Genomic DNA, 228,831 nt, shown 5'->3' with positions numbered 1-228,831 from the left:
AAATCTCGTCGGCAATAAAAAACCGGGGCTTGTTCGCAGCCCCGGTTTTTTATATCTGCAATCCACTCAGGGCCGTTCGCCCGCCGCCAGTCGCTGATTGATTTCAGCAATCACATCCGGCAGTTGTGCCAATGTATCAATCACGTAGTGCGCGCCGGCGGAATACAGTTTATCGGTTGCCAAAGCGCGCCGCTTGTTAACTTCCGACTCACTCATTTGTTGGTATTCCTGCCAGGTAGCCCCAAACTCGTTACCCGACAGCGCCAGCCCGATGCTCCACATGCCTGCATTCAATCCTTCGCTGATACCCGGCACTGCATCATCCACTTTCACACAGTGCGCCACCGAATCGATACCCAGCGTAATCACGTTTTGCAGCGCCATCCACGGGCCTGGACGCCCACCAGCGGCCAAATCGTCAGTCGCAACCCAGTGATCCGGCGCGTAACCTCGCAGCGCCGCTGCCGGCGCCAGCACCTCCATCACCGCCCGCGGATAACCCGAACAGGAACCTATCTTGATGCCCTGCTCACGCAATGCAGCAATCACCTGTGGCACACCCTCAATCGGATCGGCAAAGTCGACCACCTTGGCAATTTGCAACGGCATAAAAGCCTGATACAGCGCGTCAATGTCCTGATGGCTCATGGAGCGGCCCAACTGCTGCCGCCAACGCGCATCCACCTCGGGCAATTTTCCCAAAGCCTCAATGTGCTGCCATTTGCCCAACCCCATCGGAATGCGCGCCTCCGCCAGGCTGATGTCGATATCAAAGGTCTGCTTAAAGGCTTCAACAAAAATCTGCGTTGGCGCAAAGGAGCCGAAATCTACCGTGGTGCCGGCCCAGTCGAGTATTACTGCGTTAATCTGACTCATGCTCATCCTCATTGCTCCCAGTACATTGCCTGCCCGACCGCGGCCAGCAAACGTTCGATATCCTGCGGGTAAACTTCGCCGATATTGCCAATGCGGAAGCAGTCGCTCTGCGATACCTTGCCCGGATAGATGACAAAGCCCTGCTGTTTCAGGCGCTGATAGAACTCGGTAAAACGGTAAGTGTCGGCCTTCGGCGAATAGAACGCGGTGATGATCGGCGAGTGCAAATCATCCTCCAACAGGGTTTCGAACCCCAGCGCGCGCATCCCAGCCACCAGCCGCTGCTGGTTTGCCCGGTAACGAGCGTGGCGGGCATCGATCCCCCCTTCTTGCTCCAGCTCGCGCAGCGCCTGAGCAAAAGCCAGCACCGTATGCGTCGGCGAGGTAAAGCGCCATTTGCCGGCGTTATCTTCCATACAGCGCCACTGGGCATACAGATCCAACGACAGCGAGCGCGAGCGCCCCGCGCACTTATCCAGTTCATTGCGGCGGGCAATCACAAAGGCGAAACCCGGCACGCCCTGAATGCATTTATTTGCCGAGCTGATCAGATAATCAATGCCCAGCGCATCGACATCCAGCGGAATACCGCCGAAACTGCTCATCGCATCCACGATCAGGGTTTTGCCATTTCGCGCCGCCAGGCCTGAGACGCGCTCCAGCGGATTCAGCATTCCCGTGGTGGTTTCACAATGCACCATGGCGATATGGCTGATGCCTGCATCGCCTTTCAATACCGCCTCCATCGCCTCAACATCCGGCTCATTCACTTCACCACAGTTGAACGCATGGTGATTGATGTCCATCAACCGGGCCATTTCGATCATCCGCGCACCATAAGCGCCGTTATTGACGATCAGCAATTTGTCCTGCGGCCCCATTACCGTGCCCAATACCGCTTCAACCGCAAAACTGCCGCTGCCTTGCAACAACACTGAGGTGTAGCCCGTTGACCGAGTCGCCAGCGCCTCGAGCTTCTGACGAATGTTCTGCACCACGCCCAGGTTGTAATCTTCATCCCAGGTACAGCTATCGAACAGCATCGCTTCCTTCACCGTTTTTGAGGTGGTCAACGGGCCAGGGGTTAACAGCAAATAATCGTGCTCAGACATTTCATTCACCCAATTGGTCTATACCAGATGAGTATTATACTGACCGCAACCCGGCCTTCGGGTCAAACGCCAACCGCAGGTGAAACAAAAAATTCATCTGGGCATGTATACCCCAAATAATTCGAGTTGCTTGTAGGCGGCAACTGAGTGAATCCCCAGGAGCTTACTCAAGTAAGTGACTGGGGTGAGTGAAGGCAGCTAACACCCAAGCCACTTGAAGTATGACGGGTATATAATGAGCGCGTGCCGTAATGCCATAGCGAGATGAAATGAAAGAACATCTGGGTGAGTTGCCCCACTACCTGCAAATCAAGGAACAGCTACAGGCGCGTATCACTCGCGGCGCGCTGCAGGCGGGCGATAAGCTGCCTTCCGAACGCGAGCTGTGCGCCATTTTCTCTACTACTCGTGTCACCGTACGGGAAAGCCTGGCGCAGTTGGAAGCCACCGGTGCCATCTACCGCGCCGACCGCAGGGGTTGGTTTGTTACGCCGGAAAGGTTGTGGTTGGATCCGACGCAGAACACCAACTTCCACCGGTTGTGCCAGGAGCAGGGGCGCACGCCGCGCACTGAACTGTTGTCCGCCGAAAAAACCGCGGTGCCACTCGACGTAATGCGACCATTAGCGCTGGAGCCGAATGACCCAATTTATCTGCTGCGCCGCGTACGCTATGCCGACGGCCGGGCTATTTGCTATTGCGAGAACCACTGCCTGCCGCAGCGGGTGCCTGAATTGCTCAACCAGGATCTTAACGGCAGCCTGACCGAGATTTATCAGCAACGGTACAATTTGATTTACCACCGGATGCACCTGTCGTTTTACCCTACCGCCCTGCCATACGCCGCCGCTACTGCGTTGGGCGCGATGGTTGGCCTGCCCGCACTGCTGCTGCGCCGGTTAAACTACGACCAGCACGGGCGAATTCTCGATTTTGATATCGAATACTGGCGGCATGACAGCCTGCGCATTGAGGTCGATACGCTGTGATCTCTGCCCTGTGCCAAACAAAAAAGGGCGCCGCCGGTGAATGGCTGCGCCCTTGATTTGGTCAACTGACGGGATCAGTACGGGTAGTCGTGATAGCCCATTTGCTCGGAAATGTTGCGCGCGGCGGTGTGCAGACGTTTGACGTAATCTGCCCTGGCATCTTCAGAGTAACGAATCGACGGGAACGAAATGCTCAGGCCGGCGGTCACTACGCCAAAGCGGTCAAATACCGGCACCGCAATACAGCGCAGCCCTGCTTCTTGCTCTTCGATGTCCTCACCCACACCTTGCTCACGCACTTGATCCAACAGCGACAGCAGCGCCCCGGCATCGGTCAGGGTATTCGGCGTGCTGCGGGTAAATTCAATCTGCGACAGAATTTGCGCCACTTCCGCCCTATCGCGCCACGCCAACAACACTTTGCCGATCGCGGTACTGTGCAACGGGTTACGCCGACCGATGCGCGAATACATGCGCAGGTTATATTGCGCGTCGATTTTATGGATATAGACAATGCTGTCTTCGTCCAGCGCCCCAAGGTGAATGGCTTCCCGGGTGTGATTCGACAGTTCACGCATTTGAACATCTGCAATACGAATCAGATCGACGTTCTGCAACGACTTGGCACCCAGTTCAAACAGCTTGAGCGTCAGGGCATATTTTTCCGTTTCCCCTTCCTGCGACACATAGCCCAACGACTTCATGGTCTGAAGAAAACGGTATACGGTACTTTTGGACATCATCACCCGCTGGGAAAGCTCAGTAATGCCAATCTCACGCTCCTCGCCCAGCGCCTGCAAGATACCGAATACCTTCAGCACGGAGGAAACCGCATCCGGTTGTTTGTCTGGATCTGCGTTCACCATAGTCAAAATCCTACCCAGCTTTTGTGTTTTAAGAAATTTGAACAAGGGTTTCAGTATACGCGGTACCGCAGAAGCCACGCAATCGGCTGGGCTGAATGCAAGCAGGGATCTCATCGGTTATTACAATTGAACGGAAAAGTGTGGATGCAATCGCAGACGAACATGATTAGCATGGTAATACTCCCCCGGATTAATACCTTCGAGATCAACATGCGTTCTTGTACCGACGGCCTCCCCGTCCCGCAGCGCTATGGGGCAATCCTCGCCATTGCCCTCGGCATTACCGTTTCCGTGCTCGACGGCGCAATCGCCAACGTGGCGCTGCCGACTATCGCTCGCGATCTGAACGCCAGCCCAGCCAGCTCCATCTGGGTGGTGAACGCCTATCAGTTAGCCATCACCATTTCCCTGTTGTCGCTGGCCTCGCTCGGCGATCTGATTGGCTATCGCCGCATCTATCAGGCCGGTTTGCTGGTCTTCAGCGTGACTTCACTGTTTTGCGCACTGTCAGACTCGCTGACGACGCTGACTATTGCTCGCGTGCTTCAGGGGTTTGGCGCCGCCGCCATCATGAGCGTCAACACCGCACTGATCCGCATTATCTATCCGCAACGTTTTCTCGGACGCGGCATGGGCATCAACTCGCTGATTGTCGCCTTTTCTTCGGCTGCCGGGCCCACGGTGGCGGCGGCAATCCTCTCGGTTGCCTCGTGGCAATGGCTGTTTGCCATCAACTTGCCGATCGGCATTGTGGCGTTGCTGCTGGGGATGAAATATCTTCCCGCCAATAGTCAGAAGAGCAGCAATCAGCGTTTCGACCCAACCAGTGCGGTGATGAACGCCCTGACTTTCGGGCTGCTGATCACCGCCATCAGCGGTTTTGCCCAGGGCCAGAGCCTGACGTTGATTTTCAGTGAAATCGCCGCGCTGCTGGTCATTGGCTTCTTCTTTGTCCGCCGCCAGCTGCGCCAGGAATTTCCGCTGCTGCCGGTAGACCTGCTGCGTATCCCGATTTTCGCCCTGTCGATGGGCACCTCAATCTGTTCCTTTACCGCACAAATGCTGGCGATGGTTTCGTTACCTTTCTTTCTGCAAGGGACGCTGGGCCGCGATGAGGTCGCCACCGGGCTGTTGCTGACCCCCTGGCCGCTGGCGATTATCGTCATGGCACCATTGGCCGGGCGGCTGGTGGAACGGATCCACGCCGGATTATTGGGTTGTATCGGCCTGGCGGTGTTTGCATTGGGGTTATTCTTGCTGGCATTGCTGCCGCATAACCCTTCCGATCTGGATATCATTTGGCGCATGGTGCTGTGCGGCGCCGGCTTCGGGCTGTTTCAATCGCCCAATAACCACACCATTATTTCCGCCGCCCCGCGCAACCGCAGCGGCGGTGCCAGCGGCATGTTGGGTACCGCCCGACTATTGGGGCAGACTTCCGGTGCCGCACTGGTGGCACTGATGTTCAATCTGTTCCCCACTTCCGGTACCCACGCTTCGTTGATTCTGGCCGGTACCTTTGCCACGCTGGCGGCGGCAGTCAGCAGCCTGCGCATTACCCAACCGCGTGCGCAAGCGGTAGAAAGCCGTGAGCAAGCCAAATAGCAGGCATAAAAATGTTATCGGCCAGTAATTGCGTAGCGAAGATGACGTTGACGTTTTTTCCTGAGGTCTTGAGCCATTGCCGGATGCGGACCGTGAAAGACGGCTCATCAAGGAATAGCCACGCTTCATTGAGAATCAGCAACGCGGGCACGCTGTCGAAACAGACGCACGGTTCATGCTCGAAGAACAACTTGCCCGCGCGGTTCAGGCGTATGCCGGGCGTGGTTCGTGCGAACGCACCATGCCCAGTTCTTAGACTACGGCAAGCAACGGAAATGCCGCAGCGCCATCGTCATTCCCTCTTGGAAGGTTGCATTGTGCGAGGTTCGCCAAGAACCGCCAACGCCTTGAACACGAACAACCCGCCCACGCCTGCGACCAGGGCCAGCGCGATGGCGAACAGCGTGGCGCCGCCCGCCAGCCCAAGCCTGTCGATCAGATAGCCGGCCGCAACCGGCAGCAGCCCCGCCGGGATATAGCCGCCGATGTTGAACACTGCATTCGCCTCGGCGCGTCGTCCGTCGGGCACATGCAGACCAATCAGGGTCAGGCCACCCAACTGACCCAGGCCCTGTCCGGCCCCCGCCAGCAGCGCCGCCACCACCAGCATCGGTGCGAGCGAGGCATGCACGGCGATGCCCAGACTCGCCATCGCCAATACCGTGGCCGTGGTGCTGGCCAGGAAGATCGAGCGTATCGGCCAGTGGCGCACCGCGAACTGCACGCCTGTGGCGGTCAGGAACATGGCGCAGGCCATGCCGCCGGCGATAATGGGGCTGCGCACGTCGAGCAGCCGGGACAGCAGCGATGGCCCCAGCGCCAACACGAACGAGGTTGCAGTGATACCTGGCCCGAAAGTGGCGATGCCGCAGGCCAAATGCCGCCGATTGGCGACGGGCACCGTGGGTAGCCGAAGGCGCAATGGTTCGCCGCCGGATCGAGCCGGACGGCACAAAGGCAGTAAGCAGGCAACGGCCAGCGCACTGCCGAGGACGGCCAGTTCGGTGGCGAACACCGACAGGATCGGATGCGCCCGCGTTTGCGCCAAGCCCCCCGCGAGCAGCGGGCCCAGTCCGGCTCCGAACACCATCGACACCGAAGCCAGCAACGCCGCCTGGCGCCTGCGATCGCTGCCGCCCAGGTCGCCGACGGCCGCCATACCAGCCGATACCATGACGCCCACGGCGATGCCCGTCAGCAGCCGGGCAATGCCCAAAGCCAGCACTGACTGTGCACCGGCGAACAGCAGGCAGGCCGTCAGCGCGGCCAGCAGGCCCGGCAGCAGGATCGGCCTGCGGCCATAGCGGTCGGACAACTGCCCGGCGACCAGCAAGGTGCCCAGCAACCCGGCGATGTAGAGGGCGAAGATAACCGTCAGCATGCCGGTGGAGAATCCGATTTCCTGCTGCCAGTAGACGTACAGCGGCGTCGGCGAGTTGGACAGCATGAACACGGCCGTCACCAGCCACGCCGCCCCCCACATGGGCACCGTCGATGGGCGGCCGGTCATGGCTGAGCCTCTCCGACGTCCTGCATCGTTGCATCGCCCCCCCTGACGGGAAACTCCGACAGCGCGTATTCCGCCAAAACTTCGGCGGTGGTACGCCGCAACGGTTTCAGATTCAACGCGACGAGGGCCACCCCTTGCGCCTGTTGCCGCATCCAAAGGGAGACCCGCGCATAGGCCCAATGCTGGGCAAGGTCGATCGGTAAGGAACCTGTCCCGGCCTGGCTCATACCGCCGCTCCCGCATCTTCATGGGCACGCGAACGGCCGAGCAAGGCAAACACCAGCAATGCCGTCAGTGCCGACGATGCGGCCAGGACGTACAAGACCCAGCGGAATGCGTGGTCGTAGGTTGCCAACAGCAAGGCGCGTTCACCGGGCACCAGCGCGGACGCCTGCGCCAGATCGCCCAGCGCGGCACGGTTGGCGGCCTCGATCACAACGGCTGGAGCAGCCGCGTCCAAGGCGCCGAGCAATCCAGCCTGGAGCAGGAACGACAACAGCGCACCCGCCACTGCAATGGCAATACCGTCAGCCGAGACGCGCACGCAGTTGAAGATCCCTGTCGCCATGCCCGCGCGTTCTTTCTCCACTACGCTCACGGCCATGCCATCCATCAACCCCCACGGCAGGCCAATACCGATACCGATAAGCGCCAGCGGCACCACCAACGCGGCACCAGCCCCTCCCGCCAGCACCTGGCCCAGCCAGATCAGCCCGACCGCCACCAGCAGCAGCCCGACGCCGGACAATATGCCGGAGGTAAACCAGCGCGACAGTAGCGCGGCAAGGAACGGCACCACCAGCAGCGGCGCAGCCAGGGCAATCATCATTTGCCCCGCTTCGAGCGCGCCCAGCCCGTCGATACCGATGAAACGGCCTGGCAGCATCACGATCAGCGTGACGAAAAAGAAGGCCGGCGACGCGCCCAGCACCTGCACGCCGACGAAACGCGCACGGCTGAACAACGATAGGTCGAGCATAGGGCGGGCGACACGCCGTTCGATCCGCACGAAGGCCACGAACAGCACGACCGCCGCCAGCAGCGAGCCGATGACCGCGGCGCTGCGCCAGCCGTCCTCCGGCGCCAGCAGGATGCCGTAGGTGAACAAAGTTAGTGCGGCGGTGAAGCTGATAGCGCCCGGCCAGTCCAGGCCCTTGGCCTGCGGGTCGCGGGACTCCGTGGCGCTGGCCCAAACCAGCCCGAAGCCGGCCACACCGATCAGTGCCGTCGCCAGGAACACCCAGCGCCAGCCGGCGATTTCCACCAACCCACCCGCCGCCAGTGGCCCGAAGGCCAAGCCGATGCCGAACGTGGTGCCAAGCAGGCTGAATACCCGTGTGCGGATCGAGCCATGGAAGGTCTGCGCCAGCGAAGACATGGCGCCGGCGAAGGCGGCTGCGCCACCCAGGCCTTGAGCCAGGCGCAGGCCGTCGATCCAGCCGACCGAGGGTGCCAGCGGAATGGCGAACGTCACCAGCACGAACAGCGCCAGCCCAACCAACCACACGCGCTTGCGGCCATAGGTATCGGTCAGACTTCCGGCCGCCATCATGGCGCTGCCGTAGGTCAGGATGTAGCCATTAACCACCCAGTTCAATTGCACTGCCGTCCCGCCCAACTCCTGGCTGATGGACGGCAGCACGACAGCTGGCCCGGTGAAGCACAACGGGATCAGGATGCCGGTGAGGCAAGCGGCCAGCAGTTGCAGCCAGTCGCGGCCGTTAGTACCGCCAATGGCGGCCGAGGCGTGTGTCATGGAAAAACTCCGCTAAAGAATCCGTGAAGGGACAGGCAGACACCAAAGCCATAGCTCGAAAGACAAGACAGCCGCATCCAACCTGTGCAGCCGTCAGCGTATGCGTTCGCACGGTTAAGAAAAATAGGCTAAGGTTCCGAACATATCGGACAAATATTCTTAGATGGGCGACGCAATGGATTTCCTCAACGGCATCGAGTTCTTCGTGCAGGCGGCCGAAGCCCGCAGCTTTTCTGAGGCTGGGCGAGTGCTCGGCATCTCGTCTTCCGCCGTAGGCAAGAGCGTAGCGCGGCTTGAAGAACGGCTAGGTGTGCGCCTGTTCCATCGCAGCACGCGCAGCATCACACTAACGGCCGAAGGCGCTTTGTTCCTTGAGCGTTGCCGGCGTATCCTCTCCGAAGTCGAAGCCGCGGAGCTGGAACTGTCGGAAACCCGGCAGGCGCCCCGAGGCAAGCTGCGCGTGAGCCTGCCGTTGGTCAGCGGCCTGGTCATGCCGGCGCTGACGGCCTTCATGCACCGCTACCCGGCCATCGAGCTGGATGTGGATTTCTCGGATCGGATGGTCGATGTGATCGAGGATGGATTCGATGCCGTCATTCGCACCGGGGAGCCAGCGGACTCCCGGCTGATGTCGCGTCCACTGGGCACCTTTAAGCTGCTGCTGATCGGTGCGCCCCGGTACTTCGCCGCACGCGGCACGCCAAGTGTGCCGTCCGACCTCACGGGCCATTCCTGCCTGCAACACAAGTTCCCGAGCACCGGAAAGTTCGAGCCGTGGCCCTTGCGCATGCGGGAGGGCGAAGCGGAACCTGTCCTCCCGGCCTCGATGGTGTGCAATACCACCGAGGCCCTGGTTCACGTCGCCCGCGATGGCCTCGGGATCGCCTGCCTGCCGGACTTCATGGTGTGCGACGCGATCATGGCGGGCGAGCTGGTGACGGTGTTGGACGACTTCAACCAGCACCAGGGCACCTTCCGCATGCTCTGGCCGTCGAGCAAGCACCTGGCGCCGAAGCTGCGCGCGTTCATCGACTTCATGAGCGCGGAGCTTTTTAAGTCCTGATGGTTCACGAGCGGCTCGAGGGAGATCGAATCAATCTTACCCAATGAACAGCGTGGCCTGCGCAGGCGTTCGCCTCTGTCTGCTTGTATGAAAGCTTCTCCATCAGCCCGGCGACGCCTGAAATAAAAAACCCCGGCAAGCCGGGGTTTTTTACGTTCTTTGGGTTACTTCAGGTACTGGCCTGAACGCAGCGCTTCGATACGCTTATCGAGCGGCGGGTGAGACATGAAGAGTTCGCTGAACGACTTGGATTTGCCGTTAATACAAAACGCCATCATGCTGCCTGCTTCCTGCGGTTCATAGCTGGTTTTCAGCCGTTGCAGCGCCGCGATCATCTTCTCGCGGCCCACCAGTTTGGCGGAGCCTGCGTCGGCGTAGAACTCACGGTGACGCGAGAACCACATGGTGATGATGCTGGCCAGGATACCGAACACCAGTTCCAACACCATCGACACGGCAAAATAGATCATCGGGTTGCCGTTACCTTCCCCTTCACCGTCACGGTTACCCAGGAAGCCGGCGGCCACCTGCGCAATCAGGCGCGAGATAAAGATCACGAAGGTGTTCACGATACCCTGAATCAGCGTCATGGTCACCATGTCACCGTTAGCGACGTGACTGATTTCATGGGCGATAACCGCCTCCGCTTCGTCACGGCTCATGCTCTGCAGCAGACCGGTACTGACGGCGACCAACGAAGCGTTGCGACGCGCGCCGGTGGCGAAGGCGTTAATGTCCGGTGCGTGATAAATAGCGACCTGCGGCATGGCAATGCCCGCCTGCTGCGACTGACGACGTACCGTTTCCAGCAGCCAGTTTTCGGTTTCGTTACGCGGCTGTTCAATCACTTCCCCGCCAACGGAGCGCAGCGCCATCCATTTGGACATCAGCAGTGAGACAAAAGAACCGCCGAAGCCGAACAGACCGGCCATGATCATCAGGCCCTGAACGCTACTGGATTGGATTCCTGTCAGGCTGAGCACCAGCCCGAAAACCAACATCACCGCCAGGTTGGTGAGCAGGAACAGAGCTATACGCATCATAAAATGTTTACTTCCTCATAAATGTTAACAAAACGCTGCCTTGGATACCCTAGATCGTATGGGCATTCATCACAGTTTCAAGAGTTGTACGCCATTAACCTACTAAAAATACGAAACTTTACAAAAACGGCGCTTCAGCAATACTCCCCAAATTGTAAACGATTGTTGCGTAAAGCGGCGAGTTTTTATGGGAATTTTATCTGCGACCCAATCCGATCAACCGAACAAAATTCCGTCCCCTGCACAGGAAGCAAAGTGTCCGCCAGCCCCAGCCGGTAAGATTTACGTCACAAAGCGCTACCCTTACCGTCGCTCCCTGATCTATTTCCTCGCCGGCGGCAACTGGGCTTACGCAACCGCAAGAAAACGGGCTGCACACCGGCCTCGCACTTCGAGGGGGCGGTATTTTAACGCTGTGGTTTACGTCCCAGCCCGCCCAGATGGGTATCTGCAAAGCCGCTAGCGTATTTCAGCCCATAACCCAAGGCTCGATCAAAACCGATATGCGCGCCCCAAATCAACGCCGCCATCAACCAGTGTGGCTGTTGGGTTCCCGCAAATACCAGGCCGCACAACGCCGGTCCAATATAAGAGTGGGCAAGGTTATAGCCGATGGCCCCCCGCTTTTTTACCCAATACATAGGCCAGAAAAGAGATGTCGGGGATCAGGAAACAGGCGGCAAACAATCCCCAACGGTAGTGTTGTCCGTGGTATATCACCACGGACAGTATCAACACCAGCACGGCTTCAAAACGGAGTACAGCGCGCATTGACGGGCTTAAGTCGCTCATCGTGACCTCACAAAACGTTTAATTTCGACTCGGGGCCCTGACCGCGCCCATTAAAAAACGCACCCGAAGGTGCGTTTTTCTTTTTGGTGCTTGGCTGCGTTACTTCGTCGCCGCTGGCTGCGCCTGTTCAAGGTGCGCCAGATCCAGAGCGATATGCACGGTTTCATCCAGGTATGGGTCGGGCTCCTGGTAATCCTTCGGCAGATCCTCCAGCTTCTTCAACGGCTTTTTACCGGCGCGCTGCAGGCGGTCATTAATGCGCTGCAGACGGGTAGCGTCATCATCGTGGTTCTCTTTCTCACGCTGGGCAAGATTGAGTGAAACGATGTTGCGCTTGTCCTTCAGCGCCTTGTAATGCGCGATATCCTGCGCGATGTACTGGAACTCAGGATCCTTGGCGATACGCTGCTCGTGATCTTTCAGCAATTCAGGATCGAAAGGCTTCAGATCGCCAGTTTTGGTGTAGGTCGCCGCATTAATACTGTCCCACGGCATCGCATTGTCTTCAAAGGCTTCACCGGTTTCCGCCGGATCAATGCCGCTCGGCATCAGGATATCCGGGGTTACGCCTTTACGCTGGGTACTGCCGCCATTCACGCGGTAGAACTTCTGAATGGTGTATTGCACCGAGCCCAACGCCGGCCATTCCGGACGCAGCATCTGGTCGTAAATGCGGTTCAGCGAACGGTACTGCTGGACGGTGCCTTTACCGAAGGTCGGTTCACCGACGATCAGCGCGCGGCCGTAGTCCTGCATCGCCGCAGCAAAGATCTCGGAAGCCGAGGCGCTGAAGCGGTCAACCAGCACCACCAGCGGCCCTTTGTAGTAGGTCACGCCGTCGGTGTCCGCGTCTTCACGCACCTTGCCGTTGTTGTCACGTACCTGCACCACCGGTCCGCTCGGAATGAACAGACCGGACAGTGATACCGCTTCGGTCAGCGCGCCGCCGCCGTTGGTGCGCAGATCGATGATCAGGCTCTTGACGTTCTGCTTGGCCATCTTCTGCAACTGAACTTTCACATCATCGGTCAGGCCAACGTAGAAGCCTGGGATGTCCATCACCGCGACTTTCTCTTTGCCGACGGTCTTGATGGTCATCTTCACCGCGCGATCTTCCAGACGAATACGCTCGCGGGTCAGTGTGACCACACGGGTTTTGGTGCCTTTGCCCGCAGGCAGAATATCCAGGCGCACTTTGCTGCCCTTTGGCCCTTTGATCAGCGAAACCACATCGTCCAGACGCCAGCCGATAACATCAACCATAGGTTTACCCGCCTGGCCAACGCCGACAATACGGTCACCCACGGTGATCGCCTTGCTCTTCGCCGCTGGGCCACCCGGTACCATGGAATTGATCAGGGTGTAGTCGTCATCCATCTGCAGCACTGCACCGATGCCTTCCAATGACAGGCTCATTTCGGTGTTGAACTGTTCGGTATTGCGCGGGGACAGATAATTGGTATGCGGGTCGATTTCATGCGCGAAGGCATTCATCGCCAGTTGGAATACGTCTTCGCTGTTGCTTTGCGTCAGGCGCTTAATAGCGAACTGATAGCGTTTGGTCAGCGTTTCGCGAATTTCCTTGTCGGTCTTGCCGGTCAGTTTGAGGTTCAGCTCGTCATATTTGACTTTGGCATCCCACAGGCTGTCCAGTTCGGCCTTGTCTTTCGGCCACGGCGCTTTGCTGCGGTCGAGATCGATAGTGTCGTTGCCGGTGAAGCTCATTGGCTTTTCCAGCAGCGACAAGGCATAGGTGTAACGCTCAAAACGGCGTTTTTGGGCCAGATTGTACAGCGCGTATGGCGTATCCAGCTTACCGCTTTTCAGCTCTTCGCCAAGCTGGTTGCGCTTGTCGGCGAATTGCGCCACGTCGGAGGCCAGCAACACGTTATGGTTGTAGTCCAGCATATTCAGGTAACGATCGAAGATCTTGCCTGAAAAGTCCGCATCGAGGGCAAACTGGCGGTAATGAGAGCGAGTGAAGCGCGAGGTTACGCGCTCACTCACCGTTGCATGTTGCGGTTCCTGCTTAAGCTGGGGCAGTTGATCGATGCGGATGTTGGCTGTGTCCGCTCCGTAACTGACGCCCGCCCACAACAGACCCGCGACTGCTGTTAATCTGACAAATTTGTTCATGCCTTGGTTGGCCTCCGTATCAGAACTGCAAGTGTTCTGCGCGCACAATCATCGCCAGACCGGAAGAGAGCTGCACACGTACGCCATCTTTAGCGATTTCGAGTACGGTAGCATCCATCGCGCTCTTGCCTGCTCTGACTTTGATTTCTTGGCCAATTTGCAGTTTAGAGATATCCGTGACTGGCACATGGCGCTGCTGGCTTTCCTCTTTGACTTCACGAGGTTGACGAGCGGGCTGTGGGCGAGTTTGTGGGCGTGGCTTGCGGTTCTCCGGTGCGGCTCCGCCTTCGCGACGTGCAGCAGGTTTTTTACCGGCTGGACGTGGACGACGCGGTTGCGCATCGGCTGATTCGCCGGCAGCTTCACGTTTTTTGGCGTTTTGTTCGGCACGCTGTGCCTGAACGCGCGCTTTCGCTTCTTCAAGCTGTTGGCGGGCATGATCGACATGCTGCTGTTCGAGTTCACCGCACGGGTTGCCGTCTAAATCGACGCGCTGCGCGCCAACTTTGACGCCGTACAGGTAACGCCAGCTAGAGGTGTACAGGCGCAGGGCAGAACGCAATTGCGTTTTGCTGAGGTTCTCTTCCCCTTGAACACGCTCGACCAGATCCTGAAAAATACCGATTTTCAACGGGCGAGCTTCGCCCTCGGCGCTAAAGCAGAGCGGAAAACGCTCGGCAAGAAAAGCAATGACTTCTTTACTAGAGTTCAACTTAGGTTGATTTTCCATGAAATTTCCTGATTACAACGGGTTTGCCAACCAGCGCAGGCATGAACAGGCGTCATTATAATGACGCCATCGGTAAATGCCACGTTAACCGTAGATCAACTTGCTGCCACAGTGACATATTTCGCACTATCACACTGTTCCAGCTGCGCACAAAGCCCCGCCACCACTGCTTCCAGGCCCCTTTCGTCCTGTTCGTCGAAACGTTGATAAACTGTGCTGTCGATATCAAGAACGCCGATAATCTGACCGCTAACATTCAGCGGCAGCACAATTTCTGCATTACTGGCTGCGTCACAGGCGATATGGCCTGGGAACGCATGGACATCACCAACACGTTGCACGCGGTTTTCCGCCACGGCAGTCCCGCACACACCCTTGCCTACCGGAATACGTACGCAGGCGATTTTCCCCTGGAACGGACCGAGCACCAATTGCGCGCCATCCATCAGATAAAAACCTGCCCAATTGACGTCATCAAGGCGCTCGTTGATCAACGCACTGGCGTTGGACAACGCGGCGATAAAGTTGGTTTCCCCGTCAAGCAGCGCGCACAAATCACGTTTTAATTCCGCGTAGAATTGTTCTTTTGTCATGTGTTAACCATTAATACCGTGAAGATGGCCAGAAGCCCAAGTCTTAAGCCCTATAAAATAAGCATTAAATGCCTATAGCCACAAGGTTAATCATCTGTTGCTTCACAAAACCCTACCGGGCAAGGTATGTTTGCCGGTCTGAAACCCTGTTTTGCCGCCCGGCGCTTGAACCGATGAGCACGGACAGATTTATTTTTCAGCTACGCTAACTGTTGCGGCGAGCTATAGGGCAGCTTTTCTCATGATGAAAATACACGCTATCACCGGCCCACTTTCCAAAGCACGCCACCAGCGCTGTTGCGAATGCGACCTGCTGTTTGTGTTGCCGCCGCTGAGCGGCAAACAGGCAGCCTACTGCCCGCGTTGTGATGCGAAGGTGGTCAGCGGACGCGACTGGTCGATGACCCGACTGACCGCCATGGCGGTCACCATGTTGCTGCTGATGCCCTTCGCCTTCAGCGAACCGCTGATCAGCATCCGCTTGCTGGGCGTACGTATCGACGCCAGCCTGCTGGAAGGCATCTGGCAGATGAGCCGCCAGGGTGATCCTATCACCGCCAGCATGGTGGCGTTCTGCACCATAGGTGCTCCACTGACGTTGGCGCTGTCACTTCTGTACCTGCGTTTCGGCCATGCGCTGGGCATGAACCTGCGCCCGGTGCTGCTGATGCTGGAACGGTTAAAAGAGTGGGTGATGCTCGATATTTATTTGATTGGTATGGCCGTGGCAACCATCAAGGTCAAAGAGTATGCCGATATCCAGGCCGGCAGCGCCCTGATCGCCTACCTGTCACTCACCCTGCTCAGCATCCTGACGCTGATCCACGTCAATCTGGAACAGCTGTGGGAACGCTACTACCCGCAAGAGCAACCTGAAGGCCCACCGACGGCACTGCATATTTGTCTGTCGTGCCATTTCACCGGTTATCCCGATGAGCGCGGACGCTGCCCGCGCTGCCATGTGCCCATGTGTCACCGTCAGCCCTACAGCCTGCAAAAAACCTGGGCGGCGCTGATTGCAGCAATGATTTTACTGATCCCGGCCAACCTGTTGCCGATATCGATCATTTACGCCAATGGCGCCCGGATGGAAGACACTATATTCTCCGGGGTGGTGTCACTGGCAAGCTCCGGCAATGTGCCGATCGCCGCCATCGTCTTCATCGCCAGCGTGCTGGTGCCCTTTACCAAGGTCATTGTGCTGATCACGATATTGTTCAGTATTCATTTCAAAACCTCGCACAGCCTGAAAACGCGCATTCGCTTGCTGCGGCTGGTGACCTGGATCGGCCGCTGGTCAATGCTCGATTTATTCGTTATTGCACTGATGATGTCGCTGGTGAACCGCGACCAGTTGTTATCTTTTACTATGGGACCGGCAGCCTTTTACTTTGGGTCTGCGGTTATTTTAACTATTCTTGCCGTAGAGTGGCTGGATAGCCGATTGATTTGGGATGCACATGCAACAGGAAACGCCGAATACACCGACTGAAGCGCGGGTCAAAAACAAGCGCCGCATTTCGCCATTCTGGTTACTGCCGTTTATTGCCCTACTGATTGCGGGGTGGCTGGTCTATAGCAATTTCCAGGAACGCGGCACCACGGTGACCATTGATTTTCAGTCTGCGGCAGGCATCGTCGCTGGCCGTACCCCGGTGCGCTATCAAGGTGTAGAAGTCGGCACCGTGCAGAGCATCAGCCTAAGCAAGGATCTGCGCAGCATCGTGGTCGAAGCCAGCATCAAGAGCGATCTGGAAGACTCGTTGCGCGACGGCACCCAATTTTGGCTGGTTACGCCAAAAGCCTCATTGGCGGGCGTGTCAGGCCTGGATGCGCTGGTCGGCGGCAACTACATTGGCATGATGCCGGGCAGCGGGCAGCCGCAAACCCACTTCACCGCCCTCGATACTCAGCCCAAATACCGGCTGAACACCGGCGAGCTGATGATTCACCTGCATGCCGACGATCTGGGGTCGCTCAATACCGGTTCGCTGGTCTATTACCGCAAAATTCCGGTCGGCAAGGTGTATGACTACACCATCTCCGAAGGGAATAAAGGCGTCACTATCGATGTGCTGATCGATCGCCGCTTTGCCAATCTGGTGAAGGGCAACAGCCGTTTTTGGAACGTTTCCGGCTTTAAGGGCGATTTCAGCCTGTCGGGCGCCTCGGTGCAGATGGAAAGCCTGGCCGCGCTGGTTAACGGCGCCATCGCTTTTGATTCACCGCTCGACGGTCAACAGGCCAAGGCCGATCAAAGTTACACCCTCTACCCGGATCTGGCGCACAGCCAGCGTGGCGTTAACATTACGCTTGATTTGCCCAGCGGTAACAGTCTGAGTGAAAATCACACGCCGCTGATTTATCAGGGGCTGCAGGTAGGTACTTTGACCAAACTGACGCTGGAACAAGACAGTAAGGTCACCGGCGAACTGACCATCGATCCGTCGGTGGTGGATTTAATGCGCAGCGGTACGCGGATCGTCATGCGCAGCCCGCGCTTGAGCCTTAACGACGCTAAACTCAGCCAACTGCTGACCGGCAATACGCTGGAGCTGGTGCCGGGCGAAGGCGAGCCGCAGCAGCACTTCAACGTGCTGGACAGCAGCGAAACCCTACTGCAACAGCCGGGCGTGCTGACCGTAACGCTTAACGCGCCGCAAAGTTACGGCATCGACGTTGGCCAGCCGCTAGTGGTTCATGGCGTCAAGGTCGGCCAAATAATGAGCCGCGCATTGACCGACAGCGGCGTGGTGTTCACCGCCGCCGTGGAAGCCCAATATCGCCGCCTGCTGCATAAAGACAGCAAGTTCGTGGTCAACAGCCGCGTCGACGTCAAGCTGGGGCTCGATGGCATGGAAGTGCTGGGTGCCAGCGCGCAGGAATGGCTGGACGGCGGCGTGCGCATCATCCCCGGCAGCAAAGGCGAGCCGGTCGGCCAGTATCCACTGTACGGCAACAGCGAAAAGGCCGAGGCGGGCATCGTCGGTAACAGCCCAACGCCGACCCTGACGCTGAACGCCGTCAGCCTGCCTGACGTTCAGGCCGGCTCGGTGGTGCTGTACCGCAAATTCCAGGTGGGCGAAATTGTTAACGTGCGGCCCAAAGCCAACGAGTTTGAAGTCGATGTTTATATCAGCCCGGAATACCGCAAGCTGTTGACCAGTGAAAGCATTTTCTGGGCCGAAGGTGGTGCCAAGGTGCAGTTGAACGGCAACGGTCTGACGGTACAGGCATCCCCGCTTAACCGCGCGTTGAAAGGCGCCATAAGTTTCGACAACCTGCAGGGCGTAACGCTGGACAAAGGCGCCAAACGCGTACTGTACGCCACGGAAACCGCCGCCCGCGCGGTGGGTAGCCAGATCATCCTGAAAACCTACGACGCCAGCAAACTGTCGCCGGGTATGCCGCTGCGCTATCTCGGCATCGATATCGGCCAGGTGGATTCGTTGAAGCTGGCGCCAGAGCGAAATGAAGTGTTGGCCAAGGCGGTGCTGTATCCGGAATACGTCCAGACCTTCGCACGCCTGGGCAGCCGATTCTCGATTGTCTCGCCGGAGATTTCCGCCGCCGGAGTCAGCAACCTCGATACCCTGCTGCAACCTTATATCAACGTGGAACCGGGTCGCGGGCGCGAGCTGCGCAGCTTTGAGCTGCAGGAAGCCAGCATCACCGACTCGCGCTATCTGGACGGCCTGAGCGTGATCCTTGACGCGGCCGAAACCGGCTCGCTGCAGATTGGGACCCCGGTGCTGTTCCGCGGCGTGGAAGTGGGCACCGTCACCGGTTTCTATCTGGGGGCCATGTCCGATCGCATCCACGTGGCGCTGCGCATCAGCAAGAAATACCAATATCTGGTTCGCAACAACAGCGTGTTCTGGCAAGCCTCCGGCTATAACCTGCAGTTTGGCCTGACCGGCGGCGTGATCAAGAGCGGCACCTTCCAGCAGTTCATTCGCGGCGGCATTGCTTTCGCCACCCCGCCAAGTATTCCGCTGGCGCCTAAGGCCACGCCGCACAAGCACTTTATGCTGAATGCGGAGGAACCTAAGGACTGGAGAGACTGGGGCACCGCCATCCCTAAAGAGTAAATAAGTCACCTTCTCAGGGGCTCAGCAATGCTGGGCCCCTACTGTTTCCAGCTTTGTGGTAAACTTCCGCCCTTATTTTGACAGCTGCCAGAGAGCTCACCCCGTGGCCAAACCTGCCTCCGTTTATTTGCCGCCCGCCTTTCTTGACGCGACGCGTGCCATCATGCCCGCCGACCTGTCGATGGACGATTTTATTGCCGCCTGCCAACGCCCGCTGCGCCGCAGCCTGCGAGTGAATACGCTGAAGATCAGCGTTACCGACTTTTTGACGCTGGTGCAGGATTACGACTGGCAGTTGGAGCCGATCCCCTGGTGTGCGGAAGGCTTTTGGATCGAGCGCAAAGACGAGGAACTGCGGCTGGGTAGCGCGGCGGAACACTTGAGCGGCCTGTTTTACATTCAGGAAGCCAGCTCGATGCTGCCGGTCAGCGCACTGTTCGCCGCAGGGGAAACGCCACGTCGGGTGCTGGACGTCGCCGCCGCGCCGGGTTCCAAAACCACTCAGATTGCGGCCTTGATGAACAACCAGGGTGGCATTGTGGCGAACGAATATTCCGCCAGCCGGGTCAAGGTGCTGCATGCCAACATCAGCCGCTGCGGGGTTAAAAACACGGCGCTCACCCACTTTGACGGGCGGGTATTCGGCGCCGCACTACCGGAAAGCTTCGACGCCATTCTGCTGGATGCACCCTGCTCCGGTGAAGGCGTAGTACGCAAAGATCCGGACGCTATGAGCAACTGGTCGCCGGAAAGCGTTGCCTCCATCGCCGAGACTCAGCGCGAGTTAATCGACAGCGCCTTCCATGCCCTGGCACCGGGTGGCGTCATGGTCTACTCCACCTGCACGCTCAACGCGCAGGAAAATCAGCAGATCGTCAACGGGTTGCTGGCGACCTATGGCGACGCGGTCAGCGTCGAGCCATTGGGCGAACTGTTCCCAGGCGCCAAACAGGCCCTGACCGCCGAAGGCTTCCTGCACGTGTTCCCGCAGATCTATGACAGCGAAGGCTTTTTCGTGGCCCGCCTGCGCAAACATCACTCCGTGCCCGCGTTGGCGAAACCAAGCTATAAGCTGGGCAAATTCCCGTTCGCGCCGCTTTCCGCCAAGGACTCTGCTGAAATCGCCCAGGCCGCCGCTGCTTCCGGGTTGGTCTGGGATGAAACCAGCCGTCTGTGGACGCGCGATAAAGAGATTTGGCTGTTCCCCGCCGAGCTGGAAACGTTCGTCAACAAAGTACGTTTTTCCCGCATTGGGCTGAAACTGGCCGAACGCTTCACCAAAGGCTATCGCTGGCAGCACGAAGCGGTGATCGCGCTGGCGGCGGCTGACGGTAAGCAGCGCTTTGAGCTGGATGCCACACTGGCGCAGGAGTGGTATCACGGCCGCGACCTGTACCCGGACTCACCGCCGCTGACCGATGAATGCATCGTGACCTATCAGCAACAGCCGCTGGGGATCGCCAAACGCATCGGCAGCCGGATAAAAAACAATCTGCCCCGCGAACTGGTTCGCGACGGTGCGTTGGATTTTCATCAGTAGATGCGCTGAAACTGGCCGGAAAATGCCGGCCAGTTAATGGCGCTAATAATATTCCGATAGGGGAATATTATTATTCTAATCATTTACCCTTTTCGGCATTATCCTCCCGACTTGCCAAATATACCGACGCCTTTCAAAAATAAAGATAATTTTTGGCTCCTGACCAAGACAATTCAGCATTCTTATTCTATTAATTAAACTGTAAATAAATTAATGCGTTTAACCCGGTTCCGGGCGGCGCTTTTGTGGGGTTCTCCCTTACACAGCAAGGAAACTAATATGAAAAAAACTCTGATGGCATTGACCTCGGTAGCCACCCTGCTGTGCGCAAACGGCGCAGCTAATGCAGCAGGCACTATTCAGGGCAACCTGGGCGTAACCTTAACCATCGGCGCGGGTTGCGTGGTCGGCGGTGGAAACAGCGCGGGTAGCGCCAACGACTTTGGCGCCATTAGCTTCGGGACTTACTCTTCCCTGTCCAACATTATTGACGCCAGCGCAACCGGTTCCGGCGGTGCAGGTACCCTGTCGCTGACCTGTACCACAGGCACCGCCTATACCGTGGCGTTGAATAACGGTCTGCACGTGGGTGCCGGTAACCAACGCCAAATGGCCAGTACGGCGGGCGCATTGATCAAGTACAACCTCTATCAGGATTCGGCCCGCGCTACCGCCTGGTCCAGCGGCGCCAATGCCCTGACCGGCACCGGTACCGGCTCAGCGGTTCCATTAATTGTCTATGGTCGTGTCCCGGCGGCGGCCACTACGCCAGATCCTGATACCTACAACGATACCGTGACGATGACGGTAACCTGGTAACAGTGCGGCAAGCCCTTTTTGTTTTTGGGTTGCTGACGCTGAGCCTGGCGGTGAACGCGGATAGCAAAACCGCCACCATCGGCGTCACTGCTACCTTGTTGAAGGCCTGTGAAGCAGGCAGCAACTCGGGCGGCAATGTCAGCTTTGGTTCGCTGGACTTTGGTACGGTCTATTTCCTCACTACCAACGTCAGTATTGCCGGGCAACAAAACGCGGGCGCCATTCGTGTCAAATGCAACAACGGCACCAGTTACAACGTCCTGCTGGGCGGCGGACAAAGCGGTAACACCGCGGCGCGTTACCTGAAAAGTGCCGCTGGCCAACAGGTGAACTACAACCTGTATACCACCAGCGCCCACAGCACCATTTGGGATAATTTGACCGGAGTATCGCAAACCGCCAACGGTCAGGATAACTGGTTACCGGTGTATGGCATGATCCCGGTGCAATCCACTCCTCCGATCGGCAGCTACACCGACACCGTGCAGGTCACCATCAATTGGTAAGGGTAATGCGTATTTTAAGCGGTGGTTTACTGCTCTGGATGATAACGCCGCCGGTACTGGGCGACACGGGCGTCAACGATCAGCAAAAAACCCAGGCGCTTACCGTCAACGCGACGGTAGTGAAAGGCTGTATTTTGGGCAGCGGCAGCAGCGATGTCACCACCTTCGGCAACCTCAACTTTGGACAGATCTCCTCGTTAGCCAGCAATATCAGCATAGTTTCCAGTTCGGGGGCCGGTTCCGTGCTGTTTCGCTGCAACCCTGGTCTGAGCGTCACGCTGGCGCTTGGCATCGGCAACAATGTCACCGGTTCTATCTCCGCCGGGCGCAAATTGAAAAATACCCTGACCCCCGAGACCCTGATTTATCAGCTTTACCAGGACAGTAATTATTCCACCATTTGGGGCGATGGCAGTAACGGCGGCACCACAGAGGTCGTCGCCGCGACCGGTAGCACCCAGGAAATAAAAGTTTATGCCCGTTTGTTCTCGACCAGTACCCTGCCCACCAGTGGCACATACAGCGATACGGTCTTACTGACGGTCACTTATTAGTATTTTGAATAAGGATTTAGCCATGCGCATACCCTTCCGACTGCCACTGACGGCAGCGCTGCTGATTGTCGGCCAACAACAGGCTCTGGCCGCCGCGTCGATCCTGATTTGGCCCATAGATCCAGTGATTGAAGATCAACAACCCGCGACGGCGCTATGGTTGGAAAATCGGGACAGCAAGCCGGTCTATATGCAAGTGCGGGTGCTCGGCTGGAAACAGACCGCCGGTAAAGACGACTACAGCAACCAAAGCGAAGTCATCGCCAGCCCGCCGGTTGCCTCAATTGCACCAGGAAAACGCCAACTGATCCGGCTGGTTAAACAAACCCCGCCGCCCGCCGGGCAGGAGCGCGCCTACCGTATTCTGATTGATGAAGTCCCGGTAAAAGATTCAGGCAGTCAATCCGCGCCTGAAGGGGCGCAGATGGGGCTGAAATTCCAGATGCGCTATTCAGTCCCGTTGTTTGTCAGCGGTAAAGGGGTCTGGACCAAGCAAGACTCAGAAAAACCGCGCGATTACGCCACCGCCAACCAGCCGCAGCTCAGCTACCGTCTGTTGCAACAGAGTAGCCGACGTTGGCTGGAGGTGCGCAACCAGGGCATCGTACATGCGCGTATCTCCAAAGTGACGATGCAGGGAAAAACGCTTAATGCCGGTCTGATGGGGTATGTGTTGCCCGGCTCGCAGATGCGCTTTGCCCTGCCGGCATCGGGCAGTTTCAGCAGCGGTCAGTTGCAAGCCACGGTCAACGATAACAAACAGCCGATAACCTTAACCGCTTATTGAGCTTGATGTGCCGTTAACCAGGATACCGTCCCCCAGGCGTAACGGGTTCGGGCTGAAGCCGTTAGCATTCGCCGTACTGTGCGCAGTGGCCACGCCGTGGCTACCGTACGCTTGCGCCGACGATTTGCCGCCGCCGCCCAGCGCCATCAGCATGCCGGATACCACCCTGTATCTGGAGCCGGTGGTTAATGGTCGTCAGACCGGGAAAGTGGTGCCAGTGATCTATCGCGGCGGCCACTATTACCTCACACCACAGCAGTTGCTCGACGCCGGCCTGCCGGTAGCGGATAAACAGGCGAAAGAAATTGCCGTCGACCAATTAGAGAAAGTGGACGTCACCTACAGCGGTGAAACCCAACAGTTGATGATCAACGTCCCCAACGACTGGCTACCCAATCAAAAATTCAACGCTCAGAACCCACTGGATCGCCTGCCGGCGCAGAGCAGTCTCGGCCTGCTGTTCAATTACGATTTGTACGCCAGCCAAAGCAGCGCCAACGGCCAGCCGGGCTCTCTTTCTGCCTGGACAGAACAACGGCTGTTCGATGGCTTTGGCGTGGTGTCGAACACCGGTATTTTCCGCGGCAGCTTTAACACCTCCGCCAACAGTGAGCAGGACAACCGTTATATCCGCTACGACAGTCAGTGGCGCTACAATGATGATGACCGCCTGCTTAGCTATACCGCCGGCGATCTCACCACCGGCGCCCTGACCTGGAGCAGTTCGGTACGTATCGGCGGCGTCCAGCTGGCGCGTAATTTTGCTTCCCGGCCAGACCTGATCACCTATCCGCTACCGCAGTTCTCGGGCCAGGCGGCACTGCCCAGCAGCGTCGATCTGTATATCAACAGCTATAAAAACAGCAGCACCAGCGTTAACCCCGGTCCTTTCACCCTGGATACCGTGCCCTACATTAACGGCGCGGGCCAAGCCACCGTGGTCACCACCGATGCACTGGGCCGACAAGTCAGTACCGTGGTGCCGTTTTATGTCGCCAGTAACCTGTTGCAGACCGGCATGAGCGATTTCAGCCTGTCCGCCGGTGCCCTGCGACGCAATTATGGCATGAGCTCTGCCGATTATGGCCAGTGGGTGACCAGTGGCAGCGGACGTTACGGCGTCACTGACTGGTTGACTCTGGAAGGCCGCGCCGAAGGCGCAGCGGAATTGGCGGTGGGTGGCGCAGGTGCGAATATTCGCCTTGGTCAATGGGGCGTTTTCAATGCCTCGTACAGCTACAGCCAGGCCAGCGATAATGCCTTTAACGATTATCAACCTTCGCAACAACCCAACTACTACGATCCCCTGACCGGTCAACCTATCCCGCAGCCCGATCCGCAGCCGGTCTATCAATACAGCTCCAATCATGGCGATCAAAGCAGCATCGGCTACACCTACAGCAACCGCTATTACAGTCTGAATGCTCAGCGCATCCTGCGCAGCGCCGGCTTCGGTGATATTTCGGTGTATAAAAGTGACTATCGTCTGAGCCGCCGTACCGATCAACTGACCGGCAGTATCGGTCTGAACCGATTCGGTAGCATTGGCGCCGGCTATTTCGATGTCCGTGACGCCATTGGCCAACGCACTCGTCTGGCCAACTTCTCCTACAGCATCTCGCTGTGGCGCAATACCAGTCTGTATGCGTCAGTGAACCGTGAAATCGGCAGCAGCGGCTATAGCGCCCAACTGCAACTGTCCATTCCCTTCGACAGTTGGGGTACCGCCAGCGTCAGCGCCTCTCGTGACAACAACAATCGCTGGAACCAACGCGTCAGCTACAGCCGTGCCGCGCCGACCGACGGTGGTTTGGGCTGGAACCTGGCCTATGCGGACGGACAGAGCAGCGACAGCTATAGCCAGGCCGATATCACCTGGCGTACCCGCCTGCTCGAAGCCCGCGGCGGGATGTACGGCAACAGCAATGATTATACCCGCTGGGGCGAAGTGAGCGGCTCGCTGGTGGCAATGAAAGGCGATCTGTATGCCACTAACACCATCAATGACGCCTTCGCCCTGATCTCTACCGAGGGCTACCCGGACATCCCGGTCCGCTATGAAAATCAGTTAATCGGGGTGACCAACGCCAAAGGCTATTTGCTGGTGCCAACCGTCACTTCCTACTACCACGCCAAATTCCAAATCGATCCGCTCAACCTGCCTGCAGACGTGGCGGTTCCCACCGTAGAGAAAACCGTGGCAATCCGCGATCACAGCGGTTTTCTGGTCGATTTTCCCATCCAGCACATTTCCGCCGCCGACGTCAAACTGGTCGACGCCCGGGGCAAACCACTGGCTAATGGCAGTGAAGTGGCCGTTATCGGCAGCAAACAGCAAAGCTACGTCGGTTGGGATGGCATGGTCTATGTGGATCCGGTGCAATTGCAAAACCGGCTGAGCGTTATCCCGGCAGACGGCAGTGCCCCTTGCCAGGCGCAATTCAACCTGACCAAAACCCAGGGTATCCAAAGTATCGGGCCGATCGTTTGCCAGTAACTCATTATGGAGACAAATATGATCCGTGGAACCAAGGCGTTATTGCTGGCGCTGCTCTTGCTCACAGCCCGCCAGGCGCTCGCCGACTGTACCACCACCAACGGTGCCGTGACGCTGCCCGGCAGCAGCTCTTTTGCCGTCTACAACGGTTCGCTCAGCGCTCAAGGTACCGCCGGGCTCAACTGCAGCGGCCTTGGCCTGTCGCTGCTGACGCAAAACACCGTGACGGTTAAAATCAACTCGACCACCCACAATATGGCGCTGGCTAATACCGACGGTTCCGGCGATCAGATTCCTTATTTGATTTACCCCGATGCGAATTACCAATATCCCTACAGCGTCGGACAAACCATCGATTACAGTTCACTGAACCTGTTGACGCTGATCCTGATCTCGCCCAACGTCAATTTCCCGCTGTATATCAAAACTACCGCCGGGGCTAACGTGCGCGCAGGTACCTATACCGATACCGTCAACCTGGTGTGGAATTACCATATCTGCGGCCTGGGTCTGATTGGGCTTTGCATCTGGTGGGACGGCACCAATAAGCCCAGCACCGTGGACATCAGCCTGACGATCACCAAAGATTGTTTGCTGGGTACTGCACAAAACGTCAATTTCGGCAGCATGGCATTGGTGGGTCAGTTTAATCCGGTGAACCAAAGCATCACCCTCACCTGCACTAAAACCGAGGGGTACAATACCTACTTTACCGATGGTAATAACCCCGTCACCGGATGGCGCCGAATGAAAAGTGGCACCAGCAACTATCTGCAGTATCAAATTTACCTGCCCAACACCACCACGGTGTGGAACAGCGCTAACAAGCAAGCAGGCTCTGGCACAGGGCTGGCACAAAGCATTCCCTACCTGGCGCAAATCAACCAGGCGCAAACCGAAGTGCCGGTGGGCACCTACCAGGACAACCTGAGTTTTGTCGTGGAGTATTAAGCCCCTGCGCTAGCCGCTGAATGCTCATGTTGCCAGTTTGTATTTTTTATGTGGCATTTTTTGCTCATTTAGCTATGCTGATTAAGATGACCCAACTGGTCACACCTCATACCAGCACAGCAAGCAAGGAGTTCCAATGGGCAAAACCGTGGTTAAAATAGGCAGTTTCGAGGTTGATGACGCACATTTGTCCTCCTCGCCCGAGCAGGTCAGTACACTGGCGATCCCTTGCAAGTCGGATCCCGATTTGTGCATGCAGTTAGACGGTTGGGATGAGCACACCAGCATCCCGGCAATACTCGATGGCAAGCAATCGCTGCTGTATAAGCAGCATTACGATCGCCAGACCGATGCCTGGGTAATGCGGTTGGATTGAATGATGGAATATCTGAGAACGCGCGCTGTTTCGCTGGGAACAACGCGCGTTTTTTTATGCTATTGCGATACCGCGCCCGGCGAAAAAGCGGGCAAAGCTGCCCAACGGTAAGGTGACCTGTTGGCGCGATTGCGGCCGATCGCCAGACGGATTGTGAAAAGTCACGCTCTGCGCCTCAGCGGCGGTAATCAACACCAGATGGCCGCCCCGCTGTGGCGGTGTCTGTTCGGGCCAGCGGATGCCAGGGTGCACCGAGGCCATAAAATAGCGTCGCTGCGCCAACAGCTGTGGCAGCGCTTGCGCCTCAATACCCACCTGAACCTCCGCCTCCAGGGCGAACTGCTCACGCACAAAGTCGACAAAGGGCGCATAAATCAGCCCCTTGATGCGATCCCCCTCACGCACGTAAGCCCCATAAGGCAAACTACGGCGCGCCAGCTCCAACAGCGGCGGCGCATCGCCGTCGCGGTGGCTCAACACCATTTTCAGGCAGGCCATACCGCAAACGTGATTCGCCCATTCGATATATTCAGCCCGGTCGCGCGCGCCGCTGAGCGCCCAGTTAGCGTCATCCGCCAGCGTCACGCGCCCGGCAATCAGGTCGGCCGCCAGTTCAGGCGTCGCCCATTGGCAGACGTAAGGAACGGGGGACGTCAAATCAGAAAGTCTCTGTGACTTTGAAATTCATCAGCACCAGCGTCATGTCCGGTGAGAACAGCTCATATTCTTCAAAGAAGCTCTGCAGCTCTTTACGCCAATAGGCCAACGAACGGTCACCTTCCCCTTCGGCAAAAGCATGGGCCTCATCAACCTGATCGTAGGTTTTCATCTCTACCGACGTCAGTTCCACCGCGCAAACCGGCTGACCTTTACCATCCACCACTACAAATACGTCACCGGCCAGCGGGATGCCTTCGCCGTCCAGATTGGAGCAGGTTGCCGTCTTGGTGCCGTCCAGGATCAGCTTGGCCACGTCGTCGGCCTGCTGCTCGGTCTTGCCGAACGCCCAACGCTCGGTGTTTTCATATTTCTTCGGAATTTCGCTCGCCATTGCCATACCTTTTTAAATAAATCATTGTGCAGACAGAATAGTACAACGTATCCGGCGCTGCCTGCACTGCCGAATTCAGCCCGCAGCCGCCTTATTGGGCTCTTTTAACGGCTGTTTGGGGTAAACCCCTGTGCCTATGCCGGGACAACAGGCATACTGTGAACGCAATTCACTCAATGGCTCTCGGCCAGGCGGTAAAATGAAGAATGACGACAAAGACCCCGATGACACCTTCAGCGACCTGTTAAAAGTTCTGGCGGTCGCCGTGATTGTTATCTTTGTTATCGGCGGCTGGTATTTCAGCTGATCACTAAAACAGGAGGTCACATTGGCCACCAAACGCATGCGCAGCAAGCACTGGAAGATGTTTTTAATATTATTGCTGATCTGTCTCGCCCTACTGTTATTGCGCTGGGCGGCAATAGTTTTCGGCTAACGGCAAGGAGCAGGCCCCATGGCAAAACGAAATGGCAACGGCGTACAAATCGCCTTACTGCTGCTGGCGCTGGTTATTTTGGTCTGCGGTATTTTGATGATCACCACCGACCTGGGTCACCAGGTGCTTGAAGAGATCGAAGATATTCTCGAGTAACGCAGTCCGGCCGGATACTGACACGCCTTCTTTCAGTGTTCCCGCTTCGCGGGTTGCTTAGCCTCAGGCTCCAACAACTCGCGTAAATAGGTAATTCTCGCCTCCCCTTGCGGCAGCCATAAACGGTACAGCCAATGTTGCGCTTCAGCCCGCCGGCTCCGGCGATGGTACTCAGCCAGTTTATCGACCAGTCTCATCATTCACCCTCCAGATATTCGACACTGTTAGTATTGGACGAAAAAACCAGAAGAAATACTGATGGCTTGTTTTTTATGCATCCGGTTTTGGCATTGTGCGATCGGTACGGTGGCGCCCCCTGACCTCAACTGCTACATTGACCAAAAATCACCCAGCCGAGGTAACCCATGATGTTCTCGGAGCAGGAGATAAAAACCGTGTGGGATGAAGTGGCGCGTTTGATCGGCGACAGCGTGATGCAGTTGCGTCATCGCGGCGAGGTTTTATCGGTCGAAACGCTGGCAAAACACCTGGCGCAGCAACTGGCCGAAAGCAACGACATTGAACGCCGGATCCTGATAAGCGCGGCGATCAACATGCTGAAAGATGGAAAATGAATCGCCAACCGGATTGGTTGGCGATTCGGCAGAAGCCCGAGGTATGCAAGCCCGGCCTTCTGTGCGCTACTATGTCAGGCTAACATGACGAAATTAATAGGAATTGTCGTGTTTTTCCCAATAAAGCACTATTTTTGTTGCCTGCAACCGTCAAACCAGCACGAAATCGCTCTCCACCAGCGGCTGGCCAATCACTTTCACCAGGAAGTCACTGCTGTCGAACCCACCTCCCAGATTGATTGCCACATCGTTGACGTGATTGAGCTCATCGTAAGTTAACAAGGCTTCACCGGCCTTACCGCTGAACTGACTAACGAACTCGATGCCATTGCTGCTGCCGGTGTTGAACAGCGTCAGATCGATTTTGTCTTCACCGCTGACAAAATCCACGATCCAATCCGGCGCATCAGCACGTGATTCGTTGGCGGCGAAATAAACGAAGGTGTCCTTACCCTCATTACCAAACAGATGATCCGATTCACCGCCGCCGTACAGAATGTCGTCCCCCGCGCCGCCGATTAAAATGTTATTGGTGGCGTTGCCGATGATCACATCGTTGCCGGATCCCCCAAACGCATTTTCGATGGTCACGCCGGCGGCAATTGACACGTTCCCTTCCAGGCCGCCCACGTCGGAGAAGGACTTCTCGTTGAGGTTAATACGTTGATTCTGGCTAAAGCCTGAGAAATCAAAGGTGTCCGTACCGCCTGCATCCCAGGCGCTGAACACGATTTTATCCTGCGCGTGGGTGGCGGTGAGAAAATCACGATCGGTATTGGAATTAAAGCCGTAAACCGTGTCGCCGCTGCGGGTAGACATATTGGCGCCATAGAACTGCTGGATCGCCGTAATGTCATTTAACAGCGGAGCCGAAGAGTAAGCGCCTTTGAAATCTTGGCCGGTGCTGCTTTCACCAAAGTAGCTCATCACGCTGTGGGCGCGGCTGTCTTCAAAATAGGTCGCGTCATTGTTGTAAGTGATGCTCACACCCGGGGCAGCGTTGTAATCCCCAGGGTGCTGGAGCCCCAGCGCATGGCCAATTTCATGCGTCAACGTCTGACGGCCATATTCGTTTTCATGGATCAGGTTATTGGCGAACACATTGCTTGTGGCGTTGTACCAGGTTTGCCCAGCCACCGATGGGGAGGTATCGGGGTTATAGGCGAAGGCATAGGAGCCGCGTGAACTGACATCGAACAGGCCAAATTTGATATTGGCACTTTGGGTATCGCTGGTTTCGGTAAACGTGATATTGGCCACATCCGACCAGGATTGCAGCGAAAGTTTCGCCTGTTCGCGCTGCTGTTCATTGAAACTGCTGAAGCCGCCGATCCCCATGCTAGACATGTTGCCTGGCGCCTGTTCCCAGAAGCTGTAACTCAGGTTAACCGCGGTATCGGTCACACCTTTGTCGTGCCAACTGCGGTCGCCGCGGATCAATGCCAACCCGGCATCTTCAAAACTTTTCGAAGGATGAATGACGTTCAATTCAGGATCGCTGTCAGCCTTATAGGCTCCTTGAAGGGCCAATACGCTTGTAGCTTCTGCCGATGGGTTAACGCGTTGATTGCTTGATGACATAAGAGTATCTCCATATTCGTCATTTCAGTGAATCGCTACGATCACTGTCGGATGGCCTTAATGGCCGTGTTCCGGTGCTGAATAAATACGGGGATCTCGCTAATGCGCTTGGCGCCCTCCATGAGCACTCTTAATGAGAACGATAATCCCTTAAAGAACAGGATAGACACTTTTTATTAAAATACAGAACTATCTGATTAAAATATTACCTTCAACTCCGACTCCGTTTGAGTGCTTATTATTAGCGGCAGGCGAAAATAAAAAAACCGGGGCAATCCACCCCGGCAATCCTTAATTTAGCCCGGATTCAAATTAACCAACCCAATAACAGCGTGGCGCCGATAACGGTAGAGGCACCGCCGATGCGCGTAGCGATTTGTGCAAATGGCATCAGCCCCATCCGGTTTGATGCGGAGAGAATGGCGACATCGCCGGTACCGCCTAAGCCACTGTGGCAGCAGGTAACAATCGCCGCTTCAACCGGGAACATTTTCAGGTAAGGCGCAATCAGGAAACTCACCAGCCCCATCGACAACACCACCGAACCGCATACCACCACATAACCGACCGAGAACACCGCCACGACACTTTCCAGCGGAACATACAGCATGCCGAGGCCAATCATCAGCGGCCACACCAGCGCGGTGGAGACGAACTTATAAAAACTGTGCGCACCGGTTTCCATTGAGGTTGGGATCACCCGGCAATATTTGCACAGCACCGCAAACAGAATCATCAGCACCGGACCGGGAATATGCACGATATGTTCGAACAGGCCACCGACGATAAAGAAGGCACAAATCACCAGCAGGCCACCGCCCATCAGCTGGAAATCGACGTTGCCGCTGGTTTCCTTGATATCGAATACCGCGTTTTCCTCCGCCGAACGGATCAGCATGCCGTCACCGCTCAACGCCTTGCGTTTCATGCCCAGTCGCGCCAACACTCCGGCCGCGACAATGGCAAAGATATTGCCCAGCACCGCCGCCGGCGCCAGTTGCGCCACATACACGTCGGGTGTCGACCCCAGAATGGCGGAATACGCCAGCGACAGCGGCAAAATGCCCTCGCCGATACCGCCACCGATGATCGGCACGATGATAAAGAAAAAGGTCTGATAGAAGGTAAAACCAAACAGCTTACCCACCAGCAATCCGGTTGCCACCGCCGTTACCGTGCCCACCACCAGCGGGACGAACATACGGATCATGCCCTGGATCAGAATCACCCGGTTCATGCCTAGAATACTACCGACCACCAGGCTGGCGATCACAAAGTACAGCAGATTGGCGTCTTTCATCAGCAGATGGACGGTACCCATCACGTTCGGCTGGAAAAAATTAAAGTACACCAGCACCGAAGGTACCATCAGGCACAGAATGGCCGGGCCGCCAATATCACGCAGTACCGGAATGCTTTTACCTAAATGCGCCAGCGCAAAGCCCAGCGTCATGATCACCGCCAGGCCGCCGATCATATTCTTTGGCAGGAAGTTGGCGTAGGCCGATACGGCGACAATCGCGCAAATGGTGATAAACAGCGCAACCGGTACGGCACCGATATCCATTTTCCGCAGGTGGTTAATCAATCCTGATGAATCAGGTTGCGGTATTTCTTTCTCACAGGTCATTTCTGCATTTATCTGTTTCATTATTCACCCTGCTGACAAGCGTTCAGTGTGGAGCGGATCGACTAATGGCATATAAAATAATTTATAAGCTTTAAAAGGTACGTTTCGGAATGGGCTTATTTATAATAAATAAAATAGTGGACAGCACTGACAATATGATAAAAAATAAAAATACAAAACCAAATTACCTCTTATTAACTCAATATTGTGAGCCCCCGCCAATGTTGGCTTTAATTAATTATCGTCAGCGTTTTGTAATTAAATTAATCAGGCGCTAATTCACTGCTATGCTATAGATGGAAGTAAAAATCCGTGCGTTTATTAATGAGAACCGGAGCGGTAAATAGCTGAATCCGGTCAGCTTGTACCCGAGCCTTGCTCTGCACGCGGCACCGTGCGGAAAGCAGGCACATAATATATGCCCTATCGCTTTCAAAGGCCGTGGTCAGAAAGGCGAAGGGCATAGAACTAATAAGGAAGTAGGATATGTCTTCAATCGCGATTACCCCACAAACGCTGGCCCGCTACGGTATCCACCAGGCTACCGAGATCGTCCATAATCCCAGCTATGAACAACTGTTTATCGAGGAAACCCGCGCCGACCTGCCGGCGCTGGAGCGCGGTACGTTAACGACGTTGGGCGCGGTCAACGTCGATACCGGCGAATTCACTGGCCGTTCTCCGAAAGACAAATACATCGTGCGTGACGACACCACGCGCGATACCGTTTGGTGGTCCGACAGCGGCACAGGCAAAAACGACAACCAGCCGCTGTCGCCGGAAGTGTGGCAACATCTGAAAATGCTGGTGGGTAACCAACTTTCCGGCAAGCGTCTGTTTGTGGTGGATGCCTTCTGTGGCGCCAACGCAGACACCCGCCTGAAAGTGCGTTTCATCACCGAGGTGGCCTGGCAGGCGCACTTTGTCAAAAACATGTTTATCCGCCCGTCGGATGAAGAGCTGCAGAATTTCGAGCCGGACTTTGTGGTGATGAACGGTGCCAAATGCACCAATCCTGACTGGAAACAGCAGGGGCTGCATTCGGAAAACTTCGTCGCCTTTAACCTGACCGAACGTATACAGCTGATCGGCGGGACCTGGTACGGCGGCGAAATGAAAAAGGGCCTGTTCTCGATCATGAACTACCTGCTGCCGCTGCAGGGTATTGCCTCGATGCACTGCTCAGCCAACGTGGGCGAACAGGGTGACGTGGCGGTCTTCTTCGGCCTGTCCGGCACCGGTAAAACTACCCTCTCCACCGATCCTAAACGCCAGTTGATCGGCGATGACGAGCACGGCTGGGACGACGACGGCGTATTCAACTTCGAAGGCGGCTGTTATGCCAAGACCATCAAGTTGTCTCCTCAGGCTGAGCCAGAGATTTATCAGGCTATCCGCCGGGACGCGCTATTGGAAAACGTGCAGGTGCTGGCCGACGGCAGCATCGATTTCGATGACGCCGGCAAGACCGAAAATACCCGAGTCTCTTACCCGATCAACCACATCGAAAACATCGTCAAACCCGTGTCCAAGGCGGGACATGCCAAGAAAATAATCTTCCTGACGGCGGATGCCTTCGGCGTATTGCCGCCGGTATCACGCCTGACACCGGAACAAACCCAATATCACTTCCTGTCCGGCTTCACTGCCAAGCTGGCCGGCACTGAGCGCGGCATTACCACCCCAACCCCGACCTTCTCCGCTTGTTTCGGCGCGGCGTTCCTGACGCTGCACCCGACGCAGTACGCAGAAGTGCTGGTAAAACGCATGGAAGCGGCCGGTGCACAGGCCTATCTGGTGAATACCGGCTGGAACGGCAGCGGCAAGCGTATTTCCATTAAGGACACCCGCGGCATCATCGACGCCATTTTAAACGGGGAGATCGAGCACGCCGACACCTTCAACCTGCCAATCTTTGGCTTGGCGGTACCGAAGGCATTGCCGGGGGTAGACCCTTCGATCCTCGATCCGCGTAAAACCTACGCCGACGAATCTCTGTGGCAGGAAAAAGCCCAGGATCTGGCCCAGCGCTTTATCGATAACTTTGCCAAATACACCGTCACCCCCGCAGGGGAAAAACTGGTGAGCGCCGGGCCTAAACTTTAAGCCACAGCGCGCGTTATCATCCTTACAGGGGCCAGCAGGCCCCTTTTTTATGCCAATTGCTTATCCAGATTGATCAACGCCTGCGCCAGCACCCTGGCCCCGTCCGCCAACTGTTGCTCGGTAATCGACTCCTCGGGACAATGGCTGCGCCCATTCAGACAGGGAATAAACACCATCCCCACCGGCCCGGTCGACGCCATATAAACCGCATCATGCCCGGCACCGCTCGGCAGCCGGCGTCCGGCCAACCCCAGCGAATGAGCTGCCCCCTCGATCGCCTGCATCACCGTTTCCGCGCAGGCGGTGGGCCGTGCACGGCTGACATGCTGCAATTGCGTCTGTAAATCCAGACTCTGCAAACGTGGCCGACAGTTTTCCAACAGCGCTTCCGGGAAAGTCTCCAACAGCGCCTGACTGTCACTGCGCACCTCCAGCATCAGTTCTACCTGCCCTGGCACCGCATTGGGGACATTTGGCGTCATGGCGATGCGCCCTACGGTCGCCACCACATAATGTGGATTGCCGCTTTGCTGTAACGCCATCGCGTGCGCCTGCTCAATCACATGCGCTGCCCCGACCAAAGCATCGCGACGAATATCCATCGGCGTGGTACCGGAGTGATCCGGCTGCCCAAGCACCGTCACCAACACCCGGCGGATGCCGACGATGTGCGTCACCACGCCAATCGGCAGGTGCTGGCGCTCCAGCACTGGCCCCTGTTCAATGTGCAGCTCAACGTAAGCGGCGGTACCGCCCGGCAGGCGCAGCGGCCGGTTCAGTTTTTCCGGCTGAGCGCCAATACGCGTCATCGCCTCCGCCAGCGTTTCGCCTTGCGCGTTCCGGGAAGCCAGCATACCGCCGTCCAATTCACCGCTCATCGCCCGACTGCCCACGCAGGAAATACCGTAATCGCTGGGTTCTTCGGACAGAAAGTCGATAACCTCAAACGGATGCTGCAAAACTATCCCCTGTTGATGCAGACAATGGGCGATTTCAATCCCCGCCAGCACGCCGATAATCCCGTCATAGCGGCCGCCGCCCACCACGGTATCGCAATGCGAACCGGTCACTATCGGCGGCAGATCGTTGCGCACCCCGGCGCGCCGACCGATCAGATTACCGCCTTCGTCCAGCGTTACCGTTAGCCCAGCCCGCTTCATTTGTTCCGCCAGCCAGGCTCGTGCCTCACTGAACAATGGCGTAAAGGCCCGTCGTGTCCAGGGCACATCCGGCAACGTCATTTGTGCCAGATGATTGACCCGCGCCCACAAACGTTCACTGTTGATTAACGCGATCATTGGCCTGCTCCGTTGGCAACGCGCGGGCGCAGAAACTGTCCCGACCCCGGCGAATTAAGAATACGGCCCTCGGCAAAGACTGCCTGGCCGCGACAATAGGTGGCTTCCACCCGTACGCTGAACTCCATGCCTTCGAAGGCGCTCCATTTCACCGCCGACAAACTGTTCGCGGGATCGAATCGGTAGCGCTCGGGCCGCAATATCACAAAGTCGGCGTCCATACCTGTGTCAAACCCCCCTTTGCGATCGTCGAGCAGAAAATGCCGTGCGGGATTGCGACACAGCAGCTGCGCGACGGTGGTCGGCGCAATGCCGTGCTGCTCGCAGCCGGTCCACAACGCCGGTAACAGCGTCTCCAGCCCGGGGCCACCGGAGGCGTTTTTGAACACGTTGTCGTCCCCTTTACGCTCCAGACCCCAACTGACGTGATCGGAAGAAACGAAGGTGCAGTCGCCCTGCGCAATATGGCTCCACAACAGTTCGGTTTCCGCTTTAGGACGGATCGGCGGGTAGTGTTTGGTCTTGGCACCAAACTGGCGCGTATGTTGTTCATGGTTGAGCATCAAATACTGTACGCAGGTTTCAATGCTGACCGGGTAGCCAGCCTGCCGATACATCCGATAAAGTTCGAAACCGCGTGAAGTGGAAACATGCACCGCATGGGCGCGAGCCCCGCTTTCCGCCCCCATTTCATAAATTAGCGCCGTTGCCAGATTTTCAATCAGCGGCGTGTGAGCACGCATAAATGCATCCCAGCCAGTGTCGCCGGCCTCGACCATTCGCTGGATATTTTTACGCGTCAGCTCCTGCATCTGGTTGTGTACCGCACAGGCCAGCCCGGTCGGCGCAATAAGCTCAAAAGCATGCATCAGGTCGTCTTCGTCCACCCGAGGAAACCGGCCCGGCGTAGCTTCAAAGGTGGAAAATTTAAAGGCACATACCCCACCTTCGATCAGTCCGGCAGCGGCATCGAACCCGTAGGTTGCGTTCAGGGTACCAAACAACGCCACGTCGACATGACAGTCACGCTCCACCTCGGCAATTTTTGCTTCCAGCAGAGCGCGGCACGCTACCGGCTGCGGATCGTCATAAGGCATATCGACCATCACGGTGATCCCCCCCGCCGCCGCCGCCCGCGACGCCCAGCCCAATCCTTCCTGATTCGCCTGACTGCCGGAATGCACCTGGCCGTCAATCACCCCCGGCAGGATCCACTTGCCGCCAGCGTCGATCACCTGTGGGGCCTCCGGTGCCTGACCGCTGCCGCTGCCGATGATTTTACCGCCTGCGATGGCCAGCCAGCCGTCCGGAGTCACCCGCTCGGCATCCACCAGATTGCCCTTGACCACCAGCTCTGGCCGTTGACTCAGATTCATAGCGCCCCTCCCCTAATTCCATTGCATACAATAAATGCATAAAAATGCATATATCTCAGGTTATCAATCGGTCGATTGTGCCGATAGTCAGGCCAGTGTAGGGTGAGGCTGTCTATTCTGTCTTATGCTTGTTTATCACTCATGCATAACAAAATGTTAACCATTGTGGAGGGGCTGTGCGTTTAAATCTCAAGCAAATCGAAGTGTTCCGCGCCATCATGCTGACCGGCTCGATCAGCGGTGCCGCCAAGCTGCTGCACGTTTCACAACCGGCGGTCTCACGGCTGATTGGCTACACCGAACAGCGGTTGGGTCTGACGCTGTTTGAACGCATCAAGGGGCGTCTGTACCCGACCCCGGAGGCTCGTCACCTGTTTGTCGAGGTCAATTCGGTCTATCAGGGCGTTCAGCGGGTTAACGAAGTGGCTGAGGACCTGATCCAAAACCGTATGGGCCACCTGCGTATCGCCTGCAGCCCAAGTCTGGGGCAAGGCTTGATCCCCAGCGCCATCGCAAAATTCCACGCGCAATTGCCCGAAGCGCGGGTGATACTGCACACCATGATCCCGGACGTGCTGTTGCAGGCGGTGCTGACGCAACAGGTTGAACTGGGGGTCGCTTTTCTGCACGAAGGCCATCCCAACGTGCATTCGCGCCAGCTGTATGAAAACCGGCTGGTGGTGGCGTTGCCTGCTTCCCACCCATTAACCGCCAAAAATGTGATAGGTATCGAGGATCTGATCGACCAGCCTTTTATTGGCTATGGCGCCGAGATCCCGATCGGCCAACTGGTGCGCAAACTGTTAAGTGATGCCGATATCATTCTGCGCCCTACCGTCGAGGTGCAGCAGATCCACGTCGCCTGCGCACTGGTGCAGGCCGGGGTTGGTATTGCGCTGATCGATGAAATTACCGCCAACGGCCCGGTGTGGACCAAGGTGGTTTTCCGGCCCATCGCCCCCACTGCCAAAACCCCCATCAGCATCGTACACGGCATGTACGAGCCCCTTTCACGACTGGCTCAGGCGTTTATTGCCACCCTCGAATCAGTGCAGATCCACTGGTCGCGCTAACGCATTTCATCACCGCTCCCCAGGGTGCTCGCGACTGATTTTTTGCGCCTGAAGCATGGGTTAACATTGTGTTATACGCAGGTGATAAAAAGTAATGCGACATTTTGGTTAACCGCCCCCTAGTATCGAATTCCGGTAGCGCAACTATTCACAGATTATTCATTCAAGCGCAATCTCACCGATACTTTCAGGAGCACAGACCATGGGGCGTGTTTTAACACTTAACGATGTGGAGGCCGCGGTAAAAGGCGGTTCGGTATTTGCCTGCGGCGGTGGCGGTTGGGTTGCCCACGGCCTGGAGCTTGGGCGACTGGCGGTGACCATTGGCCGACCGGAACTGGTCAGCCTTGAGGAATTGAACGACAACGACTGGATTGCTACCGCGGCAGCGATTGGCGCCCCCGGCGGCCTGACCGACTGGCAAATGCTCGGCGTCGACTACGTTAAGGCCGTGCAGTTGGTGCAGCAGGCACTGGGCGCCCCTATCGCCGGATTGATGGTTGGGCAGAACGGCATGTCCAGCACCCTCAACGGCTGGTTGCCTGCCGCGATCCTCGGTTGCAAGGTCGTCGATGCGGTCGGCGATCTGCGTGCCCACCCGACTGGCGACATGGGCTCCATCGGCCTGGCCTCCAGCCCTGAACCGATGATCCAGGCTGCCGTCGGCGGCAATCGGGACAATAACGCCTATATCGAACTGGTGGTGAAAGGCGCCACGGCCAAGGTGTCGCCGGTGCTACGCAAAGCGGCAGACATGTCCGGCGGCTTTATCGCCAGCTGCCGCAACCCGATACCAGCCGGCTACGTGCGCCAACACGCTGCGCTGGGGGGCATCAGCCAGGCGATTGCCTTGGGCGAAAGCATTCTGGCGGCAAACGGCAACGGCATCGTCGAGACCATCTGTCGCCACACCGGCGGCAATATTATCGGTAGCGGCAAGGTTGCCGCCAACAGCCTGCGTTATACCGAAGAGGCGTTCGACGTCGGCATCGTGACTGTCGGCCAAGGCAAGGACCTGCGCCGTATCCATATCATGAATGAACATATGGCGGTGGAAGATGCCCACGGTGAACGTCTCGCCAGTTATCCAGACGTGATCACTACCCTCGACAAGGCCGGCAACCCGGTAAGCGCCGGGCAGTTAAAGCCTGGCATGGAAGTGGTGATTTTCCATATGCATCATTCTCAGTTCCCGCTTTCCTCGTCGGTCACCGATCCGGCGGTTTATCCCCCGGTAGAAAAAACCCTCGGAATTGACTTACGCAGCTACCTGCCAACGGGAGATGCCGCATGAAAAGAGCCTTTAAAGTGACCTCGGGCACCGAGCTGCGCTGCCTGGGCTGGCGGCAAGAAGCGCTGTTGCGTCTATTGGAAAACGTGCTGGCCGTTGGCGAAAATCCCGACGAACTGGTGGTATATGCGGCATTGGGACGTGCGGCGCGCGACTGGCCGTCACACGATGCCATTGTTCATGCGTTAAAAACCATGCGTGAAGACCAAACCCTGCTGGTGCAATCCGGCAAGCCAATCGGCGTGCTGCAGACCCACGCTAATGCCCCCCTGGTGATCATGGCCAACTGCAATATGGTCGGCCAATGGGCGAAGGCGGAGAACTTCTACCGCTGGGAAAAAGAAAACCTGATCTGCTGGGGCGGACTGACCGCCGGCGACTGGCAATATATCGGTTCGCAGGGGGTGATCCAGGGGACTTATGAAATCTTCTCGCGTATCGCCGAACGGCATTTCGCTAACGATCTGCGCGGCCGCTTTATCCTCACCGCCGGGCTGGGCGGCATGGGCGGTGCGCAACCGCTGGCGGGCACTCTGGCCAACGCTGCGATTCTGACCGTCGAGGTCAATCAGGCCAGTATCGACAAACGGCTGAAAAACGGCTTTTTACAGCACCAGGCGAAAGATCTCGATCAGGCACTGGCGATGATCGCCGCCGCTCAGCAGCGCAAAGAGGCCTTGTCAGTTGGGCTGCTGGGCAATGCCGCCGAAGTCTACCCGGCGATTTTGTCCCGCGGCGTAGTTCCGGACATTGTTACCGACCAAACGGCGGCGCACGACCTGGTGTACGGTTATGTCCCCGCCGGTTACAGCCTTGAGCAAGTGGCGGCGCAACGCGAAGCGGATATCAATGCGCTGATGGACGCCAGCCGCCGCTCTATCGTGCAACACGTAGAAGCCATGATCGGCTTTATGGATCGCGGCGCGGTGGTGTTCGATAACGGGAATCTTATCCGCACCCACGCCCACCAGGGCGGCGTTGCACGCGCATTCGAGATCCCCATATTCACCGAGGCCTTCCTGCGGCCGCTGTTTTGTCGCGCCATCGGTCCGTTCCGCTGGATTGCGCTGTCCAACGACAGCAACGATATTCGGGTGATCGACGACTACCTGCTGCAGCGCTTTGCCGATAACCGCATCGTCAGCAACTGGATCACTCTGGCGCGCCAACATGTGCCCTTTGAAGGCCTGCCGGCACGCATCGCCTGGCTCGGTCACGGGGAACGCACCGAGCTGGCGCTGGAAGTGAACCGCATGGTAGCGGACGGCCGTCTTTCCGGTCCTATCGCCTTCACCCGCGATCATCTCGACGCCGGGGCGATGGCTCACCCGAATATCATGACCGAAAAGATGAAGGACGGCTCCGATGCCATCGCCGACTGGCCGCTGCTCAATGCGTTGGTCAACTGCGCCTCCATGGCGGATTTGGTGGCAATCCACTCCGGCGGCGGCGGTTACAGCGGCTATATGACCAGTTCAGGCGTCACCACCATCGCCGATGGCAGCGCCGCTGCGGAGCAACGCCTGCAATTGTCGATGACCAACGACACCAGTACCGGCGTGATGCGATACGCCGACGCCGGTTATCAGGAGTCGCTCGACGAGATTGCCGAAAAATCCCTGCCCTATATCTCACTGCCTCGCGGAGAACAACGATGAATAAAAGCACGGTTCCGCCCATCTCCCCCCTGTTGGCTGCCAACGCCGCCGATACGCCGCGCAAAAGCCGTGGGCGTAAAGCGATTGCTGCCGCTTCCATCGGCAACGCGCTGGAATGGTATGACTTCTCGGTGTACGCCTTTTTCGCCGTGTACATCGCGCAGAACTTCTTCCACCCCAACGATCCCGGCACCCAACTGTTTGAGGCCTTTCTTGCCTTCGGTCTCGGTTTCGTCATTCGCCCACTCGGCGCCCTGGTGATCGGCGCTTATGGTGATAGGGTTGGCCGCAAGGCCGCCCTGACGCTGACCATCATGACCATGGCCGTCGGCACGGCAATCATTGCCTTTGCACCGCCGTACAGCGCTATTGGCATAGGCGCACCTTTATTGATCCTGTGTGGCCGGGTGTTGCAAGGATTTTCCGCCGGGGGAGAGGTGGGCGGCGCGGCCGCATTTTTAATCGAGCACGCCCCCGCACACCAGAAAGGCCAATACGCCTCCTGGCTGCAGGCCAGCATGGGGATCTCCAATATCCTGGGCGCATTGGTCGCCACCGCGGTCACCCTGACGCTCAGTCACGAACAGGTAGGTGACTGGGGATGGCGTATTCCGTTCATCATCGGCTTGTCGATCGCCCCGATTGGCCTGTGGATGCGTAAAACCCTGGAAGAAACGCCGCTGTTTGCCGAAGAGCAGGCCCGGCGTCAGCGGGAACAATGCGCTCCGGAAAAGCCACTGAGACAGCTGTTCCGTACCCATCGTCAGGCCGTGCTGCTGGGCACCGGGTTGTCTATTCTGTGGGCGGTCAGCGTCTACGCGCTGATTATCTATATGCCGATTTACGTTCAACGCGTGCTGCATTTCGAGAGCCATCAGGCGTTTTTGGCGGCACTGATCGGTAACTGCTTTATGGTGGTTTGCTGCGTAGCGGCAGGTGCCTGGTCCGATCGCATCGGTACCCTGAAAATCCTGCAGGCCGGTGCCGCCTTGTTGCTGGTTGCCAGCTACCCCTTGTTATTGCTGCTTGACGCTTACCACACCACCGCAATGCTGATCCTGGTACAGACACTGTTTTGCATGCTGGTGTCGCTGTTCGTCGGCGTGGCCCCTGCGGCACTGTCCGATCTGTTTCCCACCCAGGTACGGGCCAGCGGAATGTCGGTGTCCTATAACCTGGCGGTGACGGTGTTCGGCGGCTTTGCGCCGGCGATCCTGACCTGGTTGACCCAGAATACCGGCACCCGCTTTGCGCCGGCCTGGTACGTGATGATCGCCAGCTTACTGGCGCTGATCACCCTGTATTTTATCGCCCGCCGTCCGGCGCAGCAGCCCTGAAACGAATAACGCTACAACAACATAAAAATCAATAATAAGGGTTTACTTATCATGCCAGGAAAATTCGCTTTATCGCTGTTGGCCGCGCTGACGCTCGGTTACAACCCGTTTGGCTTGGCCACCGTCACGCTCGATGGACACTCTATTACCCCGCACCTGATTGCTCAGGTCGCCGACGGTGAAACGGTGAGCGTCACGCCCGTCGCCATGGAGCGCGTGACACGGTCACATCAGGTGCTGATCGAAGCTGCGCAGAGCGGGCTGAAAATCTATGGGCTGACGGTGGGCGTCGGATTAAACAAGGACCGGCCGATGGTCGACGTCCACGGAAAGCTGACGCAGGAGGTGATCGACGCATCGAAAAAATTCAACGTCGGCCTGCTGCATGCCCACTCTGGCGGCATTGGCGAAGCCATGAGCGTCCGCGTCGCGCGGGCCACCATGGTCACCCGGCTCAATGCCCTGTTGAGCGGTGGCGGCGGTGTCCAACCGGCGATTGTCGACGCCTATGTCGCTTTTCTCAACAAAGGCATCACCCCGGTGATCCCGGCGGACGGTTCGGTGGGCGAAGGAGATATCACGGTGATCAGCCACATTGGGCTGGCGATGCTCGGCGAAGGTGAAGTTTATTATCAAGGTAAAAAAGTGGCGGCCAAAGCGGTGCTGCAAAGCAGTCAGACACCGGCCATTGCCCCTTATGCCAAAGACGCGCTGGCGATCCTCAGTTCCAATGCCTATTCCGCAGCTAGCGGTGCTCTGGCTCTGGATTCGCTGTCCCACCTGATGCAGGTTAATACCTTGACCTATGCGCTCAGCCTGCAGGCGCTGAACGGTAACCTTTCTCCGTTTCTCGCCAATACTCTGGCGCTACGTCCTTACCCGGAAGTGGCGGCCATGGGGAAAAACCTGCGCGAGTTGCTGATCGGCTCCAGCCTGTGGCAGCACGATGACAGCCGTCCCTTGCAGGATCCGCTGAGTTTTCGCTCCGGCGTCTATCTGCTGGCGGAGCTCCAGCGCAGCTATCAGCAGGCTTACGACCAGTTGCTGGTGCAGTTAAACAGCTCCGACGACAACCCAGGAGTGGCACTCGACGTTACGGCACCGTCGCAGCGGCCGCAGGAGGCGGTAGGCTACGTCAGCAAAGGCAGCCTGCAAGGTGCAGTGCTGCCAAGCGCCAACTTTGAACCGCTGCCCTGGGTACTGGCCTTTGAGCAATTGGGATTGGCGCTGGCGCATAATTCGCTGGCCAGCGCTCAACAGGTGATCAAACTGAATAACCCGGCGTTTACCGGCCTGAGTCGTTTTCTCGGCACCGACCACACCGTGCACGCCTTTGGCGCGATGGAAAAGCCGGTCATGATGCTGGCGATGCGGAGCAAAGAACTCGCCATGCCGGTGTCGCTCGATTATTTCCCGGTCGCCGGCGATATTGAAGACATCGCCACCAATGCACCATCGGTGGTGGCTCGCGTTCAGCAGCAGGTGGACAACGGCTATCAATTGCTGGGGATCTTGTTGGTGCACGACGCTCAGGCAGTGGATTTGCGCCAGCAGCGACACAACGGCTTTACGCTATCCGCCCCTACCGCAGCACTCTATACCGCGGTGCGCAAGCAGGTGCCGTTTATCGAGGTTGACCGCCCGCTGGCGCCAGACTTCGCCGCGGCAGAACAGGTGCTGCGACAGTACGGTAAAGAGTGACTTGACCACGATCAGCCTCAGGGCGCGGACGACGGCGCCCTGATCAACCCCGGCAACACCAGTGCCAACGCCGCCGCTATGCGAGTGTCGATATCGCTGCCCGGCGGCAACAGGCCAAGCGCCATCTGGCGTAAGGGTTCTGCTATCACCATCGCCAGCAGCAGATCGCTGGTTTGCGCGCAATCCAGTTCACGCAGCCAACCACGCCGTTGCTGGCGCTGCAGCCAGTCAGCCACAATCGTCCTGCCCCGTTCAATGCCGTTGCGCTGATAAGCCGCCAGCAAATCTTCACGCCCCGGAAATTCACTCTGCAGCAGGCGAAACACCCCCACCGCCTGCTCGCTCAGCACCTGTCGCGCAATGGCCTGCAAGCCCTGCGACAACAGCGTCGGCAACTCTGTCGCCCGCTGGGCGTCCTGTTCAAACACCGGCGCAAAAGCGTCGGTCCAGCTAGCGATCGCCTGCGTCACCAGCGCATCGCGGTTCTCGGCAAAGCGATACAGGGTTTTCTTCGCCATGCCCGCCCGCTTCGCCACCGCGTCCACGGTGGTGGCGGCATAGCCCTGCGTCAGCAACAACGCCAGAGTGGCCTCCACTGCCGCCGCGCGTAACTCCCCTTCCGGAGCCGAGGGCCTTCCACGCGAACGCGGTTCGGCTTCCACTTTATTTGCCATCACAGTTCCTCGAAATCGTTGACAGAGTCAGCATAGCGGCATAGCCTTATTTAGGAAACAAATATCGTTTCCAAATAAAAAAGGATGAGCGTGATGACACATCAATCACTGATGCTGCCCTGGGGCGTAAATGATATCAACGAGTTGCTCAAACCTGAACCGCTGCGGCTGGAGATGGGGCTGACGCGCAATAGCGACGGCTGGTTGACCGTGGCAATCCGTACCGATCTGCACGGCTGCAAGGGCCGCATGCTGGATTGGTGGTTTACCTTTTTCGAAACCACCCAGCACATCCGTTGGTGGCATCCGCACGATCATGTCGAACACCGCGGCTGGGACCAGCACTGGAGAAAAGGCCAAAGCTACGTGGGCGCCAGCATCAACGCGGTGGAATGGTTAGCCGAATTGCCACCGGTTCCGGCCCGCCTCAAATTCCACGCGGCAGAAGACTTTTTTGCCCCACAAGCTTTGCAACAGGCGCGGGATGGTCAGGCGTTATCCGCCGCCGTATGCGCACGGATCGGCTTTGGCGAGCAGGTGGCGCTGGACGATAACGGCGATCCGCTCGACGGTGAAATGCTGCATCTGGCACGCGACACCTCCTATGGTTGCGTGCTACGCAGCCGTTTTCTGTTGGGGAAATCCTGTGCCAACGCACATGAAGAACTGCCGGACGAGGTTGGCTTTAATCTGATGCGCCATTGCTACAATGAATTCAGCTATCTGGCGCAATTCCTGCCTTCGCTGTACTACGCCGAAAACGGCCATGAGGCTGCCCCCTTACCCTGGTAATCATTCGCCCCGGCGTTTTATTTTTCACCGGGGCCGTTATAGTAAGCTCAGGCTACAGGCTACAGGCTACAACGATAAACGACAGGTGAAGCGATGGAAAAACGGCGGTATTCAGGTGGCTGTCTTTGCGGGCATATCCGTTTTCAGGCCGTTGGGCAGCCCGGTAATCCCCACAGTTGCTCATGCGAGTTCTGTCAGCGCCACTCCGGCGCGCCGACGTTGTGCTGGGTTGAGTTTCCGCGTGAAGCCGTCAGTTGGATCGGTACCGGCGGCATGCCTGCCCTGTACCGTTCTTCCGACTATTCCAGCCGCGCCTTTTGCCCACGTTGCGGCAGTACTCTGGGCGCTGTCGATGACGAACCGACCGTCGCGTTGGTCACCGGCAGTTTTGATCGCGGTGAGCTAGCGGCGCTGCGCCCCACTGCGCATTCCTTTTCCGATGGCTGCCCCGACTGGTGGAAAATCGACGACATCGTCTGAGGCCTTCACACTTCCCGCCTAAAATAATTGATTGTTTTGTCATAAGAATTTAGAACTGAATGACAATAATTCAAACATGGGAATGGGGATGGACACACAAACCACGGTTATCGACGCACGCCAGTCGCGTCAGGCCTTGCTGGCCGGATCGGTCGGCAACTTTATCGAATGGTACGAATTCGGCGTTTACGGTTTTCTCGCTACCGTGATCGCCGCCAATTTTTTCACCCTGCAGGGTGAAAGTGAAATTACCAGCCTGATCCTCACCTATGCCGCCTTCGCGCTGGCCTTTTTCTGTCGCCCGATAGGCGCCGTGATTTTCGGCCGCATCGGCGATCGCATTGGCCGCCGACCGACGCTGATCGCAGTCTTGTTGCTGATGACGGTGGCCACCGCCCTGATCGGCGTGATGCCGACCTATGCCTCCATCGGCGTTGCCGCCCCACTGTTGCTGACCCTGTTGCGCATGTTCCAGGGGCTGTTCGCCGGCGGCGAATTCGGCGGTGCGGTTTCGCTGATGACCGAGTTCGCACCGAAGGGAAAACGTGGCCTGTTCGGGGCCTGGCAGTCGCTGACCGTGGCCTTCGGGCTGTTGGCCGGGGCCGGACTGGTAGCGCTGTTGGCTGCGCTTTTAACCCCTGAGCAGTTACATGACTGGGGCTGGCGCATCCCCTTCCTGCTGGCGTTGCCAATGGGCGCGGTAGCACTGTGGCTACGCTTAAAACTGCAAGAGACGCCGACCTTTACCCTGGCGCAACAAAACCTCGGCACCAAGGTGCATGCCCCCGAGCTGAAGTTAAGCGGCGTGGTGAAAACCATCGCGATCGGCATTGGACGCATGATGGGCTGGTCCGCTGCCGGTTACACCTTCCTGGTGGTGATGCCGTCCTACCTGCAAACCTCGCTGCACGCCACCTACCAGCAGGCGCTGGTGGCGACGGTACTGGCTAACGTCGGTTTCGCCCTGACCATTCTGCCCGCCGGCATCCTCAGCGATAAGCTGGGCCGCAAAACGGTGATGCTGACGGCGGTAGTGGCGGTGATCCTGTTCACCTTCCCGCTGCTGCACCTGCTGCAGGATCCTCAAAGTTCGCTGCTGGCCAAAGGCATCGCGGTGATGATCGCCGGTGCTGTCGTCGGTTTGCTGGCCGGCCCCGGTCCGGCAATGTTGGCGGAGATGTTCCCGACGCAGGTGCGTTATACCGGCCTGGGACTGGCCTATTCGCTTTCCAACGCGGTATTTTCCGGCTCTGCCGGGCTAATCATCACCGGCCTGATCAAACAGACCGGCAACCTCGATATCCCGGCTTACTATGTGGTCGCCACCTCGGTAGTCAGCCTGTTCGCGCTGATGACCCTGCGGCGCGACGACCATCTCCGTTCACTCAACGAACGTTAACCCTGCGGGGCGCACTGCGCCCCTGTTTTATTGACAGGTGATTTGGATCACACCAGCAAAATGTTAACGTTAACTTTTGTGATTAACATCGCAATCCCTGGCCATCGTGGCTTTATTTGATTTAAAGTTAACGTTAACAATAGAGCCAATTTCATCCATCAGGGCATTCCCCATGAACCGCGAAACAAAAAAATATTATGTGCTTCTCAGCGGCCTGTTGTTTTTCTTCTTCTTCACCTGGTCATCCAGTTTTTCTCTGATCTCCATCTGGCTGAACCAAAAGATCGGCCTGAAAGGCACGGAAACCGGCCTGATCTTCTCGGCGATGTCAATCATGGCGCTGTGCGCACAGCCCCTGTACGGTTTTATTCAGGACAAGCTCGGGCTGCGTAAGCATCTGCTGTTGTTTGTCGGCGTGCTGCTGCTGCTGACCGGCCCGTTCTTTATCTACGTCTACGCCCCGCTGCTGCAAACCAACCTGGTGGCCGGGGCGCTGGTGGGCGGCGTGTTCGTCAGCCTGGCGTTCAATGCCGGCATTGGCGCGCTGGAGTCCTATACCGAAAGGGTCAGCCGGATCGTCGGTTTTGAATTTGGCCGGGCCCGCATGTGGGGTTCACTGGGCTGGGCCAGCGCGACCTTCTTCGCCGGCTTCATCTACAACATCAATCCGAATATTAACTTCTGGATCGCCTCGGCCTCGGCGGCGATATTTCTGCTGTTGCTGTGGCAGGTGCGCGAACTGAAGCCCAACGCCATGGCCGGTCTGGAATACGGCAAACCGGAAAATCTGAAGCTGCAGGACGCGCTGGCGCTGCTGCGCCTGCCGGGTTTCTGGGCACTGGTGGTGTTCGTGCTCGGTACCAGCATCTACGGCGTATTTGACCAGCAATTCCCGGTGTATTTTGCTTCGCAGTTCGCAACGCACGAAGAAGGCAACCGCATGTACGGTTTCCTCAATTCGCTGCAGGTGTTTCTGGAGGCTGGCGGCATGTTCCTGGCCCCCCTGCTGGTCAATCGCATCGGCATCAAACAGAGCTTGCTGCTGGCCAGCAGCGTGATGGCACTGCGCATGTTCGGTTCCGGCTTTGCCAGCGGCGCATTGATGATTTCCGCCATGAAACTGCTGCACGCCGTGGAGTTGCCTATCCTGCTGGTGGCAATGTTCAAATACATCACCACCCGCTTTGACAGCCGCCTGTCCTCGACGCTGTATCTGGTGGGCTTCCAGTTTATCAGCCAGATCGTCGCCGGCATCCTGGCGCCGCTCGCCGGTTACGGCTACGACCGTATCGGCTTTGCCGACACCTATTTGCTGATGGGCTGCGCAGTAGCCGGTACCACGCTGATTTCCTGCTTCCTGCTGCGCGGCGAAACAGTCGCCCGCACGCCCCAATTTCAATCAACGATAAAATCAAGTGAGCCAACCCAATGAAAAATGCTTTAGCTCAAGCCGATCACGCGGTCGAAGCGCTGCGCGCGCAACGTCAGGACGATTACTATCCGCAATTTCATCTGGCGGCGGCCGCCGGTTGGATCAACGACCCCAACGGTCTGGTGTACATTAACGGCGTCTACCATGCGTTCTATCAACATCATCCCTATGACCAAAACTGGGGCCCCATGCATTGGGGCCACGCCACCAGCAGGGATCTGGCGCATTGGCAGCATCAGCCGATCGCCCTGGCTCCCGGCGAAAGCTACGACAAAGACGGCTGTTTTTCCGGCTGTGCGGTGGATGACAACGGCGTATTGACGCTGCTCTACACCGGCCACGTCTGGCTGGGCAAAGAAGGCGATGACGACCAGGTACGCGAAGTGCAATGCCTGGCCACCAGCGAAGATGGCGTAAATTTCGTCAAACACGGGCCGGTGTTGCTGCCGCCGGAAGGCATTCAGCACTTTCGCGATCCGAAAGTCTGGCGTGCAGCTGATCGCTGGTGGATGGTGGTGGGCGCCAAAGAAAACGGGTTAGGCCAGGCTCGACTTTACCGTTCGAATGACCTGCGCGACTGGCAGTTCGATCGCGTCCTGGCGGGGGCACAATCGCCGCACCAGGGCTATATGTGGGAATGTCCGGATTTCTTCCCGCTCGGTGAAAAGCAGGTTCTGCTGTTCTCGCCGCAGGGACTGACAGCGCAGGGTTATCGCAATCGTAACCGCTTCCAGAGCGGCTATCTGCTCGGCCACTGGCGGCCCGATGAGGATTTCAGCGTCACCCAGTCATTCTGCGAGCTGGATGGCGGGCACGATTTCTACGCACCGCAAACCTTCACCGCCGCCGACGGTCGCCGCATGCTGTTCGCCTGGATGGACATGTGGGAATCGCCTATGCCGAGCAAACCCCACGGTTGGGCCGGTGCACTCACCCTGCCCCGTGAATTGACGCTGTCATGTGAAGGCAACGTACTGATGAATCCGGCGCGTGAGCTGACAGCATTGCGCGGCGAGCAACAGTCGTTTGACGCCGTTTCTGTACGTAACCAGCGGCAGGTGTTGACTGACGGGGTGCAAGAACTGGCATTGACGCTAAACGTCGCCGCCAGCGATGCAGAGCGCTACGGCATCGTTATAGGCACCGCCGCACGGCTGTACGTCGATAATCAAACGCATCGATTGGTATTGGAACGTTGCAGTGAAGATCCGGGCCTGTGCGGCTGCCGCAGCGTGCCGCTGCCTGAGGCGGACATTTTGTCGCTGCACGTCTTTATCGACCGCTCATCGCTGGAAGTGTTCGTTAATCATGGCGAGGCCTGCCTGACCAGCCGTATCTACCCGACCGACGGGCAACGCAGCGTCACCCTGTTCGCCGAAGGCGGACTGGCGCAGTTTGGCGCGGCACAGGCCTGGGAACTGGAAAGCATCTGGGAGTGATCTGAGACCAATTCAATGTGCAGGGCGCGGCGGTGAATAAACTGCGCCCTGTTGGGTTACAGCGACCCACGCAGTAATAACGGGCAGGCCACCTTCACCCTGTCGCTGTGATCCAATTGATTAATCAGATGCAGTGCCGCCTGTCGGCCCAGCTCATAATGCGGTAACTGCACCGTGGTCAGCGGCGGAAGGAACAGCTGGTCAATACCAACCATATTGTCGTAGCCCAGCACCCCGACCTGTTGCGGGATTTCCCAGCCCTGCGCCAGCAACACCTGATACACCAAAAACGCCACCCGATCGTTGCCGCACACCACCACATCGCAGTCGCGCCGCCCCGGCGAGAAGTGCCGTTCCAGCAATGCCACGCTGTCGCGGTAATGCTCGTCGCCTTCGGTCAGATCGAGATGATATTGCCGTAATTGATCGACGTCTCCGCCCGCTTCACGCCAGGCACGTTCCAGCCCGCGACGGCGCAAACCGGCCGCCAGGGTCGTTTCCGGCAGGTGAATACACAGCGGTGCGCGATAGCCTTTGGCGATCAAAGCACGCATGGCATCATACTGGCCCTGTTCATCATCGGGAATGTAACTGGCTACCGGGTGTTCCGGGCTGATGCAGTTGGCCAGCACCAGTTTTTTATCCAGCAACTTGGCCGGTATATCTACCTGGCGTAGCCCCATGGTAGTGAATATCACCCCGTCCGGCCGGTGTGCCAGCAGCAAATCTACGGTATGTTCCGCGCTGTCGTCGGCAAACAGGTTGACCACGAAGCTGTTCCAACCGTGTTCACGCGCCGTTTTTTCAATCGATAGGATCATCTCTACCGAGAAGGGGGTTGTCGCGGTATCCAGCGCCAGCACGCCGAGGGTCTGAACCCGACTGCTGTCGCCGCGAATGCGTCGCGCCGCAAGATCGGGCACGTATTCCAGTTGGTCGATCGCCAGTTTGACGCGTTGGTAGGTATCCGGCCGCAGCTTATCGGGCTCGTTGATGGCGCGGGATACCGTCATCAGGGATACCCCGGCAAGTTTTGCAACGTCTTTCAGCGAGGCCATGCGCCCTTCTCAATCTGGGATAAGTGTGGGATAGAAGTGCAGATCATCCCACAACTTAACGCTGGACTCTAGCCCGGTTTAGCAGGCTGTGATGTCGGCCCACAGAATGACGCTATCTTCCTCAAGTGGGGCCAGCGTCCCGCTAAACTCGCCCGCCGGCCACCAACCGCCCTGGCGTGCAGTCAGGGTAACGTCATCCGCCAGCAACCAGCGTCCCTGCAGCACGTACAGCACACCGGCATGCGGTACCGGCAGCTCGATTGCCTTCGTCACTCGCTGCACGTCGGCTGCCCAGCGGCCGCGACGGGTCATGATATTGAAGTCCAGGCTACTGCCGCCCAACAAGGTCGCGCCCAACGCCACATCGCCGGAGAAGGCGAACGGTTCGCCAACCTGCGATAAATGATGATCAACGTGCCCGGCGCTGAACAAATGCACACCATCGCCTTCCAACAGCGTTATCGAACGATCTATGCCGTTGAAGGCCGAGAACGGGCCGTCTTGCGCGATGGTAGCGATACTGGCACGCCAGTCGAAATCCTGGGTGCCCACAGGCCAACTGGCGATCTCTCGGGTTTCCCCACCACCGTTGCGCCACGGCGTGACCGGCAGTGAAGCAAAATCAAAACGCATCAGGCTCATCACGCCTCCTGCTGGAAGGTTTTCAACACCTGCAAGAACTCGGCACTGCTGCGTTGCTGCAGTGCATGACGCCCTTGCTCGATCACCTGTCGTCCACCGACGAACACATCGCGGATCTGCTCTTTACCCCCTGCGAATAGCCAGCGGTTGAGGATGGAGGCGTCCGGCGCCGCTGCCAGGTACGGATCGTCGCCGTCCAGCACCAGCCAGTCGGCACGGTAGCCGCTTTGCAGCCGACCGATCGGTGCACCGCAGGCCTGTGCCCCACCCTGCAACGCCTGTTGATAGAGGACGTCGGCCACGGCCGGTTGCTCCGGCGTGGTCAGCCGGTTACGGCGCTGATCGCGCAGGCGTTGACCGTATTCGAACCAGCGCAGCTCCTCCACCACATTGAGCGATACGTGGCTGTCAGAACCAATGCCCCAACGCCCCTGATGTTGCAGATAGGCGTCGCCGGGGAAGATGCCGTCGCCCAGGTTGGCCTCGGTAGTCAGGCACAGGCCGGCTACCGCTTGGCTGCGTGCCAGCTGCTCTAGCTCGTCACGATCGAGGTGGGTGGCGTGTACCAGACACCAGCGCTGATCCACCGGCAGATGCTCGTACAGCCAGGCGACCGGGCGACGTCCGCTCCAGGCCAGACAGTCGTTGACCTCTTTCTGCTGCTCGGCAATATGAATATGTACCGGCAGCGAACTGTCCGACGCCGCCAGGATCTGCTGCATCTGGCCCAGTTCCACCGCACGCAGCGAGTGGAAGCACAGGCCCTGATTCTGCAACGGTTGCTCTGCCAACTGACGCGCGATCGTCTGCTGTTGCTCCAGATAGCTGTCCGCATTTTGAATAAAACGCTTTTGCCCCGGCTGAGCGGGCTGGCCGCCAAATCCCGCATAGCTATACAGCACCGGCAGCAGGGTCATGCCGATCCCCGCCTGGGCCGCCGCCTGACTGAGTCGGCCGGTCATTTCGCCGCGATCGGCATAAGGGAGACCGTCGGCGCCGTGATGCAAATAGTGGAACTCGGCGACCTGGGTATAGCCCCCTTTCAGCATTTCGATATAGAGTTGGCGGGCAATCACCTCCACCTGCTCCGGCGTTAAGCGCTGCACCAGGCGGTACATCAGATCGCGCCAGGTCCAGAAACTGTCCTGCGGATTGCCCGCCACCTCCGCCAGCCCGGCCATCGCACGCTGGAAGGCGTGGGAGTGAAGGTTTGGCATGCCCGGCACCGCATCGCCGTGCAGACGGGTGCAACCTTCGGGATCGGCGTCGGCAGTCACCTGAGTCAGGTAACCTTGCGCATCCACGTCCAACCGGACGTTATGCGCCCAACCTTCAGGAAGCAGAGCGCGTGAGGCAAAATATGCAGGCATGGCAGTATTCCACTGTTAGTGTAACGGCTAATAACGCGCGATAATCGCGCATCCGAAAATATACGGGCCCAGCGCATTGCTGTGGCGGACCGGCCCTTAGTTGTATATACATATACATACGCCGACATCAACAGTAAACTGATGTTATTATTTTTTTATTTGACGAGGTTAACGTCGTGGTTGATCAACAGACCGTGCTGCAACTGGCTGCTGCAATGAGCGATACCCCCGCCCCAATATATCAACGGGTCAAGCAGGCGATCGTGAACCAAATCCGTGCAGGTCATTGGTTGCCGCACCAACGCGTCCCCTCGGAAAGTGAGCTGGTCGCCGAATTGGGCGTCAGCCGGATGACCATTAATCGCGCCTTGCGCGAACTGACCACCGAAGGTTATTTAATCCGCATGCAGGGTGTCGGCACCTTCGTCGCCGAAGCTAAAGCGCACACCGCGCTGCTGGAAGTGCATAACATCGCTGACGAAATCGCCGCCCGGGGTCATCGCCACAGCAGCAAAATCCTGCAGTTGAAAGCGCGACCGGCCAGCGAAGAAGAGGCACTGGCGCTGGGCATTCAACCGGGCCAGCAACTTTTCTATTCGCAGATTGTGCATTACGAAAACGATCTGCCGGTACAGGTGGAAGACCGCTGCGTGAATCCCCTGATCGCCCCCGACTACATGAAACAGGATTTCGACCGCGTTACGCCCTATATCTATCTGACGCAGGCCGCGCCGCTGACCGCAGGCGAACACATCGTCGAAGCGGTAGTGCCGACCCGCCAGGAGCGCGAACTGCTGCAGTTGGAAGACCACGAACCCGGCCTGTTGATCCACCGCCGCACCTGGTCCGGTAAAACCGTGGTCACGTCGGCACGCCTGCTGTACCCGGGCAGCCGTTATCAACTGTTCGGCCGTTTCACCAGCGAAGTCTGATCCCCTGCGGGTGCCGTTTTGGTACCCGCTCTTCCACAACGATCACATCCCGATAACAAATTTTTATCCCGCCCCTTGTGACAACCCGATGAATGCGCTAGGTTGTTTTTAATTGTATATACAACCATGTGGGAGCCACGGCTCCGGCGGAGAAAAGCCATGACCTCTGAGATTCACTGCGACAGCCTGTGGCACGGGGCCGACGTCGTCACCATGCGCGACGGTAAATATCACACCATCACCAACGGCGCGATCGCCGTGCGTGACGGCAAGATTGTCTGGCTGGGTGAACATGCGGCGTTACCGGCAAACTTGATAGCGGATGAAACCGTGAAATTCGACGGCGGTATCATCACGCCGGGCTTTGTCGACTGCCATACCCATCTGGTGTTCGGTGGCAACCGCAGCGGCGAATTCGAGCAGCGCCTGAATGGCGTAAGCTACGCCGATATCGCCGCCCAGGGCGGCGGCATCATTTCGACCGTCAAGGCTACCCGTGACGCCGACGAAGAACTGCTGCTGGAGCAGGCGCTGTTCCGGCTGCGACCGCTGCTGGCGGAAGGCGTGACCTGCGTGGAGATCAAATCCGGCTACGGGCTGACGCCGGAAAGCGAGCTGAAAATGCTGCGCGTGGCGCGCAAGCTGGGCGAACTGTTGCCGGTTGAAGTGAAAACCACCTGCCTGGCGGCGCACGCGCTGCCACCGGAATATGCTCATCGCGCCGACGACTATATCGATCTGGTGTGCAACACCATTATTCCTCAGGCTGCCGCTGCCGGATTGGCCGATGCGGTTGACGCCTTCTGCGAGCATCTGGCGTTCTCACCGGCGCAGGTGGCGCGAGTGTTCGCCGCAGCGGAAAAAGCCGGTCTGCCCGTTAAGCTGCACGCGGAACAACTTTCTGCCCTCGGCGGAAGTGAATTGGCAGCGCAGCACCATGCCCTTTCCGCCGACCATCTTGAATATGCTACCGAACAGGATGCGCGCGCAATGGGCGATGCGGGCACCGTTGCGGTGCTGCTGCCGGGCGCTTATTACCTGCTGCGTGAAACCCAATGCCCACCGGTAGACCTGTTCCGCAAACACGGCGTCGCCATGGCGATCGCCAGCGATGCGAATCCGGGCACCTCACCGGCGTTGTCCTTGCGTTTGATGATCAACATGGCCTGCACGCTGTTCCGCCTGACGCCGGAAGAGGCGTTGGCGGGCGTCACGGTACATGCGGCCAAGGCGCTGGGCCTGCAGGCAAGCCAGGGGACGCTGGAAGCCGGCAAGCTGGCGGATTTTGTGCACTGGCCGCTGTCCCGTCCGGCTGAACTGGCTTACTGGTTGGGCGGTCAACTGCCCTGTACGGTGATTTTCCGAGGAGAAGTACGTCAATGACCATTCGCGATGCTTTAGATTTCCACCCCGGCAGCCTGCCGCTGCTGATCAGTATTCCCCATGCCGGTACCCGATTGACACCGGCCGTCGAAGCCGGCTTGACCGACGATGCACGGCCATTGCCCGACACTGACTGGCATATCCCACAGCTGTACGATTTCGCTCGTGCCATGGGTGCCAGCATATTGGTCGGCAATTATTCGCGCTTTGTTATCGACTTGAACCGTCCAGCCGACGACAAACCGCTTTATACTACCGCCACTACCGGTCTGTATCCTGACGTATTGTTTGACGGCCGACCGAGCTTCCTGCCGGGTAAAGCCCCCTCTGACCAGGAGCGCACCGGCTATCTGGAACAGATCTGGCAACCTTACCACCAACAGTTGCAAGACGAACTGACGCGCCTGAAAGCCAAGCACGGTTACGCGCTGCTGTTCGACGCCCATTCCATTGCCTCCGTTATCCCACGTCTGTTCGACGGTAAGCTGCCAGACCTCAACCTGGGCACCAACGGGGGCGAAAGCTGCGCCCCGGCGCTGAGCGATCGTCTGGTCGCCTGCTGTGAACAGCAACAGCAGTTCACGCATGTGCTTAACGGCCGTTTCAAAGGCGGTTACATCACTCGGGCTTATGGCCGTCCGCAAGAGCAGCAGCACGCCATTCAACTGGAGCTGGCGCAGGTGAACTACATGTCCGAACAGTATCCCTATGCGTTTGAGCCCGAGCGTGCCGCATCTCTGCAACGCCTGCTAAAACAGATGATCGACAGCCTGCTTTCCGGTGGCGGTCAACTGCGTTGATCCTTTTCTCCTCCTGCCGCAGGGCAACGCTAATTGCCCTGCGACAATCAAGCCTTCAAGCAAGTACTCTCCCGCTTTAGTGCCCTGACGTTGCGGCACACAATTTGCCTCCTTGTTGCTTCCGTTTCAATTTGCGTACTGCATCGCAATTTTGACTGAAAATCAGTGAATCTGGTCGGAACAGCGCACAAAACAGCGGCCCGCCGTTTGCGCGGTACGCCACAATCTGGCGAAAAGCCCATCAAGGCACAAATAAATAAAAAATACTCTGGAGGCCCTCTATGTCCGAAATCCCGCTGAACTGGCGTGCCGCGCAGGCCGTCGCCAATAGACTGCTGGCTGATTGGCAGTCCGACAACCAACCCGGTGGCGCTATTACCCTGTTCGATGCCGCACAAGTACGCGCAACTGCCTATGCCGGGCGAGCCGATATGGCGCAAAATACCCCTTTTAACGCAGACACCGTGGTGCGCTACGCTTCCGTCACCAAACATATTTTCGCCACATTGGCGCTCAACGCTACGGATCAGGCCCTGAGCCTGAACGACCGCCTGGGTGACTTGCTGCCTGAGCTGCGAAAGCCGCTGGCAAATGTGACCGTCGGCCAGGCGCTGGATATGACCAGCGGGCTGCCTGACGTACGTGAAACACTGGGGCTGCTGGGCATTTCGGTGCATACCCGCAGCGAAGCGCAACCAGTCATGCAGTTTCTGCAGGGGCTAGAGGGTCTGAACTACCCGGCCGGCAGCGAAATCACCTATACCAACACTGGCTACCGGTTGGTTGAAGCGGCCCTACAGGCCAAAGGCTATGACTTCGACCAACTGGTTCAGCAGCACCTTGCCCAGCCGCTGCAGGTGCAACTGCGGGCACCGGAAAGCTGGTATGACGTGGTGCCAGGGCTTGCCCCCGGTTACTGGCGTTCCGAGCAGGGCTGGCAGTTGGCCTGCGCCGGCCTGCACCTTTCCGCCTCCGGTAGCCTGACCGGCAGCGCCAATGCCCTCACTCGCTGGCTGCAAACGCTGCTGGCCAATCAAGGCCCTGGCCGTGGCGTACTGGCGCAACTGAGTGCCCCGCGCCATCTCAACCAAGGGCAGGTCAGCGCTTACGGGCTGGGGCTGGCGCAAACGCCGCTCGGCGAACACCGTCTGCTGGGCCACGGCGGTTCGCATGCCGGCTACAAAACTTATTTCCTGCTGGCACCCGACCGGCAATCCGGTGTCGTTGTGGTGGCTAACCGGGAGGACTGCGACAGTTTCGACATGGCACTGCAGGTGATGGCCGCCTTGCTGGGTGAAGCCCTGCCGAAACGCAGCACCGCCATTCCTGATGGCATTTACACCACGGTGGCAGATCCTTACTGGCTGGAAGTGAAAGACGGCAACGTCGCTTATCTGGGCAGTGAAGAGGCGCTGTATCAGGCCGATGACGGCTATGCGGTGTCGCTTTCCGCTCATATGCCGATGCGGCTGAAATGGACCGGTGAAGCGGTAGAAGGTGAAGTGTGCCACGTGCCGCGCAGCTTTCTGCCCGTCACGCCAAACCGCGATTGTCTGAAGCACGTGCAGGGCTTGTGGTACCACCCGCAGTACCGCACCGCCTTCGAGATCTGCGGCGATCGGGTTCACATTGGCGTGGGCCCATCATCGCAAACCGGGAAGATCAGTTCGCTGGGCCAGGGCCGCATGCTGGTCGAAAGCAGCGACGGCCCGTGGTTGAAACGCTTTTGCCTCTATTTCCGCGGCTACAGCGTAGATTTGATTGCCAATCGCAGCCGGGTGCTGACCTTCCAGCGCAGCAGCGTCGACCGCGATTAGCGGACGCCGGGATCATCCCGCCTTGGCGGCCCTGACGGCCAATAAGGCGGTGAACAGCCGCTGCTTGTCGGCCTCACTGAGGTTGTTCTGATCAATAGCCTGAATAAAATGACTGCGCGCACTCTCCGTCAGCGCTCCGGCTTTTAATTCCTGAGCCAGTCGCTGCAAAATTCGGCTGCTGAGCTCGGCAATTTGCGGCCGCACCTGTTCCAACGGCCGTGGCTGCCAGCCGCTTTCCGGCTGCGCCAGCCAGTCCGCGCGGTAACGGTATTGAATAGCCTTGGCGGCGTCCATTTGCGCGATGATAAACGGTCGAACCGAAAGCGGATCCAGCCCTAAGCGCCCCGCCTCTGCCTGCGTGCTTGCCAGTACCTTCGCCTCCTGCGCCAAATCCTCGATCGGCAAATGCTGCTGCGCCTTATAGCCAGCAACGTCTTTCATATAACCCAGACGCTGATTGACCAGTTCACCCAGTGCCGTCCCTCCGTTGGCCAAAGCGGAAAAACTGACCAGGCAGCAGGCAATCAATAACATCCTGAACATCACAATTTCCTTATGCACCAAAATTACAGGAAAAGAGTTCACCACGATCCCCCGTTGCAGGCAAATAAAAAACCCCACCGAAGGGGGCCTTAAAGCAGAGTCAGCGGGAATCAATCAAACACGCCGTTGATCACCGAGGCAACCAGTGCGGTACTCAACGCCACCAGCACCAGATCGTTACCGGCAATGCGCCACTCATAGCCTGGATAATAAGGCAGATCGTGCAGCATGGAGGATGGCACCATTTTTTTGGCGATGCCCGGAGGGAGAGGCTTGCCGCGCGCCAGATTTTTGGCGATCCCCGGTGGCAAAGAACGGTAGCCGGTCAGACCGTAGTTCAAGGCCAGAGAACGTGCCCGCTCATGGGAAAAACTGACGGAAACCAGCCCACGGTCGCCATCGTTATCTTTGGCTTTATTGCCATGCTTGCCATTGTTGCCGTTATTACCGTGATTGCCGCTGTTACCATGGCCGTTACCCCCGCCGTTACCGTTGCCGCCTTTATCGGCCAGCGCCGGTGCGGATGACAGCCCCAGAGAAACAATCAGCGCCAATACGGTGAAAGTAGTACGACGTTTGCTCATTTTGTTACTTCCTGCATGGGTTATTACCTTCACTATAGGCGCAATTCTCCGCACAAAGCATGAGGAAAACTCTGAGAGTTAGATGCCATACAGAAATCTGCATCAGGCCAAATGACAGAAGATTATCCCAGCGCAAAACTATTCGAAAAAACCGAATTCCGGCCTAAGATTTTTCTTGCAGCGAAATAAGCCATGCAGTAGTTTGGAATTGTCACAAAAAAGAGTTAGCCCGCTCTTTTTCGTCGCACCTCAAATCATCTTTTTATCACCCAAAGTGATAATACTGAACCCTTCCCGCCTCTCCGTGCGGGATTCTTTTTTGCAGCTGAATCGACATTCGATGCACCACCGCGGTGCTTTTTGTTGAGATTTGGTTGCCAATACTTTAAATTCGGCGTCTGAGAAACCTTAACCTCCCGCGGTGGCCAGTTGGCAACGGGTGGGCGTTCAGGAGCAAAAGACATGCAAATGACCCTCATGGAATACATCACACAGCACTTTAATGGCGATCTTCACCGCTACGCACAATCCGAAGGCGTTAGCCGTGAACAAATCATCAATTGGATCGATAATGAATGCCACGTAATCAAAGGACGATTATTTATGCCGGTGCGGCATCTGCCCGGTGAACAAGCGCAGTGATGACGAAAAAAAACCCCGCCAAAGCGGGGTTTTCTGTTTCTGATACCACGGAAAATCAGAAGTTATAACCGGCCACGATGTAGTAACCCCAGCCGGTGGATTTGATTGGGCCCTGTGGAGTGCCAATATCCACGCCGTCCTGCCACTGGCCACCGTTATGGAAATAACGAGCCACGAACGAGTAGTGCCAGTGATCGTAGTTCAACGCCAGAATATGGCTGGAAGCGATCGAGTTGCTGGTACGCGCCTGACGACCGTTCACGGTGAAGTCGTCTTTGCCCAGATCGGAACCAAAGTCAAAGTTGGTGAAACCGATGTAGCTCAGATTGCCGCCCCACACCTGGGTCAACGGCACAAAGTATTTCACTTTGAAGCGGTAACCGTCCCAGCTGTTTTCGTTGGCAGCCTGGTAGTTTTCCCACTGGTATTTGGCATAGATGTTCATCGACAGGCTCATTGGCAAACCGGTATCGATGTCGGTACCCAGACCCATAAACCAGGTGTTCTGGCGACCGTCGGCGTTGTGGCCCAGGTCATAGATGTAGTTGTTGGCGAAGTACCATTCTTTGAACGGGCCAAAGCTCAGATCGGTGCCGGTCAGTTTGTCGATGGAGAAGCGAGGTTCAATTTCCATAAACATCGGAGAACCTTTGTCCCAGATACCACGGTCAGGGGTGTTGCCCACGCCGAAGAATTTAGGCACGTCGATGTAGCCATAGAAGTCGAACCAATCTTTTTTGGCGAAGGCTTCATATTCCAGGTACAGATCGTTGTTCAACTGAGGTCCGAAACGGGTGTGGTAACTGCCCACCACGTTAACGCTTTGGTGCCACCAATCCGAGACGTATTGGCTGTCTTTGCTATCAGCCATTGAAGATGCACTGTAAGACGCTGCGAGCAGTACACCTGCTGCGAGAGCTATTTTTTTCATTTTATTACCACATGCTTAAAGGGCCATTTCCTGCCCGTTAGAAAAGATGACAATCAGTCTGACGACACCTGGCGTTGCCTCCGCTTACAAACTCTCGGGCGACGCGCGCATTATAGAAATCACTGGGTGTAAGAATCTGTGATCCAGTTATGCATTTCGCGAATAGGTAATCGATTGCGTTCACATTTGTCAAATTATGTTTCATGCAAATTCACGATCGCTGTGATTTTTGTCATGCCCGGTGATTTTTAAAGCATTTTTTGTGCCAATTGTAATCAATAAATAAAGTAACCGTCTCTGTCGCTGAAATGAAAATGCCGGCGCTAAAAGACGCCGGCATTTCTTGGAAATCTACTGCGGTCAATGGACGTGAAAACACCTCACATGGGGGAAGCTCAGCTCACCGAAGGCAGTGCTTTGGCAATATTTTCCTGGCGGAAAACCACCTCTTGCCCCGGAGCTATCTCCCACTCTTTGGGCGGGATATCCACTTTCGGTGCAGCGGCGATGACCGAGCCAAAAATCAGTTTGCCTTCCCGGCGTAAAATACTGACATCAAGCTGGTATTCGTGACGTAAATTTGCGGTGGTCAGGCGCACGGTATCACCGCGCATAAAACGTTCGTCGTCAATCACTGGCTGCTGAATGAATTGAATATCGTCTCTCATTTTTTATGTTCCTTCAGGCAGAATCGCTAGTTAAATTCTAGTTCAACATTGGGCGACAGGCAGATAATTTCCGTTAATTTCCTCGGGTTGCCCGCCAACAGATCAACGAACCTGCCGTGACCATCACCACACCCTGCCAAAAATTGGCGGTCAGTGCAGTATTCAGCACCAGCGCGGCAAACACCGCCGACAGCACCGGCGTAAAGTAAGACGCCGTCGCCAACAGCGTCATATTGCCGCGCAATATACCCACGTTCCACGCCGCATAGCCTGCCCCCATTGCCATGCCCGCGCACAGCAACGTCAGGGTTACCGGCAACGTGAATTGCATACCGCTTTCGCTGCTGAATGCATATTTCAACCACAGTGCCAGGGCGGTCAGCGTAATGAACAACACCACGCCGTTATGACCCTGGGCAATTTTCTTGGTCAGATTGCAATACAGCGCCCAAATAACTGCACCGCCAAAAGCCAACGAATAACTCAGCGGATTGCTGCGCACGTTTTCCAGCATTTGCGCCGGCGACCAGCCGCCCTCGCCGCTCATGATCCAGCCAATGCCGAACAAGGACAGCAACAGCCCCGGCAGCAGCCACCACTTGGCTTTTTGCCCATTAAACACCAGGGCCATCAGCACGGTGAAACAGGGCCACAGGTAGTTGATCATTCCCACTTCAATCGCTTGCAGACGGGTATTGGCATAGCCCAAAGACAACGACAGGCAGATTTCATAGCTGACAAACAGCAGGCTGCCGAGGAGCAGGTAGGGGCGTGGGAACAGGCGTAAATTCGGCATGCGCAGCGCCAACAGCAAAAATACCGCGCTGACGCTGTAGATCATTGCTGCCCCGCCAATCGGCCCCAGTCCTTCGCTGACGCTGCGTATCAGGCCAACCACGCTGCTCCACAGCAGGATCGCCAACAGACCGAGCAAGGTGGCTTTATATTGGGCGGGCAGAGAAGACATGAAAGCGTTCCAATCAGTTATTTTTTATCAGGATTTTCACTCTACTGCCCGGTGATAAAAAAAGAAAGGCGGGAAAGCCCGCCTCGGAGTGCCTATCGTTTCCTGGTGGGGGCGCTGCATGCTGCGCCCTATTGCATAATCAATGAGTTGAATCGGGGCGAAGATGGCTGCCCCCCACCGATTTACCCCTGGATGGGTTCATCAACAGCCTTGGCCTTATTGCTGCGGCTGCCGTTCAAACTGCGGCGGCGGCTGACGGAAACGCCGGGTGAGATATACCAGGTAGGCAAAACCCAGCCCGGCCCAGATCAGCCCCATGGTCAGCGAGCTTTTTTCCAGGTTCAGCCACAGCACGCCAACCGTTAACGCCCCCACCAACGGCAGGAACAGGTAGTTAAATCGGTCCTTCCAGCTTTTGTTGCGCCCCTCACGAATGTAGAAATGGCTGATCACCGACAGGTTAACGAAGGTGAAGGCCACCAGCGCACCGAAGTTGATCAGCGCGGTCGCGGTGACCAGATCGAAAGACAGCGCGGACAGCGCCACCAGCCCAACCAGCAACACGTTCAATGAGGGGGTGCGCCATTTCGGGTGGATATAGCCGAAATACTTTTCCGGAAACACGTTGTCGCGCCCCATCACATACAGCAGTCGCGAAACGCTGGCGTGCGAGGCCAGACCTGACGCCAGGGTATTGATAAAGGTAATACAGAGGAAAATTGACTGGAACAGCTTGCCGCCCACGTACAGCGCGATTTCCGGCAGCGCCGCGTCCGGTTGATGGAAGCGCTGAATAGATGGGAAAAACAGCTGAATAAAGAAGGAAACGCTGATGAAGATTACCCCGCCGTACAGCGCAGTCAGGAAGATGGCCTTCGGGATCACCTTGGCGGCATCGGGCGTTTCCTCACACAGGGTGGTGACCGCGTCGAAGCCGAGAAACGAAAAGCACAAAATAGTGGCGCCGGTGATAATCGGCAGCAAATGCGCATTCTCATTGATGAAGGGTTGCAGACTCCACACCGTCCCCAGTCCTTCACCGTTATGCAGGCCGCGCACGACCAGGAAGATAAACACCACGATGATCGCTATCTGGGCCAAAACAAACAGGGTGTTAAAGTTAGCCACCAAATTGACGCTTTTCAGGTTGATGGCAGTAATGATGATCACAAAGCCTACCACCCACACCCACGGCGGCACCTCGGGGAACAGCGCGGTCAGATAAATCTTTGCCAACAGGGTGTTGATCATCGGCAGGAACAGGTAGTCGAGCAGCGAGGACCACCCCACCAAAAAACCGACGTGCGGGTTAATGGCCTTTTGCGCATAGGTATAGGCGGAACCGGCGGTCGGAAACTTGCGAACCAACTTGCCGTAGCTGATGGCGGTAAACAACACGCCGGCCAGCGCCAACAGATAAGCGGCCGGGACGTGGCCGTCGGTCAGGCCGGAGACAATGCCGAAGGTGTCAAACACCGTCATGGGCGTCAGGTAAGCCAACCCCATCATCACCACTTGCCACAGCTTCAGGCTTTTACGCAGTTGCGGCTTGGCCGCCTCATTAACCTCGATCGCATTAATCGCCATGGCGTTTCCCCCCTTTGTCCTCTGCTGGTAACCGTTTAACGTCATTCAGAGAGGCCGCGGGGAAACTGCTGCTCAGGCGGCGGAAGGGACGATGCAAAGACAAAAAAACGCGGCCAGCGGAAGGCCCATATTTACTGCGGCACAGGCAAACGCCCGCGCAGGTTGATGGAACAGTTATGGCTGTCATGGTTCTTTCCTCGCCGGCGTCCTGTACGCCAAGTAGAAGAAATGCTTTACCGCTGCGCGCAGCTTCGCAGGCCACAGGATAGCCGGCGGAATGCGCCAGACGCGCGCGGTATCATCGAGGATGAGCGGGTTCAGGCGTTTTTCAGCATCCACTCGATTTCGGTATCGGTGATCAGGCGCTCAAACTGCACCAGCTCATCCGTTTTACAGGCCAGATAAACATGGCTGAACCTTTCACCCAGCAGCGCATTCAACACCGGCTGATGCTCGAATTCATACAGTGCATCGCTCTGGCGGATAGGGAATGGCAGTCCGTCCTGCTCCAGCCCGTTGCCGGTTACCGGCTCTTGCAGCGGCAGCGGTGTTTCCAGCCCGTAGACGATGCCCGCCAGGATGGTCGCCATCACCAGATAAGGGTTGGCATCGGCACCGGCCACACGGTATTCCACCCGGTGGCTATCGCGGTCGCCGCAAGGGATACGCAGTGCCACTGTGCGGTTGTTATGGCCCCAGGATGCCTGAGTCGGCACGTACATGCCCGGTTGGAAGCGGCGGTAGGCGTTAACGTTCGGCGCCAACAACGCAATAGAAGAAGGCATCAGGGCGATCATTCCCGCCAGAGCCTGTTTCAACAATGCAGAGTCTTCGCCGTCATCATCGGCGAGGACATTGTTGCCCTGACGGTCCAGCATGCTGATATGCACGTGCATGCCACTGCCGGCGTGCTCTTCATACGGCTTGGCCATGAAGGTGGCCTGCATGTTGTGTTTTTCTGCCACCATGCGGATCAGGCGTTTCAACGCCAGCGCATGGTCGCAGGCCTGCAGCACGTTGTCGGTATGGTGCAGATTGACTTCAAACTGACCGGGCGAGGCTTCGGCCACCGCGCCGTCAGCCGGCAGCCCCTGCAGGCGTGCCAGTTCGTCGATCTCACTTAACACGTCGGCAAAGTTGTTAAGGTTGTCTACCGAATAGACCTGGCTTTGGGTGTTACGCTCCTGCGTACCCGGCGCACACGGCGGCTGCAGATACCCTTCCGAATCACGCTGACGATCGATGAGATAGAACTCCAACTCTACCGCTACTACGGGGGATAGCCCGCGCTGACGCAAACGCTGCCACACTCGGTTCAGCACATTGCGCGGTTCAACGTCAAAGGGAGTACCATCTTCATCCAGCATGGTGAGAAGTACCTGGCCGATATATTGTGGATCTGCCGCCGACGGCGTCAGCGTGCCCAATACCGGTACACAGATGTGGTCCGGCTCACCGAGCTCTTGCCCCAATCCGGCCTCTTCAACCACGTTGCCAAGAATATCCATCGCAAACACCGACGCCGGGAAGTAACAGCCCTTCTCCAGTTTGCTCAGCCCGCCAACCGGTATCCGTTTGCCGCGGAAGCTGCCGTTAAGGTCGGTCAACAGAACGTCAACGTGCTGAGTTAATGGATAACGTTCCAGATACTTCTTCACTTCACGTTGGAACGCGCTACTTCGCTTTTCTTCGTGGTGCTGAACAAAGTTTTCCACTTCTAATATGTTGGTCTGCATGATTCACCCGCCATGTATGTTTTTGTCTGTGGTTCTCACACTTATTGCCGTCGATGTTTTTTGACCATCTTGCTCAATATAATGTCCACCAATGAAACATAGATGCAACAAAATTGTTTTGCAAGTGTTACTTTTAGTTTGAATATTGCCCATCTCACTGCTAGATTTATAAAATATTGAACGGAAACGGCAGTGGAGAAGCTTATCGTTCATAATTTCGAACATACCAAGGGGACAGCATGGGCAATATATTTAACAGACCAGTGGTCGGCGTAGTGATGTGCAGGTATAGGTTAAACGGGCACCTCACTCAGACCTTGCAAGAAAAGTACCTAAATGCCGTTATCGCTGCGGGCGGGTTGCCGATAGCCCTGCCACACGCGCTGGCAGAACCGAAACTGCTCGAAGAGTTACTGCCACAACTCGATGGCATTCTGTTGCCAGGCAGCCCCAGTAATGTGCAGCCGCACCTTTATGGTGAAAACGGCGATGAGCCTGACGCCGATCCCGGGCGAGACGAATTGAGCCTGGCGCTGATCCGCCACTCGCTCGACAGGCGCATTCCCCTTTTCGCCATTTGCCGTGGCATGCAGGAAATGGTGGTCGCCACCCAGGGTGCCCTGCACCGCCGGCTGTATGAACTGCCCGAACTGCTGGAACACCGTGAAGATCACGACCTGCCGCTCGAACAGCAATATGCCCCTGCCCACGAAGTCATCGTTCAGGAAGGGGGCCTACTCTCGCAACTGATACCGGATTGCAACAGATTCTGGGTGAACTCACTGCATGGCCAGGGCGCGAAGACGCTGGGATCCAGCGTACGTATCGAAGCACACGCCGCCGACGGGTTGGTAGAAGCCATCAGCCTGCGCGATCAGCCCTTTGCGCTGGGCGTGCAATGGCACCCGGAATGGAACAGCGAGGAATATGCCCTGTCACGCCTGCTGTTTGAAGGTTTCATTAGCGCCTGCCGGAACTATCAAAAGGAAAAACGCCCATGAGCGATGTCAGCTTGGCACCGGGCAAACGTCTGTCGCAAATCCGCCAGCAATTGGGATTATCGCAGCGCCGCGCGGCCGAACTGTCTGGGTTAACTCACAGCGCCATCAGCACCATCGAACAGGACAAGGTCAGTCCGGCCATCAGCACCTTACAAAAGCTGCTGACGGTGTACGGGCTGTCCCTGTCGGCATTTTTCGCCGAACCGGAGAAGCCGGCCGAGCCACGGATTGTTATCGACTACCAGGATCTGATCGAGATTGGCAGCCAGGGGGTTTCTATGAAACTGATCCACAACGGCGATCCTAATCGCACCCTGGCGATGATGATCGAAACCTATGAGCCGGGTACCACCACCGGTGAACGCATCAAGCATCAGGGGGAAGAGATTGGCACCCTGCTGGAAGGCGAAGTCGTGCTGCAGGTCAACGGGCAGGCTTATCCCCTGCTGGCCGGCCAGAGCTACGCCATCAACACCGGCATTCCCCACAGTTTCAGCAACACGTCGGCGCGGATTTGCCGGATTATCAGCGCCCATACGCCGACGACATTCTGATCAACGGAGCAAGGTATGGACTTCCACCACCTGCAGTATTGGCAACACCGGGCGCAAGCCCTGAATATTGAGAACCGACTGTTTATCAATGGCCGCTATCAGCAGGCGGCCGAAGGCGAAACCTTTGCCGTGGAGGATCCTGCCGGTCAGCGAGAGCTGACTCAGGTGGCCCGGGGAAGCAGCGTAGATATTGACCTGGCGGTCAGCGCCGCCCGCGAGGTGTTTGAGCGGGGCGACTGGTCGCGCGCGGCTCCGGCGCAACGCAAGGCGACGCTGCTCAAGCTGGCGACATTGATGGAACAACACCACGAAGAGCTGGCGCTGCTGGAAACGCTGGACACCGGCAAACCGATTCGTCATAGCCTGCGCGATGATGTGCCTGGCGCTATTCGTTGCCTGCGTTGGTATGCCGAAGCGATCGATAAGGTTTATGGCGAAATCGCCCCTACCGGCAGCGATGCGCTGGCGTTAATCGAACGCGAACCCATTGGCGTGGTTGGCGCCATCGTGCCGTGGAATTTCCCGTTATTGCTCGCCTGCTGGAAGCTCGGCCCGGCGCTGGCCACCGGCAACAGCGTGATCCTCAAACCTTCAGAGAAATCGCCACTGAGCGCGATCTATCTGGGGCAACTGGCGCAGCAGGCCGGGTTGCCGGACGGCGTGCTGAATATCGTTCCCGGTTATGGTCACGATGCCGGTAAAGCGCTGGCGCTGCATAACGACGTCGACGCACTGACCTTCACCGGTTCAACCCAGGTTGCCAAACAACTGATGATCTATGCCGGCCAATCCAATATGAAACGGGTCTGGCTGGAAGCCGGCGGCAAAAGCGCCAATATCATCTTTGCCGACTGCCCGGATCTGGATAAGGCCGCACAAAGCGCCGCCGCCGGGATTTTTTATAACCAGGGGCAAGTGTGCATCGCCGGTACTCGGCTGTTGGTGGAAGAGAGCATACAGCAAGAATTTTTACAGGCGTTGCGCCGCCATGCAGCAGCCTTTGCACCAGGCAATCCGCTCGATCCGGCGACGGTGATGGGCACGCTGATTGATCAGGGCCACTGCGAGAAAGTGGCCGACTATATCGAACAGGGTTTGACTCAGGGCGCTGCGCTGTTCCTCGACGGTCGCGATCATCCGCAAGGTGAACACGGCGGTTATCTCGGCCCAACCATTCTCACCCAGGTAGACAACGCCATGAGCGTGGCGCGCGACGAAATCTTCGGCCCGGTATTGGCGGTCACTTCATTTAGCGGCGAGCAGCAGGCCATGCAGTTGGCTAACGACAGCGACTACGGCCTGGGGGCTGCAATCTGGACCCGCGACCTGTCCCGTGCCCATCGTTTGGCGCGTCAGCTAAAAGCCGGCACGGTGTTCGTCAATAACTACAACGACGGGGACATGACCGTTCCTTTCGGTGGTTACAAACAAAGCGGTAACGGCCGCGACAAGTCACTGCACGCACTAGACAAATTCACCGAGCTGAAAACCACCTGGATTTCATTGGAATAAGGGCAGAGATCATGACTGAACACGTAAAAAGCTATTATGCGGCTTCGGCCAACAGCCACGCGCCCTACCCGCAGCTGAATGAATCCATTGAATGCGACGTCTGTATCGTCGGCGGCGGCTACACCGGTTTGTCATCGGCGCTGTTTCTGGTAGAGGCGGGGTACAACGTGGTGGTGCTGGAGTCTGCCCGCATCGGTTTCGGTGCCAGCGGACGTAACGGCGGGCAATTGGTGAACTCCTACAGCCGCGATATCGACGTCATTGAACAGCGTTATGGCGCCGAAAGCGCCCGTCTGCTCGGCAGCATGATGTTTGAAGGCGCAGAGATCATTCGCAGCCGTATCCAAAGGTACGCCATCGAATGTGACTATCGCCCTGGCGGCATCTTCGCCGCGCTGAACAACCGGCAATATCATGCGTTGATCGAACAAAAACAGCACTGGGAGCGCTACGGCAATACCCAGCTTGAATTGCTGGACGCCGAGCGTATCCGCCAGGAGGTCGATAGCGAGCGCTACGTCGGCGCGCTGCTGGATCACAGCGGCGGCCATATTCACCCACTGAATCTGGCGCTCGGTGAAGCCGAAGCCATTCGCCTGCAGGGTGGACGGATCTTCGAACAGTCTGCAGTCACCCACATCCGTCATGGCGAACCGGCAATCGTCAGCACCGCCAACGGCCAGGTGACAGCACGTTATGTGATTGTCGCCGGCAACGCTTATCTGGGTGATAAGCTGGAACCGCGGCTGGCGAAACGTAGCATGCCGTGCGGCACCCAGGTGGTGGCTACCGAACCACTGGCGCCGGAAGTGGCGCGATCGCTGATCCCACAAAATTACTGCGTCGAAGACTGTAACTACCTGCTCGATTATTACCGTATCACCGGCGATAACCGCCTGTTGTACGGCGGCGGCGTAGTGTATGGCGCCCGCGATCCGGACGATATCGACAATCTGATCCGGCCAAAACTGCTGAAAACCTTCCCGCAGCTCAAAGGCGTGCGTCTCGACTATCGCTGGACCGGTAATTTCCTGCTGACGCTGTCGCGCATGCCGCAGTTTGGTCGGCTGGAAAATAACGTGTATTACATGCAGGGCTACAGCGGCCACGGGGTGACCTGTACTCATTTGGCGGGCAAACTGATTGCCGAGCTGATGCGCGGCGATGCGGAAAGGTTCGATGCGTTTGCCAAGCTGCCGCACCTGCCGTTCTTCGGCGGTCGCAACCTGCAAATTCCTTTCACCGCGATTGGTGCAGCTTACTACCAGCTGCGGGATCGGATTGGGGTGTAACGCTATCGGGCCCGGTATACCACCGGGCCCGAAATTACCGCTTAAACAATCTTCGGCTGGCCGTCAGAGGCGGTCGCCCCGCCGTCTACCGGGATGTTGGCACCATTGATAAAACTGGCGTCGTCACTGGCCAGGAACGCCATTACTGCCGCCACCTCTTCCGGCTCCGCCGCTCGGCCTAACGCAATACGCTCGTTAAACTTGTCGCGGATCTCCTGTGGCCAGCCGTTGGTCATATTGGTTTTCACCAGGCTCGGACATACCGAGTTGACCCGCACACCGTCACCGCCATGATCCAACGCCATGGCACGCGTCAGGTTAACCACCGCCCCTTTCGCCGCGCAGTAGTACGCCGCGCCCCAGTCACCACCCAGCCCGGAAACCGACGCGGTGTTAACGATGCAGCCTTTGGTTTTCAGCAGATACGGCATGGCGAATTTGGAACAGAACACCACGCCATCGATATCCACCCCGGCAATGCGTCGCCAGTCGGCAACGCTGGTTTCCAATACGCTGCCGGCCACGTGCACGCCTGCGTTATTGAGCAGCACGTCGATGCGGCCTAATTTTTCGGCCACCTCATTCATCATTCTTTCAACCGCAACGTGGTCGGAAACGTCAATATGTACCGCCAGTGCCTTGCCTTTAGGCAGCGAAGCGGCAACTTTGTCCACCGCCTCCTTCTCCCAGTCAGCCAATACCACGGTAGCCCCTTCGGCAGAAAAACGACGCGCTGCCGCCTCTCCCATCCCATTGCCTGCACCGGTGATCACTACCACTTTATTGTCAAAACGCATGAGACCTCCTCCATGTGAATGTATTTCTATAAATCATACAAATCCTAATGGTTCGAGGATAAAACTCATGGACGACGAGTGACAGTCAAAATGTGCGGTTTATTAATCACAAAGAGGTATTCAGTGCGAATTCAATGCGCTAGGTCAGGCATTATCGGAATTAAGCCAAGCATTTGATAGGGTTAATAAAATTCATATCAGTGACTATTGCCAACGCGCATTATCACCTATCAATAAGTCCCGTACCGTCGCGTTAGTGCAGTTGGCGAGGTTCATTACTTCGCAATGGGGATCACCAACAGGTCAACGTTAAGGTTATTGATCGCCTGCCGGGCCGAAGATATCCATCTGCTCCAGATATCGTGATGATGGCCAAAGATAATCAGATCAATGCCTTTCTCTTTCGCCGCCCGGTTCAATTCTTCCGTCAGTTCGCCGCGGCTGATAATCACCTCTTCAACCGGGTAAGACGACTGATCCTTGATCGCATTCAGCATGTTTTTGACACGCTCCGAAAAAGTTCTGTCGGTGTAGTTGTATTCACCCACGCCCAGCTCAGCGTAATAGCCGCCACGGTGGATATCGATATAAATCAGGGATAGCCTGGCATTCAGTGCGCTTGCTAACTTGGCGCCTTTGCCGAGCAAAAATTCAGCGTCTTCGCTGAGATCGGTTGCCACAACGATATGATGATAAGCCATGATTACAGCCCTCCGCATTGCGCTGGTGAACAAAGTGGCGCTCCCTGCCAGGGCCTTTCCGCATGTTTGTTATGCTGTTTAAGTTTAGTTCAGCGCTGAAATAATCGCCTGCCCCTGGCCTTATTGTTCTTTTTATAGAACGATGCATCCTGAGTTAGCCCTCTAGTGGAATTTTCCTCTGGCCCTACACTGTTAACAAGCACTGAGATTAACCCTTGGTTAAACAAAGTTAATTGTTGTCTACGTCCCGACCACAGAGGAAAGAAAGATGAGCTCTCCAGCAAACTTTAATGGCCAGCGTCCTGTTATTGATGCCAATGACGCGGTGATGTTGTTGATTGACCACCAGAGCGGCCTGTTCCAAACCGTCGGCGATATGCCGATGACTGAACTGCGCGCTCGCGCTGGCGCACTGGCCAGTATCGCTACGCTAAGCAAATTGCCGGTCATTACCACGGCTTCCGTTCCACAGGGTCCTAACGGCCCCTTGATCCCAGAAATCCACCAAAATGCACCGCATGCGCAATATGTGGCGCGCAAAGGCGAAATCAACGCCTGGGATAATCCAGATTTTGTTGCGGCCGTAAAAGCGACCGGGCGTAAAACCCTGATTATCGCCGGAACCATCACCAGCGTTTGCATGGCCTTCCCGTCGATCAGCGCCGTGGCAGAGGGTTATAAGGTCTTTGCCGTTATCGACGCCTCCGGCACCTACTCTAAAATGGCGCAGGAGATTACTATGGCGCGAGTGGTGCAGGCCGGAGTGGTACCGATCGATACCGCCGGCGTGGCCTCTGAACTGCAGGGCAGTTGGAACCGCGAGGATGCACAGCAATGGGCTGAGGTTTACACCAAAATCTTCCCGGCATATCAGTTGCTGATTGAAAGCTATGTTAAAGCTCAGGACGTGGTGAAGAATAACGAAGTGCTGGATTCCCAGCGCAGCTAACGGTCACGTCAGGCTGGCCTGCTTCATTCTGGGCCAGCCTGTTTACCGGGGCAACAGGCATAAAAAAACCCGGCTTTCGGCCAGGTCATCAATGTTTGTCGGTTACTTTCCCGACCGTCATGTTATGGCGTAAGCGTCCATCGAACACTCCAACCTTACGCAGCCTAAGCACAACTTTTTCACAACAGAAAAATAGACTGGATCGGACTTATAACTTTATGGGCCAATCTTCTTTTCTGTTGCCAATAACTTCGGTTATTGAAAATGGTGAAGCTAATTATTTTAGATAAACTCCGGGTAATCCCGGAGTTTATTCAGGCAATTATTTTATTTCTCATCTGCTCCGGCTTAAACCATCATCGCTATCGCAAGAAATAAAGCACTACCTTGAAATTATAAAACGACTACGTTGCCTGCAGACGGGCCTTTCATACCGTTTTCGACAGTGAACTCAACGCGCTGACCTTCATCAAGCGTTTTGAAATCATTGCTTTGGATAGCGGAGAAGTGTACGAACACGTCTTTGCTACCGTCTTCCGGAGAGATAAAACCAAAACCTTTACCTGCATCAAACCATTTTACCAAACCAGTCATTTTATTAGACATAGATATTTCCTTTATATTTTTGAGACGCCATAAGGCGATAGAGGTCTGTTTTTATTGGAAACTTATTGGGCACTAGAGAAGGAAATTCGCGGGAGAAGAGCTATCTATGGGATATCACTAATACTGAGAACTGCTTTACTAAAACTGCTTTCATAAGGTCTGTACTACAAACCGATGACGCTATTTACACATAGCTAGATTATTTAAGCAAGGAATATTTAACATTATATTTATACGCCCTGCTTATTATTTCCCAGATTCTGCAGCCCCACCCCCGCCCAGCAAGGCCTGATTGCCCTTTGCGGGATCGTCGCCTTAGCCGATAATGGCAATGCCCAGGCGTTCCATTAGCTGGAACACCTGGTAACTGTCCAACTTCACGCCCTGCAGATCGGTTCCGCGCAGATCCAACTCACCCAGTTCAGAGTTGGTCAGATCACAATGGGTAAAGTTGGCAGCACGCCAGTCGAAGGAGGAAAACTCGCCGCCGGACAGATCTGAACCGCTAAAGGTCGCACCGAGAATTTGCGCGCTGTTCCAGCGATTTTCCCACAGCTCACACTTTTCCAGCACCACTTTGGAAAAGTTGGCGTAACTCAGGTTGCTTTTGGTGATGTAGGCACTGCAAAACCAGGTGCGCGAGGTAATCATGTTCATAAAGCTGGCACCGCGGAAGTCTGCGCCCTGAGCCCGGCACTCACGAATTTCGATGCCTAAAGCGTTGGCATGTCTAAAATCAGCCATCGACAGATCGCAATTCTTGAAGCTGGCGTCCTTGAGCACGGCGCGGCTGAAGTTACCGCCCTGTTGACTCTCGCGGTCGTAAAACTGGCAGTCGATAAATTCGGTGCCGGTCAGGTCGGCGCCCGAGAAATCGCAGTGAATAAAGCTGCCATTTTCGACTTTCTCACCGGTAAACCGGTTACGAGCAATCTTTTCACCCTTCAGAGCCAGCACCATTCCATTCACCTGTTTATTTGTACAGTCAATGGCGCAGTATAATCCTATTTACATGACAGATTAAACCGCTTTAACGGGGTTTATCTGCCTCTGAGCACAAAAAAATAACCCGTGGGATAGGTGAGTTTTAAGCCTGTTTGACCTGGATCCGGTTCATATTCAAGCTGGCGTTCTGCGCCTGCACCACTCCTTGTTCAATCAGGGCATACAATCGGAAATTCAAAAAGGTATCCCCCACCGGATAAGGTGAATTTACCATCGCATCACCGACCACCCGTGAGCCCTGGGTATAGTCATTCGGGCATGCATCTAACAAAGGACGGTCATGGAAATCGAGCGCCTGCCCCTGCACGCGGTTTTCCGCAAAAATCCGTACCAGTGAGTTTTCCGCCAACAGGCGATGCCAATCGGCAATCAGCCTGGCTTTCTCCTCCTCAGACAGCTCGCGCCGCAAGATCCACAGTGGTTCCAGCATTTCTGCCGGGCACCAGTTGGTGGCAACCCGCCCGGTGTGTTCGGTTACGTTAACCACGAAAACGCGACGTTCCCCCAGCAACGGCAACAGTGCGCGCAGCATCAGTTGCTCGTCGGGATTAGCACCAGCCCACAACGTCACCTGCCCGGTTACAGCAGCGAGTTGCGTTTTTAACGTGGTCATCGCCAGCGGCAGCGCTTCAGAGGTATCCCACTCGGGAGCATGAACAGATTGGTGCAGATCGCGCAACCAGCGGCATCGGGCTTGCAGGGCCTGATCATCATCCAGCCCATACAGCGGCCCAAACGATAGGCTATCGGCAAAATCCAGTACGTTTTCTCCCGGGTAGGCTAACCGCACGCAGCCACCCGACAGTGCGATATGCACATCCTTCATCAATGCTTCTCCTTCGCTATTGCTTAAGTCAATCCTGGGCTGAATTTTGCCCCCTTTCCCCCTGCATCACCAGGCAAATAATCTGATTCTTTGCGTTTAAGCGACATAAAAAAACCGCCCTTGGGCGGTTGATGATAAGCATGAAGATTTACTTCAGCGCTTCCTGAATGGCATCGGCCAACGGGCCAACGTGCTTTTCAGCGGCCTTAAGCTGGAAGTCTACACCGTTGCCGTCGTTAGTGTCAGACAGCGTCGCCTTGATCAACTCCAGTGCCGCTTGCACTGCCACCAGCCTTTTATGCTGTTCGTCCGTGATAGGTTTGGAACTCATGGTGGCCGGGTAATATTGCTCTAACATCGCTCTCTCCTTGTGATTACGCTAACAAGTAACTTAACAGAATTTAAAGTTTTATCTAATGAAGCGAACCACAGAATCCCCCATTGTTGCTGAGGATAAGTTGCCGGTACATCGATATGGCAGAAAATACATCAGTCGAAATGATTAGCGGAACGCCACCCAACTGGCATCGGCATCGGCGGAGCGCACGCAGTTTTCCACCCAGCGTACCCCCATCGCGCCGGCATGCACGTTGGGGTACCAAAAACCAGCCAGAAACGCCTCGTCTCGCCGGTCGGTGGCGTCCATCGCCAACGCAAAGCGCCGGTAAAGATTCGACCAGGCTTCGAACAGCCCTTCGGAATGACCGCCGCCAATGCGATCCTCCGCCAATGCCATAGGATCGAGGTAGGACATACCACGCTCCAGAATACGTACCGGCTCGCCCTGCACTTCAAAGCGCAGTTGGTTAGGCTGTTCGTCCCACCATTCCAGGCTGGCCTTTTCCCCCACAATACGCACCTTTTGGCCATGCATAGAACCGCTGTTAACTGCCGAACACCACATTGAACCGACAGCGCCATTATCGTACTCCATCAGTACATAGGCATTGTCTTCCAGCGGCGCACGAGTTTTGACAAAGCTCTGACGGCTGCACATCAACCGTTTGATCTTCAACTGCGGCACCATGGTTTCCGCCAGGAATAACGGGTGGGTGGCTAAATCACCCAATACATAGCTGGGGCCGACAAAACGCGGGTCCACCCGCCAACGCGTGCTGGGGTTGTCCAGTTCCACCGGCGCGGCATGGAACCCGTGAGAGAACTGCATGTTGATGATACGGATCTCACCCAGTTGGCCATCGGCAATCATCTGACGCGCCTGAAGGATCAGTTGATGCCCGGCATAGCCGTAGGTAACACCGATAATTTTATGCTGCCTTTGGCTCAGTTCCACCAGTGCTTGCGCCTCCTGCGTGGTGAAACACAGGGGTTTTTCGCACACCACGTGCAGGCCGGCTTCCAGCGCTGCCTGGCAAATAGCGAAATGGGTATTGTTTGGCGTAGCGATGGAAACCGCCTCTATGCCGTCCGCCCTGGCGGCTTCTTCACGGAATAACGTGGCGTAATCCGGATAACAGCGCTCCGCTGCCACGCCCAGGCTTTGCCCAAAGCTGCGCCCGCGCGATGCGTCAATGTCAAACGCGCCGGCCAGTAGGGTGAAAGTGCCGTCGCGCAATGCCGCAGAACGATGGATATAACCGATCTGACTGGTACCCCCGCCGCCGACCATGCCCCACCGCAGAGATCTTTCCAGAGGTTTAATACCGTTAATCATCTCGTTGCTCCTGATTAAAAACCGACGCTGCGTAAATAAGTAAGGCTATCCGTTACGTCGCGCAGGCTGCCTTGCGCCTGACGCGGATCCCGTTCCTGCTCAATGGTGATCCACCCCTGATAGCCGCGCGCAGACAATAAGTCGCGCACGGCAGGGTAATCAATCGCTCCCTTCCCCAGCGGGCACATAACCCCTTGCGCGCAGGCGGTAAAGAAATCCAAACCACGCTCCAACACATTGCGGAACACCTGCGGGTTAACGTCTTTGAAATGCAGATAATCAATCCGGGAGAAGTAGCGCTCGAGCCAGGTGAGCGGATCCATGCCGGAGTAGTACAGATGTCCGGTATCCAGACACAACCCCGCAGTGTGGTGCGGGATCTGCGCGGCCAGCAGTTCGATTTCATCAGCGAACTCAATACAACCTCCGGCGTGCGGGTGTACCACCGGTCGTACCCCATATTCCTGCCAGGCAATCTCGCTAACGGCAATAATGTGGCCGATCATCCTGTTCCAATCGGCTGTATCCAGCCGCGGTGCCTGCATTGATTGCCCGGCAAACCTGGCCCGTTGCGGATTGCCGAAGTCGATAATCACCAGATACGGCGGTGAAAAATGGCCCTCGCAAATGGGTTGCGCCTGGGGCGCCTGCGAGAGGTTGCGGCATATGTTGTGGGTCAGTGCCAGTATGTGCTCGAAGTTATGCTCGCTGACCAAATCATCAAAAATGGTGCCCCCCACCAACGACAGCGAATGCCGTTGCAACTCTGCGGTCAGAGTTGCGGCATCGGTGGGCAGATAGCTCCAGGGCCCCAATTCAATGCTGTGATAACCTGCTGCGCTCGCTTCCTGCAGCACTTTGCTATAAGGCGGTAGGTCAGGATTTTTAGGATCATCCACTCCCCAGCTGCAGGGAGCGTTGGCAATAGGCAAAGTCATTTTTCAGTCCGTCTCTTGGTGTTGTGTAGCGCCAGTATCAAACGAAAATTTCGAAACGGACAATGATGGAATTTTCATTTTTTGATGGCGATCGCGTTATTTTTGATAGATCAAATGATGTTTTTCTATCAAACATAGACAGGCCGTGACTTCACGGGAGCACGGTATTTTTAGCGAGGGAATTGGCTCCCATGCCGGGAGCCGATAATCAGATATTTTCTTTGGTGATCAGATCAAAACGGTTGATGCAGTGGGTAAACCCGGAAGCGTCGCCGCTGGCGGCAGAAATAAAGGTGTTGACGATCGAGGCGGCGAATTCCTGGATCCTGTGCCTCAACATCAGGTCCAAAGTGCCGTCAATCAACGCCATCTCGCCCCCCTCAACCGGGCCATGGCAAATCAGCATGACCTCATGCTGCCTGCCGCTCTCGCGCAATGCGGCAATGATTCCCTCCACGCCGCCGCAGGGGGCATACAGAGCGACCAGGTTCGGATGCTGCTCCAGCAGAGTATGAGTCACTTGCCTGGCACTTTCGGCCTGTTCATGACTGCGGACCGGCTCAAGCACCCGCTGCGTACTTAAATGCTCACGCAGATAAGAACGGAAGCTGCTTTCACAGGTTTCCTGACACTGAAAGCGGTTGTCACCGATGATCACCCCCACTTCGCCCTGCCGCCGGCACAGGCGCTCCACTGCCCAGGCGGCCGTACGGCCGGCCTGCTGATTATCCAACCCGATATAACCGGCGCGGCAGTGTACCGACAGATCGGACAGCAGCGTGAACACCTTCACGCCCTGGCGAGTGGCTTCTTCAACCGCATAGCGGATCATCGGATTATCCAGCGCCAACACCCCGATAACATCCACGCTCTGGCTTAACTGCGTAATGGCGGCGGCGGTGTCGCTGACCGCGCTAATATCATGAAAAATAAATTGCGGCGGACTCTCGCGATCGTGATAAGGCATAGCCTGCTCCAGCAAGCTTTCCGCCAGCTGCGAGTAGAATGAATGCTCCTTTTTTAGCAGGATAAAACCCATTTTTAGGCGCACGGCAGGCTGTCTGGCGGCTTCAAACAGCCGGTGGGATTTCTCCAGCGCAAACCCCAGCTTTTGTGCCGCGGCTATGACTTTACGCTCGGTTTCCGGCCGCACCGGCGCGCGTTGGTTGATCACTCGATCGACCGTAGCGACACCGACGTGCGCCTCTCTGGCGATAGCTGCCAGCGTCGTTTTTTTGCCCGCCATAATCATTCCCATCACTGTTTTGATAGAAACTATCATGGCAGGCAGGTTGAAAGAAAGCCGATGCGGAGTTTGTGTGATCGGGCGCGTTAATCACCCAGCGCGGAGGAAACCTCAGCGGTAAACGGAGAATTTCTTCGTCAGCGGCTTAAGTTGTTCGCTATCCCCGTACAGCGCCACCCCAACGAACTCCAGCTTGTCATACTCGGTATTGGCGGTATCGGCAATTTGTTGCTCTGCGGAATGGGACAGCATGGTGGTGGTAAAGAAGTTGGCTAACACCCCTTCCTCCTTGCATTTGAGCATCAGATTGCTGAGCTGGCTGCTGTTTTTCGCCTGCAGGATCACGATCGGATAATGACTCATATTGGCGCTTACGCCTTCAATAGCGCTGGGATAATGGTCGAATTCACGCTGTTCGATCAGATCGGTAATGCCGGCGGTTAAATGGCAGGAAGCGTTAAATAAGGTGGCCGGTTCGTGGTTGCGGTTCAGGATGATATAGAACTTTTTCTCGTTGTCGCTGTACATCTTTTTCTCCTTGAATAGGGGCTCCAGTGTTATTCAGACGCGCAATCGCCTTCAATGATATTGATCATTGGCAAGCTACTTCCCGAGCGGCCAAGTCGTAGCCAGGCAGATTGCAGACATTGTTGCGAATGAATATCATATGCATCTTAGCAACAGGAGGTTGCCATGAAAATATATTGGTCGCGACGCCAAATCCCAGAGCTGCAGACACTACCCCGCAGGATACGCAATCGTAATTACCGCGATGCCTATTTTAGAACTTTTCGCCATTGGGAGGGCTGGGCTGGTTTGATGATCTACATCGCGTTGATTTGGCTATTTCTTCACGTATCCCATTTTATTTACCCACATGTCGAGGGCGAAGTGGGGCGTTTGCTGCAGATCCTGGTCACAGTCACGATCCCCGTCTTTATATGGAGCCAGATATCAATCCATCTGATGCGGAAATACTATCGGCATCTTCTTATACGCAGTACCTAAGCCAAGGCCATTCCCCGGCTTAAAGACGTGCCCCGATAAACAGCGGCTCTGCGATGGTGTACCAACGTTTCCAGTGCGATTGCGCAATTAAGCTCGAAATATGCGGTTGCGCCAAAAAACAGAGCAATAATTGAACTGCTACTAGTCGCGCCCAGGCGCATAGTCTGGTCTTTGTCGTCGCTGGAGACCGCCATGTCCGCCATCAAACCTGAAACGCTGAACGCAACCCTCGATACCCCGACCACTCACTGGCCGGCTATCGCCAATGTGGTGCTCGCCGGTATTGCCGTTGCCCTGCACGTGGGTAAAGCGACTATTGCCTTACCTGAGCTGCAACGCGAATTCGGCCGTTCGCTGGAGTCGCTGAGCTGGATCATTTCGGCCTTTCCCTTTATTGGCGTGTTCGGTGGCATCGCCGCCGGCCTGCTGGTGCGCCGTTGGGGCGACCGGCGTTTGTTGGGGCTGGGATTGGTGATCGTCAGCATAGCCAGCTTCGTTGGCGCGGCTCAACACAACTTCATCGGTTTGATCGTCACCCGCGCGATTGAAGGGATAGGCTTCGTTATCGTCGTGGTCTCAGCGCCAACCGTGCTCACACGCGTGGTTTCAGCGCAAAAACGTAATCTGGTCTTCAGTATTTGGAGCACCTTTATGCCGGCGGGCATGGCCATTTCGCTGTTTTTCGGCCCGCATTTTAGCAACTGGCAACAAAGCTGGATCGCCGGCGGTATCCTCACCCTGCTGGCCGCGCTGCTGCTGCCATTCACCACTCCGCGAGCCGCTGTCACCACGTCTTCCGCTGTTGCCTTGAAACTGCGTCAGGCGTTGGTCAGCATCCTGCGCGCACGGCAGCCCCTGCTGCTGGCCTTGATATTTACTACCTATAACCTGCAGTTCTTCGCCGTGATGGCCTTTCTGCCGATTTTCCTGATGCAGCGTATAGGGCTGACGCTGGCTGTCGCCGGTGGGATCAGCGCGGCGGTGATAGCCGTCAATATCCTCGGCAATCTTGCCGCTGGGGTACTGCTTTCGCGCGGCCTGCGGGCTCGAAATCTGCTGGCCGTTGTCAGCCTGCTGATGGGGCTTGCCGGTACCGGCGTTTTCCTGTCCGTTACACCAAACGCTTTACTGATCCCACTGTGCTTAGTGTTTAGCGCCATTGGCGGCATGATGCCCGCCACCATTCTGGCCGCCACTCCGGCGGCGGCGCCAGAACCGGGTTTGATCCCGTTGAGCCTGGGGCTGGTGATGCAAGGCATTTATCTCGGTCAGGTGATCGGCCCCATCGTACTGAGTGCGCTTGTCGCCTATGCCGGTTGGTCCGCTCCCGCGGGTATGGTGCTGGCCGCCGCGCTGTTGGGCAGTATCCTGGCACTGGCGCTCGCATCGAAAACCAGAGCCTAGGCAATGCATGCCCTGCCACCACCTCATCAGCTTAATGTCCTCATAACATGAGGCACTATTAGTAAATTCTATTAACTGTTCACCGATAAAATCCGCTACCTGTTAACCGTTTGTGATGATAGGGTTTATTCTTCAAGAAGTGTCAATGCCGGTGAATACCGAGATCCACCGGCAAAATCTATCATCTGAGGGACGGGTATGATGTCTAAAGGTATTTCAAAGGGATTCTTTCTTCTGATCCTTTTTATCGTTACCGCTGCTTTTATGGACGTCTTGGGTCCCTACTACTCATCTGTGCTGTGGGCTATCATCCTGGCGGTGATTTTCCACCCTGTGAAACAAAAACTTAAACAGTATCTGGGCGACCGAAACGGCCTGGTTTCTTTGATAACGCTCGCGGTGATCTGTTTGATCGTCTTTACGCCGTTGGCGATCATCGCTTCTTCATTGGCGATTGAACTGAACGTCGTTTACACCAAGCTGCAGACCAATAACACGCAGTTCCCGGTTATTGTTGCCGACACCCTGAAATTGCTCCCCGGATGGGCACGGCATTTTCTGGCGGAACATAATCTGGATAGCGCCGCGGAAATACAGAAACAGCTTTCCGAAGTGGCACTCAAGGGCGGCCAATACCTGGCCGGCAGCGTCTTTTTGATTGGTAAAGGCACCTTCAACTTCGCCGTGGGTTTTGGCGTCATGCTGTATCTGCTGTTCTTCCTGCTCAAAGACGGCCCATACCTGGTCAATCTGACGCTCGAAGCCCTGCCGTTATCCCAGCACGTTAAACACCATTTGTTTGTGAAATTCGCTGCCGTGTCGCGCGCGACGGTGAAAGGCACGGTGGTCGTGGCCGTGGTGCAAGGTGCGCTTGGCGGTCTGGCATTTTACTTCACCGGGATCGACGGCAGCCTGCTGTGGGGCGCGTTGATGGCATTCCTGTCCATCATCCCTGCGGTGGGTTCCGCCATTATCTGGGTACCGGCAGCCATCTATTTCTTCGCCACCGGCATGCTGTGGAAAGGCCTGTTCCTGGTCGGTTTCTTCGTGGTGATCATCGGATTGGTCGACAATATTCTTCGCCCGCTGTTGGTCGGCAAAGACACCAAAATGCCGGACTACCTGATCCTGATTTCAACCCTGGGCGGCATGGAGATTTACGGTATCAACGGCTTCGTTATCGGCCCATTGATCGCCGCCCTGTTCATCGCCTGCTGGAATATTCTTTCCGGCCGCGACAGTGCAGAAACCACCGATGAGATCGACGAAGATTTTATCGAGGAAGGCAAGAATCACCCAGACGCCACCAAGGCGGAGTGAAAAAGTATTCTCTGTTAAAGGGCATTAGAAACTGCAACGCAAAACGGGAACCATGGGGTTCCCGTTTTTTTATCTCTTCATATCCCTTCCCTGGGCGATCGCTCCGTTTACCTTAGCATTAATTAATAAGTCATAAACGATGCAACTTTCTATTCTGTCATTTACAGAAGCCGTTAGGCCGTTGCCTGCGATTAAATATTCATACCCAGCAACCAATGCATTAACCCTTCATTTTGAGTGGGTAATTCATTTATACTCTATTTCCTGAAAAATAAAAATTCACAACATTATGATAAAAAAATTAACAAATTTAGCTTCTGGATGGAAGCCAGGCACGGCAGCCGACTACAAGAAATGTTTTGATTTATATGGCGGGAATTTTATCACTCACCCCGAAGTATTGGCCTTCCTGCATAGCAGGCTCGATTGCCGCCCGCACTACTCTATCAAGAGAAATAGCAATGGTACTTTACTGGGTGCATTTTGCTCTTGGCGAAACAGCAACTTTGCCTGTGATGGCAAGACGGCGAAAGCGATAAAGCTCGGGCATTATCAGTTCAACAAAGATGAAATAACGCTCCCATTTCATCCTAAGCTCAGAATTGCATTGCCCTTTAAAACGAAAATACTCTCCTCTTTAAATAGAAGAAATGTTCTAAACTCAAGCTTCAAGCTAAACAGTCATCGCGCTGTTTGCCTGGCAAAAGGTTGTGGTAAAGACGGATTCTCTTCATCGACGAAAAACAGCAGAAAAAGAGAGCTAAACAAATTTATCAAGGCCGGTGGTGAAATTTTCGACCAAAGTCATTTTCCCCCACAGGAGCTCATCACAATATACTTCGATCTGTTTGAAAAACGCTGGGGGCACCGGCCGAGCCATTTTCTAGAAACCGTAGATATGTTTACATCCTTGCGGCAATTTCTCTTTGGCCATATTTTATTTCTAGCCGGAGAGCCGTGCGCATTTCAGCTCATAACCAAAGCAGAAAGCCCTAAATGGATTAATTTTGATTATGTTAATGGCGGATATGACCAGCGTCATGACTCATTTTGCCCAGGGACCATCGTCACCTGGCTAAATGTCAAATCCGCTTATGAGCTGTGCGAAGCCGTGGGAAAAACCATGCGTTACTCGTTTGGCAAACCGACCGCGGGTTATAAAGACCGTTGGTGTTATCAGGATCCGCTTGGCCGGGTGTTATCCCTTTAAATTACCATCCATAAAAAACGGGAACCATCAGGCTCCCGTTATCATTTAACGCTTAAACACTCTTACATGTGTTTAACGATAGCGTCGCCAAACTCTGAACATTTCAGCAGCTTAGCGCCTTCCATCAGGCGTTCGAAGTCATAGGTCACGGTTTTGGCAGCGATTGCGCCTTCCATGCCTTTAACAATCAGGTCAGCCGCTTCGAACCAACCCATGTGACGCAGCAGTAGATTGCAGTCTAGTTCATAACCAATTGAATATAATAATAAAAACCACATTTAATCTATGTGGGTGTATAATTTTAGGGAATTCGTAAGCTTCTGATTATAATCAATGTTTATCTGGTTTTGATAATGCCTGCGACTGCGCTCACCGTCATGGGGCAGCCGACAGAGAGGCTATCGAGGAAATGCGGCAGGAAGCGTGAGAAAGTGCAGATGACGGATTTCAACCATGACTCAAATGTATTAGCCCAGACTTGATCTGAGACAGCTAAGGCCCAGAGCCAATCTGACAGGCAGCTCGGTGCCAAAAGCTGACGGTGGCCGCTTATCTATAAAAATGTTCGAAGTAGAACTAGTATGTGGGAGCGTGCGAGCAATTAAGCACGCCCCACACCCTAAGCATTAGTCCCGTATGTAAACGCTGACATAGTGCTCATAGCAGTCGTCGCAAATGAAACCTAACTCTACCTCATGGGTGGCCGGCTCACCACAGTCGCAGGTTTCGCGGGAGATTCGGTACCAACTCTGACAGTCAGGACAGCGCGGATTTTGCTGATTCAGCTCGTCATCGACAGATTCAAAATCAGCCTCGGAGGTAGTGCACTCGCAATCCATGCACTCGAACTTCTGTTCTTCGTCAGAACCGTTTCTTTCCCACATGTTTACGCTACTCATGACCGCCCCCCTAGGTTGAATCCAGGAATCTGCATTACGGGCGGTGGATCAGGATTGAACTCGCTGAAATGCTCCTTCAGGATCGAGCCGAATCCGTTTACACGGAGGTTCTCGATGATCACATAGCTAAGCGGCGCTACGCCATGACTAATCCGCACAATCCGGTCAGAGGTATTACCTAGCACTTCACGAACGATTTTCTTCGAGTAGTCATCCCCACCGTCAATAGACAAAAGCGCACACTGCACAGCACCATAGTAGTCGCTTTTGAAATGCAGGAACTCAGCTAATACACGCATTGCTTCGGGTTGCTTGTTTTCGTACGCCATCAGCAGGTACTCAACACACTCAACCTTATAGCCACCAGCGTTCGAGGCAAGGAACACACCAGCCAAATACTGGGAGTAAACATGGCCTTGTTTTGCAAGCGACTTGTATTCCTCAATGGAGTTTTCGGGCGTCCACACTGGAGGGTGCAAGAAAATTTCTTTATCCGTATGGTACTCATCACTCATTGGGTCGTAATCAAGGTTCTCCGCAAATGCGGCTTTGAATCGGGCTATAACCTTGTTCCGAGCATCGCTGACTAGATCAGAATAGGAGTGGCCATACTGCTCTTTGGCATAGGTTTCGAAAGCAACACCGATCTTTGTCCCCTCTGGCACAGCCTTTAGAGCTGCTTCGCGAAGGTCTTTGACCTTTACCTTGATGTCCTTATTGGGAATCGACAGGGTGAGCTGGGAGGTATCAATCGCCTTAACGAGATGATGAAATGGATTTTGCTGATCCATAAGCCTTGTGAGCTCGATGCCCCTCTCACTTAGCGGGGTATTTGCCCAAGCGCTCATCTTCTCTTTACGGGTTTTGGGCTCACGGCTATCAACGCCAACCCGTGAACTAGGCAAGATGAAGTCTTTACTGTCAAAGACCTTCTGGCGAATCGGAGGGTGATTTTCCCCCAGGACTGTCAGGGTGATTTCTTGCAGGCTTGCAGCTTTCGTGTTCATAAGCACGTTCTCCAAAATTAGGGCTTTTGGATATTGCCAGGCCACGAGACAAGATCACTTTGCCCAATTGGGAAGGTATCTCATTCACACTGTTCACAGCTTGTTCGCTTTTACGACGGTTTGATTCCCATAGGTGGCCTACAGACATGGGGTCAGCCATGCGAGCCGCTAGGATATACCCACTATCTATGACTGTCAAACGTGAATAACAAGGGGTAATACTAGCGATGGGGAAGTCTAAACTGAGCAAATGACCGCTCTTCGCTCACAGCGGATCTTCGCTTGTCCGTTCCGTGCCAATAGCGGATATTCTTCAAATAAAATAATTAAATTGGTAATTATTTTTTTGATGTCAATTAACGGCTCTTTTTTAGTCTATTTTTTTCGCTGCTATGAGAAAACGAAAATGTTATAGGTCTAAGGCAACGATACCTAAGGACTTAGGGTAAAATGAGCGGAATACTAATAGTTAATATTTAATGACTCACTGATTAATTATAGTATTATCACTATCTTCAAGAATTTCCTAACTAGGGAAACTATAAATCTAATGATTGGAATAGCTCTTCAGAATGCCTTTCGCAAAGAGTCATTGGCTGCTAGTGGTGAAATAGCACTATTCCGTGCATTTATCCGTGCGTTCAATGCACTCGGTTCCAACGCATTGGCACAAGAATATCATGGTAATCGTTATCAAGTGAAATTTGGTGCTACTCGAGGTGCAGGACGACCAGTCCCTCGCTGTGAATTATGTGACGTAATGATCATCCATTACCCAGTGGGAAACCCTAGTGCTGCACGCGTTACTTTTAATCAAGCAAAGGTCTCTTCTAACTCATTAAAGTGTGCTCCAATGGTGTTTGCACCATACAAATTTCGTGCAAATTTAGAGCAGTGGGACTTACTATCAAATCGCCCCTCAATAAGTGCTACTTCAGCAAAAATTCATCTCCCCGACGATCTACTTTCTAGTGCCCTACTACCATCAGTAGGTACATTTGGAGTTTTTTATCCTAAAGGTCCGGGGTTCGATTTTGCTTACTTTGTTGCGAACGGACTTAGTCCTTTGAAAAACGGTTACAAGCCGTCGGGTACACTCCAGTGGAAAACTCGATTAGGGCAAGTTCGCAAAATTGGTCATTATGAAGAGATAACTGCAACTTGTTGTATGGAAACCTTTGGGCGGTCACTTGAATTGGGCTTGATAGGTACACCTCTTCAGCAGGTTTTATATGGTTCAACTGGAGCCACTGAAATGCGAATTTGGTTGGGAAGTGTGCTATCGTCACTCAGGGAAATACACCCTGATTCTGATCTACCTAATGAGTTGATCGAAGGGTTTGAATTGCCACGCGAAGAATCCTCTTGGAAAGTTGAGCGATCAACTCCACGTGCTGTAGTATTGGTCAGAACTGAGTAGCCATTGCTTTCGTAATAATTGTAATTGTAGGTAGATAAGTACTAACTACCGTTTTTCGCTCAAAGCTGACTGCCAGATGAAATTTTGTCTCTGGTTTAGTACACCCGAGCGCGTGGAAGGTCACTAAGCCGTGTCGTGTATGCCGGTGAAAGTAGCTCACGCTTCATTGACCACGACTGGTGTGCCCCTTGCCCAGCGAACCATAGCTGGGCCCTGCCCGAGTTATTGATCCGATCAAGTACACCCATCAGTTGCTCACTGTTATGCCGTGGTTTGTACTCATCGAACAGCCCTAACTGAGCCACGCCTTGACTGTAAAAATCCTGCAGCATCACCCCGCCTTTTTGATATCGGTGGCCGGGTTGCCAAATCGCATCAAGGCAACGCATAGCCGCGGCGATGATGTCGCGAGTGTCCTGTGTAGGCGTGCTCAGTTTTATGCTTGCGGTGTTACCGTAGTATTCCTCATTGATGGCGAATGGGCTGGTTTTAAGCCAGGCGCTGACATGCCGGCAATACTGACGTTCCTCTCGCAATTTCTCCGCTGCACGTGTCGCATACATGCAGATTGCCTGATGCATCTGGTCATATTCAGTGATTCGATCACCAAAGCTTCGGCTGCAAATGATCTGTTGCTTAGTCGGGGCGAATTCTTCAAGCTCTAGGCAAGGCTGACCGCGTAGCTCCCGCACAGTCCGCTCTATCACAACGCTAAAGTGTTTGCGGATCATCGTCGTGCTGGCATCGGCCAACTGCAGCGCGGTTTCGATACCCATCATGTTGAGTTTTTTCGATATCCGCCGGCCAATACCCCAGACCTCATTCACCGGCAGTAAGTCCATAAGTTTGCGCTGGCGCCCTTCGTTGGACAGGTCCACAACCCCGCCAGTCTTGTCCCACTTCTTCGCCGCAAAGTTGGCCAGCTTCGCCAGTGTCTTGGTTTGGGCAATGCCAACCCCGACTGTTAGGCCGGTATTGCGTAACACTTTAGCCCTCACCTGGCGGCCAAAGGTTTCAAGGTCGATACAGTTACGCACGCCGGTCAGATCCATGAAACTCTCATCGATGGAGTAAATTTCTACGCGCGGTGCCATCTCTTCTAAAACGGCCATCACTCGCTGTGACATGTCAGCATAAAGCTCGTAATTACTGCTGAACGCTATCCCCCCAACGCTCTCAAATTCACGCTTAATTTTGAAATAGGGTTCCCCCATTTTCAGGCCCAGAGCCTTCGCCTCCTTGTTCCTGGCAACAACGCACCCATCATTATTCGAAAGAACGACAACGGGCCGGCCGCGCAGGTCTGGACGCCACAAGGTTTCGCAGCTCGCATAAAAGCTATTCACATCAGCAAGCGCATACATTACTTAAGCCTCGTTATCGATGACACCACGACGCCTATCACCTCCAAATCGTCGCCGCTGTCATGGAGTAGGATCGGCTCATACTTTGGATTCATTGGCTCCAGCTGCGCGCGCGGATGTAAGCAGAGACGTTTCACAGTGAACTCGCCGGCGATGCTGGCAATAACTATATCGCCATGAGCTGGGCTGATACTGCGATCGACAACGAGCATAGAGCCCTCCGTGATGCCCGCCTCCAGCATCGAGTCGCCGGTCGCATAGAGGAAATAGGTCGCGTTAGGGTGGCTGATGCAGTACTCGTTCAAGTCGATACGTGAACTGACGTAATCAGCTGCAGGACTGGGAAAGCCCGCTGGTACTTTATCGGAAAACAGCGGGATCTCTAGTTTGGTGGGGTTTGGTGTTGGATAAAAGAAAGTCATAATGTTGCCCTTGTACTGTGTTTTTATACAGTATAAACGCAAGTTTTTAGCGGGGGAAAGTTCGGAAATCTCTCAGAAAGGTAGGATATTGATCGGTAAAGAAAGATATTTTTGATGAATGAAGATGAAGTTCTTCCAGTATCTGGCCTACGTGAATAAGTACACAAGCACGATAAAAACTTAAGCCATTATACGTTCCCCCAACACAACTGCAGTTCTGTGTTCCCTACCGAGGCATTTCAATGTACAGACAAGTCTGGTAGTCACCTGGCTAATCGTAAGCGATCGTTTTCAACGATCAATCTGCAACTAATTGATCGGCAATACCCATTTGCAACTCCAAGATAATACACGCACCATTAATAATGGTTTTCATATGGAGGTGTATCATGTCTGCACACAACATGACGTTTTGCAGAACGTGTGGGTTATGGATAGCTGAAACCACCGGTTGGGCAAACGGCGAACCGAGCTACTGTGAGAAATGCAAGCCACCATCAATTTTAAGACGTGCTGCGGCAAGATTCGGAAACATTATCCGAACGATATTTATTGGTATGATTAAAAGATAAAAAATCCACCAGCACCAGGGATACTAAAAGAGGCAGATTATCTGCCTCTTTTCTTTATAAACTTCAATGTAATTATGGTACCGATGGGGCCATATCCCCAAACGTATATTTAACGCTTACCCCCCACGCTACTCCCTCTTTGTAATCTTCTAAAACTCCGGAAACGATATCCATTAATTTAATGGGAGCGCCAACAATGGCCAATATCATAACAGAATGCTGACGCCAGACTCCGCCGACCTTTTTACTTGTCGTCCCGACACTTAACGTATACTGCAAAGGGATCCCCGAGCTATCACAGGGTATTTTCCCCAGCGTGATATCAACAATGACCGCACCATTAGCCGTACTTGGTACTCGGCTAAGCATAAGGGTATTTTTCACTCTCCAAATGCCGCCCGTTTCACTAAACGCGTTATCCTGAGTAAAGTCAGGCCCCGCGCCGGTGCTTACATACGTGCCGGTAATACCCACGCAAGGGGCCTTGTAACGGTCTAAAATAAGTCCCGCGTTACTATTACTTAGCAAGTTATTCGCGCTGGGGTCTAACTTGATATCACCAGGCGATCCCCCATCGAGTAAATCAACGATATCTTTTATTGTCGCCGCCTCAGTCACCCCTTCATTAACAACGGGAACTAAAGCAGTGAGGTTTAATTTATCAGTAGGTGGCAGCTTGGATATTGACAATGATAATTCATTATCTTGAATGTTTTGGTAAGCTGATTTTGATTGTTGTGCAGAACGGACAAGCCTTAACTTTTCCATCATTTTACCTTACTTGAATAGCGTTAATCGAAGTAGCCAATGCCATCGGATTTCTTTTCTTTCTTCGCAGCTTTCGCTTTGCTCTCTGCTGGCGGTTTAATATCAGTGACCAAGTTAAACGCCATCGCCAGGCCTGAGCTGCTCAAAGAAAACGCGAGGGACTCGATTAACCAGGTGCGATCCTCCTCCTCACCAAATCCCGCCGTTGTTATCCGACTTTCGGCAGTCAACAGCACATACTGCGGCCGGCCCGGCCCGCTTAACGTCATTCGCCTTTCGTTCCGGTTGGCCTGCGTCATTTTTGATTTGGCGCTGCTGTCCGCCTGGGCTTTGCTCGGCTGCGTGAAGGGGTTGGACTGGTCAGGCCCATCATGCTCCAGTGATTGCGTTTTCGTTCGACCATCAGCGGGGTCGAAATAGGCAACGTTCACTTTGCCCTTTTTGCCCTTACCGTCCGCCGTCTTCGCCGGCTTTCCCGTTGTGGCCCCGCGCTGGCCATCCGAATAGCTCCACGAGGATAGCGCCTCCCGGGTTATCGTTACGTTACTGAGGGCACCACCGCTGGCGGTGGTCGCCTCCCCCTGCTCCAGGAACAACCAATAACCGCCGGCGGCCTTGCTCACCGCGTTATGCGCACGTGCCAGGCGGGTCATCAGCGCCGCGTCGGACTCTCTCACCTGGTCAATGTGTTCTATCGCGATGCTGGCCAACTGCGTGGCTATTTTGGGGATGAGGCCATTATCAGTTGCCACCGTTTTCACAATGTCCCCCAGCGTCACGCCGTCCCAGCTGCGGCTTTTCTGGCTCTGTACATCACCTGGCTGTTTTTGCGCGTTCATTGGGGCCGATGTGGCGTAAAGCTGGATCTTGCGCGGTGGCCCGCTACTGGCGCGGCCAGACACCACAAACCAGCCCTTATCGACCAACTGGCCATTAAAGCCCAGGGCGACGCTCAGGCGGGCGCCTTTGGGGGGGAGTTTTAGCGTTTCAGACAGGAGGGTAATTTGCAGTTCGTCAGTTTTGCCCGTGGCGCCGCCGTTGTCCGTTATGCTGATATCAACCAGGTTTTCACGAATGATCGCGGTTATATCCTGCCCCTCCGCAATAATGCGGAATTCTGGCCGGAATTCGGCCGGCTGTTTTTGTTGCATCGGTTAATCCCATAGCTGGATCGGTGATTCAGGCGTTGGCGTCTCTATGTCAGGTAGGGTGATGATTAACCCTGCCGGATAAACAGCCCCCATCGCCGCCAGTTCGCGATTAGCGTCTAAAACCGTTACAACGGTCTGCGAAAGGTTCTCCGTGCCGTAGTGGGCCGCACAGACGGCATCCAGCACGTCACCCTCACGGGTTAGATAATTCGTCGGCATAGTGTTTTATCGTGATCGAGTAGGTTTTCTTGCGGGGAGCGCCGCCAGGCAAAAACGCCGGCGTCGTGTCGGTAAAATCGGTAATAACCCACCAGCCCAGCACATCGCCGGCGCTACTCACCAGTTGCTGAGGCTCGGCCTTGTCGGCCAGGTCATAAAGCGTATCAATGCTGGCCACACCGTTTCGAAACTGGGAATGCGCTTCCCCGTCCATTTTGACTGTCCGGGCGGATTTCCCGGTGTACTGCAGTAAGTCCTGTTTGCCGATCCGCTCCTGCTCACTCCAGCGCCAACGGGCCTCCCGCGTCAGCTGGTTATAGGTCGCCGTGTCGATAGAAAACTCAAAGGTGCCGAGCATCATCATAATGCTGGCGCTGTCCGCCGGCCGCCGTGCATCATAGGCGCCCGTGATCGTGCCGATAATGTCCACCATTACCAGGCCTCCGCTGGGTCATGCATCGCATTGTTACCGTTGAATACATCCATACTTTTCATTGACGACACTGCGCTATCTGCCACCGCTTGCGCGTCCTGGCCAGGTTGAGCGATCACTGTCATGTTGACCTCTTGCCGGCGATTGTCCGTCATCGCCGGCTTGTCGCCGGCGGCGCCCTGATTGGTCAGTGAAGACAGGAAAGAAAAGGCCCCTTCTAACGGATCATCACCCTTGTCAGTTTCCCCGATAGCGGCCAGCATCCGATCGTCGGTCTTATCCCAATATGCACCAGGACTCATAATCCGCTCGCTGGATAATGAATATTGCGCATCGCTGTAAATGCCCTGCAGTGCCTTCTGCTTCTCCGGGTCCTTCAAAATGGATTCCAGCCAGGCAGATTGGCCCCGCGTTTGGGCAAAACCACGCGCGCCCTCGATGTCCCCTTTACCAAGAGATCGCACAATGGCTTTTTTGGCGCTCTGCTCATCGGGCAACAGCCAGGCTAATTTTCTGGCGATGGCCAGAAACAACTTTGTGACCGTCATTATCCCGTTGGCGAATTCCACCAGGTTCGGGATCCATTTGTTCCTGATCGTGGTGGAAATGATGTCGATGCCGCCATTTTTGAACCAGGCGGAAAGCTCATCGGCCAATTGCGTCACCTTGGGCGCCAGCGAACCGCCCAGCTTGCCGGCGATTTCCTCCACGGCCGATCCCCACACGCTACGCAGATTACTGAAAGCAATATTGCCGCGAATGGCGCCATCAGCACCCTCCTTCGTGACCAGATTGTAATGCTTCTGCTGATCCATCATCTCCTTGTAACTTTTGCCGGTCAGGCGCATGTACGTCAGGATTTTATTGGCCTCACCTCCCATCAGCATATCGACCGCGGACGCCGCCTCCTGCTCGTCTTTGTGCGTTAGCGCGCGCTCCATGATTTTTTCAAACTGCTGCTCATTGGTCAGGCCGGCAAAATCGCCGGCGCCAAATTTCAGCATCTTGAAAGCATCGTTAAGCGAGGATTGCTCCCCGGTCGCCTTGTATTCGCCGGCCTTGTTTTTTAGCTCCTCCAGGAGGTCCCCAAAGTTCTCCCCATTAAGTCCCATCTGTTTCCCGAAACTGTCCCAGGCGTTATACGTCTCGATGCCCACGCCGTAAGTTCTCGCCTTGCCGACGGATTCAGCGGTCCGGGCGTTCATATTCACAGGGGAAAGTATGGCGCCGGCCGCTGCCGCCAGTGCCCCGCCGCCGAGGGTCATCCCGATCCCCGCTTTCAGCGTTCGACCTGCCGCCGTTTTAGCGCCGGCGCCAAAGCGGCGCAGGCGTTCGGCGCGCTGCAGGTCACGATTTAAGGCCACCTGCGCGGCATCCGCTTTTTTTATCTCGCGTGTGATGCCGGCATAGTCCCGTTTTAAACCGGCAATATCCTTGCCGGCTAATTTGGCCTGCTTCATTTCTAAAGCCAGGGCTTTCTGTTGTTTGGTCAGCTTCTCCGATTGCTTCTCAACCGTTTTCAGCCCTTTGTTAAGGCCGTCCGTAGACCGGCCCCAGCTGGAATCGATATTGCCGCCGAAACTGATAACAGCTTTTAATTTTTGGCTAAGTCCGGCCACGATTGATTATCTCCACTTCAAGCACCAGAAAATCACTAAACACGCTGAAAGGCATGTTCAACCAGTCGCCCAGCGTGTAATGCAGCCGGCGCCCCAGCAGCCTTAGGCCTCGCTGGATGTCGATTTCTCCCGCTTTTCGGGCGGTAGCAAAAAATCGTTAAACATATCCTCCAACTGGGAGAAGTCCGCCGAGGTTAGGTTCTCTACGTCCCTTACGTTCATATCGCAAAGGTTGGCGATCATGGCCACCTCGTTCTCCAAGTCATTCCCTTTCATCCGGGAGAACTCGATACGGTCCCGCACCAGCGGCTCCCGCATGAAAACACGGGTAAGTGCGCTGCCGTCTTCGAGGGTCAGCGGGGAATAGAAAGTGATCTCTTGTTTGTTGGCGGGGTAACTCATAAATAACTCCAATAAAAAAGCGGCCCGGGGGCCGCTTGATAGCGAGGATGATTAAGGGTTAAAGGCGGATTTTGGCGGCAATGCCGCGCAACTGATCCACGCCATTCACACGGCGAATAAAGCGCTCTGTGTCGATTTCGAACAGCTCGCGGCCTTCAAACGTTTGTTTGTAGTAATTGATCGCGATTTCGACCGTGGTAGCCTTTTCTGACAGCGCCTGGTTATCCCGGGCGTCAGGCGTAATTTTGGAAACAAATCCCTCTATCTCGTCAATCGAACCCAGCGCCCGGCCGTTACTGAGATAGCCCCCGTAGGCCGCAAAGCGATTGCGATTACCCGTCACAAAACCAAATCGGGTCAGCATGTCCGTATCGATGCCATAAAACTTGATCTGGCAGGTTAGCGCCTCCATCCCGTCATCCATCGGCGTGGGGGCATCCTGCGCGCCGGTGCGCAGGTCTGTTTTGACGATCGACAGCTCCGGCGGCGTGTACTCATGCGCGCCCTGGATACGAAAACCGCCAGCGAAAAATGTCCAGGCTCTTACCGTTGCTTTATCGCTCATACCGTCCCCAGCTCCTCTACTGCATATTGGTTGTTAATGCGAACCCGCATCGTGATCCGTTCTGTGGGTGATTTCGGCCCAAAGTCATAATCGATATAGACCTCACCGGCCGCCAGGGTTTCGGCGGTGTTCAGTTCCTCATCCAGCCAGGCCCGGCCGCCAAAAATGGCTTTGAGCTTGGTCAGCGTGCGCATATAGGAGTTAATCGTGCCCAGGATGTCATCGATATTCTCCAGGTCGAGCGGCCGATCGACGTATAGCAAAGCCGTCTCCTGGATACTGTCCTCGATAACGTCTGCAGTACGTCGCACTGATTCAAACTGCCATTGCGGATCCTGGATACACAGGCGGTTGCCCCAATGCTTAAAACCATCACGGCGGATAATGGTCGTGACGTTTTCCATGTTCAGTAAGTTGGCCTGGCAGTTGCGATCGCCGAGGATAAACTCGTCCACTTGTTCAACGCCGAGGATATTTGCGATCGCCTGATTGGACTTGCTCCACCACCAGCCCTTTTCTAAATCAATCCGCGCGCGCAGGCCTGCAGCCGACGCGGAATAAGGGCGAAAGGCGATTTCACCGTTGGCTTTCACTTTCGAGACACGCGGGCGTAACAGCTCCACCCGGGCGCCATACGTTTGGCGACGGGTCACAACTTCCTGAGGTGTGGCCATCGATTCACAATCAACATAGGCCACAGCGCGCAATTTGTTTGCGGCCGTTTCCAGGGCCTTCCCGATCGCGTCGTCTTCACTGAAACCCGGGGCAATCAAAATGCGCGGCCGGTAACTGGAGATCGATTCGCTTAATGACCAGGCCCCCATAGCGGCGATCAGACTGGCCCGCACGTCGGGATCCACCGCAAATTTCTGCTCTGTGAGCAATTTCGCCCCGCCTTCGGTCGTTAACTTCACGCCCTTTTCCGTACTCAGCACGGCAGCGGCTTTACCTTCCGCTTTATCCGCCGCACGCACGACAATGATCAGCGCGTTCGTTTGGTCGGTAATGTCCGTGATCGCCTCGCCCAGGGTGCCGCCGGCGCCGAGGGCGCTTAATTGGGTGCCGCCAATCACGGCCACCGGTGTATTCAGCGGAAACGGCTCATCGGTCCCGCCGGCTAACAGGGCCGTGAATGGCGCCACAATCCCCGGCGCCGTGGTTTCAACGGCAATGATTTTGCTATCAGCCACGGCTTTCACCGCTGCTGCCACCTCGGCCGCGGTCGCGGTTATCACGCCCTCAGTATCTGCGCCCAGGATGATCGACAGCACCCCGGCCGCGTAGCTGGCCGAGGTTTTCGCCTCTGCAGCGCCGGCGACAGCCTTAACACTGTACTGATTACCCAGGCGCCCCGGCGCTGAGGCGTTAAACGTCAGCTCATTATCCAGTAACGGGGTGCCCGTGGTCCGGCTTGCTACCGTCCCTTTAGACGCGTTTGGCGCCGTCCCCACCAGCCCGATAATCGCGGTCTGAATGGTTGTCACGGCTACCGAGCCGATATTTAGCTCTATTGTTTCCACACCATGTAAATCTGCCATTGTTATCTCCAGGCATAAAAAAACCGCCGGCGGCGGTCAGGGGGTTGTTTTATCAGGCTGGCAACACGGGCCAGGGGATATCGGGGGCCTGGCCGATATCAACACGGCTTAACAGCACGCGGTATTTTTTCCAGTTGGCCAGGCGTTGATCGTCGCCCTCTTCGCTAATCCCAGCCTCTGCAGCGTCATTAAGCAATTCAATCTGCTGATCTGCCTGCTGCCGCAACCGCTGCCGGGTTTGCGCGGCTTGCTCTACAGCGGCCCGCTGTTGGGCGTCAGTATCTGTTACCCACTGCTCACCGTCCCACTGGTCCCAGGGCGTTGCCGGCGGCGTAAAGGTGCAGTCAGGGGGCAAGATAAAATAGGCATCGGGCACTGCCTGAGGGCGACCGTCGGCGGTGTAATACGTCTGCCCTGATCGGTCTTCAATTTGCTGCCAGGCATCGCCCGTATACAAAACCGCATGGCCAGGTTCTGCAGGCGGCGGCGCGACGGTCACAGCCCATTCAGGCAGTGCGGCCAGCTCCATCATGACAAACTGATTGCCACGCTGATCCCAATAGGTGGATCCGCGCACATCGGAAATATACGTCCAGCTCGTGCCGTCCCATACGCCCGCCTGTCCTGCCTTCGGGTTGCACTTCAACGGGGTGCAATTCGCCGGCAGTCCCGTGTGCGGTGCTACGTAAAAATTGAGGGAGCCGGTAAAAATGCCGGCATCATCAAAGCGATAAACCCATACCCAACGGGGAATATCCGAAAATTCAAAGCTCTCTGTCATGCCAGCCTCACAATGTAGTTAAATGCTATGTTATCAACGGTGTTTTTCGCGGCGCCAAAGGCATCAATGCGTAAACCGTGACCGTGCCACCCTAACGGGAGGTTGTGTTTATGCGGGGGAACACCTTCAATCAGCCCGTAATCAGTAAACCCGCGATCCTGGTCAATGGTGTGACGGCTACTTGTCCCACCATCCAATGAGGTATTGGAAGGGTAAGAGCGCAGTTTCGGGCTATATCCTCCGCTCTCTGTTGTTTCTGGTGAACCCAGGTCCGTTCCGACCACCTCACCGCCATGCCCGTGGCTTTTAACCTCACCATCAGCCAACGATAACGGGCCGCGATCATCCGGTTTCCCCAAAATGGTCCGGCCTCGCATGTCGGGAAAAACACCCGACGGGAACGCCTGCGCCGTGCGCGGATAGGCGTTTTTATCAAAGGCCTGTCCCAGCATTAAGGCATGGCCAGGCGGCGGGGAATCACCCGAAAACGGCAGCGGCACAATCGGTTGCTGTTCTTCTATCGCAAACGTCCCGGCTTTACTTCTCAGGCCTCCGGTTTGGGTATCAAACTCCCATATGCATTCCTGGCCACTGTCGCCAATTGCATGGATAACCGGATGGGCGTGCATATCAACGCCGGGCATTAGATAGCCAAAGCTAACGGCCGTTGGCCATCCCTTGGCCTTTCTTGTTCCGCGCCCCTTCACCAGGGGAACATACGCCCCCCCAGAATTAACGGGCCATTGATAATCAGGCGAATAAAACGGGGCGTGGTTGTTTAACTGGTCCTTATACATGCCAGAACCTTCCGGCACGCCGCTTGTGCCATTTGCCTGGAACATTGGCGCGCCCAGATCGCCCGTCGCCGTGTCGCCCTTCCTGAAAAGATAACGGGCGTCCGCTTCTTCAATCGTCAGCACCGATACATTCGGATCAATCTCCAGTACCACGCTTTCCGCGTGTACCAACGGCATAGCAAAGCTCACCACCAGCTCTTTTACTATTGAGTCGTTCTGCTCCGGTAGATAGGTATCGGGATAGGCGCCATAGGCAATCAGAACGCCGGCGCTACTCATCAGCCCAAACTCCCGGACCACTTTCCCTGGATAATCGCGGGCGTTTATAACTGCCTGGCCGGCGATCATGCCGCTACCCGATTCCCCCTGCGTAAAGGGCACATCCCCAAATTTATTGACCAGTTTGGTTACTGCAGGGTCAGGGGTCACAGATACCCCACCACCATCACCAAATGCGACGATCGGGATAGTGACCACCTCGCCGGCCTGATAAGCCGTCTCTATCGCCTCGGCGCCGACAGCGGTTAAAATTAATCCTGAGGCCATTATTTTTTCTCCACTTCAATCACAGCAGCCGTCGAATAATCGTTAGGGTCCCACGGCGAAACGCTGCCGGTTGTCACAGAGGTCAACCGCACAAACCGGCTGAAATTTGAGGGACTCCCCGGGGAGGCAGTGACCCAGCGAGCTTCCTCCGAGGTTGAACCCATCCAAAACTTGCGCCAACCGTAGGCAACCATGTTTCCCCACTCCCCCCACAGATGCCCCATTTCGCGGACCTTTGTTCCGCCGGCTTGCGGCCAGCGAATTAAATCCTCAACTAGGCACATTCTGCCGCCCTGTTTTTCAATAAACGCGGGCATCTCAGACTGGCTAAGCTGAATATCTGCCGGCGTGGGAACAAGGTAACGAGCAGGGTTGATTGCGTGGCTGATCGAGCGGTTCCGGGCATCCGTCCCCGTGATAGCGACGGCCCCGGGACCGGTAATTGTTACCGTTCCGTCACTGGCCACCGTCGCCGGGCCTGTTACGTGCCAGGTGATCGCGCCAAAGTTGCCTTGCGTTACCAGCGTATAAACGGCCCCAGCAAACGACGATGTAGGCGCAAACTCCGACGTCATCCAGCCGTTGATATGTACGCCGATAAACTCAAACACGGGGATGATTGAGAATGACTCGGACGCAATCATGTAGCCGGCTAAAATCGCCTTACCGTCCAGGCTGCCTTTAAACGACACATCGAACCAGGAGCGCAGGTTTTTACCTTTCATTACCGCGCTTTTCAGGTCCTGCACGTCGGTTAACGTGATCGGCCGGTCGTCCTGGGTCACATCGAGAGAGAACGTGTAAGGCTCCCCCCGGGGCGTTTTTTCGAACCACTCGACTACATCGCTGGCGAACGGTGAAGAGGATAACGACATTTCGATCGCCGCCCGGGTCCCCCTGTGCCGATGGATATACGCCGCCCGGGCGATTGCCGCCCGTTTCTCCTCCTCTGTCCAGTCCGTGTTCCAGGTGTCCACGCTGTACTCCCACGCCAGCCACGGCAGCAGCTCAACAGGGCACAACGCCGGATTTTTCACTATCCGGATCAGGTCAGGGATAGAGAGCACCTCCTCAATTGTCGCCTGCTCCAGGGCGCGCTCTTGCGGGATGGCATTGGGCGGGAGGAGGGTTTTAAATTTATTCGGCATTAATGATCACCTTACGCAGGGTCACTTTTGAGCATCGCGGCGCCTGCCCCATTGCCATGCTGATATCTGCGGCGGGTGAAAGCAGCTTTACCGTCACGATCCCGGCTTGATGCAATGCGCGGTCAATAGCCGAGCACGACACCAGCCGGCCGAGACGGTTAACAATGGCCAGGTACTTGGCTAGCTCATCCTCTGCCGCTTTCATCACCATGTCAGTGTCCGGGCCGTAGGGGATCTGGATATCTGCGGTGACTTCAAAATCCACCATTTCCGCCGGCTTCACCGTGACAAAATCGGTCAGCGGCCGGATCTCTTTTTTATTGACCGCTTCGGCTACCTTTTTCAACACCTCCGCCGACGGGATCCCCCCATTCGTGCGGGACAATACATAGAGATACACCTCACCAAGCCGTTGATGATCTTCGGGACCGTATGCCCGAACATCTAAAACGTCAGGGTCTGCAGACGCGGCAAAAAAGGTGTAGGTGTTTTCGGCGCCGGCGGTACTTAACCGGGACCAGGCCAGTTGTATCCGGGTTCTAAACGCCTCGTCGTCTTCATAGACCGGCGCCACTGGCGGGACGGCGTTCGGGTCACCCGGTGTTATCAGCAAGCGCAACACATCAAAATTAGCGCCCAACTGGTCCAGGTCGTCCCCTTTGGCGCTGGCCAGTAATACAGCCCGAATAGAGTCATTCATGCCCTGGCGGATCAGTGTTGAGTGATACGCCAGGACCTCCCCTTGTTTAAACACCGGGTCAGACTCCAGCAAGGCATCATAATCCGGGTCCAGCTCGCGGAGTCGCGCCAGCCAGCCGGCAAAAATCAGCGCGGGGTCAGGGACTTTCACCGCGTCAGGAACGGGCAATTCTGAAAGGTTAATCGTCGCGGAATTGGTCGCCATTTATCGTTAACTCCTCCAAAGTGATCGGGTAGCCCGTTTCTGTGTTAATGCCGTAAATCGTCAAATCAAATTGCCCGGCACCGTCAAACTGTACCGCCACCGTTTTCACCTGCAGACGCGGCTCCCACTTCGCCAGGGCGCTGGCCGTGGCGGCGATGATATGCACCCGCGTGCTTTCGTCCTGGGGATTGTCCACCAGGTCCAGTAAATCGCTGCCGTAATCCCGGACCAGAACGCGGCTACCGATCGGCGTGGTCAGGATGTCAAAGACGGACTGGCGCAAGTGAGCGGTTCCCGCCAAGCGTTTACCGGTGGCTGCATTAACTCCCTGCATAGTGCCCCCATAAAAAAACCCGCCGGAGCGGGTTACATTTCGTTGTTCGGTTTGTCGGTGTCCCCGCCATGCGGATCGGGATGTGTGTGGTCGTTGAAAATTTCCCGGATCCGGGCCAGCGTGCTTTTGCCGTCGGAAATTTCTCCCATGGCGGACAGGTCCCCGGTGACTGCAGTATCCGCCTGCAGCTCCGTTTTTCCTTTAACCGTCAACGTGTCCGTTATTTCTACCGGCCCGCGCAACGTCCCTTTACCGATAATTTCATAGGTGCCGCCCTCCGGCAGTGCCAGCGTAAAGGCGTGGTCTTCGCGGTTGTAGCGAAACTCGCCGCCGTCGCTGTATCGGGTGATGTGCTCCGCCTCGCTGCCTTCTGGCGCCGGCATGGCGCCCGTATTCCAGCCAGGGAAAACCCGGCCGTTATTCAGTTCGCCAGCCTCAGATAACACGGTCACAGGGTCCCCAACTGCGCAGGGGTTGGAGTCGCTGCGATGGGCGCCGGCGAAACCCTGGCACATCGGGAGCCAGGTTGTGATGTTATCGCCTATATCCACCCGGCAAAACGGCTGCTTGCCATGCTTTACCGAATGAATAACCCCTCGGCGGACCATATTGGCAACCCGGCGCTGCAGGTCTGATAACGCGTCATCACTCATCGCCGGAGCCCTCTTTTTTCTCGTAGATCAGCCGATAGTCGTCAATGTGCGCGCTGCCGATATTCGGAGCCTTGCCCAAAAATACCTTTTTCAGTGGGCCAGCTTTCGATTCAAACGGATCTTCACCCATCGCGGCCACCTGGGTGAAGGTGATCCGCCAGACGATGTAATCATCCATCGCCACATCAAAATCATCGGGGCCGGCTCTGACAAACTCCGCCGGCTCCAGCCCTTCAAGCCCAAACGTTTTACCCTCTATCCATTGGCTAAGGTCAGCTGCAGCCGTGCGAATATAAATCTGAGGTTTTGAAATGTCGGCCGTCGCTGAGCGGTCCACAACAACAAAGAGATCGTGTTCAAATTCAACGCGCAACTGACCATCAGAACCGGGGGAATTCTCCCAGCCGGCGATTGACAAATACACCGCCGGCGTTTCCAACTGCGTGACCACCTCCGGGTAATCATCAGCATTGACTACCCACGCAACTTCGCGCAGCGCAGACAATATCGCATCGTGATAGCTGGCCATTAAAATCGGTGTTGGCATACGTCCCTCACACGTTGATCCGCATCTTCACGCGGCCTTTTAAATCCATTTCAAAGTGATGGAAGAAAATCCGTGCAACATCTGAAAAGGCGTTATCTTCGATGTAGTCCAGCATCGGGGCGTAAATATCGACCTCCGCCTCTTTCGCGCGGCGGGTCTGCGGGTCGCGAATTAATACCGTTCGCCGGCCGGCACGCGTTCGGCCCACCTCGCCATCAGGGAAGTTTTTAGCCGTCAGCAATTCGCCTTTAGGTTCAAAACCAACCTCTGCCGAGGCCCTACGCCTGGCGGCAATAAATCGCCCTGTCTGGGGGTCCCTGCGGTCATGGTGGGGACGGAGCCGGCCCTTAACGCGGCCTTTGAGATCCTTAACCTTGATTGCATTCAGACCAAACCACAATTTCCCCTCGTCCAGCTGCGCGCCACGGGTTAAGCGAAACGACAACAGACGCTTACGAATAAGGGATAAGTTACGGGGCGCTATGCCGGCTTTCATATCCCCGACAACGCGTTTTTTTAGCGTTGTCATGGTGCGATTTAAGGCCCTGCTATACGCGCGCATGTATTGCGTATGGTTGGCGCCGGCAGAAATTGCGATCCGCTGCAGTACCTGCAGATCGATATCAAAGGGTAAATCTCGCCTTAACCTGCTTGCTCGGGCCATATCATTTACTCCATTTGTCGATCGCCGGCGCGGGCTTCCCTGGCACTCCGCGCGCCAATGTAACAACACAGGTTCCTGTGTCGTCGGGGCCGACTTTCACCACCCAAAAGGCCTCCGCGCCAATCTCCACCCGATCTTTCGGTTTCAGGCCAGCAATCAGCGCCGTTTTAACAAATAACCGAGGGGCGACGTCCTGGACCGTTGCGGCGCCATAAGGCAGAGAAGTATCAGCGGCAGGCTCATCGAAAACGGCACGGACAGGCGTCGGCGCACCATTGATAGACACCACCATTTCCCGCCCCATCACCTCAATAATTCGGCTGTCAGCATCGAAAAGGGCCTCATCAAAAAGGTTATCGAACCCATCCATGCCGCCCCCTTAAAGCTCTGTCACGTGGCCAGCGTCTTCCAGGTCGTCCACGTCCGAGGCCAGCACGCGGACCGTATCGCCGGCATACGCCATTTTCACGGGTTGATTTCGCGTTTCATGCAATGCGTTGATATGCAACGTCGTTAGCACGCGGACCGTTACCCACTCGATTTCGCCTTCTGATTTTGGCGCCATTGGCTGGCGTTGTTCGGTGGTCGTCTGCAGCAACGGATCGGAACCAGACGCCCCACCGGTGCCACCGTCTGTACCGTCGCCGTCTTCCTCCAGAGCCTCAATTTCCTCTTCGGCTTCGCGGACACGCAGTTGCAGATCTGCGATAGTCCCTTCTGTGCTCAGCTCACGGCCCAGCACCTTACCCAGCTCGTCCAACTTGGTGATCAACTCGTCTTTATTAGCCATTGTGTTCTCTCTCTAAAACAGGGGAAAAGGGGCCGTAGCCCCTGCCTGATTAATCGGCGTTATGCGATTGTGATGACAACGAAATTGTCAGGCTCTGGCAGCACCATGAGCGGGGCGGATTGAGTCATCGTGTATTCGCTGCTCACGTCGCCTTTTGTGATCCAGTTTTTCGGATAACGTTTAGCGACGGTGATCCCTTCTGCGACAAACTCCGCATCATGGATCATGCCGTAACAGCGGATACCATCAGCCAACGTATTCCCCAGCACAATGGTGTTATCCGGCATATAGCGCGCTGTTTTGCCGTCCTCTTTCGCGTATTGGCCTTTCGTCACAACAATAGCCAGGTCGCCGTAATAGCCCTTGAAGGAGACAATGGCCCCCAGGTCTTTCAACGCCGTTTCCAGCTGAGAATTAGACCCGCGTCGGGTATCCATCTTTTCACGGAACAATTTGAACCCGTTCAAGACGCGCCAGGATAATCCGTCCATCACGGCAATATTGATGGCGCCGTTACTTTGGTCGGCGTACATATCCAGATCAAACGTCGGGTCAAAGGTATCCTGATCCTGTTTTGACCAGGCCGCCGCCCCACTCTGAATAATGTTGTTTGCAGGGTTCCGACCAAAATCGACTTCAACTTTCTCGAATTGCTCCCCCTCCATCAGATATTTACCCTTTAATACCGCCTGAACAGCCTGCATTTCTTCAACCTGAACAATGGATTCCTCTTCCTGTTTCAGATTCTGCGCAATAACACGTTCACGCCTGTACGCCGGATCCGCCAACATTGCAGGGTCCTCGCCCGGCAAACGGTCAACGACCATATCCGGTGTAACCTGGTGTTTCGGTTTGACATACCCGGGCTTTAGCGTGCGTGTCATCCCCCCCAAATTACGTAAAACCTTGCCCTCTACCTGAGGAGAAACGTACATGGCTATCGGCGCCCGACCGGTAATTTTGTCCAGCATCACCTCTTTGGTATCGAAAGTGATTTCACGCTTAAAAAACAGATTCAGGAACAACGCATTAAACTTGAGTTTGTCCTGGGTTACGCCAATCAGTTGACGCGTGGTAAACAGGCCCATAGGCCCTCCTTCTGGTAATAAAAAGGCCGCCAATTGGCAGCCTTTAGTTATGAGGGGGAAACCGTCTTAAGCAACGCTGATGGCGGTACCGATAAACGCATTTTGTTTTAACTGATCGGTCACACCGTCAGGCCAGGCGATAGCCTCAATAGCAAACGTCCCCGACTTGTAATAGGTCAGCAAGGGTGCGATACCATCATGTGCTAGCGCCAACACGGCGACAGCCGTTCCTGCCGCTGCGCCATCCCAGGCCACCAGTAAACCGCCTTCGGCCGCAAGCATCAGAGGCGTCAGTGCCAGAGTTGCCTTGGTCAGCCCACTGCTGGCCTTTGCGGTGTGTGCCGTATCGCTGCCGGCAAAAACTCGATGATCATTACGCTGTTCTACGGTCATGCATTTTCCCCTTGCGTTAAGAATGACGCTAAACGCGATACCCCGTCTTGCGCCTTGTTTTCACCGCTCCCCTGGCCCAGCGCTTCGGGAGAATCAGCCATCAGGCGATCAAGTCCCGTTTCAGTCCGGGCCTGAGCGCTTTCCGGCATACTGGCAAGAATGCGCTGGGCATTTTCTACCGTCATGCCTGGCGTAGCTGCCAGGGCACGCGCAGAGACGCCCCGGCCTTTGGCCTCATCACAATCTAAAATCCCCATGATGCGGGCATTTTCGGCCTGAATGGCATCATTAACGGCCGCAGTTACACTTCCTGCGGGCTGAGCCGTTGCCGGATCCGCTGCCGTTTGTGCTGTGGCCACTTCCGACCCGGTTGGCGTATCCGCTACGGTTTGGGTTTGATTTACTGACATTTGGCCTCCTATAGACCGGGTTACTTTTGAGTGACTGATAGCCTCACGCATGACCGCTAACGCATCGGTGTTGATAACCAACTCATCAGACAGACCTGCGTCTATCGATTCCTGGCCGGTATACACGGCCGCTTCGGTATCGAGCACCGCCTGAACGGAAATACCGGTATAGCCCGATACTTTTTCCGCAAAGGATTGTCGGATCGCGTTCATTTTTGCCTGAAATGTTGCCCGGACCTCCTTTGGCAAGGCTTCCCAGGGATTCCCGTCCACCTTGTGAGCACCGGCAAAAATCAGGGTGATATCGACGCCGGCTTGCTCCAGATTGCCGGCGTAATTACTGTGGGCCATCAGCACCCCGATAGAGCCGGCTTTGGCCGTTTGCGTGACCAGGCGCCGAGAGCACGCGCTGGCCAGCAACTGACCGGCGCTGCAGTTCATATCGTTGGCCAATGACCAGATCGGCTTTTGACTACGCAGACGGGCGATAATATCGGCCGCATCAAATCCGCCGGCGACCATCCCTCCCGGGGTGTCCATATCGAGCAAAATCCCGTCAACGTCGGGATCGTTAATTGCCGCTGTTACCCTGGAAACAATCCCGTTGTAGCCGGTCATGCCAGAATACGGACGCAAAGCGGCGGACTTGCTGACCAACGTCCCCGATATCGGGACAATGGCGATCCGACCCTGGATGTCATAGCCGTTATCCGAGACAGTCATTCGTCCGGGACCATAGGACGCGGCTAATTCGGTCATTTGCGGCGGTGATAAGACCGTGTTTGTTGTGCCATCAATCAGGCGCCCCATGCCCAGCTCGTTACCCAACGCGCAAAAGAAAACCCGCGCGTAGGCGGGTTCTAATAAAAGCGGCTCATTGAGTGCCATACTGGCGATATGGGGCAAGTTACGCGCTTGATCCACGCTGACCCCCCTCGTTTTGTGTAGAATTCTGCAGCTGAGCCTGGAAAGCTGCAGCCACCCACGCAGGCTGTGTTAAGCCGGCTGCCTTGCGTTCTTCTGCCTCCCGAACCTGCTGGCGGAAAATCTCCTGATAGTCTTCGCCCAGCTTGCCGCATTCCTTTTCAAAGGTACTTAAGCCCGCCTCTATCAGCATGACGGACTCCTGCACTTCTTTCAGGCCATCAATGGCCATGCGGCCGGCGCCGATCCATTCTGAATTACTCCAGGCACATCGCGCCTCACTGAATGAGAAACGGGCGCGGGATGGCATTTTTACCACCCCACGGATCAATGCTTCTTCCAGCCAACAGGAAAACATCATGCTCGCCTGGCGTGACGCAATAAACTTGCGGCGACCAAGGAAGTAACGCCAGGATTCATTAGCCGATGCCCGGGCACTGGAGTAACTCACCTGCGAATAATCGCGGGAAAGCTGTTCATAGGACACACCCAGACCGGCAGCGATGTATCTCAGCAGCGATTGTTCAAAGACTGAATAGCCGTTATCCGCGTTCTGCGCGGTTTTCAGTTCCAGTTTGTCCCCTGGGAACAGGTGCGGGACTTTGGCGCCGCCAAACTTCACTTGCGCGGCCTGGTAATAAATCAGGTATTGCTCCAGGAATTTATTCATCGGGGGTTCCTGGCCTTTCACGTTCCCTACCCCCAGGATGTAATCAAACGCCTTTTCTGTATCCAGCTCAGATTCAATGGTTGCGGCATACATCGCCTTAACGATCGCACTCTGCAGCTGCGTGTTCTGCAGCGTATCAAGCATCTTCATTTGCTCCATCACGCTGTAAAACCGGTTGGCTCCACGCGTCTGGCCATCCTCCAGGGGTTCAAAAATGTGGATCATCGCCGGCCGACCATTTGCCAGCTCACGGGGCACGTAGGAAACGCGGCGGGTGCCCCAGCTCGGATAGCTGTCATCCACCACGTTGTAACCAATGGCGGCACCATATTTGTCCAGCGAAACACCGGCGCGCTGCGTTTTGCTGTCGAGCACTCCGGGCGCGTTTCGGATACGTTTGGGGCTGACCATTTTAAACTGTGTTCGAAACAGTCGATGCGGAGCACGATCCCAACAAGGCTGGGTAAAGACCTCCCCGTTAAACGCGTGCATGGCCACGCCTTCACGGATCATCATCGTAAAGGTTCGTTTGCGCTCCACGTCCAGGCAACAATCAGGGTCCTCTGCGTACTCTCGCCAGGCCGCCTCTATCTCGTCAGAAAACGCTCGGGATTCTTCCTCAGCGATGCCGAGATATCGCCAGTTTGGCCGATAGCTAAGGCGAAAGAAGGAGCCGACGATATGATCCTGGTGCAACTGCACGCCATTGGCTGCGTAGCCGTTATTTCTCACCAGGTCATCAGCCCGGGCGTTCCCCCGTTCAAATTGCGGCAGTAATGCGGCATCCACGCTTTGAGAAGAGGGTTGCCAGCCGGCTATCTGGCCACCAAAACCCACACCGCCGCCTGTATAACCGGCGTACTCACGCAGCGGCGTCGCGCCATCCGGGCCGAGTAAAGTTTGATTTTTATTCATACCCCGAACCCCGCCGGACCTCGGCGCCGACTGGCTAACCCCAGTTGAACCTCTAAATCAGAGATATAGGCGCGCAGCTCGTTTAACGTGGCGGAGGTGAATGTCACGGCGCGCCCGTCTTTTTGAATCGATGCCACACGTTTACCCGTTAGCAGTTCATGTAAGGCTTTTCGGGCTTCTTCCAATTGTGCCAGTGTCGCCACGTTATCCTCCCAATTGAGCCGCCAGGGCGGCCAAGTCATTATTATTTCTGGCCTGCTGGCCGGACGGTGATTGTTGGCGGCTGGCCAGTAACACATCCAAATCCAGCTGCCAGCGCGAAACGCTGATACGCAAAGCCGCCAGGGCATAAACAAAACAGTCGAGGGCCTCGTTTCGGCGTTTTTTGGCGTCCCAGAGCAATTTAATTTTCCCTTTCTCATATTTTTCTATGAGTTCCTCTGCCGTCATCTGCTCGGCTTCGGCCAGGTCGAAAACCGCCGGATTATTCGGGTAGTGGATAAGCCCAGGAACGGGGGAGCCATCAGCGGAACGTTCCAGTTTGTAGCGGCTGTAAATGACTTCTTTGGCGACGTCAGTGCCGATTTCTGTCAGAAAAACGCCATGGCTGTTTTTCTTTCGCGGCATGTTGGCCACAGGCTTCCCATAAACGCTGGCTCCCTTGATCGGTATTACCCGGAAGAGGCCCAGCTTTTTCGAACGGTTATAAACAATCGCCGGATCGATACCGCCAGAGTCCCAGCAAACGCGGCCAATGGTCATGATCGTGCCGTCGGCTAACTGGTACTGTTTGTTGATGGCCTCATCAACACGCAGCAACGTTTCCTCTTCATCGTGCCGACCCATGATAATCACGCGATCGATCAGGAATGCCTCTTCACCTGGCGCCCAGCCCCAAACACGCATTTCATAACGGTCAAGCTGGGAGTCAATGCCGGCGGTGAGGTAAACCACACGATCGGGCACTTCTGCCCGGTAATGTTCGGCCAGCTCGAGCAGGGTTTCAGGTAACGGCCGCTCCCCCACTTCCTCGGCCCAGGTTTCGCCAAGCGTCGTGTTGGTGAACGTTTTCAGCTTGCCCGGGTCGCCCTTCGTCTTTCTAAAGTCCTTAACGATTTGCGCCCAGGTAGTAAACGAGCTGTAAGCGGTCCAGATGTGAAAGGATACTGATTCAGGTGGATCAACCTCCTGCCCCGTCGATTCGAACCAGCGGAGGCCATCAGACGTGTAAAGGCCCGTGTTTTCACAGATATAACGCGCATCACTAAAATTAAGTTCCTGCTGGCGTATCACGCAGGCGTTATGCTCACAGAGATAAAAAACAGTCTTCGGCTTCCCTGATTCCCACTTAAAACCGTATGGCGTTTCACGATCGCCGAACTTTAAAAACTGCTCCTCGCCGCAATGTGGGCATTTCACATGAAAACGCATCAAATGCCCGGACTCACTGGCGGCGCGTTCTATCTGGCATATGCCCCTGATTTTCGGTGTAGATCCGCGTATCGACTTTGGCCACACTGAGCCTTCTATGCGCTTATCGCCCAGGAACGTCGGCGAACCCTCTTTCTCCACATCCTCATCAAAGGCGGCCAGTTCGTCATAGCCAACATAATCGACCGATTTTTCACGGTAGTTTTTTGCCGCTTTACCTCCCAGGCACCAGAAACCCCGACCGTTCGAAAAACGCTTCATCGAAAGCGTGTTATCGCGGTGTTTTTTTCCGTACCAGGGCGCCATTGCCAAGAGACTGGGAACGTCGCGGATCGTCGGCTCGACGTGCGACTTCATAAAATTTTCAGCGTCGCCATCCGTCGGCTGCCACAACAGCCCGTTTCGCTGTTTGTGCTGGATAAAATACGCCACGACGGCCAGCAACATTTTTGAATAGCCGACGCGCGCCGACTTAATCAGGTTTACCTCCCGGATGTCATCGCTCCCCATTGCGTTCATGATCGCAACCTGAAACGGCATCGTTTCCCAGCGCCCCTCTTGATAGGAGGATTCTTTCGGGAGGTAATAAAATTCGTTAGCCCATTCGACCGCCGTCATAGGAACGGGGCGGAATAGCGAACGCAGACCGGCGGCAACCCAATAACGCAGCCGATCAATCCGTTTGTTCGATATACTCATTCAGCAACCCCGGAAGAATTTCATCCAGCGCAGCCGCTTTATTCATGGCTTTCACCACATCCCGCTTTAAAAATTCGATATGCCGATTTTCCAGTTCAGGAAAGCGCCGCTGCATTGAGAGAGGAATGCCGTCAAGAATGCCGGCAATCTCCCCCGCAACCTTTGACAGGACAAACATGCAGAAGCCGGTTTCCACTACCTCGGCGGAGTCTTTGGCGTTCTTTAATTCCTGGCCATCGGCCTGAGCGCGGGTTAAACGGTAGCGCTCATAATCGATAGTGCCGGGCTGCAAGGCCTCTTCCCCGCTTTGCTGCAGGGCATCCAGCTCTTTACGCAATATCTCGTTTTCTAACGAGGCCTCGCGGTCGGCGTACCAGGTAATAACGTCCTTTGTCGAATAGGTATTTTCCCCGCCTTTACCACCATTACCATCGCCGGCCACAACCGGCATCCCTTGCGATTGCCAAGTGGTGATAGTGCGTGTTGAAACTTCGAAGAGATCCGCCAGTTGTGCCTTTGTTACATTCATAAATCCCCCCGAAACTCCTTTTTATTAACATTTTTTTAACCGGGAAGTGATTTCCCGAAAATCGAGAGGATCCCAGCCGGATCGCTTCCCGCTTTGGCTATAGGTGAATCAATTAAAAACAATGGGTTAGGTATTAAGTGAGAAGGAAGTAGGATCCGCGTCTAAAAAACTCATAAATAGCGACTTTTCGCGCGTCTCCCGCCCCTCGGTGTTTTGAACTCCAGGAAGGACCCACAATGATAAGAATCATTATCACTTTTCAGTCCATCGCTCCCAGAATGGGGATGATGGCCTTGGTTATCGTGCATTACGCAGCGTCGGTTTGGGCACTCTGTGATAGGCAATAAAAAACCCGCCGTAGCGGGTTCTGTTATTTTGATAAATTTGGTCCAACACTGCAAAACCACTTCATATACAACATTTCCCCGCTTCTTGTGGGTAATTGCATTGATACATAGCCAGTGTCACGGTCAGCTATGACTTCCGCCCCCCAGTCCTCATGGATAAAGAGCTTTCCACCTCTATCGGTAAACCCCTCTTTACCATAGCGCTGCACATTCCAACCATCTATCTCGATAGAAGCAAATGTGCCATCTATCTTGCGAAGCCAACCTGAATTTAGGCTTCCGATTGGTTTGCTATGTGAGAAGTTAATATTTCTCTCAAGAAGCTTGCAGTGTAGTCGCCTCTTTTCTGTGTAATTAACCGAATCATCACTTGACGCAAAACTGGCATTTGCTATGAGCATCATCGTGAATCCGGGGATGACATACTTTGAAAGTTTTTTAAGAATCATTAAAATAATCACTAATAATAACAATATGAATTAAAACTATTTCAAAACTACTTTTTACCATTGTCCTCAGCTATTTTCAGGTATACCGGGCGGATCCGGTAGGTAGCCTTTTGCTCACATCTCGGTAATGCGCCACGCGCTCACGGAAGTATTCACGAAATGCTCAGGCTACTCTCGCTACACCTGCTCAGCTATCACTGGCTGGTTCATGTGCTCTTTGTACGCTACGCCTGACGCTGCAAGGTCAACGTTCACCTTATCCATTTCTTCTTTTGGCAGATTGCCGAGTTTGTATGACATTCACGACGTCTGTTCGAGAAAGTAGAAACAACACAAAGTAAATAATTCACAAGTTCACTATATTGATTTTAGCTTATATCCTAACACAATGTGATGTAGAATATTACATCCACAGTAAATCCACCAAAATTAATACTGCAACTCGCAGAATGGAGTTAAAAATGACAAAAAGTAAAAGAATCTCTTATAGCGGCAATGATAAAACTCGTGAAGACTATATCTTCTTAGATCTACTCGAAGATGGAACCTACCGAGTTAGAGAGGGTTACTCAGAAAACGTTGGTAAATTGAAGTGGTCTGGTGATGAAAATACTTACTCACCTGATGAATTCTTAGCCAAAAATCCAGGTTATGCAGACCGTGTTAGAATTTTAATTAGTGAATTTGAGTCAGGAAATAACTAACTTCTAACAATATACTCCGTGGTTAATTCAACGGAGTATATTTACGAATAAAATGCGTACCTGAATAACTTATAGCATCAGTTCCCCCCTTTAATATCGAATTCCTCCATAAATCCATAACTTCGACTTTCCCAGCGCAGATTTGTAGTGACGTCTGAAGCTCCAGCGTGTAGCTCAGTGCATCGCCCCAGGTGTCACCCTGCAATTGTGGTTGCTCACATGGGATGAATACGGACTCAGGGGGTAGCAGCACGACCTGTTGCGGTGCCGGTGGCTGCGTTTTGCTGCAGGAGGTCAATAACAGCGGCAGGCATAGGACTATTGCCACATTTATCGCTTTTAAGTGCATCGCGTAATTTCCTCTGGTACGTTTCCCCCTGCTGGCGCAGTTGCTGATTATTCTTTTGTTGTTCTGCCATCAGCGCGCGGTTACGGGTGTCCTGTTCCTGCATGGTGGCAATCAGTCCTGACTGCTGCGCCAGCGCCTCTTTCTGCTGCTTAACCTGGTCACCAGCCTTTACTGCGTTGCTGTGAAAGTAAAACGCCAGCCTGCCAGCAATAATCAGAGCCACCAGCAATAGACCTACCGCCATCGTACGGAAGCTGAATGAGGTGCTCATGACAAAAACGTCTCGCGTTCTGCCGTGCGACGCTTCACCAACCCAGGCATAACCTTGCCACCAGAGTTCTTCCATTTGGGAAATTCATCTGCCGCGCCTTTTGCATCACCGGCGTTGAATTTCTTCACCAGCGTTGAACCTGCGAACGCAGATCCGCCGATGTTGAATGCCAGCGATACCATTGCGTCAAATTGGTTCTGCGTCATTGAGCGCTTAATGGCGCTGTTTACCGTCAGCTCAAACAAGGCCAAGTCATCAGAAAGGAATTGCTCTGCCTGCTCCTGCGTGATGCGGTCACCCTGCTTCACTCCCTTGGTGTGACCCCAGCCAATCGTCCACGGCTTACCACCAGTACCGGGATCTGGATAAGCCATCAAGCGAAGGTCTTCAAACCCTTTGATGAAACCGCGCCCCTTTTTACTTATCTGCATCACTAACCCCCTTCCTATTCAAGCCGCTGATCCGCTGCAATATCGATATCGCGGCTTCACGGATTACCCTGGCACCGATAACTCCCAGCACTGAGAACACAAACAGCTCAATTTTCATCGTCTCGGTTTTGGATAGCACGTCACCCATGCCCGGTAGCATCTCAATGGACCGAACTAACAATGGGGAAAGGACTGGAACAGTAGTTACTGCTATAAGGCCGGTGAGTAATGCATCCACCAAGGCGGTTCGGATCTTTCCGCCGTAGAAAAGAACGCGACCAAATGCCAAGGCTGATGTAATTACCATGCCGTTTATCCAGTTGGCATTGTTCGAATAGAGATTTGCCAGCCAACTTAGGAAGGCATTGTCATTGTGGGGCATTTTCATACCTCCCCCTTCCGGGGTTCTGTCCCGGTACCGGGTGATAGAAATGGTTTAGCCTCCCGCCGTAGTCACTCAGAGACAGGATGTATTTGCGTTGTGGTTGACTGTTTTGGCAAGGAGGCTAAAAACGACAAAACCCCGCCGAAGCGAGGTTTCTGATTGGGTAAGCTACGTGACTGCGTAACCACTCTTATCACGTTACAGCAGTTTATGCGTACGCATAAGAAGAATTTTATAGTATTTTAAGAGTATACCTCTTGTTATTAGCAAATTAGTTTAAATTCAAATCATTACCACGATTATGATTTCAACTTGAGTGTGCGCATTTATGTGATAAGGAAGTGAAATGTCAAAAGAGATCAAGAATAAAAAAATCATCTATAAAGATGTATCTATCCCTGGGTCCACCAAAACATTGCAGCAAATGTTACAGGAGTTACTCACTAAGCATACCAAGGCGGATATGCGAAAGGAGATGGTCAACCCCAATGAAGAAAACCTGTTCAGGTTAATAAACAAAAATGAAACATTTCAAGGGGTTTTGTTCTGCCAATTGGTTGCCTTTGAACCTGGGCATTCACAGAGATATATCCAGTTAAAGAATGATGCAGAATCTTATGAAATTCGGTCTGTGACATCAGAAGAATTGTCTAAGATGAGTGTAACTGAGGCTGAAAGTCTACAAACAGAACAAGAGAAAATAATCAGAGAATTCATTGATTCTATTCTCTATTTTGGTGTTTTTGGTAATAGTATAGTTGTTATGCAGTCGCGAGCCTTAACAACTCGTGAGCTAGAAATTCATCTGAAGTGGCTGCTGGGGACATTGACTAACAACATTCCTCCAGAGTGTTTGCTTAAAGTTACCGACAAACCCAAAGAGGAGATCATTGAGGAGGTTCTTAAGCGTCCTGTGAAGTCTGTATCTATAGGCGCTCCAGTGGCGGCAATCAATGATATGAGCCAAGGAAGCGCTAACCCAAGCTGGGTACCGACAGGAACAGCATCAGATATGCTGAAAATCATGCTCGCTGAGAAGTGGGAAAACTTTATTAAATCTAGTAAGCTGGAAGATTGCTTAGATGATGCTAATTTAGAAGTCACCTTAAAAATCACATATAAACGCAAGACTTCTGATAGCGGCGAACGTATGTTACGTAACTTGGTTGATGCAACCAGGCACTATCCGGACGAAGATGTCACAGTGGAAATGGTTGGCGGCACTAAGTTAACAGGGAAAGATATTAGGTTATGGAACACAGTCAAGTTAACTATGCATAACAGCCTGATAGATGAACATGAACTTTATAGCCAAATGCACGAATGGCTTATGACGCTCGTGAATGCGGGACAAATAGAGCATAAAGATGACTAATATTACAGGACAAAAATCAACAGTATTTCTACCTAGCGCAGCGATGCACTTGGTTGTTATCGTGTTGTTGTTTTTTGTAGCCTGGAAAATTGCTGATAAATATATTGTTTTATCATCAATACCTTGGGGCGTACTAACTATACTGTTAGCGCCCATTGCTTATAGCATAGCCTTGTTTCATAAGCTTTCAGAAACTAGGAAAAATGTCGTCGAAGACATAAGTAAAGGTGAAGCTAGGAGGCTTGCACTCCTTGTTAACAGGAAAAGAAACTCATCAATAATCCTGCTAATAATTCAAATCACAATAATATTGTTTATAGCAATACTTAGCCTTTCAAATGGGAATGAGGTAATACAAAATCACATTAAATTACTGACTAACCTCGCAGTTTCGTTAATGATTTGTTCTTTTTATTCAATAATTCCTTCAGTTCTTGGGATCAAGGAAGTTAATGATTTTGAAGCAAAAATCAAACAGCGAAAAGCTCAGAATAAAAGAGTTAAAGCTACTCTCGAAAAGTTAAAATAGCCCAACGTAAATTGGGCTATTTAATTGATTTAATTATCAATATTTAATTTTGAATCCAACATTGATAAACACCCTCCAATAAATCCCTCGGCTGTTTGCATATCCTTCCTTACCGTTCCATCTGAACACTTTAGCTTTCTAGCAATCTTGCGCAGTGACATACCGTAAACATGATGTGCAATAACGAGGTCGTACTCTTCTGGTTTGTACTTCTTAAGCCGACTTACACACCCGTCGATCAGTAACCCATCATCATCACAGCATGATAGCTTTCCACTCGATGTAGGGGGCAACAGCCCTTTAAATCCCGCTGCAATTGGTGAGTAATCAATCCCACTGTCCTCGCGCGCCCACACACCCCACCGTTCCAAAATTTCGTACATATCTCTCATGCTTTAATCTCCAGGCGTCTGGCCCGCATGCCAGCTCGCCTATTACTCCACACTTATGAAATTGCACCGACCGATAACGAGTAGTCGATGAACCTGAACCACACCTCGATCTGACTGCCGTACTCTTCTTCCCACCGTGACAGGTCACGATGCAACTCATCGTGATGTTTCCGGCATAGCGGGATAGTAAAAAAATCATGTGCCTTGGTTGCCATGCCGCCCTGGCCATGACCAATGATGTGATGGGGGTCGTCAGACGATCCGCCACAACATGCGCACGGCTGAGACTTAACCCAGCGTGTAAATTTTTCGCTCGTCCAGCGTTCACGCTTCGGTATCTTGAATAATGCCTTTGGCGGCTCCGGATCGATTACCAACACCTTTGCAGCCTTCTTGGCTATCTCGGCGATCATCTGGCTTGGTGCCAGACTGGGGGTTATATCGGCCTCTTTCCGGGTACCTGATGGGATTGTGGTCGGCTTGATACGCAGTGATGCCGCCGCGACATTCTCAGGCAACAGATCAATGACCTCATTCACCCAGGCCCACCAGCACAGCTCCGGCAAAGTCAGTTGATGGCTCTCTTCAAACATGAAATGAACTCTGGCCCGATACACCACGAAATCAGCAATATTTTGTTCTGCTGTGGCTGATAGCTCATCCATCGTCTTATCACGGTACATATGCGAATGGTGCCAGCACAGACGAATAGCACCGGTGCCATAACGCATGGTCTCCATGTTCTTGTCGTGATAATCGTCCTCGGCACACTGGCGCTGACAGTCATGACGACGATCCAGCCAGCTCTCCAGGCTGTTAATGCCACCAGCGGCAGAAAGAACGCGCTCATGCTGGAAGAACGGACGGAAGCGCGGGTCAATGGCCAGCTGCTGTTCTGTTGCCGGTAATGCACCTGACGGCATTTCACGAAACTCAGCCGGTACCGTGGCCACCATCACCCGGTCACCGAACATCGTCAGCAAGTCATTGCCTGGCTTTAAGATGACCTGCCCCAGTTCGCGGACAACGATCGGCTTCAGTATCCCTCTCATGCCTGCACCTCGCTGATCCGTAGCTCTACCTTGCCGCCCTTGATTACCGGCCCCCACTTGGCATCTATATGCTTAATCTGGCTGTCATCGAGCCACACACCAGCCTGCGTCATAGCGTCAAACAATGCCTTGAAGAAGTTATCCAGATCCCGACGAGCCTTTGTTGGCGGGTAGAATACCACCGCTACCGATATGTCAGCGCTGATTGGCTTCGGCCGGCGGCGCAGTTGCTCCATTACCTGAGCGATAGCCTCTGCCTGAAATGCCCTGCCTCGCTCACTGACCAAAGTACGTCCACGGGATGATCCCTTGTTCGGCGAGCGCCAGTAGCCGTTAACGCTTGGGGGGAATGGCAACGTTAATTTCATGCTGGCTGCTCCTCTATGGCTACCAGGCGGTAGAAATAAACCAGCTTGCCCGTGTCCGGATCTTTCAACGTGCGTTTTTCCTTCACCAGCCCATGCAGTTTGGGGTCAACTTCACGCAGCCGGGCACTAATCGCCGCCTGGGTGTCAGCTACGTAAAACATCATGAAAACGGTTCGTTCCAGGTCGCGAAGCGTCATCCACTGGGCGCCGACCGCGGCCTGAATAACTCTCCCCATCTGGTTTTCTGGGTTGTCCTTCAGCATGCCTGCGAGGATTAATCGGCGGATGCCGCTGTTAACGCGATCGCTTTCGAACACGTCCACTGGAATCGTTAATTTTTTCATGATGCCAACCTCGCTAAGTCATTCTCGCTTGCCTTGGTGACCGCTTGAGCCCAAATGCCTACAAATGCCCGACGCGCGTCGTAATCACTCATGCGGCCCAATGACCCAGCCATTTCTTTAGCCAGACGTTCCACCTCGTTTTGTGGCTTACGACGCTGAGAGATCAGGCGGGTGTAAGCCTCGTCTCGCGCAGCGTTGTCAAACTTCTGAACTTTTGGCAGGTCATTAGCCCGCTCCTCTTTCACGCTCAGGTAGCACGTCTCGGTGATTAGGTAGTCGAAGTCCTTTTTGCGCCAGGTCTTGCCAGTGTTGGTGTCTGCTCGGTCTTCCAGCATCCAACGGCATTTTTTGGCGATGTAGCGGAGGTAAGCGCCCCATTTCTCTTCGGTCAGGTCGTATTCTTTCCAGAGCTTGCGCAGCACCTTACGGCGGCTATCAGTGATTTTGATAACCTTGGGCAATTCCGGCAGCGTGGTGTGGAATGCTTCGAGAACAACCTGATAATCGATTTTCAAAGAATCGGCGGGTTGCGGGTCGGCTGGCGTAGCCGGTTGACCAACAGGTTTTATTACTGATGGATCTTGTTTTGAATTTACTGACGGATCCCCCCCAGATTCTGGCGGGTGAGAACTGCCCTTTTTCGTGTTTTCTGAACGGTCGGATTCTGAACGTTCAGATCCTGACATGTCAGATTTTGAATGGTCAGATTCTGACGTGTCAGAAACTGGACGGTGAGACTCGACGCTTAATGCCGCGGCCTTCAGCTTTGGCACATTCAGGGTGTAAATGTTGCTGTCGTTGCGCTGCCCTCTACGGCGTTCCTTGCGTGTCAGCCATCCGTCACTTTCCAGTTCGCCTATTGCAGTGGTGACCGTACTCCGGCCAGCACCAATCTCACGGGCAATCTTTTCGATACCCGGATAGCAGATCCCCTCATCGTTCGAGAAGTCAGCCAGACGAAGCATTACAAGCAGCTTGGTCCCCTTCACACCGTGCGCAGCGCAGCCGTCCCAGACGTAACTTGAGACTTTCACGCTCATAGTGCAGCTCCCGGCGCCGGCAGTGCCAAATATTTGCAACGACCCACAACTTCCTGCAATGCGCTGTGGGTGACAGGCAACCAGCCGCCGGGTATTCTCATCACATAACGCAACGGCACTGGCGGTTTAGCGCAGCTCGCAGCTACACAACGAAATTGCCCACGCAAACGAGATTCTGTTACTCTGTTCATGCGTTAATTACTCCACACGTTTAATTGATGCACTCGACGCCCGGGACCGCATATCCTGGGCGTCACCCTCTCCAAACATCATCACCGTCACGGCGTATATCTCCGCCACCAGCGATTGAACCCGGTAACCCTTAGCTTTCAGCTTTCTGCTCTCGTCGTTGTCCAGCACCCCATCAGCTGTAAATTCGTTATGTGCTTTTGCAAACAGGCCTAGTGCTGACATCAGCTCGTTGAACTTGATCAACAACTCTTCGTTATCCGCCTGCTCGATTTCCGGAAGCTTCACGAATACACCACCAGCGTGTTTACACATCGCCTCGGTGATATCTGAACGGCCAGAGATCGACTCCATCTCAACAGCCATGCCCAACGGCACTACCTGTCCTGATACCTGGCGGACGCGGTTACGCAGTGCGTTTTCAGTGCCGGCTACCGGATCCAACTCCTTCGCCATCGTGCTGTACTTGCCTGGGAACTGAGTGATCAGCTTGTGTATCGCTTCGCTGATGTCGTCCTGGGTAGGAAAGTCTTTGTTGTCCACAAGGTTTCTCCGCTTCTGTGGTTTTGGTTAAGCCGCTGGGGCGGTAGACTTTTTGTAAAACGAAGGGTCGTAAGCCAGGACACCGCCAGTAATACGGCTTAATTTCAGCGCGACTCTTTCAGGGATGACTTCACCCCATTGAGATACGGCCGAATCACTAACACCGAGAGCGGCGGAAATCGCACGCTGAGATCCATAGTGCTTGACCACTTTTTCTTTGAGCATTTTTCACCTCACTTAATTTAAGATATCTTCAATTATTTAACTAAAGGAATCTTAAGTCAACTAGATTTAAGATTACTTAACTATGAAAAAAGAAACCGTAGGCGAGCGCATTCATGCGCTGAGAAAGTCGAAGAAGCTGAGTCAGGTGATCTTGGCTAAAAAGGTTGGTGTATCTAACGCTGCGATTTCGCAATGGGAGCGTTCAGAAACGGAGCCAAAAGGAGATAATTTACTGTCTCTCGCGGCAGCATTAGAATGCTCTCCATCTCATCTGCTATATGGCGATGCGATAGATGAAAACATCACATATGTAGGCAAGGTTCGACCAGGGCTCGTCCCTGTAGTTGGTGATGCCGTTTTAGGAGTTGATGGCATGATCGACATGGTCGAATACCGTGGTGGATGGCTGAAGATTTACAGCGATGATCCGAATGCTTATGGGCTTCGTGTCAGGGGTGACAGCATGTGGCCACGTATCCAGTCAGGTGAGTTCGTTCTGATTGAGCCTGGCACAACGGTGCATCCGGGTGATGAAGTTTTCGTTAGGACCAGTGATGGCCATAACATGATCAAAGTTCTGAATTATACGCGTGATGAGGAGTATCAGTTCACCAGCATCAACCAGGATCACCGCCCTATCACGATTGCCCGAGCAGAAGTTCAGAAGGTCGAGTATGTTGCCGGCATCCTGAAAGCTTCGCGTCATGTTGATAACGATGCAGTTACCGACTCCACGCTTTAACCGCCAAAGGTTGGCGTGTACATCAATTGAGGCTTTGCCGAATAAGTACACACAGCAGCGTAACTAGCAAAGACTGGTGCGCTTTGATTTTCAGGGAAAATATGTGGTTTGATCAACACCACAATTACCAAGGATATCAAATGGATAATGAAGATAAGGTCCTTCCCGGTCAACAGCTAGAAATGGCGGTCTTCCCCGTTAAAGAGGTTGAAGTTGAAGGTGTTCAGATGGGCGTTCTCAACAACGGAACTCCATATCTAACGATGCGTGGGCTAGCAAGATTATGTGGCGTAGATCACACGGCGATTGCCCGCCTGACAACTGACTGGATAGATCAGCGGCAAAGGCCACGCGGAAAGAAAATTGACTCCATTCTCCAAGGCAAGGGCCTTCGCCTTACTCAGTTATACTGGTCAGTTACAAATAAGGGAGTCGAAATCCGGGCATTCCCGACATCAGTTTGCATGTCGATTTTGGAATATTATGCTTTTGAGGCCGATCAGGTTGATAACTCAATTGCACTCAAGAATTACCGTGCTTTAGGCGATAGCGCTCTTCGTAGATTAGTATTCTTAAGTGTTGGGATAGATCCTGAGAATCCTCAGCGCGGTGCCTGGCAGGCGTTTCAAGATCGGCTCCAATTAAATTCACAGATTCCATTTGGCTTTTTCTCCGTTTTTAGCGAGATGGCTGAACTGTCATTAAAAATGATTAATACTGGATTTGATTTTGGTCCAGCATCTGTACCAGACATCAGCGTAGGTACCTTTTGGGCAAAGCACTGGTCTGCAAATCAATTAGACGAAAAATATGGGGCAAGAACAAAGCACCCCCATACTTATCCAGATTGGTTTCCACAGCATCGAGCCGGTCCAATTGAGGCCTGGATATACCCAGACGATGCTCTTGGTGAATTTCGTCGCTGGATGCAACAATCTTATCTCCCCACTAAGTTCCCAGCTTACATAGAATCGAAAACTCGCTCCGGCGCAATCCCAGAGGTCAATGCAATAAAGTTACTATCACAGGTGAAAAAGCCGACACCCCCCAAACTAAACTGAATACCCAACCCGGCAACCACGCCGGGTTTATTGTGCCTTACTCCCTCGCCTAACGAATGCTGCAGCGTCTCTCAGCACTCCTTTATGGACCGTGTTGCCAACGGTCCTCCGCTTCAATTCTAGATAGTCAATGATGTTGCCCTGGTTGATCTCTTAACCGTCAATCACAAGTTGCATTACTGCCTCTCCGATCTCACCGGCCATAAAAGCCGCCCGCTCGTCTTCCCAGTTTGTTTCCATGCCACCTCCGAACAAATTTTAATCAAAATACACCTCCCTCAGGTAAAAATCACTTATTTAAGTTATCTTCACTTTAATATTGACTTTGAATTTAAGACATCTTAATGTTTATTCATCGACAGCGAACAGGCAGGATGCCTACCAAGTAGCCGCCCGAGGCACACGAAGATCGGGATGATTCGCTTACCAGTGACACTGGCAGAGGGTTACACGATGAGTAACGCAAAATTCCAAGGCAGCAAAGGCCCGTGGCGTTTCGAAGGAAGGACAGGACGTTTATTGGATAGCAATGGTGATGTTATTTGTGGGTTCTGGGCAGAGTCTGATTTCTCAGGCTGCACCGATGCCATACACGGAACTTTGTGCGCCTCAGCACCAAAGATGCTGGAAATACTGCAAGAGATTATCGAAGGCAATAACAAATTTCGCATCGGTAAAGAAATGAAAGCGAAGGCGACAGAGGTAATAGGCCAGGCTCTGAACTGGGAAGGCGACGAAAGCTGGATGGATAAAGAAGAAACTGATTAAAACCACCGAGGCAATCATGAGCGCAAAAGGTTGGAAGGCATTGGTCTATAGCGTTGTGGTCTGTACCCCGTTTTGGTTGTTGGTTTTTGTGTAGTGGTGGCAGTCGCCGGGTGACCGGCGCACATCGGAATGCTCACTCGCCATTTCCCTCAGTTCTGGGAGCGGTGGAGGATCCTAACTCATGTGTGAGCAGCCCAATGTGAAGTGTCTTTTAACCCCTGTTGCTATCAGCTTCGGCTATGACGGTTTCAGCGGGAACATGAGAACAGGGAGCCTGCCCCATGACGAGAACAGGCACGCGAATGGAGGGCTGAATTATGTGACAGGTCATGGGTTACCCGAAAATTCAAGCGCGAGAAGAATGCACGTCCTCGCCGTAGGCTGGGGAGCCGGATAACGTAACCGGCACACAACAGGTAAGAGCATTGCACCGGATATGTGGCATAGCAGCCTCTGATGCAAGTTACTGGCGAGGTGGTTAGGCCGGAAAACCGCGTTCAAGCCAAGCGGCGCAAGGTGGTCAAATGTAGTGCTCTTTCCGTTGTGGTATCCGGTGATAGACGGGCTTCCTCCCCGTCTGTGGGTTCAACTCCCATCACCACACCTAATGCGCCGCGCCGGCGGCACTGCAGCGAAAGCAAGCGCAGATATCCGGCAAGTATTTTGCTGTGTGTAGTGAAGCCTTTGCGGCTGCTCTGATTTGGGTTGGTGTCAGCCGCATTTTTTCACATATCTGGTGGCGTACTGTTTCGGGTTCCCCTTATCCCTTTACACAGTATAAAGCCCCGGCGCGGTGCGCCACCTGATGTGTGAGTAATTAACCGGGAGCCAGCGCTATGCGGGTGTCTGGCCTCCATTCTTAAAACCCGATTTTCTCTCTGCGAAAAGTTGCCAATTCTGGCAGGGCTTCGCTTTGCCGAAAATCAGTGTGGGGTAATAAACGATGATCAACACAATCACGATCGACACGGAAACAATGGACGTTCAGGCATCAGCGGTGATCTTATCTATCGGTGGTTTTGCATTTGATATCGAAGATGTCGATGGAGTGCAGAACTCAATCATGGAGGTGGTTCGGAATCCTGAGCTGGCCGACTATTCTAAGTCTGCATTTTATGGGTTGGTTGATACTTTTGGTCAGTTAATTCAAGGCCGAACTGTCAGCGCCGAAACGCAACAGTGGTGGATAAAACAAGATGAAGATGCCCATGAGGCTCTAGCTGGAAATCGGGAACCTCTGAGTCAAACACTCGTAAATCTGACTTCTTGGATTCAACAACACCCAGGCGTGCGTATCTTTTTCCGTGGTACCGATTTTGATGGGTCTATCCTCGAAAGTGCATACCGTTCTTGCGGTCTAACATGCCCGTGGCATTTTGCAGGTAAGCGCGATGTTCGCACCTACATTGATGCAATGGTCAAAGGCACCAAGGGTTCTCTGCCTAAAACCCATCAACCATGTTTTGCTACGGTTAAACATCACTCCCTGCATGATGCCATGAATGATGCAGAACAGATGGCCATTGCCTACCGTCTGAATAGCCGACAGGTAGGTGCCTAATGCTGCAGATGCTGACGTTAGAAGAATGGGCTGCGGAGCGATATCGCAGCCAACCGCCCTCTCTTAATACCTTGCGGCGTTGTGCAAAAGAGGGTCACTTCGCCCCTCCTGCGCGTAAGGAAGGCAAATTATGGCGTGTGCGAGAAGATGCTGAGCTAGTTGGCCCACTCACTACTCCGGTCATTAAGCACAATGACAATCCGAAGCTCCAAAGGATACTGAACGATGGCAGCCAGACCGCGTAAGAACAATGTTGATATTCCTAACCTGTATCCGCTATTTAGCCGTAAGGCCAATAAGGTCTACTGGCGATACCGGCATCCGGTTACAGGGAAGTACCATGCTCTTGGTGACAATGAGCAGGAAGCTCGTGAGATTGCGATCGAAGCTAATAGCCGGCTTGCGGAGCAGCGTAGCCGGCAGATCCTGGCACTTAGCGATCGTGTGGCTCAAATTAAGGGTAAAAATATAACTGTCAGTACCTGGCTCGACCGGTATTGGAAAATACAGGAAGAACGACTTAGCACCGGTGATATCAAGACCAACACGTTTAAACAAAAACGTAAGCCTGTGGACCTTCTACGCCAAAATTTTGCAATGAAATCCTTGCCCGAGGTGGATGCCAGAGATATCGCTTCGTTGTTGGATGAGTACACCGACGCCGGACAGCCACGTATGGGCCAGGTTGTTCGCTCAGTGCTGATTGATGTATTCAAAGAGGCTCAGCACGTGGGTGAGGTTCCTCCGGGCTACAATCCCGCGCTAGCAACAAAGCAACCGCGCAGGAAGATTACCAGGCAGCGTTTGAATCTAGATGAATGGCAGAAGATTTTCGACATTGCTGATAAACAGCATCGATACATGGGCAATGCGATGCTATTGGCCGTAGTTACAGGACAGCGCTTGGGTGATATTTCAGCAATGAAATTCAGCGATATTTGGGATGACCACTTACATGTTGTGCAGGAGAAAACTGGTGCAAAATTGGCATTACCTCTTTCCCTTCGTTGCGATGCTTTGAACACGAGCTTACGTGAGGTTATCTCGCGTTGCCGAGATTATGCTGTCAGTCAGTATCTTGTACATTACTTCCGTTCGACATCAATGGCCCAACGTGGGGCCAAAGTGCCAGGAAATACCCTGACAACCAACTTTAGCAAAGCCAGGGATAAAACTGATATTGATTGGGGTGACGGCACACCAGCAACTTTTCATGAACAACGCTCACTTGCTGAAAGGCTCTATAAGTCCCAGGGAGTAAACACTCAGATACTTCTTGGACACAAAACGCAATCTCAGACTGACCGTTATCACGATGATAGAGGGAAAGATTGGATCACAATGAGCTGCTAAATTGTTGGCCCCCTCAAGACACACTAGATTAGATCTTAAATGCATAGATTGCTATTTTACATACTGTTATTTAACAGGTAAAATTCTCGCAAAACGAAATGACGAGGTGTTTATTTGAAAACCAAGATAAGTAATATAAGTTTAATAGAAGTTTTAACTCTATTTTTTTCATGCACGGCGGTATGGATATCATGGAATGGCCAAAACTATGTCGAAGCAGCGTACATCAGCAATAAAAAATTGATAGTTTATAGTGAGAGATACAAAGATAATCCAGAAATTACAAAACTAATTCCCATAGGTGATAACAAGAAAATACTTTCCGTACGAATTTCTTATCCGGATAAATTCATAAAAAATGTCGATTACATAGATGCTAGTGGTTTGTATGCATCTACCGAAAATATAAACATTAACATTGCAAGAATGTTGAAGAAAGATATAAAAGATAACAGTATTTCTTTCTCTATCCCTGTAGAATTACTAACAAAATATGCTGTCGATGGCGACGTTTTTTATGACAACTCCATATACTTTATTACATACAAAATCAATCTAGAAAAAGAAAAAGATAGCAACTACAAAGTTATTACTTATGAATCCCAGTTCGAATTCGCATCTAGAATACCAGATAGCATCACTTACTCACTTATAAGAAGAGTTTTTGGTGAAGATGAAACAATGGACATAAATAAGATGTTCGAAACAAATAGTTACTGGAGCTCCCTTGATTTTGTCCGCAGTCTATAATGGAAACATTAAAATCATATTAATTATGAAAATTAATCAAGAAAGTTACCAGCAATAATTAAAGGATAAAATAGACTCAATTACCATGTTCACTTTTCGGTCATTACTGTGAATAAAAATAGTAAGCACAGCATGACCGACAAGTACCCATCGGTAATGTTGCATTAATTTAACAAAATTATAAAATTCATTTATATACGTCATTTTTCGCTAAATACTGAAATGACGCCAATGCTTTGTCAATACGTTCTCTCATTAATTTCAATAAATCACGTTCCTGTTCATTTTTCCTGATAACTATAAATTCCTGTACCGAACATAGAAGTTCATGGGCACAAGTTCGTATTGTATCTGATGATATTATCTGAACTTCGTTATATATTCTAAGATAACTTAGATACTCTTTATCCTTTCCATCACTGCTAATGTCATAGTATGTTTGAACAAGCGCCTGAGAATGACTAAGAAAATCCACATACAAAAATTTCTTATAGTCATTAGTTTTTCGTAAATTGGCAACCTCTTCAGTTCTAACGTTATGTTTATGCGTTAAATGAAGAATGAAATATCCAGACACAGCAGAAATAGAGGCACCAAGACCTATTTTTACTGCTGAGTCCAAAACCTCAATTCCGGTCATGTCTATAGCTTCCCCTGGTTAATTAATATTAATATTTCCCTGTTCAACCTTAATTAAGAAAGTCAGCCATTGGCCCAGCTACCAGCTATAGGCTTACATCTCCCAACATTGCTATTAAGCAAGGTTATATTTATTCGCTTCTTGCTTAAGAGTACTATCAGCTACGAGTTAGCGCACATTAGTCTTCAAAGCCAAAAGTCTCTCTATGCCGTTTTAAATATTTTTTATTCTCTTCAAAAACTCGGTTCAATTTTGAATTTATAGGAATATTTAAATCATAAAGTAGATTTTCCAACCCATCTCTAAACTTTAATTTTCCATCATCGGTGAAACTAATCATACCTCGGTCAAACAACTTATCTAGGTTTGGGATGAGTGGCAATCCATTGAAAGGATCAACTTTCTCTTTGTCATCAGAAATAGACCAAGCTACTATATGAGAAGCGGTTAAAATTGACTCAACATCAATGCCAGTTACCGCACATTTCCCCCCCCACATTTTAAATAACTTATCTCTATAGGGACCGTGACCAACGCGAGCCTGAATGACTGCTGCTTTAGTGCTTCCTCTCGCCTCTTTTACCGTGGCAGTCTGTTTATTGAAGTCTATTGAAATGTTGTCGCTAATAAAACTTGCTATCATCTTTGCTGCAGCCTCGGGTATTTCGCACATGTAGGTCTGCGTGCAAAACCCGTTCTCAGCAAAAACTGTTGGCCGACTTAACTCATTAAACGCAGCCATAAACATATCTCTGAACTGCAAAATATCGATCGGGTGCTCTAAAACGGTTAAATCTACATCTACTCGGGTTCCTTCACGCTCCCACTTATCAAAAGATCGATTAGGTGGCCGCGGTGCATCATCAGCATCGGCTGTAGCAATCGCTACATAGATAATCTCTCGATCCTTATTACAAAAGATGATGTCACCTGCTTTTACATCCTTCACTGTCTCCCAGGAGGCATAACTAAACTTTTTCCCATGCTTATTCATGCCATATTGTGGAGCCCAGAGGAAATTTTGTTCTTTAACCTCATTAAAACTGCTACCAATATTCACCCAGAAAAAGCTCATTAACACTCCTTGTAGAATTTTATCTCATGCCAAAAATGTAGTTGTAGGTAGTTTATCGTCCATTTCATCGCAAAGTTTAGACGCAGCTCAACCTTTAGATCTATACGTTCAAAAGCCCTAAAATGGCCGAGTTTTGATAACTTATTTTGATAATGTTTTGATAACCGTTGCGATTTAAATAATAAAAAACGGGAACCATCAGGCTCCCGTTATCATTTAACGCTTAAACACTCTTACATGTGTTTAACGATAGCGTCGCCAAACTCTGAACATTTCAGCAGTTTAGCGCCTTCCATCAGGCGTTCGAAGTCATAGGTCACGGTCTTGGCAGCGATGGCGCCTTCCATGCCCTTAACAATCAGGTCAGCCGCTTCGAACCAGCCCATGTGACGCAGCATCATTTCTGCAGACAGGATGATGGAACCTGGGTTCACTTTGTCCTGGCCGGCATACTTAGGTGCAGTACCGTGGGTGGCTTCGAACAGCGCGCAATCGGAACCGATGTTGGCACCAGGTGCGATACCGATACCACCAACCTGTGCGGCCAGGGCGTCGGAGATGTAGTCACCGTTCAGGTTCATACAGGCGATCACGTCGTATTCAGCCGGACGCAGCAGGATTTGCTGCAGGAAGGCGTCGGCGATCACGTCTTTAACCACGATCTCTTTACCGGTGTTCGGGTTCTTGATTTTCAGCCATGGACCGCCGTCGATCAGTTCGCCACCAAACTCTTCGCGCGCCAGTTCGTAGCCCCAATCCTTGAAGGCACCTTCGGTGAACTTCATGATGTTGCCTTTGTGAACCAGGGTCACAGAGTCGCGGTCGTTGGTGATCGCGTATTCGATCGCCGCACGTACCAGACGTTTAGTCCCTTCTTCAGAACATGGCTTCACGCCGATACCACATTGCTCTGGGAAGCGGATTTTTTTCACGCCCATTTCGTCGCGCAGGAACTTGATCACTTTGTCTGCTTCTGCAGAACCGGCTTTCCACTCGATACCTGCGTAGATGTCTTCGGCGTTTTCGCGGAAGATCACCATGTCGGTCAGCTCAGGCTGTTTAACCGGGCTTGGAGTGCCCTGGTAGTAACGCACCGGACGCAGACACACGTACAGGTCCAGTTGCTGGCGCAGGGCCACGTTCAGGGAGCGAATACCGCCACCGACTGGGGTAGTCAGCGGGCCTTTGATGGCAACGCGGTAGTCACGGATCAGATCCAGGGTTTCTTCCGGCAGCCACACGTCTTTCCCGTAAACGTGAGTGGATTTTTCGCCGGTATAGATTTCCATCCAGGAGATTTTACGTTCGCCGTGGTAGGCCTTTTTCACTGCTGCATCAACCACGTGAATCATAGCAGGGGTAACGTCAACGCCAATGCCGTCGCCTTCGATAAACGGAATGATCGGGTTATTCGGAACAACCAGTTTACCCTGGGCATCGACCGTAATCTTTTTACCTTCTGCCGGAACAACTACTTTGCTTTCCATCAACCTCTCCTTCAAGCGCAATTTTTGTTAATGCTTTGTAAGATGCGTGTAGATACTACTGGAATTTTCAGTCCGCGCCAATCCGAAACGGATTCGGTTATAATGCGCCTATCATCCGTAATCTCAACTGTTATGAAAAAATTCTCTGTTAAAAATCACAAAGTTAAACGATTCAGCAAGCCTGCTCCCGCCAAACCCGCAGTCGCACAGGGGCCGCGTCGCGTGGTGTTATTCAATAAGCCGTTCGATGTGCTGCCGCAATTTACCGATGAAGCCGGCCGCACCACCCTGAAAGAATTCATTCCATTTCCCGATGTTTACGCCGCTGGGCGTTTGGATCGCGACAGCGAAGGTTTATTGGTGCTAACCAATGACGGCAAGCTGCAGGCGCAACTCACCCAGCCGGGCAAACGTACCGGAAAAGTCTATTACGTGCAGGTCGAAGGCGCCCCGCAGGAAAGCGATCTGGCCCCCTTGCGCAATGGCGTCACGCTCAAAGACGGCCCAACGTTGCCGGCAGGCGTTGAGCTGGTCGCAGAACCGCAATGGCTGTGGCCGCGCAATCCGCCCATTCGCGAACGCAAATCAATCCCCACCGCCTGGCTGAAAGTCACCCTTTATGAAGGCCGAAATCGCCAAGTGCGTCGCATGACTGCACACATCGGCTTTCCTACCCTGCGGCTGATTCGCTACAGTATGGGTAATCTTTCATTGGGCGAATTGCAGCCCGGTGAATGGAAAACCCTGGACTCACTGTAACCAGCCCGAGGAGCAGCAACGATGAAAACATTAACCGCGCTACTGTTCACCGCCCTGCTTTCGGTTCCTGCCGTTCAGGCCGCCAGTTTTGACTGCGCCAAAGCCGTCAGCGCCGACGAAAAGGCCATCTGCGCCAGCCGTACGCTAAGTGACAAAGACGTGGAAATGGCGACCAAGTACCAGTTTTTACATGGCCTGTTCGCCATGGGAGTGCGCGGTGAGATGCAAGACCAGCAACAGCGCTGGCTGGCGCAGCGGAAACTGTGCGGCAGCGACGTCAGTTGTCTCTCAGGCAGCTATCAGGCCCGTATTACCGAACTGGATGACATCTATCAGCATATCAATAAGCCGCTGTAAGGGACCTTTATGTTTAAACCGCACGTCACCGTTGCCTGCGTGGTTCACGCCGCCGGCAAGTTTTTGATCGTCGAAGAGACGATTAATAACAAGGCGCTCTGGAATCAGCCGGCCGGGCACCTTGAAGCCGACGAAACGCTGGTGCAGGCCGCCGAGCGCGAGCTGTGGGAAGAAACCGGCATCCGCGCCACGCCACAGTCATTCCTCAAGCTGCACCAGTGGATCGCACCGGACAATACGCCGTTTCTGCGCTTCTGCTTTGTCATCGAGCTCGAACAGCAGTTGCCGACCGAACCGCACGACAGCGATATCGACCGCTGTTTGTGGCTGAGCGCCGACGAGATTTTGCAGGCCCCTAACCTGCGATCCGCACTGGTCGCGGAAAGCCTTCGTTGTTACCAACAGCCGGAACGTTACCCGCTATCGCTGGTCAGCAGCTATAACTGGCCGTTCTGAGATGAATAAGTGCCGTGCGCCGGCGCAGGCAACGTGGTAAAATCCTGCGCTTGTTTTTTATCAGCACGGTTCGTGTTCAAGTTCGTGAGATCCCCATGTCAGACAACAGCCAGAAAAAAGTAATCGTCGGTATGTCCGGCGGCGTCGACTCTTCCGTTACTGCCTATCTGTTACAGCAACAGGGCTATCAGGTCGCTGGGCTGTTTATGAAGAACTGGGAAGAAGACGATGATGAAGAGTACTGCTCCGCAGCGACCGATTTGGCCGATGCACAGGCGGTATGCGACAAACTCGGCATCGAACTGCACACGGTGAACTTCGCGGCAGAGTACTGGGACAACGTCTTTGAACTGTTCCTGGAAGAGTACAAGGCCGGCCGCACGCCGAACCCGGACATCCTGTGCAATAAAGAAATCAAATTCAAAGCCTTCCTGGAATTCGCCGCCGAAGATCTGGGGGCCGATTTTATCGCCACCGGCCACTACGTGCGCCGCCAGGACGTTGACGGCAAAAGCCGCCTGCTGCGCGGTGTCGACGGCAATAAAGACCAAAGCTATTTCCTCTACACCCTGAGTCACGAGCAGGTTGCGCAAAGCCTGTTCCCGGTCGGTGAGCTGGAAAAACCGGAGGTGCGCCGCATCGCCGAACAGCTGGATCTGGTCACCGCCAAGAAAAAAGACTCCACTGGCATCTGCTTTATCGGCGAACGCAAGTTCCGCGACTTCCTTGGCCGCTACCTGCCCGCACAGCCGGGCCCGATTGTCAGCGTTGACGGCCAGACCGTCGGTGAACATCAGGGCCTGATGTACCACACCCTGGGCCAGCGTAAAGGGCTCGGCATTGGTGGTATGAAGGACAGCAGTGAAGATCCGTGGTACGTGGTGGACAAAGACGTCGCCAACAACGTGCTGGTGGTTGCCCAGGGGCATGAGCATCCGCGCCTGATGTCCGTCGGTCTGGTAGCGCAGCAGCTGCATTGGGTCGATCGCCTGCCGCTGAGCGGCCCCTTCCGCTGTACGGTAAAAACCCGTTATCGCCAGCAGGACATTCCGTGCACCGTTACCCCGCTTGACGAAGAGCGTATTGAAGTGCGTTTCGACGAGCCGGTCGCTGCCGTGACCCCAGGCCAGTCTGCCGTGTTCTATCAGGATGAAATCTGCCTCGGTGGCGGCATTATCGAACAGCGTTTACAGGAGTAATCGTGGCGAAGAATTATTATGACATTACGCTGGCCATGGCTGGAATCAGCCAGGCGGCGCTTATGGTTCAGCAGTTGGCGCACGAAGGCCAATGCGATCGTGAAGCTTTCCATACTTCGCTGAACAGCCTGCTGCAGATGGACCCCTCTTCCACGCTGGCGGTGTTCGGCGGAGAAGAGCGCAATTTGAAAGTCGGCCTCGAGACGCTGATGAGCGTGCTCAACGCCAACAATAAAGGGTTGGGTGCCGAACTCACCCGCTACACCATCAGCCTGATGGTGCTGGAGCGCAAGCTCAACGCCAATAAGCAGGCGATGAACCAGCTTGGCGAACGTCTCGGCCAGCTTGAGCGCCAACTGGCGCATTTTGATCTGGAATCAGACACCATTATCAGCGCGCTGGCCGGCATTTATGTCGACGTGGTCAGCCCGCTCGGGCCGCGCATCCAGGTGACCGGCTCGCCGGCTATTCTGCAGAATCCGCAGGTGCAGGCCAAGGTTCGTGCCACGCTACTGGCCGGCATCCGTGCCGCCGTACTGTGGCAACAGGTTGGCGGCAGCCGCCTGCAGTTAATGTTTTCCCGTAATCGTCTGTTTAAACAGGCGCAAAATATCGTTGCTCATTGTTAATCGATCCCAGGAGTTGCTACCGATGGAATTATCCTCACTGACCGCCGTCTCACCCGTTGATGGACGCTACGGTGATAAAGTCAGCGCACTGCGCGCCATTTTCAGCGAATACGGTCTGCTGAAATTCCGCGTGCAGGTTGAAGTACGTTGGCTGCAAAAACTGGCCACCTGTGCAGAAATCAAAGAAGTTCCGGCTTTTGACGCCGACGCAAACGCTTTCCTCGACAAGATCGTCGCGGAATTCAGCGAAGAAGACGCGCAGCGCATCAAGACCATCGAACGCACCACCAACCACGACGTCAAAGCGGTTGAGTATTTCCTGAAAGAAAAAGTGGACGCGATCCCTGCGCTGCAGGCGGTGTCCGAGTTTATCCACTTTGCCTGTACCTCAGAAGACATCAACAACCTGTCACATGCGCTGATGCTGCAAACTGCGCGTCAGGACGTGGTGCTGCCGTACTGGCGCAAAATCATCGATTCAATCAAGGGCCTGGCGCTGGAATACCGCGATATTCCGCTGCTGTCCCGTACCCACGGTCAGCCGGCAACCCCGTCAACCGTCGGTAAAGAATTCGCCAACGTGGCCTACCGTATGGAACGTCAGTTCCGTCAGCTGGAGCGCGTGGAGATCATGGGTAAAATCAACGGTGCAGTCGGCAACTATAACGCCCACATCGTGGCTTATCCGGAAGTGGACTGGCATGCGTTCAGCGAAGACTTCGTGACTTCACTGGGCATTACCTGGAACCCGTACACCACCCAAATCGAACCGCACGACTACATTGCCGAGCTGTTTGACTGCGTGGCGCGTTTCAACACCATTCTGATCGACTTCGACCGTGATATCTGGGGTTATATCGCCCTGAATCACTTTAAGCAGAAGACCATCGCCGGTGAAATCGGCTCTTCAACCATGCCGCACAAGGTCAACCCGATCGACTTCGAGAACTCCGAAGGCAACCTGGGCCTGTCTAACGCGGTGCTGGGCCACCTGGCCAGCAAACTGCCGGTATCTCGCTGGCAGCGCGACCTGACCGACTCCACCGTGCTGCGTAACCTGGGCGTCGGTCTGGGCTATGCGTTGATCGCCTATCAGGCGACCATGAAAGGCATCAGCAAGCTCGAAGTCAATCAGGCACATCTGCTGGACGAGCTGGATCACAACTGGGAAGTTTTGGCCGAGCCGATCCAGACCGTGATGCGTCGTTACGGCATCGAAAAGCCGTATGAAAAGCTGAAAGAGCTGACCCGCGGCAAACGCGTGGATGCCGCCGGTATGCAGGCATTTATCGATGGTCTGGCGCTGCCGGAAGAAGAAAAAACCCGCCTGAAAGCCATGACCCCGGCGAACTACATTGGCCGCGCGGCGACCATGGTCGATGAGCTGAAGTAAGCGTTTTGTTCCGATAGCAAAGAGGCGGCCTTTTGGCCGCCTCTTTTATTTCCGTGGCATAAAATCCTGCAGGCGTTTTATCTGCTGCCCTTGCGCATTGAAATTATCGGGACTCAACCACTGCTCGAATCCCGCCTTGATTGCCGGCCAACGGTCAGCGGTTATGGCAAACCAGTCGGTATCCCGAGTGCGGCCCTTGGTGACCACCGCAAAGCGGAAAGTCCCCTCATGCAGAAAACCAAATCTCGCCGCCGCCTGTTTGGAGGGCGCGTTGTGACTGTCGCACTTCCATTCGCAACGGCGATAGCCCAAATCCTCAAACAGGTGCCGCAGCATCAGATAAATCGCCTCGATGGCACTGGAGCGCTGTTTCATCGCCGGTGACCAGCTGACATGTCCAATCTCAGCCACGCCATTACCTTCGTCGATGCGCATATAAGCTACCGTCCCGACCGGTGCCTGGCTGGCACCGTCGAACACCGTCAGATTCACCAGCGTAGCGTTCGCCTGCAAGGTGGTCAGGTGTTGCAACATCGCCGCAGGGCTCTCCGGTCGTTCTATCGATAAATAAGTCCAGTCCCGGCCATCAACCGCCTGCTGGAAAGCGCTGAACAACGCCGCATAATCCCGCTGCGGATCGAGTTGCTTCAGACAGCAAAAACGGCCGTTAAGCGTCTCGCCACCAGGGCGCTTCGCCGCCCGCCAATCGGATAATGGCTCGCCCACCGGCTGCCCAAACTGATTGATCACCATACACTTCCTCGCAGCCTGTCGTTAACGGGTATAGACGATAAACGAACTTCTCTTGCCTATCTTGTCGTACAGCGACCGCGCCGGGGCGTTATATTCCTGCGTCATCCAATAAACTCTGTCGCTGCCTTTCTCATCCGCCAACTGATAGGCCTGTTCGAAGAGTTTTTCGGACACTTTCTTGCCGCGGCCCGCCGGTGAAACGTAAAGATCTTCAATATAACAATAGCCAGCCGAGCTCCAGGTTGAAGGATGGAAAATGAGATGCATGAACCCCAGCAGGTTGCCGTTTCTATCTTCCGCCACCAGGCCGTAGACCTGTTGATCTTCGCATAAACGCTCGAAGGTATGATCGGTAACCTGCGCCGAGACGTCCGCACGGTAAAAATGGAGGTACCCCTGCCACAGTTCCAACCACTGCGGCTTATCGGCGTTTTGTATTTTACGTACTGCTGCTTCATGAATTATTGGGAGCATGGTGCCTCTCTGGTATTAAGTAAGTGATCCCGCAACCTTTAAGCCACCCTAAGGGGGATGGCGATCAAAGCATCATCGGGGCTTTTCTGAGAAAAAATAACGTAATACCAGTAGGATACCTGCGCCATCGCGAACTGAATACAGACCAATTAATAACAGTGAACAGACCAATTTTGATGTGCAACCGCAGTCAGATCTCAGCCGGCAGCTCGCTGAAAATAGCAGCTAACCTTTTGATGAATCTTACAATCTCGTCTGGGGAATAAGCGGCAAAACCCAATACCAGCGCCCCTTCCGTGGGTTGCCCGGTATAAAAATCTATCAGGCCATAGACCTTTATCCCCTGCGCGGCGGCGGCCTGAATCAGGCGCCGTTCAGTTGCCGCGTCCGCCAACGGACATACCAGTTGCAACCCGCCCTGCGGCAAACGTGGCTGAGTCCAGGCGCCAAGATACTGATGAACCGCTGCATGCAAAATCTCCAGCCGCGCCTGATAGGTTTTGCGCATGTTCCTTAAATGTTCGGTATGGAAATCTTCATGGATAAATTTGAATAACGTCATTTGCGGCAATGCGGAAGTATAACCATCCTGGAATTGCTTGGCGGCGACCATGGGTTTAATCAGCTGCGGCGGAACGATAATAAAACCGATGCGTAACCCCGGGAATAACGTCTTGCTAAAGGTGCCGATATACAAGGTTCGCTGGTACTGATCCAGCCCCTGCAGCGATGCCCTGGTCAGGCCGTCGTAATTGAACTCGGAATCGTAATCGTCTTCAATAATCCAGGCTTTTTCACGTTGCGCCCAGGCCAACAGCTTTAACCTCCGGTCGATGCTGAGCGAATGCCCCAACGGATAATGATGTGAGGGCGTGATGTAAACGCCCCGCCCGCCCCCGTCTGCCCGTATCAATGCATCGATATCCAAACCGGATTGATCTACCCCAATCGGTTGGGCGAGTATCCCTGCCGACTGAACCAATTTTTTGGCCCCCTGGTAGCCCGGCTCTTCCACGAACACCCGGTCGCCAGGATTAAACAACACCTGCGTACACAGCGATAGCGCCTGCTGTGAACTGGTCACCACGATCACCTGCTCCGCGCTGGCCTTCACGCCCCTTTCGCGCCGCAAATAGTCAATGATCTCCTCCCGCAGTTCCACCAGCCCCTGAGGATCGGCATACCCCAGCAGGCGCTCGGCACCTTGTCGCACCGCCAGCCTTTCCAGCTGCAACCAGCTATCGATGGGAAACAGCCGCAAATCGGGCACGGAAGGGGTCAGCGAGTCGTTTCGACTGGTGTGCGGAGTGTGGGCTGCCAGCAGCAAGGAGCGGCCATGCACACTCAGTTCCGACTCCGCCAGTTGAGCGCTTTCGGCGGGGTTTTCAGTCAGCAGCTCGCGGCCAATCAGGGTATTTTGCTGGTAGCTGACAAAACTGCCGCGCCCCACCGCGCGGGCAATATAGCCTTCGGCCTCCAGTTGGGCATAAGTCAGTTCAACCGTATCGCGCGAAACCACCAGCCGCGCAGCCAGTACGCGGCTGGGCGGCAGTTTTGCCAGATAGTCCAGCTCCCCCGCCGTCACCAGTTGCTTGATGGTCAGATGCAGCGCGGCTTTGCGCGTCATGCCTTGACGTAGATGCCGACCAAAGGTGGCCTGGATGATATCCGGCCGGCTGTCACTACTGTGCTTCATGCTGCTCCAGGTCGAAGGCCTGCCGAAGACAAACCTGCGGTATGTATGTTGATAAGTTGATCTACATCAACTTAGTTGTGAACAAAATGTTTTGAAACAGATCATCGATTGTTTCATTCAGTTCGCCAGTCCTACACTAAAACAACCATACCAGTAGCTTGCTATTTATATGGTTGTTTACTATCCGTTTACCCATCCCCGCCTGTTTACCGCTGCTGGAGAGCCGCGGCGTAGGCCGCTATTGCCTGCGCAGGCATTAATTGTGAAGCATGTTCAAGGTGGAATTATGTCACAACAGCACGACGCTACGCCGCCCAGGCGTAACTTTCTAAAAAAGACACTGGCGTTAATCCCGCTCGCCGCCGCAGGCAGCAGCATTATGGCACTGGAAGCCAAGGCGGCACCCGCCCCCGGCGTATTGAGCCACTATGTCCCGGTCTATTTCAACGGTGACGAATGGCGTTTTCTGCTGGCCGCCTGCGATCGGCTGATCCCGACGGACGCTAACGGCCCCGGCGCGGTGGATCAGGGCGTACCGGTATTTATCGACCGACAAATGGAAACGCCTTACGGCCACGGCGGACTGTGGTACATGCATCCGCCTTTCGTTCCCTCTCCGCCGGAACTGGGCTATCAGTCCAAGCTGACGCCGCGCGAGACTTACCGTATCGGTATCCGTGAAGTGAATGCGCACTGCCGTCGGCAGTTTCAAAAGGTGTTTGCCGAACTGGGCCACGCTGAGCAGGAACAGCTGCTGTCGGCGCTGGAACATGGCCAATTGGACTCGGAAGCCCTGTCCGGTAAGGCGTTTTTCGACCAGTTGCTGACCAATACCAAAGAAGGCTATCTGGCCGATCCGCTGCATGGCGGTAACCAGACGTTAGCGTCCTGGAAACTGATTGGTTTCCCCGGCGCACGCGCGGATTACACCGATTGGGTCAATCGCCCCAATCAGCCTTATCCCCTCGGCCCGGTCAGTATTTCAAGCAAAAGGAATGCTAAATGAGCACAATTAAAAAACCACCGGTAGACGTGGTTATCGTCGGGTTTGGCTGGACCGGCGCCATAATGGGGATGGAATTGACCGAAAGCGGCCTGAGCGTGCTGGCGCTGGAACGCGGTGAGCAGCGTGAAACCTACCCGGACTTCGCCTATCCGCGCATTGCCGACGAACTGACCTACGGCATTCGCCTGAAACTGGCACAGGAAATGGCGCATGAGACGGTCACGGTGCGCCACACCCCGGCAGATTTTGCCGTGCCCTACCGCCAGCTCGGGTCTTTTCTGCCCGGTAACGGCGTCGGCGGTGCCGGCGTGCACTGGAACGGCATGCACTGGCGTGCCTTGCCATCCGACTTAAAGCTGCACACCACCCTAAATGAAAAGTACGGGGCCAAATGGATCCCGGAGGGCATGACGCTACAGGATTATCCGCTGAGTTATCAGGAACTGGAGCCTTACTTCGACAAGTTCGAAAAAGTGTGCGGCACTTCCGGTCGAGCCGGCAATCTGCAGGGAAATATCATCAAGGGAGGCAATCCGTTTGAAGGGCCACGAGCCAGCGAATACCCGACGCCGGCGCTGAAACAGCTCTATTCCGGCTCGCTGTTCGGCAAGGCCGCGGAATCACTGGGCTATCACCCGTTCGCCATCCCCGCCGCCAACTGCTCCGAGCCCTATACCAATCCCTACGGCGTGCAGCTGGGTCCCTGTAATTTTTGCGGCTACTGCGAGCGCTTCGGCTGCTTTATGTACTCCAAGGCTTCGCCGCAAACCACCATTTTGCCGGTACTGACCCAGCGCAAAAACTTTGAGCTGCGCACCCAGTCGCAGGTAATCAAAGTGAATCTGGACAGCACCGGCAAGAAAGCCACCGGCGTCACCTACATCAACGCCCAGGGGCAAGAGGTGGAACAACCGGCCGATCTGGTGATCCTCAGTGCTTTCCAACTGCATAACGTTCGCCTGCTGCTGTTGTCCGGCATCGGCAAACCTTACGATCCGGTGACCGGTGAAGGCGTGGTCGGCAAGAACTACGCCTATCAGATGAACAGCGGTGTATCGCTGTTTTACGACCAGAATACCCACTTCAATCCGTTTATCGGCGCAGGCGCGGCCGGCACGGTGATCGACGATCTGAACGGCGAGAACTTCGATCATGCCGATTTGGGTTTTATCGGCGGTGCCTACATCTCTGCCACCCGCACCGGTGGCCGACCTATCCAGCAAATGATGCTGCCACCGGGTACGCCTGCCTGGGGCGGCGGCTGGAAACAGGGCATCAAGGATAACTACCCGCACTCAATGAGCATCGGCTCCGAAGGCTCGGTGATGCCGTACCGCGACTGCTATCTGGATCTCGACCCAACCTATAAGGACGGCTACGGCCTGCCGCTGTTACGCATGACGTTTGACTGGAAAGACAATGAAATCAAAATGACACAGCACATCACCAGCAAAATGGTGAATATCGCCAATGCCATGAAGCCCAAACAGATAGCGGTTTCGGTGAAAAAAACCGGCGATCATTACGATGTGCGCCCCTACCAGTCGACTCACACCACCGGCGGAGCCATTACCGGTGACAACCCTGCCACCAGCGTGGTGAATAAATACCTGCAGTGTTGGGATGTACCTAATGTGTTCGTCACCGGCGCCTGCGCCTTTCCGCAGAATCTGGCCTACAACCCCACCGGCATCGTCGGGGCGCTGGCCTATTATTCGGCCGAGGCGATCCGCACGCAGTATTTAAAAAACCCCGGTCCGCTGGTTCAGGCCTGAAAGCATAAGGAGCTTCATATGAAAGGATTTACTCCCTCGCTGCTGGCGCTGTTGATGCTGGGCACCGCGACGGTACAGGCGGCCGATGACCCGAAATTGGCCGCCCGGCTCCTGCACGGCGAATATCTGGCGCGTGCCGGTGACTGCGCCGCCTGCCATACTGCCCCTGGCGGTGCACCCTTTGCCGGCGGCCTGAAAATGACCACGCCGGTGGGGGCCATCTATTCCACTAACATCACCCCGGACAAACAGACTGGTATCGGCGAATACAGCCTGCAGGAGTTCAGCGACGCATTGCGCAAAGGTGTCGCCCGCGACGGCACCAGACTCTATCCGGCGATGCCCTATCCCTCTTTTGCCAAAATCAGCGATGAGGATGTGCGCGATCTGTACCTGTATTTCACCCATCAGGTTCACCCCGTGGCACAACAGAATGAAGACAGCGATATTCCCTGGCCGCTGAATATGCGTTGGCCTCTGGCAATGTGGGATCTGGTGTTCCGAGAGGACGGAACTTATCAGCCGGATGCCACCCAAAGCGCCGAATGGAATCGTGGAGCCTATCTGGTGCAGGGGCTGGGCCATTGCGGGAGTTGTCATACGCCACGCGGTATTGGCTTCCAGGAGAAAGCGCTCAACCAAAGCGACAGCGCCTATCTGAGCGGCGGTACGCTTGAAGGCTGGCATGCCGCCAACCTGCGGGCGGATGCGGTAAGCGGTTTGGGTGGTTGGAACGCGGAAGATATCACCCGCTTTCTGAAAACCGGCCACAACAACCGATTTGCCGCTTTTGGCTCGATGGTTGACGTGGTTCAGGACAGCACGCAATACCTGAGTGATGAGGACTTACGCGCTATCGCCGGCTATCTGCAATCATTACAGGCAGATAATCAGGAGAAGCCATTGCTGCAAGACGGCAGCACGGCGGCTCTGCTGGCAAAAGGGGATGTCAGTCGCCCGGGCGCTCAAGCCTATCTGGATAATTGCGCCGCCTGCCACCGCAGTGACGGTAAGGGCTACCGTGATACCTTCCCGCAGTTGGCACACAATCCGGCGCTGTTAAGCGATGATCCTTCCTCACTGATCAGCATTGTTATCAATGGTTCCCGTACCCCCATAACCGTTGGTGCCCCTACCGGGTTGACCATGCCGGACTTTGGTTGGCGGTTGAACGACCAGCAAATTGCCGAACTCGCGACCTTTGTGCGCAGCAGTTGGGGCAACCATGCGCCGCGAGTTACCGCTGCCGAAGTGCAGGAGATCCGTAAAAACAGCGTCAGCAAACCGACCCATCCTTAACATTTGCGGGCCCGGCATCCGGGTCCGGTTCTCTCATCGCAGCCTCTTCCGTTTAAGTTTGGTTTAACTTTCCCTCGCCATTGTTTATCCAACGTTTATTTGACCTTGTCGATAATGACAGCGAACTAAATATCGATAGCGCTTATTTCCTGCCAAGGTTCTGCGTCCCTTGCGGTAAGAGCCGGTTATACCTACCATAACGTCAAGATCACGATCGGATGGCTTAGGTTGTCGCACGCTATCCCTCACACGCTGCTGAGCGTGTTACCTTTACTGCGTGGGTGACAGGATGTTCACCCGCCGATCCACAGGAGTTCGCCATGCGAGTACTGGTTGTTGAAGATAACGGTTTATTACGCCACCACCTCTCCGTCCAGATGCGTGAAATGGGCCATCAGGTTGATGCGGCAGAGGATGCCAAAGAAGCCGATTATTTCCTGCAAGAGCATGCGCCTGACATCGCCATTGTCGATCTCGGCCTGCCGGGTGAAGACGGCCTGAGCCTGATCCGCCGCTGGCGCGCCCACCAAATGAAGCTGCCAATCCTGGTGCTGACCGCGCGTGAAAGCTGGCAGGACAAAGTGGCGGTGTTGGAAGCCGGTGCCGACGACTATGTGACCAAGCCGTTCCATCTGGAAGAAGTGATTGCCCGTATGCAGGCGCTGATGCGCCGTAACAGCGGTTTGGCCTCTCAGGTGATCGTATTGCCCCCGTTCCAAATCGACCTTTCGCGCCGTGAGCTGAGCGTCAACGAACAGCAGATAAAATTGACTGCGTTCGAATACACCATCATCGAAACCTTAATCCGCAACGCCGGCAAGGTGGTCAGCAAAGACTCGCTGATGCTGCAGCTGTACCCGGATGCCGAACTGCGCGAAAGCCATACCATCGACGTACTGATGGGCCGTTTACGCAAAAAATTGCAGGCCGAATACCCTCAGGAAGTGATCACCACGGTTCGTGGTCAGGGCTATCGTTTTGATGCGAAATGATCGCCATGTTCAACAAGGGTAAAAAACCTTTCTCACTGCGCGCCCGCTTTTTGATGGCCACCGCTGGGGTGATTCTGGCGCTCTCGCTGTCCTATGGTCTGGTGGCGGTAGTCGGTTATATTGTCAGCTTCGACAAAACTGCCTTCCGCCTACTGCGCGGTGAAAGTAATCTGTTTTTCAGCCTGGCCCAGTGGAAAGATAACAAACTCACCATTGCCATTCCGCCCGATATCGATCTCAACTTCCCAACCCTGGTGTTTATTTACGACGATAAAGGCAATCTGCTGTGGAGCCAGCGCCAGGTACCTGAGCTGGAAAAACGCATCAATAAAGAGTGGCTGGAAGAGTCCGGCTTCTACGAAATCGATACCGATACCCGTATCAGTAGTGAAGTGTTGGGCAACAACCCCAAGGCGCAGGATCAGCTTAAAGACTATGACGACAACGATCAGAATGCCCTGACCCACTCAGTGGCGGTCAACACCTACGCGGCCACCGCGCGGCTGCCGGCTTTGAGTATCGTGGTAGTCGATACCATTCCGCAGGAATTACAACGCTCCGACGTGGTATGGGAATGGTTCAGCTACGTGTTGCTGGCCAACCTGCTGCTGGTGGTCCCCTTGCTGTGGCTGGCGGCCTACTGGAGCTTGCGTCCCATCAAGGCGCTGGTGAATCAGGTTGGTGAGTTGGAAAACGGCGAGCGAGAACAACTCGACGAGAACCCGCCCAGCGAGCTGCGTGGGCTGGTACGTAACCTGAATATTCTGGTGCGCAACGAGCGCCAGCGTTACACCAAATACCGCACCACGCTTTCCGATCTGACCCACAGCCTGAAGACGCCGTTGGCGGTGTTGCAAACGACGCTGCGTTCATTACGTACCGGTAAGCAGACCACCATCGAGGAAGTCGAGCCGATCATGTTGGACCAGATCAGCCGTATTTCTCAGCAAATCGGTTACTACCTGCACCGGGCCAGCATCAATTCGGGGCAAACGGTGCTGACGCGCGAGATCCACTCGGTCCCGGCGCTGCTCGACAGCCTGAACGTAGCACTGAACAAGGTGTATCAGCGCAAAGGTGTGGTGATCACGCTGGATATTTCGCCGGAAGTGACCTTTATGGGGGAGAAAAACGACTTTATGGAAGTGATGGGCAACGTGTTGGAAAATGCCTGTAAATACTGCCTGGAGTTCGTTGAAATCACCTCCCTGCACTCCGACAAATACCTTACTATCGTCATCGATGACGACGGGCCAGGCATTCCGGAAAGCAAGCGTGAATTGATCTTCCAGCGCGGCCAGCGGGTAGATACGCTGCGCCCTGGTCAAGGATTGGGATTGTCGGTGGCGGCGGAGATTATCGAACAGTACGACGGTTCCATTACCATCAGCGACAGCCCGCTTGGCGGCGCTCGCATGCAGGTCACTTTCGCCCGTCAGCACGATTCCCATCATCACGAGTAAATTCTGTCGCTCTGGCCCCGATCCACGGGGCCAAACTTCCGTTATAATCGCACTCAGGCTCACTCCTCTATCCTGGAATAGAACATGGATTATCAATTAGATCTGGACTGGAACGACTTTTTGCAGCGCTATTGGCAAAAGCGTCCGGTTATTCTGAAGCGCGGCTTCAAAAACTTTATCGATCCGATCTCCCCGGATGAGCTGGCCGGGCTGGCGATGGAGAACGAAGTGGACAGCCGTCTGGTCAGCCACCAGGACGGTCGCTGGCAGGTTGCGCACGGCCCTTTCGAGAGCTTTGATCACCTGAGCGAAAACAACTGGTCGCTGCTGGTGCAGGCTGTGAATCACTGGCATGAACCTTCCAGTGCGCTGATGCTCCCGTTCCGTAAGCTGCCGGACTGGCGGATGGACGATCTGATGATCTCGTTCTCGGTCCCGGGTGGCGGCGTTGGCCCGCACCTCGATCAGTATGACGTCTTTATCATTCAGGGTACCGGCCGCCGTCGCTGGCGCGTGGGTGAAAAAGTGCCGATGAAACAGCACTGCCCGCACCCGGACCTGCTGCAAGTTGAGCCTTTCGACGCCATCATCGATGAAGAAATGGAACCGGGCGATATTCTGTATATCCCACCGGGCTTCCCGCATGAAGGCTACGCGCTGGAAAATGCGCTGAATTACTCGGTAGGTTTCCGCGCCCCGAACGGCCGCGAGTTGGTCAGTGGCTTTGCCGACTACGTGCTGGCCCGCGAACTGGGCAGTAAGCGCTACAGCGATCCGGATATTCAGTTGCGTGAGCATCCGGCAGAAGTGCTGCCGCAGGAAGTCGATGCGCTGCGCCAGATGATGGTGGATTTGGTTCAGCAACCTGAACACTTCCAGCAGTGGTTCGGCGAGTTTATCTCCCAGACCCGTCATGAGCTGGATGCTGCGCCGCCGGAGCCGCCTTATCAGGCCGGTGAAATCTACGAACTGCTGCAACAGGGCGAGCCTTTGCAGCGCCTGGGTGGCCTGCGCGTACTGCGCATTGGCGACCAGTGCTTTGCTAACGGTGAACTGATGGATACCGAGCATCAGCAGGCTGCCGATGCGATGTGCCAGAATTTCAGCGTGGATGCCGCCAAGCTGGGCGACGCGATCGAAGATCCTTCGTTCCTGGCACTGCTGACCTCGTTGGTCAACAGCGGTTACTGGTACTTCAAAGACTGAGGCATGGCCTTTAGCGACCAGAGCCACCCGCGTTTCGGCGGGTGGCTTTTTTATGCCCGCAACGCCCTGGTCTGATAACCGTCCAATTCGGCGTCCGACATGCCTGCCTGGATTGCCGCAGCACAGATCTGCCGCCAGGTGTTGTCGTCTATCGGGATCCCCTGCCGCAACCGCGCTTCACGGTTGGCATCTTCCCACTCACCCGGCACTTCAATCGGTTGGCCGTCACTTGGCGGTGAAGCCTTCACCCAATCGATAAAGGCCTCGGCCTCGGTTTGCATCTCTGGCGCGTCGAAGGCTTCCGGATTGAGGATGATGGTGGTCATGCAGTTGAAAATAGCATCGCTGTTGGATTTCACCGTCGCCGCATGAGTAGTGCGGCCACCGGACAGCGCACCGCCGAGGATTTCGCATAACGTGGCTAACGCATAACCCTTATGGGCACCGAAAGGCAGCAACGAGCCATACGGATGTTCGTGCATCACCTTGGGTTCCGTCGTTGGCTGGCCGTGTTGGTCGATCAGATAACCCGGCGCGACGCTCAAACCTTTGTTGTAGGCCACGCGGGTTTTACCAAACGCGATACCGCTGGTGGCAAAATCCAGCAGCAACGGTTTTTTATCCTTACGGGGAAAAATAACGCAGAAGGGGTTGGTGCCGAAACGACGGTCACTGCCGCCGAACGGTGCCACCATAGGATCGCCCACCACATTGACGAAATGGATAGAGATAAAACCGGCTCGCGCACACTGCTCGGCCCAGTGGCCAATGCGGCCAATGTGATGTGAGTTGTGCAACGCCACCGCAGCCAGCCCCAACTGCCGGGCGCGCTCTATGCCTTTTTCCATCGCCTCACAGGCGACGACCTGGCCAAAACCCTGTCCGCCGTCCACCGTCAGCACCGCTCCGGCATCGCGTACCACTTTGGCATGAACGTTAAGCTGCAAATGCCCCTGTGCCAATGACGACATATAGCTGGGGATCATGCCTACGCCGTGGGAATCGTGCCCGGCCAGATTCGCCTGAACCAGGTGATCCGCCACCCGCGCGGCCTCCTGCTCGGTACTGCCGGCGTGGCGCCAAATAGCCTGCACAAACTGCTCAAGACACTGGCGATCGATACGGTGCTCGGTACTGCTCATGATACGGCTCCTTGTGCTGGAAATATATCCTACACTAGGAGCAAATCATTGTTACGGCAAGCAATTATACTCAATCTCATCGAGGTTATTTGGCGCGTTCGGCGGTCAGCGCGGCGATGCGCATAATAACCGAAACCGCCTGTTCCATCCCTTCCAGCGACACAAACTCATGCTTGCAGTGGTAGTTATATCCGCCGGTGAACAGATTTGGGCAAGGCAAGCCGCGAAACGACAGCTGAGCGCCATCGGTACCGCCGCGAATCGGTTTCATGATCGGTTCGATATCACAATCGCGCATTGCCTGCTGTGCCAATGCAATCACATGCGGATGCTCTGCCACCTGTTCCCGCATGTTGTAATAGCTGTCTTCAATCGTAACTTCAATATAACAATCGCGCGGCAGACCTTTGCCCACCTGTTGAGCGACCTCTATCATCCGGCGTTTACGTGCCTCAAAACCCTCACGCTCAAAATCACGCAGGATGTACTGCATCTCGGCGCGTTCAACGCTCCCCTTAAAGCTGCTGAGGTGGTAGAACCCCTGATAGCCGCTGGTGGTTTCCGGGGTTTCATCCGCCGGTAACGCCTGCTGAATACGCGTCGCCAACGACAAGGCATTCACCATCACCCCTTTGGCGCTGCCCGGGTGGACATTGTTACCGACAATTTTCACCGTCACCGATGCTGCGTTGAAGTTTTCGCACTCCAACTCACCCACGCCGCCACCGTCCACGGTATAGGCCCATTCGGCATCGAACTGCGCCACGTCAAACAACCGCGCCCCTTTCCCCACCTCTTCATCCGGTGTAAAGGCTACGCGGATATCGCCGTGTGGAATGTTGCGCTGCTGCAGTCGCACCATGGCGGTCAGGATTTCGGCGATGCCCGCCTTGTCATCGGCACCGAGCAGCGTTTTACCGTCGGTGGTGATCAGCGTCTGCCCCAACATCTGGTGCAGGATCGGGAACATCACTGGCGACAGCACTTCATCACCAATGCCCAAGGCAATATCGCCGCCGCGGTAATTTTCGACGATCTGCGGGTTGACGTGCTTACCGGTAAAATCCGGTGAAGTATCCAGGTGGGCAATAAAGCCTATCGCCGGCACGGGCCAGGTAACGTTCCCCGGCAAGGTGCCCATCACACAGCCATGCTCACTGAGCGACACCCGTTCAAACCCCAGTTCAATCATTTCCTGCTGCAACGCACGCGCCAGCTTCAATTGCCCGTCGGTGCTCGGCACATGTTTGACGTTCGCTTTAGATTGCGTGTCGAATGAGACGTAGTTAAAAAAGCGATCAAGTAGTTTATCCATGGTATCCGCCCTCAGAATTTCGCGTTTCATTATGCGGAACCGATCGAGATCAAATATTGAGACAGGTCATTTTTAACCAGATTTAACGGAAATCATTAATTCTTGTGGTGTTTGATATTTCGCCTCGTCCTTTGGTACACCGTCCATCTTACCTTTCACTACCCCCCTTATGTGATCCTCTTCACGCCTGGTACCGGTTGTCAGTCATTGACCACCGGTACCTTTTTCCGGCGGCTGATTGCATCGCTAAATCATTCCACCTATAACTGGTTTAAGGCAGGGGTTGCCGCATTCAAAATCATTTTTATTTCGCCATACCAGGGAGTATTACCAGCAACGTCGTTATCCACTAAAATATAAAAAAGGAACTGCCATGAAAGATATTATTGATAATATCTTAAGCAAGCTGCAGATTTTCTCCAAAGCCATGATGGGGCCAATATTCTTTCTGCCGGTAATTGGTCTGATTCTGGCATTAAGTTCTATTCTCACCAATGCCACGCTGGTGAATGAAAACTCCGGCGTATTTCATATCGGCAAAATGATCGGTGATACCTTTTGGCCGCTGTTTGGTAATCTCGGGCTGATTTTTTGCATCGGTATTACCTACGGCCTGGCGAAGGATAAAAAAAGCGAAGCGGCGCTGGTTGCCGTGATGTGCTTTATTATGTTCCTGGGCGCCAACTCATCCTATCTGCAATTAAGCGGTCACATAGCGCAGAAAATCAATGGGGAATATTACGGCACCGGACAAACCGAACTGCTGGGCTTTACCGTGGTGGATATGGGCATTTTCCTCGGCCTGATCCTCGGCGTCACTATCGCCTGGGTGCACAACAGATTGTGTAACGTGGAGCTGAACGGTGTACTTTCCGTCTATGGCGGTTCCAAGCTGGTACTAATCGCCATGACGCCGGTGATCATGCTGTATGCCGTCGGTTTCAGCTACCTTTGGCCGGCCATTTCACACGGGCTGATTTCCCTGACCGGCTTTATGAAAAGCTCAGGCTCGCTCGGGGTCTTCGTCTATGGCTTTTTCGAAAAATTCCTGATCCCCACCGGTCTGCATCATTTTATCTGGTCGCCGTTTCAGTTGACCAGCATCGGCGGTTCAATTGTACAAGACGGCCATACGGTGTCGGGCTCGCAGGCCATTTTCCTCGCTTATATGCGCGACCCGAGCATCTCCCCGCTGATGAACGAGGCACTGCGCTTTTCTCAACAGGGCATGGTGACCATTTTCGGCCTGTCAGGCGCTGCGTTGGCGTTCTATCACACCGCCAAACCGGAGAAAAAAGTGCTGGCCAAGGCGATATTGATCCCGGCCATCACCACTTCCATTCTGGTAGGCATAACCGAACCGATAGAGTTCACCTTCCTGTTTATCTCACCGTTACTGTGGGTGATACACGCAGTGCTGACCGCGCTTTCGCAAGTTGCGTGTAACCTGTTCGACGTTCGACCCTGGGGTGCCAGCGGCCTGATCGAATTCCTGGTTTACAACCTGCCGTTACCGGTCGCCCTCACCCGCTGGCCGCTGTACGTGGTGATTGGTCTGGTGCAGTTCGCGGTGTATTACCTGGTGTTCAAAACCCTGGTGCTGAAGCTTAATTTAAAAACGCCGGGCCGTGAGGATGACGACGCAGTCAAGCTCTATTCCAAACAGGAGTATCAGAACAGCAAAAATACACCCAATGAGTTAAGCGGGATTATTATTCGTGCCCTGGGTGGCAAAGAAAACATTATTTCCGTCGACAACTGCTTCACCCGATTACGCGTCGAACTAAAAGACATGCAATTAATTGATGAGGCCGCATTAAAAAGTACCGGAGCAAAAGGCGTGGTGAAAAGCCGGCGTGAAGTCCAGGTGATTTATGGTGTCACCGTCGGAAAAGTGAAGAGTCAGGTCGAAAAATATTTAGCAGCATTATAACTTTATTTATTGGGAGAAAATTCATGAAATTAACCGTTCTGGGCGGCGGTGGCGTACGCTCACCGTTCCTGGCCAAGTCCATTGCCTATAACGCCCACCGCATCGGCGTCACCGAAGTGGTGTTTATGGATACCGATCGGGAGAAATTGGCGGTCTACGGCGCCATCGCACAGGGTGTCTTCGAGCGTATCCGCAGCGACATCAGGTTCAGCCTGAGCAGCGACGCCCATCAGGCGCTGAGCGGAGCCGATTATATCATCACCACCCTGCGTATCGGCGGTGAAGAAGGCCGCATTCATGACGAACGTATCGCACTCAATCATCAGGTCCTGGGGCAAGAAACCACCGGTGCCGGCGGTTTTGCCATGGCGATGCGTTCTATTCCGGCAATAGTGGAATATTGTCGGCTCATAGAACAGGTGTCATCACCGGACGCGGTACTGTTCAACTTTACCAACCCTTCCGGCATGGTGACCGAAGCCATCATCAAATCCGGCTTCAAACGCAAGGTGTACGGCATTTGCGACGCCCCCAGCGAGTTTATCCGTGAGCTGGCGGAACTGCTGGGCTGTCGTGAGTCCGAGCTTAGCGTCGACTGCTTTGGGCTAAATCACCTGTCATGGTTCCGCAATGTGCGGGTCAATGGCCAGGAGGTTAGCGAGCAACTGCTGGCCGACCCACGCCTGTACCGTGATACCTGCATGAAATATTTCTCGCCAGAGCTGGTCGCGCTGTCCGATAACCTGATGCTCAATGAGTATCTGTATTACTACTATTACCGGGAACAGGCGATCGCCGCCATCGTCGATGCCGGAGAAACCCGTGGCGAACAGATTGCGCTGATAAACCAGCAAATGCTGGCCGACCTTGCCAGGCTGGATATTGCCACGCAGCTGGATCAGGCTTTCAGCGTCTATTTCGCTCACTATCTGACGCGGGAAAACTCCTACATGCAGCGCGAATCCAGCCAGGGTAAAGTCAAAGAGCGTGAGATGCTGACGCTCCAGCAGTTTATCGAACAGCCTGACAGCGGCGGTTATGCCGGGGTGGCGATAGACATTTTGGAAGCGGTAAATAACGGCCAGCAAAAACGCGTGGTGGTGTCGATGCAGAACAACGGGACGCTCGACTTCCTGCACCCGGAAGACGTGATTGAAATCAGCTGCGAACTCAGCAACGCGGGCATTCACCCGGTAAAAATGAATGATATTCCCGACACCCAGAAAAACCTGATCTCCCAGGTCAAAGAGTACGAACGCCTGGCGGTTGCCGCCATTCTGGAAGGGGACCGTCAGAAGGCCATCAAGGCACTGATGGTGCATCCGCTGGTCAACTCTTACTCGCTGGCAAAAACGCTGGTTGAAGAGTACCTGCAGGCTCATCACCAGTATGCCAAGCATTGGCATTAAGCAGGGCTGAAACGGCGCAGGCCTCAACGGCTGCGCCGTTCAAACCAGGCTTTGATCAGGTTCTCAAATCCCAGCAGGCAGTGGCCGAAAAACGGGTTGGGATAGTAAATATCGTGGTCGTACTTTTGCCGGTCCTCATAAATAAAGGTCATATCGGCCTGCTGCGCCAGCGGGCTGTTTCCGTCGCCGCAAAACGCCGCCAGCCGGATATTATTGCGTTTCACCGCGTCGCTCCAACTCAGCGCCGAGCTGCTGTTGCCCGATTTTGAAATCACAATCACCATATCAAACCGGAAACGCATCTCTCGATCGAGGATCTCGAAATCCGGCCACAGCGACAGGTAGCTGTCGATGCCCAGCGTCATAAATTTGTTGTACATGTACTGCGCCACCAGCTGCGAGAAACCGCTGCCGTGGATCAGGATTTTGCCGCTGTCGAGCAGATCAAGGAATTGGGTCTGCTGTTTTAAGCTGGCCGGTGCCGTCGGCTGCGGCTGCTCCTGAAAAGCCGGAGCCATCACCAGGTTGAACTTGATGAAATACACCAGTTCCAGATAGCCGCGAAAGCCCAGCTTTTTCGCCAACCGCACCAGGGTCGAGGGTGAACTGTGGCAACGAACGGAAACCGCACGGATACCCTCGTCAATGCACGCGTCCGGGTTGTCGAAGATAGCGTTGAGGATGGTGAGATCCGTTTTGCTCAGATCCGCCTGGCTGAATACCTGCTTGAAATTCACCGTCGCCCCTGCTCATTTAACCAAAGAAAGGCCGGCGTCAAACGGCCGGCCAGTTACCCGAGTCAGACAGCGCATTGACCTGGGCTTAAGGCCTATCAGCCCTTTCAACTTTCCCTACCAGGAATTTGTGCACAAAACGTGGTACCACCGCGCTGGCCTGGCCGTAGTGTTTTTCATCAAACTGACTTTCCACCTGGCTGGGCTCCAGGTTGAGCTCCATGGTATGCGCCCCACCCAGCCGCGCTTCATGCACAAAGCCCGCCGCCGGATAAACGTGGCCCGAGGTGCCGATAGCGACAAAGAAGTCGGCCTTGGCCAGCGCCTGATAAATTTCATCCATGCCCAGCGGCATTTCGCCGAACCACACCACGTGTGGGCGCAACGGGGCCGGGAATTGGCAACAATGGCAGCGGTCGTCCACGCTAAGGTCTTCGGGCCAGTCAAAGACCTGCCCGGAGCTGGTGCAGCGTACTTTCAACAGCTCACCGTGCATATGCAACACCCGTGAGCTACCTGCGCGCTCATGCAGGTTATCGATATTTTGCGTTACCAGCAGGAAGTTATCCCCCAACCAGGCTTCCAGATCCGCCAGGGCACGATGCGCAGCGTTAGGCGCAATGTCCGACGATTGCAGCTGACGACGGCGTTCATTGTAAAACGCCTGTACCAGCTGTGGATCGCGCTGATAACCTTCCGGCGTAGCAACATCCTCCACGCTATGCTCTTCCCACAACCCGTCCGCCGCCCGGAAGGTACGAATACCCGACTCAGCCGAGATCCCGGCGCCGGTCAACACCACGACAAACGGCTTTTTCAGCTCGGCCGCAGCCATGGTATCGCGATGAAAAATCCGCGAACGAAAGCGCTGATGCAGCACATGCTTACTCTTGCGAAACTGACACAGCCGATGACGAGTGTGCATTAACTCTCTCCTTACTTTTCCCTGTTAACCAAATTGAGGAACGCCGCCCCGCGTACGCCACCGGCGTCCCCGTAACGGGCTTTTTCAATTCGTGGCAGCTTGGCCACGCGCAACACATGCGCCGGCAAACGCTGCGGTAACGCCTGGTAAATAGCGTCAAAATTCGACAAGCCGCCGCCAATCACCACCAGATGCGGATCGATGATGGTCAGCAGATTGCCCAGGCATATCGCCAGGACGTCCATGAAACGTTCGACATGAGCCACCGCCTGCGGCTCACCTGCCTGATAATGCGCAATGATCTGCTGCGCAGGCAAGTGCTGCTGGTAAAAGTGGCCGTACATCCACTCAAAACCGCGGCCAGAAATGTAATTTTCGATGCAACCCTGATGACCGCACCCGCAAGGAACGCGAGGTATATCACGTCCCAACACCTCCAGCGCATCCACCGGCAGACGGAAATGACCAAATTCACCGGCGATATAGTTACGCCCGGAGAGCACCTTACCGTCGACGATTAGCCCGCCGCCTACCCCGGTACCGAGGATAATGCCCAGCACCGTCGGATAGCGACGAAACTCCTCGTCCCAGGCCTCCGACAGCGCAAAGCAGTTGGCGTCGTTATCGATGCGTACGTCACGGCCAATCAACTCGGCCAGGTCATGCGGCAAGCGCTGGCCCATCGCCGCCGGGACGTTGGCGGTGAAAACCGTACCGTCATCGTCGTTGGGCAGGCCGGGAATACCGATACCTACCATGCCTTTCTGGCCACAAAACGCATCCGCTTCAAACGTCAGATCGCGCAGCGTCGTCAGCAGTTGTCGATAATCCTCACGTGGCGTCGGCACCCTTTTTTGCCAGATACGCTGCAGATCTGCATCGAACACGCCCAGCTCAATCTTGGTGCCGCCCATATCGAAACCGTAGTACATAACCCACCCTCAGGCTAAAAAAAGGGGCGGCATCTCTGCCTCCCCTGATTTTCATTATTGTCCGCTCAACACTCGCGCCGGATCGATACGGCTGGCGCGCCTGGCCGGATACCAGCTGGCCAACAGGCTGAGCACTAGCGCGGTCACCAGTACAATCACCACGTCCAGCCAGTGCAGCTCAGAAGGCAGGAAGTCGATGAAGTAGATATCTCCCGACAGGAACGAATGCCCCATCAGCTTTTCCAAGCCTTTGATGATATTGGTCAGCTGCAGTGAGGCGATAACCCCGACCACCACGCCGCTGAGGCTACCCACCAGCCCGGCCAGCAGGCCGTACCAGATAAATATGGCGCGGATAAAACCGTCTTTGGCCCCCAAGGTGCGCAGTACGGCGATATCACCACTCTTGTCCTTCACCGCCATCACCAGCGTGGAGACAATGTTAAAACAGGCCACGCCGATCACCAGCACCATCGCCAAATACATAATCGCGCGGATCATCTGGATATCGCGGTACATATAGCCGTAGGTGCCGATCCAACTCTTGATATACACGTAGGAATTGGTGACTTCACCAGCGTCGCGCACCAGCTTGTTGGCGGCAAACACGTCGTTAACCTTGATGGCAATACCTGTGACGCTGTCACCCATGTCCAGATACTGTTGGGCATCGGCCAGTGGCACCATAGCCAAACTGTGATCGAGCTGACCGCTGAGCTGCAAAATCCCGGTGACGTGTAAACGAATGCGCTTCGGTTGCAACAGCTTCATCTGCGGGTCGCTGTTGGGGATCATCACCGTCACATAGCTGCCCTGCTTGACGCCCAAAGCGTCGGCGACGCCCTTGCCGAGGATCACCTGTTGCTCACCGCTTTTGAAATTGGCCCAGGCGTCGCCCTGCACATATTTCGGCAGCGCGCTAAGCTGGTTTTCCTGCTGAGGATCCACCCCTTTCACCCCGACCGCCCGCAGCTGTGCGCCGTTTTCCATCAGGCCGGTAAAGTTGATGTAGGGAGCGGCGGCCAAAATACCGGGCACTTTCTCCACCCGTTGCAAAATTGACGACCAGTCTTTGAACGGCTGCTTAACCGGCTCTATTTCACCGTGCGGCACCACCGCCAAAATGCGATTTTTCAGCTCGCGCTCAAAACCGTTCATGGCGCTCAGGCCGACGATCAGCACCGCCACGCCCAGCGCGATACCTATGGTGGAAATCACCGAGATCAGCGACACCATGCCGCCGCGCTTGCGCCCACGGCTGAAGCGCAGGGCCGTCAGAAACGAAAGTGACGCTCCCGCCATTACTCAGCCCCCAACAGCGTCAACTGGGCCTGCAGATGGCCATCGGCCATTTCCAGCTGGCGGCTGAGGCGCTTGGCCAACTGCAAGTCATGAGTGACCACCAGAAACGCCGTGCCCTGGCGCACGTTCAATTCGCCGAGCAGATCGAAAATGCTGTCGGCAGTGCGTTTATCGAGGTTACCGGTAGGTTCGTCCGCCAATACCAGCGACGGGTTATTGACCAGCGCACGGGCAATCGCCACGCGCTGACGCTCACCGCCGGAGAGTTCTGACGGCCGGTGCTTGCTGCGCTTTGCCAGCCCGACCGCCGTCAGCATTTCCAGCGCCTTTTCCTGCGCCTGCGCCGGTTTCATCCCGCCGATCAGCAAAGGCATCGCGGCGTTTTCCAGCGCGGTAAAGTCAGGCAACAGATGATGGAACTGGTAGATAAAGCCCAACTGGCGGTTACGCAGCTCCGCCTTGGCGGCCGATGACAGGGTATTCAGAGACTGCCCTTTGTAAATCACCTCGCCGGAGGTTGGTGAGTCCAGCCCACCCAGCAGATGCAGCAAGGTACTTTTACCGGAACCCGAGCTGCCGACAATCGCCATCATCTCGCCCGGCTGCATGGCAAAGCTGACATTGCGCAGTACGTCGGTATGCAGGTTGCCTTCCTGATAGGTCTTGCACAGGTTGTCGCACTGCAACAAAAGATGGTTACTCATAACGTAAAGCCTCAGCGGGTTGTACGGCGGCAGCGCGCCATGAAGGGTAAAGCGTGGACAACAGAGACACCGCCATCGCCGCTACGGCGATAATCGTCACCTGTAGCGGATCCACCGCCACCGGCAGCGATGCGCCGTCAATCAAAGCGCCGAGGATCGGCATCAGGTTATTCAGGTTGCTGGCCAGCAACACGCCCAACAGCGTACCGAGCAGCGAGCCGATAATGCCGGCGCTGGCGCCTTGCACCATAAATACCGACATGATCTGTCGACGCGTCAGGCCCTGGGTCTGCAGAATGGCAACTTCGCCCTGCTTCTCCATCACCAGCAGGCCGAGTGAAGTGATGATGTTAAAGGCCGCGACGGCCACGATCAGGCTAAGCAACAGCCCCATCATGTTTTTCTCCATACGCACTGCCTGGAACAGCTCGCCCTTGCGCTCGCGCCAGTCTTTCCACTCGGTGCCCTGCGGCAATTTCTGTTGGCTGAGAGTATCGACCGTCAGCGGCTGCTGCAGGAACAGGCGCCATCCGGTGATATTTCCCGCCGGGTAGCGTAGCAGACGTGAGGCATCCTGCTGATTGACCAGCATCTGGGTGCCATCCACTTCGCTGTTGGCATGGAAAGTGCCGACCACGGTAAACAGGCGTTGAATAGGGATGCGGCCCATCGGCGTGAACTGGCTGGCGCTGGGCACCATCACACGCAGCGGATCGCCGCGTTTTACGCCAAGTTGCCCGGCCAACTGCTCGCCGATAATGATGTTGTACTGGCCCGGCTGCAACAGCTGCTGCTTGACGTTGACCAGGAACGGCGTCAAAGGATCGGCTTCGTCCGGATTGACCCCCAACATCACGCCGACCGCCACGCTGCGAGCGCTTTGCAGCACTACGTCACCGGTGGTCAGTGGCGCTACGCGGCTAACGCCCTGCAGGCTTTGTACCGCCGATGCCGGGATCTGCTGAGGGTTGATCGAGCCCTGTGGGCTGGTGATCAACGCCTGCGGCATCAGACCGAGTATGTTGTTTTCCAGATCCTTTTCAAAACCGTTCATCACCGACAAGACGGTGACCAACGCCATCACCCCCAGCGTAATGCCGATGGTGGAAAGCCAGGAAACAAACCGTCCGAAGCGGTCTGATGCCCGCCCGCGCATGTAGCGCAGGCCAATGAATAACGCGACAGGTTGATACATGAAATCCGTTTTGTTGCCGTAGCTTAAGCAAAGTGATCAAGGATAATAAAGGCTATACCCCGTTTAGGGAACCACCCTGACGCCTTTTATTCCGTCGATCGCGCCAGCGGCAGCACGTCACCCGGCATCGCGCTTTAACAGGTTGTAAACCGAGACCCGGGAAATCCCCAGCGCCTCCGCCGCCATGGTGGCTGCCCCCCGCAGTTGCAGATAGCCCTGCTGCTTTAGTTGCTGGATCACCTGAACACGCTGCTCAGACGTAAGCGCGCGCGGTGCAGTGGCATGCGAAGCGGCAAAGTTGTTGATCACTGAAGCAATGTCGGACAGTGAGCGAGCCCCTTCATCCGCCGCCTGCGGCGTGCTCTGTACCACCGCGGTCAGTTGTTGCAGGATGGCGTTGACGCTGTTGAAGATTGAAACGTCCAGGTTAAGGCAGATTGCCGCCACGTAGACCCCCTGGCTGTTGCGCAGACCAATGGAGGTGCTCTTGGCCGGACGCCCATCCGGGAACGCATTGGCATAGTTTTGCACCACGTCCGGAAAATCCGGCGAGGCAATACGCTCAAGCCCCATTTCACTGGCGGCATCGCCGATACTGCGGTTCGACAGGTTATTGGCGATGCTGACGATGGCATGATTCGGTTGCGTCAGATCGTGCAATACCACTTCACAGCTGGGCGCAAACATCGCGCCCAGTGCCTGAACAATTTTTTCCGCTTCGCGCAACAGCAGCGCATTTTCCTGCCTGAGATCGCTCATAAACTTAACCGTTTGACAATAACTTTACAAAGAGTAAATTAAAATAATCGGGTAATCAATCAACCTTTCACCAGACGAGGTCGCCATGAGTTCAACGCCCCACTGCATCACCGCCGCCGATATCTCTACCGCCGCCGAAATTCTGGCAGGACATGCCCTGCGCACACCGGTCATGACCTCGCAGCAGGCCGACAACATCGCCGGGGCGCAGCTGTTCTTCAAGTGCGAAAACTTCCAGCGTGTAGGCGCCTTCAAGTTTCGTGGCGCGTACAATTCTATTGCTCAATTGAGCCCGGCGCAGCGCCAGGCTGGCGTGATTGCCTTCTCTTCCGGCAACCATGCGCAGGCAATGGCATTGGCGGCACGGGAACTGGGGGTCAAGGTGACCATCGTGATGCCGCACGACGCACCGGCAACCAAGCTGGCAGCAACGCGCGGCTACGGCGCCAACGTCGTGATTTATCAGCGTCACAGTGAAGACCGTGCTGCCATAACTCAACGGCTGGCAGCAGAACAGGGGCTGACGATAGTGCCGCCTTATGATTACCCGCAGGTCATCGCCGGCCAAGGCACCGCTACCAAAGAGTTGATTGAGGAAGTCGGGCCGCTGGACGTTTTGTTGGTGTGCACCGGCGGCGGTGGTTTGCTGGCGGGCAGCGCGGTGGCGGCACACCACTGGTCGCCCGGGTGCCGCGTTTTCGGCGTTGAACCACAGGCCGGTAACGACGTTCAGCTGGCGTTCCGTAGCGGCCAGCCGGTCCAGATCCCGGTGCCAAAAACCATCGCCGACGGTGCGCAAACGCAGCAGGTGGGCACGTTGACGTTCCCGATCATTCAACAGTATGTAGAAGATATTTTAACGGTCAGCGACCAGCAGCTGTGCCGACAGATGCGTTTCTTTATGGAGCGGATGAAAATGGTGGTCGAGCCCACAGGCTGCCTGGCCGCGGCGGCGGCGATGAATTCACTGCTCGACCTGCGGGGCAAAAAGGTCGGGGTGATCGTCAGCGGCGGCAACGTCGACGTTGATAAAATCGCCGACTATCTTGCCATGGGCGCGCAGGAATAACGCCGCATTACGGGCACTACAACCTTCAATCTCTGGTCTATGGCTGAGTCATCGGGGCGAATTTATTCGCCCGCTAACGTTACTGGAGCGACTAATCTGCCTGCAGTACATTTGAAAGTCGCCGCTTGAAAGGCGACGGGTTTCGCGCTTTTACCTATGTCAGTTTATGGCTCAGTGGGCTAGTATTACCGGGTAAAGGCGCGTTGTAATCTGTGCCGGGCGAAATTTAACACATTGATTAAAGATACCTTAATGAGCACCTCCGATAACCCTAACCGTTCTTCATCGTCATCCTCCCGTTATTCCCTGCCTGAACGCGCGGGCGATTTGCGCCAGTTGGGGCAACTGACCGGCTCGGCCTGCGCCGTGGAGTGCGCCGAGATCGTCGAACGTCATAACGGGCCGGTGATGTTGATCGCCCCGGACATGCAAAATGCCCTGCGGCTGCGCGATGAAATTCAGCAGTTTACCGACCAGATGGTAACCACCCTGTCCGACTGGGAAACCCTGCCTTACGACAGCTTCTCGCCGCATCAGGAAATCATCTCTGCCCGTCTGTCGAGCCTGTACCATCTGCCGACCATGGCCCGTGGCGTAATTATTCTGCCGGTCAATACCTTAATGCAGCGCGTTTGCCCGCACGAGTTTCTGCACGGCCACGCGCTGGTGATGAAAAAAGGCCAGCGCCTGTCACGCGACAAACTGCGCGCCCAACTGGAACAGGCCGGCTACCGCAGCGTCGATCAGGTGATGGAGCACGGTGAGTTCGCCACCCGCGGCGCGCTGCTCGACCTGTTCCCCATGGGCAGCGAAGAACCTTACCGCATCGATTTCTTCGACGATGAGATCGACAGCCTGCGCACCTTTGATGTCGACAACCAGCGTACGCTGAACGAAGTCGAGGCCATCAATCTGCTGCCGGCCCATGAATTCCCTACCGACAAAAACGCCATCGAACTGTTCCGCAGCCAGTGGCGCGAGCAGTTTGAGGTGCGCCGCGACGCCGAACATATTTATCAGCAGGTCAGCAAAGGCACCTGGCCGGCCGGTATCGAATACTGGCAACCGCTGTTCTTCAGCCAACCGCTGCCGTCACTGTTCAGCTACCTGCCGGAGAACACGCTGATCGTCAATACCGGCAATCTGGAAAACGCAGCCGATCGTTTCTGGCTGGACGTTAACCAACGCTACGAGAGCCGCCGGGTCGATCCTATGCGCCCACTGCTGGCGCCGCCAAGCCTATGGCTGCGGGTTGACGAGCTGTTTAGCGAATTGAAAGCCTGGCCACGTATGGCGCTGAAAACCGAAGAGCTGCCCGCCAAAGCCGGCAACACCAATCTGGATTATCGCACCCTGCCTGATCTGGCGGTGCAAGCCCAACAGAAAGCGCCGCTGGACAACCTGCGTCGTTTTACCGAAAGCTTCGACGGCAGCATCATTTTCTCGGTGGAAAGCGAAGGCCGCCGTGAAACGCTGCAGGATTTGCTCGGCCGCATCAAGCTCAGCACCGCCTTGATCCAGCATCTCGATCAGGCCGAGCCGGCGGGTCGCTACATGATGGTCGGCGCCTCCGAACGCGGCTTCCTCGACGGCATGCGCAACCGGGCGCTGATCTGCGAAAGCGATCTGCTCGGCGAGCGCGTTAGCCGCCGTCGCCAGGACAACCGTCGCACCATTAATACCGATGTGCTGATCCGCAACCTGGCGGAGCTGCACCCTGGCCAGCCTGTGGTGCACCTGGAGCACGGCGTCGGGCGTTACGTTGGCCTGACCACGCTGGAAGCCGGCGGCATCAAGGCCGAATACCTGATCCTGGCCTACGCCGGCGAAGACAAACTCTACGTGCCGGTCTCTTCATTGCATCTGATCAGCCGCTACGCCGGCGGTGCGGACGAAAACGCCCCGCTGCACAAGTTGGGTGGAGACGCCTGGACGCGCGCACGGCAAAAAGCCGCCGAACGGGTGCGGGACGTTGCGGCGGAACTGCTGGATATTTACGCACAGCGCGCGGCCAAAACCGGCTTCGCCTTTAAACATAACCGTGAGCAGTATCAGCTGTTCTGCCAAAGTTTCCCGTTTGAAACCACCCCAGATCAGGAGCAGGCAATCAACGCCGTGCTGAGCGACATGTGCCAACCCCTGGCCATGGATCGTCTGGTCTGTGGCGACGTCGGCTTCGGCAAAACCGAAGTGGCGATGCGTGCCGCCTTCCTGGCGGTAGAAAACGGCAAGCAGGTGGCGGTGTTGGTGCCAACCACCCTGCTGGCGCAGCAGCATTTTGACAACTTCCGCGACCGCTTCGCCACCTGGCCGATCCGCATCGAGATGATGTCGCGTTTCCGTAGCGCCAAAGAGCAGCAACAGGTGATGGACGATGCCGTCGACGGTAAGGTAGACATCATCATCGGTACCCACAAACTGCTGCAGAGCGATCTGCGCTGGAAAGATTTGGGGCTGCTGATCGTCGATGAAGAACACCGCTTCGGCGTTCGCCACAAAGAGCGCATCAAGGCGATGCGTGCCGATGTGGATATTCTGACGCTCACCGCGACGCCAATCCCGCGTACGTTGAATATGGCGATGAGCGGCATGCGTGACCTGTCGATTATCGCTACCCCACCGGCGCGCCGTTTGGCGGTGAAAACCTTCGTGCGTGAATACGACAGCCTGGTGGTGCGCGAGGCTATCCTGCGTGAAGTGCTGCGCGGCGGTCAGGTTTATTATCTGTATAACGACGTGGAAAATATCGAGAAGGCGGCGGAAAAACTGGCTGAGCTGGTGCCAGAAGCGCGTATCGCCATTGGCCACGGCCAGATGCGCGAACGTGATTTGGAACGGGTGATGAACGATTTCCACCACCAGCGCTTTAACGTACTGGTCTGTACCACCATTATCGAAACCGGTATCGATATTCCCAGCGCCAATACCATTATCATCGAACGCGCCGATCGTTTCGGGCTGGCGCAACTGCATCAGTTGCGCGGTCGCGTCGGACGTTCTCACCATCAGGCCTATGCTTATTTGCTGACGCCAAATCCGAAAGCCATGAGCACCGACGCGCATAAGCGGCTGGAGGCCATCGCGTCACTGGAAGACCTGGGCGCCGGTTTTGCCCTGGCTACCCACGATCTGGAGATCCGCGGCGCGGGCGAATTGCTGGGTGAAGATCAGAGCGGCCAGATGACCACCGTCGGCTTTTCGCTGTACATGGAACTGTTGGAAAGCGCGGTGGATGCACTCAAACACGGGCGCGAACCTTCGCTGGAAGATCTTACCAGCAACCAGACCGAGGTGGAGCTGCGCATGCCGGCCCTGCTGCCAGATGACTATATCCCAGACGTCAACACGCGCCTGTCGTTCTACAAACGCATCGCCAGCGCGAAAAACGACGCCGAGCTGGAAGAGTTGAAAGTGGAGTTGATCGACCGTTTCGGCCTGCTGCCTGATGCGGCGCGCAACCTGCTGCAAAGTGCGGCGCTGCGTCAACATGCACAGAAGCTGGGGATCAAGCGCATCGAAGGTAATGAGCGCGGTGGTTTTATCGAGTTTGGTGAGAAGAATCGGGTCGATCCGGGCTATTTGATTGGCCTGTTGCAAAGCAACCCGCAGATCTATCGCCTGGATGGGCCGACCAAGCTGAAGTTTATGCTGGACCTGACCGACCGCCAGAAACGCCTTAAGTTTACCGAGGAACTGCTGACCGCATTCCGCGAACATACTCTGGCGGCCTGACCTATCCCCCTCCTGAACCTTCAGGAGGGGTTATTCCTGCCGAAAACCAGCACCCAGCGGGGCAAGCTGCATCAGCCTGCTGCAGACCACCCGATTTTTCCCCTGCCGCTTGGCGTCATACAGCGCCTCATCCGTGACCTCTATTGCCTTGTCCAACGCCATGCCGGGCAGGTATAACGACGCACCGATAGAAACCGTGATACGTGCCTCGACGTCTTCATCCAGCAAAAATAACGTCGTTTCCACGCTGCGTCGTATGCGCTCCGCCACACCGCCAATCACCGTCGGATCATAACTGGCGGTGATCACGATAAATTCCTCACCGCCATAACGACCGACGAAATCCTCACTGCGCACGCTGCTTTGCAACAGTTGTCCGACGCGAGCCAGCAGCAGGTCGCCGGCCAAATGGCCGTAGGTGTCGTTGATTCGTTTGAAATTATCCAGATCGAGGATCATCAACCCGCAGGGGCTGCGCTCCGCCTGCTGCTGGATGAGTCGATAGTCTACACTGGCGCGATTATTGATATGGGTGAGGCTGTCGGTGGTGGCTTTATCACGCATAGAGAAATAAGCGTGGATATGGCGCTCTTTGAAATTCAGCCCGTGGAAGCATATTGCCAGACACAGGGCCGAGACCGCCTGATACAACAACACATCTCCCCATAGCGCGCGTATATCTGCCAATAACCAGACCACTCCGATACGGTACAGCGCAATGATGCCAATGGTGAGATAAAACACCCGATTCGACTTTCTCAACCACACACGCGACAACAGCAATGGAATGATGATCGAGCCGATAAACAGATTATCGACGGTCAAGCCTCCCGTAAATACCAGCGACATCAGGTAGCAGACCAGTCCACTGACCGCCCCGCCATAAAAGGTCACCAGTATCATCGGGATCATGGCAAAACTGAAATGCAGGTTACCGCTCAACTCCAGCCGGTCCTGATTGAGAAACAGCACCGCCAGCCCGGCAAGCAGGCCAAAGACTATACGCCTCCATCCTTCGGACTGATAAGAAAAAGGCGCATTTTTACTGAGGGCAAAATAGCTGACGGACAGCGTGGCATAGGTAATGCAGGCGTCACTATACAGGGTGGGTATTGACGCGACGTAAGTCATAAATATTCGATAGGCTCCACGGAATCGACAGGGGGATTTAGCGACGAATTTTGAGCATTCCCTGTCTCATCCATTTCGGCATCGTACATATTATTACTCAGGTTAATAATAGATTAGCAGTTCTATGTTATTTCCAAGGTATCTATCCCATAAATTCTGTTCAGGATAATCTGTTGGCAACCAATAAAGGGGGCGACCATGAATATCGATGATGACTTGCATGTGCTTAGCGAACAAGAAACCGCGTTGACCTTCAGCCATTTTGACCATAACACCGCCTGGGAGCTGGGCTCTGCATTGAAATCAGCGGCCGAACAGCGCCGCCTGTCGATCGCCATTGAGATCCAGCTCGCGGGGCAAACGCTGTTTTATTACGCCATGCCCGGCACTACCCCCGATATCGCCGATTGGGTACGGCGCAAACGCAATGTGGTGAAGCACTTCCACAAGAGCTCTTACGCGATTGGCCTGCGCCTGCAGCAACGACAATCGACCCTGGAAGAACGCTATGGCCTGAGCGTCAGCGATTACTCGGCACACGGTGGCGCCTTCCCGATCAATCTTGGTGGCGTGGGCTGCATCGGCACCATCAGCATTTCCGGCTCACCCCAGTTGGAAGATCACAATCTGTTGGTCGGCACCCTGGCGCATTTTCTCGGATTATCCCTACCGGCGGTTCACTAAGCGGTATAACCTGGCCTATTCTTTCTGCGCAGGCCGCCTGACCCGCGGCCTGTCTGTAACTTGTCATTTATCCCGTCCCTGAAAGAGTATAAGTCTGATTTTCCGAAGTGCATTGATGTATATCTAGGAATCGCCGTCACAACAGGCGTATGGTGTCTATCAGCTATTCGAGACGGACCGCATCCGGCCCGCCATTCCGTTCTCTTTTATAGACTTGGTTTACACCTCAGATGAAAACGCATGAAATTAACGGCATCAGGCCGTTCAGCGCGCTGATTGATGCCTGTTGGCGAGATCCTTATTCCCTGCAACGCCTGCTAAAAGACGCCATCGCCGGCGTCACCGTCGGTATTATCGCCATCCCGTTGGCAATGGCACTGGCAATTGCCAGCGGCGTTCCCCCCCAATATGGACTCTATACGTCGGCGGTTGCCGGGATTGTCATTGCCATCAGCGGCGGCTCGCGCTACAGCGTTTCCGGGCCTACCGCCGCGTTTGTGGTGATCCTCTATCCGGTGTCGCAGCAGTTCGGCCTTTCAGGCCTGCTGATCGCCACCCTGCTTTCCGGACTGTTTTTGGTCATCATGGGACTGGCGCGTTTCGGCCGCCTGATTGAGTACATTCCCCTGTCGGTGACGCTGGGCTTTACCTCCGGTATCGCCATCACCATTGCTACCATGCAGGTGAAGGATTTCTTTGGCCTGCAAATGGCGGTGGTGCCGGAACACTATGTGGGTAAGGTTTACGCCCTGCTGCAGGCGCTGCCGACGCTGGACGTCGGCGACACCCTGATCGGCGCAGTGACCCTATTGATCCTTATCTTCTGGCCCAAGCTCGGCCTGCGGGTACCGGGCCATTTACCCGCACTGCTGGCGGGTACCGCGGTTATGGGTATTCTGGCGCTGTTTGACCACCCGGTTGCGACCATCGGCTCGCGATTCAGCTATCTGCTGGCCGACGGCACCCACGGCCAGGGCATACCGCCCATTCTGCCGCAGCTGATGCTGCCGTGGGATTTACCGGCCGGTGACGGCAAGCCTATGGCGCTGAGCTGGCAAACACTCTCCGCCCTGCTGCCGGCTGCCTTCTCCATGGCGATGCTCGGGGCCATAGAATCCCTGCTGTGCGCGGTAGTGCTGGACGGGATGACCGGCAAGAAGCACAACTCCAATACCGAACTTATCGGCCAGGGTGCGGGCAACATCATTGCGCCTTTCTTCGGCGGCATTACCGCCACCGCGGCCATTGCGCGCTCTGCCGCCAACGTACGCGCCGGTGCCACCTCCCCGGTATCGGCCATCATCCATGCGTTGTTGGTACTGCTGGCGTTACTGGTGCTGGCGCCGTGGTTGTCCTGGCTGCCGCTGGCTGCAATGGCGTCGCTGTTGCTAATGGTGGCCTGGAATATGAGCGAGGCGCACAAGGTGGTTTATCTGCTGCGGCGAGCGCCGAAAGACGACATTCTGGTGATGCTGCTGTGCATGTCGCTGACGGTGCTGTTCGATATGGTGATCGCCATTACCGTAGGCATTGTGCTGGCCTCGCTGCTGTTTATGCGCCGCATTGCGCGCATGACGCGCCTGAGCGAACTGAGTGCCGACAACGGCCGATTGGTGCTGCGGGTGAATGGCCCGCTGTTCTTCGCCGCCGCCGAGCGTATTTTTAACGAGCTACTGGTGCGCAGCGAAAGTTATGACGTGATCGTCTTGCAGTGGGATGCGGTGCCGGTATTGGATGCCGGGGGACTGGATGCCTTGCAACGCTTTATCGAAGCCCTGCCGGCCGGCAAACAGTTGGCAATCACCGACATGCCTTTCCAGCCGTTGAAAACGCTGGCAAGGGCACGGATACAGCCGATTGAGGGGAAACTGCATTTCTACGCGACGCTGCCTGAAGCGCTTGCAGCGCTCGATGCCTGAAAAACAAAAAGCCCGACGAATCGGGCTTTAAACCATAGCGGGCGCAGTATGCTGCGCCCCTACAAATAACAGCTGTGAAAATGTTTAGTTGCTGGTGTCCAGCTCTGGGAAGCTCTTCACCAGGTCGTCGATGGCTTTCATCTGCACCAGGAACGGCTCCAGCTTGTCCAGCGGCAACGCGGACGGGCCGTCACATTTGGCGCTGTTTGGCTCTGGGTGCGCTTCGATGAACAGACCTGCCAGGCCAACCGCCATACCGGCACGCGCCAGTTCGGCAACCTGCGCCCGACGGCCGCCAGAAGCTGCGCCGAAGGGATCGCGAGTCTGCAGAGCATGGGTCACGTCAAAGATCACCGGATGGCCGCCCGTCACGTTTTTCATAACGTTGATGCCAAGCATGTCGACCACCAGGTTATCGTAACCAAAGTTACTGCCGCGATCGCACAGGATCACCTGATCGTTGCCGCCTTCCTTGAATTTGTCGACGATATTGCCCATTTGGCCCGGGCTGACGAACTGTGGCTTCTTGACGTTGATCACCGCACCGGTTTTCGCCATCGCTTCCACCAGGTCAGTCTGACGCGCCAGGAATGCAGGCAGTTGGATCACGTCAACCACTTCGGACACCGGCTGAGCCTGTGACGCTTCGTGAACGTCGGTAATGATTTTCACGCCGAAGGTTTTTTTGATTTCTTCGAAGATCTTCATCCCCTCTTCCAGGCCTGGGCCGCGGTAGGAGTGGATAGAAGAACGGTTGGCTTTATCAAAAGAGGCTTTGAAAACGTAAGGGATGCCCAGTTTTTGCGTCACGGTGACGTAGTGTTCACAGATGCGCATCGCCAGATCGCGCGATTCCAGCACGTTCATACCGCCAAACAGCACAAACGGCAGGTCGTTCGCTACGTCGATGTCACCAATGCTAACCACTTTCTGTTTCATGCTTTCGCCTTTATTGAAGTTACCCGTCGTGCCGCAGGCCTTGGCCTGTCGCGTTCAGGGCATAGTAAATGAATTAATGCAGCGTGACCTGTTTCGGTTCAATCGAGTGGATCTGTACCTTGATCACTTCGCTGACTGGGTCTTCAGGACACTGTTCGACAAAATAGTTAAGATCGGAAATCGCGATATGGTTGCATTCCAACTGGGCGTAAATCAGCCCGCGGTCACGGATTTCGTAAGGGTCTTCCGGATCGAAGCACAACACCGTTTCGCTGGCGCGCAGCGCCATTTCCATCTGTTTTTCTTCCATCAGGGCGGCTTTGAGCGTATCCAACATCTTACGCACCACCATGACGTTTTCTGACTCATCGAGATCGTCGTCTTCCAGTTCGGCGCCCAGACCCAGGTTGCCCTTGATCCACACTTCCAACTGATGTTCGTTCAGCGTCTCGCCGTTCAATGGATTGATCAACCACATCTCTTCGTCCAGCCAGTCTGCCCGCAGGATCAGTTGAGTGGGGAAAATAACCGGCAGCAGCGGTAAATCCAGATGAGCGGCGATATGCAGGAAAATGGTGCCGAGCGAAACCGGCGTGCCCTGACGACCTTCCAGCACCTTGTCGAGCCAAATAGCGTCGGACAGGCGATACACGCCGCTGGCGCCGCCAAAACCCCAGGTTTTGAAGAACAATTCAATGAGTGCGTCCAGTTGCTGTTCCTGGCTGAGATCCTGCGGCACGGCCGCACGCGCTTCGTCGACCAGCTGTTGCAGCTTGCGTTCGACCTCAGCGGCGGGGAAATCACGCCGCACGGACTGCGATACCAGGATCACGCCCTCGCTCAGCAGCGAGGTGTTAAATTCAAAATCAGCAATACTACTCATAAGTATCCCATCAGAAAGGGTATTTTCGTCGTGGCAAGTTTAATTATCAGGTACAAACAGCCCAATGCCAGCACAAACGCCAGAGTGCGCAGGTTCTGGTTTTTGGTCTTCTTGCCCAATGCGACGTAGCCAAGCAGGATATAGATAATAACGCCAAACAGCTTCTCGGTCAGCCACGAGTCCATACCCAACAGCGGATATAACTTGAACATCACCACCAGCGCGATGCCGCTGACGAACAACACCGTATCATTTATATGCGGGGTTATCTTCACCCAACGTTTGTTCATCATAGCCGAATTGCGCCATTTCCAGAAGAAACGCAATACAAACAAGACAATACTGATGGTGACCGTCAACAAATGCAGATGTTTTAACGCCGAGTAGACTGCCATATCGCTTCCTTATTTAATCGCTGTGTGCTTCGTTATTGTTGGTTTTCAGTGATTGCTGCGGCCATTGGCCAAAGGTGACGCGATCGTTACCGCCATAATCGCGTCGGGTATCGATCGAAATAAAACCGGCGGCCTGCAGCAGTGCGCGTACGCTTTCTCCCTGCTGCCAGCCATGTTCAAGCAGCAGCCAGCCCTGTGATTGCAGGTGGTACGGCGCCTGCTGCACGATAGCGGACAAATCCGCCAGCCCCTGCTGTGGCGCCACCAGCGCGCTACTTGGCTCAAAACGTACGTCGCCCTGTGCCAAATGCGGGTCGGCGGCGTCGATATAAGGAGGGTTGCTGGCGATCAGAGCAAAAGTTTCTCCGACCAGTGGGGCAAACCAACTGCCCTGAAGGAACTGCGCGTTGCCGATCGACAGCTTCTGCGCATTGTGCCGGGCCAACGCCACCGCTTCCGGCTGTAAATCCACGCCGGTCACTTTGCAGTCTGGGCGTTCGCTGGCTAACGCCAGGGCGATGGCGCCGGTACCGGTACCGAGATCGAGAATGGCGCAAGGGGATGAGGGCAAAAGCTCCAGCGCCAACTCCACCAGGCATTCAGTGTCCGGACGCGGGATCAGGGTGGCGGGCGATACCGACAGCGGCAACGACCAAAATTCGCGCTCGCCAATCAGATAAGCTACCGGCTCACCGCTTTCACGGCGCGCCAACAATCTCTCCAACTGATCTTGCTCTTGCGGCGTCAGCACGGTTTCGCCAAACGCCATCAGGAAAGTTCTGGCCCGGCCGGTCACGAAACCCAGCAGGATTTCCGCATCGCGTCGGGCGCTTTCACTCTGCGTCAGGCGGGCAACCGCCGCCTTCAGCCAGGATTGATAGTCCATTACTCCTGCTCGGCGGACAGCGCTGCAAGCTGGTCGGCCTGGTATTCCTGCACAATCGGCTGGATCAGCATGTCGAGCTTGCCTTCCATCACCTCGTCCAGACGGTACAGCGTCAGGTTGATGCGGTGGTCAGTGACACGCCCCTGCGGGAAGTTATAGGTGCGGTTGCGGTCTGAACGATCGCCACTGCCCAGCAGGTTACGACGGGTTGAAGCTTCCGCCTGCTGGCGCTTGGCCATTTCTGCTGCACGGATACGCGCCCCCAACACCGCCATCGCTTTGGCTTTGTTCTTGTGCTGTGAGCGCTCGTCCTGACACTCCACCACAATGCCGGTCGGCAAGTGGGTAATACGGATCGCCGAGTCGGTGGTGTTAACGTGCTGACCACCTGCGCCTGAGGAACGGAAGGTGTCAATTTTCAGATCGCCCGCGTTGATCTCCGGCAGTTCAGCCTCCGGTATTTCCGGCATCACTGCCACGGTGCACGCGGAGGTATGAATACGTCCCTGCGACTCGGTTTCCGGCACGCGTTGTACGCGATGACCGCCGGATTCAAATTTGAGCTGGCCGTAAACACCGTCGCCAGAAACCTTGGCAATCACTTCTTTATAACCACCATGCTCGCCTTCGTTGGCGCTCATGATCTCAACGCGCCAGCGGCGCATTTCGGCATAGCGGCTGTACATGCGGAACAGGTCACCGGCGAAAATCGCCGCTTCGTCGCCGCCGGTTCCGGCGCGCACCTCCAGGAAACAACCGCGCTCGTCATCCGGATCTTTCGGCAACAGCAGCAGTTGCAGCTGCTGTTCCAGCTCTTCCGTCGCGGCCTTGGCCTGTTTCAACTCTTCCTGCGCCATTTCACGCATTTCCGGATCGTCCAGCATCATTTCCGCCGTAGCCAGATCGTCCTGCACCTGACGCCATTCCAGGAAACAGCGGCTGACATCGGTCAACTGTGCATATTCGCGCGACAGCGCACGGAACCGATCCTGCTCGGCAATAACGCCGGCATCGCCGAGCAGCGCCTGCACTTCTTCATGGCGCTCTTGTAACGCTTCCAGTTTGGCAACAATAGAAGGCTTCATGCGTGGTATTAAACCCTGTTAAAAGAGAAAACTAATGCTGATCCAGCCCGAGGCTGTCGCGTAATAATTGCAACCGCTCCACGTCGCCATCGCCGGCGGCCTGCTGGAGGGATTTGGTAGGGGCATGAATAAGACGATTGGTCAGCCGATGGGCCAGCTCGTGGATAACCTGCTCCACGTCGGCGCCCTGCGCAATCGCGGCCAGGGCTTTGGCTTCCATTTCCGCACGGATCTGATCGGCCTGCGAGCGGTAGTCGCGGATGGTTTCCACTGCGCCCTGCGAGCGCAGCCAGGCCATAAAGTTGGTGCTTTCCTGCTGAACGATCGATTCCGCCTGCACCGCCGCGGCTTTGCGCTGCGCCAGGTTGCTTTGAATGATGGCGTGCAGATCGTCCACGCTGTACAGATAGGCGTTGGCCAGCTTGCCCACTTCCGGTTCGATATCACGCGGTACGGCGATATCCACCAGCAGCATCGGCTGGTTGCGACGTGCTTTCAGCGCGCGCTCCACCATCCCTTTACCGATGATCGGCAGCGGGCTGGCGGTAGAACTGATGATGATATCGGCGTCCGCCAGGCGTTCGTCGATTTCCGGTAATGTGATCACTTCCGCGCCAACTTCGTCCGCCAGCAATTGCGCACGTTCGCGGGTACGGTTGGCAATAATCATATGCCGTACCTTGTGCTCGCGCAGATGGCGCGCCACCAGTTCAATGGTTTCACCGGCGCCCACTAGCAGCACGTTCAATTCGGCAAGTGATTCGAAGATTTGGCGCGCCAACGTACAGGCTGCAAAGGCCACGGACACCGCGCTGGCACCGATTTCTGTTTCGGTACGTACGCGTTTGGCGACAGAGAAGGATTTTTGGAACAGCCGTTCAAGCTCACCGGAAAGCGACTGGCCGCGTTGCGATTCGGCAAAGGCTTTTTTCACCTGACCGAGGATCTGCGGTTCACCCAACACCAGCGAATCCAGCCCGCTGGCTACGCGCATGAGATGGCTGACGGCGTCGTTGCCGTGGTGCCAGTACAGGCTTTTGCTCACTTCTTCCGGGCGCAGATGGTGGTATTCACACAGCCAGGCAACCAGCTGTTCATGAATATGTTCCTGTTGTTCCACGCTAAGATAAAGTTCAGTGCGGTTACAGGTAGACAACACGACACCGCCCTGCACCAACGGTTGTTGGAGCAAGCTGGTTAGCGCCTGTTCGATAGACTCTGGGGAGAAGGTCACCCTTTCACGCAGAGAAACCGGAGCGGTTTTGTGATTTATACCTAACGCCAGCAGGGTCATTGCTTCGAGTAATACTTCTTTTGGTACGGGTTCTCGTTGAACGGCATTCTACTTGATGCGCGGGCTCAATAAAAGTAACAACCGCATCTTCCGTTCAATCGCTGAAATAGTCAGCATCAATCGATAAATCGCTAATAAATACAGCGGGATGACTATTAATTCGACGACATAACATACTGAATTTTAGTGCAGTATGCGATATTCCGCACAGTATTCAGCAATAACGACAACCCCTAAGCCGCCAGGCGGCGATCAAATATCCGGCGTTTACCAACCTAAAGTGCCGCAACGAAAGGTGGGATCCAAAAGAAAAGAGACCTGTTGGCAAAAAACATGCTTTGCCTGAAGATAAAAAAATGCCGCGCCCGCGAAGCATAACAGCGAAATAACAATGCGTACTGACAGCTTCATGACCTTGTATTCTCCTCCGGCGATAAACTATTGCAGCATACCGCTAGCAACCTCAACTAAACGCCAACGGCCTCCGCCCAACCAGAGAGATATTCTTGTGCCCACAGCGGCAGGGTTGGGTGATTGTGTTAATCTTATGTGCAAACGCAGCGCATCCCCCCGAGGCTAACAGCGGTGACAAAGCCGGGCAGATTCAAAGCGATGCAGCAAAAAATTGACGCGCCGGCGCGGCCCCGCTAGCGTAAACGCTAATACCAAGGTCTCGCTGTGCGTGCCCGTAAGGAAAAAGGACAAGAGAAAGTTATGCCAATCCGCAAAGTTAGTTTGCTACGCCTGATCCCGCTGGCCAGCCTGGTGCTGGCTGCCTGTACCACCACCAAACCCAGCGGCCCGGCCACCAGCCCGACATCACCGCAATGGCGCGCCCATGAGCAAGCGGTGCAACAGCTTGAGCAGTATCAGACCCGGGGCTCTTTCGCCTACCTGTCCGATCAGAAAAAAGTCTACGCGCGCTTCTTCTGGCAGCAGTATTCGTCTGATCGTTACCGCCTGCTGCTGACCAACCCACTTGGCAGCACCGAGCTTGATCTCAACGTGCAGAAAAATGTGGTGCAGTTGACCGACAATCAGGGCAAACGCTATGTCAGCGACAATGCCGAAGAGATGATCCGCAAACTGACCGGTATGGCAATCCCGCTGGATAACCTGCGCCAATGGATGCTCGGCCTGCCGGGTGAAGCCAACGACTTCAAGCTGGATGACCAGTATCGCCTGAACTCGCTGACCTACCAGCAAGGCGGACAGACCTGGACCGTTGACTACCAGGACTACAACAACAGCCTGCAACCGCAGTTGCCAAGCCGACTTGAGCTGAAACAGGGTGACCAGCGCATCAAACTGAAAATGGATAATTGGACGCTCAAATGATCCGTCAGTGGCCATCGCCAGCTAAACTTAATTTGTTTTTATACATTACCGGCCAACGTGAAGACGGCTATCACCTGTTGCAGACGCTGTTTCAGTTTCTGGATTACGGCGACACGCTGACCATCGATGTGCGACAGGATGACCGTATTCACCTGCTGACCCCGGTGGCGGGCGTGCCGGATGAAGAAAACCTGATTGTCCGCGCCGCACGTCTGCTGCAACAGTATTGCGAGCGCCATGGACTGGATACCGCGCCACGGGGTGCCGACATCAGCATCGAAAAGCGGCTGCCGATGGGCGGCGGGCTGGGCGGTGGCTCCTCCAACGCCGCTACGGTGCTGGTTGCGCTGAATGAACTGTGGCGCTGCGGTTTGAGCGACGACCAGCTTGCAGAACTGGGGCTGGCGCTCGGTGCCGACGTCCCTGTCTTCGTGCGTGGCCATGCAGCGTTCGCCGAAGGCATCGGTGAGCGTTTGCAGCCGGCCAACCCGCAGGAAAAATGGTATTTGGTGGCGCATCCGGGGGTCAGCATCCCTACCCCGGCAATTTTTGGCGATGCGGAATTAAAAAGAGACACCCCGGTTCGTCCGTTAAGTGTGCTGTTACAGGCAACTTACGCAAATGATTGCGAACCTATAGCAAGAAAACGTTTTCGCGAGGTTGAACAGCTTGTTTCTTGGCTGTTAGAATACGCGCCGTCACGCCTGACTGGCACAGGTGCTTGTGTGTTTGCTGAATTCGACACAGAAACCGCCGCCCGTCAGGTGTTAAATCAAGCCCCGGAGTGGATACGTGGTTTTGTAGCGCGTGGCGTTAACGTCTCTCCACTACATCGCATCCGTTCCGGGCAGATGAAACCGTAGTTCTCGTTTCGCTGCGCAGGGTCATTCACACCTGGCCCTGTAATCCCTGCGCCGCTTCGGTTTCACGTTGTTTTTTTACACACCCGTATGATATTGCGCCGGCGTCGCTAACTGCCCTTAGCGAAGGCCGAATGACAATATCTTCTCTGGACGCATGCCTGAGGTTCTTCTCGTGCCTGATATGAAGCTTTTTGCTGGTAACGCCACCCCGGAACTAGCACAACGTATTGCCAACCGTTTGTACACCAGCCTTGGTGACGCCGCAGTAGGTCGTTTTAGCGACGGCGAAGTGAGCGTGCAAATCAACGAAAATGTACGCGGCGGTGATATTTTCATCATCCAGTCCACCTGTGCCCCTACCAACGACAACCTGATGGAACTGGTCGTTATGGTAGATGCCCTGCGTCGCGCCTCCGCAGGTCGTATTACTGCTGTTATCCCTTACTTCGGTTATGCCCGCCAGGATCGCCGCGTGCGTTCTGCTCGTGTGCCAATCACGGCCAAAGTTGTAGCCGATTTCCTCTCCAGTGTAGGGGTTGACCGCGTTTTGACGGTGGATCTGCACGCTGAACAGATCCAAGGCTTCTTCGATGTTCCGGTAGATAACGTGTTCGGTAGCCCGATCCTGCTGGAAGACATGCTGCAACAGAATCTGGAGAACCCAATCGTGGTTTCCCCAGACATCGGCGGCGTAGTGCGCGCCCGCGCAATCGCCAAACTGCTGAACGACACTGATATGGCTATCATCGATAAACGCCGCCCGCGCGCGAACGTTTCTCAGGTGATGCACATCATTGGTGACGTAGCAGGCCGTGACTGTGTACTGGTTGACGATATGATCGATACCGGCGGTACCTTATGTAAAGCGGCTGAAGCGTTGAAAGAACGCGGTGCCAAGCGCGTATTTGCCTACGCGACGCACCCGATCTTCTCCGGTAACGCCGTGGAAAACATCCGCAACTCGGTAATTGATGAAGTGATTGTCTGCGACACCATTCCGCTGTCTCCAGAAATCAAGGCCCTGAAAAACGTACGCACTCTGACGCTGTCTGGCATGCTGGCTGAAGCCATCCGCCGTATCAGCAACGAAGAGTCAATTTCTGCGATGTTCGAGCATTAATCAGTTCTCTTTTCGGTGCGGCGCCCTGCCGTACCGAAGGGATTGATGGCCCGAAAGCAGAAAAAGAAAAACCCGTTGGTGCATAGCAGCAACGGGTTTTCTACGGGTAGTCAAACATGACCTTAAGCCTTAATGCGCGGCAGATTTCCTTTGCCGTAACGCCTGTTCCCTTCTCTCTTTCTAATCAATGTGACGAACGATGATGATCGTTGCGGCAACGTTTATCAAAGTGTTTTACCCACCAGTAACGATCCGCTACCTGCTCACGACCGCCAATACGCGCACCTACCAGCCACAACAACGCACCCACGAAGATACTCATGATTGCGCCATGGGCGAAAAACTGCGGCAGGTTGAACTGCGAAACTTCAGCAACAATGGAGTATCCGACACCGCCGATCATCACGACCAGGCCCAGCCCCATAAAAAAGTTGCCCATTCTGTCCGCGTTTCTACGTTTCATATGCCACCTCCATAGTGCCATGTGCCAACCGGGATAACTCTCTAACTGGTTAACCCACTTTGATAAGTTAAGTATAGACCCTGGTTGGACAAGGTGATTGCGGAGAGGATCACAAATGGTAAAGAAAACATGACAAAACTTTACCGAAATGAGTCTATTAGCGATCAAATTGAATGATTCCGCTAATGAATTATTCTCTTTTCTGTCTATAGTTCCGTCAATGCGCGACCGGGCATATCAGGATTTTGTCATTCGTGGCGTCGACAGGTAGACTATTGCCCTTTCCATTATATCGATCATAGCGAATCTCCCAGTGAGCAGTATTAAATTGATAGTCGGCCTGGCGAATCCGGGCGCTGAATACGCGCAGACGCGGCACAACGCCGGCGCCTGGTACGTCGATTTACTGGCCCAGCGCCATAACCAGCAGCTCAAAGAAGAGAGCAAGTTCTTCGGCTACACTGCCCGGCTGAACCTGGCCGGCAACGACGTGCGGCTGTTGGTGCCTACCACCTTTATGAATCTCAGCGGCAAAGCGGTATTGGCAATGGCCAATTTCTACCGCATCGAGCCGGACGAAATCCTGGTGGCGCATGACGAGCTGGATATTCCCCCCGGCGTTGCCAAGATCAAACTGGGCGGCGGCAACGGTGGCCACAACGGGCTGAAGGATATTCAGAACAAATTTGGCAATAACCCTAATTTCTATCGCTTGCGCATCGGCATCGGCCACCCGGGCGATAAAAACAAAGTGGTAGGTTTCGTGCTCGGCAAGCCGCCGGCCAGCGAACAAAAAATGATCGATGAAGCGATCGATGAAGCAGCACGCTGTACGGAAGTGCTGCTGACTGACGGGTTGGAAAAAACCGTTCGTCGCCTGCACAGCTTCAAGGCACAGGCCTGATCATCGTTGCAGCGGGCATCGCGCCCGCTGCAATCTGCCTTAGGTGCGCAGTTTAAAGGTTTCTTCGCCGACGTTAGCGTCATCGGTTTGGTAGCCCTCTTCCGCCACGTAATATTGCGGATCGTCCAGTTCATGGCTGCAAAACGGGCCGGCCTGTTTCAGCAGGCGTACACAGTCACCGCTCAGATGACGTAGCCGAATGGTTTTCCCCGCCGCCAGATAGCGTGCCGTCAGCTTATCAATCGCCTCCACACCGCTGGAATCCATCACCCGGGTACCGGCAAAATCCAGCACCACATTTTGCGGATCGTTTTTCGGTTCGAACAGTTCGGCAAAGGCCGTGGTGGAGCCGAAGAACAGCGGCCCGTCCAGCTGATACACCGCCACCTCACCTTCCACCCGATGCTGACGCACGCGAATACGTGCCTGCTGCCAGGCAAATACCAGCGCCGAGATGATCACCCCGCTGATCACCGCCATCGCCAGATCGGTAAAGATGGTAATCAGGGTCACCAGCAGCATCACCAACGCATCCGCCTTCGGCATCCGGCGCAGACGGCGCAGCGAGCTCCACTCAAAGGTGTTGTAACACACCACCAGCATCACCCCGGCCAGCGCCGCCACCGGCAACAGGCCGATATAGCCCGACAGGCTGACCACAAACAGAATCAGCAGTATCGCGCCAACCACGCCGGAGATGCGCCCACGCCCACCTGAAGTGAAGTTGATGATCGACTGGCCAATCATTGCGCAACCGGCGAAACAACCAAACAGGCCACAAACCGCGTTGCCAGCCCCCTGGGCGATGCTCTCGCGGTTGCCGTTGCCTTTCTTGCCGCCCATTTCATCCAACACCGTCATGGTAAGCAGCGATTCGATCAGCCCCACCAGCGCGATTACCACTGCGTACGGCAACACCACTTTCAGCATCTCGAGGGTAAAAGGCGCCATCGGCAGGCTGAAGTGCGGTAATGCACCGGAAATGTCCGCCAAATCGCCGACCCGCAGCGTTTGCAGGTTAAACCCGATTGCCAGAGCAGAAACCACGATAAGCGCCGCCAGTGACGCGGGGATGACGCGCGTCAACCGTGGGAAGAACACCACCACCAGGATCGCAAGAGCCACCAGCCCATACATCAGCAGCCCCTGCCCGGCAATCATATGCAGTTGCGCCAGCATAATGACAATCGCCAGCCCGTTCACGAAGCCGTGAACCGCGGGCAGCGGCACCAGCCGGATAAACTTACCCAGGCGGAAAATGCCGATCAGGATTTGGATAACCCCGGCAAAAATCGTCGCCCACAGTACGTACCCCATGCCGTACTGCGCCGCCAGGCTCATCAGCACCACCACGATTGAACCGGCTGCACCCGACACCATGCCCGGCTTGCCGCCAAACAGCGCGGTGACCAGCCCGATAATAAAGGCGGTGTGCAACCCGACGATCGGAGAAAGCCCGGCGACCAGCGAAAAGCCGACCGCTTCCGGGATCATTGAAACCGCCACCACAAAGCCCGCCAGCACCTCGTTCTTGACGGCCGACAGCCTGAAATTGTTCAGGTTAAACATGGATTATTCACTTCTGACAGATAAAACACATTCCCGCAGCACGGGAACCAAGGCCGCAGGGCGCGGCAAACCTCAGGAGGGAGAGAGCTTAGGGTGGACTGGGCAAGAAGGACATCCGGCACGTTTCCTGTAGGTTAATCAGAAGTGTCAGTATGTGTAAATGTGATCCAAATCTCAATCAAAAACCGGCACTGCCTCGGCATTTACCCATCACACACAGCCAGATCGAGAAAAACGGCCATTACGTGTATAATGGCGCCATTATTTCGTCCTTTATGCAGTGGGTTAAACCTAACCGGCTGATAGTTAAGATATTTAAGGTGATAACAACATGGGATTCAAATGCGGTATCGTCGGCCTGCCTAACGTAGGCAAATCCACCCTGTTCAACGCGTTGACCAAAGCGGGTATCGAAGCAGCCAACTTCCCGTTCTGCACCATTGAACCTAACACCGGTGTGGTGCCGATGCCCGATCCGCGTCTGGACCAGCTGGCCGAGATCGTCAAGCCACAGCGTATCCTGCCAACCACCATGGAATTCGTCGACATCGCCGGCCTGGTCAAGGGCGCGTCCAAAGGTGAAGGTCTGGGTAACCAGTTCCTGACCAACATCCGCGAAACCGAAGCGATTGGCCACGTGGTTCGCTGCTTCGAAAACGACAACATCATCCACGTTAACAACAAAGTTGACCCGGCTGACGACATCGACGTCATCAACACCGAACTGGCCTTGTCGGATCTCGACACCTGCGAACGCGCGATCCACCGCGTGCAGAAGAAAGCCAAAGGCGGCGACAAAGACGCGAAAGCGGAACTGGCAGCCCTGGAAAAATGCCTGCCACAGCTGGAAAACGCCGGCATGCTGCGTGCGCTGGATCTGTCCGAAGAAGACAAGGCGGCCATCCGCTACCTGAGCTTCCTGACGCTGAAACCAACCATGTACATCGCCAACGTCAACGAAGACGGTTTCGAAAACAACCCGTACCTGGACAAAGTGCGTGAAATCGCTGCGGGCGAAGGCTCGGTTGTGGTTGCCGTGTGCGCCGCGGTAGAATCCGACATCGCCGAGCTGGAAGACGAAGACCGCGAAGAATTCATGGCGGAACTGGGCCTGGAAGAGCCGGGCCTGAACCGCGTGATCCGTGCCGGTTACGAGCTGCTGAACCTGCAGACCTACTTCACCGCCGGTGTTAAAGAAGTCCGCGCCTGGACCATCCCGGTCGGCGCTACCGCCCCGCAGGCAGCTGGCAAGATCCACACCGACTTCGAAAAAGGCTTTATCCGCGCCCAGACCATCGCTTTTGAAGACTTCATCACCTACAAGGGTGAGCAAGGTGCCAAAGAAGCCGGCAAGATGCGTTCAGAAGGTAAAGACTACATCGTTAAAGACGGCGACGTGATGAACTTCTTGTTCAACGTCTAACTCCCGCCTCTGCAGCAAACTCCAAAATCCACGCCCCGGCGTGGATTTTTTGTTTTAACCGGTAATGTTGATTTTGGGCCATACCAACGCAATAATATACAGCGTATAAATATGGAGCATTCAATGATCACTACACACGTTTTCATCGCCACCAGCCTGGACGGTTTTATCGCTCGGCAAGATGGCGACATCGACTGGTTATTGCAACGCGACACCTCGGCCGAAGATCATGGCTTCGATACCTTTATCGCTGACAAAGACATGATCCTGATGGGGAGAGGGACTTATGAAAAGGTACTCACCTTCGATATCTGGCCTTATGACCTCCCGGTACTCGTACTGTCCAAACAACTGGCTAATGAGCAGGTCCCTTCTGCCCTGACAGGTAAAGTCCGGTTCGCCAACCTCACGCCAAAATATGCGCTTGAGCAGTTGGCTACACAGAATGTGCACCGCGTCTATGTGGATGGCGGGCAATTAATACAGTCCTTTCTGCGCGAAGGGTTGGTTAGCGATATGGTGATCACCAAGGTTCCCGTACTGCTTGGCTCGGGCAGGCCTCTGTTCGGCTCGCTGCAACAGGACATTGATTTAAAATTACTGTCGAACCGGAGCTTTCCTTCGGGCCTGGTGCAATCCCACTATCAGGTATTGCCCCAATGACTCGTCCACGCGGGCGTCCAACCAACGGAAAAGGAGTAACGCGGGATGACATTCTGGATTCCGCTCTTGGCCTGCTGGATGAAAGTGGCGGACAAGGGCTGACGATGCGCACCCTCGCCACTCGGCTGGGCGTCACGCCGATGAGCCTGTATCACCATATTGGTGATCTGGCCGGACTGTTGCGCGCTTTATCCGATCGCGTCTATGCCGAAGCCATGGAGGGGTTGAACGGATTGGCTGATCCGCGGACAGAAATTCGAACATTGCTCACGCGCTATCATCGCGCAGTCGGCTATCACCCCCAGCTCACGCTGGCAATCTTTGCCACGCCAGAGGCCTTTGCCGGGGTCACCCGGGAGATTACCGATCGCCTTACGGCCTTGCTGGCTGAGATGACGACAGAGCCCCTACAGTGGCGCGATATTTTGGTTGATCATGCCCATGGCAGCGGTTTGGCCCTTGTCGCGGTGCGGGGAGACTCTCTACAGGCGCAGAGCCTGCAAGAACAGTATCTACAGGCCCTTGATCGTCTGCTGGACAGCGTATCATCGCGCCCGTAGCACCTTATCCACCAGCCCCCACTCTACCGCTTGGTCGGCGCTCATAAAGCGGTCGCGATCGAGCGCGCGCTCAACCTCTTCGTAGCGACGACCGCAGTGTTCGGCGTACAGGCGGATCACGGTGTGCTTAGTGCGTTTCATCTCTTCTGCGTGGATAAGGATATCTGACGCTTGCCCCTGAAAACCGCCCAGTGGCTGGTGCACGTGCAGGCTGGCATTGGGCAGCGCCATCCGGTGGCCTGCCTTACCCGCCATCAGCAGGAATGACCCCATCGAGCGAGCTGTGCCCATACACAGCGTATGCACCGGTGCGTTGATGTACTGCATAGTGTCGTAGATGGCAAAGCCGCTGGTGATCACCCCGCCCGGTGAATTGATATATAAATTTATGGGTTTCTCCGGGTTCTCAGCTTCGAGAAACAGCAGTTGAGCACAGAGCATTTCTGCCACCTGATCGTTGACCTCGCCGTTCAGGAAAACGATGCGGTCGCGCAGCAGCCGCGAATAAATATCGAACGAACGTTCTCCCTGGCTGGTCTGTTCTACCACCGTCGGGACGAGCAGCATCGATTCACACATCGGTGAACTCCTGTTTTCAGATTGGAATAATGAGTTGAGCGTCAGGCAGCGCGCATCAGCTGCAATCCACCGTCGTTCGCTGCCGTCAACCTGGCGTCGTCGAGTTGGTGAATGACGCGTAACAGGCTTCCGCCGTCGGCGGCGGGCAGAATTTGCAAAGTCACGGTACTTTCGAGGTACGGCGGTCGATCATCACGCATCCGGTAGCTGATTGCTTCGCCCGGCGTTATCGCTACCGGTTCGGTATCGGCCAGTTCGGCATTCGGTAACCATTGTTCGCGCAATGCCGGGATCCCGATAGCCCGCCAGACTTTCTCTGGCGGCGCATCGAGTTGATACTCCAGCACCAGCGGCGGCTGCGTGGCGTCGGTTGGGGTCATTGATCCATGTCCTTTAGCAAAACGTTCAGCCTGTCGATGCGTGCCGGCCAGAAGGCACGGTATTTGTCCAGCCATTGTGCGAGGACCGCCAACCCTTGCGGGTCAACCTGATAATTGACGAAACGGCCCTGGCGCACCTCGCACACCAGCCCCGCCTGCCGCAACACGGCCAGGTGTTGAGACATCGCAGATTGGCTGATCGTCATGCCTTCACGCAGTGCGCTGGCATTCATGCCGCCAGCGGCCAGTTTTTCGAAGATGCTGCGCCGGGTGGGATCCGCCAGCGCTTTGAAGAGGTCATTTTCATTCATGACTACACATTAGTAGTCACTTATCTAATGCGCAAGTTTAGCGCGGAAAATAATCACGCTCACGCCAAAGAAAGGGCGTGATCATAATGCCACGCTCAAAGCACCGAGACCGATAAACAGCCCGGCGATGGTGGCGCTCATCAGATTAGACAAGGTAGCGGCCAGCAGCGCGCGCAAGCCCAGGCTGGCAATATCCGAAGCGCGTTCCGGTGCTACCGCGCTGAACGCCCCCACCACCACGGCTATCGAGCCGAAGTTGGCGAACCCGCACAGTGCGAAAGAGATGACGGCGATGGTTTTAGGATCGAGCACCGCGACGCTGTCTTTGAGATAGGCTGAAAAATTCACGTATGCGACAAATTCGTTTATCGCCAGCTTCTGGCCAATCAGCCCACCTACTACCCCAGCGTTATCCCAGCTAACCCCCATGATATAAGCCAAAGGCGAGAACACATATCCGAACAACCTTTCCAGGCTAAGCTGTTGCCAGCCAAACAGGCTGCCGACGCCGCCAATCAGGCCATTAATCAGCGCAATTAACGCCACAAAGGCCATTACCACGGTAGCGACGCCCACGGCAATTTTCAGCCCGAGCATCGCACCGCTGGCCGCGGCTTCGATAATGCTCGCCGGGCGTTTTTCACTGAACGCCATCTGGCTGAACTCGACCTGCGACGCCTCGGTTGCCGGGCTCAGCATACGTGCGAACAGAATACCACCGGGGATCGCCATCAACGATGCCGCCAGCAGATATTCAATCGGTACGCCAAGGCCGGCATACCCCACCAACATCGAGCCGGCGATCGACGCCATTCCGCTGCAAATGACGGTAAACAGCTCATTGCGGCTCATCTTGTTAATAAAAGGCTTAAGCACCGCGGGCAGCTCGTTTTGCCCTAAAAAGATGGTGGTCACCGCGGCAAAAGCCTCAACCTTGCTGATGCTCAGCATCTTTTGGAATACGTAGCCCAACAGATTAATCACCCACCCCATCACGCCGAGGTAATAGAGAATCGAAATCAGTGCGGTAATAAAAATAATGGCCGGCAGAACATGAAAAGCGAAAACAAAACCTGCGCCGTCAAACAAGACATTCATTTTAGGGCCGACCAGTCCGCCAAAAATAAATGAGCTACCGGCATCGCTGTACGAAATGACTTTATTGACGCCACCGGCAATGGCATTAACCACCCATTTACCGGCGGGCACATATAACATAATTGCGCCCAACAGCACTTGCAGTATTAATGCGCTGAAAACTGTTCTCAGGCTGATTCGTTTACGGTTGTTGGAAAAAATAAAAGCAATAAGGAGAAGAATACAGATACCTGACAGGCTGCGTAGTAAGTCCATAAATCCGTCCCTTAATACCCGTCGTATTTCAGCCGTAGCGGAAAAGTCATTGGGTATGTAAATGTACCTGTCCTGAAAGGTGAAAAGGGCAAAGCACTCCCCTCCACCTTTCAGGCTGGCGTTTTTATTTAATGTTGTTTATAGGGTAAAACTTAAGGAATAACGCGTCGTCTTAGGCGGCGGCCTCCTGATAACAACAGGCAATTTGCGCGGCCAGCTTGGCGTTGTTGAACACCAATTGAATATTGGCGGTCAGGCTGTCGCCCCCGGTCAATTCAGCCACTCTGGCCAGCAAAAATGGCGTGCTGTCCTTGCCCTGAACGCCTTGTTCAACCGATTCCCGCACGGCACGCTCAATGGCGGCATTAATTTTTTCCTCCGGCACCGCATACTGCGCCGGGATCGGGTTGGCAATCACCATGCCGCCCTCCAGCCCGGTCTGCCACTTGGTGGCCATGGCGCGTGCGATCTCCGCCGGGGCATCCAATTGAATGCTGACCCTGAAGGGGCTGGTACGGCAAAAGAATGCCGGCAGCGTTTGGGTCTGGTAGCCGATCAGTGGTACGCCGTGGGTTTCGAGGTATTCGGTGGTCAGCCCCAAATCCAAAATAGACTTGGCACCGGCGCAGATCACCGCGACATTGGTGCGTGCCAGCTCCTGCAGATCCGCCGAGATATCAAACGTGTGTTCTGCGCCGCGGTGCACGCCGCCGATGCCACCGGTGGCAAAGACGTGAATGCCCGCCATCTCGGCAATAATCATGGTTGAGGCCACGGTGGTCGCCCCGTGTTTACCGGCGGCGACGATGAACGGCAGATCGCGACGGCTCACTTTCGCCACCTTATGGCCCTCTTTACCCAGCAGCTCTATTTCCTCACGGCTTAATCCCGCCTTCATTCGGCCGTTAATGATGGCGATGGTCGCGGGCACCGCGCCGTGATCGCGGATTTTTTGTTCCACTTCCAGCGCCGTCTGCGCGTTCTGCGGGTATGGCATGCCGTGAGAAATGATGGTGGATTCCAGAGCCACAACCGGGCGTTTGTGGGCCAAAGCCTCGGCAACCTCCGGCGAAATGTCCAGATAGTCATGGGAAATCATGTTATTTTTCATGCTTGTAGCTCCAACAGTTTTTGTACGCTGCCATTCGACAGGTTCGGGTTATTGGTAAATTCGGATGCCAGCGTCAATGCCGAGCAGCCCTGCGCAAAACGAATGCTGTCCGCCAGCGTCATATCTTCCAGCCAGCAATGGGCCAGGCCCGCCATCATGGCGTCGCCGGCCCCAGTCACATTGACGATGTCGACGACCAGTGGCTGCGACCAGCCGTTTTGCCCATCAATTTCGCTGTAATAAACCCCGGCTGGCCCCATGCTGAGCGCCAGGCGTTGTACCCCTTGTTGATGGAACCAGCGGGCCACCGCTGGCGCATCCTGCGGCCCGTGGATCGCCATGCCGCTGAGGATCTCGGCTTCGAGGCGATTGGGCTTGAGAGTATGGATATGCGAGAGCCAACGGCGGATTTTGGGCGCTTTAAATGCCGATACGGTGTCAACAAACACCGGCACGCTGCCGGAGTGCCCGAATAGCCAGGCCAGTGCGTCCTCGGTCAGGTTGCAGTCAACCACCAGCACGCCCGCATGCAGGATCAACTCTTTAGACGTGGCCAATAACGCCGGCGTGAGTTTCTCGAGGATGCGCATGTCGTTAATCGCCACCAGCATTTCGCCGTTGTTATCGAGTAAGGAGACATAGGTCGAAGTATTTTCACCGTGCAATTTATGGAAGCTGTCGACATGTACCCCCGCCAGCTTTGCCTGTTCGAATAAGGTTTCACCATAGAAGTCGTCACCGACGACGGAAATAAGGTGACATTCCCGGCCTAACAAGGCGACATTCTGCGCAATATTTCTGCCCACCCCACCTGGCGTGCATTTTATTTTTCCCGGGTTGGAATCTTCATACACTAATTTAGAGGAAGCATAACCGCAGACATCCATATTGGTGGAACCTACGGTTACCACATAGCTGTGCTCCGACAATATATAACCCTTACCCTTTATATATCCTTTATTCATTAAATTCATAATGTGCCCGGCGACACCAGAGCGGCTAATACCTAAAACATCGGCAATTTCCTGCTGTGGGATCAAAGGATCACGTCTCAGAAGATGCAATATCTGTTTTTCTCTGCTGGTCATATTGGACACTTGTTTGTTTTTAAACATACGTTTGTTTTATATCGGGCATGAAAAACAGTAAAGTGGGATTAAAGGCTTTAGCGAAGATTTGGGAAGAGGATCGTAAGATGAATGAACCGGGTTTCAGCGTTAATTCTGTGATACCCATCAAATAATAAAGTCGGTTTTATCCTTCAAAAAGAGTCAAAAATAATCATTAGCCGAGACACAGCATTTTATTCTTATAATAATCTCAACAAAACAACCGGATAGAGTTTTCCGTGACGCAACCTAACATTTGTTGGGTTTACCGAACCTTACCCTTTTCTGATGGAGCTTGGGCAAGCCGTGTTGTCCCCGAAAAGAGATACCTTTCACATTTGTATTGAAATGAAGTCGCGTTCTGGAAACTTGGTGCCCCTCAGCGAGTGCCGAGGGGACGTGGATAAATCACTAATGCGCTTACAAAGTGGTACAGCCCAGATCGCCACTTGCGGCCTTTTTACCCTCCTGCGACTCCAGCGCAATCCTCGCTAATGGCGTGTCCTCATCATAGCGGGCTTGGGCGTCCAGGCTCTTCGAATAGCGGTTGTATTTCCACCAGGCGTAGCCGAGGAACACCACCAGGCCCCCTACGTTATAAAACACAATGGTCATGATACTGGCGCCGGTCGGGAAGGTTGACGCGATAAAGCCTACGGTGAAAATGACAATCAGCGTGCTGACAATCGCAATCCCCTGCAGCCGGGAGCCCATTTTAAAATCACGCTCCACGCGGTCGTACTTCAAACGCAGGTTCAGATAGGCCAGCATGATGAACAACGGCGGCAACATCGAAGCGGCGGCGGTCATGTTTATCAGCGTATTCATTAACTCCTGCACGCTGTCCGAACCCAACGTCGGGATCAGCATCAGCGGGATCACGATAAAGAACTGCAGCCAGGCGGCGCGGGTTGGCACGCCATGCTTATTCAACCGAATGGTCTTCTCGCCAAAGATGCCCTTGGGGATCTCGGTGAAGAAGATTTTGACCGGTGCGGCGGTCCACATCAGCAATGAGCCAAACATCGCGGTAAAGGAAACCAGCCCGACGAAACGGTTCATCAGCACCGCAGGCAGGCCAAAGTGCGCCGACAGGCCTTCGAACACCTGCACCGTGCCACCGGTAAAGTGCAAATCGGCACGGCTAACGAACACGTTAAGCAGCAATGACGCTACCGAATACAGCACGCCAATCACCAGCCCGGAAATGACAATCACCTTAACAAAAGAGCGGCTGCCGCCCTTGACGTCGTTGACGTACACCGCAACCGACTCTGCCCCGCCCGCGGCCTGAAAAATCCAGGCGGTGATACCGAGGAAGGCCCAGCTAAAGCTTGGGGTCATGGCTTCTACGGTAATCGGGTTAGCCGGCTCTATACCGCCAATTACCGCCGCACCGGCCAGAATGATGTAGGAAAACGTCAGCAACAGCATCAACGATGAGGTCACAGAGGTCATCGGGCCCAGCAGTTTGGCACCGCTATTTGAGATATAGGTCGAAAATGCGAACAGGAAAATACTGATGATCGCGGTAGTTAATGGCGTAAAGACGTAGTCATACCCCAAAAACGCGTAGGAGGCGTAAGCGATGACCCTCGGCAGCAGCGCGGTGAAGAAGAATAAATTCACGAACCAGTAGGTATAGGCGGTCATAAATGCCCAGCGTCCGCCTAACGCGCTTTTTACCCAAGCGTATACGCCCGCCTCGGAGTTTTTATTCAACGATACGAACTCGGCAATGATCAGGCAGAAAGGAATAAAATAGATAATGGTCGCCACCAAAAATACCGGGGCGGATGCGATGCCAAGCTGGATATTATTATTTATCACATTATTGAAGCTGAACACTGCCGCGAACGTCATCGCCAGCAGGCCAAACTTGCCGATAGTATTTCTATTCGACACAGCCATAGACACTCTCCGAAATTTGTAGGGTACTTATACCCGTCATACCTCAAGCTACTTGGGTGTTGGCTGCACTATTCGGCCCATCCTTGGGCCTCACCCCTTACGGGGTCGCTGCAAGCAACGTTCAAATCTGCTCCCGGCAGATTTGCCACTCACCCCAGGATCGATCTTGAGTAAGCTCCTGGGGCTTCGCTCAGTTGCCGCCTACAAGCAACTCGAATTATTTTGGGTATATATTGGAATAAGAGATTGCCGCTATTTATTCATAAAATAGCTGTCTTCGACGGTCACTTTTAAAATGACTTTTTTTACCTGGTGACTCTCTTTGAATCGGTGCGCCTGATGGTTCTCAAAAATAACCACGTTGCCCTCGCCTACGCGGTGTATTTCCCCCTGCCCGTTGAAAATTTCGCGGTCGGTTTCATCCTGATAGGCAACTACCGAAGTCAGTTCGCTTTTATCAGCAACCTCAATGTTCTCCTGGCCGGCCAGGTAATAGTGCAGATCAAAATAGCGGCGATTCCCCTCCAATCCACCATGCTGCTGCCCAGGGCCGGACGCCAGTCGGTAGACCAGCGAGTCGCCGACAGAATGAAAGACATTCGGCTCGATATTATTAATATTATTGATGGCCTCCATGCAGCGTAGCCATTTTTTCCCTGAGCGGTAAATGCGCTGAAACTCCGCTAATGATTCGACAATAATCATGAGTTCGCCTTTTCTGACTGAGCGTTATTATTGACCGGCGCGTAATTAAACTCGGCCAGCTTCTCTGCCTGGGTTTCCTGCCGATTGAAAGGCACCAACGTAAAGCCGTAGCTGAACGGCGACAGATAAACCCGATACGAATCCAGCACCTCCGATCCCCAGGAGTTGGAACCAAGGCCCAGAATTTGATCGTCAAGGTTTAACGTCAGGTAATCACTTTCTTGCAGCTCGTTAATGTGCTGAGCCTGATGCAGCATGTCGGCGCTATAAGGCCACAGGCTGAAGTTGATCGGCCGTCGCGGCTGAATAAATATCCCTTTGCCTTCGCCATCCTGCAGGCTCAGCCAACGGACTTCTTGGCGGTTGCCGTTATCCTGCGGGAACGGGTAGTGTTCAAACAGCTCGCCCACCCGCTGCTGATAATGGCCGATCAGGTTGGCCTGGCAGCTGTCCTGATAGTTTTCACCCGGCCCACGGCCATAGTATTCCACCTGTTCAAAGCGGCGGCTGAGGCCGAAATCCAGCCCAATCTTCGGAATGACCTGTTGGAAGTCGCCATAAGGCGCACCCGACAGATCCAGGCTGATATGCCCTTGCGGCGATATCTGCCAGCGGTAACGGCAGCGCATGCCGAAATCGAACACCGGCGGTGCAATCAGGGTGCAAACCTCAATCACCAGGTCGTCGCCCTGACGCTCCCAGCGCAGACTGCGGAAGTGATGCTGCATAATCTGCAGGTGATGCGGATGCCAAATCCCTTCGTACTCTTGCTTATGGTTGTCGATCACCGGTTTGAAGAAGGAAAGGTGTGGCGCACGCCCCACCACTTCGTCCCCCGCCACCTGCCAAGAGAGCAGTTCACCGCTCAGACGTGAGAAGGCCAGACTGAAATTGTCGCCGCTGACCACCAACCGGTGGTTTTCTTCATGGCATTGCAGCGGCGAAGCGCGTTTATCTCCCGGCGGCGCAATGAGTAGCGGCGCAGCGGGTTGCAACAGATGCTGATACTGCCCAAGCAAATCACCACTTTCGCTGTAACGGGTGGCGCTGTCCTTATACACGGCAACGTCAATAAAGGTTTCTTGCGTGCCAAGCGCCAACTCAGGAAAATGCAGTTCTTCAGACTCGCCCGGCTGCAGGTGCGGCAGTTTGATGTCATAGCTGGCCAGTTGACGCCCCCCGGCCTTCACGCTGACGACCAGCGTAATATCGGCCAGCGAACTGAACCAATAGCGGTTTTTAACTCGCAGCACCGGCGTCCTCTCGCCTGCGCCGCTGACCTCTACCGGACACAGCACCTGCTTATATTCACGCAGGCCAGGACCGGGGCGCTGATCCGGGTAGATCAGGCCATCCATGCAGAAGTTATAGTTATTCGGGTAATCGCCGTAATCACCACCGTACTGATAGCGTTCGCGTCCCTGCGCGTCATGGCTGAGCAAACCGTGATCGCACCACTCCCAGATGTAATGCCCCTGAAGGCTGGCATGGCGGTTAAACACCGACTGATATTCGAACAGGCCTCCCGGCCCATTGCCCATGGCATGGGCGTATTCACACAAAATTCGCGGCTTGGCATGGGGATACTCGCCAAAGGCATTCATCATCGCCACGCGCGAATACATGGTGCTGATCACATCGACCACTTCCGCATCGCGGTCTTCTTCGTAATGCACCAGGCGAGTGGGATCCAGCGCCTTGCAGCGTTTGGCCATGGCGCGGATGTTGCAGCCATAACCGGACTCGTTGCCCAGGGACCAGATAATGATTGAGGGATGGTTTTTCTGCGCCATCACATGGCGCTCAATGCGCTCGACGTAGGCATTTTCCCAGCGAGGATCGTCGGTGATGCGGCTAATATCGCCAACGTTAGCGAAACCGTGGCTTTCCAGGTCGGTTTCCGCCATCACAAACAGGCCGTAGATATCACACAACTCGTAAAAGCGCGGATCGTTCGGGTAGTGGGCGGTTCGCACCGAGTTGATGTTGTGTTGCTTCATCAACACGATGTCGCGCTCAACCCGCGCCATGTCCACCGCGCGCCCTTTGCGATGATCGTGATCGTGGCGGTTCACGCCATGCAGCTTTAAATAGCGTCCGTTGACGTAAAATAACCCCTCACGCACGCCGATCTCACGGAACCCGACGCGCTGCGGCACCACCGACACCAGATTACCGGCGTGGTCATACAGGCTAAGCAGCAATTGATACAGATAAGGGTTTTCTGCATTCCACTGCTGCGGCTGGCTGACCGGGATCTCGAATCGGCAGCGGGCACTGGCCCCGATACTGAGCTCATTTTCCCAGCGTTCGGCGACGCAGGCTTCACCGTCAAAAAGCTGAGCCTGCAGGCGATAACCGCTTGCCACGGACGGGTTCAGGTTGCCAAGCTCGACATCCAGTGCCAGCACTGCGTCGCAATACTGTTCATCGAAATGCGTGACCAGCGTGAGATCATGAATATGGGTGCGTTGTTGACCGATCAGGTAAACGTCGCGGAAGATGCCGGCCATCCACCACATGTCCTGATCTTCAATATACGTCGAGTCAGCCCACTGCATGACGCGAACGGACAGCAGGTTTTCGCCCGCTTTCACATAGTCGCTAAGATCAAACTCGGCGGACAAACGGCTGCCTTTGCTGAAACCGACGTAGCGGCCGTTGAGATACACCTCAAAGTAGGTTTCCACGCCGTCAAACTTGATGATGACCTGCTGGTTTTCCCAGTCGCCGTCCAGCGTAAACTGGCGTTGATAGGCACCGGTCGGATTGTTGGTCGGCACGTAAGGCACGTCGATCGGGAAGGGATAGCCCTCATCGGTATACTGCAATTGGCCGTGACCTTCCATCTGCCACATGCCCGGCACGGTGATGTCGCCCCAGTCCGCCATCAGTTGGCTATAGAACGCCGCCGGCACCCGATCAGGGTGTTCGAAGTAACGAAACTGCCAACGGCCGCTCAGTAGTTGAAATGCCGCACTGGCGTTGCGATCGAAGCTTAATGCCTGCGTGGCATTACGATAGCTGAAGAAGCTCGCTCGCGGCGGTAAGCGATTCTCTGACTGTTTTTCTATGTTTTCCCAATTATTCACGTCACGTCTCCCGACAACTTTCAATGGGAGAACGATAGTAAATATTTAGTAAAAACTACAGATCATATTTACCTAATGACGACGGGATCACAATAAATATGAAATGTCTTTTTTAATCATGACGTTAATTTTTGGCCGTTCGGCCTCCCTGTGCTGCCGCAATCGGCATAGGGCACAGGGGACCTTTTCAGGCAACGGTGGTATCGCGCAACTGAAGCGAGCTGGGAACAAAGATCGATAATGGAATGGTCCGTTCGTCACGAATACGCTCAGTCAACAGATTGACGGCCTGAGCGCCCATGGTTTCGGAGGGTATGCGAACGGTTGATAATGCAGGGAAAATAAAACGTGCCGTGGGGATATCGTTCACGCTGATCAGCGCAATCTGGCCAGGAACCTGAACCGAATGCTCGTGCAAGGCACGCAGTACCCCGATGGCGATAGAGTCGGTCGCGACCAACAGAGCTGGCGGATAACCGCCCTTCTTCTCCAGCATTTGCCTGGCACACTGGTAGCCCGCCTGGCTGCTGAAGTCGCCGGTGTAAATATCCTGCGGCCGCACCACGTTTTTCAAGCGGCCGTATTCCACAAAGGCTTGCTCACGCTGATCGGCCAGCGCCGGATCGTCACGTCCGCCGATAAACCCAATGCGCGAGTAACCACATTCGATGAAATAGTCGATCACCTTCTGGCTGATCTTGGTGAGATCGACATTGACACAGTCGAACTGCGGATCGTCGATGACACCGTCCACGAACACCACCGGCACTCGCTGCTGGCTTAGCTGTTCGTAAAGCGCAGGCTGCGGCCGGCCAATGACCAGCAGCGCGTCAGCCGCAGGCAAGGGTTTTTCACCGTTGAAGTCGTAGCAGGCCACCAGCGAAACATCCAACTTTTCGCATTGAGTTTCAATGCCATAGCGCATCGCCAAATAGTAGGGATCGTTAATCTCTATGGCTTGTTTATAGGTGAAAAGCGCGGCGAAAGTCAGCCGATGCCCGATGTGACGTTTTGAGGGCTGGACTTTGTATTCGAGACGCTCCGCCGCTTCCAGGATTTTTTGCCGGGTTTGCGCCTTCACGCTCAGCGTGGGGTCGTCATTCAGCACCCGCGAAACGGTAGCGACAGACACGTTTGCAGCTTCTGCGATTTCTTTCAGTGTGGCCATAGAGTCTCAACGAATAGACAAAAACGCTAGCTTACCGGGACAGCTCAACGAGGTATACGCCTCGATACTCTCCCCCCTTTAAACCGCCAGAAACGTCCTTTTACCTCCAGCGCGGCGGTAGCTGGTGCTATGCGTAGCTCTGCGGTTCGCAACGCCCGTAGCGAAGATACCCATTTAACCCTTTGTGATCAAGTTAACGATTTACTGATTTTCCAGTATTTTTTACTAAAACATTTACTAATATATTCTCCGTTTACCGCCGCTATGCGACGGTATTTTTATCTCCTCCCAGGGAATGGGGCCGGCCCACATGGCGTTAACGGTTCGAGTTGGCGGGTCCCCCCGCAGGCTCGCCATTGACCCAAACCCAATGCGTGTCCAGATGAAAATTAAATCCAATAATAAAATATTGCCCACGTTACTGCTGATGTTGCCGCTGCCGCTGTTAGCTCAGGAATCCGTGGTGCCGGCGGAACATAACGTTCTGCCGCCCCCCGAACTGACAAATACCGGCCCGACCGCCCTGCGCTTTTACGGCGAGTTGGGTATCGGCGGCAGCGTCTATTTAAACGGGGAGCACCAACACAAATACAGCGATGGCACCTATATCGAAGGCGGACTGGAGATCAAGCACGGCCACTGGTTCGGCCTGCTCTACGGCGAAGGCTGGACGGTACAGGCCGACCATCAGGGTAATGCCTGGACACCGGACCACAGTTGGGGCGGGTTTGAGGGCGGCATCAACCGCTTTTACGCTGGATACCGCACCGATGACGGCACCGAAATGATGCTTAGCCTGCGTAATGATTCTTCGCTGGACGATCTGCAGTGGTGGGCAGACTTTACCCCGGAATACGGTTATGTGATCCCCAATACCCGCGATCTCACCTATGCAGCCAAGCTACAGAACCTGACCGGTAAATTCCGCTACAGCCTGACTGCCGCGCCAGAAAGCCGCATCGACGAGAGCAAGGCGCTGTTGCACTTTGGCAAATATGACCGCTATTCGGATAAGTACCGCTACCGGGCTATGGTCAACGGCTATACGCAATACGATCTGCAGGAAGGCCTGACGTTGTTAAACGGTCTGGAAATCACCGACGGCATGGGACAACTCTATTTGCTGGGGCTGAAAGGGAAAAATTTGGCCGGCCGGGTCTGGCAGCACACCGGCAAGGGGGACGGCAATCACCCGGGCTCGGAGTCGGGCCTGATGCTGAGCGCCATGGTTGAGGCCGCCAAGGGACTGTATTTCTCGACGGCCTACAGCTACGCCCGCCACCGGCTGGACAATGCGCCGGACACCGCGACCTCTTACGCGCAGGCCGGTATCTGGTACGAATATGCCGGCGGCAAGCTGGCCACCGCGTTGGACAGCAAATTTTATATGACCAACGACAGCACCGACGCCAGCAACTCGGTGTTTCTGATGCAGTATTTTTATTGGTAACGCATAAAGGCAAACATAATGAAGATGATTAATAAACTGCCGCCTCTGGCCCTGGCTATCTCCGTGGCCCTGACGATACCAGGCTGCATCTCTCACCCGGGTAACGAACCCCCCCTGCGGGCGGAAGCCTATAAAAACGTGATTAATCGCAGCGGTGCCCCACACTACATGCTCGATTACGATTTCGATGAACACCAACGCTTTAATCCGTTTTTTGATCTTGGCGCCTGGCATGGTCATTTGCTGCCAAACGGCCCGGAAGGCATGGGCGGCTTCCCGGGTCCGGCGTTGCTCACCGAAGAATACATTAACTTTATGGCCAATAACTTCGACCGGCTCAGCCTGTATAAAAACGGGGAGAAAGTCCGCTTTAGCATGACCGCCTACAGTATCCCCGGCGCGCTGATCCAGCGGCTTACCGCCCCAGGGATCACGGTTAAACTGACACTGCGATTCGCTACTGCCCGCACTTCACTGCTCGAAACCTAAATCACTAGCGATACGCCGCTGGAACTGGTGTGGGATGGCGAACTGTTGGAAAAATACTATGCCAAAGAACAAAAACCACAGTCCCCGCCAACCATCGAGCAGGCATTCCCCGACTATACGCGGCAGCTGTTGCCGACCAAGGACGGCCTGCGGGTTACCTTCGGCAGGGTGCGCGCGGCTTCACAACTGATGACCTCCGGCGGGTCCGAATACCAAATTCATAAATCGCTGCCGCAGCAAACGACGGTCAATGGCCATAGGTTTATCGCCAAAGCCACGATTTCCGGCTCCACCACCTTCTATACCACCTACTCTCACCTGCTCACCGCCGCAGAAGTCCAGCAGGAACAAAGCAAGATTGCTTCGATCCTCGCCGATCCCCAGCGCTACATGAGCGCATCGGCGCAGCGTTGGGAAAATTATCTCGACCAGGGACTGTCAAATCCGCATGCCACCCAGGCGCAGGAACGCGTGGCGGTTAAAGCGATAGAAACCTTAAACGCCAACTGGCGCGGGGCCGCCGGTGCGATGAAATTTGATTCGGTGACGCCTTCTGTCACCGGGCGTTGGTTCTCCGGCAACCAGACCTGGCCCTGGGATACCTGGAAGCAGGCGTACGCAATGGCGCATTTTAATCCCAACGTCGCCAAGGATAATATCCGTGCGGTGTTCGCTTTCCAGATCCAGCCAGACGACCCGCTGCGCCCGTGGGATGCCGGCTTTATTCCCGATTTGATCGCCTATAACCCCAGCCCGGAACGCGGCGGCGATGGCAGCAACTGGAATGAACGCAATACCAAACCCAGCCTGGCGGCCTGGGCGGTGATGGAGGTGTACAACACCACCGGCGATGAACAGTGGCTGGCCGAGATGTATCCGAAGCTGGTCGCCTATCACGACTGGTGGTTGCGCAACCGGGACCATAACGGCAACGGGGTGCCAGAGTATGGCGCCACGCGCGACAAGGCACACAACACGCCGGACGGTCAGATGCTGTTTACCGTTAAACGCGGGCAGCATCAGCAAAAGCTTGCCGGGTTGAACAACTATAGTCGGGTGGTACGTTCCGGGCTTTTCGACAGTATTGAAATCCCGGCTCAGGTCGCCGCGTCCTGGGAGTCGGGCCGTGACGACGCCGCCGCCTTTGGCTTTATCGACCCGGATCAGTTGGCCCGTTACCTGGCGCAGGGCGGTAAACGACAGGACTGGCAGGTGAAGTTTGCTGAAAATCGTGCGGCGGACGGTACTCTGCTCGGCTATTCGCTGCTGCAGGAATCTGTCGATCAGGCCAGCTACATGTACAGCGACAACAGATACCTGGCCGAGATGGCCGATATTCTGGGCCACAATGCCGAGGCCGCTACCTTCCGCAGCAAGGCCGATAAACTGGCGGATTACATTAATAACTGCATGTTCGATAGCACCAGCGGTTTCTTCTATGACATCCGCATCGAGGATAAACCGCTGCCCAATGGCTGCGCCGGTTACCCCATCGTAGAGCGAGGTAAAGGGCCTGAAGGTTGGTCTCCACTATTTAATGGCGCCGCCAGCCAACAACATGCCGACGCAGTGGTTAAAGTGATGAAGGATCCGCGCGAATTCAACACCTACGTCCCTCTCGGTACGGCAGCGCTGACCAATCCGGCGTTCGGTGCCGATATTTACTGGCGGGGGCGGGTCTGGGTAGATCAGTTGTATTTCGGGCTGAAAGGCATGGAGAGCTACGGCTATCGCGCCGACGCTGTCGCCATGGCCCAGGCTTTCTTCAACCATGCCGACGGGCTGATGACCGACGGTCCCATCCGCGAGAACTACAACCCGCTGACCGGCATGCAACAGGGCGCGCCGAATTTCTCCTGGAGCGCGGCGCACCTCTACATGTTGTATAACGACTTTTTCACCCGCTAATCTGTCCGTCACCCTGCCAGAGTGAATACTGGCAGGGTTAATCAACTGGCTACTGTTTGATCGGGATGACCAGTACGTCGACATTCAATTGGTTGATGGCATGCTGGGTTGAGGAAAACAGCTTGTTCCACAGATCGTGGTGATGGCCAAAAACCACCAGGTCGACACTTTTATCCACCACGGCATTCTTCAACTCTTCGATAAAATCGCCGTGTCCGATGATCACCTCATTGATCGGGTAATTCACATTCTGGGTCAGCGGCTCCAGCTCTTTCTTGATCTTCTCTTCAAAAGGTACGCCGTCGTAGCTTCGCTCAGAAAAACCAATCGCCGCATGGTAGGTATCGTAGTGGATATCCACGTAGATCAGAGAGAGCCTGGCCTGCAGTGACGCGGCCAATCTCGCGCTTTTTTCCACCAGCCGTTTTCCGTCATCACTCAGGTCGGTGGCAATCATAATATGTTGATAGCACATAGCGCCTCCTGTCATTGATTCATAGAGACCCCGGTTTGCACGGCAACATTTCTGTTGTCCCGTTATGGATAATTTTAGTTCAGAAACCGGAGAGATGAACGGGCATCTTGCCGTTGGAACAGCCCCGTTACCGGGGCTGGAGATACCATGATGACGCGGGCCGTCAGCCCGTTATTTCTGGCTTTGGGTGTAAGGGGTATATACGCCCGTCAGGCTCTCAAGGAACGCAACAATATCATCGACATCCTGCTGCGGCAGTTCGGTACCCACCTGATAGCGCAGCATCAGTTTGACCGCCTCATCCAGCGTGGCGACATCCCCGCGATGGAAGTAAGGCGCCGTCAGTGCGACATTGCGCAGGCCGGGCACCTTCTGCCGTAGCCTGTCGCGCGCTTCGCTGGTGACGTTCATGCGCCCGATATCCGCGGCGGTAATTTCCCCAAAATTGAAGTCGCGTTTCAGCCCCAAAGGCTCGAAGGAACGCCCACCGAGAATGGTTCCTCCGTGGCAAGTGGCGCATTTGTTGTCCTTAAACAGTTGATAACCGTGTTTCTGCTGCATCGTCATGGCTTTGTCATCGCCGCGCAGCCAGTTATCGAAAGGTGAGTCCGGCGTGATTAAGGTTTTTTCAAATTCGGCGATGGCATCCGTAATGGTCTCGCCGCTGAGGCCCTGCGGGTAGGCGGCGACAAAATCACGGGTTAGTACCGGATCCTTGTCCAGCTTGCCGATGATCTCCTCCCAGGATTTGGAAGCCATTTCGATAGGGTTGAGCGGCGGTCCACCAGCCTGTACCTGCAGCGTTGGCGCACGGCCATCCCAGAACTGCTCGCTGTTGAACACGGAGTTGAATACCGTTGGCGCATTTATCGGCCCTACCGCGCCGCCAACGCCAATCGACGTTTTTCTGCCATCTACGCCTCCGGTATTGAGCGAATGGCAGTGGGCACAAGAGAGAGTGCTGTCTCCGGAAAGACGCGGGTCGTGATACAGTCGGAAACCCAGCGCCACTTTCTGTGCGTCGACAGGCAATGCCTTGGGGATCGGCTGAATCGGCTCATTACGGTGTTCCGCCGCAGCCTCGTTACTGGCGTAGTAACGCGCGCGCTGCTGCGCTATCCAGCCAAGCAAGGTCTCGCGCTCTTGCTCATCCACCTGCCCTGCCCAGTGCAAGGCGACATACCGTGTCGGCGGCATGGTCTTATGCTGCATTACCCATTCAATCTTGTTCAGATCGCTTTGTGATACCGCTTTATCTTCGATCAGGCTGGCACGTACAGGTTCCAGGTTAAAAGACTGATACCCAAGGCGGATATCGTATTCCATCAGCTGTTTGGCAATGGGAAATGAGGCATAGAAGGGAAGATCGGCAGAAGGTGTATGGCAATAATCGCAGCCCTTTTCTCTCAGCAATCCGAGAACCTGGTTATTCTTCTCCAGCGCAGATCGCGGTGCCTGACTGTACACCGTACGCTGAGTATCGTGATACCAAACATAGCCCGAAAGCCCCAGATAACATAAGACAATGCCGGTAAGGGACATCGCCGCAATACGGGTGACCTTTTTCATTTTCAATCCTTATAAGGTATTGCCCATCCAATAGACAGTCGCCCGGTAATAGTAGAGAGGAAGATGCGCTGCATAATTGATAACAATCAATGAATAACCCAGCCTGCGCCTATAGCTGTAATAGTGTTTGCCTATCAGCGTGCCGATATAAAACCGGCGGCTATTTTCTTGAAGCATCCCGGCTTTGAAATATCCCCAAGATTTCAAACGCCCCTTTATTTTCCAAACCCGGATAGTGCTTTGATTTTATAAAAAATTAATTCGGTAAACGTGACGACAGAAATAAATCACCGGCTCTACCCGCTCATTTTCATATTGAAACGCTTCTTTAGGGTTTATGGCCCTTCCCTTGTGCTCTGCTCTCAACCGGTCATTTTGGCTAAAAGCGCCGTTGACAGGATTTTCATCTAATGCGAGGATTATGGTATCGAATCGATACCAATATCACATTCAGATAAACAAACAAAAGGATAAATAACTATGTATATCAATGTTTTTGACACTCATGTACATACCAGGGATGGTCGCTATCTGCATTTCGACGTGTTCACCGACAGCAACGATCTGGCTCAGGCAAGACACTATGCGCAACAGTTCCTCAAACAGAACAATATTGAGGAGGACAATATCAGCCAAAGCAGCTGTGCATTCTGCCACAGCGAGTCCTCCAGCCCTGAGGTGGAGCAGGCTATTGGCCAAACGGGCTATTACATTTTTAAAATGCAGGGTTGCCAGGGGATGTCATGACAGCTTACCGGCCGATAGACTGCGAATTGCATGATTATTTGGAAATTGCCTGCCTCTACGGTTATCGGCTGAACGTTGAATTGGTTAACGGGCAGTGTTTCCAGGCAACGGCGTTAACCACCCAGACGCTGGAGAATGAGGGAGAGTTTATTTATTTCGATAATCAACGGGTTTGCCGCCTGGATCAGCTTTCGGCCATTACCCCGCAAGGGAGTCATGCCCTCTTCGGTCGCATCGCGCTGACGCAATGAGGGCAGGACAAGATAAGCCGATGGCAGGGGTCACCGCACGCGCTGGGCTTCGAACCACACGTTGCACACCGACAGGATCAGCGTGTTGGCATCTTTTACCAGCACGTTATCCCCCGGTACGCCGTCGGTACCCTGATCGGTAATGCCTTTGATTGTGGTATCGGCATGCTGGATCATCACCCGTTCAACCGCTGGCGTGCTGATGCCCAGCATCGGGAAGTCGATATAAGAACTGCTGCCGGAGTTGTCCTCAACAAACTCCTGTGCTTCCACCGTGCTGAGGGTTGCCCCCTCGCTTTTCAACTCGGTACCGTTCCAGGTGAAACTCCCTGCTTTATAACCAATCTTGCCGCCGATCAGGCCTTTCGCCTGCTGTTCATCCCAGCAACCCACGGTTTGGGTCGGCAGGATCTTGCTGATATGCCAGTTGCCCAATAACGTTATCGGGATCGGTTCCGCCACGCTCTCCGCCGCCTGAACCTGAGCCGCTGATACGCAAGTCAAAACCACCAATGGCAGCAACGCCTTGCGCCACATGTTAAATCGCATTGTCTTTTCCTTTCGCTATTCGCGCCCCGGTTGGGCTTTCTGTCATCATAATAAGCAGGCGGATCCCCCGTCAAAACAAACTGTATACCAGGGCACAAACAGGATACGCCAGGCCGATTACCCCAGTGGCCACCCCCGGCGCCCCTCTTCCCCTTCAACCCACTGCGCTTCTCCCGCTAACGGTAAGCGCCGATCGTCCAGATAACGGTAGTGGCGGCGAGCCTGCTCTAGCAGGGTAAAATCCAATGTGGCCGACAGCGCCCCTTCTCCGCGGCCCAATCCGGCGACTTCGCGCCCCAGCGGATCGACAATCAGGCTTTCGCCGGAAAACTGCAATCCATCACCCTCACCGCAGCGGTTGGTCATGGCGACAAACAACTGGTTATCCTGCGCGCGGGCCAGCGCGGCATTGCGGTGCACCGGGCCATAGGGATCCATATTGCCATTCGTCACCAGCAGCAATTGGCAGCCCATAACGGCTAACGCCCGGGCATTTTCCGCGAACTCAAGATCGTAGCAAATCAGCAGCCCGATACGCGTTCCGCGCCAAACGCCGCACACTAACGTATCGCCGCGAAGAACGGTATTACGCTCATCCGGCCACAAATGGGTCTTGCGATAGTGCAGATAAACCCCCTGTTCCGGCGTGATCAGCACCGTACTGTTGAACACCCCCTTATCGGTGCGTTCAAGAAAGCCAATCACCAGCGCGACATCGTATTGGCGGCTGGCCTGAACCAGTTGCAACAACTCCGCGCCGTCGCTTTGCAGGGCATAATCGGTGTCACCCTGCGCCGCAGCGAAACCGGTGAGCTGGGTTTCCGGGAACAGGATAAGTTTGCCGCCCTTGGCGTAACGCTCAATGAATGCCAGGGCCTGCGCCAGGTTGTCGGCAACGCAGCCTTCCCGGCAGGGTAATTGGGCCAGGGTTATTTCCATTTTATCCTCCACGCGGAACACAGTAATAATAATGGTAGTATGCCCGAAACAGCCGTTCTGGCTATTCCATAACAGGGGTAACATCAGTGGGTAACAGCAGCCTTATTTCTCCCGAGACGCTGGCCTGGCATCGGGCATTCGGCCAACTGGTCGATAACCTCGACGGGGCGGATTTCTGGCTGAGCTGTGCGCGCCTGTTGAAGGGGCATATCCCGTTCGAAAACTGGGTGGTGCTGCTGTTTTCTCCACAGCATCCACCACAGATCCTGGCTGCCAGCGACGAAAGCGACGGCAGTGACGAAGCGCTGTTTCACGATTACCAGAAAGGCCTCTATCTGCTCGATCCTTTCTACCTGGACGCCTGGGCGCGCCAACGCACCGGGCTGTTGCGCCTGGATGACGTCGCACCCGCCAATTTTGCGGCGACGGAATACTATCAACACTATTTCAACCATAACGTCGGCGGCGATGAGGTGCATTTCAACCTGCTGGTGGAGCCGCAGCGCATGCTTTGCCTGTCGTTGGGCGCCTCAGGGCGCTACAGCGATCGTCACCTCGGCATTCTGGCTCTGGTCGAAAGTTGGCTACTGCCATTGATGCGTCAGCGGATGCGTTTCGAAAACGCCAGCGATGATGGCGACAGCAACTTCTCACTGTCGTCGTTGCCCGGCGGCGCGCAATTGACGGAACGGGAAAACCAGGTCAGCCAACTGATGCTGGCGGGCTGTTCTACCAAGGAGATCGCCCGCCGCCTGCAGATTTCTATCGAGACGGTACGAGCGCATAAAAAGCACCTGTATTCGAAACTGGGCATCAACACGCAGTCCGAACTGTTTGCGCTGTTTTGGCGCAGCCGCGGAGCCTGAAATCCCTCATAGCAAATCGCTATTAATCATAGAGAATCAGTATTTTATTTTAGCCAGCCGATTATCTAGAGTCAGTGCCACTCTTCAGCCTGCAATAACCAGCAGGCTATTTTGACAAGGACTCTGGGAAATGACATTTACGCTGAAAAAACTCGCCGCGGCGCTGGCGGTAACAAGCAGCCTGCTGCTGACTGCCTGTGGACCGACCGAACAAGATAACCACCACATCAAAGTCGGCATCAGCTCCGGCATCGATCAGGCTATGTGGGCAACCGTACAGAAAATCGCCAAACAGAAATACGATCTGGATGTGGAAGTGGTGACCTTCAATGATTACGTGTTGCCCAACGAAGCGCTGAATAATGGCGATCTCGACATCAACTCCTTCCAGCACAAGCCTTATCTGGAAAAACAGATCCAGGAGCGCGGCTACAAACTGGTGGCGGTAGGCAATACTTTCGTTTATCCCATCGCCGGTTATTCCAAAAAAATCACGTCGCTCAGCCAACTGCCTGACGGTGCCCAGGTTGCGGTGCCCAATGACCCGACCAACCTCGGCCGTTCGCTGCTGCTGTTGCAAAAACAGGGGCTGATTGTGCTGAAAGAGGGCGTCGGGCTGCTGCCTACCTCATTGGATATCGTCAGTAATCCGAAGAAATTGAAAATCGTCGAGATTGAAGCGCCTCAGTTGCCGCGTGCGTTAGACGACAAACAGATCGCCCTGGCGATCATCAACACCAACTACTCCAGCCAAATTGGTCTGTCGCCCGCCAAGAACGGGCTGTTTGTCGAAGACAAAGATTCGCCTTACGTCAATGTTTTCGCCACTCGGGTGGATAACCAAAACAACGAAAACGTGAAGGATCTGATCAAGGCCTATCAGACCGATGAAGTTGCCGCCAGCGCCGCCGAAATCTACAAGGGCGATGCCGTTAAAGGTTGGTAATCTGCATTTCCCCCGTGGCAACCGTCACGGGGTTATCCCATCCTCCCTCACATTTCCCGCCATTTTTTGAACGCTTTTCACCCGCATTGATCACAAATCAAACAATGCTTGTTAGGTGATAAAAGCTGCAATGTTGTATACAAGTTTGCGTAAATGTTTTCTATTTGTTTCAAAAACCTCGGGTGAAAATAATGAAAAATAGAAAAATCAAGCTGTTGCTGGCTGCGGGTGCTCTGGCTGCCGTCGCGGCTCTGGCGGTCGCCGGCAAGGTGGAGAATGCCGACAAAACCTTTCTTTCCGTAGCCACCGCCTCCACCGGCGGCACCTATTACCCGATGGGCGTCGGGCTGGCCAACGTCTGGAGCAACCGCCTGAAGCAAAACGGCATCCAGGTCAGCGGGCAATCCTCTGCGGGATCGATAGAGAATATCGATCTACTGCAGAAAAACGAGGCGCAGCTGGCGATCCTGCAAAGCCTGATCGCCGTCGAAGCCTACCAGGGCGTACGCAACTTTGAAGGCCGCGCCTACGGCCATCTGCGTTCCATCTCGATGCTGTGGCCGAACGTAGAACACTTTGTGATGCTGGAAAACAAAGTCAAGGACGGCACCTTGAATGACATCGCCGGCAGCCGTTTCTCAGTTGGCCCACAGGCCAGCGGCACCGAGCAGTCCACGCTGATCATTTTGCAAGGGGTTAACCTGAGCAAGAAATCGCTGACGCCGGAATATCTGGGTTACGGCGACACCGTTTCAGCCATGCGCGACGGGCGACTTGACGGCGGCGCCCTACCCGCCGGGGTACCGGCGGCAGCGGTAACCGACATGTTCGCCAGCGGCGTGCCCTCACGCATCCTCAACGTCACCGATGAACAGTTGGCCAACATCAACGCCATCGCCAATTCCTGGTTCCGTTTTGATATTAAAGCCGATACCTACCCACGGCAGAGTAAGGCGGTTTCCACCATCGCCCAGCCCAATATTTTGGTGGCGCTCAATGGCCTTGATGAAAAGCTGGTGTATGACCTGACCAAAACCCTGTTTGAAAACCTGCCGGAAGTGCATCAGGTCCACAGCGCCGCCAAATACATTTCGCTGGAGAATGCGCTGAAAGGCGTCTCTGTGCCGCTGCATATGGGCGCTTATAAATATTATCTCGAGGCCGGGGTCAGCGTGCCCGACTATCTGATCCCACCGGAAGCGGCAGCGCTTGCCGTCAATCGATAAGGAGGTCGTATGAGCACTAACAACCTGTCGCCGCAAAATGCCGTCGATCTGGACAAAGAAGCCGGGGCCGGTAGTCGCCCGCTGAGCGGTATCTATTTGCAGTTGGCCACGGTGCTGGCCATTACGATTTCCGCTTACGCCATTTATGCCAATGCACTGTCGAATACCCAGGAGTTTTATCGCAATACCACGTTTCTCAGCGGTATCTTAATCCTGGGCTTCATACTGTTTCCGGTATCACGCCGCCACGCCACCAGCAAATTCAACCGCTGGGACTACCTGTTCATTATCCTGACGCTGGTCAGCTACGGCTATTTCTACGCCAGCTATCTGGACTTGCACGTGGTGCGCAAAAGCATTCCCAATACCACCGACTACGTGATGGCGGTGATCGGCATCGGCGTGCTGTTTGAAGCCGCACGCCGCACCACGGGGTATTTCATTCCCGGGCTGGCGACCTTCGCGATCGTCTATGCACTGTTCGGCCAGTACTTTATGGGCATTTTCGGCCACGGCGGCTTCTCGTTCGAACGCCTGCTGTACCGACTGTTCATGACCAGCGAAGGGATCTTCGGCATCACCCTGTCCACCGCCTCCACCGCTATCGTGGTATTTATCCTGTTTGGCGCGTTCCTCAGCGTCAGCGGGGCCACGGCATTGTTCAACGATTTGGCGCTGGCGATGGCCGGTCGGCGTCGCGGCGGCCCGGCGCAGGTCGCGGTGATCTCCTCGGCGCTGACCGGCTCCCTGAGCGGCAGCGCGGTGGCTAACGTCGCCACCACCGGCACCTTCACCATCCCGCTGATGAAAAGCATCGGGCTGTCGCCCCGCTTTGCCGGTGCGGTTGAAGCCACCGCCTCCACCGGCGGAATGATCATGCCGCCGATCATGGGCGCCGCCGCCTTTATCATGGCCGGCTTCCTCGGCATTTCGTATACCACCATCGTGATCGCCGCCATTATTCCCGCATTGCTCTATTACGCAGCGCTGATTATTGCCATCGATCTGGAGGCTAAAAAGCAGGGTCTGAAAGGCATCAGCAAAGAAAATATTCCCAAAGTGAAAGCGGTACTGAAGGCGCGCGGCCTGCTGTTGCTGCCGTTGATCATCGTTATCGGCACCCTGTTGTTGGGCAAAACGCCGATCTATGCCGGGTTCCTCGGCATTATTTCGATCATCGTCGCCAGTTGGATCACCCCCGATACCACCGTACGCATGACGCCGAAAAAAATCGCCGAGGCGCTGAACGAAGCGGCTCGCGGTTCTATTCAGGTGACGATAGCCTGCGCCGCCATCGGGGTAATCATCTGCGTAGTCACCATGACCGGTATCGGCTCCACGCTGGCGTTTAATATCGTCGCGATGACCAACAATACCCTGTGGATGATCCTGCTGGTGGTGATGCTGGTGTGTATCGTACTGAGTATGGGCCTGCCCTCTACCGCGCTGTATATCGTGGTGGCGGTTACCGTTTCGCCGATCCTGATCAAAGCCGGCGTGATGCCGCTGGCGGCGCACTTCTTTGTGTTCTGGTTTGGCGCCTTGTCCAACATCACGCCGCCGGTGGCGCTGGCCAGTTACACCGCCGCCAGCATCGCTCGCGCCGACCCGATGCAGACCTCGTGGGATGCCGTACGCCTGGCGTTGCCGGGCTTTATCATCCCATTCATTCTGGTCTATAACCCGATGCTGCTGATGCAGGGCGACGACCTTAATGCGCTGTCGGTGATCCATATGGTGATCAGCGCATTGGTAGGAATTTATGCGCTGTCGATCGCCAGCGCCAATTTCTGGATGATGAAAACCCACTGGCTGGAGCGGATACTGTTTACCTTTGCAGCTATCCTGCTGATTAAACCGGGGCTGCTGACCGACTTGGGCGGCGCGGCGCTGATTGTTACTGCGGCGTCCATGCATCTGTTGCGTTTCAGGCGGAGTCATCCGCAGAGGGCTGTAAATGATCAATAAGGTTACGCGCCAGAAAGCTTCTCATCAGGTACTGGCGCAGTTGAAGAAAGGCATCAGTAACGGCACCTTCCCCGTCGGGGAAAAACTGCCGTCAGAGAACCTGCTGGCGGAGGCCTTTGGCGTCAGTCGGGTGCCCGTGCGTGAGGCGCTCGGTATTCTGGAGGTCAGCGGCATCATCTCCTCGCGGCAGGGGGGCGGCCATCGGGTGGAACAACATTCCCTGCTGAGCAAATACCAGCCGCTGGTGTTGGAAATAGCCGATCCGGGTGAAGTGGAAGCACTGCTGGAAATGCGTGAGGTGATTGAGCAACAGGCGGCGAGTATGGCCGCCGAACGCCATACCGAGCAGGAACTGCGGGCGATTGAATTGGCCCTTAACGACTTTAAACGCTGCACCCTCGACGAAGGTTTGATTGGTCATCGAGAGGATTACCTGTTCCACCGCGCCATTATGCAGGCCTCGCACAACCCGTTTTTCGTGCAGATCCTGGATAACATGCACGAATTATATCTCGGCGTGCTGGTGTATTCACTCAGCAAGAACCTGGGCCGTCAGGCCGAACGCCAACGGGTGATCGACGAGCACCAACGGGTATTTATGGCAATCAAGGCTCGCGATCCGGCGGCAGCCACTGCCGCTATGCAAAGCCATCTCAGCAACGTACGCGGCAAATTGCGCCGCCTGGACCATGAGGAGTTAGGATAACCATGCATGACGTGATCATTATCGGCGCAGGTCTGGTGGGGTTGGGCGTCGCCAACGCGCTGCAGGAAACGAACCCCCTGCTGCGCATCCTGATCCTGGAAAAAGAAAATGGCCCGGCGGCCCACCAAAGTGGCCATAACAGCAACGTAGTGCATTCCGGCATTTACTACACTCCTGGTAGCCTGAAGGCACGGCTGGCAAAACTGGGCAACCAAAGCATGTTCGCCTTCTGCCGCGAGCATGACCTCTATCAGGAGCAATGTGGCAAAGTGATTGTGGCCACCCAATTGAAGGAGCTGGCTTTACTGGAGAATATCTACCAGCGCGGGCGACAGAACGGGCTGGCGGTCAGCCGATTGTCGCAGGCGCAGTTAAAGGAGCGTGAGCCGCACGTCAACGGTATTGAGGCACTGCTGGTGCCCGATGCCGGTATCGTCAACTACAGCCAGGTGGCGGCAAAGCTGGCGGAAGTGATCCAGCAACGCGGCGGCGAGATCCACTATGGACAACAGGTTGAGGGCATCGTTGAAAGCAGTGACGGCGTCAGCGTGCGTACCCCTCGCGCAGAATATAAGGGCAAGTGGCTGGTTAACTGCGCCGGTCTTTTCAGTGACCGCATCGCCGCCCTGGCCGGCTATCAGACCGGGATGAAGATCGTGCCGTTCCGGGGTGAATACTTTGTGCTGAACGACGAAAAAAACTATCTGGTGAACCACCTGATTTACCCGGTACCGAACCCGGATTTCCCTTTCCTCGGCGTGCATTTTACCCGTATGTACAACGGCAAGCGCGACGTTGGCCCCAATGCGGTGCTGGCATTCAAACGTGAAGGCTACCGCAAATGCGATTTCAGCCTGCGGGATCTGAGCGAGGTACTTGGCTATCGAGGATTCTGGAAAATCGCCGGCAATTATCTTGGCGAGGGGCTGGCAGAAGTTCGACGCTCCCTGTCACGCAAACTGTTTACCGAGAACGCACGCCAGCTTATCCCAGAGCTGCAACCGGAAGATATCCGGCCCGGCCCGGCCGGGGTTCGTGCCCAGGCGCTGACCGCCGACGGCAAATTGGTGGATGATTTTCATTTTGTGAAGGGCCGCCGCTCGCTGCACGTCTGCAATGCGCCCTCCCCGGCGGCGACCGCCTCACTGGAGATCGGCCGCGAAATCGTGCGACAACATCTTGCTGCGCTTTGATGTTAAAGCCCGCTGCCGCGGGCCTTTTCTGCTTACTTTGCCGCGTATTTTTGCATATTGGCCGGCGTGACCAGTTCAAATGGGATCCAATAATAGGGTTCCAGCTTTTCGCCCTTGATCATCCGCTGAGCCACGTCGACCGAGGCCTTGCCCTGGCCTACGGCGTCCTGGAAGACCGTGACCTGCATCTTGCCGGAAGATAATGCTTTCAGGCCGTCCGGGGTGGCGTCGATTCCGCCGATCAGCACTTTGTTGTCCTTTTTACCGGCCTGTTGCAATGCCATGATCGCGCCAATCGCCATCTCGTCGTTGTTGGCCGCGACGATATCAATGGACTCGCCGTTGGTTACCCAGTTCAGCATCAGATCCATACCCTCGCTGCGTGAGTAGTTGGCACTTTGCTTCTGCACCACTTTCATTTTCGGGTACTTCGCCACCACCTGCTCCACGTCTTTGGTGCGTTGCAGTGCACCGGCATCGGTCAGGTTACCGATCATGATGGCTACGTTGCCCTGGTAATTCGCCAGGCGCGCCAGCTCTTCCATCTGCAAGGTGCCGGACTGCTTCTCGTCGGAGCCGACAAACACCACGCCGGACGGCAGCGTGCTGTCGCCCGGTGTACGATTCACATACACCAGCGGAATACCCGCCCTGGTCACCAACTTGGTGATCGCAGGCGTGCCCGCCGAGTTGACCGGGTCGACGATAATCGCGTCCACCCCGGCGCTGATAAAGCTCTGCACCTGATCGGTCTGGCGACCAACGTCACCACGGGCATCTTCGAACTGCACGGTAATACCGCGCGCCTTGGCCTCTTTGTCGATCGAATGGCGGATGATGGTGAGGAAATTCTGGTCAAAATAGGCCATCGAAACGCCGATAGTTTCCGCCAGTACCGAGGTGGAACAGCTAAGCGCCGCCACCAGCACGATTCTTTTTAGGTATTTCATGGTGATTCCCCTGAGGTAAAAAAAAACCGCCGGGCAAGCCGCACCGGCGGAGATTTACGGCAATCAGTGTTTTTTGCGGTTACGGTGCATGTCGATAGACACCGCGGCGACGATAATCACGCCTTTGATAATGTCCTGAATATAGGAGTCCACGCCGATAAAGGTGAATCCGCTTTTAATCAGCCCGAGGATCACCGCACCGATCAGCGTGCCGGTAATGCGCCCAACGCCGCCCATCAGGCTGCTACCGCCAATGACCGCGGCAGCAATCGCATCCAGCTCGTAGGACATCCCCATGCTCGACTGACCGCTGCTGACGCGCGCCGCCAGGACCACGCCCGCCAGTCCGGCCAGGCCGCCGGCGATGGTATAGACCGTCACCAGGTATTTATTGACGTTGATACCGGAAACTCTGGCGGAGGTCATGTTGCCGCCGATGGCGTAGATGTATTTGCCGTAGCGGGTATGCTTCAACGCGATGTGGAAGATCACCGCAATCACCAGGAAGATGATCACCGGCATCGCGCCCTGGCCGATTGAAGTGAAGCCGTCGGACAAGAAGCTGACCGGGTTGCCCTGGGTGTAGTACTGCGCCAGGCCACGCGCCGACACCATCATGCCCAGAGTGGCGATAAACGGTGGAATGCCGGTACGGGTGATCAGGAAGCCGTTGATAAACCCACAAACAATACCTACCCCGATCCCCGCGCCGATCGGGATCGCCGCCGGCAGGTCGAGGAGCGCCGGGTACATCGGCGAAATGCTGTCTGAGGTTTGCGCCAGGCTGGCCGCCACCACCGCCGTCAACGCAATCAGCGAGCCGGAAGAGAGATCGATACCGGTGGTGATAATGACTTGGGTCACGCCCACCGCGATGATGCCGATAATCGCTACCTGCAACACGATCAGCAGCAGCCGGTTAGGGTTCATCAGGAATGACTGGTCGCGGATGTACCAGCCGAGGATTTCAAAGACCAGCGCGATGCCGATCATCACGATAAAGATGCCGGTATCTTTCGGCATTTTGCCGCTCAGGCCAGAGAACAGGGGCGCTTTACCCGCAAGCGGCTTCTCAATTTTTACATTACTCATGGTGGTTCACCTTTGCGTTATTCAGAGGCCAGCGCCAGGATTTTTTCCTGATCCGCTTCTTCTTTATCCAAAATGCCGGTAATACGGCCGCCGTGCATCACCATCACCCGGTCGCTCATGCCGAGAATTTCCGGTAATTCCGATGACACCAAAATAATGGCGACGCCGCGGTTCGCCAGCTCGCTGATCAGGCGATAGATCTCCGCCTTGGCCCCGACGTCGATGCCACGCGTTGGCTCATCGAGGATCAATATTTTAGGCTGGGCCAGCAGCCAGCGGGCAATAAGCACCTTCTGCTGATTACCGCCGCTGAGGTTATTGATGATTTGGTCCATGGTCGGGGTTTTGATGTTGAGCTTTTTGATCTGCTCCATGCAGTCTTTGGCCATTTGCACATGGCTGACAAACCCGTTCTTGCCGATGTACTCCGACAGGTTGACGATGCTCATGTTCTCAACCACCGACAGCACCAAAAACAGCCCGGATTTTTTGCGATCTTCGGTGAGAAACGCCAGGCCGAGTTCAATAGCTTTTGAGGGCGAATCGACCTTTGCCGCTTTGCCTTCGATAAAGATGCTGCCACCGTCCGCCGGGTGCATGCCGAACAGGCTTTCCATTACTTCGCTGCGGCCGGCCCCCACCAGCCCGGCGACGCCGAGGATCTCGCCGCGTTTCACGCTGAACGAGACATCGTGGAACCAGTCCGAACGCCGCAGTCCTTCGACCCGCAGCACTTCCTCGCCGATATTGTTGTTGAATTTAGGGAACATCTGGGTCAGTTCGCGCCCTACCATCATGGTGATCAGCGACTGTTTGGTCAGGTTTTCGGTTTTATCGCTGGCAATAAAGGTGCCGTCGCGGAAGATGCTCACCTCGTCGGTGATGGCAAAAATCTCGTCCATCTTGTGGCTGATGTAGATAATGCCTTTGCCCTGCTCACGCAGCTCACGAATGATGGCAAACAGATGCACCACCTCGCCTTCGGTCAGGGCCGAGGTGGGTTCGTCCATGATCAGGACGTCCGCGTTGTAGGACACCGCCTTGGCGATCTCCACCATTTGTTGGCTGGCGATGCTCAGCTCACCCACCAGCGTTTCCGGCTTGAGTTTGATGTTCAGCCGCGCCAGCAGCTCGCGGGTTTTCTTGTTCAGTTGGTCATGGTTTACGAAGCCCAGCTTCGCCGGCTCACGCCCCAGCCAGATATTTTCCGCCACCGTCATATAAGGCACCAGGTTCAGTTCCTGGTGAATCATGGAAATGCCCGAATGCAGCGCCTGCAGCGTGTCGCTGAAGGTCACCGGTTGGCCTTTTATTTTAATGGTGCCTTCATCGGGGTGATAAATACCGATTAAACATTTCATCAGCGTGGATTTTCCCGCGCCGTTTTCACCCATTAAAGCGTGCACGCTGCCTGGTTTGATTTTAATTGAGACCTTATCCAGCGCCTTCACGCCGGGAAACTGCTTACTGATGCCTTCAGCCTCAAGAACATAAGGATACATACTGATAACCTCCGCCGTTCGTCAATGCATCCCTGCCGTATTTACCGTCGAGTGTCGGATAAATACGGCAATGGATATAACCGCGCTGCTTTAACGCTTATTTTCTGTTCTTGTCGGCAAATTCCTGATAATTGGCCTTGGTGATCAGCTGATAAGGGATCAGGACGTTGCTTTCCACCTTCTCGCCTTTAACCAGCTGAATGGCAGTTTGCACCGCGCCTTCGCCCTGGCCTTTAGCATCCTGGAATACGCTCAATGCCAGATCACCCTTCTTGATGAATTCCAGCGCATCCGGAGTCCCATCCACGCCGGCCACCAGCACGCCGCTCTTCTTCGCCTGTTTCAGCGCCAGGATCGCACCAATGGCCATTTCGTCATTGTTGGAGGCGATGGCATCAATCTGCTGACCGGTCAGCACCCAGTCGGTGGTAATGTCGACGGCTTCTTTGCGGCCCCACTTGGCGGTTTGCTTGTCGAGAATTTTGATGCCGGGATACTTGGCCGCCACCTCTTCCACGCCGCGGGTGCGGTCGCGGGTCGCTTCATTGGACAGTTCGCCCATCAGGATCATCACGTTGCCCTTGCCGTTCATCAGCTTGGCCAACTCTTCCATCTGCAGCTTACCGGCCAGTTTGGAATCTGAGCCTACGTAGGCCATGCCCGCAGGCAGCGTCACTTCCGGACGGCGGTTAACGAACACCAGCGGGATCTTGGCGCTTTCCGCCAGTTTGATCATCGGCTTCACGCCCTGGGTATCGACCGGGTTGAGGATAATGGCGTCGACGCCCTGGCTGACGAAGTTCTCAATCTGTTGGATCTGCTGGGCGATGTCCCCTTTGGCATCTTCAAATTGCCCGCTGACGTTGCCGTCCTGTTTCATTTTGCTCTGCATGGACTGGCGTAGGATGGTGAGGAAATTGTCATCGAAATAAGCCATTGAAACGCCGATTTTGATGTCTTTTGCCAATACGCTGGCCGGCAGCATGCACATCAATACCGAGGTGACGATCAGTTTCTTCAGCTTCATGTTCTGTACCCTTTAATCGTTAGAGTGAAGAGGCCTGTTGATTTGACAGCTAATGAAAAATATTTTTTACATTCAAACAACAATCCGGTCGGTGATATCCCTTTGATACGGCAGATTTACCGCTTTTCTTCCGTCTTCTGGCAGTGTGTGAAATTTTGATCAATGTCTCAAAATAGATTAAAAACAATCAATTGAAATAAAACCCTTGCCTAACTCGTTACGTCATATCGTAACTTTCAAATGTTTATTTCAAAATTGAGATTATTGAAACTTTTTAACCCAAACAAGCGAAACATGCGTTTTGGAATAACCAAGTAACAAAAACATGACACGGATCTAACAAATGGCGCAAAAGCCATCAGCGTACGCGTTCCTTTAGTGCGTTCAGCGACGAGAAACGATCTGCCGTGATGAAAAAACGCGAGGAGTTCTCTCAGTAAATATGCGAGCGAGCGCGCAGTTTGTGGATCCACGGTTTCATCCCGCGGTTTACTCGACAATACTGAATGGACATGTGTTTTCAGGAGGATCTGACATGCAGCTCAGCAGTAAGGTACGGATGAACCGGCTATTCAATAACGGCAAGTGCCTCGACGTGGCGATTGATCACGGCATTGCCAATGAACCGGATTTTTTAATCGGTCTGGAAGATATTGAACGGGTCATGAATAGCCTGATCGTCGCCCGCCCCGACGCCATTCAGGTGAACTACGGCCAGGCGGATTTGCTGCAATGCTCGACGCAACGCGATAAACCGGCCCTGGTGATGCGTACCGACGTCGGCAACGCTTATAACGCTGCGCGTCACCGTGAAATGTGGGCGGTGTTGCATAATCCGGAAGCGCCGATCCTCGCCGCGCTGCAGATGGATGCCGCGGCCGTGGTGGTGAATCTGTACCTGATCCCCGATGAACCGGGCATTTTCCGCCAGTGCGTGGAAAACATCGGCCGCCTGCGCCATGCCTGCGATCGCTATGGCATGCCGCTGATGGTCGAACCGCTGGTTATGGCGCCGGCCGGTCAAGGATCGGCTTACGGCTCATTGGGCGACGTCGAAAAAATGGTGCCGCTGGTGCGCTTGGCGCGTGAACTGGGCGCCGACATCATCAAAGCCGACCCTACCGAACGGGTGGAAGACTTCCACCGCGTCGTTGAAGCGGCGCGTTGCCCAACGCTGGTCCGCGGCGGCGGTAAAGGTGAACTGGGCGCGGTGCTGGAGAAATCTGCGGGGCTGATGGCACAGGGCGCATCCGGCATGGTGTACGGCCGCAATGTGTATCAACACGATAATCCGTCAAAAGTGGTGCGCGCGCTGATGGCGATCATCCATCAGGGGGCCAGCGGCCAACAAGGGCTGGAAATCTATCATCAACCCTGATCCCGGCTTTTGTAATTAAAATAATCCCTCCCCCGGCGGCAGCATGTTATAACCTGCTGCCGGTCGCTGCCCCGCGCCCCATTCCCCGCTAAAATCCTGATACGCCCATTCGGAGAACCGCCATGCCCAAACAACGGATACCGCTGAAACTCAGCACCACCCTCACGCTGATGGTGTCTGCCATTATTGCTTCGGTACTGCTGGTGGTGTACGCGCTGTTTTTTGTGCAGATGAGTCACGAGGGGCAAGATCAGCAGCGCCAAAAGGCGATGGCAATTGCCGAAACGGTGGCGCTTTCCGGTAACGTCGTTGACGGCCTGCAGCGGGAAGATCACAGTGGCGCGATCCAGCGCTTCGCCGAGCAGGTGCGACATCAAAACGAGCTGCTGTTCGTCACCGTGGTGGACATGAAAGGCATCCGCTACTCGCACCCTAAACCCTGGCTGATCGGCCAGCATTTTATCGGCGACGATTTAGAACCGGCCCTGCACGGGAAAACCAACAGCGCCATCAACCGTGGCGCGCTGGCGCCTTCACTGCGCGTCTTTGCACCGGTCTACGACAGCGAGCGCCGACAGATAGGGGTAGTGGCGCTGGGCATCGCTCTCGATACCGTCCACCGGGTGGTGGCAGAAAGCCGCTGGATTATCTATTTAACCCTCGCGTTCGCCGCGCTGGTTGGCACGCTGGGTACCTTCTTCCTGGTGAAAGCGCTTAAGCGCATCATGCTCGGTTTTGAACCCTACGAAATCTCCAACCTGTTTGAACAGCGCAACGCCATGCTGCAGTCGATTAAAGAAGGCGTCATCGCGGTCGATAACCAGTCACGTATCACCATTGTTAACGACGAGGCGAAACGCCTGCTGCGCCAAAGTGGCCCCTTCGAAAATCTGCTGCTGGAGTCCGCCAGTAAGTACTGGCCGGCCCAACTGCATCTGGCGGAGGTTTTGGCCAGCGGCAAACCGTTACGCGACCAGCAGATCAGTTTTAACGGCAGCGAGCTTTTGACCAATACCGTGCCGGTGATCGTCAAGGGCCAGGTGATTGGCGCCATCGCCACCTTCCGCGATAAAACCGAAATCAGCCAGTTAGTGCAGCGCCTGAGCGGTATGGCCCACTACGCCGACGCATTGCGCGTACAGTCGCACGAGTTTATGAACAAACTGCACGTGATCCTCGGCATGCTGCATATGAAGGCTTACCAGCAGTTGGAAAACTACATCATCAACACCGCCAGTAACTACCAGGAAGAGATCGGCGCGCTGCTACGAAAAATACAGTCGCCAGAGGTCGCCGGCTTCTTTATCGGCAAAATCAGCCGCGCCCATGAGGCCGGCATTGAGCTGACCATCGATGAGACCAGCCTGCTGCCGGAAACCGACGACGTGGAAACCACCCATGTGCTGATCAGCGTGCTGGGCAACCTGATTGAAAACGCCATTGACGCCATCGACGGCGTTGAGGGACACGAGATCAACCTGAGCTTTCATCACAATGAGAATCACTTACACTGTATAATCAGCGACGACGGCCCCGGCATCGATCCGGCTCTCGGCGCCCGTATCTTTGAGCAGGGTGTGTCCACCAAAGGGCCGGGACGCGGTATCGGCCTGGCGTTGATCCGCAGCAGCCTGGAAAAACTGGGCGGCAGCATTGATTTTGAATCTGAACCGGGTGTACTGACCCAGTTCTTTGTCCATATTCCCTATCAGGCCAAGGGCTGACCCATGATTAACGTATTGATTATTGATGACGACCCGATGGTAGCGGAGTTGAACAAATACTACCTCAGCCAGGTAAGCGGCTTTCACTGTCAGGCCACCGTCGCTACGCTGGCGCAGGCACGCGAGTTGCTGGCCGATACCGATGTCAGTATCGATCTGGTCCTGCTCGATATCTATATGCAGCAGGAGAATGGCCTGGATCTGCTGCCTGGCCTGCGCGAGCTGGGTGAAAAAACCGACGTCATTATCATTTCCTCCGCCAGCGACGTGGACACGGTGCAACGCGCCTTGCACTACGGCGTGGTGGATTATCTGATTAAACCCTTCCAGTTCGGCCGTTTCAAAGAGGCGCTGAGTAACTACCAGCAGCAGTCGCAGATCCTGGCACAGCGCGAATTCTCACAGGCCGATGTCGACAGCCTGCTGCGGCGTCAGCCCAACAGCAGCGAAGGCAAGAAACTGCCGAAAGGGTTAACCAGCATTACGCTGAGTACGGTATGCGAATGGATCGAACAGCAGCACGATGGGGAGTTTTCGACCGACAACCTGGCCAACGCTATCGGCATTTCGCGCGTATCCTGCCGTAAATACCTTATCTATCTGGCGGAAAGTGGCATTCTGGGCACCCGCATCCTGTACGGCACCACCGGCAGACCGGTCTATCTTTACCAGTTAAAGCCGGACGCGGTCGCCATGCTGAAAGAGTATTGCCGCTAGACGATGCCCCCTGGGGGCTCATCACGCATCATTGCGTCCAGGGGCCACTCTTTTAATCTCACTACCTTTGCAGAAAGGTGCGCAGCGCGGCGACAAAATCCTCTTGGCGCGCCACGTTGGACAGATGCACCACCGGTAACACCAGCAATTCGCCTGCTGCCAGTGAAATCCACGCCGTCTGGCCTCACAGCCGTTATTTACCGGCCAAAACGCGGGCGGCGATCGACATCCTGCTGGCGCAGATGCCAAGCCAGTTGCCAGGGAACTAAAGGTGGCGTTTGTGCCCGGGAAAATCCGTCATCCCGCGCGGCAGGTTGCACAATTTGCGGTATTCTTGTTTCCGCCTGCCACAAGGGTAGTGGTACTCGCCATACAGCGTTTTAAGCTGCTGCCGGTTGGCCTGCTCGGCGGCGGCGCGTTGCCGTTCCAATTCAAGCGCCTTCTCATTGGCCAACGCCACGCCCTCGGCACTCCATACTTTATGTTTTAACCCGCTGCGCTTTTGCTGGTACTCCTCAGAGATTTTGTTATCCACCGGCTGTGCGGCATGGTATTGCCAGTCAACCGACGCCTGCAATGAGAAGCAAGACCACTGCGCCACGCAGGCAAGAAAAATCCGTTTCACTGATAGACTCCCGATATTAAATTCACCTGTTGACTCACAACACTATCTTCTGGCTATGGCGCTCTTACCGACTAAAAACAGCGGCACAGGCGTTGCCCGACATACACGCGGCAACATCGCGGACTCCAGCGTTTTGCGCTCAAGACGTATCACGGCAAGACGCACCTGTTCCGAACGTATTTGCTCTACGTACCACAGATGTTGCAACAGCCCGTTAAACCGTAATCGGTAATCCACACTGCTTTCCCCCGTCTCGAAACCGGCGCGCTGAGCGTGCTTGTCGACAAACGAATAGCAACAAGAAGATGCCAACAGGGCGAGTGCCGCTGTCATCAAAGAGGTCAATTTCAAAAGCAAAAACTCCATTAGTGCATGAGGCTAGCAACCGTTGATAAGCAGCAGTTGTTCTTCGCGCGGCAATGCCGATGGATGCGGTTCACTCGCGGCGGCAGCCTTGCCCCTCTGCCCTTTGCAGGCTTTACGCTGAGCCAGCGTATTGTCTTCACTTTGCGTCGATATCAGAGGTCGCTGTTTCTCGTTGCCCATCTCGTCCCAGAAGTCATGAGCCACCTCTTTGAGTTTCTTGCGAAACAGCACCGAAGAGACGCCTTCATGCTCCCGCTCATAACGCGCGGCGGCAGCCTGCTGGCACCAGGGCAACAATAGACATATGAAAATAACGGGGATGCCTTTTTCCACAATAAACTCCTGTAATAAGACCCATAATGGCGCTCATTCCCATTAAATAATGAAAAGCACTTATTGCTGTTAAGATAAACAACGCGAGAAGAACAACATATTACCTGGCAAAGCGTAAACCTTAATTAAATGAGTGCCATTGGGTTTTTAATTCGCAGGATAAATATATTTAGTGAATTAGCGATCCCACAATGTTGACCAATCGATGGTTCCACCGATACTCGGCCCTCTCTCGTTAAGCACCGCAGAAGCCGACTCTCCCGCGCTGATGCGCTGCCGTTGCTCACGTGTCGCCGGCTTTGGCTGTTCCCAGCCAGGGCTTGAAGACGAAAAGCCGGGTTGAATATTGCTGCAACCGCTTAGCATGATTAACAATACCGGGATCCCTTGGTGAAATTTCATATATCCTCCTTTAAAATAAACGCTATCGTTAGCAACGCTAAATAAAAAATGACTTTTTTTAGTTTAATAACCCCCCTTCAAACGCGAGCAACGTCAAAACGACCTTATTAATTTTAAATAAGGTGACTAATGATTTAATTGACAATAAAAAGGCTTACAGTACCGACGATAATAATTAATCAATATATTGACGATATGGCGCGCAAAGCACGCCACCGCGCTAGTCTTGGTTATCCGGTTGCCAGGCCAGGAGATCGCCAGGCTGGCAATCGAGGATCCGGCAGATTTTATCTAACGTCTCCAGCCTGACGCCCTTCACCTTGCCGTTCTTCAGCAGGGACAGATTTTGTTCGGTGATCCCCACCTGTTCCGCCAGTTCCTTCGAACGCATCTTCCTTTTGGCCAACATGACATCAAGACTTACTATTATCGCCACTCTATTCTCACACGAAAGAAAGCTGTTCTTCATTCAGCCGCAACGCTTCCAGGAACACCCGGCTAAACACCAGGATTGCGCAGCCTACGATCAGCGAGCGTACCGATTCGCTGTTGATACCATAATAAATTATTAGCAGCATTTTTTCATTGGCCGTCAGTATCATCACCTGCAACATCCCGGCCAGCGAGGGGAAAAGCACATCGACAATCAGCAGGATACCGATGATCTGTAACAGCAGCATATTGTTGCGGTGCCAAACGTTGCCGCGATAGAACTGGTAAAACAGCCCGGCGCCGCACAGTAATGCGCTGTAATAAGGCACGTAGGCGAACATGTCCAACAACAGGGTGGCCACTAAAGCCCAGCGTTGCTGCGGAACGGCATAGGCGTTCAGTTCTGGGTAATAGTCACGGTAGGACGCCACGATACTGTCGAACGCCTCGCCCTGCACCCAACCCTGAACAATCATAAACATCTCCACGCCGGTGCTGACAATCAGCATCGTCATGATCAACAAACACAAGCAACGTACATAAAGCGGAAGGTGGATCCGTGGCGCAGCGCCCATAGCGATTTCATCCTTAAAAACAGCAATAAGTTATCGTAAAACGATAACTTATTGTTGTCAACGATCAACTGGACTGATGAGCGGCTGGGTGACAGGCGTAAAAAAGGCCGGAAACCCGGCCTTTTCTCAATGCTCGATGGATTTAGACCAGCTCAATCACATCAAACTTAACTTCACCGCTGAGGTCGGCTTCGTAATCAACGCCTTGCAGACCAAAACCGAACAGACGCAGGAACTCGGCCTTGTAGCCCAGGTAATCGGTCAGTTCGTTGATGTTGCTGTCGTCGATTTGTGCCCAGATTTCACGGCAGGTGTTCTGCACGTCGTCGCGCAGTTCCCAGTCGTCCAGACGCAGACGGTGCTTCTCATCGGTATCCGGTGCGGTGCCGCTGTACAGCTTGGTGGCGAACAGACGTTGGATCTGCTCGATACAGCCCTCGTGGATCCCCTGCGCTTTCATGATTTTGAAAACGATAGAGATATACAGCGGCATGACCGGGATAGCGGAGGAAGCCTGAGTCACTACCGACTTCAGTACGGCAACGTAAGCCGCGCCGCCTTTGGCCTTCAGTTTCTGATCGATGGCCTGCGCCGCGCGATCCAGGTCTTCTTTGGCTTTGCCCAGCGTACCGTGCCAGTAGATTGGCCAGGTCAGATCGGTACCAATGTAGGAGTAAGCGACTGCCTGCACGTTGTCCGCCAGCACGCCGGCTTCTTCCAGTGCGTCCATCCACAGCTGCCAGTCCTGGCCGCCCATCACTTTGACGGTATCGGCAATTTCCTGCTCGTTGGCCGGTTCAACCACGGCTTCAACCAGCACGTCTTTGTTGGTGTCGAGCGCCACGGATTTGTACGGTTCGCCGATAGGTTTCAGCGCAGAGCGCACCACCTCACCGGTTTCCGGCATTTTACGCACCGGCGAAGCCAGTGAGTAAACCACCATGTCGATCTGGCCTAGATCCTGTTTGATCAGGTCAATGACCGTTTGGCGGCATTCGTTGGAGAACGCATCGCCGTTAACGCTTTTCGCGTACAGGCCTTCTTCTTTAGCTGCCTTGTCAAAACCGGCAGAGTTATACCAACCGGCAGAACCGGTTTTGCCTTCGCTGCCCGGCTTTTCAAAAAATACGCCGATAGTGGCCGCACCGCTACCGAAAGCGGCATTGATACGTGACGCCAGGCCGTAACCGGTGGAAGCACCGATCACCAGCACTTTTTTCGGCCCGTTTTTCAGTTCGCCACGTGATTTAACGTAGGCGATTTGCTCACGGACATTGGCTTCACAACCTGCCGGGTGAGCGGTAGTGCAGATAAAACCACGAATTTTAGGTTTGATAATCATAGTAATTTTTTCTTGGTAGCTAAAAACCGAAGGACAATATACCTGATTTTATCAATATACTTAAGCTGGGTGCATGGCAGATTTGCAACAAGCCCAGTGAGCAGACCAGTCTCACTCGTTAAATCTCAGCCTTGAAGGAAGTGCGCACGTGAGTTTTATCGCCAAATTACACGCCGACGAAGTGGATATTGATCTCAACCTGGTGACTTCCATGCTCACCGACCAGTTTCCACAGTGGGCGGCGCTGGCGATAGCGCCGGTCGCTATTGCCGGTACCGATAACGTGATGCTGCGGCTGGGCGACGAGCTCTATATTCGTCTGCCGCGCACGCCGTCTGCAGCGGCGGCGCTTGAGCGGGAAAACCGTTACCCGGCGTTGCTAGCCCGTTATCTGCCGGTCCCGGTTCCCGTTCCGCTGGCGCAAGGTCAGCCGCAAGCAGGCTACCCTTTCAACTGGTGCGTAGGCCGTTGGATCCAGGGGCAAATGCCGGTTTGCGGCGAAGGCAGCCATGGGCTGGCGCAACAGCTGGGGGAATTTGTCCACGCACTGCATACCATCCCTGTTACCGAGCCTGAGCTGCAAAAGAGCCTGACCTCCTATCGTGGCGGCCCGCTTGGCGCCAGAGACACCCTCACCCGCAACGCGATAGCGCAATGTGGTGACTATCTCGATACGGACATTCTGCTGCACGTATGGGAAACCGTTAGCCAGATACAGGAGCACAACGCTACCCCATGCTGGATCCACACCGATATCCAGCCGGGCAACCTGTTGGTCAACGAAGGTAAGTTAGCGGCGGTGATCGACTGGGGCGGTATGGCGATTGGCGATCCGGCGGTGGATTTGATTGTCGCGTGGAATTTATTGAGTCAGGACAACCGCGAGGATTTTAAACGCGCCGTGGATACCGATAAAGCCACCTGGCTGCGTGGCCGTGCCTGGGCATTGTCGATTGGCGTGATTGCGTATGCGTATTACGTTGAAAAAGAGCCTGCGTTGGCGCGGACTTCGCGCTATCAGATTGAGCAGGTAGCGGCGGACGTTGGGTTATCGCTTTGAGGTTATCAGGTCAGGACATTCAGCCCTGACCTGCATACGGCTATCAGACTTTGTTCTTTTCCAACTGCTCAACCAGCGTATAGCGCAGTGAAGAAGCGTCTGCCGGGACGTTTTCCAGTTCGGTCACTTTAACCTTCAGGCGGTAGCGGTAACCGGGCTCGAAGGTAAACCCTTCGATCTGGCTGTAAAACATTTCCCACTGCCCCTGCACAGAGTGGCGAACCTGCATGCATTTCATTGGGGCAACGCCCATGCAATCTACCAGCGCGCTGTTAACCAGCAACACTTCCGTATGATCTCCGTCTTTATTCACGGGTTGGCTCACTTTCGCTCCCTCCTGGCTGCAGCCGGCGAGGCCGACTAAGGCGATAAATAACAACGCTTTGATTTTCAACGTAATGCACCATTGAGACTTTAGGTGGGCCGATAGTAACAAAGCCACTGCCACCGCGGCCAGCAGCATGTTCTTAATTTTCAGTGAACGAGCCGAAACTCCGGCGAATCGCTACAGGTTTGGGTATCCGCGACCTGAATCGCCTGATGGCACATCCCTACGGAACAAAAATACGCCCGCTATTTCTGGCGCGGCCACTACGGGTTTTTCTAGTTCATACGGTACACACAACCCGCCCCTGCCAACCAGATTTGCCAAGCTCACCTTCTGGGGCTAAGTTTATGAAACTAATAATCCTACAGGGGTTTTCTATGCGTTCGCTTTCTTGCCTTTTGCTCGCAAGTTTCTTGGCTTTATTGTCGGGCTGCGCCAACCAGCCGCAGGTGACCAGCGACTATGACCACAGCACCAATTTTGGCCAATACCATACCTACGGCTTTGCTACAGAGGCCGAGGGGCAGTACTTAACGCTGACGGGTAAATATATTCATAGCGCCATAGCGCAACAGATGGAGCAGCGCGGCTATAAGCTGAGCGCATCCCCAGACCTGTTGGTTTACAGCAGCGCAATGAAACAAAACAAAGTGCAGGTGAATGACTCCCCCGCGCCGATTGGCCGTTGGGGCTACGCCGGCTGGGGCGGATACAATCAAACACTGTGGGCCTACACCGAAGGCACCCTGACGGTAGATCTGGTGGACAGCAAGAAGAAACAGCTGGTCTGGCGCGGAACCGCCAGCGACACGCTAAACTCAAACGCGCAACCTGCCAGCCAGGCGCAGCTTCAACAGGCGGTAGCCGCGCTGTTTGCCGCTTATCCCTTCCGGGCGGGAGCTGCAAACCGCTGATGGTTTTGAATCATTAACAGGAAAGTTTAGCCACCCGCGCAAGCCCTATTTCAGCCAATAGGGCTTGATGTATCTGTTGCACTGTTAAGCTGACAGATCACCACGTTATCCCCCCAATACCTCTCGTCCCCCTCGTAGCAATCTTGCAGAAAAACGATCTTTCCTTTGCAGCGCGTTTTGTTACCGGAATTTGAGTCTGGGGAAAGCAGGGGTTGCAGCTTATTTTTCTAATTGCAGAAAATTAACTGATAAATCAAACACAAAAAAAGACCGAATACGATTCCTATATTCGGTCTAGGGAAATGGCTCTTGGGAGAGAGCCGTGCGCTAAAAGTTGGCATTTTGTGCAAGGCTTGTTCAGCCATGCACTTTAAGAGTAGCTTACCGCGCTATTTTTGCCAGCCAGCCGCACGGCCGGTGATAGTTTCATTACGGAATTAATTTCGTGCAATTTTCCATCACCGGTTAACCTCGCACTAAGCCATTGGGGGATAAGCGATTAGTTCGCGCAGAGCTTCTCGGCGCGTTCGCGGTACGGCTCAACACTCATCTTATGGCCCGGATTGGCGGCGTCATCGAGCAGGATCACGTCCAGCGGTTGAGCGCGTTGCTGCCCTGCTTTCACCTGCGCTTCTGCGGCCGCGTTAAGCGGGTACTGCATTAGCGTGCTGTTGTTGAGCACGAACAACGCACCGCCGCTGCGGCACTGCAGCGTCACTTCTTCTTTGGTGAACGCCCACTGCTTGCCGTATTCCAGCTTGGTGATGTTCACCAGTTGGTCTGCTGCCAAAGCACCGGTCGCGGTTGCCAGCAGCGTCATGCCAAGTAATACCGATTTCATGTTATGGCCTTAGGGTTGCTATTTGATTCAATTTTCCCGCAGTTTGGGGGCATCCGGCAAGCCGGAATGTTATACCGGCGCATAGGTTGCAAATATACTGACCAACAGCAGCACCACCGCCCCTAACCCCAACTCCGCCCAGCAGGCAAGCACCAGCCCGCGCTGCGCCAGCCGTGGCATGCTGCTCATCGCCGGGACGACGGCGTAGCGGTTGGCTAATGCCACCATAACCATCAGCGCCACCAGCGCGGTTTTAAACAGCAGCAGGCGTTGGTACGGAGAATCTACGTCCAACGGCCAACTGCCGAGAATGATCAAACTGTTGATTAAGCCGGTCAGCAGCACCAGCGCTACCGCCAGGTGTCCCCAGCGCGAGAAGCGTATCAATGTGGTCACCGCGTCGCTGCGCCACTGCGTTTGGGCCAGATAGCGCAAACAGACCAGCAGCGGCAACAGGCTGCCAAACCAGTACCCTGCCGCCAGCAGGTGCAGCGCGTGATTGAAACGATGCAGTGCGCCAAGCCCCCCACCATGCATCGCCGCATGGCCGATAAACGCCATGCTGACCAACAGCAATGTGGAAAGCAGCGCCAGCAGTTGTGTACGACGTGGCTCGGCGAGCCACAGGCTCAGCAATGCCAGCATTGAAATGCCCAGGTGCCAGCGCCAAACCTCGCCAAAGGTGGTGCCCAGTACCGCCCACCACACGTCCAGCCGCCAGGTATCTGCCCAGCCGTCCCCCATCTGCCCGGCCTGAATAGCCAGCAACGCAATAGCGGAAAGCCCGGCAAGCCAGGTGCAAGAGACCAACAAAGGACGCACATCACGGGTGAGATACGGAGAAAGGCGCTGCGGCGACAATAAGGCGGTGAATAAGCTGGAGCCAAACATCAGCATCACCGCCGCAAAGTGCACAAAGCGACACAGGACAAACAGGGTCGCCAGACTCATGGGTCAGTTTACGGTGAAGCTGTATTGGCCCTTGGTTTTATGACCGTCGACCGACACCACATGCCAGCTGACGTTATATTTGCCTGCCACCAGATCGCCTTCGATAGGCAGATTGACCTGGGTATTGTTGTTCGCATCGAGCTGCAGCTTGCCGGTTTTCACTTCGGCGTTGTCTGGGCCGGTGATTTTAATGCCGCTGAAGTTGGGCTCAATACCCTCGGAGAAATTGAGCGTCAGCACCTTGGGTGCCGGACTCACGCTGGCATCTGCCGCCGGCGTTTCAACTTTTAAATGGGCATGCGCCAGTGCCTGCTGTGAGGACAGCCCGACAAACAGCACAAAAATAGTGGAAAGCAGGCGATAAGAAGTCCGAATTTTACCGATCACAGTGATATCCCTTAAAGCAATAATCGAGGGTGATAAGGAGCCAGGCTAACCGCCAGGGCGATGTATCAGCAGCCCAACCCACCGCAGATGATTGCGCCACGGGTAAACAGAATTATGGGAGTAACCCCCTGTTTTGACTCTCAACCTTCCCTGTAGCGTATCGCGTCAAATGATAACGAGTGTCATTATGCAAGTCGAGCAGAACGCTGGCATTTTGCGATCCAGTAGCACATATCGCTGTAAAACCGCGATAAATGCAGGGCATAAAAAAACCGCGCACCGGCCAACGCCGACACGCGGTTTTCTACAAAAGGATTAGGCCTGGCCGTTACCGTTTTCGCCGGCCGCACCCATTTTCTTCAGATCTTTATCAATGAAGAACAGGGCATTGCCGCTGTTGCCCACCAGCGCCAGTTTATCCAGTACGGATTTGAACAGCTTCTCTTCTTCGTGCTGCTCGGCAACATACCACTGCAGGAAGTTGAAGGTTGAATAGTCATGAGCGGTCATTGCCGCGTGCGCCAGTTCATTAATCTGGCGGGTGATCAGTTGCTCATGTTCGTACGTCTGTTGGAACACCTCTGCCAGGGAACCAAACTCAACCGGCGGCGCGGCGATGGTGCCCAGCAGCGGCAGTGCACCGGTATCACTGAGGTATTCGAACAGGCGCTGCATGTGCTGCATCTCTTCCTGAGAGTGTTCTTTAAGGAATGCCGCGGCACCTTCAAAGCCTTTATCGCTGCACCAGGCACTCATTTGCAGATACAGGTTGGCAGAGTAGAACTCCAGGTTCAGTTGCTCATTCAGCTTTTTGGTCATTTCAGGCGTCAGCATAATCATTCCTTTATTTTGCAGGTATCAACTTAATTTTTCCGCATTATGCCCTGACGAAAACAAAATAAACACACCTGATTTACATCATCGATGATTTAATTTTAAATTAAAACAAAATCAAATAGTTATAAAAAACACCAATTATTCATTTAAATAATTATGATAACTATTTCCATCTGTAAATTTAATCAAAAAGCGAATCATTCTTATTTAAAATAATAAATGAATTGCATTGCTGAACGAATAATAAATAACCTTTCCCGTTACCGGTTATTGGTGACCTTCGCCCCCCTGCGCGCTTCAGGCTTGCCAAGCGCCGCCGGGTGGATTACCTTCTGCGCTGATCCAATGCGGTAACAGTAAGGAGAATACGGTGGGTTACAATTTGGCAGAGCTTTCCAAAGAAGAGATGGACAAAGTGAACGTTGATCTCGCAGCTTCCGGCGTGGCGTTCAAAGAGCGCTATAACATGCCGGTGATCCCCGAAATGGTTGAGCGTGAACAGCCCGAACACCTGCGTGATTATTTCCGCGAACGCGTGGCGCACTACCGTGCCGAATCGCACAAGTATTCGCGCCTGCCTTACGAACCGAAATCCAAATAATAAAAGCCCGCCGTAGTGGCGGGCTCGGTGTCATTTGCCGGCAAATTTGTCGGTCGCCAGCATTAACTGGTGCAGGATGCCGGGCTCATCGAATGAGTGTCCGGCCCCCTCGACAATATGCAGCTCCGCCTCCGGCCAAGCCTTCGCCAGATCCCAGGCGTTTTGTACCTGGCAAGCCATATCGTAACGGCCATGGATGATCACCGCCGGAATATGACGGATCAGCGGAACGTTGCGCAGCAGTTGATCGTCGCTGTCCAGGAAGCCCAGATGAGTAAAGTAGTGGTTTTCGATACGGGCGAACGCCAGCGCGAAATCGTCCTCGCCAAAAGAAGCTGACTCGCTGCTGGGCAGCAAGGTCACCGTCTCCCCTTCCCACACGCTCCACAGTTTGGCCGCTTCCAGCTGCACCTGCGGATCCGTTGAGGTCAGGCGCTGGCGGTAAGAAGCAATCACGTCCTTGCGTTCTTCCTCTGAAAGAATCGACAACACACGTTCCCACTTCTCCGGGAAGAAGCGTGAAGCGCCGTCCTGATAGTACCAATGCAGCTCCTGCTTACGCAGGGTAAAGATGCCGCGCAGCACCATTTCACTGACGCGCTGCGGATGAGTCTGTGCGTAGGCCAACGCCAACGTTGAGCCCCAGGAGCCGCCAAACACCAGCCACTGATCGACACCGGCCATTTCGCGCAGCCGTTCGATGTCCTGCACCAGGTGCCAGGTGGTGTTGTTGTCCAGGCTGGCATGCGGCTTGGAACGGCCACAGCCACGCTGATCGAACAGCAATACCTTGTAGCGCTGCGGATCGAACAGTTGCCGGTGGTAAGGGGAAATACCGCCCCCCGGCCCACCGTGAATAAAGACTGCCGGTTTACCGTTCGGGTTACCGCTCAGTTCCCAGTAGATCCGGTGGCCATCCCCGGTGTCCAGCCAACCGCTGTCATATGCTGCTAACGGCGGGTACAAACCTCGTAATTGTTCCATGGCGCTTCCGTCTCTCTGTGGGTCATACCCTCATCAAAGCCGAAGCCACTCATTTGGTCAACGGTAAATCCTGAAAACTCCTACGCTCCCCAACAAGTTAAGGTTCGTTTGCTTAAAATGAATACGACTTGCCGGCAAAATACCGGCTGGCCGTTGGGAGCCAGCCGTAGAATCAACCTCGCTTACGCAGATGCGGTTCGCGCATTTCCTGCGCGGTTTTGGCCTCAATGCTCAGTTCCGCCGTTGGCCGCAACAGCAAGCGCGCCAGGCCAATAGGCTCTCCGCTTTCACGGCAATAACCATAGTCGCCGTTATACAAACGCGTCAGCGCCGCGCTGATTTTCGGCAGCAAACGGCTTTCGCGATCCAACTGGCGAAACAGCAATCGCAAGTCTTCTTCACGCGCGGCCTTGTCCGCTTCGTCACCTGAAACTTCACCGCTGTCGATATCCCGCTTCAACGCATCGATGTGCTGCAGCAGTTTTTGCTGCTCTTCCAGCAAGCGCTGGCGAAAAAAGGCCCGCTGCGCCGGGTTCATGTAGTCAGACTCCGGCATGGCCAGGAGCTGTTGCTGGTTTAACATGGAAACGACTGTCATGGCGCTCTCCGGTTAGGATTTAATTGTTATATTATAACATATCAAATATTTTCAGCAGCCTTTCCTGAAAAACAAAATTCAACCTATAAACAATCGATTAACTAAAACACCTGCTTTCATGCTTGCATCCGACAGGCGTAAGGGGGTTAATGGCTGAGCAACCCACCCAACCATAGGTAACTGAGAGGCCATCATGAGTAAGGGAATGGATAGCAAAAAAAATGCGAAGAAGAAGCCGTTGAAAACCCCTGCTGAAAAACGCGCAGGCAAACGCGCCAAGAAAGGGCAAACGTCCGGCGAGTAAGCGAACTTCTAACCGTAGAGTTAAACCCGCCAAGGCGGGTTTTTTGTTGCCTGAAATAACGTCCCCGCTTTCAACGGTTGGCATTGGCGTAACGGCCCGTTAAGCTAAACCTGTACAGCCATCCTGAGGAAACCATGAATTTACGCGTAATAGACACTGAAACCTGCGGGCTGGAAGGCGGCGTGGTCGAAGTGGCCTCTGTCGATCTGATTGACGGGCAAATCACCAATCCCATGAGCGATTTGATCAGCCCTGACCGGCCAATTGGCATTGAAGCCATGGCTATTCACCACATTACCGAGCAGATGGTCGAAGGGAAACCGCGGATCGCGGTGGCGATCGGGCGTTATCTCGGCAGCCCCTACTATGTCGCTCACAATGCGGCTTTCGATCGCGGCGTACTGCCTGAAATGAACGGCGCCTGGATCTGCACCATGAAGCTGGCCCGTAACCTGTACCCGGACATCAAATACGGCAACCAATATCTGCGCTACGCGCTCAATCTGGATGTGCAATTGCCGCAGGACACGACGCTGTATCCGCACCGCGCATTGTATGACTGCTACGTGACCGCCGCGCTGCTGCAACGCATCATCAAGGATTCAGGCTGGACGCCGGAGCAAATGGCGCAAATCACCGAGCAGCCGGTGCTGTTGAAGAAGTTTAAGTTCGGAAAATACCGTGGGCAGGAAATTGATCGCATTGCGCAGGAAGATCCCGGCTATTTGCGCTGGATGCTGAAATCCATTGAAGATCTCAGCCCGGACATGAAACACACGCTGAAATACTATCTGATCGGCTGAATAAAGCGGGCAGCGCCAGCCGCCCGCCAGAAGGTTACTCCGCCAGCGCCAAAATAAAGGCGTACTCCAGCGCGATATCCTCGTAGGCCTTGAAACGCCCGGACTTGCCGCCGTGGCCGGAATCCATATCGGTATACAGCAGCAGTTGGCGGTCGTCAGTTTTCAACTCACGCAATTTTGCTACCCACTTGGCCGGTTCCCAATACTGTACCTGCGAGTCGTGCAGGCCGGTGGTGACCAGCATATGCGGGTAATCCTGCGCCTTGACCTGATCGTACGGGCTGTACTGCAAAATGTAGTCGTAATAAGCTCGTTCGTTCGGGTTGCCCCACTCGTCATATTCACCGGTGGTCAGTGGAATGGACTCGTCAAGCATGGTGGTGACAACGTCGACAAACGGCACTTGCGCCACGATGCCGTTGAACAGCTGTGGTGCCTGGTTAATCACCGCACCCATCAGCAAGCCGCCGGCGCTGCCACCCATGGCGAATACCCGTTTGGCATCGCCGTAGCCTTGATCAATCAAGGTTTCCGTCACGTCGATAAAGTCGTTGAAGGTATTTTGCTTGTTGAACAGCTTGCCGTCTTCGTACCACAGCTGCCCCAATTCGCCGCCG

Annotated in this window: 231 protein-coding genes and 4 pseudogenes (2 of these 235 only partly in view); 95 read left to right on the top strand and 140 right to left on the bottom strand. The window is 54.9% G+C overall.

What is annotated here, in order from left to right; all coding sequences use genetic code 11:
- Positions 1-2: a 2-nt sliver of an L-cystine transporter gene (locus M2407_RS05950; protein ID WP_020826559.1), read on the top strand. The gene continues 1,390 nt to the left of window position 1, outside the view; only 2 of the gene's 1,392 nt are visible here; the start codon falls outside the window, past its left edge; its stop codon straddles the left edge of the window (only 2 of its three bases are visible, at positions 1-2).
- A gap of 64 nt (positions 3-66) precedes the next feature.
- Here M2407_RS05950 and phnX read toward each other — a convergent pair whose 3' ends face one another.
- The gene (gene phnX, locus M2407_RS05945; protein ID WP_020826558.1) at positions 67-876 is read right to left on the bottom strand and encodes a phosphonoacetaldehyde hydrolase; all 810 of its coding nucleotides are present in this window, start codon (positions 874-876) and stop codon (positions 67-69) included.
- An 8-nt stretch (positions 877-884) separates the two neighbouring features.
- Complete coding sequence (gene phnW / locus M2407_RS05940) at positions 885-1,988, bottom strand: 2-aminoethylphosphonate--pyruvate transaminase (RefSeq protein ID WP_259217090.1); 1,104 nt, start codon at positions 1,986-1,988, stop codon at positions 885-887.
- A 269-nt stretch (positions 1,989-2,257) separates the two neighbouring features.
- On the opposite strand from phnW, the gene phnR reads away from it, so the two are divergent.
- Complete coding sequence (gene phnR / locus M2407_RS05935) at positions 2,258-2,977, top strand: phosphonate utilization transcriptional regulator PhnR (RefSeq protein ID WP_122079031.1); 720 nt, start codon at positions 2,258-2,260, stop codon at positions 2,975-2,977.
- A gap of 74 nt (positions 2,978-3,051) precedes the next feature.
- Here the strand turns inward: phnR and kdgR are convergent, their stop codons facing one another.
- Positions 3,052-3,843: a DNA-binding transcriptional regulator KdgR gene (kdgR, locus tag M2407_RS05930; RefSeq protein ID WP_122079028.1), complete on the bottom strand. Its 792-nt coding sequence runs from the start codon at positions 3,841-3,843 to the stop codon at positions 3,052-3,054.
- A 210-nt stretch (positions 3,844-4,053) separates the two neighbouring features.
- Between kdgR and M2407_RS05925 the strand changes: the two genes are divergently transcribed.
- Positions 4,054-5,448 (top strand): MFS transporter, encoded by a 1,395-nt coding sequence (locus M2407_RS05925; protein ID WP_217331173.1) that lies wholly within the window; start codon positions 4,054-4,056, stop codon positions 5,446-5,448.
- A gap of 292 nt (positions 5,449-5,740) precedes the next feature.
- Here the strand turns inward: M2407_RS05925 and M2407_RS05920 are convergent, their stop codons facing one another.
- The 3 genes from M2407_RS05920 to M2407_RS05910 are packed head-to-tail and all read right to left on the bottom strand — an operon-like array spanning position 5,741 to position 8,714.
- Positions 5,741-6,958, bottom strand: a complete 1,218-nt coding sequence (locus tag M2407_RS05920) for an MFS transporter (protein ID WP_259217089.1) — start codon at positions 6,956-6,958, stop codon at positions 5,741-5,743.
- Complete coding sequence (locus M2407_RS05915; protein ID WP_082100023.1) at positions 6,955-7,185, bottom strand: hypothetical protein; 231 nt, start codon at positions 7,183-7,185, stop codon at positions 6,955-6,957. The genes M2407_RS05920 and M2407_RS05915 overlap by 4 nt, the downstream gene beginning before the upstream one ends.
- The gene (locus M2407_RS05910; protein WP_259217083.1) at positions 7,182-8,714 is read right to left on the bottom strand and encodes an MFS transporter; all 1,533 of its coding nucleotides are present in this window, start codon (positions 8,712-8,714) and stop codon (positions 7,182-7,184) included. The genes M2407_RS05915 and M2407_RS05910 overlap by 4 nt, the downstream gene beginning before the upstream one ends.
- A 175-nt stretch (positions 8,715-8,889) precedes the next feature.
- On the opposite strand from M2407_RS05910, the gene M2407_RS05905 reads away from it, so the two are divergent.
- Positions 8,890-9,777, top strand: coding sequence for a LysR family transcriptional regulator (locus M2407_RS05905; RefSeq protein WP_046373767.1), 888 nt, complete (start codon positions 8,890-8,892; stop codon positions 9,775-9,777).
- Between the two features lie 164 nt (positions 9,778-9,941).
- On the opposite strand, the gene htpX is transcribed toward M2407_RS05905, so the two are convergent.
- From htpX to M2407_RS05875, 6 genes are all read right to left on the bottom strand, one after another.
- A complete protein-coding gene (gene htpX / locus M2407_RS05900; RefSeq protein ID WP_020826553.1) occupies positions 9,942-10,820 on the bottom strand; it encodes a protease HtpX in 879 nt (292 codons plus the stop codon).
- A gap of 407 nt (positions 10,821-11,227) precedes the next feature.
- Positions 11,228-11,395, bottom strand: a complete 168-nt coding sequence (locus tag M2407_RS05895) for a DUF4260 domain-containing protein (RefSeq protein ID WP_259217082.1) — start codon at positions 11,393-11,395, stop codon at positions 11,228-11,230.
- Positions 11,396-11,423: 28 nt separating this feature from the next.
- Complete coding sequence (locus M2407_RS05890; protein WP_259217081.1) at positions 11,424-11,612, bottom strand: DUF4260 family protein; 189 nt, start codon at positions 11,610-11,612, stop codon at positions 11,424-11,426.
- Between the two features lie 99 nt (positions 11,613-11,711).
- Complete coding sequence (gene prc / locus M2407_RS05885; RefSeq protein ID WP_128864327.1) at positions 11,712-13,748, bottom strand: carboxy terminal-processing peptidase; 2,037 nt, start codon at positions 13,746-13,748, stop codon at positions 11,712-11,714.
- Between the two features lie 19 nt (positions 13,749-13,767).
- Entirely contained in the window at positions 13,768-14,478 is a 711-nt protein-coding gene (proQ, locus tag M2407_RS05880) for an RNA chaperone ProQ (RefSeq protein ID WP_020826550.1), read from the bottom strand.
- Positions 14,479-14,573: 95 nt separating this feature from the next.
- A complete protein-coding gene (locus tag M2407_RS05875) occupies positions 14,574-15,071 on the bottom strand; it encodes a GAF domain-containing protein (protein ID WP_020826549.1) in 498 nt (165 codons plus the stop codon).
- A 244-nt stretch (positions 15,072-15,315) separates the two neighbouring features.
- On the opposite strand from M2407_RS05875, the gene yebS reads away from it, so the two are divergent.
- From yebS to M2407_RS05840, 7 genes are all read left to right on the top strand, one after another.
- On the top strand, positions 15,316-16,563 hold the full coding sequence (gene yebS, locus M2407_RS05870) for a membrane integrity lipid transport subunit YebS (RefSeq protein ID WP_048762701.1): 1,248 nt from the start codon (positions 15,316-15,318) through the stop codon (positions 16,561-16,563).
- Complete coding sequence (locus M2407_RS05865; protein ID WP_115059027.1) at positions 16,532-19,162, top strand: PqiB family protein; 2,631 nt, start codon at positions 16,532-16,534, stop codon at positions 19,160-19,162. The genes yebS and M2407_RS05865 overlap by 32 nt, the downstream gene beginning before the upstream one ends.
- Positions 19,163-19,265: 103 nt before the next feature.
- Positions 19,266-20,702 carry a 16S rRNA (cytosine(1407)-C(5))-methyltransferase RsmF gene (gene rsmF / locus M2407_RS05860; protein ID WP_259217078.1) on the top strand — a complete coding sequence of 479 codons (1,437 nt, stop codon included), beginning with the start codon at positions 19,266-19,268 and terminating at the stop codon, positions 20,700-20,702.
- A 279-nt stretch (positions 20,703-20,981) separates the two neighbouring features.
- Positions 20,982-21,521, top strand: coding sequence for a spore coat U domain-containing protein (locus M2407_RS05855; protein ID WP_122079008.1), 540 nt, complete (start codon positions 20,982-20,984; stop codon positions 21,519-21,521).
- 2 nt (positions 21,522-21,523) lie between these two features.
- Positions 21,524-22,027 carry a spore coat U domain-containing protein gene (locus tag M2407_RS05850; protein WP_259217075.1) on the top strand — a complete coding sequence of 168 codons (504 nt, stop codon included), beginning with the start codon at positions 21,524-21,526 and terminating at the stop codon, positions 22,025-22,027.
- A 5-nt stretch (positions 22,028-22,032) separates the two neighbouring features.
- Positions 22,033-22,581 carry a spore coat U domain-containing protein gene (locus M2407_RS05845; RefSeq protein WP_020826543.1) on the top strand — a complete coding sequence of 183 codons (549 nt, stop codon included), beginning with the start codon at positions 22,033-22,035 and terminating at the stop codon, positions 22,579-22,581.
- 22 nt (positions 22,582-22,603) lie between these two features.
- The gene (locus M2407_RS05840) at positions 22,604-23,368 is read left to right on the top strand and encodes a molecular chaperone (protein ID WP_259217073.1); all 765 of its coding nucleotides are present in this window, start codon (positions 22,604-22,606) and stop codon (positions 23,366-23,368) included.
- Here the strand turns inward: M2407_RS05840 and M2407_RS05835 are convergent.
- Positions 23,354-23,521: a hypothetical protein gene (locus M2407_RS05835; protein ID WP_020826541.1), complete on the bottom strand. Its 168-nt coding sequence runs from the start codon at positions 23,519-23,521 to the stop codon at positions 23,354-23,356. The two genes, M2407_RS05840 and M2407_RS05835, sit on opposite strands and share 15 nt — an antisense overlap.
- Between M2407_RS05835 and M2407_RS05830 the strand changes: the two genes are divergently transcribed.
- The 3 genes from M2407_RS05830 (at position 23,520) to M2407_RS05820 (ending at position 27,192) form a co-directional block, all read left to right on the top strand.
- Positions 23,520-25,865: a fimbria/pilus outer membrane usher protein gene (locus tag M2407_RS05830; protein ID WP_259217070.1), complete on the top strand. Its 2,346-nt coding sequence runs from the start codon at positions 23,520-23,522 to the stop codon at positions 25,863-25,865. The two genes, M2407_RS05835 and M2407_RS05830, sit on opposite strands and share 2 nt — an antisense overlap.
- Before the next feature lie 18 nt (positions 25,866-25,883).
- Positions 25,884-26,816 (top strand): spore coat protein U domain-containing protein, encoded by a 933-nt coding sequence (locus tag M2407_RS05825; RefSeq protein WP_259217068.1) that lies wholly within the window; start codon positions 25,884-25,886, stop codon positions 26,814-26,816.
- 136 nt (positions 26,817-26,952) lie between these two features.
- Positions 26,953-27,192 carry a DUF1480 family protein gene (locus tag M2407_RS05820; RefSeq protein WP_044550237.1) on the top strand — a complete coding sequence of 80 codons (240 nt, stop codon included), beginning with the start codon at positions 26,953-26,955 and terminating at the stop codon, positions 27,190-27,192.
- Positions 27,193-27,246: 54 nt separating this feature from the next.
- On the opposite strand, the gene M2407_RS05815 is transcribed toward M2407_RS05820, so the two are convergent.
- Positions 27,247-27,849 carry a hypothetical protein gene (locus M2407_RS05815; protein WP_128864322.1) on the bottom strand — a complete coding sequence of 201 codons (603 nt, stop codon included), beginning with the start codon at positions 27,847-27,849 and terminating at the stop codon, positions 27,247-27,249.
- Between the two features lies 1 nt (position 27,850).
- Positions 27,851-28,243: an ASCH domain-containing protein gene (locus M2407_RS05810; RefSeq protein ID WP_020826536.1), complete on the bottom strand. Its 393-nt coding sequence runs from the start codon at positions 28,241-28,243 to the stop codon at positions 27,851-27,853.
- Between the two features lie 343 nt (positions 28,244-28,586).
- Here M2407_RS05810 and yniD point away from each other — a divergent pair, with 343 nt between their 5' ends.
- The 3 genes from yniD to M2407_RS05795 all read left to right on the top strand — a co-directional run bounded on the left by yniD (position 28,587) and on the right by M2407_RS05795 (position 29,410).
- Entirely contained in the window at positions 28,587-28,679 is a 93-nt protein-coding gene (gene yniD / locus M2407_RS05805) for a small membrane protein YniD (RefSeq protein ID WP_369982358.1), read from the top strand.
- Positions 28,680-28,697: 18 nt separating this feature from the next.
- Positions 28,698-28,835 (top strand): hypothetical protein, encoded by a 138-nt coding sequence (locus M2407_RS05800; protein ID WP_153263172.1) that lies wholly within the window; start codon positions 28,698-28,700, stop codon positions 28,833-28,835.
- Between the two features lie 365 nt (positions 28,836-29,200).
- Complete coding sequence (locus M2407_RS05795) at positions 29,201-29,410, top strand: hypothetical protein (RefSeq protein ID WP_041414492.1); 210 nt, start codon at positions 29,201-29,203, stop codon at positions 29,408-29,410.
- 150 nt (positions 29,411-29,560) lie between these two features.
- Here M2407_RS05795 and M2407_RS05790 read toward each other — a convergent pair whose 3' ends face one another.
- Both M2407_RS05790 and M2407_RS05785 read right to left on the bottom strand, forming a co-directional pair.
- Complete coding sequence (locus M2407_RS05790) at positions 29,561-30,991, bottom strand: serralysin family metalloprotease (RefSeq protein ID WP_259217058.1); 1,431 nt, start codon at positions 30,989-30,991, stop codon at positions 29,561-29,563.
- A gap of 307 nt (positions 30,992-31,298) precedes the next feature.
- Complete coding sequence (locus tag M2407_RS05785; RefSeq protein ID WP_259217056.1) at positions 31,299-32,642, bottom strand: 2-hydroxycarboxylate transporter family protein; 1,344 nt, start codon at positions 32,640-32,642, stop codon at positions 31,299-31,301.
- Positions 32,643-33,107: 465 nt separating this feature from the next.
- On the opposite strand from M2407_RS05785, the gene pckA reads away from it, so the two are divergent.
- Positions 33,108-34,727 carry a phosphoenolpyruvate carboxykinase (ATP) gene (gene pckA, locus M2407_RS05780; RefSeq protein ID WP_259217055.1) on the top strand — a complete coding sequence of 540 codons (1,620 nt, stop codon included), beginning with the start codon at positions 33,108-33,110 and terminating at the stop codon, positions 34,725-34,727.
- A 47-nt stretch (positions 34,728-34,774) separates the two neighbouring features.
- Here the strand turns inward: pckA and M2407_RS05775 are convergent, their stop codons facing one another.
- Together M2407_RS05775 and M2407_RS05770 are read right to left on the bottom strand one after the other, a co-directional pair.
- Positions 34,775-36,025, bottom strand: a complete 1,251-nt coding sequence (locus M2407_RS05775) for a Zn-dependent hydrolase (protein ID WP_259217054.1) — start codon at positions 36,023-36,025, stop codon at positions 34,775-34,777.
- On the bottom strand, positions 36,022-37,401 hold the full coding sequence (locus M2407_RS05770) for a dihydroorotase family protein (protein ID WP_259217053.1): 1,380 nt from the start codon (positions 37,399-37,401) through the stop codon (positions 36,022-36,024). Before M2407_RS05770 ends, M2407_RS05775 begins: the two co-directional genes overlap by 4 nt.
- 176 nt (positions 37,402-37,577) lie before the next feature.
- Here M2407_RS05770 and M2407_RS05765 point away from each other — a divergent pair, with 176 nt between their 5' ends.
- The 5 genes from M2407_RS05765 to hutH all read left to right on the top strand — a co-directional run bounded on the left by M2407_RS05765 (position 37,578) and on the right by hutH (position 44,461).
- On the top strand, positions 37,578-38,474 hold the full coding sequence (locus M2407_RS05765) for a LysR family transcriptional regulator (protein WP_122078990.1): 897 nt from the start codon (positions 37,578-37,580) through the stop codon (positions 38,472-38,474).
- Positions 38,475-38,676: 202 nt separating this feature from the next.
- The gene (locus M2407_RS05760) at positions 38,677-39,768 is read left to right on the top strand and encodes a DUF917 domain-containing protein (protein WP_259217052.1); all 1,092 of its coding nucleotides are present in this window, start codon (positions 38,677-38,679) and stop codon (positions 39,766-39,768) included.
- Entirely contained in the window at positions 39,765-41,423 is a 1,659-nt protein-coding gene (locus M2407_RS05755) for a urocanate hydratase (protein ID WP_130015615.1), read from the top strand. The genes M2407_RS05760 and M2407_RS05755 overlap by 4 nt, the downstream gene beginning before the upstream one ends.
- A complete protein-coding gene (locus M2407_RS05750; protein WP_122078987.1) occupies positions 41,420-42,760 on the top strand; it encodes an MFS transporter in 1,341 nt (446 codons plus the stop codon). The genes M2407_RS05755 and M2407_RS05750 overlap by 4 nt, the downstream gene beginning before the upstream one ends.
- A gap of 51 nt (positions 42,761-42,811) precedes the next feature.
- On the top strand, positions 42,812-44,461 hold the full coding sequence (gene hutH, locus M2407_RS05745) for a histidine ammonia-lyase (protein WP_122078985.1): 1,650 nt from the start codon (positions 42,812-42,814) through the stop codon (positions 44,459-44,461).
- A gap of 17 nt (positions 44,462-44,478) precedes the next feature.
- Here the strand turns inward: hutH and M2407_RS05740 are convergent, their stop codons facing one another.
- Positions 44,479-45,135: a TetR/AcrR family transcriptional regulator gene (locus M2407_RS05740; protein WP_259217050.1), complete on the bottom strand. Its 657-nt coding sequence runs from the start codon at positions 45,133-45,135 to the stop codon at positions 44,479-44,481.
- Positions 45,136-45,228: 93 nt separating this feature from the next.
- Here M2407_RS05740 and M2407_RS05735 point away from each other — a divergent pair, with 93 nt between their 5' ends.
- The 5 genes from M2407_RS05735 to M2407_RS05715 all read left to right on the top strand — a co-directional run bounded on the left by M2407_RS05735 (position 45,229) and on the right by M2407_RS05715 (position 50,677).
- A complete protein-coding gene (locus tag M2407_RS05735) occupies positions 45,229-45,927 on the top strand; it encodes a DAPG hydrolase family protein (protein WP_122078980.1) in 699 nt (232 codons plus the stop codon).
- Positions 45,928-46,020: 93 nt separating this feature from the next.
- Complete coding sequence (locus M2407_RS05730) at positions 46,021-46,407, top strand: GFA family protein (protein ID WP_046373780.1); 387 nt, start codon at positions 46,021-46,023, stop codon at positions 46,405-46,407.
- Between the two features lie 88 nt (positions 46,408-46,495).
- The gene (locus M2407_RS05725) at positions 46,496-47,806 is read left to right on the top strand and encodes an MFS transporter (protein WP_259217048.1); all 1,311 of its coding nucleotides are present in this window, start codon (positions 46,496-46,498) and stop codon (positions 47,804-47,806) included.
- A gap of 172 nt (positions 47,807-47,978) precedes the next feature.
- The gene (locus tag M2407_RS05720; RefSeq protein WP_122078975.1) at positions 47,979-49,238 is read left to right on the top strand and encodes an MFS transporter; all 1,260 of its coding nucleotides are present in this window, start codon (positions 47,979-47,981) and stop codon (positions 49,236-49,238) included.
- On the top strand, positions 49,235-50,677 hold the full coding sequence (locus tag M2407_RS05715; protein WP_259217043.1) for a glycoside hydrolase family 32 protein: 1,443 nt from the start codon (positions 49,235-49,237) through the stop codon (positions 50,675-50,677). The genes M2407_RS05720 and M2407_RS05715 overlap by 4 nt, the downstream gene beginning before the upstream one ends.
- Positions 50,678-50,733: 56 nt before the next feature.
- Here the strand turns inward: M2407_RS05715 and M2407_RS05710 are convergent, their stop codons facing one another.
- The 3 genes from M2407_RS05710 to M2407_RS05700 form a co-directional block, all read right to left on the bottom strand.
- Entirely contained in the window at positions 50,734-51,735 is a 1,002-nt protein-coding gene (locus M2407_RS05710) for a LacI family DNA-binding transcriptional regulator (RefSeq protein ID WP_259217042.1), read from the bottom strand.
- 78 nt (positions 51,736-51,813) lie between these two features.
- Positions 51,814-52,377, bottom strand: a complete 564-nt coding sequence (locus M2407_RS05705; RefSeq protein WP_259217041.1) for a HutD family protein — start codon at positions 52,375-52,377, stop codon at positions 51,814-51,816.
- Positions 52,377-53,747, bottom strand: a complete 1,371-nt coding sequence (locus M2407_RS05700; protein WP_116690670.1) for a formimidoylglutamate deiminase — start codon at positions 53,745-53,747, stop codon at positions 52,377-52,379. Before M2407_RS05700 ends, M2407_RS05705 begins: the two co-directional genes overlap by 1 nt.
- A gap of 176 nt (positions 53,748-53,923) precedes the next feature.
- Here M2407_RS05700 and hutC point away from each other — a divergent pair, with 176 nt between their 5' ends.
- From hutC to M2407_RS05680, 4 genes are all read left to right on the top strand, one after another.
- Positions 53,924-54,679: a histidine utilization repressor gene (hutC, locus tag M2407_RS05695; RefSeq protein WP_020826513.1), complete on the top strand. Its 756-nt coding sequence runs from the start codon at positions 53,924-53,926 to the stop codon at positions 54,677-54,679.
- Between the two features lie 159 nt (positions 54,680-54,838).
- Complete coding sequence (gene hutI, locus M2407_RS05690) at positions 54,839-56,062, top strand: imidazolonepropionase (protein ID WP_115059044.1); 1,224 nt, start codon at positions 54,839-54,841, stop codon at positions 56,060-56,062.
- Positions 56,059-56,862 (top strand): N-formylglutamate deformylase, encoded by an 804-nt coding sequence (hutG, locus tag M2407_RS05685; RefSeq protein WP_020826511.1) that lies wholly within the window; start codon positions 56,059-56,061, stop codon positions 56,860-56,862. The genes hutI and hutG overlap by 4 nt, the downstream gene beginning before the upstream one ends.
- A gap of 281 nt (positions 56,863-57,143) precedes the next feature.
- The gene (locus M2407_RS05680) at positions 57,144-58,679 is read left to right on the top strand and encodes a serine hydrolase (RefSeq protein WP_259217038.1); all 1,536 of its coding nucleotides are present in this window, start codon (positions 57,144-57,146) and stop codon (positions 58,677-58,679) included.
- A 12-nt stretch (positions 58,680-58,691) separates the two neighbouring features.
- Here the strand turns inward: M2407_RS05680 and M2407_RS05675 are convergent, their stop codons facing one another.
- A complete protein-coding gene (locus M2407_RS05675) occupies positions 58,692-59,222 on the bottom strand; it encodes a chorismate mutase (RefSeq protein ID WP_046373789.1) in 531 nt (176 codons plus the stop codon).
- Positions 59,223-59,332: 110 nt separating this feature from the next.
- The gene (locus M2407_RS05670; protein ID WP_130015606.1) at positions 59,333-59,806 is read right to left on the bottom strand and encodes an anti-virulence regulator CigR family protein; all 474 of its coding nucleotides are present in this window, start codon (positions 59,804-59,806) and stop codon (positions 59,333-59,335) included.
- A gap of 462 nt (positions 59,807-60,268) precedes the next feature.
- Here M2407_RS05670 and M2407_RS05665 point away from each other — a divergent pair, with 462 nt between their 5' ends.
- Positions 60,269-60,448, top strand: coding sequence for a hypothetical protein (locus M2407_RS05665; protein ID WP_020826507.1), 180 nt, complete (start codon positions 60,269-60,271; stop codon positions 60,446-60,448).
- Positions 60,449-60,503: 55 nt separating this feature from the next.
- On the opposite strand, the gene M2407_RS05660 is transcribed toward M2407_RS05665, so the two are convergent.
- The 5 genes from M2407_RS05660 to M2407_RS05640 form a co-directional block, all read right to left on the bottom strand.
- Complete coding sequence (locus M2407_RS05660; RefSeq protein ID WP_046373792.1) at positions 60,504-61,379, bottom strand: nucleoside-specific channel-forming protein Tsx; 876 nt, start codon at positions 61,377-61,379, stop codon at positions 60,504-60,506.
- 395 nt (positions 61,380-61,774) lie between these two features.
- A complete protein-coding gene (locus M2407_RS05655) occupies positions 61,775-62,047 on the bottom strand; it encodes a hypothetical protein (RefSeq protein ID WP_020826505.1) in 273 nt (90 codons plus the stop codon).
- Positions 62,048-62,120: 73 nt separating this feature from the next.
- Complete coding sequence (gene yddG, locus M2407_RS05650) at positions 62,121-63,014, bottom strand: aromatic amino acid DMT transporter YddG (protein WP_130015604.1); 894 nt, start codon at positions 63,012-63,014, stop codon at positions 62,121-62,123.
- A 216-nt stretch (positions 63,015-63,230) separates the two neighbouring features.
- Positions 63,231-64,601 carry an APC family permease gene (locus M2407_RS05645; RefSeq protein WP_020826503.1) on the bottom strand — a complete coding sequence of 457 codons (1,371 nt, stop codon included), beginning with the start codon at positions 64,599-64,601 and terminating at the stop codon, positions 63,231-63,233.
- Between the two features lie 317 nt (positions 64,602-64,918).
- Positions 64,919-66,337: a glutamine synthetase family protein gene (locus tag M2407_RS05640; protein ID WP_259217034.1), complete on the bottom strand. Its 1,419-nt coding sequence runs from the start codon at positions 66,335-66,337 to the stop codon at positions 64,919-64,921.
- 239 nt (positions 66,338-66,576) lie between these two features.
- On the opposite strand from M2407_RS05640, the gene puuD reads away from it, so the two are divergent.
- Genes puuD through M2407_RS05620 form a run of 4 tightly spaced genes read left to right on the top strand, consistent with a single transcriptional unit; the run spans position 66,577 to position 70,696 of the window.
- Positions 66,577-67,338 carry a gamma-glutamyl-gamma-aminobutyrate hydrolase gene (gene puuD / locus M2407_RS05635; RefSeq protein WP_129982983.1) on the top strand — a complete coding sequence of 254 codons (762 nt, stop codon included), beginning with the start codon at positions 66,577-66,579 and terminating at the stop codon, positions 67,336-67,338.
- Entirely contained in the window at positions 67,335-67,892 is a 558-nt protein-coding gene (gene puuR, locus M2407_RS05630) for an HTH-type transcriptional regulator PuuR (RefSeq protein WP_020826500.1), read from the top strand. Before puuD ends, puuR begins: the two co-directional genes overlap by 4 nt.
- A 15-nt stretch (positions 67,893-67,907) precedes the next feature.
- Positions 67,908-69,404 (top strand): aldehyde dehydrogenase PuuC, encoded by a 1,497-nt coding sequence (puuC, locus tag M2407_RS05625; RefSeq protein ID WP_128864305.1) that lies wholly within the window; start codon positions 67,908-67,910, stop codon positions 69,402-69,404.
- An 11-nt stretch (positions 69,405-69,415) separates the two neighbouring features.
- Positions 69,416-70,696, top strand: coding sequence for an FAD-binding oxidoreductase (locus tag M2407_RS05620; RefSeq protein WP_122078852.1), 1,281 nt, complete (start codon positions 69,416-69,418; stop codon positions 70,694-70,696).
- A gap of 41 nt (positions 70,697-70,737) precedes the next feature.
- On the opposite strand, the gene M2407_RS05615 is transcribed toward M2407_RS05620, so the two are convergent.
- Together M2407_RS05615 and M2407_RS05610 are read right to left on the bottom strand one after the other, a co-directional pair.
- On the bottom strand, positions 70,738-71,493 hold the full coding sequence (locus tag M2407_RS05615; protein WP_259217029.1) for an SDR family NAD(P)-dependent oxidoreductase: 756 nt from the start codon (positions 71,491-71,493) through the stop codon (positions 70,738-70,740).
- 275 nt (positions 71,494-71,768) lie between these two features.
- Entirely contained in the window at positions 71,769-72,194 is a 426-nt protein-coding gene (locus tag M2407_RS05610; RefSeq protein ID WP_020826496.1) for a universal stress protein, read from the bottom strand.
- Between the two features lie 268 nt (positions 72,195-72,462).
- On the opposite strand from M2407_RS05610, the gene M2407_RS05605 reads away from it, so the two are divergent.
- Complete coding sequence (locus tag M2407_RS05605) at positions 72,463-73,143, top strand: hydrolase (RefSeq protein WP_259217028.1); 681 nt, start codon at positions 72,463-72,465, stop codon at positions 73,141-73,143.
- A 393-nt stretch (positions 73,144-73,536) separates the two neighbouring features.
- Here M2407_RS05605 and cspA read toward each other — a convergent pair whose 3' ends face one another.
- From cspA to M2407_RS05565, 8 genes are all read right to left on the bottom strand, one after another.
- Positions 73,537-73,749, bottom strand: coding sequence for an RNA chaperone/antiterminator CspA (gene cspA, locus M2407_RS05600; protein ID WP_020826494.1), 213 nt, complete (start codon positions 73,747-73,749; stop codon positions 73,537-73,539).
- 315 nt (positions 73,750-74,064) lie between these two features.
- Complete coding sequence (locus tag M2407_RS05595) at positions 74,065-74,709, bottom strand: Qnr family pentapeptide repeat protein (protein ID WP_142815386.1); 645 nt, start codon at positions 74,707-74,709, stop codon at positions 74,065-74,067.
- A 127-nt stretch (positions 74,710-74,836) separates the two neighbouring features.
- The gene (locus tag M2407_RS05590; RefSeq protein ID WP_129940372.1) at positions 74,837-75,580 is read right to left on the bottom strand and encodes a DUF3658 domain-containing protein; all 744 of its coding nucleotides are present in this window, start codon (positions 75,578-75,580) and stop codon (positions 74,837-74,839) included.
- A gap of 148 nt (positions 75,581-75,728) precedes the next feature.
- Positions 75,729-75,938 carry a hypothetical protein gene (locus M2407_RS05585; protein WP_020826491.1) on the bottom strand — a complete coding sequence of 70 codons (210 nt, stop codon included), beginning with the start codon at positions 75,936-75,938 and terminating at the stop codon, positions 75,729-75,731.
- 144 nt (positions 75,939-76,082) lie between these two features.
- Entirely contained in the window at positions 76,083-77,255 is a 1,173-nt protein-coding gene (locus M2407_RS05580; protein ID WP_259217024.1) for a Gfo/Idh/MocA family protein, read from the bottom strand.
- 14 nt (positions 77,256-77,269) lie between these two features.
- Complete coding sequence (locus M2407_RS05575) at positions 77,270-78,193, bottom strand: TIM barrel protein (RefSeq protein WP_130015600.1); 924 nt, start codon at positions 78,191-78,193, stop codon at positions 77,270-77,272.
- Between the two features lie 208 nt (positions 78,194-78,401).
- Positions 78,402-79,439 (bottom strand): LacI family DNA-binding transcriptional regulator, encoded by a 1,038-nt coding sequence (locus M2407_RS05570; RefSeq protein WP_128864298.1) that lies wholly within the window; start codon positions 79,437-79,439, stop codon positions 78,402-78,404.
- A gap of 111 nt (positions 79,440-79,550) precedes the next feature.
- Positions 79,551-79,967, bottom strand: coding sequence for a DUF2000 domain-containing protein (locus tag M2407_RS05565; RefSeq protein WP_020826487.1), 417 nt, complete (start codon positions 79,965-79,967; stop codon positions 79,551-79,553).
- A 672-nt stretch (positions 79,968-80,639) separates the two neighbouring features.
- Between M2407_RS05565 and M2407_RS05560 the strand changes: the two genes are divergently transcribed.
- The 3 genes from M2407_RS05560 (at position 80,640) to M2407_RS05550 (ending at position 84,381) form a co-directional block, all read left to right on the top strand.
- On the top strand, positions 80,640-81,851 hold the full coding sequence (locus M2407_RS05560) for a CynX/NimT family MFS transporter (RefSeq protein WP_122078836.1): 1,212 nt from the start codon (positions 80,640-80,642) through the stop codon (positions 81,849-81,851).
- 198 nt (positions 81,852-82,049) lie between these two features.
- Complete coding sequence (locus M2407_RS05555; protein ID WP_020826483.1) at positions 82,050-83,171, top strand: AI-2E family transporter; 1,122 nt, start codon at positions 82,050-82,052, stop codon at positions 83,169-83,171.
- 289 nt (positions 83,172-83,460) lie between these two features.
- Entirely contained in the window at positions 83,461-84,381 is a 921-nt protein-coding gene (locus M2407_RS05550) for a GNAT family N-acetyltransferase (protein ID WP_122078833.1), read from the top strand.
- Between the two features lie 62 nt (positions 84,382-84,443).
- Here M2407_RS05550 and M2407_RS05545 read toward each other — a convergent pair.
- The 3 genes and pseudogenes from M2407_RS05545 to M2407_RS05535 form a co-directional block, all read right to left on the bottom strand.
- Positions 84,444-84,608, bottom strand: a pseudogene (locus M2407_RS05545) (NADP-dependent isocitrate dehydrogenase); the annotation flags it as partial.
- 399 nt (positions 84,609-85,007) lie between these two features.
- A complete protein-coding gene (locus M2407_RS05540) occupies positions 85,008-85,280 on the bottom strand; it encodes a hypothetical protein (protein ID WP_259217019.1) in 273 nt (90 codons plus the stop codon).
- Positions 85,277-86,287 (bottom strand): hypothetical protein, encoded by a 1,011-nt coding sequence (locus M2407_RS05535; protein WP_259217018.1) that lies wholly within the window; start codon positions 86,285-86,287, stop codon positions 85,277-85,279. The genes M2407_RS05540 and M2407_RS05535 overlap by 4 nt, the downstream gene beginning before the upstream one ends.
- A 550-nt stretch (positions 86,288-86,837) precedes the next feature.
- Between M2407_RS05535 and M2407_RS05530 the strand changes: the two genes are divergently transcribed.
- The gene (locus M2407_RS05530; protein ID WP_259217016.1) at positions 86,838-87,707 is read left to right on the top strand and encodes a hypothetical protein; all 870 of its coding nucleotides are present in this window, start codon (positions 86,838-86,840) and stop codon (positions 87,705-87,707) included.
- A 95-nt stretch (positions 87,708-87,802) separates the two neighbouring features.
- Here the strand turns inward: M2407_RS05530 and umuC are convergent, their stop codons facing one another.
- The 29 genes and pseudogenes from umuC to M2407_RS26245 form a co-directional block, all read right to left on the bottom strand.
- Positions 87,803-89,071, bottom strand: a complete 1,269-nt coding sequence (gene umuC, locus M2407_RS05525; protein WP_259217014.1) for a translesion error-prone DNA polymerase V subunit UmuC — start codon at positions 89,069-89,071, stop codon at positions 87,803-87,805.
- Complete coding sequence (gene umuD / locus M2407_RS05520) at positions 89,071-89,493, bottom strand: translesion error-prone DNA polymerase V autoproteolytic subunit (protein ID WP_044550118.1); 423 nt, start codon at positions 89,491-89,493, stop codon at positions 89,071-89,073. Before umuD ends, umuC begins: the two co-directional genes overlap by 1 nt.
- Positions 89,494-90,137: 644 nt before the next feature.
- Positions 90,138-90,833 carry a hypothetical protein gene (locus M2407_RS05515; RefSeq protein WP_259217012.1) on the bottom strand — a complete coding sequence of 232 codons (696 nt, stop codon included), beginning with the start codon at positions 90,831-90,833 and terminating at the stop codon, positions 90,138-90,140.
- A 23-nt stretch (positions 90,834-90,856) separates the two neighbouring features.
- Positions 90,857-91,984 (bottom strand): contractile injection system protein, VgrG/Pvc8 family, encoded by a 1,128-nt coding sequence (locus tag M2407_RS05510; RefSeq protein WP_259217010.1) that lies wholly within the window; start codon positions 91,982-91,984, stop codon positions 90,857-90,859.
- Between the two features lie 3 nt (positions 91,985-91,987).
- Complete coding sequence (locus M2407_RS05505; protein ID WP_259217009.1) at positions 91,988-92,203, bottom strand: tail protein X; 216 nt, start codon at positions 92,201-92,203, stop codon at positions 91,988-91,990.
- Complete coding sequence (locus M2407_RS05500; RefSeq protein WP_259217007.1) at positions 92,178-92,636, bottom strand: phage tail protein; 459 nt, start codon at positions 92,634-92,636, stop codon at positions 92,178-92,180. Before M2407_RS05500 ends, M2407_RS05505 begins: the two co-directional genes overlap by 26 nt.
- Entirely contained in the window at positions 92,636-94,255 is a 1,620-nt protein-coding gene (locus M2407_RS05495; protein ID WP_259217004.1) for a hypothetical protein, read from the bottom strand. Before M2407_RS05495 ends, M2407_RS05500 begins: the two co-directional genes overlap by 1 nt.
- A gap of 102 nt (positions 94,256-94,357) precedes the next feature.
- Positions 94,358-94,657: a phage tail assembly protein gene (locus M2407_RS05490; protein WP_017892549.1), complete on the bottom strand. Its 300-nt coding sequence runs from the start codon at positions 94,655-94,657 to the stop codon at positions 94,358-94,360.
- Between the two features lie 58 nt (positions 94,658-94,715).
- Positions 94,716-95,222, bottom strand: coding sequence for a phage major tail tube protein (locus M2407_RS05485; protein WP_259217002.1), 507 nt, complete (start codon positions 95,220-95,222; stop codon positions 94,716-94,718).
- Positions 95,219-96,760 (bottom strand): phage tail sheath C-terminal domain-containing protein, encoded by a 1,542-nt coding sequence (locus M2407_RS05480; RefSeq protein ID WP_259217001.1) that lies wholly within the window; start codon positions 96,758-96,760, stop codon positions 95,219-95,221. The genes M2407_RS05485 and M2407_RS05480 overlap by 4 nt, the downstream gene beginning before the upstream one ends.
- A 52-nt stretch (positions 96,761-96,812) precedes the next feature.
- Positions 96,813-97,541: a tail fiber assembly protein gene (locus M2407_RS05475; protein WP_259217000.1), complete on the bottom strand. Its 729-nt coding sequence runs from the start codon at positions 97,539-97,541 to the stop codon at positions 96,813-96,815.
- The gene (locus tag M2407_RS05470) at positions 97,538-98,884 is read right to left on the bottom strand and encodes a phage tail protein (RefSeq protein WP_017892545.1); all 1,347 of its coding nucleotides are present in this window, start codon (positions 98,882-98,884) and stop codon (positions 97,538-97,540) included. Before M2407_RS05470 ends, M2407_RS05475 begins: the two co-directional genes overlap by 4 nt.
- Positions 98,884-100,032 carry a phage tail protein I gene (locus M2407_RS05465; RefSeq protein ID WP_259216998.1) on the bottom strand — a complete coding sequence of 383 codons (1,149 nt, stop codon included), beginning with the start codon at positions 100,030-100,032 and terminating at the stop codon, positions 98,884-98,886. The genes M2407_RS05470 and M2407_RS05465 overlap by 1 nt, the downstream gene beginning before the upstream one ends.
- Entirely contained in the window at positions 100,022-100,936 is a 915-nt protein-coding gene (locus M2407_RS05460; RefSeq protein ID WP_259216996.1) for a baseplate J/gp47 family protein, read from the bottom strand. Before M2407_RS05460 ends, M2407_RS05465 begins: the two co-directional genes overlap by 11 nt.
- Entirely contained in the window at positions 100,911-101,270 is a 360-nt protein-coding gene (locus M2407_RS05455) for a GPW/gp25 family protein (RefSeq protein ID WP_122078803.1), read from the bottom strand. Before M2407_RS05455 ends, M2407_RS05460 begins: the two co-directional genes overlap by 26 nt.
- A gap of 32 nt (positions 101,271-101,302) precedes the next feature.
- Positions 101,303-101,878: a phage baseplate assembly protein V gene (locus tag M2407_RS05450; protein WP_310445617.1), complete on the bottom strand. Its 576-nt coding sequence runs from the start codon at positions 101,876-101,878 to the stop codon at positions 101,303-101,305.
- A 37-nt stretch (positions 101,879-101,915) separates the two neighbouring features.
- Positions 101,916-102,470 (bottom strand): hypothetical protein, encoded by a 555-nt coding sequence (locus tag M2407_RS05445; RefSeq protein WP_259216992.1) that lies wholly within the window; start codon positions 102,468-102,470, stop codon positions 101,916-101,918.
- A gap of 7 nt (positions 102,471-102,477) precedes the next feature.
- Positions 102,478-103,134, bottom strand: coding sequence for a hypothetical protein (locus M2407_RS05440; RefSeq protein ID WP_259216991.1), 657 nt, complete (start codon positions 103,132-103,134; stop codon positions 102,478-102,480).
- Between the two features lies 1 nt (position 103,135).
- Positions 103,136-103,504, bottom strand: a complete 369-nt coding sequence (locus tag M2407_RS05435) for a head-tail joining protein (protein WP_259216989.1) — start codon at positions 103,502-103,504, stop codon at positions 103,136-103,138.
- Between the two features lie 9 nt (positions 103,505-103,513).
- Positions 103,514-103,924 carry a DNA-packaging protein FI gene (gene gpFI, locus M2407_RS05430; protein ID WP_259216986.1) on the bottom strand — a complete coding sequence of 137 codons (411 nt, stop codon included), beginning with the start codon at positions 103,922-103,924 and terminating at the stop codon, positions 103,514-103,516.
- Between the two features lie 59 nt (positions 103,925-103,983).
- Positions 103,984-105,012 (bottom strand): major capsid protein, encoded by a 1,029-nt coding sequence (locus tag M2407_RS05425; RefSeq protein WP_122078792.1) that lies wholly within the window; start codon positions 105,010-105,012, stop codon positions 103,984-103,986.
- 66 nt (positions 105,013-105,078) lie between these two features.
- Positions 105,079-105,405 (bottom strand): head decoration protein, encoded by a 327-nt coding sequence (locus M2407_RS05420; RefSeq protein ID WP_259216985.1) that lies wholly within the window; start codon positions 105,403-105,405, stop codon positions 105,079-105,081.
- Positions 105,402-106,703, bottom strand: a complete 1,302-nt coding sequence (locus M2407_RS05415; RefSeq protein WP_259217323.1) for a S49 family peptidase — start codon at positions 106,701-106,703, stop codon at positions 105,402-105,404. The genes M2407_RS05420 and M2407_RS05415 overlap by 4 nt, the downstream gene beginning before the upstream one ends.
- A gap of 19 nt (positions 106,704-106,722) precedes the next feature.
- A complete protein-coding gene (locus M2407_RS05410) occupies positions 106,723-108,324 on the bottom strand; it encodes a phage portal protein (RefSeq protein ID WP_259216984.1) in 1,602 nt (533 codons plus the stop codon).
- On the bottom strand, positions 108,321-108,527 hold the full coding sequence (locus tag M2407_RS05405) for a phage head-tail joining protein (RefSeq protein ID WP_026142328.1): 207 nt from the start codon (positions 108,525-108,527) through the stop codon (positions 108,321-108,323). Before M2407_RS05405 ends, M2407_RS05410 begins: the two co-directional genes overlap by 4 nt.
- Before the next feature lies 1 nt (position 108,528).
- The gene (locus M2407_RS05400; RefSeq protein WP_259216982.1) at positions 108,529-110,454 is read right to left on the bottom strand and encodes a phage terminase large subunit family protein; all 1,926 of its coding nucleotides are present in this window, start codon (positions 110,452-110,454) and stop codon (positions 108,529-108,531) included.
- The gene (locus tag M2407_RS05395) at positions 110,429-110,983 is read right to left on the bottom strand and encodes a terminase small subunit (RefSeq protein ID WP_259216980.1); all 555 of its coding nucleotides are present in this window, start codon (positions 110,981-110,983) and stop codon (positions 110,429-110,431) included. Before M2407_RS05395 ends, M2407_RS05400 begins: the two co-directional genes overlap by 26 nt.
- 370 nt (positions 110,984-111,353) lie before the next feature.
- A complete protein-coding gene (locus M2407_RS05390; protein WP_259216978.1) occupies positions 111,354-111,779 on the bottom strand; it encodes a hypothetical protein in 426 nt (141 codons plus the stop codon).
- A gap of 47 nt (positions 111,780-111,826) precedes the next feature.
- Positions 111,827-112,079 (bottom strand): annotated as a pseudogene (locus tag M2407_RS26245) (DNA polymerase III subunit theta).
- A gap of 161 nt (positions 112,080-112,240) precedes the next feature.
- Between M2407_RS26245 and M2407_RS05380 the strand changes: the two are divergent.
- Positions 112,241-112,483, top strand: a complete 243-nt coding sequence (locus tag M2407_RS05380; protein ID WP_259216977.1) for a hypothetical protein — start codon at positions 112,241-112,243, stop codon at positions 112,481-112,483.
- Between the two features lie 236 nt (positions 112,484-112,719).
- On the opposite strand, the gene M2407_RS05375 is transcribed toward M2407_RS05380, so the two are convergent.
- From M2407_RS05375 to M2407_RS05365, 3 genes are read right to left on the bottom strand one after another with little or no spacing between them, the layout of a single operon-like run.
- On the bottom strand, positions 112,720-113,103 hold the full coding sequence (locus tag M2407_RS05375) for a hypothetical protein (RefSeq protein ID WP_259216976.1): 384 nt from the start codon (positions 113,101-113,103) through the stop codon (positions 112,720-112,722).
- On the bottom strand, positions 113,100-113,534 hold the full coding sequence (locus M2407_RS05370) for a lysozyme (RefSeq protein ID WP_259216975.1): 435 nt from the start codon (positions 113,532-113,534) through the stop codon (positions 113,100-113,102). Before M2407_RS05370 ends, M2407_RS05375 begins: the two co-directional genes overlap by 4 nt.
- Complete coding sequence (locus M2407_RS05365; protein WP_259216974.1) at positions 113,521-113,922, bottom strand: phage holin family protein; 402 nt, start codon at positions 113,920-113,922, stop codon at positions 113,521-113,523. Before M2407_RS05365 ends, M2407_RS05370 begins: the two co-directional genes overlap by 14 nt.
- A 343-nt stretch (positions 113,923-114,265) precedes the next feature.
- Between M2407_RS05365 and M2407_RS05360 the strand changes: the two genes are divergently transcribed.
- Positions 114,266-115,294 carry a hypothetical protein gene (locus M2407_RS05360; protein ID WP_259216972.1) on the top strand — a complete coding sequence of 343 codons (1,029 nt, stop codon included), beginning with the start codon at positions 114,266-114,268 and terminating at the stop codon, positions 115,292-115,294.
- Positions 115,287-115,823: a hypothetical protein gene (locus M2407_RS05355; protein WP_259216971.1), complete on the top strand. Its 537-nt coding sequence runs from the start codon at positions 115,287-115,289 to the stop codon at positions 115,821-115,823. Before M2407_RS05360 ends, M2407_RS05355 begins: the two co-directional genes overlap by 8 nt.
- 29 nt (positions 115,824-115,852) lie before the next feature.
- Here the strand turns inward: M2407_RS05355 and M2407_RS05350 are convergent, their stop codons facing one another.
- The 7 genes from M2407_RS05350 to M2407_RS05320 all read right to left on the bottom strand — a co-directional run bounded on the left by M2407_RS05350 (position 115,853) and on the right by M2407_RS05320 (position 119,976).
- Complete coding sequence (locus tag M2407_RS05350; protein WP_259216970.1) at positions 115,853-116,215, bottom strand: antiterminator Q family protein; 363 nt, start codon at positions 116,213-116,215, stop codon at positions 115,853-115,855.
- A 53-nt stretch (positions 116,216-116,268) separates the two neighbouring features.
- The gene (locus tag M2407_RS05345) at positions 116,269-117,267 is read right to left on the bottom strand and encodes a DUF968 domain-containing protein (protein WP_259216969.1); all 999 of its coding nucleotides are present in this window, start codon (positions 117,265-117,267) and stop codon (positions 116,269-116,271) included.
- The gene (locus M2407_RS05340) at positions 117,264-117,635 is read right to left on the bottom strand and encodes a RusA family crossover junction endodeoxyribonuclease (protein WP_259216968.1); all 372 of its coding nucleotides are present in this window, start codon (positions 117,633-117,635) and stop codon (positions 117,264-117,266) included. Before M2407_RS05340 ends, M2407_RS05345 begins: the two co-directional genes overlap by 4 nt.
- Positions 117,632-117,979, bottom strand: coding sequence for a hypothetical protein (locus M2407_RS05335; protein ID WP_259216967.1), 348 nt, complete (start codon positions 117,977-117,979; stop codon positions 117,632-117,634). Before M2407_RS05335 ends, M2407_RS05340 begins: the two co-directional genes overlap by 4 nt.
- A complete protein-coding gene (locus M2407_RS05330; RefSeq protein ID WP_259216965.1) occupies positions 117,976-119,019 on the bottom strand; it encodes a helix-turn-helix domain-containing protein in 1,044 nt (347 codons plus the stop codon). The genes M2407_RS05335 and M2407_RS05330 overlap by 4 nt, the downstream gene beginning before the upstream one ends.
- Before the next feature lie 198 nt (positions 119,020-119,217).
- Positions 119,218-119,751: a YmfL family putative regulatory protein gene (locus tag M2407_RS05325; protein WP_259216963.1), complete on the bottom strand. Its 534-nt coding sequence runs from the start codon at positions 119,749-119,751 to the stop codon at positions 119,218-119,220.
- 27 nt (positions 119,752-119,778) lie between these two features.
- Entirely contained in the window at positions 119,779-119,976 is a 198-nt protein-coding gene (locus M2407_RS05320; protein ID WP_198639951.1) for a Cro/CI family transcriptional regulator, read from the bottom strand.
- An 82-nt stretch (positions 119,977-120,058) separates the two neighbouring features.
- Between M2407_RS05320 and M2407_RS05315 the strand changes: the two genes are divergently transcribed.
- Both M2407_RS05315 and M2407_RS05310 read left to right on the top strand, forming a co-directional pair.
- On the top strand, positions 120,059-120,718 hold the full coding sequence (locus tag M2407_RS05315) for a helix-turn-helix transcriptional regulator (protein ID WP_259216961.1): 660 nt from the start codon (positions 120,059-120,061) through the stop codon (positions 120,716-120,718).
- 140 nt (positions 120,719-120,858) lie between these two features.
- The gene (locus M2407_RS05310; RefSeq protein WP_259216960.1) at positions 120,859-121,779 is read left to right on the top strand and encodes a hypothetical protein; all 921 of its coding nucleotides are present in this window, start codon (positions 120,859-120,861) and stop codon (positions 121,777-121,779) included.
- A gap of 27 nt (positions 121,780-121,806) precedes the next feature.
- Here the strand turns inward: M2407_RS05310 and M2407_RS05305 are convergent.
- Positions 121,807-122,019 (bottom strand): annotated as a pseudogene (locus tag M2407_RS05305) (hypothetical protein).
- Positions 122,020-122,232: 213 nt separating this feature from the next.
- Between M2407_RS05305 and M2407_RS05300 the strand changes: the two are divergent.
- From M2407_RS05300 to M2407_RS05280, 5 genes are all read left to right on the top strand, one after another.
- The gene (locus M2407_RS05300; protein WP_259216959.1) at positions 122,233-122,547 is read left to right on the top strand and encodes a hypothetical protein; all 315 of its coding nucleotides are present in this window, start codon (positions 122,233-122,235) and stop codon (positions 122,545-122,547) included.
- Between the two features lie 943 nt (positions 122,548-123,490).
- Positions 123,491-124,108 (top strand): 3'-5' exonuclease, encoded by a 618-nt coding sequence (locus M2407_RS05295; RefSeq protein WP_259216957.1) that lies wholly within the window; start codon positions 123,491-123,493, stop codon positions 124,106-124,108.
- Positions 124,108-124,353, top strand: a complete 246-nt coding sequence (locus M2407_RS05290) for an excisionase (protein WP_259216956.1) — start codon at positions 124,108-124,110, stop codon at positions 124,351-124,353. Before M2407_RS05295 ends, M2407_RS05290 begins: the two co-directional genes overlap by 1 nt.
- Positions 124,334-125,461 (top strand): site-specific integrase, encoded by a 1,128-nt coding sequence (locus tag M2407_RS05285; RefSeq protein WP_259216954.1) that lies wholly within the window; start codon positions 124,334-124,336, stop codon positions 125,459-125,461. Before M2407_RS05290 ends, M2407_RS05285 begins: the two co-directional genes overlap by 20 nt.
- A 114-nt stretch (positions 125,462-125,575) precedes the next feature.
- Entirely contained in the window at positions 125,576-126,211 is a 636-nt protein-coding gene (locus M2407_RS05280; protein ID WP_259216952.1) for a hypothetical protein, read from the top strand.
- A 187-nt stretch (positions 126,212-126,398) separates the two neighbouring features.
- On the opposite strand, the gene M2407_RS05275 is transcribed toward M2407_RS05280, so the two are convergent.
- The 3 genes from M2407_RS05275 to icd form a co-directional block, all read right to left on the bottom strand.
- Positions 126,399-126,851, bottom strand: a complete 453-nt coding sequence (locus M2407_RS05275) for a peptidase M14 (protein ID WP_259216950.1) — start codon at positions 126,849-126,851, stop codon at positions 126,399-126,401.
- Positions 126,852-127,029: 178 nt separating this feature from the next.
- A complete protein-coding gene (locus tag M2407_RS05270) occupies positions 127,030-127,926 on the bottom strand; it encodes an HNH endonuclease (protein WP_259216948.1) in 897 nt (298 codons plus the stop codon).
- Positions 127,927-128,159: 233 nt separating this feature from the next.
- A complete protein-coding gene (gene icd / locus M2407_RS05265; protein ID WP_012006449.1) occupies positions 128,160-129,413 on the bottom strand; it encodes an NADP-dependent isocitrate dehydrogenase in 1,254 nt (417 codons plus the stop codon).
- Between the two features lie 132 nt (positions 129,414-129,545).
- Here icd and rluE point away from each other — a divergent pair, with 132 nt between their 5' ends.
- From rluE to purB, 6 genes are all read left to right on the top strand, one after another.
- Positions 129,546-130,172, top strand: a complete 627-nt coding sequence (rluE, locus tag M2407_RS05260; protein ID WP_122078727.1) for a 23S rRNA pseudouridine(2457) synthase RluE — start codon at positions 129,546-129,548, stop codon at positions 130,170-130,172.
- A 21-nt stretch (positions 130,173-130,193) separates the two neighbouring features.
- Positions 130,194-130,529 carry a lysozyme inhibitor LprI family protein gene (locus M2407_RS05255; RefSeq protein WP_020826480.1) on the top strand — a complete coding sequence of 112 codons (336 nt, stop codon included), beginning with the start codon at positions 130,194-130,196 and terminating at the stop codon, positions 130,527-130,529.
- A 9-nt stretch (positions 130,530-130,538) separates the two neighbouring features.
- Positions 130,539-130,985, top strand: coding sequence for an NUDIX hydrolase (locus M2407_RS05250; RefSeq protein ID WP_048760698.1), 447 nt, complete (start codon positions 130,539-130,541; stop codon positions 130,983-130,985).
- A gap of 95 nt (positions 130,986-131,080) precedes the next feature.
- Positions 131,081-132,184 carry a tRNA 2-thiouridine(34) synthase MnmA gene (mnmA, locus tag M2407_RS05245; RefSeq protein WP_041415331.1) on the top strand — a complete coding sequence of 368 codons (1,104 nt, stop codon included), beginning with the start codon at positions 131,081-131,083 and terminating at the stop codon, positions 132,182-132,184.
- Positions 132,185-132,186: 2 nt separating this feature from the next.
- On the top strand, positions 132,187-132,813 hold the full coding sequence (gene hflD / locus M2407_RS05240; protein ID WP_020826477.1) for a high frequency lysogenization protein HflD: 627 nt from the start codon (positions 132,187-132,189) through the stop codon (positions 132,811-132,813).
- Between the two features lie 22 nt (positions 132,814-132,835).
- Entirely contained in the window at positions 132,836-134,206 is a 1,371-nt protein-coding gene (gene purB, locus M2407_RS05235; RefSeq protein ID WP_020826476.1) for an adenylosuccinate lyase, read from the top strand.
- A 45-nt stretch (positions 134,207-134,251) separates the two neighbouring features.
- On the opposite strand, the gene M2407_RS05230 is transcribed toward purB, so the two are convergent.
- The 3 genes from M2407_RS05230 to M2407_RS05220 form a co-directional block, all read right to left on the bottom strand.
- Positions 134,252-134,959: a GNAT family N-acetyltransferase gene (locus tag M2407_RS05230; protein ID WP_259216941.1), complete on the bottom strand. Its 708-nt coding sequence runs from the start codon at positions 134,957-134,959 to the stop codon at positions 134,252-134,254.
- A 21-nt stretch (positions 134,960-134,980) separates the two neighbouring features.
- Positions 134,981-135,433 carry a GNAT family N-acetyltransferase gene (locus M2407_RS05225; RefSeq protein ID WP_130015588.1) on the bottom strand — a complete coding sequence of 151 codons (453 nt, stop codon included), beginning with the start codon at positions 135,431-135,433 and terminating at the stop codon, positions 134,981-134,983.
- Between the two features lie 190 nt (positions 135,434-135,623).
- Complete coding sequence (locus M2407_RS05220; RefSeq protein WP_259216937.1) at positions 135,624-137,129, bottom strand: PLP-dependent aminotransferase family protein; 1,506 nt, start codon at positions 137,127-137,129, stop codon at positions 135,624-135,626.
- A gap of 286 nt (positions 137,130-137,415) precedes the next feature.
- On the opposite strand from M2407_RS05220, the gene M2407_RS05215 reads away from it, so the two are divergent.
- From M2407_RS05215 to M2407_RS05190, 6 genes are all read left to right on the top strand, one after another.
- Positions 137,416-138,135, top strand: a complete 720-nt coding sequence (locus M2407_RS05215) for a gluconate 2-dehydrogenase subunit 3 family protein (RefSeq protein ID WP_259216935.1) — start codon at positions 137,416-137,418, stop codon at positions 138,133-138,135.
- Positions 138,132-139,910, top strand: coding sequence for a GMC family oxidoreductase (locus M2407_RS05210; RefSeq protein WP_046373815.1), 1,779 nt, complete (start codon positions 138,132-138,134; stop codon positions 139,908-139,910). The genes M2407_RS05215 and M2407_RS05210 overlap by 4 nt, the downstream gene beginning before the upstream one ends.
- An 18-nt stretch (positions 139,911-139,928) precedes the next feature.
- Positions 139,929-141,209, top strand: a complete 1,281-nt coding sequence (locus M2407_RS05205) for a cytochrome c (RefSeq protein WP_130015585.1) — start codon at positions 139,929-139,931, stop codon at positions 141,207-141,209.
- Between the two features lie 320 nt (positions 141,210-141,529).
- Complete coding sequence (gene phoP / locus M2407_RS05200; protein ID WP_020826469.1) at positions 141,530-142,201, top strand: two-component system response regulator PhoP; 672 nt, start codon at positions 141,530-141,532, stop codon at positions 142,199-142,201.
- 5 nt (positions 142,202-142,206) lie between these two features.
- Positions 142,207-143,664 (top strand): two-component system sensor histidine kinase PhoQ, encoded by a 1,458-nt coding sequence (gene phoQ / locus M2407_RS05195; RefSeq protein ID WP_041415330.1) that lies wholly within the window; start codon positions 142,207-142,209, stop codon positions 143,662-143,664.
- Between the two features lie 84 nt (positions 143,665-143,748).
- Complete coding sequence (locus M2407_RS05190) at positions 143,749-144,870, top strand: cupin domain-containing protein (protein ID WP_217331103.1); 1,122 nt, start codon at positions 143,749-143,751, stop codon at positions 144,868-144,870.
- 50 nt (positions 144,871-144,920) lie between these two features.
- On the opposite strand, the gene M2407_RS05185 is transcribed toward M2407_RS05190, so the two are convergent.
- Both M2407_RS05185 and pepT read right to left on the bottom strand, forming a co-directional pair.
- The gene (locus M2407_RS05185) at positions 144,921-146,012 is read right to left on the bottom strand and encodes a malate/lactate/ureidoglycolate dehydrogenase (protein ID WP_198639746.1); all 1,092 of its coding nucleotides are present in this window, start codon (positions 146,010-146,012) and stop codon (positions 144,921-144,923) included.
- Positions 146,013-146,097: 85 nt separating this feature from the next.
- Positions 146,098-147,327: a peptidase T gene (pepT, locus tag M2407_RS05180; RefSeq protein WP_046375051.1), complete on the bottom strand. Its 1,230-nt coding sequence runs from the start codon at positions 147,325-147,327 to the stop codon at positions 146,098-146,100.
- A 373-nt stretch (positions 147,328-147,700) separates the two neighbouring features.
- Here pepT and M2407_RS05175 point away from each other — a divergent pair, with 373 nt between their 5' ends.
- Both M2407_RS05175 and M2407_RS05170 read left to right on the top strand, forming a co-directional pair.
- Positions 147,701-149,260, top strand: a complete 1,560-nt coding sequence (locus M2407_RS05175; protein WP_198639747.1) for a PTS transporter subunit EIIC — start codon at positions 147,701-147,703, stop codon at positions 149,258-149,260.
- 23 nt (positions 149,261-149,283) lie between these two features.
- On the top strand, positions 149,284-150,669 hold the full coding sequence (locus M2407_RS05170) for a glycoside hydrolase (protein ID WP_122078696.1): 1,386 nt from the start codon (positions 149,284-149,286) through the stop codon (positions 150,667-150,669).
- Positions 150,670-150,692: 23 nt separating this feature from the next.
- Here M2407_RS05170 and M2407_RS05165 read toward each other — a convergent pair whose 3' ends face one another.
- The 7 genes from M2407_RS05165 to M2407_RS05135 form a co-directional block, all read right to left on the bottom strand.
- A complete protein-coding gene (locus M2407_RS05165; RefSeq protein ID WP_116690697.1) occupies positions 150,693-151,406 on the bottom strand; it encodes a MurR/RpiR family transcriptional regulator in 714 nt (237 codons plus the stop codon).
- A gap of 85 nt (positions 151,407-151,491) precedes the next feature.
- On the bottom strand, positions 151,492-152,328 hold the full coding sequence (cobB, locus tag M2407_RS05160; protein ID WP_048760671.1) for a Sir2 family NAD+-dependent deacetylase: 837 nt from the start codon (positions 152,326-152,328) through the stop codon (positions 151,492-151,494).
- A gap of 11 nt (positions 152,329-152,339) precedes the next feature.
- Positions 152,340-153,260 carry an N-acetylglucosamine kinase gene (gene nagK / locus M2407_RS05155; RefSeq protein ID WP_020826460.1) on the bottom strand — a complete coding sequence of 307 codons (921 nt, stop codon included), beginning with the start codon at positions 153,258-153,260 and terminating at the stop codon, positions 152,340-152,342.
- A 54-nt stretch (positions 153,261-153,314) separates the two neighbouring features.
- Positions 153,315-154,562 (bottom strand): lipoprotein-releasing ABC transporter permease subunit LolE, encoded by a 1,248-nt coding sequence (lolE, locus tag M2407_RS05150; RefSeq protein ID WP_044549982.1) that lies wholly within the window; start codon positions 154,560-154,562, stop codon positions 153,315-153,317.
- Positions 154,562-155,266: a lipoprotein-releasing ABC transporter ATP-binding protein LolD gene (gene lolD / locus M2407_RS05145; protein ID WP_020826458.1), complete on the bottom strand. Its 705-nt coding sequence runs from the start codon at positions 155,264-155,266 to the stop codon at positions 154,562-154,564. The genes lolE and lolD overlap by 1 nt, the downstream gene beginning before the upstream one ends.
- Positions 155,259-156,461, bottom strand: coding sequence for a lipoprotein-releasing ABC transporter permease subunit LolC (lolC, locus tag M2407_RS05140; RefSeq protein ID WP_044549980.1), 1,203 nt, complete (start codon positions 156,459-156,461; stop codon positions 155,259-155,261). The genes lolD and lolC overlap by 8 nt, the downstream gene beginning before the upstream one ends.
- 117 nt (positions 156,462-156,578) lie before the next feature.
- Positions 156,579-157,220, bottom strand: coding sequence for a transcriptional regulator (locus M2407_RS05135; protein ID WP_048760668.1), 642 nt, complete (start codon positions 157,218-157,220; stop codon positions 156,579-156,581).
- An 85-nt stretch (positions 157,221-157,305) separates the two neighbouring features.
- Between M2407_RS05135 and M2407_RS05130 the strand changes: the two genes are divergently transcribed.
- A complete protein-coding gene (locus M2407_RS05130; protein WP_116690699.1) occupies positions 157,306-158,289 on the top strand; it encodes a threo-3-hydroxy-L-aspartate ammonia-lyase in 984 nt (327 codons plus the stop codon).
- Positions 158,290-158,541: 252 nt separating this feature from the next.
- Positions 158,542-162,021, top strand: coding sequence for a transcription-repair coupling factor (gene mfd / locus M2407_RS05125; RefSeq protein WP_046373825.1), 3,480 nt, complete (start codon positions 158,542-158,544; stop codon positions 162,019-162,021).
- Between the two features lie 30 nt (positions 162,022-162,051).
- Here the strand turns inward: mfd and M2407_RS05120 are convergent, their stop codons facing one another.
- Positions 162,052-163,152 (bottom strand): GGDEF domain-containing protein, encoded by a 1,101-nt coding sequence (locus tag M2407_RS05120; RefSeq protein ID WP_130015576.1) that lies wholly within the window; start codon positions 163,150-163,152, stop codon positions 162,052-162,054.
- A 198-nt stretch (positions 163,153-163,350) separates the two neighbouring features.
- Between M2407_RS05120 and M2407_RS05115 the strand changes: the two genes are divergently transcribed.
- Positions 163,351-163,836, top strand: a complete 486-nt coding sequence (locus tag M2407_RS05115; RefSeq protein WP_116690702.1) for a heme-degrading domain-containing protein — start codon at positions 163,351-163,353, stop codon at positions 163,834-163,836.
- Between the two features lie 230 nt (positions 163,837-164,066).
- Positions 164,067-165,755, top strand: coding sequence for a C4-dicarboxylic acid transporter DauA (gene dauA, locus M2407_RS05110; protein WP_130015575.1), 1,689 nt, complete (start codon positions 164,067-164,069; stop codon positions 165,753-165,755).
- 84 nt (positions 165,756-165,839) lie between these two features.
- On the opposite strand, the gene kdsA is transcribed toward dauA, so the two are convergent.
- The 6 genes from kdsA to hemA all read right to left on the bottom strand — a co-directional run bounded on the left by kdsA (position 165,840) and on the right by hemA (position 171,237).
- Positions 165,840-166,694: a 3-deoxy-8-phosphooctulonate synthase gene (gene kdsA, locus M2407_RS05105; protein WP_020826450.1), complete on the bottom strand. Its 855-nt coding sequence runs from the start codon at positions 166,692-166,694 to the stop codon at positions 165,840-165,842.
- A gap of 73 nt (positions 166,695-166,767) precedes the next feature.
- The gene (gene sirB1, locus M2407_RS05100; RefSeq protein ID WP_020826449.1) at positions 166,768-167,577 is read right to left on the bottom strand and encodes an invasion regulator SirB1; all 810 of its coding nucleotides are present in this window, start codon (positions 167,575-167,577) and stop codon (positions 166,768-166,770) included.
- The gene (locus tag M2407_RS05095; protein ID WP_046373829.1) at positions 167,574-167,972 is read right to left on the bottom strand and encodes a SirB2 family protein; all 399 of its coding nucleotides are present in this window, start codon (positions 167,970-167,972) and stop codon (positions 167,574-167,576) included. The genes sirB1 and M2407_RS05095 overlap by 4 nt, the downstream gene beginning before the upstream one ends.
- 13 nt (positions 167,973-167,985) lie before the next feature.
- Positions 167,986-168,858, bottom strand: a complete 873-nt coding sequence (gene prmC, locus M2407_RS05090; protein ID WP_259216920.1) for a peptide chain release factor N(5)-glutamine methyltransferase — start codon at positions 168,856-168,858, stop codon at positions 167,986-167,988.
- Positions 168,858-169,943: a peptide chain release factor 1 gene (prfA, locus tag M2407_RS05085; protein ID WP_020826446.1), complete on the bottom strand. Its 1,086-nt coding sequence runs from the start codon at positions 169,941-169,943 to the stop codon at positions 168,858-168,860. Before prfA ends, prmC begins: the two co-directional genes overlap by 1 nt.
- Positions 169,944-169,974: 31 nt before the next feature.
- On the bottom strand, positions 169,975-171,237 hold the full coding sequence (gene hemA / locus M2407_RS05080) for a glutamyl-tRNA reductase (protein ID WP_037420462.1): 1,263 nt from the start codon (positions 171,235-171,237) through the stop codon (positions 169,975-169,977).
- Between the two features lie 714 nt (positions 171,238-171,951).
- On the opposite strand from hemA, the gene lolB reads away from it, so the two are divergent.
- From lolB to prs, 3 genes are all read left to right on the top strand, one after another.
- Positions 171,952-172,575, top strand: coding sequence for a lipoprotein insertase outer membrane protein LolB (gene lolB / locus M2407_RS05075; RefSeq protein WP_020826445.1), 624 nt, complete (start codon positions 171,952-171,954; stop codon positions 172,573-172,575).
- Positions 172,572-173,438: a 4-(cytidine 5'-diphospho)-2-C-methyl-D-erythritol kinase gene (gene ispE / locus M2407_RS05070; RefSeq protein ID WP_259216914.1), complete on the top strand. Its 867-nt coding sequence runs from the start codon at positions 172,572-172,574 to the stop codon at positions 173,436-173,438. The genes lolB and ispE overlap by 4 nt, the downstream gene beginning before the upstream one ends.
- Positions 173,439-173,610: 172 nt before the next feature.
- Complete coding sequence (prs, locus tag M2407_RS05065) at positions 173,611-174,558, top strand: ribose-phosphate diphosphokinase (RefSeq protein WP_041414469.1); 948 nt, start codon at positions 173,611-173,613, stop codon at positions 174,556-174,558.
- Between the two features lie 184 nt (positions 174,559-174,742).
- On the opposite strand, the gene ychH is transcribed toward prs, so the two are convergent.
- Positions 174,743-175,021: a stress-induced protein YchH gene (gene ychH, locus M2407_RS05060; protein WP_041414467.1), complete on the bottom strand. Its 279-nt coding sequence runs from the start codon at positions 175,019-175,021 to the stop codon at positions 174,743-174,745.
- Positions 175,022-175,334: 313 nt separating this feature from the next.
- Between ychH and pth the strand changes: the two genes are divergently transcribed.
- The gene (gene pth / locus M2407_RS05055; protein WP_020826441.1) at positions 175,335-175,925 is read left to right on the top strand and encodes an aminoacyl-tRNA hydrolase; all 591 of its coding nucleotides are present in this window, start codon (positions 175,335-175,337) and stop codon (positions 175,923-175,925) included.
- Positions 175,926-175,964: 39 nt separating this feature from the next.
- Here pth and M2407_RS05050 read toward each other — a convergent pair whose 3' ends face one another.
- Entirely contained in the window at positions 175,965-177,494 is a 1,530-nt protein-coding gene (locus M2407_RS05050) for a SulP family inorganic anion transporter (protein WP_258089816.1), read from the bottom strand.
- 331 nt (positions 177,495-177,825) lie between these two features.
- Here M2407_RS05050 and ychF point away from each other — a divergent pair, with 331 nt between their 5' ends.
- The 3 genes from ychF (at position 177,826) to M2407_RS05035 (ending at position 180,140) form a co-directional block, all read left to right on the top strand.
- The gene (gene ychF, locus M2407_RS05045; protein ID WP_020826439.1) at positions 177,826-178,917 is read left to right on the top strand and encodes a redox-regulated ATPase YchF; all 1,092 of its coding nucleotides are present in this window, start codon (positions 177,826-177,828) and stop codon (positions 178,915-178,917) included.
- Positions 178,918-179,040: 123 nt separating this feature from the next.
- Positions 179,041-179,580, top strand: coding sequence for a dihydrofolate reductase family protein (locus M2407_RS05040; protein WP_130015570.1), 540 nt, complete (start codon positions 179,041-179,043; stop codon positions 179,578-179,580).
- The gene (locus M2407_RS05035; protein ID WP_259216908.1) at positions 179,577-180,140 is read left to right on the top strand and encodes a TetR/AcrR family transcriptional regulator; all 564 of its coding nucleotides are present in this window, start codon (positions 179,577-179,579) and stop codon (positions 180,138-180,140) included. The genes M2407_RS05040 and M2407_RS05035 overlap by 4 nt, the downstream gene beginning before the upstream one ends.
- Here M2407_RS05035 and M2407_RS05030 read toward each other — a convergent pair.
- The 10 genes from M2407_RS05030 to ebgR all read right to left on the bottom strand — a co-directional run bounded on the left by M2407_RS05030 (position 180,126) and on the right by ebgR (position 191,859).
- The gene (locus M2407_RS05030) at positions 180,126-180,719 is read right to left on the bottom strand and encodes an ATP-dependent Clp protease proteolytic subunit (RefSeq protein ID WP_259216907.1); all 594 of its coding nucleotides are present in this window, start codon (positions 180,717-180,719) and stop codon (positions 180,126-180,128) included. The genes M2407_RS05035 and M2407_RS05030 overlap by 15 nt on opposite strands.
- A 41-nt stretch (positions 180,720-180,760) precedes the next feature.
- Positions 180,761-181,099 (bottom strand): SRPBCC domain-containing protein, encoded by a 339-nt coding sequence (locus M2407_RS05025; protein WP_259216905.1) that lies wholly within the window; start codon positions 181,097-181,099, stop codon positions 180,761-180,763.
- On the bottom strand, positions 181,096-181,410 hold the full coding sequence (locus M2407_RS05020) for a helix-turn-helix transcriptional regulator (protein WP_259216902.1): 315 nt from the start codon (positions 181,408-181,410) through the stop codon (positions 181,096-181,098). The genes M2407_RS05025 and M2407_RS05020 overlap by 4 nt, the downstream gene beginning before the upstream one ends.
- Before the next feature lie 81 nt (positions 181,411-181,491).
- Positions 181,492-182,763: a NupC/NupG family nucleoside CNT transporter gene (locus M2407_RS05015; RefSeq protein ID WP_128864276.1), complete on the bottom strand. Its 1,272-nt coding sequence runs from the start codon at positions 182,761-182,763 to the stop codon at positions 181,492-181,494.
- 172 nt (positions 182,764-182,935) lie between these two features.
- Complete coding sequence (locus tag M2407_RS05010) at positions 182,936-183,874, bottom strand: pseudouridine-5'-phosphate glycosidase (RefSeq protein ID WP_046373838.1); 939 nt, start codon at positions 183,872-183,874, stop codon at positions 182,936-182,938.
- Complete coding sequence (locus M2407_RS05005) at positions 183,871-184,989, bottom strand: PfkB family carbohydrate kinase (protein ID WP_020826413.1); 1,119 nt, start codon at positions 184,987-184,989, stop codon at positions 183,871-183,873. The genes M2407_RS05010 and M2407_RS05005 overlap by 4 nt, the downstream gene beginning before the upstream one ends.
- Positions 184,990-185,403: 414 nt before the next feature.
- Positions 185,404-186,894 carry an amino acid permease gene (locus M2407_RS05000; RefSeq protein ID WP_130015563.1) on the bottom strand — a complete coding sequence of 497 codons (1,491 nt, stop codon included), beginning with the start codon at positions 186,892-186,894 and terminating at the stop codon, positions 185,404-185,406.
- A 252-nt stretch (positions 186,895-187,146) separates the two neighbouring features.
- Positions 187,147-187,599, bottom strand: coding sequence for a beta-galactosidase subunit beta (locus M2407_RS04995; RefSeq protein ID WP_116690717.1), 453 nt, complete (start codon positions 187,597-187,599; stop codon positions 187,147-187,149).
- Entirely contained in the window at positions 187,596-190,691 is a 3,096-nt protein-coding gene (gene ebgA, locus M2407_RS04990; RefSeq protein WP_142815407.1) for a beta-galactosidase subunit alpha, read from the bottom strand. Before ebgA ends, M2407_RS04995 begins: the two co-directional genes overlap by 4 nt.
- Positions 190,692-190,878: 187 nt before the next feature.
- Positions 190,879-191,859: a transcriptional regulator EbgR gene (gene ebgR, locus M2407_RS04985; protein WP_259216896.1), complete on the bottom strand. Its 981-nt coding sequence runs from the start codon at positions 191,857-191,859 to the stop codon at positions 190,879-190,881.
- A 427-nt stretch (positions 191,860-192,286) separates the two neighbouring features.
- Between ebgR and ygjJ the strand changes: the two genes are divergently transcribed.
- Entirely contained in the window at positions 192,287-193,309 is a 1,023-nt protein-coding gene (ygjJ, locus tag M2407_RS04980) for a protein YgjJ (RefSeq protein WP_238387507.1), read from the top strand.
- 18 nt (positions 193,310-193,327) lie between these two features.
- Positions 193,328-195,706, top strand: a pseudogene (gene ygjK / locus M2407_RS04975) (alpha-glucosidase).
- Between the two features lie 49 nt (positions 195,707-195,755).
- On the opposite strand, the gene M2407_RS04970 reads toward ygjK, so the two are convergent.
- Both M2407_RS04970 and M2407_RS04965 read right to left on the bottom strand, forming a co-directional pair.
- Positions 195,756-196,181 carry a universal stress protein gene (locus M2407_RS04970; RefSeq protein WP_020826412.1) on the bottom strand — a complete coding sequence of 142 codons (426 nt, stop codon included), beginning with the start codon at positions 196,179-196,181 and terminating at the stop codon, positions 195,756-195,758.
- Between the two features lie 171 nt (positions 196,182-196,352).
- A complete protein-coding gene (locus M2407_RS04965; RefSeq protein WP_259216895.1) occupies positions 196,353-197,750 on the bottom strand; it encodes a cytochrome-c peroxidase in 1,398 nt (465 codons plus the stop codon).
- Between the two features lie 480 nt (positions 197,751-198,230).
- Here M2407_RS04965 and M2407_RS04960 point away from each other — a divergent pair, with 480 nt between their 5' ends.
- Positions 198,231-198,497 (top strand): DUF2024 family protein, encoded by a 267-nt coding sequence (locus M2407_RS04960; protein ID WP_020826410.1) that lies wholly within the window; start codon positions 198,231-198,233, stop codon positions 198,495-198,497.
- A complete protein-coding gene (locus M2407_RS04955) occupies positions 198,494-198,748 on the top strand; it encodes a Rho-binding antiterminator (RefSeq protein WP_020826409.1) in 255 nt (84 codons plus the stop codon). Before M2407_RS04960 ends, M2407_RS04955 begins: the two co-directional genes overlap by 4 nt.
- A 30-nt stretch (positions 198,749-198,778) precedes the next feature.
- Here the strand turns inward: M2407_RS04955 and M2407_RS04950 are convergent, their stop codons facing one another.
- Both M2407_RS04950 and M2407_RS04945 read right to left on the bottom strand, forming a co-directional pair.
- Complete coding sequence (locus M2407_RS04950) at positions 198,779-199,297, bottom strand: hypothetical protein (protein WP_259216891.1); 519 nt, start codon at positions 199,295-199,297, stop codon at positions 198,779-198,781.
- Positions 199,298-199,414: 117 nt separating this feature from the next.
- On the bottom strand, positions 199,415-200,236 hold the full coding sequence (locus tag M2407_RS04945) for a carbon-nitrogen hydrolase family protein (protein ID WP_259216890.1): 822 nt from the start codon (positions 200,234-200,236) through the stop codon (positions 199,415-199,417).
- Positions 200,237-200,322: 86 nt separating this feature from the next.
- On the opposite strand from M2407_RS04945, the gene M2407_RS04940 reads away from it, so the two are divergent.
- From M2407_RS04940 to lhgO, 6 genes are all read left to right on the top strand, one after another.
- Entirely contained in the window at positions 200,323-201,102 is a 780-nt protein-coding gene (locus M2407_RS04940) for a LuxR C-terminal-related transcriptional regulator (protein ID WP_259216889.1), read from the top strand.
- 130 nt (positions 201,103-201,232) lie between these two features.
- Positions 201,233-202,048 (top strand): methionine ABC transporter substrate-binding lipoprotein MetQ, encoded by an 816-nt coding sequence (gene metQ / locus M2407_RS04935; protein ID WP_046373843.1) that lies wholly within the window; start codon positions 201,233-201,235, stop codon positions 202,046-202,048.
- A gap of 191 nt (positions 202,049-202,239) precedes the next feature.
- On the top strand, positions 202,240-203,274 hold the full coding sequence (locus M2407_RS04930) for a TAXI family TRAP transporter solute-binding subunit (protein WP_116690726.1): 1,035 nt from the start codon (positions 202,240-202,242) through the stop codon (positions 203,272-203,274).
- Between the two features lie 9 nt (positions 203,275-203,283).
- The gene (locus M2407_RS04925; RefSeq protein WP_259216888.1) at positions 203,284-205,242 is read left to right on the top strand and encodes a TRAP transporter permease; all 1,959 of its coding nucleotides are present in this window, start codon (positions 203,284-203,286) and stop codon (positions 205,240-205,242) included.
- Positions 205,232-205,948 (top strand): FadR/GntR family transcriptional regulator, encoded by a 717-nt coding sequence (locus tag M2407_RS04920; protein WP_259216887.1) that lies wholly within the window; start codon positions 205,232-205,234, stop codon positions 205,946-205,948. The genes M2407_RS04925 and M2407_RS04920 overlap by 11 nt, the downstream gene beginning before the upstream one ends.
- Before the next feature lie 2 nt (positions 205,949-205,950).
- On the top strand, positions 205,951-207,141 hold the full coding sequence (gene lhgO, locus M2407_RS04915; protein ID WP_259216886.1) for an L-2-hydroxyglutarate oxidase: 1,191 nt from the start codon (positions 205,951-205,953) through the stop codon (positions 207,139-207,141).
- A 32-nt stretch (positions 207,142-207,173) separates the two neighbouring features.
- On the opposite strand, the gene M2407_RS04910 is transcribed toward lhgO, so the two are convergent.
- The 4 genes from M2407_RS04910 to M2407_RS04895 form a co-directional block, all read right to left on the bottom strand.
- Positions 207,174-208,091, bottom strand: coding sequence for a sugar ABC transporter substrate-binding protein (locus tag M2407_RS04910; RefSeq protein ID WP_020826400.1), 918 nt, complete (start codon positions 208,089-208,091; stop codon positions 207,174-207,176).
- A 63-nt stretch (positions 208,092-208,154) separates the two neighbouring features.
- The gene (locus M2407_RS04905; protein ID WP_020826399.1) at positions 208,155-209,183 is read right to left on the bottom strand and encodes an ABC transporter permease; all 1,029 of its coding nucleotides are present in this window, start codon (positions 209,181-209,183) and stop codon (positions 208,155-208,157) included.
- Between the two features lie 17 nt (positions 209,184-209,200).
- On the bottom strand, positions 209,201-210,685 hold the full coding sequence (locus M2407_RS04900) for a sugar ABC transporter ATP-binding protein (protein ID WP_020826398.1): 1,485 nt from the start codon (positions 210,683-210,685) through the stop codon (positions 209,201-209,203).
- A gap of 97 nt (positions 210,686-210,782) precedes the next feature.
- Positions 210,783-211,712: a sugar ABC transporter substrate-binding protein gene (locus M2407_RS04895; RefSeq protein ID WP_020826397.1), complete on the bottom strand. Its 930-nt coding sequence runs from the start codon at positions 211,710-211,712 to the stop codon at positions 210,783-210,785.
- A 535-nt stretch (positions 211,713-212,247) separates the two neighbouring features.
- Between M2407_RS04895 and M2407_RS04890 the strand changes: the two genes are divergently transcribed.
- The 4 genes from M2407_RS04890 (at position 212,248) to M2407_RS04875 (ending at position 215,800) form a co-directional block, all read left to right on the top strand.
- Entirely contained in the window at positions 212,248-213,090 is an 843-nt protein-coding gene (locus M2407_RS04890) for a class I fructose-bisphosphate aldolase (RefSeq protein ID WP_198639757.1), read from the top strand.
- Positions 213,091-213,212: 122 nt separating this feature from the next.
- On the top strand, positions 213,213-214,814 hold the full coding sequence (locus tag M2407_RS04885; RefSeq protein ID WP_259216881.1) for a sensor histidine kinase: 1,602 nt from the start codon (positions 213,213-213,215) through the stop codon (positions 214,812-214,814).
- Between the two features lie 3 nt (positions 214,815-214,817).
- Complete coding sequence (gene dcuR / locus M2407_RS04880; RefSeq protein ID WP_048760591.1) at positions 214,818-215,531, top strand: two-component system response regulator DcuR; 714 nt, start codon at positions 214,818-214,820, stop codon at positions 215,529-215,531.
- Between the two features lie 116 nt (positions 215,532-215,647).
- On the top strand, positions 215,648-215,800 hold the full coding sequence (locus tag M2407_RS04875) for a hypothetical protein (protein ID WP_236591356.1): 153 nt from the start codon (positions 215,648-215,650) through the stop codon (positions 215,798-215,800).
- Here M2407_RS04875 and M2407_RS04870 read toward each other — a convergent pair.
- The 7 genes from M2407_RS04870 to fabV all read right to left on the bottom strand — a co-directional run bounded on the left by M2407_RS04870 (position 215,797) and on the right by fabV (position 219,606).
- Positions 215,797-216,156, bottom strand: a complete 360-nt coding sequence (locus M2407_RS04870) for a hypothetical protein (protein WP_259216869.1) — start codon at positions 216,154-216,156, stop codon at positions 215,797-215,799. The genes M2407_RS04875 and M2407_RS04870 overlap by 4 nt on opposite strands.
- 42 nt (positions 216,157-216,198) lie before the next feature.
- Positions 216,199-216,489, bottom strand: a complete 291-nt coding sequence (locus M2407_RS04865) for a hypothetical protein (RefSeq protein WP_259216867.1) — start codon at positions 216,487-216,489, stop codon at positions 216,199-216,201.
- Positions 216,490-216,534: 45 nt separating this feature from the next.
- Positions 216,535-216,855 (bottom strand): hypothetical protein, encoded by a 321-nt coding sequence (locus M2407_RS04860; RefSeq protein WP_122078622.1) that lies wholly within the window; start codon positions 216,853-216,855, stop codon positions 216,535-216,537.
- A 177-nt stretch (positions 216,856-217,032) separates the two neighbouring features.
- Entirely contained in the window at positions 217,033-217,257 is a 225-nt protein-coding gene (locus M2407_RS04855) for a hypothetical protein (RefSeq protein ID WP_130015553.1), read from the bottom strand.
- Positions 217,258-217,477: 220 nt separating this feature from the next.
- The gene (locus tag M2407_RS04850; protein ID WP_041415317.1) at positions 217,478-217,693 is read right to left on the bottom strand and encodes a helix-turn-helix transcriptional regulator; all 216 of its coding nucleotides are present in this window, start codon (positions 217,691-217,693) and stop codon (positions 217,478-217,480) included.
- Between the two features lie 7 nt (positions 217,694-217,700).
- Positions 217,701-218,264, bottom strand: coding sequence for a DUF2975 domain-containing protein (locus M2407_RS04845; protein WP_046373855.1), 564 nt, complete (start codon positions 218,262-218,264; stop codon positions 217,701-217,703).
- 142 nt (positions 218,265-218,406) lie between these two features.
- On the bottom strand, positions 218,407-219,606 hold the full coding sequence (gene fabV, locus M2407_RS04840; RefSeq protein ID WP_020826387.1) for an enoyl-ACP reductase FabV: 1,200 nt from the start codon (positions 219,604-219,606) through the stop codon (positions 218,407-218,409).
- A 148-nt stretch (positions 219,607-219,754) separates the two neighbouring features.
- Between fabV and M2407_RS04835 the strand changes: the two genes are divergently transcribed.
- Complete coding sequence (locus M2407_RS04835; protein ID WP_238387444.1) at positions 219,755-220,666, top strand: aminoglycoside phosphotransferase family protein; 912 nt, start codon at positions 219,755-219,757, stop codon at positions 220,664-220,666.
- Positions 220,667-220,709: 43 nt separating this feature from the next.
- Here M2407_RS04835 and M2407_RS04830 read toward each other — a convergent pair whose 3' ends face one another.
- Positions 220,710-221,060 (bottom strand): DUF4377 domain-containing protein, encoded by a 351-nt coding sequence (locus tag M2407_RS04830; protein ID WP_041415315.1) that lies wholly within the window; start codon positions 221,058-221,060, stop codon positions 220,710-220,712.
- A gap of 311 nt (positions 221,061-221,371) precedes the next feature.
- On the opposite strand from M2407_RS04830, the gene M2407_RS04825 reads away from it, so the two are divergent.
- A complete protein-coding gene (locus M2407_RS04825; protein ID WP_259216865.1) occupies positions 221,372-221,908 on the top strand; it encodes a DUF4136 domain-containing protein in 537 nt (178 codons plus the stop codon).
- Between the two features lie 499 nt (positions 221,909-222,407).
- On the opposite strand, the gene M2407_RS04820 is transcribed toward M2407_RS04825, so the two are convergent.
- The 4 genes from M2407_RS04820 to ftnA all read right to left on the bottom strand — a co-directional run bounded on the left by M2407_RS04820 (position 222,408) and on the right by ftnA (position 224,921).
- Positions 222,408-222,749, bottom strand: coding sequence for a YebY family protein (locus M2407_RS04820; RefSeq protein ID WP_020826380.1), 342 nt, complete (start codon positions 222,747-222,749; stop codon positions 222,408-222,410).
- A 69-nt stretch (positions 222,750-222,818) separates the two neighbouring features.
- Complete coding sequence (gene copD, locus M2407_RS04815) at positions 222,819-223,700, bottom strand: copper homeostasis membrane protein CopD (RefSeq protein ID WP_259216864.1); 882 nt, start codon at positions 223,698-223,700, stop codon at positions 222,819-222,821.
- Positions 223,701-223,703: 3 nt separating this feature from the next.
- Entirely contained in the window at positions 223,704-224,087 is a 384-nt protein-coding gene (gene yobA / locus M2407_RS04810) for a CopC domain-containing protein YobA (protein ID WP_116690738.1), read from the bottom strand.
- A gap of 315 nt (positions 224,088-224,402) precedes the next feature.
- Positions 224,403-224,921 carry a non-heme ferritin gene (gene ftnA / locus M2407_RS04805; protein ID WP_020826377.1) on the bottom strand — a complete coding sequence of 173 codons (519 nt, stop codon included), beginning with the start codon at positions 224,919-224,921 and terminating at the stop codon, positions 224,403-224,405.
- A gap of 373 nt (positions 224,922-225,294) precedes the next feature.
- On the opposite strand from ftnA, the gene M2407_RS04800 reads away from it, so the two are divergent.
- Positions 225,295-225,525, top strand: a complete 231-nt coding sequence (locus M2407_RS04800) for a DNA polymerase III subunit theta (protein WP_020826376.1) — start codon at positions 225,295-225,297, stop codon at positions 225,523-225,525.
- Positions 225,526-225,555: 30 nt separating this feature from the next.
- On the opposite strand, the gene pip is transcribed toward M2407_RS04800, so the two are convergent.
- On the bottom strand, positions 225,556-226,509 hold the full coding sequence (gene pip, locus M2407_RS04795; RefSeq protein ID WP_020826375.1) for a prolyl aminopeptidase: 954 nt from the start codon (positions 226,507-226,509) through the stop codon (positions 225,556-225,558).
- A 172-nt stretch (positions 226,510-226,681) separates the two neighbouring features.
- Positions 226,682-227,107, bottom strand: a complete 426-nt coding sequence (gene dksA, locus M2407_RS04790; protein WP_020826374.1) for an RNA polymerase-binding protein DksA — start codon at positions 227,105-227,107, stop codon at positions 226,682-226,684.
- 438 nt (positions 227,108-227,545) lie between these two features.
- Here dksA and exoX point away from each other — a divergent pair, with 438 nt between their 5' ends.
- Positions 227,546-228,214: an exodeoxyribonuclease X gene (gene exoX, locus M2407_RS04785; protein ID WP_020826373.1), complete on the top strand. Its 669-nt coding sequence runs from the start codon at positions 227,546-227,548 to the stop codon at positions 228,212-228,214.
- Positions 228,215-228,248: 34 nt separating this feature from the next.
- Here the strand turns inward: exoX and M2407_RS04780 are convergent, their stop codons facing one another.
- Positions 228,249-228,831: the 3' portion of a S9 family peptidase gene (locus tag M2407_RS04780; protein WP_128864258.1), read on the bottom strand. 1,451 nt of this gene lie beyond the right edge of the window; only the last 583 of its 2,034 coding nucleotides appear in the window; its start codon lies beyond the right edge, outside the window; it ends in the stop codon at positions 228,249-228,251.

The organism is Serratia sp. BIGb0234 (assembly GCF_024809915.1).
GTDB classification, from domain to species: Bacteria; Pseudomonadota; Gammaproteobacteria; order Enterobacterales; family Enterobacteriaceae; genus Serratia; species Serratia liquefaciens.
This window is presented reverse-complemented; position numbering and strand designations above follow the sequence as displayed.

Bases quoted from the DNA above. Each gene is read 5' to 3' on its own strand.
- phnX (WP_020826558.1), bottom strand. From the start codon at position 876: ATGAGTCAGATTAACGCAGTAATACTCGACTGGGCCGGCACCACGGTA.
- phnW (WP_259217090.1), bottom strand. From the start codon at position 1,988: ATGTCTGAGCACGATTATTTGCTGTTAACCCCTGGCCCGTTGACCACC.
- phnR (WP_122079031.1), top strand. From the start codon at position 2,258: ATGAAAGAACATCTGGGTGAGTTGCCCCACTACCTGCAAATCAAGGAA.
- kdgR (WP_122079028.1), bottom strand. From the start codon at position 3,843: ATGGTGAACGCAGATCCAGACAAACAACCGGATGCGGTTTCCTCCGTG.
- M2407_RS05925 (WP_217331173.1), top strand. From the start codon at position 4,054: ATGCGTTCTTGTACCGACGGCCTCCCCGTCCCGCAGCGCTATGGGGCA.
- M2407_RS05920 (WP_259217089.1), bottom strand. From the start codon at position 6,958: ATGACCGGCCGCCCATCGACGGTGCCCATGTGGGGGGCGGCGTGGCTG.
- M2407_RS05915 (WP_082100023.1), bottom strand. From the start codon at position 7,185: ATGAGCCAGGCCGGGACAGGTTCCTTACCGATCGACCTTGCCCAGCAT.
- M2407_RS05910 (WP_259217083.1), bottom strand. From the start codon at position 8,714: ATGACACACGCCTCGGCCGCCATTGGCGGTACTAACGGCCGCGACTGG.
- M2407_RS05905 (WP_046373767.1), top strand. From the start codon at position 8,890: ATGGATTTCCTCAACGGCATCGAGTTCTTCGTGCAGGCGGCCGAAGCC.
- htpX (WP_020826553.1), bottom strand. From the start codon at position 10,820: ATGATGCGTATAGCTCTGTTCCTGCTCACCAACCTGGCGGTGATGTTG.
- M2407_RS05890 (WP_259217081.1), bottom strand. From the start codon at position 11,612: ATGAGCGACTTAAGCCCGTCAATGCGCGCTGTACTCCGTTTTGAAGCC.
- prc (WP_128864327.1), bottom strand. From the start codon at position 13,748: ATGAACAAATTTGTCAGATTAACAGCAGTCGCGGGTCTGTTGTGGGCG.
- proQ (WP_020826550.1), bottom strand. From the start codon at position 14,478: ATGGAAAATCAACCTAAGTTGAACTCTAGTAAAGAAGTCATTGCTTTT.
- M2407_RS05875 (WP_020826549.1), bottom strand. From the start codon at position 15,071: ATGACAAAAGAACAATTCTACGCGGAATTAAAACGTGATTTGTGCGCG.
- yebS (WP_048762701.1), top strand. From the start codon at position 15,316: ATGAAAATACACGCTATCACCGGCCCACTTTCCAAAGCACGCCACCAG.
- M2407_RS05865 (WP_115059027.1), top strand. From the start codon at position 16,532: ATGCAACAGGAAACGCCGAATACACCGACTGAAGCGCGGGTCAAAAAC.
- M2407_RS05855 (WP_122079008.1), top strand. From the start codon at position 20,982: ATGAAAAAAACTCTGATGGCATTGACCTCGGTAGCCACCCTGCTGTGC.
- M2407_RS05845 (WP_020826543.1), top strand. From the start codon at position 22,033: ATGCGTATTTTAAGCGGTGGTTTACTGCTCTGGATGATAACGCCGCCG.
- M2407_RS05840 (WP_259217073.1), top strand. From the start codon at position 22,604: ATGCGCATACCCTTCCGACTGCCACTGACGGCAGCGCTGCTGATTGTC.
- M2407_RS05830 (WP_259217070.1), top strand. From the start codon at position 23,520: ATGCCGGATACCACCCTGTATCTGGAGCCGGTGGTTAATGGTCGTCAG.
- M2407_RS05835 (WP_020826541.1), bottom strand. From the start codon at position 23,521: ATGCTGATGGCGCTGGGCGGCGGCGGCAAATCGTCGGCGCAAGCGTAC.
- M2407_RS05825 (WP_259217068.1), top strand. From the start codon at position 25,884: ATGATCCGTGGAACCAAGGCGTTATTGCTGGCGCTGCTCTTGCTCACA.
- M2407_RS05820 (WP_044550237.1), top strand. From the start codon at position 26,953: ATGGGCAAAACCGTGGTTAAAATAGGCAGTTTCGAGGTTGATGACGCA.
- M2407_RS05810 (WP_020826536.1), bottom strand. From the start codon at position 28,243: ATGGCGAGCGAAATTCCGAAGAAATATGAAAACACCGAGCGTTGGGCG.
- yniD (WP_369982358.1), top strand. From the start codon at position 28,587: ATGCGCAGCAAGCACTGGAAGATGTTTTTAATATTATTGCTGATCTGT.
- M2407_RS05800 (WP_153263172.1), top strand. From the start codon at position 28,698: ATGGCAAAACGAAATGGCAACGGCGTACAAATCGCCTTACTGCTGCTG.
- M2407_RS05795 (WP_041414492.1), top strand. From the start codon at position 29,201: ATGATGTTCTCGGAGCAGGAGATAAAAACCGTGTGGGATGAAGTGGCG.
- M2407_RS05790 (WP_259217058.1), bottom strand. From the start codon at position 30,991: ATGTCATCAAGCAATCAACGCGTTAACCCATCGGCAGAAGCTACAAGC.
- M2407_RS05785 (WP_259217056.1), bottom strand. From the start codon at position 32,642: ATGAAACAGATAAATGCAGAAATGACCTGTGAGAAAGAAATACCGCAA.
- pckA (WP_259217055.1), top strand. From the start codon at position 33,108: ATGTCTTCAATCGCGATTACCCCACAAACGCTGGCCCGCTACGGTATC.
- M2407_RS05775 (WP_259217054.1), bottom strand. From the start codon at position 36,025: ATGATCGCGTTAATCAACAGTGAACGTTTGTGGGCGCGGGTCAATCAT.
- M2407_RS05770 (WP_259217053.1), bottom strand. From the start codon at position 37,401: ATGAATCTGAGTCAACGGCCAGAGCTGGTGGTCAAGGGCAATCTGGTG.
- M2407_RS05760 (WP_259217052.1), top strand. From the start codon at position 38,677: ATGGGGCGTGTTTTAACACTTAACGATGTGGAGGCCGCGGTAAAAGGC.
- M2407_RS05755 (WP_130015615.1), top strand. From the start codon at position 39,765: ATGAAAAGAGCCTTTAAAGTGACCTCGGGCACCGAGCTGCGCTGCCTG.
- M2407_RS05750 (WP_122078987.1), top strand. From the start codon at position 41,420: ATGAATAAAAGCACGGTTCCGCCCATCTCCCCCCTGTTGGCTGCCAAC.
- hutH (WP_122078985.1), top strand. From the start codon at position 42,812: ATGCCAGGAAAATTCGCTTTATCGCTGTTGGCCGCGCTGACGCTCGGT.
- M2407_RS05740 (WP_259217050.1), bottom strand. From the start codon at position 45,135: ATGGCAAATAAAGTGGAAGCCGAACCGCGTTCGCGTGGAAGGCCCTCG.
- M2407_RS05735 (WP_122078980.1), top strand. From the start codon at position 45,229: ATGACACATCAATCACTGATGCTGCCCTGGGGCGTAAATGATATCAAC.
- M2407_RS05730 (WP_046373780.1), top strand. From the start codon at position 46,021: ATGGAAAAACGGCGGTATTCAGGTGGCTGTCTTTGCGGGCATATCCGT.
- M2407_RS05725 (WP_259217048.1), top strand. From the start codon at position 46,496: ATGGACACACAAACCACGGTTATCGACGCACGCCAGTCGCGTCAGGCC.
- M2407_RS05720 (WP_122078975.1), top strand. From the start codon at position 47,979: ATGAACCGCGAAACAAAAAAATATTATGTGCTTCTCAGCGGCCTGTTG.
- M2407_RS05715 (WP_259217043.1), top strand. From the start codon at position 49,235: ATGAAAAATGCTTTAGCTCAAGCCGATCACGCGGTCGAAGCGCTGCGC.
- M2407_RS05710 (WP_259217042.1), bottom strand. From the start codon at position 51,735: ATGGCCTCGCTGAAAGACGTTGCAAAACTTGCCGGGGTATCCCTGATG.
- M2407_RS05705 (WP_259217041.1), bottom strand. From the start codon at position 52,377: ATGAGCCTGATGCGTTTTGATTTTGCTTCACTGCCGGTCACGCCGTGG.
- M2407_RS05700 (WP_116690670.1), bottom strand. From the start codon at position 53,747: ATGCCTGCATATTTTGCCTCACGCGCTCTGCTTCCTGAAGGTTGGGCG.
- hutI (WP_115059044.1), top strand. From the start codon at position 54,839: ATGACCTCTGAGATTCACTGCGACAGCCTGTGGCACGGGGCCGACGTC.
- hutG (WP_020826511.1), top strand. From the start codon at position 56,059: ATGACCATTCGCGATGCTTTAGATTTCCACCCCGGCAGCCTGCCGCTG.
- M2407_RS05680 (WP_259217038.1), top strand. From the start codon at position 57,144: ATGTCCGAAATCCCGCTGAACTGGCGTGCCGCGCAGGCCGTCGCCAAT.
- M2407_RS05675 (WP_046373789.1), bottom strand. From the start codon at position 59,222: ATGTTCAGGATGTTATTGATTGCCTGCTGCCTGGTCAGTTTTTCCGCT.
- M2407_RS05670 (WP_130015606.1), bottom strand. From the start codon at position 59,806: ATGAGCAAACGTCGTACTACTTTCACCGTATTGGCGCTGATTGTTTCT.
- M2407_RS05665 (WP_020826507.1), top strand. From the start codon at position 60,269: ATGCAAATGACCCTCATGGAATACATCACACAGCACTTTAATGGCGAT.
- M2407_RS05660 (WP_046373792.1), bottom strand. From the start codon at position 61,379: ATGAAAAAAATAGCTCTCGCAGCAGGTGTACTGCTCGCAGCGTCTTAC.
- M2407_RS05655 (WP_020826505.1), bottom strand. From the start codon at position 62,047: ATGAGAGACGATATTCAATTCATTCAGCAGCCAGTGATTGACGACGAA.
- yddG (WP_130015604.1), bottom strand. From the start codon at position 63,014: ATGTCTTCTCTGCCCGCCCAATATAAAGCCACCTTGCTCGGTCTGTTG.
- M2407_RS05645 (WP_020826503.1), bottom strand. From the start codon at position 64,601: ATGGCGATTAATGCGATCGAGGTTAATGAGGCGGCCAAGCCGCAACTG.
- M2407_RS05640 (WP_259217034.1), bottom strand. From the start codon at position 66,337: ATGCAGACCAACATATTAGAAGTGGAAAACTTTGTTCAGCACCACGAA.
- puuD (WP_129982983.1), top strand. From the start codon at position 66,577: ATGGGCAATATATTTAACAGACCAGTGGTCGGCGTAGTGATGTGCAGG.
- puuR (WP_020826500.1), top strand. From the start codon at position 67,335: ATGAGCGATGTCAGCTTGGCACCGGGCAAACGTCTGTCGCAAATCCGC.
- puuC (WP_128864305.1), top strand. From the start codon at position 67,908: ATGGACTTCCACCACCTGCAGTATTGGCAACACCGGGCGCAAGCCCTG.
- M2407_RS05620 (WP_122078852.1), top strand. From the start codon at position 69,416: ATGACTGAACACGTAAAAAGCTATTATGCGGCTTCGGCCAACAGCCAC.
- M2407_RS05615 (WP_259217029.1), bottom strand. From the start codon at position 71,493: ATGCGTTTTGACAATAAAGTGGTAGTGATCACCGGTGCAGGCAATGGG.
- M2407_RS05610 (WP_020826496.1), bottom strand. From the start codon at position 72,194: ATGGCTTATCATCATATCGTTGTGGCAACCGATCTCAGCGAAGACGCT.
- M2407_RS05605 (WP_259217028.1), top strand. From the start codon at position 72,463: ATGAGCTCTCCAGCAAACTTTAATGGCCAGCGTCCTGTTATTGATGCC.
- cspA (WP_020826494.1), bottom strand. From the start codon at position 73,749: ATGTCTAATAAAATGACTGGTTTGGTAAAATGGTTTGATGCAGGTAAA.
- M2407_RS05595 (WP_142815386.1), bottom strand. From the start codon at position 74,709: ATGGTGCTGGCTCTGAAGGGTGAAAAGATTGCTCGTAACCGGTTTACC.
- M2407_RS05590 (WP_129940372.1), bottom strand. From the start codon at position 75,580: ATGAAGGATGTGCATATCGCACTGTCGGGTGGCTGCGTGCGGTTAGCC.
- M2407_RS05585 (WP_020826491.1), bottom strand. From the start codon at position 75,938: ATGTTAGAGCAATATTACCCGGCCACCATGAGTTCCAAACCTATCACG.
- M2407_RS05580 (WP_259217024.1), bottom strand. From the start codon at position 77,255: ATGATTAACGGTATTAAACCTCTGGAAAGATCTCTGCGGTGGGGCATG.
- M2407_RS05575 (WP_130015600.1), bottom strand. From the start codon at position 78,193: ATGACTTTGCCTATTGCCAACGCTCCCTGCAGCTGGGGAGTGGATGAT.
- M2407_RS05570 (WP_128864298.1), bottom strand. From the start codon at position 79,439: ATGGCGGGCAAAAAAACGACGCTGGCAGCTATCGCCAGAGAGGCGCAC.
- M2407_RS05565 (WP_020826487.1), bottom strand. From the start codon at position 79,967: ATGTACAGCGACAACGAGAAAAAGTTCTATATCATCCTGAACCGCAAC.
- M2407_RS05560 (WP_122078836.1), top strand. From the start codon at position 80,640: ATGTCCGCCATCAAACCTGAAACGCTGAACGCAACCCTCGATACCCCG.
- M2407_RS05555 (WP_020826483.1), top strand. From the start codon at position 82,050: ATGATGTCTAAAGGTATTTCAAAGGGATTCTTTCTTCTGATCCTTTTT.
- M2407_RS05550 (WP_122078833.1), top strand. From the start codon at position 83,461: ATGATAAAAAAATTAACAAATTTAGCTTCTGGATGGAAGCCAGGCACG.
- M2407_RS05540 (WP_259217019.1), bottom strand. From the start codon at position 85,280: ATGAGTAGCGTAAACATGTGGGAAAGAAACGGTTCTGACGAAGAACAG.
- M2407_RS05535 (WP_259217018.1), bottom strand. From the start codon at position 86,287: ATGAACACGAAAGCTGCAAGCCTGCAAGAAATCACCCTGACAGTCCTG.
- M2407_RS05530 (WP_259217016.1), top strand. From the start codon at position 86,838: ATGATTGGAATAGCTCTTCAGAATGCCTTTCGCAAAGAGTCATTGGCT.
- umuC (WP_259217014.1), bottom strand. From the start codon at position 89,071: ATGTATGCGCTTGCTGATGTGAATAGCTTTTATGCGAGCTGCGAAACC.
- umuD (WP_044550118.1), bottom strand. From the start codon at position 89,493: ATGACTTTCTTTTATCCAACACCAAACCCCACCAAACTAGAGATCCCG.
- M2407_RS05515 (WP_259217012.1), bottom strand. From the start codon at position 90,833: ATGGAAAAGTTAAGGCTTGTCCGTTCTGCACAACAATCAAAATCAGCT.
- M2407_RS05510 (WP_259217010.1), bottom strand. From the start codon at position 91,984: ATGCAACAAAAACAGCCGGCCGAATTCCGGCCAGAATTCCGCATTATT.
- M2407_RS05505 (WP_259217009.1), bottom strand. From the start codon at position 92,203: ATGCCGACGAATTATCTAACCCGTGAGGGTGACGTGCTGGATGCCGTC.
- M2407_RS05500 (WP_259217007.1), bottom strand. From the start codon at position 92,636: ATGGTGGACATTATCGGCACGATCACGGGCGCCTATGATGCACGGCGG.
- M2407_RS05490 (WP_017892549.1), bottom strand. From the start codon at position 94,657: ATGAGTTACCCCGCCAACAAACAAGAGATCACTTTCTATTCCCCGCTG.
- M2407_RS05485 (WP_259217002.1), bottom strand. From the start codon at position 95,222: ATGAGCGATAAAGCAACGGTAAGAGCCTGGACATTTTTCGCTGGCGGT.
- M2407_RS05480 (WP_259217001.1), bottom strand. From the start codon at position 96,760: ATGGCAGATTTACATGGTGTGGAAACAATAGAGCTAAATATCGGCTCG.
- M2407_RS05475 (WP_259217000.1), bottom strand. From the start codon at position 97,541: ATGACAGAGAGCTTTGAATTTTCGGATATTCCCCGTTGGGTATGGGTT.
- M2407_RS05470 (WP_017892545.1), bottom strand. From the start codon at position 98,884: ATGGCCTCAGGATTAATTTTAACCGCTGTCGGCGCCGAGGCGATAGAG.
- M2407_RS05465 (WP_259216998.1), bottom strand. From the start codon at position 100,032: ATGCCGAATAAATTTAAAACCCTCCTCCCGCCCAATGCCATCCCGCAA.
- M2407_RS05460 (WP_259216996.1), bottom strand. From the start codon at position 100,936: ATGGCGACCAATTCCGCGACGATTAACCTTTCAGAATTGCCCGTTCCT.
- M2407_RS05455 (WP_122078803.1), bottom strand. From the start codon at position 101,270: ATGCAGGGAGTTAATGCAGCCACCGGTAAACGCTTGGCGGGAACCGCT.
- M2407_RS05450 (WP_310445617.1), bottom strand. From the start codon at position 101,878: ATGGTCCGCCGAGGGGTTATTCATTCGGTAAAGCATGGCAAGCAGCCG.
- M2407_RS05445 (WP_259216992.1), bottom strand. From the start codon at position 102,470: ATGCCAACACCGATTTTAATGGCCAGCTATCACGATGCGATATTGTCT.
- M2407_RS05440 (WP_259216991.1), bottom strand. From the start codon at position 103,134: ATGGCCCGAGCAAGCAGGTTAAGGCGAGATTTACCCTTTGATATCGAT.
- M2407_RS05435 (WP_259216989.1), bottom strand. From the start codon at position 103,504: ATGGATGGGTTCGATAACCTTTTTGATGAGGCCCTTTTCGATGCTGAC.
- gpFI (WP_259216986.1), bottom strand. From the start codon at position 103,924: ATGGCTAATAAAGACGAGTTGATCACCAAGTTGGACGAGCTGGGTAAG.
- M2407_RS05425 (WP_122078792.1), bottom strand. From the start codon at position 105,012: ATGGGCCTGTTTACCACGCGTCAACTGATTGGCGTAACCCAGGACAAA.
- M2407_RS05420 (WP_259216985.1), bottom strand. From the start codon at position 105,405: ATGACCGTAGAACAGCGTAATGATCATCGAGTTTTTGCCGGCAGCGAT.
- M2407_RS05415 (WP_259217323.1), bottom strand. From the start codon at position 106,703: ATGGCACTCAATGAGCCGCTTTTATTAGAACCCGCCTACGCGCGGGTT.
- M2407_RS05410 (WP_259216984.1), bottom strand. From the start codon at position 108,324: ATGAATAAAAATCAAACTTTACTCGGCCCGGATGGCGCGACGCCGCTG.
- M2407_RS05400 (WP_259216982.1), bottom strand. From the start codon at position 110,454: ATGAGTATATCGAACAAACGGATTGATCGGCTGCGTTATTGGGTTGCC.
- M2407_RS05395 (WP_259216980.1), bottom strand. From the start codon at position 110,983: ATGAATGTAACAAAGGCACAACTGGCGGATCTCTTCGAAGTTTCAACA.
- M2407_RS05390 (WP_259216978.1), bottom strand. From the start codon at position 111,779: ATGATTCTTAAAAAACTTTCAAAGTATGTCATCCCCGGATTCACGATG.
- M2407_RS05380 (WP_259216977.1), top strand. From the start codon at position 112,241: ATGACAAAAAGTAAAAGAATCTCTTATAGCGGCAATGATAAAACTCGT.
- M2407_RS05375 (WP_259216976.1), bottom strand. From the start codon at position 113,103: ATGAGCACCTCATTCAGCTTCCGTACGATGGCGGTAGGTCTATTGCTG.
- M2407_RS05370 (WP_259216975.1), bottom strand. From the start codon at position 113,534: ATGCAGATAAGTAAAAAGGGGCGCGGTTTCATCAAAGGGTTTGAAGAC.
- M2407_RS05365 (WP_259216974.1), bottom strand. From the start codon at position 113,922: ATGAAAATGCCCCACAATGACAATGCCTTCCTAAGTTGGCTGGCAAAT.
- M2407_RS05360 (WP_259216972.1), top strand. From the start codon at position 114,266: ATGTCAAAAGAGATCAAGAATAAAAAAATCATCTATAAAGATGTATCT.
- M2407_RS05355 (WP_259216971.1), top strand. From the start codon at position 115,287: ATGACTAATATTACAGGACAAAAATCAACAGTATTTCTACCTAGCGCA.
- M2407_RS05350 (WP_259216970.1), bottom strand. From the start codon at position 116,215: ATGAGAGATATGTACGAAATTTTGGAACGGTGGGGTGTGTGGGCGCGC.
- M2407_RS05345 (WP_259216969.1), bottom strand. From the start codon at position 117,267: ATGAGAGGGATACTGAAGCCGATCGTTGTCCGCGAACTGGGGCAGGTC.
- M2407_RS05340 (WP_259216968.1), bottom strand. From the start codon at position 117,635: ATGAAATTAACGTTGCCATTCCCCCCAAGCGTTAACGGCTACTGGCGC.
- M2407_RS05335 (WP_259216967.1), bottom strand. From the start codon at position 117,979: ATGAAAAAATTAACGATTCCAGTGGACGTGTTCGAAAGCGATCGCGTT.
- M2407_RS05330 (WP_259216965.1), bottom strand. From the start codon at position 119,019: ATGAGCGTGAAAGTCTCAAGTTACGTCTGGGACGGCTGCGCTGCGCAC.
- M2407_RS05320 (WP_198639951.1), bottom strand. From the start codon at position 119,976: ATGCTCAAAGAAAAAGTGGTCAAGCACTATGGATCTCAGCGTGCGATT.
- M2407_RS05315 (WP_259216961.1), top strand. From the start codon at position 120,059: ATGAAAAAAGAAACCGTAGGCGAGCGCATTCATGCGCTGAGAAAGTCG.
- M2407_RS05310 (WP_259216960.1), top strand. From the start codon at position 120,859: ATGGATAATGAAGATAAGGTCCTTCCCGGTCAACAGCTAGAAATGGCG.
- M2407_RS05300 (WP_259216959.1), top strand. From the start codon at position 122,233: ATGAGTAACGCAAAATTCCAAGGCAGCAAAGGCCCGTGGCGTTTCGAA.
- M2407_RS05295 (WP_259216957.1), top strand. From the start codon at position 123,491: ATGATCAACACAATCACGATCGACACGGAAACAATGGACGTTCAGGCA.
- M2407_RS05290 (WP_259216956.1), top strand. From the start codon at position 124,108: ATGCTGCAGATGCTGACGTTAGAAGAATGGGCTGCGGAGCGATATCGC.
- M2407_RS05285 (WP_259216954.1), top strand. From the start codon at position 124,334: ATGGCAGCCAGACCGCGTAAGAACAATGTTGATATTCCTAACCTGTAT.
- M2407_RS05275 (WP_259216950.1), bottom strand. From the start codon at position 126,851: ATGACCGGAATTGAGGTTTTGGACTCAGCAGTAAAAATAGGTCTTGGT.
- M2407_RS05270 (WP_259216948.1), bottom strand. From the start codon at position 127,926: ATGAGCTTTTTCTGGGTGAATATTGGTAGCAGTTTTAATGAGGTTAAA.
- icd (WP_012006449.1), bottom strand. From the start codon at position 129,413: ATGGAAAGCAAAGTAGTTGTTCCGGCAGAAGGTAAAAAGATTACGGTC.
- rluE (WP_122078727.1), top strand. From the start codon at position 129,546: ATGAAAAAATTCTCTGTTAAAAATCACAAAGTTAAACGATTCAGCAAG.
- M2407_RS05255 (WP_020826480.1), top strand. From the start codon at position 130,194: ATGAAAACATTAACCGCGCTACTGTTCACCGCCCTGCTTTCGGTTCCT.
- M2407_RS05250 (WP_048760698.1), top strand. From the start codon at position 130,539: ATGTTTAAACCGCACGTCACCGTTGCCTGCGTGGTTCACGCCGCCGGC.
- mnmA (WP_041415331.1), top strand. From the start codon at position 131,081: ATGTCAGACAACAGCCAGAAAAAAGTAATCGTCGGTATGTCCGGCGGC.
- purB (WP_020826476.1), top strand. From the start codon at position 132,836: ATGGAATTATCCTCACTGACCGCCGTCTCACCCGTTGATGGACGCTAC.
- M2407_RS05230 (WP_259216941.1), bottom strand. From the start codon at position 134,959: ATGGTGATCAATCAGTTTGGGCAGCCGGTGGGCGAGCCATTATCCGAT.
- M2407_RS05225 (WP_130015588.1), bottom strand. From the start codon at position 135,433: ATGCTCCCAATAATTCATGAAGCAGCAGTACGTAAAATACAAAACGCC.
- M2407_RS05220 (WP_259216937.1), bottom strand. From the start codon at position 137,129: ATGAAGCACAGTAGTGACAGCCGGCCGGATATCATCCAGGCCACCTTT.
- M2407_RS05215 (WP_259216935.1), top strand. From the start codon at position 137,416: ATGTCACAACAGCACGACGCTACGCCGCCCAGGCGTAACTTTCTAAAA.
- M2407_RS05210 (WP_046373815.1), top strand. From the start codon at position 138,132: ATGAGCACAATTAAAAAACCACCGGTAGACGTGGTTATCGTCGGGTTT.
- M2407_RS05205 (WP_130015585.1), top strand. From the start codon at position 139,929: ATGAAAGGATTTACTCCCTCGCTGCTGGCGCTGTTGATGCTGGGCACC.
- phoP (WP_020826469.1), top strand. From the start codon at position 141,530: ATGCGAGTACTGGTTGTTGAAGATAACGGTTTATTACGCCACCACCTC.
- phoQ (WP_041415330.1), top strand. From the start codon at position 142,207: ATGTTCAACAAGGGTAAAAAACCTTTCTCACTGCGCGCCCGCTTTTTG.
- M2407_RS05190 (WP_217331103.1), top strand. From the start codon at position 143,749: ATGGATTATCAATTAGATCTGGACTGGAACGACTTTTTGCAGCGCTAT.
- M2407_RS05185 (WP_198639746.1), bottom strand. From the start codon at position 146,012: ATGAGCAGTACCGAGCACCGTATCGATCGCCAGTGTCTTGAGCAGTTT.
- pepT (WP_046375051.1), bottom strand. From the start codon at position 147,327: ATGGATAAACTACTTGATCGCTTTTTTAACTACGTCTCATTCGACACG.
- M2407_RS05175 (WP_198639747.1), top strand. From the start codon at position 147,701: ATGAAAGATATTATTGATAATATCTTAAGCAAGCTGCAGATTTTCTCC.
- M2407_RS05170 (WP_122078696.1), top strand. From the start codon at position 149,284: ATGAAATTAACCGTTCTGGGCGGCGGTGGCGTACGCTCACCGTTCCTG.
- cobB (WP_048760671.1), bottom strand. From the start codon at position 152,328: ATGCACACTCGTCATCGGCTGTGTCAGTTTCGCAAGAGTAAGCATGTG.
- nagK (WP_020826460.1), bottom strand. From the start codon at position 153,260: ATGTACTACGGTTTCGATATGGGCGGCACCAAGATTGAGCTGGGCGTG.
- lolE (WP_044549982.1), bottom strand. From the start codon at position 154,562: ATGGCGGGAGCGTCACTTTCGTTTCTGACGGCCCTGCGCTTCAGCCGT.
- lolD (WP_020826458.1), bottom strand. From the start codon at position 155,266: ATGAGTAACCATCTTTTGTTGCAGTGCGACAACCTGTGCAAGACCTAT.
- lolC (WP_044549980.1), bottom strand. From the start codon at position 156,461: ATGTATCAACCTGTCGCGTTATTCATTGGCCTGCGCTACATGCGCGGG.
- M2407_RS05135 (WP_048760668.1), bottom strand. From the start codon at position 157,220: ATGAGCGATCTCAGGCAGGAAAATGCGCTGCTGTTGCGCGAAGCGGAA.
- M2407_RS05130 (WP_116690699.1), top strand. From the start codon at position 157,306: ATGAGTTCAACGCCCCACTGCATCACCGCCGCCGATATCTCTACCGCC.
- mfd (WP_046373825.1), top strand. From the start codon at position 158,542: ATGAGCACCTCCGATAACCCTAACCGTTCTTCATCGTCATCCTCCCGT.
- M2407_RS05120 (WP_130015576.1), bottom strand. From the start codon at position 163,152: ATGACTTACGTCGCGTCAATACCCACCCTGTATAGTGACGCCTGCATT.
- M2407_RS05115 (WP_116690702.1), top strand. From the start codon at position 163,351: ATGAATATCGATGATGACTTGCATGTGCTTAGCGAACAAGAAACCGCG.
- dauA (WP_130015575.1), top strand. From the start codon at position 164,067: ATGAAAACGCATGAAATTAACGGCATCAGGCCGTTCAGCGCGCTGATT.
- kdsA (WP_020826450.1), bottom strand. From the start codon at position 166,694: ATGAAACAGAAAGTGGTTAGCATTGGTGACATCGACGTAGCGAACGAC.
- sirB1 (WP_020826449.1), bottom strand. From the start codon at position 167,577: ATGAGTAGTATTGCTGATTTTGAATTTAACACCTCGCTGCTGAGCGAG.
- M2407_RS05095 (WP_046373829.1), bottom strand. From the start codon at position 167,972: ATGGCAGTCTACTCGGCGTTAAAACATCTGCATTTGTTGACGGTCACC.
- prmC (WP_259216920.1), bottom strand. From the start codon at position 168,858: ATGGACTATCAATCCTGGCTGAAGGCGGCGGTTGCCCGCCTGACGCAG.
- prfA (WP_020826446.1), bottom strand. From the start codon at position 169,943: ATGAAGCCTTCTATTGTTGCCAAACTGGAAGCGTTACAAGAGCGCCAT.
- hemA (WP_037420462.1), bottom strand. From the start codon at position 171,237: ATGACCCTGCTGGCGTTAGGTATAAATCACAAAACCGCTCCGGTTTCT.
- lolB (WP_020826445.1), top strand. From the start codon at position 171,952: ATGCCAATCCGCAAAGTTAGTTTGCTACGCCTGATCCCGCTGGCCAGC.
- ispE (WP_259216914.1), top strand. From the start codon at position 172,572: ATGATCCGTCAGTGGCCATCGCCAGCTAAACTTAATTTGTTTTTATAC.
- ychH (WP_041414467.1), bottom strand. From the start codon at position 175,021: ATGAAACGTAGAAACGCGGACAGAATGGGCAACTTTTTTATGGGGCTG.
- M2407_RS05050 (WP_258089816.1), bottom strand. From the start codon at position 177,494: ATGTTTAACCTGAACAATTTCAGGCTGTCGGCCGTCAAGAACGAGGTG.
- ychF (WP_020826439.1), top strand. From the start codon at position 177,826: ATGGGATTCAAATGCGGTATCGTCGGCCTGCCTAACGTAGGCAAATCC.
- M2407_RS05040 (WP_130015570.1), top strand. From the start codon at position 179,041: ATGATCACTACACACGTTTTCATCGCCACCAGCCTGGACGGTTTTATC.
- M2407_RS05035 (WP_259216908.1), top strand. From the start codon at position 179,577: ATGACTCGTCCACGCGGGCGTCCAACCAACGGAAAAGGAGTAACGCGG.
- M2407_RS05030 (WP_259216907.1), bottom strand. From the start codon at position 180,719: ATGTGTGAATCGATGCTGCTCGTCCCGACGGTGGTAGAACAGACCAGC.
- M2407_RS05025 (WP_259216905.1), bottom strand. From the start codon at position 181,099: ATGACCCCAACCGACGCCACGCAGCCGCCGCTGGTGCTGGAGTATCAA.
- M2407_RS05020 (WP_259216902.1), bottom strand. From the start codon at position 181,410: ATGAATGAAAATGACCTCTTCAAAGCGCTGGCGGATCCCACCCGGCGC.
- M2407_RS05015 (WP_128864276.1), bottom strand. From the start codon at position 182,763: ATGGACTTACTACGCAGCCTGTCAGGTATCTGTATTCTTCTCCTTATT.
- M2407_RS05010 (WP_046373838.1), bottom strand. From the start codon at position 183,874: ATGAAAAATAACATGATTTCCCATGACTATCTGGACATTTCGCCGGAG.
- M2407_RS05005 (WP_020826413.1), bottom strand. From the start codon at position 184,989: ATGTTTAAAAACAAACAAGTGTCCAATATGACCAGCAGAGAAAAACAG.
- M2407_RS05000 (WP_130015563.1), bottom strand. From the start codon at position 186,894: ATGGCTGTGTCGAATAGAAATACTATCGGCAAGTTTGGCCTGCTGGCG.
- M2407_RS04995 (WP_116690717.1), bottom strand. From the start codon at position 187,599: ATGATTATTGTCGAATCATTAGCGGAGTTTCAGCGCATTTACCGCTCA.
- ebgR (WP_259216896.1), bottom strand. From the start codon at position 191,859: ATGGCCACACTGAAAGAAATCGCAGAAGCTGCAAACGTGTCTGTCGCT.
- ygjJ (WP_238387507.1), top strand. From the start codon at position 192,287: ATGTTGCCGCTGCCGCTGTTAGCTCAGGAATCCGTGGTGCCGGCGGAA.
- M2407_RS04970 (WP_020826412.1), bottom strand. From the start codon at position 196,181: ATGTGCTATCAACATATTATGATTGCCACCGACCTGAGTGATGACGGA.
- M2407_RS04965 (WP_259216895.1), bottom strand. From the start codon at position 197,750: ATGAAAAAGGTCACCCGTATTGCGGCGATGTCCCTTACCGGCATTGTC.
- M2407_RS04960 (WP_020826410.1), top strand. From the start codon at position 198,231: ATGTATATCAATGTTTTTGACACTCATGTACATACCAGGGATGGTCGC.
- M2407_RS04955 (WP_020826409.1), top strand. From the start codon at position 198,494: ATGACAGCTTACCGGCCGATAGACTGCGAATTGCATGATTATTTGGAA.
- M2407_RS04950 (WP_259216891.1), bottom strand. From the start codon at position 199,297: ATGCGATTTAACATGTGGCGCAAGGCGTTGCTGCCATTGGTGGTTTTG.
- M2407_RS04945 (WP_259216890.1), bottom strand. From the start codon at position 200,236: ATGGAAATAACCCTGGCCCAATTACCCTGCCGGGAAGGCTGCGTTGCC.
- metQ (WP_046373843.1), top strand. From the start codon at position 201,233: ATGACATTTACGCTGAAAAAACTCGCCGCGGCGCTGGCGGTAACAAGC.
- M2407_RS04930 (WP_116690726.1), top strand. From the start codon at position 202,240: ATGAAAAATAGAAAAATCAAGCTGTTGCTGGCTGCGGGTGCTCTGGCT.
- M2407_RS04925 (WP_259216888.1), top strand. From the start codon at position 203,284: ATGAGCACTAACAACCTGTCGCCGCAAAATGCCGTCGATCTGGACAAA.
- M2407_RS04920 (WP_259216887.1), top strand. From the start codon at position 205,232: ATGATCAATAAGGTTACGCGCCAGAAAGCTTCTCATCAGGTACTGGCG.
- lhgO (WP_259216886.1), top strand. From the start codon at position 205,951: ATGCATGACGTGATCATTATCGGCGCAGGTCTGGTGGGGTTGGGCGTC.
- M2407_RS04910 (WP_020826400.1), bottom strand. From the start codon at position 208,091: ATGAAATACCTAAAAAGAATCGTGCTGGTGGCGGCGCTTAGCTGTTCC.
- M2407_RS04905 (WP_020826399.1), bottom strand. From the start codon at position 209,183: ATGAGTAATGTAAAAATTGAGAAGCCGCTTGCGGGTAAAGCGCCCCTG.
- M2407_RS04900 (WP_020826398.1), bottom strand. From the start codon at position 210,685: ATGTATCCTTATGTTCTTGAGGCTGAAGGCATCAGTAAGCAGTTTCCC.
- M2407_RS04895 (WP_020826397.1), bottom strand. From the start codon at position 211,712: ATGAAGCTGAAGAAACTGATCGTCACCTCGGTATTGATGTGCATGCTG.
- M2407_RS04890 (WP_198639757.1), top strand. From the start codon at position 212,248: ATGCAGCTCAGCAGTAAGGTACGGATGAACCGGCTATTCAATAACGGC.
- M2407_RS04885 (WP_259216881.1), top strand. From the start codon at position 213,213: ATGCCCAAACAACGGATACCGCTGAAACTCAGCACCACCCTCACGCTG.
- dcuR (WP_048760591.1), top strand. From the start codon at position 214,818: ATGATTAACGTATTGATTATTGATGACGACCCGATGGTAGCGGAGTTG.
- M2407_RS04865 (WP_259216867.1), bottom strand. From the start codon at position 216,489: ATGACAGCGGCACTCGCCCTGTTGGCATCTTCTTGTTGCTATTCGTTT.
- M2407_RS04855 (WP_130015553.1), bottom strand. From the start codon at position 217,257: ATGAAATTTCACCAAGGGATCCCGGTATTGTTAATCATGCTAAGCGGT.
- M2407_RS04845 (WP_046373855.1), bottom strand. From the start codon at position 218,264: ATGGGCGCTGCGCCACGGATCCACCTTCCGCTTTATGTACGTTGCTTG.
- fabV (WP_020826387.1), bottom strand. From the start codon at position 219,606: ATGATTATCAAACCTAAAATTCGTGGTTTTATCTGCACTACCGCTCAC.
- M2407_RS04825 (WP_259216865.1), top strand. From the start codon at position 221,372: ATGCGTTCGCTTTCTTGCCTTTTGCTCGCAAGTTTCTTGGCTTTATTG.
- M2407_RS04820 (WP_020826380.1), bottom strand. From the start codon at position 222,749: ATGAAATCGGTATTACTTGGCATGACGCTGCTGGCAACCGCGACCGGT.
- copD (WP_259216864.1), bottom strand. From the start codon at position 223,700: ATGAGTCTGGCGACCCTGTTTGTCCTGTGTCGCTTTGTGCACTTTGCG.
- ftnA (WP_020826377.1), bottom strand. From the start codon at position 224,921: ATGCTGACGCCTGAAATGACCAAAAAGCTGAATGAGCAACTGAACCTG.
- pip (WP_020826375.1), bottom strand. From the start codon at position 226,509: ATGGAACAATTACGAGGTTTGTACCCGCCGTTAGCAGCATATGACAGC.
- dksA (WP_020826374.1), bottom strand. From the start codon at position 227,107: ATGACAGTCGTTTCCATGTTAAACCAGCAACAGCTCCTGGCCATGCCG.
- exoX (WP_020826373.1), top strand. From the start codon at position 227,546: ATGAATTTACGCGTAATAGACACTGAAACCTGCGGGCTGGAAGGCGGC.